This window comes from Mycobacterium sp. NGS29 (assembly GCF_059812965.1).
Genome location: NZ_JCALDR010000002.1, coordinates 278,963 through 495,971 on the forward strand (window position 1 = coordinate 278,963; position 217,009 = coordinate 495,971).

Annotated in this window: 212 protein-coding genes, 3 tRNA genes and 4 pseudogenes (1 of these 219 only partly in view); 143 read left to right on the forward strand and 76 right to left on the reverse strand. The window is 66.9% G+C overall.

The features are described 5' to 3' along the window. The 5 genes in view from AC5Y5Z_RS03750 to fadD1 are tightly spaced (at most 1 nt apart) and all read left to right on the forward strand, a layout consistent with a single transcriptional unit that may run on beyond the window. Window positions 1-461, forward strand: the 3' portion of a protein-coding gene (locus AC5Y5Z_RS03750) for a MaoC family dehydratase (RefSeq protein WP_499923457.1). 40 nt of this gene lie to the left of the window's left edge; only the last 461 of its 501 coding nucleotides appear in the window; the start codon falls outside the window, past its left edge; the stop codon is at window positions 459-461. After that, window positions 458-889 (forward strand): MaoC/PaaZ C-terminal domain-containing protein, encoded by a 432-nt coding sequence (locus tag AC5Y5Z_RS03755; protein ID WP_499923460.1) that lies wholly within the window; start codon window positions 458-460, stop codon window positions 887-889. Before AC5Y5Z_RS03750 ends, AC5Y5Z_RS03755 begins: the two co-directional genes overlap by 4 nt. Continuing rightward, window positions 886-2,088 carry a thiolase family protein gene (locus tag AC5Y5Z_RS03760; protein WP_499923462.1) on the forward strand — a complete coding sequence of 401 codons (1,203 nt, stop codon included), beginning with the start codon at window positions 886-888 and terminating at the stop codon, window positions 2,086-2,088. The genes AC5Y5Z_RS03755 and AC5Y5Z_RS03760 overlap by 4 nt, the downstream gene beginning before the upstream one ends. Window position 2,089: 1 nt before the next feature. Further along, window positions 2,090-2,497: a Zn-ribbon domain-containing OB-fold protein gene (locus AC5Y5Z_RS03765; protein ID WP_473139366.1), complete on the forward strand. Its 408-nt coding sequence runs from the start codon at window positions 2,090-2,092 to the stop codon at window positions 2,495-2,497. Beyond that, on the forward strand, window positions 2,490-4,070 hold the full coding sequence (gene fadD1 / locus AC5Y5Z_RS03770; protein WP_499923465.1) for a fatty-acid--CoA ligase FadD1: 1,581 nt from the start codon (window positions 2,490-2,492) through the stop codon (window positions 4,068-4,070). The genes AC5Y5Z_RS03765 and fadD1 overlap by 8 nt, the downstream gene beginning before the upstream one ends. Window positions 4,071-4,131: 61 nt before the next feature. Here the strand turns inward: fadD1 and AC5Y5Z_RS03775 are convergent, their stop codons facing one another. The 5 genes from AC5Y5Z_RS03775 to AC5Y5Z_RS03795 all read right to left on the reverse strand — a co-directional run bounded on the left by AC5Y5Z_RS03775 (window position 4,132) and on the right by AC5Y5Z_RS03795 (window position 11,396). Further along, on the reverse strand, window positions 4,132-5,364 hold the full coding sequence (locus AC5Y5Z_RS03775; RefSeq protein WP_499923467.1) for a cytochrome P450: 1,233 nt from the start codon (window positions 5,362-5,364) through the stop codon (window positions 4,132-4,134). A gap of 68 nt (window positions 5,365-5,432) precedes the next feature. Beyond that, window positions 5,433-7,625, reverse strand: coding sequence for an FUSC family protein (locus tag AC5Y5Z_RS03780; RefSeq protein ID WP_499923469.1), 2,193 nt, complete (start codon window positions 7,623-7,625; stop codon window positions 5,433-5,435). An 11-nt stretch (window positions 7,626-7,636) separates the two neighbouring features. Then, window positions 7,637-8,122, reverse strand: coding sequence for a PNPOx family protein (locus AC5Y5Z_RS03785; RefSeq protein ID WP_499923471.1), 486 nt, complete (start codon window positions 8,120-8,122; stop codon window positions 7,637-7,639). Between the two features lie 102 nt (window positions 8,123-8,224). Continuing rightward, window positions 8,225-8,929, reverse strand: coding sequence for an envelope biogenesis lipoprotein LpqN (gene lpqN, locus AC5Y5Z_RS03790; RefSeq protein WP_463825744.1), 705 nt, complete (start codon window positions 8,927-8,929; stop codon window positions 8,225-8,227). Window positions 8,930-9,020: 91 nt separating this feature from the next. Further along, window positions 9,021-11,396 (reverse strand): lysylphosphatidylglycerol synthase transmembrane domain-containing protein, encoded by a 2,376-nt coding sequence (locus AC5Y5Z_RS03795; protein WP_463825980.1) that lies wholly within the window; start codon window positions 11,394-11,396, stop codon window positions 9,021-9,023. A gap of 234 nt (window positions 11,397-11,630) precedes the next feature. On the opposite strand from AC5Y5Z_RS03795, the gene galT reads away from it, so the two are divergent. Both galT and AC5Y5Z_RS03805 read left to right on the forward strand, forming a co-directional pair. Next, window positions 11,631-12,650: a galactose-1-phosphate uridylyltransferase gene (gene galT, locus AC5Y5Z_RS03800; protein ID WP_499923674.1), complete on the forward strand. Its 1,020-nt coding sequence runs from the start codon at window positions 11,631-11,633 to the stop codon at window positions 12,648-12,650. Then, on the forward strand, window positions 12,647-13,738 hold the full coding sequence (locus tag AC5Y5Z_RS03805; RefSeq protein ID WP_499923477.1) for a galactokinase: 1,092 nt from the start codon (window positions 12,647-12,649) through the stop codon (window positions 13,736-13,738). The genes galT and AC5Y5Z_RS03805 overlap by 4 nt, the downstream gene beginning before the upstream one ends. Window positions 13,739-13,884: 146 nt before the next feature. Here the strand turns inward: AC5Y5Z_RS03805 and AC5Y5Z_RS03810 are convergent, their stop codons facing one another. The 4 genes from AC5Y5Z_RS03810 to recC are packed head-to-tail and all read right to left on the reverse strand — an operon-like array spanning window position 13,885 to window position 22,925. Beyond that, window positions 13,885-14,589 (reverse strand): TVP38/TMEM64 family protein, encoded by a 705-nt coding sequence (locus tag AC5Y5Z_RS03810; RefSeq protein WP_463825746.1) that lies wholly within the window; start codon window positions 14,587-14,589, stop codon window positions 13,885-13,887. A 16-nt stretch (window positions 14,590-14,605) separates the two neighbouring features. After that, entirely contained in the window at window positions 14,606-16,351 is a 1,746-nt protein-coding gene (gene recD, locus AC5Y5Z_RS03815) for an exodeoxyribonuclease V subunit alpha (protein WP_499923482.1), read from the reverse strand. Further along, on the reverse strand, window positions 16,348-19,653 hold the full coding sequence (gene recB, locus AC5Y5Z_RS03820) for an exodeoxyribonuclease V subunit beta (RefSeq protein WP_499923485.1): 3,306 nt from the start codon (window positions 19,651-19,653) through the stop codon (window positions 16,348-16,350). The genes recD and recB overlap by 4 nt, the downstream gene beginning before the upstream one ends. Next, window positions 19,653-22,925, reverse strand: a complete 3,273-nt coding sequence (gene recC, locus AC5Y5Z_RS03825; protein ID WP_499923489.1) for an exodeoxyribonuclease V subunit gamma — start codon at window positions 22,923-22,925, stop codon at window positions 19,653-19,655. The genes recB and recC overlap by 1 nt, the downstream gene beginning before the upstream one ends. A gap of 219 nt (window positions 22,926-23,144) precedes the next feature. Here recC and AC5Y5Z_RS03830 point away from each other — a divergent pair, with 219 nt between their 5' ends. From AC5Y5Z_RS03830 to AC5Y5Z_RS03845, 4 genes are all read left to right on the forward strand, one after another. Further along, window positions 23,145-23,660, forward strand: a complete 516-nt coding sequence (locus tag AC5Y5Z_RS03830; RefSeq protein WP_473139357.1) for a nitroreductase family protein — start codon at window positions 23,145-23,147, stop codon at window positions 23,658-23,660. 79 nt (window positions 23,661-23,739) lie between these two features. Further along, window positions 23,740-24,006 carry a hypothetical protein gene (locus tag AC5Y5Z_RS03835; RefSeq protein WP_463825982.1) on the forward strand — a complete coding sequence of 89 codons (267 nt, stop codon included), beginning with the start codon at window positions 23,740-23,742 and terminating at the stop codon, window positions 24,004-24,006. 41 nt (window positions 24,007-24,047) lie between these two features. Next, window positions 24,048-24,503, forward strand: a complete 456-nt coding sequence (gene cynS, locus AC5Y5Z_RS03840; RefSeq protein WP_473139356.1) for a cyanase — start codon at window positions 24,048-24,050, stop codon at window positions 24,501-24,503. 1 nt (window position 24,504) lies between these two features. Further along, window positions 24,505-25,554 carry a patatin-like phospholipase family protein gene (locus AC5Y5Z_RS03845; RefSeq protein ID WP_499923494.1) on the forward strand — a complete coding sequence of 350 codons (1,050 nt, stop codon included), beginning with the start codon at window positions 24,505-24,507 and terminating at the stop codon, window positions 25,552-25,554. 8 nt (window positions 25,555-25,562) lie between these two features. On the opposite strand, the gene AC5Y5Z_RS03850 is transcribed toward AC5Y5Z_RS03845, so the two are convergent. The 3 genes and pseudogenes from AC5Y5Z_RS03850 to AC5Y5Z_RS03860 form a co-directional block, all read right to left on the reverse strand. Beyond that, complete coding sequence (locus AC5Y5Z_RS03850; RefSeq protein ID WP_499923675.1) at window positions 25,563-26,258, reverse strand: crotonase/enoyl-CoA hydratase family protein; 696 nt, start codon at window positions 26,256-26,258, stop codon at window positions 25,563-25,565. Window positions 26,259-26,294: 36 nt separating this feature from the next. Continuing rightward, window positions 26,295-27,127 (reverse strand): annotated as a pseudogene (locus AC5Y5Z_RS03855) (DUF8453 domain-containing protein); the annotation flags it as partial. Between the two features lie 117 nt (window positions 27,128-27,244). After that, a complete protein-coding gene (locus tag AC5Y5Z_RS03860) occupies window positions 27,245-27,961 on the reverse strand; it encodes an MBL fold metallo-hydrolase (protein WP_463825754.1) in 717 nt (238 codons plus the stop codon). A gap of 174 nt (window positions 27,962-28,135) precedes the next feature. Here AC5Y5Z_RS03860 and AC5Y5Z_RS03865 point away from each other — a divergent pair. From AC5Y5Z_RS03865 to rplA, 11 genes are all read left to right on the forward strand, one after another. Continuing rightward, window positions 28,136-28,208: transfer RNA gene (locus tag AC5Y5Z_RS03865), tRNA-Thr, on the forward strand. Window positions 28,209-28,245: 37 nt separating this feature from the next. Continuing rightward, window positions 28,246-28,319 (forward strand) — tRNA-Met (locus AC5Y5Z_RS03870). A gap of 45 nt (window positions 28,320-28,364) precedes the next feature. Next, window positions 28,365-28,532, forward strand: a complete 168-nt coding sequence (gene rpmG, locus AC5Y5Z_RS03875; protein WP_036352522.1) for a 50S ribosomal protein L33 — start codon at window positions 28,365-28,367, stop codon at window positions 28,530-28,532. 54 nt (window positions 28,533-28,586) lie between these two features. Then, complete coding sequence (hadA, locus tag AC5Y5Z_RS03880) at window positions 28,587-29,066, forward strand: (3R)-hydroxyacyl-ACP dehydratase subunit HadA (RefSeq protein ID WP_463825755.1); 480 nt, start codon at window positions 28,587-28,589, stop codon at window positions 29,064-29,066. Next, window positions 29,053-29,481 carry a (3R)-hydroxyacyl-ACP dehydratase subunit HadB gene (gene hadB, locus AC5Y5Z_RS03885; protein WP_463825756.1) on the forward strand — a complete coding sequence of 143 codons (429 nt, stop codon included), beginning with the start codon at window positions 29,053-29,055 and terminating at the stop codon, window positions 29,479-29,481. The genes hadA and hadB overlap by 14 nt, the downstream gene beginning before the upstream one ends. 3 nt (window positions 29,482-29,484) lie before the next feature. Continuing rightward, window positions 29,485-29,985, forward strand: coding sequence for a (3R)-hydroxyacyl-ACP dehydratase subunit HadC (gene hadC / locus AC5Y5Z_RS03890; protein ID WP_463825757.1), 501 nt, complete (start codon window positions 29,485-29,487; stop codon window positions 29,983-29,985). A gap of 117 nt (window positions 29,986-30,102) precedes the next feature. Next, a tRNA-Trp gene (locus tag AC5Y5Z_RS03895) sits at window positions 30,103-30,175 on the forward strand. A 125-nt stretch (window positions 30,176-30,300) separates the two neighbouring features. Further along, on the forward strand, window positions 30,301-30,753 hold the full coding sequence (gene secE, locus AC5Y5Z_RS03900; RefSeq protein WP_463825758.1) for a preprotein translocase subunit SecE: 453 nt from the start codon (window positions 30,301-30,303) through the stop codon (window positions 30,751-30,753). Between the two features lie 25 nt (window positions 30,754-30,778). Further along, window positions 30,779-31,489: a transcription termination/antitermination protein NusG gene (gene nusG / locus AC5Y5Z_RS03905; RefSeq protein WP_463825759.1), complete on the forward strand. Its 711-nt coding sequence runs from the start codon at window positions 30,779-30,781 to the stop codon at window positions 31,487-31,489. A 40-nt stretch (window positions 31,490-31,529) separates the two neighbouring features. Beyond that, window positions 31,530-31,961, forward strand: a complete 432-nt coding sequence (gene rplK, locus AC5Y5Z_RS03910; RefSeq protein ID WP_463825760.1) for a 50S ribosomal protein L11 — start codon at window positions 31,530-31,532, stop codon at window positions 31,959-31,961. A 73-nt stretch (window positions 31,962-32,034) separates the two neighbouring features. Continuing rightward, window positions 32,035-32,745 carry a 50S ribosomal protein L1 gene (rplA, locus tag AC5Y5Z_RS03915; protein WP_463825761.1) on the forward strand — a complete coding sequence of 237 codons (711 nt, stop codon included), beginning with the start codon at window positions 32,035-32,037 and terminating at the stop codon, window positions 32,743-32,745. An 85-nt stretch (window positions 32,746-32,830) separates the two neighbouring features. On the opposite strand, the gene mmaA4 is transcribed toward rplA, so the two are convergent. The 8 genes from mmaA4 to AC5Y5Z_RS03955 form a co-directional block, all read right to left on the reverse strand. Further along, window positions 32,831-33,730 carry a hydroxymycolate synthase MmaA4 gene (mmaA4, locus tag AC5Y5Z_RS03920; RefSeq protein WP_499923511.1) on the reverse strand — a complete coding sequence of 300 codons (900 nt, stop codon included), beginning with the start codon at window positions 33,728-33,730 and terminating at the stop codon, window positions 32,831-32,833. Between the two features lie 91 nt (window positions 33,731-33,821). Continuing rightward, the gene (locus tag AC5Y5Z_RS03925; RefSeq protein WP_463825763.1) at window positions 33,822-34,703 is read right to left on the reverse strand and encodes a cyclopropane mycolic acid synthase family methyltransferase; all 882 of its coding nucleotides are present in this window, start codon (window positions 34,701-34,703) and stop codon (window positions 33,822-33,824) included. A gap of 153 nt (window positions 34,704-34,856) precedes the next feature. After that, the gene (mmaA2, locus tag AC5Y5Z_RS03930; protein ID WP_463825764.1) at window positions 34,857-35,720 is read right to left on the reverse strand and encodes a cyclopropane mycolic acid synthase MmaA2; all 864 of its coding nucleotides are present in this window, start codon (window positions 35,718-35,720) and stop codon (window positions 34,857-34,859) included. A gap of 146 nt (window positions 35,721-35,866) precedes the next feature. After that, the gene (locus tag AC5Y5Z_RS03935) at window positions 35,867-36,727 is read right to left on the reverse strand and encodes a cyclopropane mycolic acid synthase family methyltransferase (RefSeq protein ID WP_463825765.1); all 861 of its coding nucleotides are present in this window, start codon (window positions 36,725-36,727) and stop codon (window positions 35,867-35,869) included. 72 nt (window positions 36,728-36,799) lie between these two features. After that, entirely contained in the window at window positions 36,800-37,717 is a 918-nt protein-coding gene (locus AC5Y5Z_RS03940) for an alpha/beta fold hydrolase (RefSeq protein ID WP_499923515.1), read from the reverse strand. A 4-nt stretch (window positions 37,718-37,721) separates the two neighbouring features. After that, complete coding sequence (locus tag AC5Y5Z_RS03945) at window positions 37,722-39,068, reverse strand: ABC1 kinase family protein (protein ID WP_499923517.1); 1,347 nt, start codon at window positions 39,066-39,068, stop codon at window positions 37,722-37,724. Between the two features lie 61 nt (window positions 39,069-39,129). Next, a complete protein-coding gene (locus tag AC5Y5Z_RS03950; RefSeq protein ID WP_473139350.1) occupies window positions 39,130-39,735 on the reverse strand; it encodes a DinB family protein in 606 nt (201 codons plus the stop codon). A 3-nt stretch (window positions 39,736-39,738) separates the two neighbouring features. After that, window positions 39,739-40,254 (reverse strand): DinB family protein, encoded by a 516-nt coding sequence (locus AC5Y5Z_RS03955; RefSeq protein ID WP_499923520.1) that lies wholly within the window; start codon window positions 40,252-40,254, stop codon window positions 39,739-39,741. A gap of 52 nt (window positions 40,255-40,306) precedes the next feature. Here AC5Y5Z_RS03955 and AC5Y5Z_RS03960 point away from each other — a divergent pair, with 52 nt between their 5' ends. The 5 genes from AC5Y5Z_RS03960 (at window position 40,307) to rplL (ending at window position 47,268) form a co-directional block, all read left to right on the forward strand. Next, on the forward strand, window positions 40,307-44,449 hold the full coding sequence (locus tag AC5Y5Z_RS03960; protein WP_499923521.1) for a glycoside hydrolase family 38 N-terminal domain-containing protein: 4,143 nt from the start codon (window positions 40,307-40,309) through the stop codon (window positions 44,447-44,449). After that, window positions 44,446-45,063, forward strand: a complete 618-nt coding sequence (locus AC5Y5Z_RS03965) for a DUF7158 domain-containing protein (protein ID WP_499923523.1) — start codon at window positions 44,446-44,448, stop codon at window positions 45,061-45,063. The genes AC5Y5Z_RS03960 and AC5Y5Z_RS03965 overlap by 4 nt, the downstream gene beginning before the upstream one ends. Beyond that, a complete protein-coding gene (locus AC5Y5Z_RS03970) occupies window positions 45,063-45,968 on the forward strand; it encodes an ROK family protein (protein ID WP_499923524.1) in 906 nt (301 codons plus the stop codon). Before AC5Y5Z_RS03965 ends, AC5Y5Z_RS03970 begins: the two co-directional genes overlap by 1 nt. A gap of 280 nt (window positions 45,969-46,248) precedes the next feature. Then, entirely contained in the window at window positions 46,249-46,836 is a 588-nt protein-coding gene (gene rplJ, locus AC5Y5Z_RS03975; protein ID WP_463825773.1) for a 50S ribosomal protein L10, read from the forward strand. 39 nt (window positions 46,837-46,875) lie between these two features. Next, complete coding sequence (gene rplL, locus AC5Y5Z_RS03980) at window positions 46,876-47,268, forward strand: 50S ribosomal protein L7/L12 (RefSeq protein WP_463825774.1); 393 nt, start codon at window positions 46,876-46,878, stop codon at window positions 47,266-47,268. 59 nt (window positions 47,269-47,327) lie between these two features. Here rplL and AC5Y5Z_RS03985 read toward each other — a convergent pair whose 3' ends face one another. Then, the gene (locus AC5Y5Z_RS03985) at window positions 47,328-47,996 is read right to left on the reverse strand and encodes a TetR/AcrR family transcriptional regulator (protein ID WP_463825775.1); all 669 of its coding nucleotides are present in this window, start codon (window positions 47,994-47,996) and stop codon (window positions 47,328-47,330) included. Between the two features lie 83 nt (window positions 47,997-48,079). Between AC5Y5Z_RS03985 and AC5Y5Z_RS03990 the strand changes: the two genes are divergently transcribed. From AC5Y5Z_RS03990 to AC5Y5Z_RS04010, 5 genes are all read left to right on the forward strand, one after another. Continuing rightward, complete coding sequence (locus AC5Y5Z_RS03990) at window positions 48,080-49,594, forward strand: carotenoid oxygenase family protein (protein ID WP_499923526.1); 1,515 nt, start codon at window positions 48,080-48,082, stop codon at window positions 49,592-49,594. Between the two features lie 117 nt (window positions 49,595-49,711). Beyond that, window positions 49,712-50,716: an ABC transporter ATP-binding protein gene (locus AC5Y5Z_RS03995; protein WP_463825777.1), complete on the forward strand. Its 1,005-nt coding sequence runs from the start codon at window positions 49,712-49,714 to the stop codon at window positions 50,714-50,716. A gap of 503 nt (window positions 50,717-51,219) precedes the next feature. Continuing rightward, window positions 51,220-54,711: a DNA-directed RNA polymerase subunit beta gene (gene rpoB, locus AC5Y5Z_RS04000; RefSeq protein WP_463825778.1), complete on the forward strand. Its 3,492-nt coding sequence runs from the start codon at window positions 51,220-51,222 to the stop codon at window positions 54,709-54,711. A 38-nt stretch (window positions 54,712-54,749) separates the two neighbouring features. Beyond that, window positions 54,750-58,700, forward strand: coding sequence for a DNA-directed RNA polymerase subunit beta' (locus AC5Y5Z_RS04005; protein ID WP_463825779.1), 3,951 nt, complete (start codon window positions 54,750-54,752; stop codon window positions 58,698-58,700). Between the two features lie 152 nt (window positions 58,701-58,852). Next, window positions 58,853-59,731: a type IV toxin-antitoxin system AbiEi family antitoxin gene (locus tag AC5Y5Z_RS04010; RefSeq protein ID WP_499923528.1), complete on the forward strand. Its 879-nt coding sequence runs from the start codon at window positions 58,853-58,855 to the stop codon at window positions 59,729-59,731. A gap of 41 nt (window positions 59,732-59,772) precedes the next feature. Here the strand turns inward: AC5Y5Z_RS04010 and AC5Y5Z_RS04015 are convergent, their stop codons facing one another. Beyond that, window positions 59,773-61,680 carry a neutral ceramidase gene (locus AC5Y5Z_RS04015; RefSeq protein WP_499923530.1) on the reverse strand — a complete coding sequence of 636 codons (1,908 nt, stop codon included), beginning with the start codon at window positions 61,678-61,680 and terminating at the stop codon, window positions 59,773-59,775. 50 nt (window positions 61,681-61,730) lie between these two features. Here AC5Y5Z_RS04015 and AC5Y5Z_RS04020 point away from each other — a divergent pair, with 50 nt between their 5' ends. The 5 genes from AC5Y5Z_RS04020 to AC5Y5Z_RS04040 are packed head-to-tail and all read left to right on the forward strand — an operon-like array spanning window position 61,731 to window position 66,617. Further along, a complete protein-coding gene (locus AC5Y5Z_RS04020) occupies window positions 61,731-62,486 on the forward strand; it encodes a deoxyribonuclease IV (RefSeq protein WP_463825782.1) in 756 nt (251 codons plus the stop codon). 50 nt (window positions 62,487-62,536) lie between these two features. Beyond that, a complete protein-coding gene (locus AC5Y5Z_RS04025; RefSeq protein ID WP_499923533.1) occupies window positions 62,537-64,165 on the forward strand; it encodes an acyl-CoA dehydrogenase family protein in 1,629 nt (542 codons plus the stop codon). Window positions 64,166-64,193: 28 nt separating this feature from the next. Then, the gene (locus tag AC5Y5Z_RS04030; protein WP_499923535.1) at window positions 64,194-65,132 is read left to right on the forward strand and encodes a crotonase/enoyl-CoA hydratase family protein; all 939 of its coding nucleotides are present in this window, start codon (window positions 64,194-64,196) and stop codon (window positions 65,130-65,132) included. Between the two features lie 4 nt (window positions 65,133-65,136). Next, window positions 65,137-65,859, forward strand: coding sequence for a PaaX family transcriptional regulator C-terminal domain-containing protein (locus AC5Y5Z_RS04035; RefSeq protein ID WP_463825785.1), 723 nt, complete (start codon window positions 65,137-65,139; stop codon window positions 65,857-65,859). After that, window positions 65,856-66,617 (forward strand): crotonase/enoyl-CoA hydratase family protein, encoded by a 762-nt coding sequence (locus AC5Y5Z_RS04040; protein ID WP_463825786.1) that lies wholly within the window; start codon window positions 65,856-65,858, stop codon window positions 66,615-66,617. The genes AC5Y5Z_RS04035 and AC5Y5Z_RS04040 overlap by 4 nt, the downstream gene beginning before the upstream one ends. Before the next feature lie 120 nt (window positions 66,618-66,737). Here AC5Y5Z_RS04040 and AC5Y5Z_RS04045 read toward each other — a convergent pair whose 3' ends face one another. Then, entirely contained in the window at window positions 66,738-67,244 is a 507-nt protein-coding gene (locus AC5Y5Z_RS04045) for a DUF3060 domain-containing protein (RefSeq protein ID WP_463825787.1), read from the reverse strand. 34 nt (window positions 67,245-67,278) lie between these two features. Then, complete coding sequence (locus AC5Y5Z_RS04050) at window positions 67,279-67,596, reverse strand: DUF3060 domain-containing protein (protein WP_463825984.1); 318 nt, start codon at window positions 67,594-67,596, stop codon at window positions 67,279-67,281. 210 nt (window positions 67,597-67,806) lie between these two features. Between AC5Y5Z_RS04050 and AC5Y5Z_RS04055 the strand changes: the two genes are divergently transcribed. From AC5Y5Z_RS04055 to AC5Y5Z_RS04095, 9 genes and pseudogenes are all read left to right on the forward strand, one after another. Beyond that, a complete protein-coding gene (locus AC5Y5Z_RS04055; protein WP_463825788.1) occupies window positions 67,807-68,457 on the forward strand; it encodes a TetR/AcrR family transcriptional regulator in 651 nt (216 codons plus the stop codon). 246 nt (window positions 68,458-68,703) lie between these two features. After that, window positions 68,704-69,078, forward strand: a complete 375-nt coding sequence (gene rpsL, locus AC5Y5Z_RS04060; RefSeq protein ID WP_055578870.1) for a 30S ribosomal protein S12 — start codon at window positions 68,704-68,706, stop codon at window positions 69,076-69,078. Next, complete coding sequence (rpsG, locus tag AC5Y5Z_RS04065) at window positions 69,078-69,548, forward strand: 30S ribosomal protein S7 (protein WP_065159461.1); 471 nt, start codon at window positions 69,078-69,080, stop codon at window positions 69,546-69,548. The genes rpsL and rpsG overlap by 1 nt, the downstream gene beginning before the upstream one ends. Window positions 69,549-69,619: 71 nt before the next feature. Next, the gene (fusA, locus tag AC5Y5Z_RS04070; protein ID WP_463825789.1) at window positions 69,620-71,725 is read left to right on the forward strand and encodes an elongation factor G; all 2,106 of its coding nucleotides are present in this window, start codon (window positions 69,620-69,622) and stop codon (window positions 71,723-71,725) included. Between the two features lie 109 nt (window positions 71,726-71,834). Beyond that, window positions 71,835-73,025 carry an elongation factor Tu gene (tuf, locus tag AC5Y5Z_RS04075; protein ID WP_463825790.1) on the forward strand — a complete coding sequence of 397 codons (1,191 nt, stop codon included), beginning with the start codon at window positions 71,835-71,837 and terminating at the stop codon, window positions 73,023-73,025. Window positions 73,026-73,199: 174 nt separating this feature from the next. After that, window positions 73,200-74,090, forward strand: a pseudogene (locus tag AC5Y5Z_RS04080) (PE family protein); the annotation flags it as partial. Between the two features lie 81 nt (window positions 74,091-74,171). After that, complete coding sequence (locus AC5Y5Z_RS04085; protein WP_499923537.1) at window positions 74,172-74,975, forward strand: SHOCT domain-containing protein; 804 nt, start codon at window positions 74,172-74,174, stop codon at window positions 74,973-74,975. A gap of 66 nt (window positions 74,976-75,041) precedes the next feature. Then, window positions 75,042-75,860, forward strand: a complete 819-nt coding sequence (locus AC5Y5Z_RS04090) for a mycofactocin-coupled SDR family oxidoreductase (protein WP_473139337.1) — start codon at window positions 75,042-75,044, stop codon at window positions 75,858-75,860. 25 nt (window positions 75,861-75,885) lie between these two features. Next, window positions 75,886-77,058, forward strand: a complete 1,173-nt coding sequence (locus AC5Y5Z_RS04095; protein WP_463825793.1) for an NAD(P)/FAD-dependent oxidoreductase — start codon at window positions 75,886-75,888, stop codon at window positions 77,056-77,058. Here AC5Y5Z_RS04095 and AC5Y5Z_RS04100 read toward each other — a convergent pair. Genes AC5Y5Z_RS04100 through mftR form a run of 4 tightly spaced genes read right to left on the reverse strand, consistent with a single transcriptional unit; the run spans window position 77,055 to window position 80,496 of the window. Next, entirely contained in the window at window positions 77,055-78,296 is a 1,242-nt protein-coding gene (locus tag AC5Y5Z_RS04100; protein WP_499923539.1) for a VOC family protein, read from the reverse strand. The two genes, AC5Y5Z_RS04095 and AC5Y5Z_RS04100, sit on opposite strands and share 4 nt — an antisense overlap. Further along, on the reverse strand, window positions 78,293-78,802 hold the full coding sequence (locus AC5Y5Z_RS04105; RefSeq protein ID WP_499923540.1) for an RNA polymerase sigma factor: 510 nt from the start codon (window positions 78,800-78,802) through the stop codon (window positions 78,293-78,295). Before AC5Y5Z_RS04105 ends, AC5Y5Z_RS04100 begins: the two co-directional genes overlap by 4 nt. A gap of 54 nt (window positions 78,803-78,856) precedes the next feature. Further along, window positions 78,857-79,906 carry a DUF2332 domain-containing protein gene (locus AC5Y5Z_RS04110; RefSeq protein WP_473139333.1) on the reverse strand — a complete coding sequence of 350 codons (1,050 nt, stop codon included), beginning with the start codon at window positions 79,904-79,906 and terminating at the stop codon, window positions 78,857-78,859. Further along, window positions 79,903-80,496 carry a mycofactocin system transcriptional regulator MftR gene (gene mftR / locus AC5Y5Z_RS04115; RefSeq protein WP_473139332.1) on the reverse strand — a complete coding sequence of 198 codons (594 nt, stop codon included), beginning with the start codon at window positions 80,494-80,496 and terminating at the stop codon, window positions 79,903-79,905. The genes AC5Y5Z_RS04110 and mftR overlap by 4 nt, the downstream gene beginning before the upstream one ends. 87 nt (window positions 80,497-80,583) lie before the next feature. Between mftR and mftA the strand changes: the two genes are divergently transcribed. From mftA to mftG, 7 genes are all read left to right on the forward strand, one after another. After that, window positions 80,584-80,691 carry a mycofactocin precursor MftA gene (gene mftA, locus AC5Y5Z_RS04120; protein WP_463825799.1) on the forward strand — a complete coding sequence of 36 codons (108 nt, stop codon included), beginning with the start codon at window positions 80,584-80,586 and terminating at the stop codon, window positions 80,689-80,691. A 2-nt stretch (window positions 80,692-80,693) separates the two neighbouring features. Continuing rightward, window positions 80,694-81,005: a mycofactocin biosynthesis chaperone MftB gene (gene mftB / locus AC5Y5Z_RS04125; RefSeq protein ID WP_499923542.1), complete on the forward strand. Its 312-nt coding sequence runs from the start codon at window positions 80,694-80,696 to the stop codon at window positions 81,003-81,005. Beyond that, window positions 81,002-82,183, forward strand: a complete 1,182-nt coding sequence (gene mftC, locus AC5Y5Z_RS04130) for a mycofactocin radical SAM maturase (protein WP_499923543.1) — start codon at window positions 81,002-81,004, stop codon at window positions 82,181-82,183. Before mftB ends, mftC begins: the two co-directional genes overlap by 4 nt. A gap of 2 nt (window positions 82,184-82,185) precedes the next feature. Further along, entirely contained in the window at window positions 82,186-83,361 is a 1,176-nt protein-coding gene (gene mftD / locus AC5Y5Z_RS04135) for a pre-mycofactocin synthase MftD (protein WP_463825802.1), read from the forward strand. A gap of 224 nt (window positions 83,362-83,585) precedes the next feature. Further along, the gene (gene mftE / locus AC5Y5Z_RS04140) at window positions 83,586-84,284 is read left to right on the forward strand and encodes a mycofactocin biosynthesis peptidyl-dipeptidase MftE (RefSeq protein ID WP_499923676.1); all 699 of its coding nucleotides are present in this window, start codon (window positions 83,586-83,588) and stop codon (window positions 84,282-84,284) included. A gap of 49 nt (window positions 84,285-84,333) precedes the next feature. Beyond that, a complete protein-coding gene (gene mftF, locus AC5Y5Z_RS04145) occupies window positions 84,334-85,746 on the forward strand; it encodes a mycofactocin biosynthesis glycosyltransferase MftF (protein ID WP_473139328.1) in 1,413 nt (470 codons plus the stop codon). A gap of 8 nt (window positions 85,747-85,754) precedes the next feature. Continuing rightward, a complete protein-coding gene (mftG, locus tag AC5Y5Z_RS04150; protein ID WP_499923545.1) occupies window positions 85,755-87,194 on the forward strand; it encodes a mycofactocin dehydrogenase MftG in 1,440 nt (479 codons plus the stop codon). A 7-nt stretch (window positions 87,195-87,201) separates the two neighbouring features. Here the strand turns inward: mftG and AC5Y5Z_RS04155 are convergent, their stop codons facing one another. After that, the gene (locus tag AC5Y5Z_RS04155) at window positions 87,202-87,864 is read right to left on the reverse strand and encodes a PE family protein (RefSeq protein WP_499923546.1); all 663 of its coding nucleotides are present in this window, start codon (window positions 87,862-87,864) and stop codon (window positions 87,202-87,204) included. Window positions 87,865-88,164: 300 nt separating this feature from the next. On the opposite strand from AC5Y5Z_RS04155, the gene AC5Y5Z_RS04160 reads away from it, so the two are divergent. Continuing rightward, the gene (locus AC5Y5Z_RS04160) at window positions 88,165-88,770 is read left to right on the forward strand and encodes a TetR/AcrR family transcriptional regulator (protein WP_499923677.1); all 606 of its coding nucleotides are present in this window, start codon (window positions 88,165-88,167) and stop codon (window positions 88,768-88,770) included. A 70-nt stretch (window positions 88,771-88,840) separates the two neighbouring features. On the opposite strand, the pseudogene AC5Y5Z_RS04165 reads toward AC5Y5Z_RS04160, so the two are convergent. Continuing rightward, window positions 88,841-89,029 (reverse strand): annotated as a pseudogene (locus AC5Y5Z_RS04165) (hypothetical protein); the annotation flags it as partial. A 107-nt stretch (window positions 89,030-89,136) separates the two neighbouring features. Between AC5Y5Z_RS04165 and rpsJ the strand changes: the two are divergent. From rpsJ to rpsQ, 11 genes are read left to right on the forward strand one after another with little or no spacing between them, the layout of a single operon-like run. Continuing rightward, on the forward strand, window positions 89,137-89,442 hold the full coding sequence (gene rpsJ, locus AC5Y5Z_RS04170; RefSeq protein ID WP_003873519.1) for a 30S ribosomal protein S10: 306 nt from the start codon (window positions 89,137-89,139) through the stop codon (window positions 89,440-89,442). A 14-nt stretch (window positions 89,443-89,456) separates the two neighbouring features. Continuing rightward, complete coding sequence (gene rplC / locus AC5Y5Z_RS04175; protein WP_499923549.1) at window positions 89,457-90,110, forward strand: 50S ribosomal protein L3; 654 nt, start codon at window positions 89,457-89,459, stop codon at window positions 90,108-90,110. Next, complete coding sequence (gene rplD / locus AC5Y5Z_RS04180) at window positions 90,110-90,772, forward strand: 50S ribosomal protein L4 (RefSeq protein ID WP_463825808.1); 663 nt, start codon at window positions 90,110-90,112, stop codon at window positions 90,770-90,772. Before rplC ends, rplD begins: the two co-directional genes overlap by 1 nt. Further along, window positions 90,773-91,075: a 50S ribosomal protein L23 gene (rplW, locus tag AC5Y5Z_RS04185; protein WP_463825809.1), complete on the forward strand. Its 303-nt coding sequence runs from the start codon at window positions 90,773-90,775 to the stop codon at window positions 91,073-91,075. A gap of 29 nt (window positions 91,076-91,104) precedes the next feature. Beyond that, on the forward strand, window positions 91,105-91,947 hold the full coding sequence (gene rplB / locus AC5Y5Z_RS04190) for a 50S ribosomal protein L2 (RefSeq protein ID WP_065159153.1): 843 nt from the start codon (window positions 91,105-91,107) through the stop codon (window positions 91,945-91,947). 12 nt (window positions 91,948-91,959) lie between these two features. Continuing rightward, window positions 91,960-92,241 (forward strand): 30S ribosomal protein S19, encoded by a 282-nt coding sequence (gene rpsS, locus AC5Y5Z_RS04195; protein WP_085258074.1) that lies wholly within the window; start codon window positions 91,960-91,962, stop codon window positions 92,239-92,241. Beyond that, window positions 92,238-92,771 (forward strand): 50S ribosomal protein L22, encoded by a 534-nt coding sequence (gene rplV / locus AC5Y5Z_RS04200; protein WP_473139323.1) that lies wholly within the window; start codon window positions 92,238-92,240, stop codon window positions 92,769-92,771. Before rpsS ends, rplV begins: the two co-directional genes overlap by 4 nt. Then, a complete protein-coding gene (rpsC, locus tag AC5Y5Z_RS04205) occupies window positions 92,771-93,601 on the forward strand; it encodes a 30S ribosomal protein S3 (RefSeq protein WP_499923552.1) in 831 nt (276 codons plus the stop codon). The genes rplV and rpsC overlap by 1 nt, the downstream gene beginning before the upstream one ends. 3 nt (window positions 93,602-93,604) lie before the next feature. After that, the gene (gene rplP / locus AC5Y5Z_RS04210; protein WP_463825813.1) at window positions 93,605-94,021 is read left to right on the forward strand and encodes a 50S ribosomal protein L16; all 417 of its coding nucleotides are present in this window, start codon (window positions 93,605-93,607) and stop codon (window positions 94,019-94,021) included. After that, window positions 94,021-94,257: a 50S ribosomal protein L29 gene (rpmC, locus tag AC5Y5Z_RS04215; protein ID WP_463825814.1), complete on the forward strand. Its 237-nt coding sequence runs from the start codon at window positions 94,021-94,023 to the stop codon at window positions 94,255-94,257. The genes rplP and rpmC overlap by 1 nt, the downstream gene beginning before the upstream one ends. Beyond that, the gene (gene rpsQ / locus AC5Y5Z_RS04220) at window positions 94,254-94,628 is read left to right on the forward strand and encodes a 30S ribosomal protein S17 (protein WP_463825815.1); all 375 of its coding nucleotides are present in this window, start codon (window positions 94,254-94,256) and stop codon (window positions 94,626-94,628) included. The genes rpmC and rpsQ overlap by 4 nt, the downstream gene beginning before the upstream one ends. Before the next feature lie 7 nt (window positions 94,629-94,635). Here rpsQ and AC5Y5Z_RS04225 read toward each other — a convergent pair whose 3' ends face one another. Then, window positions 94,636-95,190: a TetR/AcrR family transcriptional regulator gene (locus AC5Y5Z_RS04225; protein WP_499923678.1), complete on the reverse strand. Its 555-nt coding sequence runs from the start codon at window positions 95,188-95,190 to the stop codon at window positions 94,636-94,638. A gap of 101 nt (window positions 95,191-95,291) precedes the next feature. Here AC5Y5Z_RS04225 and AC5Y5Z_RS04230 point away from each other — a divergent pair, with 101 nt between their 5' ends. Beyond that, window positions 95,292-96,644 (forward strand): oxygenase MpaB family protein, encoded by a 1,353-nt coding sequence (locus AC5Y5Z_RS04230; protein ID WP_499923555.1) that lies wholly within the window; start codon window positions 95,292-95,294, stop codon window positions 96,642-96,644. 226 nt (window positions 96,645-96,870) lie between these two features. On the opposite strand, the gene AC5Y5Z_RS04235 is transcribed toward AC5Y5Z_RS04230, so the two are convergent. After that, complete coding sequence (locus tag AC5Y5Z_RS04235) at window positions 96,871-97,557, reverse strand: class I SAM-dependent methyltransferase (RefSeq protein ID WP_499923557.1); 687 nt, start codon at window positions 97,555-97,557, stop codon at window positions 96,871-96,873. 31 nt (window positions 97,558-97,588) lie between these two features. Here AC5Y5Z_RS04235 and AC5Y5Z_RS04240 point away from each other — a divergent pair, with 31 nt between their 5' ends. The 5 genes from AC5Y5Z_RS04240 (at window position 97,589) to AC5Y5Z_RS04260 (ending at window position 103,877) form a co-directional block, all read left to right on the forward strand. Beyond that, a complete protein-coding gene (locus AC5Y5Z_RS04240; protein WP_499923559.1) occupies window positions 97,589-98,836 on the forward strand; it encodes a cytochrome P450 in 1,248 nt (415 codons plus the stop codon). A gap of 111 nt (window positions 98,837-98,947) precedes the next feature. Beyond that, complete coding sequence (locus AC5Y5Z_RS04245; RefSeq protein WP_499923561.1) at window positions 98,948-101,305, forward strand: arylsulfatase; 2,358 nt, start codon at window positions 98,948-98,950, stop codon at window positions 101,303-101,305. A 7-nt stretch (window positions 101,306-101,312) separates the two neighbouring features. Then, window positions 101,313-101,954 (forward strand): hypothetical protein, encoded by a 642-nt coding sequence (locus AC5Y5Z_RS04250; protein WP_499923562.1) that lies wholly within the window; start codon window positions 101,313-101,315, stop codon window positions 101,952-101,954. Between the two features lie 4 nt (window positions 101,955-101,958). Then, window positions 101,959-102,852: a formylglycine-generating enzyme family protein gene (locus AC5Y5Z_RS04255; RefSeq protein ID WP_499923564.1), complete on the forward strand. Its 894-nt coding sequence runs from the start codon at window positions 101,959-101,961 to the stop codon at window positions 102,850-102,852. An 80-nt stretch (window positions 102,853-102,932) separates the two neighbouring features. Further along, a complete protein-coding gene (locus tag AC5Y5Z_RS04260; RefSeq protein ID WP_463825828.1) occupies window positions 102,933-103,877 on the forward strand; it encodes a DUF4436 domain-containing protein in 945 nt (314 codons plus the stop codon). A 10-nt stretch (window positions 103,878-103,887) separates the two neighbouring features. On the opposite strand, the gene pstS is transcribed toward AC5Y5Z_RS04260, so the two are convergent. After that, window positions 103,888-105,021 (reverse strand): phosphate ABC transporter substrate-binding protein PstS, encoded by a 1,134-nt coding sequence (pstS, locus tag AC5Y5Z_RS04265; protein WP_499923566.1) that lies wholly within the window; start codon window positions 105,019-105,021, stop codon window positions 103,888-103,890. Window positions 105,022-105,517: 496 nt separating this feature from the next. Here pstS and AC5Y5Z_RS04270 point away from each other — a divergent pair, with 496 nt between their 5' ends. Beyond that, window positions 105,518-106,405: a DUF4436 domain-containing protein gene (locus AC5Y5Z_RS04270; protein ID WP_499923679.1), complete on the forward strand. Its 888-nt coding sequence runs from the start codon at window positions 105,518-105,520 to the stop codon at window positions 106,403-106,405. Continuing rightward, window positions 106,384-107,568, forward strand: coding sequence for a flavin-containing monooxygenase (locus AC5Y5Z_RS04275; protein WP_499923567.1), 1,185 nt, complete (start codon window positions 106,384-106,386; stop codon window positions 107,566-107,568). The genes AC5Y5Z_RS04270 and AC5Y5Z_RS04275 overlap by 22 nt, the downstream gene beginning before the upstream one ends. On the opposite strand, the gene AC5Y5Z_RS04280 is transcribed toward AC5Y5Z_RS04275, so the two are convergent. After that, window positions 107,531-108,607, reverse strand: coding sequence for an NAD-dependent epimerase/dehydratase family protein (locus AC5Y5Z_RS04280; RefSeq protein ID WP_499923680.1), 1,077 nt, complete (start codon window positions 108,605-108,607; stop codon window positions 107,531-107,533). The genes AC5Y5Z_RS04275 and AC5Y5Z_RS04280 overlap by 38 nt on opposite strands. A 244-nt stretch (window positions 108,608-108,851) precedes the next feature. On the opposite strand from AC5Y5Z_RS04280, the gene rplN reads away from it, so the two are divergent. From rplN to rplO, 10 genes are all read left to right on the forward strand, one after another. Then, window positions 108,852-109,220 (forward strand): 50S ribosomal protein L14, encoded by a 369-nt coding sequence (gene rplN, locus AC5Y5Z_RS04285; RefSeq protein WP_036352708.1) that lies wholly within the window; start codon window positions 108,852-108,854, stop codon window positions 109,218-109,220. Beyond that, window positions 109,221-109,538 carry a 50S ribosomal protein L24 gene (rplX, locus tag AC5Y5Z_RS04290; RefSeq protein ID WP_473139315.1) on the forward strand — a complete coding sequence of 106 codons (318 nt, stop codon included), beginning with the start codon at window positions 109,221-109,223 and terminating at the stop codon, window positions 109,536-109,538. It begins immediately after the preceding gene. Window position 109,539: 1 nt separating this feature from the next. Continuing rightward, a complete protein-coding gene (gene rplE / locus AC5Y5Z_RS04295; protein WP_463825840.1) occupies window positions 109,540-110,103 on the forward strand; it encodes a 50S ribosomal protein L5 in 564 nt (187 codons plus the stop codon). Between the two features lie 3 nt (window positions 110,104-110,106). After that, entirely contained in the window at window positions 110,107-110,292 is a 186-nt protein-coding gene (locus AC5Y5Z_RS04300) for a type Z 30S ribosomal protein S14 (RefSeq protein ID WP_011739072.1), read from the forward strand. 73 nt (window positions 110,293-110,365) lie between these two features. Beyond that, window positions 110,366-110,764: a 30S ribosomal protein S8 gene (rpsH, locus tag AC5Y5Z_RS04305; RefSeq protein ID WP_463825843.1), complete on the forward strand. Its 399-nt coding sequence runs from the start codon at window positions 110,366-110,368 to the stop codon at window positions 110,762-110,764. 14 nt (window positions 110,765-110,778) lie between these two features. Next, the gene (rplF, locus tag AC5Y5Z_RS04310) at window positions 110,779-111,318 is read left to right on the forward strand and encodes a 50S ribosomal protein L6 (protein ID WP_463825845.1); all 540 of its coding nucleotides are present in this window, start codon (window positions 110,779-110,781) and stop codon (window positions 111,316-111,318) included. Window positions 111,319-111,359: 41 nt separating this feature from the next. Next, window positions 111,360-111,728 carry a 50S ribosomal protein L18 gene (gene rplR / locus AC5Y5Z_RS04315; RefSeq protein ID WP_463825988.1) on the forward strand — a complete coding sequence of 123 codons (369 nt, stop codon included), beginning with the start codon at window positions 111,360-111,362 and terminating at the stop codon, window positions 111,726-111,728. 37 nt (window positions 111,729-111,765) lie between these two features. Further along, window positions 111,766-112,449: a 30S ribosomal protein S5 gene (rpsE, locus tag AC5Y5Z_RS04320; protein WP_463825847.1), complete on the forward strand. Its 684-nt coding sequence runs from the start codon at window positions 111,766-111,768 to the stop codon at window positions 112,447-112,449. After that, entirely contained in the window at window positions 112,446-112,628 is a 183-nt protein-coding gene (gene rpmD, locus AC5Y5Z_RS04325) for a 50S ribosomal protein L30 (RefSeq protein WP_463825849.1), read from the forward strand. Before rpsE ends, rpmD begins: the two co-directional genes overlap by 4 nt. Beyond that, the gene (gene rplO / locus AC5Y5Z_RS04330) at window positions 112,625-113,065 is read left to right on the forward strand and encodes a 50S ribosomal protein L15 (protein WP_463825850.1); all 441 of its coding nucleotides are present in this window, start codon (window positions 112,625-112,627) and stop codon (window positions 113,063-113,065) included. The genes rpmD and rplO overlap by 4 nt, the downstream gene beginning before the upstream one ends. Here the strand turns inward: rplO and AC5Y5Z_RS04335 are convergent. Continuing rightward, window positions 113,062-113,988, reverse strand: coding sequence for an LLM class flavin-dependent oxidoreductase (locus AC5Y5Z_RS04335; protein WP_499923572.1), 927 nt, complete (start codon window positions 113,986-113,988; stop codon window positions 113,062-113,064). The two genes, rplO and AC5Y5Z_RS04335, sit on opposite strands and share 4 nt — an antisense overlap. A gap of 59 nt (window positions 113,989-114,047) precedes the next feature. Here AC5Y5Z_RS04335 and sppA point away from each other — a divergent pair, with 59 nt between their 5' ends. Next, window positions 114,048-115,844 (forward strand): signal peptide peptidase SppA, encoded by a 1,797-nt coding sequence (gene sppA, locus AC5Y5Z_RS04340; RefSeq protein WP_499923574.1) that lies wholly within the window; start codon window positions 114,048-114,050, stop codon window positions 115,842-115,844. Here sppA and AC5Y5Z_RS04345 read toward each other — a convergent pair. The 3 genes from AC5Y5Z_RS04345 to AC5Y5Z_RS04355 form a co-directional block, all read right to left on the reverse strand. Then, window positions 115,841-116,755, reverse strand: a complete 915-nt coding sequence (locus tag AC5Y5Z_RS04345; protein WP_499923576.1) for a class I SAM-dependent methyltransferase — start codon at window positions 116,753-116,755, stop codon at window positions 115,841-115,843. The two genes, sppA and AC5Y5Z_RS04345, sit on opposite strands and share 4 nt — an antisense overlap. Before the next feature lie 9 nt (window positions 116,756-116,764). Beyond that, window positions 116,765-117,718 (reverse strand): class I SAM-dependent methyltransferase, encoded by a 954-nt coding sequence (locus AC5Y5Z_RS04350; protein WP_499923579.1) that lies wholly within the window; start codon window positions 117,716-117,718, stop codon window positions 116,765-116,767. A gap of 75 nt (window positions 117,719-117,793) precedes the next feature. Then, entirely contained in the window at window positions 117,794-118,441 is a 648-nt protein-coding gene (locus AC5Y5Z_RS04355) for a class I SAM-dependent methyltransferase (protein ID WP_499923580.1), read from the reverse strand. Between the two features lie 73 nt (window positions 118,442-118,514). Between AC5Y5Z_RS04355 and AC5Y5Z_RS04360 the strand changes: the two genes are divergently transcribed. Continuing rightward, complete coding sequence (locus tag AC5Y5Z_RS04360) at window positions 118,515-119,369, forward strand: helix-turn-helix transcriptional regulator (RefSeq protein ID WP_499923582.1); 855 nt, start codon at window positions 118,515-118,517, stop codon at window positions 119,367-119,369. Between the two features lie 177 nt (window positions 119,370-119,546). Here AC5Y5Z_RS04360 and AC5Y5Z_RS04365 read toward each other — a convergent pair whose 3' ends face one another. Beyond that, the gene (locus tag AC5Y5Z_RS04365; RefSeq protein WP_499923583.1) at window positions 119,547-120,200 is read right to left on the reverse strand and encodes an L-fuculose-phosphate aldolase; all 654 of its coding nucleotides are present in this window, start codon (window positions 120,198-120,200) and stop codon (window positions 119,547-119,549) included. After that, window positions 120,197-121,177 carry an NAD(P)-dependent oxidoreductase gene (locus AC5Y5Z_RS04370; protein WP_499923585.1) on the reverse strand — a complete coding sequence of 327 codons (981 nt, stop codon included), beginning with the start codon at window positions 121,175-121,177 and terminating at the stop codon, window positions 120,197-120,199. The genes AC5Y5Z_RS04365 and AC5Y5Z_RS04370 overlap by 4 nt, the downstream gene beginning before the upstream one ends. Window positions 121,178-121,207: 30 nt before the next feature. On the opposite strand from AC5Y5Z_RS04370, the gene AC5Y5Z_RS04375 reads away from it, so the two are divergent. Further along, complete coding sequence (locus tag AC5Y5Z_RS04375; protein WP_499923588.1) at window positions 121,208-122,563, forward strand: xylulokinase; 1,356 nt, start codon at window positions 121,208-121,210, stop codon at window positions 122,561-122,563. A gap of 49 nt (window positions 122,564-122,612) precedes the next feature. Further along, a complete protein-coding gene (locus AC5Y5Z_RS04380) occupies window positions 122,613-123,278 on the forward strand; it encodes a GNAT family N-acetyltransferase (protein ID WP_463825860.1) in 666 nt (221 codons plus the stop codon). Window positions 123,279-123,286: 8 nt separating this feature from the next. Here the strand turns inward: AC5Y5Z_RS04380 and AC5Y5Z_RS04385 are convergent, their stop codons facing one another. After that, complete coding sequence (locus AC5Y5Z_RS04385) at window positions 123,287-124,213, reverse strand: class I SAM-dependent methyltransferase (RefSeq protein WP_499923590.1); 927 nt, start codon at window positions 124,211-124,213, stop codon at window positions 123,287-123,289. Between the two features lie 2 nt (window positions 124,214-124,215). Next, window positions 124,216-125,160 carry a class I SAM-dependent methyltransferase gene (locus AC5Y5Z_RS04390; RefSeq protein WP_499923591.1) on the reverse strand — a complete coding sequence of 315 codons (945 nt, stop codon included), beginning with the start codon at window positions 125,158-125,160 and terminating at the stop codon, window positions 124,216-124,218. Window positions 125,161-125,456: 296 nt separating this feature from the next. Between AC5Y5Z_RS04390 and secY the strand changes: the two genes are divergently transcribed. The 4 genes from secY to AC5Y5Z_RS04410 all read left to right on the forward strand — a co-directional run bounded on the left by secY (window position 125,457) and on the right by AC5Y5Z_RS04410 (window position 128,690). Then, entirely contained in the window at window positions 125,457-126,782 is a 1,326-nt protein-coding gene (gene secY / locus AC5Y5Z_RS04395) for a preprotein translocase subunit SecY (protein WP_463825863.1), read from the forward strand. Beyond that, on the forward strand, window positions 126,779-127,324 hold the full coding sequence (locus tag AC5Y5Z_RS04400; protein WP_463825864.1) for an adenylate kinase: 546 nt from the start codon (window positions 126,779-126,781) through the stop codon (window positions 127,322-127,324). Before secY ends, AC5Y5Z_RS04400 begins: the two co-directional genes overlap by 4 nt. 3 nt (window positions 127,325-127,327) lie before the next feature. Beyond that, on the forward strand, window positions 127,328-128,125 hold the full coding sequence (gene map / locus AC5Y5Z_RS04405; RefSeq protein WP_499923595.1) for a type I methionyl aminopeptidase: 798 nt from the start codon (window positions 127,328-127,330) through the stop codon (window positions 128,123-128,125). Window positions 128,126-128,189: 64 nt separating this feature from the next. Next, window positions 128,190-128,690, forward strand: a complete 501-nt coding sequence (locus tag AC5Y5Z_RS04410; protein WP_463825866.1) for a MarR family winged helix-turn-helix transcriptional regulator — start codon at window positions 128,190-128,192, stop codon at window positions 128,688-128,690. On the opposite strand, the gene mmsB is transcribed toward AC5Y5Z_RS04410, so the two are convergent. From mmsB to AC5Y5Z_RS04425, 3 genes are read right to left on the reverse strand one after another with little or no spacing between them, the layout of a single operon-like run. Next, entirely contained in the window at window positions 128,687-129,568 is an 882-nt protein-coding gene (mmsB, locus tag AC5Y5Z_RS04415) for a 3-hydroxyisobutyrate dehydrogenase (RefSeq protein WP_499923601.1), read from the reverse strand. The genes AC5Y5Z_RS04410 and mmsB overlap by 4 nt on opposite strands. A 9-nt stretch (window positions 129,569-129,577) precedes the next feature. Beyond that, window positions 129,578-130,738, reverse strand: a complete 1,161-nt coding sequence (locus AC5Y5Z_RS04420) for an acyl-CoA dehydrogenase family protein (RefSeq protein ID WP_499923603.1) — start codon at window positions 130,736-130,738, stop codon at window positions 129,578-129,580. 9 nt (window positions 130,739-130,747) lie between these two features. Further along, the gene (locus AC5Y5Z_RS04425) at window positions 130,748-132,268 is read right to left on the reverse strand and encodes a CoA-acylating methylmalonate-semialdehyde dehydrogenase (RefSeq protein ID WP_473139301.1); all 1,521 of its coding nucleotides are present in this window, start codon (window positions 132,266-132,268) and stop codon (window positions 130,748-130,750) included. Between the two features lie 123 nt (window positions 132,269-132,391). Between AC5Y5Z_RS04425 and AC5Y5Z_RS04430 the strand changes: the two genes are divergently transcribed. Then, window positions 132,392-133,651, forward strand: coding sequence for an HNH endonuclease (locus AC5Y5Z_RS04430; RefSeq protein ID WP_499923607.1), 1,260 nt, complete (start codon window positions 132,392-132,394; stop codon window positions 133,649-133,651). Here AC5Y5Z_RS04430 and AC5Y5Z_RS04435 read toward each other — a convergent pair. From AC5Y5Z_RS04435 to AC5Y5Z_RS04450, 4 genes are read right to left on the reverse strand one after another with little or no spacing between them, the layout of a single operon-like run. Then, the gene (locus AC5Y5Z_RS04435; RefSeq protein ID WP_473139299.1) at window positions 133,648-134,250 is read right to left on the reverse strand and encodes a dTDP-4-dehydrorhamnose 3,5-epimerase family protein; all 603 of its coding nucleotides are present in this window, start codon (window positions 134,248-134,250) and stop codon (window positions 133,648-133,650) included. The two genes, AC5Y5Z_RS04430 and AC5Y5Z_RS04435, sit on opposite strands and share 4 nt — an antisense overlap. 1 nt (window position 134,251) lies before the next feature. Continuing rightward, complete coding sequence (rfbB, locus tag AC5Y5Z_RS04440) at window positions 134,252-135,247, reverse strand: dTDP-glucose 4,6-dehydratase (protein ID WP_499923609.1); 996 nt, start codon at window positions 135,245-135,247, stop codon at window positions 134,252-134,254. 10 nt (window positions 135,248-135,257) lie between these two features. Continuing rightward, window positions 135,258-136,118 (reverse strand): LLM class F420-dependent oxidoreductase, encoded by an 861-nt coding sequence (locus AC5Y5Z_RS04445; protein ID WP_499923611.1) that lies wholly within the window; start codon window positions 136,116-136,118, stop codon window positions 135,258-135,260. A gap of 8 nt (window positions 136,119-136,126) precedes the next feature. Next, window positions 136,127-136,978: an LLM class F420-dependent oxidoreductase gene (locus AC5Y5Z_RS04450; RefSeq protein ID WP_463825873.1), complete on the reverse strand. Its 852-nt coding sequence runs from the start codon at window positions 136,976-136,978 to the stop codon at window positions 136,127-136,129. A gap of 245 nt (window positions 136,979-137,223) precedes the next feature. Here AC5Y5Z_RS04450 and infA point away from each other — a divergent pair, with 245 nt between their 5' ends. The 8 genes from infA (at window position 137,224) to truA (ending at window position 141,783) form a co-directional block, all read left to right on the forward strand. After that, window positions 137,224-137,445 carry a translation initiation factor IF-1 gene (gene infA, locus AC5Y5Z_RS04455; protein WP_003418601.1) on the forward strand — a complete coding sequence of 74 codons (222 nt, stop codon included), beginning with the start codon at window positions 137,224-137,226 and terminating at the stop codon, window positions 137,443-137,445. 51 nt (window positions 137,446-137,496) lie between these two features. Continuing rightward, on the forward strand, window positions 137,497-137,610 hold the full coding sequence (gene rpmJ, locus AC5Y5Z_RS04460; protein ID WP_003886927.1) for a 50S ribosomal protein L36: 114 nt from the start codon (window positions 137,497-137,499) through the stop codon (window positions 137,608-137,610). Between the two features lie 161 nt (window positions 137,611-137,771). Further along, the gene (gene rpsM / locus AC5Y5Z_RS04465; RefSeq protein ID WP_463825874.1) at window positions 137,772-138,146 is read left to right on the forward strand and encodes a 30S ribosomal protein S13; all 375 of its coding nucleotides are present in this window, start codon (window positions 137,772-137,774) and stop codon (window positions 138,144-138,146) included. 6 nt (window positions 138,147-138,152) lie between these two features. Further along, window positions 138,153-138,569, forward strand: a complete 417-nt coding sequence (gene rpsK, locus AC5Y5Z_RS04470) for a 30S ribosomal protein S11 (RefSeq protein WP_463825875.1) — start codon at window positions 138,153-138,155, stop codon at window positions 138,567-138,569. Window positions 138,570-138,575: 6 nt separating this feature from the next. Then, window positions 138,576-139,181 carry a 30S ribosomal protein S4 gene (gene rpsD / locus AC5Y5Z_RS04475; protein WP_463825876.1) on the forward strand — a complete coding sequence of 202 codons (606 nt, stop codon included), beginning with the start codon at window positions 138,576-138,578 and terminating at the stop codon, window positions 139,179-139,181. A gap of 85 nt (window positions 139,182-139,266) precedes the next feature. After that, on the forward strand, window positions 139,267-140,310 hold the full coding sequence (locus tag AC5Y5Z_RS04480; protein ID WP_499923618.1) for a DNA-directed RNA polymerase subunit alpha: 1,044 nt from the start codon (window positions 139,267-139,269) through the stop codon (window positions 140,308-140,310). A gap of 59 nt (window positions 140,311-140,369) precedes the next feature. Continuing rightward, complete coding sequence (gene rplQ / locus AC5Y5Z_RS04485; RefSeq protein ID WP_473139295.1) at window positions 140,370-140,945, forward strand: 50S ribosomal protein L17; 576 nt, start codon at window positions 140,370-140,372, stop codon at window positions 140,943-140,945. Further along, window positions 140,851-141,783, forward strand: a complete 933-nt coding sequence (truA, locus tag AC5Y5Z_RS04490) for a tRNA pseudouridine(38-40) synthase TruA (RefSeq protein ID WP_499923623.1) — start codon at window positions 140,851-140,853, stop codon at window positions 141,781-141,783. The genes rplQ and truA overlap by 95 nt, the downstream gene beginning before the upstream one ends. Here truA and AC5Y5Z_RS04495 read toward each other — a convergent pair. Further along, window positions 141,780-142,373: a cutinase family protein gene (locus AC5Y5Z_RS04495; protein ID WP_499923625.1), complete on the reverse strand. Its 594-nt coding sequence runs from the start codon at window positions 142,371-142,373 to the stop codon at window positions 141,780-141,782. The two genes, truA and AC5Y5Z_RS04495, sit on opposite strands and share 4 nt — an antisense overlap. A gap of 31 nt (window positions 142,374-142,404) precedes the next feature. After that, the gene (locus tag AC5Y5Z_RS04500) at window positions 142,405-143,247 is read right to left on the reverse strand and encodes a cutinase family protein (RefSeq protein WP_463825880.1); all 843 of its coding nucleotides are present in this window, start codon (window positions 143,245-143,247) and stop codon (window positions 142,405-142,407) included. A gap of 119 nt (window positions 143,248-143,366) precedes the next feature. Here AC5Y5Z_RS04500 and eccB point away from each other — a divergent pair, with 119 nt between their 5' ends. Continuing rightward, window positions 143,367-144,764 (forward strand): type VII secretion protein EccB, encoded by a 1,398-nt coding sequence (gene eccB, locus AC5Y5Z_RS04505; RefSeq protein WP_499923627.1) that lies wholly within the window; start codon window positions 143,367-143,369, stop codon window positions 144,762-144,764. On the opposite strand, the gene mycP is transcribed toward eccB, so the two are convergent. Beyond that, window positions 144,726-146,021, reverse strand: a complete 1,296-nt coding sequence (gene mycP / locus AC5Y5Z_RS04510) for a type VII secretion-associated serine protease mycosin (protein ID WP_499923681.1) — start codon at window positions 146,019-146,021, stop codon at window positions 144,726-144,728. The two genes, eccB and mycP, sit on opposite strands and share 39 nt — an antisense overlap. A 14-nt stretch (window positions 146,022-146,035) precedes the next feature. After that, window positions 146,036-147,337: a type VII secretion integral membrane protein EccD gene (gene eccD / locus AC5Y5Z_RS04515; protein WP_499923629.1), complete on the reverse strand. Its 1,302-nt coding sequence runs from the start codon at window positions 147,335-147,337 to the stop codon at window positions 146,036-146,038. A 93-nt stretch (window positions 147,338-147,430) separates the two neighbouring features. On the opposite strand from eccD, the gene eccCb reads away from it, so the two are divergent. From eccCb to AC5Y5Z_RS04560, 9 genes are all read left to right on the forward strand, one after another. Beyond that, window positions 147,431-150,931, forward strand: a complete 3,501-nt coding sequence (eccCb, locus tag AC5Y5Z_RS04520; RefSeq protein WP_499923630.1) for a type VII secretion protein EccCb — start codon at window positions 147,431-147,433, stop codon at window positions 150,929-150,931. After that, entirely contained in the window at window positions 150,928-152,127 is a 1,200-nt protein-coding gene (locus tag AC5Y5Z_RS04525) for a type VII secretion-associated protein (protein WP_499923631.1), read from the forward strand. The genes eccCb and AC5Y5Z_RS04525 overlap by 4 nt, the downstream gene beginning before the upstream one ends. A 57-nt stretch (window positions 152,128-152,184) precedes the next feature. Beyond that, a complete protein-coding gene (locus AC5Y5Z_RS04530; RefSeq protein WP_463825885.1) occupies window positions 152,185-152,511 on the forward strand; it encodes a WXG100 family type VII secretion target in 327 nt (108 codons plus the stop codon). A 16-nt stretch (window positions 152,512-152,527) separates the two neighbouring features. Next, the gene (locus AC5Y5Z_RS04535; RefSeq protein WP_473139787.1) at window positions 152,528-152,827 is read left to right on the forward strand and encodes a WXG100 family type VII secretion target; all 300 of its coding nucleotides are present in this window, start codon (window positions 152,528-152,530) and stop codon (window positions 152,825-152,827) included. A gap of 186 nt (window positions 152,828-153,013) precedes the next feature. Continuing rightward, window positions 153,014-153,457, forward strand: a complete 444-nt coding sequence (rplM, locus tag AC5Y5Z_RS04540) for a 50S ribosomal protein L13 (protein WP_463825887.1) — start codon at window positions 153,014-153,016, stop codon at window positions 153,455-153,457. Window positions 153,458-153,483: 26 nt separating this feature from the next. After that, window positions 153,484-153,921 (forward strand): 30S ribosomal protein S9, encoded by a 438-nt coding sequence (gene rpsI / locus AC5Y5Z_RS04545; protein WP_463825990.1) that lies wholly within the window; start codon window positions 153,484-153,486, stop codon window positions 153,919-153,921. 130 nt (window positions 153,922-154,051) lie between these two features. Then, window positions 154,052-155,389 carry a phosphoglucosamine mutase gene (gene glmM, locus AC5Y5Z_RS04550; protein WP_463825888.1) on the forward strand — a complete coding sequence of 446 codons (1,338 nt, stop codon included), beginning with the start codon at window positions 154,052-154,054 and terminating at the stop codon, window positions 155,387-155,389. 44 nt (window positions 155,390-155,433) lie between these two features. Continuing rightward, window positions 155,434-155,721: a type VII secretion target gene (locus AC5Y5Z_RS04555; protein ID WP_499923633.1), complete on the forward strand. Its 288-nt coding sequence runs from the start codon at window positions 155,434-155,436 to the stop codon at window positions 155,719-155,721. Between the two features lie 2 nt (window positions 155,722-155,723). After that, window positions 155,724-157,028, forward strand: a complete 1,305-nt coding sequence (locus AC5Y5Z_RS04560; RefSeq protein WP_499923635.1) for a hypothetical protein — start codon at window positions 155,724-155,726, stop codon at window positions 157,026-157,028. Between the two features lie 4 nt (window positions 157,029-157,032). Here the strand turns inward: AC5Y5Z_RS04560 and AC5Y5Z_RS04565 are convergent, their stop codons facing one another. From AC5Y5Z_RS04565 to AC5Y5Z_RS04575, 3 genes are read right to left on the reverse strand one after another with little or no spacing between them, the layout of a single operon-like run. Further along, window positions 157,033-158,076 (reverse strand): LLM class F420-dependent oxidoreductase, encoded by a 1,044-nt coding sequence (locus AC5Y5Z_RS04565; RefSeq protein ID WP_499923636.1) that lies wholly within the window; start codon window positions 158,074-158,076, stop codon window positions 157,033-157,035. Beyond that, the gene (locus AC5Y5Z_RS04570) at window positions 158,076-158,423 is read right to left on the reverse strand and encodes a nuclear transport factor 2 family protein (RefSeq protein WP_499923638.1); all 348 of its coding nucleotides are present in this window, start codon (window positions 158,421-158,423) and stop codon (window positions 158,076-158,078) included. Before AC5Y5Z_RS04570 ends, AC5Y5Z_RS04565 begins: the two co-directional genes overlap by 1 nt. Before the next feature lie 5 nt (window positions 158,424-158,428). Further along, the gene (locus AC5Y5Z_RS04575; RefSeq protein ID WP_499923639.1) at window positions 158,429-159,268 is read right to left on the reverse strand and encodes a dienelactone hydrolase family protein; all 840 of its coding nucleotides are present in this window, start codon (window positions 159,266-159,268) and stop codon (window positions 158,429-158,431) included. Window positions 159,269-159,408: 140 nt separating this feature from the next. On the opposite strand from AC5Y5Z_RS04575, the gene glmS reads away from it, so the two are divergent. The 13 genes from glmS to AC5Y5Z_RS04640 all read left to right on the forward strand — a co-directional run bounded on the left by glmS (window position 159,409) and on the right by AC5Y5Z_RS04640 (window position 173,384). Beyond that, window positions 159,409-161,277, forward strand: coding sequence for a glutamine--fructose-6-phosphate transaminase (isomerizing) (glmS, locus tag AC5Y5Z_RS04580; protein ID WP_463825894.1), 1,869 nt, complete (start codon window positions 159,409-159,411; stop codon window positions 161,275-161,277). A gap of 15 nt (window positions 161,278-161,292) precedes the next feature. Then, on the forward strand, window positions 161,293-162,129 hold the full coding sequence (locus AC5Y5Z_RS04585) for a DUF4436 domain-containing protein (protein ID WP_499923642.1): 837 nt from the start codon (window positions 161,293-161,295) through the stop codon (window positions 162,127-162,129). A 13-nt stretch (window positions 162,130-162,142) separates the two neighbouring features. Beyond that, the gene (locus tag AC5Y5Z_RS04590; RefSeq protein ID WP_499923645.1) at window positions 162,143-162,892 is read left to right on the forward strand and encodes a rhomboid-like protein; all 750 of its coding nucleotides are present in this window, start codon (window positions 162,143-162,145) and stop codon (window positions 162,890-162,892) included. Window positions 162,893-162,901: 9 nt separating this feature from the next. Next, complete coding sequence (locus tag AC5Y5Z_RS04595) at window positions 162,902-164,320, forward strand: NAD(P)H-hydrate dehydratase (RefSeq protein WP_499923646.1); 1,419 nt, start codon at window positions 162,902-162,904, stop codon at window positions 164,318-164,320. Window positions 164,321-164,341: 21 nt separating this feature from the next. After that, window positions 164,342-165,721 carry a glutamate decarboxylase gene (gad, locus tag AC5Y5Z_RS04600; protein ID WP_463825898.1) on the forward strand — a complete coding sequence of 460 codons (1,380 nt, stop codon included), beginning with the start codon at window positions 164,342-164,344 and terminating at the stop codon, window positions 165,719-165,721. Window positions 165,722-165,740: 19 nt separating this feature from the next. Then, window positions 165,741-166,907 (forward strand): alanine racemase, encoded by a 1,167-nt coding sequence (alr, locus tag AC5Y5Z_RS04605; RefSeq protein ID WP_499923647.1) that lies wholly within the window; start codon window positions 165,741-165,743, stop codon window positions 166,905-166,907. Between the two features lie 41 nt (window positions 166,908-166,948). Then, window positions 166,949-167,365 carry a tRNA (adenosine(37)-N6)-threonylcarbamoyltransferase complex ATPase subunit type 1 TsaE gene (tsaE, locus tag AC5Y5Z_RS04610; RefSeq protein ID WP_473139804.1) on the forward strand — a complete coding sequence of 139 codons (417 nt, stop codon included), beginning with the start codon at window positions 166,949-166,951 and terminating at the stop codon, window positions 167,363-167,365. After that, complete coding sequence (gene tsaB / locus AC5Y5Z_RS04615) at window positions 167,362-167,982, forward strand: tRNA (adenosine(37)-N6)-threonylcarbamoyltransferase complex dimerization subunit type 1 TsaB (RefSeq protein WP_463825900.1); 621 nt, start codon at window positions 167,362-167,364, stop codon at window positions 167,980-167,982. Before tsaE ends, tsaB begins: the two co-directional genes overlap by 4 nt. Further along, on the forward strand, window positions 167,979-168,437 hold the full coding sequence (rimI, locus tag AC5Y5Z_RS04620) for a ribosomal protein S18-alanine N-acetyltransferase (RefSeq protein ID WP_473139778.1): 459 nt from the start codon (window positions 167,979-167,981) through the stop codon (window positions 168,435-168,437). The genes tsaB and rimI overlap by 4 nt, the downstream gene beginning before the upstream one ends. Then, window positions 168,434-169,459, forward strand: a complete 1,026-nt coding sequence (tsaD, locus tag AC5Y5Z_RS04625; RefSeq protein WP_499923648.1) for a tRNA (adenosine(37)-N6)-threonylcarbamoyltransferase complex transferase subunit TsaD — start codon at window positions 168,434-168,436, stop codon at window positions 169,457-169,459. Before rimI ends, tsaD begins: the two co-directional genes overlap by 4 nt. Window positions 169,460-169,712: 253 nt before the next feature. Then, the gene (gene groES / locus AC5Y5Z_RS04630) at window positions 169,713-170,015 is read left to right on the forward strand and encodes a co-chaperone GroES (protein ID WP_085250279.1); all 303 of its coding nucleotides are present in this window, start codon (window positions 169,713-169,715) and stop codon (window positions 170,013-170,015) included. Window positions 170,016-170,154: 139 nt separating this feature from the next. Then, on the forward strand, window positions 170,155-171,783 hold the full coding sequence (gene groL, locus AC5Y5Z_RS04635) for a chaperonin GroEL (protein ID WP_499923649.1): 1,629 nt from the start codon (window positions 170,155-170,157) through the stop codon (window positions 171,781-171,783). A gap of 89 nt (window positions 171,784-171,872) precedes the next feature. Continuing rightward, window positions 171,873-173,384 carry an adenylate/guanylate cyclase domain-containing protein gene (locus tag AC5Y5Z_RS04640; RefSeq protein ID WP_499923650.1) on the forward strand — a complete coding sequence of 504 codons (1,512 nt, stop codon included), beginning with the start codon at window positions 171,873-171,875 and terminating at the stop codon, window positions 173,382-173,384. Here the strand turns inward: AC5Y5Z_RS04640 and AC5Y5Z_RS04645 are convergent. Beyond that, a complete protein-coding gene (locus tag AC5Y5Z_RS04645; RefSeq protein ID WP_499923651.1) occupies window positions 173,366-173,878 on the reverse strand; it encodes a hypothetical protein in 513 nt (170 codons plus the stop codon). The genes AC5Y5Z_RS04640 and AC5Y5Z_RS04645 overlap by 19 nt on opposite strands. 23 nt (window positions 173,879-173,901) lie before the next feature. After that, window positions 173,902-174,483: a TetR/AcrR family transcriptional regulator gene (locus AC5Y5Z_RS04650; RefSeq protein ID WP_463825992.1), complete on the reverse strand. Its 582-nt coding sequence runs from the start codon at window positions 174,481-174,483 to the stop codon at window positions 173,902-173,904. Between the two features lie 139 nt (window positions 174,484-174,622). On the opposite strand from AC5Y5Z_RS04650, the gene AC5Y5Z_RS04655 reads away from it, so the two are divergent. Next, on the forward strand, window positions 174,623-175,570 hold the full coding sequence (locus tag AC5Y5Z_RS04655; protein ID WP_499923652.1) for an oxygenase MpaB family protein: 948 nt from the start codon (window positions 174,623-174,625) through the stop codon (window positions 175,568-175,570). Window positions 175,571-175,799: 229 nt separating this feature from the next. On the opposite strand, the gene AC5Y5Z_RS04660 is transcribed toward AC5Y5Z_RS04655, so the two are convergent. Then, window positions 175,800-176,108 (reverse strand): WhiB family transcriptional regulator, encoded by a 309-nt coding sequence (locus AC5Y5Z_RS04660; protein ID WP_463825907.1) that lies wholly within the window; start codon window positions 176,106-176,108, stop codon window positions 175,800-175,802. Window positions 176,109-176,573: 465 nt separating this feature from the next. On the opposite strand from AC5Y5Z_RS04660, the gene AC5Y5Z_RS04665 reads away from it, so the two are divergent. The 3 genes from AC5Y5Z_RS04665 to AC5Y5Z_RS04675 all read left to right on the forward strand — a co-directional run bounded on the left by AC5Y5Z_RS04665 (window position 176,574) and on the right by AC5Y5Z_RS04675 (window position 178,992). Beyond that, the gene (locus AC5Y5Z_RS04665) at window positions 176,574-177,443 is read left to right on the forward strand and encodes a hypothetical protein (RefSeq protein ID WP_499923653.1); all 870 of its coding nucleotides are present in this window, start codon (window positions 176,574-176,576) and stop codon (window positions 177,441-177,443) included. Between the two features lie 81 nt (window positions 177,444-177,524). Then, a complete protein-coding gene (gene sigD, locus AC5Y5Z_RS04670) occupies window positions 177,525-178,100 on the forward strand; it encodes an ECF RNA polymerase sigma factor SigD (protein ID WP_463825909.1) in 576 nt (191 codons plus the stop codon). After that, window positions 178,093-178,992 (forward strand): anti-sigma-D factor RsdA, encoded by a 900-nt coding sequence (locus tag AC5Y5Z_RS04675; RefSeq protein WP_463825910.1) that lies wholly within the window; start codon window positions 178,093-178,095, stop codon window positions 178,990-178,992. The genes sigD and AC5Y5Z_RS04675 overlap by 8 nt, the downstream gene beginning before the upstream one ends. On the opposite strand, the gene AC5Y5Z_RS04680 is transcribed toward AC5Y5Z_RS04675, so the two are convergent. Beyond that, window positions 178,989-179,402, reverse strand: a complete 414-nt coding sequence (locus tag AC5Y5Z_RS04680) for a DUF5319 domain-containing protein (RefSeq protein ID WP_236981250.1) — start codon at window positions 179,400-179,402, stop codon at window positions 178,989-178,991. The genes AC5Y5Z_RS04675 and AC5Y5Z_RS04680 overlap by 4 nt on opposite strands. Before the next feature lie 165 nt (window positions 179,403-179,567). Here AC5Y5Z_RS04680 and guaB point away from each other — a divergent pair, with 165 nt between their 5' ends. The 3 genes from guaB to AC5Y5Z_RS04695 all read left to right on the forward strand — a co-directional run bounded on the left by guaB (window position 179,568) and on the right by AC5Y5Z_RS04695 (window position 184,097). Next, on the forward strand, window positions 179,568-181,157 hold the full coding sequence (gene guaB / locus AC5Y5Z_RS04685) for an IMP dehydrogenase (protein WP_463825911.1): 1,590 nt from the start codon (window positions 179,568-179,570) through the stop codon (window positions 181,155-181,157). A 14-nt stretch (window positions 181,158-181,171) separates the two neighbouring features. Beyond that, the gene (locus AC5Y5Z_RS04690; protein WP_463825993.1) at window positions 181,172-182,299 is read left to right on the forward strand and encodes a GuaB3 family IMP dehydrogenase-related protein; all 1,128 of its coding nucleotides are present in this window, start codon (window positions 181,172-181,174) and stop codon (window positions 182,297-182,299) included. Window positions 182,300-182,360: 61 nt separating this feature from the next. Then, on the forward strand, window positions 182,361-184,097 hold the full coding sequence (locus AC5Y5Z_RS04695; RefSeq protein ID WP_463825912.1) for a GMC oxidoreductase: 1,737 nt from the start codon (window positions 182,361-182,363) through the stop codon (window positions 184,095-184,097). Here AC5Y5Z_RS04695 and AC5Y5Z_RS04700 read toward each other — a convergent pair whose 3' ends face one another. Then, window positions 184,098-184,982 (reverse strand): TauD/TfdA dioxygenase family protein, encoded by an 885-nt coding sequence (locus AC5Y5Z_RS04700; RefSeq protein ID WP_499923654.1) that lies wholly within the window; start codon window positions 184,980-184,982, stop codon window positions 184,098-184,100. Between the two features lie 93 nt (window positions 184,983-185,075). On the opposite strand from AC5Y5Z_RS04700, the gene AC5Y5Z_RS04705 reads away from it, so the two are divergent. The 4 genes from AC5Y5Z_RS04705 to AC5Y5Z_RS04720 all read left to right on the forward strand — a co-directional run bounded on the left by AC5Y5Z_RS04705 (window position 185,076) and on the right by AC5Y5Z_RS04720 (window position 188,838). Further along, window positions 185,076-185,645: a TetR/AcrR family transcriptional regulator gene (locus tag AC5Y5Z_RS04705; RefSeq protein ID WP_463825914.1), complete on the forward strand. Its 570-nt coding sequence runs from the start codon at window positions 185,076-185,078 to the stop codon at window positions 185,643-185,645. Window positions 185,646-185,665: 20 nt separating this feature from the next. Beyond that, complete coding sequence (locus AC5Y5Z_RS04710) at window positions 185,666-186,394, forward strand: dTDP-4-amino-4,6-dideoxyglucose formyltransferase (protein WP_499923682.1); 729 nt, start codon at window positions 185,666-185,668, stop codon at window positions 186,392-186,394. Window positions 186,395-186,487: 93 nt separating this feature from the next. Beyond that, a complete protein-coding gene (locus AC5Y5Z_RS04715; RefSeq protein WP_473139770.1) occupies window positions 186,488-188,059 on the forward strand; it encodes an FAD/NAD(P)-binding protein in 1,572 nt (523 codons plus the stop codon). Then, on the forward strand, window positions 188,056-188,838 hold the full coding sequence (locus AC5Y5Z_RS04720) for a class I SAM-dependent methyltransferase (protein ID WP_473139769.1): 783 nt from the start codon (window positions 188,056-188,058) through the stop codon (window positions 188,836-188,838). The genes AC5Y5Z_RS04715 and AC5Y5Z_RS04720 overlap by 4 nt, the downstream gene beginning before the upstream one ends. 12 nt (window positions 188,839-188,850) lie before the next feature. Here the strand turns inward: AC5Y5Z_RS04720 and AC5Y5Z_RS04725 are convergent, their stop codons facing one another. The 4 genes from AC5Y5Z_RS04725 to AC5Y5Z_RS04740 all read right to left on the reverse strand — a co-directional run bounded on the left by AC5Y5Z_RS04725 (window position 188,851) and on the right by AC5Y5Z_RS04740 (window position 194,373). Continuing rightward, entirely contained in the window at window positions 188,851-189,852 is a 1,002-nt protein-coding gene (locus AC5Y5Z_RS04725) for a glycosyltransferase (protein ID WP_499923655.1), read from the reverse strand. Continuing rightward, the gene (locus tag AC5Y5Z_RS04730; protein WP_499923683.1) at window positions 189,845-191,041 is read right to left on the reverse strand and encodes a DegT/DnrJ/EryC1/StrS family aminotransferase; all 1,197 of its coding nucleotides are present in this window, start codon (window positions 191,039-191,041) and stop codon (window positions 189,845-189,847) included. Before AC5Y5Z_RS04730 ends, AC5Y5Z_RS04725 begins: the two co-directional genes overlap by 8 nt. A 207-nt stretch (window positions 191,042-191,248) precedes the next feature. Next, a complete protein-coding gene (locus AC5Y5Z_RS04735; protein ID WP_463825918.1) occupies window positions 191,249-193,621 on the reverse strand; it encodes a glycoside hydrolase family 65 protein in 2,373 nt (790 codons plus the stop codon). Beyond that, the gene (locus AC5Y5Z_RS04740; RefSeq protein WP_463825919.1) at window positions 193,618-194,373 is read right to left on the reverse strand and encodes a beta-phosphoglucomutase family hydrolase; all 756 of its coding nucleotides are present in this window, start codon (window positions 194,371-194,373) and stop codon (window positions 193,618-193,620) included. The genes AC5Y5Z_RS04735 and AC5Y5Z_RS04740 overlap by 4 nt, the downstream gene beginning before the upstream one ends. Before the next feature lie 118 nt (window positions 194,374-194,491). Here AC5Y5Z_RS04740 and guaA point away from each other — a divergent pair, with 118 nt between their 5' ends. From guaA to AC5Y5Z_RS04755, 3 genes are all read left to right on the forward strand, one after another. After that, on the forward strand, window positions 194,492-196,096 hold the full coding sequence (gene guaA, locus AC5Y5Z_RS04745) for a glutamine-hydrolyzing GMP synthase (protein WP_499923684.1): 1,605 nt from the start codon (window positions 194,492-194,494) through the stop codon (window positions 196,094-196,096). Between the two features lie 143 nt (window positions 196,097-196,239). After that, window positions 196,240-196,872, forward strand: a complete 633-nt coding sequence (imuA', locus tag AC5Y5Z_RS04750; protein ID WP_473139766.1) for a DnaE2-dependent mutagenesis accessory factor ImuA' — start codon at window positions 196,240-196,242, stop codon at window positions 196,870-196,872. Between the two features lie 37 nt (window positions 196,873-196,909). Next, on the forward strand, window positions 196,910-198,442 hold the full coding sequence (locus AC5Y5Z_RS04755; RefSeq protein ID WP_499923685.1) for a DNA polymerase Y family protein: 1,533 nt from the start codon (window positions 196,910-196,912) through the stop codon (window positions 198,440-198,442). 112 nt (window positions 198,443-198,554) lie between these two features. Here AC5Y5Z_RS04755 and AC5Y5Z_RS04760 read toward each other — a convergent pair whose 3' ends face one another. The 3 genes from AC5Y5Z_RS04760 to AC5Y5Z_RS04770 form a co-directional block, all read right to left on the reverse strand. Then, the gene (locus AC5Y5Z_RS04760) at window positions 198,555-198,893 is read right to left on the reverse strand and encodes a WhiB family transcriptional regulator (protein ID WP_463825921.1); all 339 of its coding nucleotides are present in this window, start codon (window positions 198,891-198,893) and stop codon (window positions 198,555-198,557) included. A gap of 254 nt (window positions 198,894-199,147) precedes the next feature. After that, complete coding sequence (locus AC5Y5Z_RS04765; protein ID WP_463825922.1) at window positions 199,148-199,513, reverse strand: hypothetical protein; 366 nt, start codon at window positions 199,511-199,513, stop codon at window positions 199,148-199,150. Then, the gene (locus AC5Y5Z_RS04770) at window positions 199,510-200,529 is read right to left on the reverse strand and encodes a nucleoside hydrolase (protein ID WP_499923656.1); all 1,020 of its coding nucleotides are present in this window, start codon (window positions 200,527-200,529) and stop codon (window positions 199,510-199,512) included. The genes AC5Y5Z_RS04765 and AC5Y5Z_RS04770 overlap by 4 nt, the downstream gene beginning before the upstream one ends. 14 nt (window positions 200,530-200,543) lie before the next feature. Here AC5Y5Z_RS04770 and cmaA1 point away from each other — a divergent pair, with 14 nt between their 5' ends. Further along, complete coding sequence (gene cmaA1, locus AC5Y5Z_RS04775; protein ID WP_499923657.1) at window positions 200,544-201,407, forward strand: cyclopropane mycolic acid synthase CmaA1; 864 nt, start codon at window positions 200,544-200,546, stop codon at window positions 201,405-201,407. Here cmaA1 and AC5Y5Z_RS04780 read toward each other — a convergent pair whose 3' ends face one another. Beyond that, window positions 201,408-203,417 (reverse strand): SDR family oxidoreductase, encoded by a 2,010-nt coding sequence (locus AC5Y5Z_RS04780; RefSeq protein ID WP_499923658.1) that lies wholly within the window; start codon window positions 203,415-203,417, stop codon window positions 201,408-201,410. A 45-nt stretch (window positions 203,418-203,462) separates the two neighbouring features. After that, a complete protein-coding gene (locus tag AC5Y5Z_RS04785) occupies window positions 203,463-204,176 on the reverse strand; it encodes a histidine phosphatase family protein (RefSeq protein ID WP_463825926.1) in 714 nt (237 codons plus the stop codon). A gap of 102 nt (window positions 204,177-204,278) precedes the next feature. Between AC5Y5Z_RS04785 and AC5Y5Z_RS04790 the strand changes: the two genes are divergently transcribed. Then, window positions 204,279-205,163 (forward strand): MaoC family dehydratase, encoded by an 885-nt coding sequence (locus AC5Y5Z_RS04790; RefSeq protein ID WP_473139763.1) that lies wholly within the window; start codon window positions 204,279-204,281, stop codon window positions 205,161-205,163. On the opposite strand, the gene AC5Y5Z_RS04795 is transcribed toward AC5Y5Z_RS04790, so the two are convergent. Genes AC5Y5Z_RS04795 through AC5Y5Z_RS04805 form a run of 3 tightly spaced genes read right to left on the reverse strand, consistent with a single transcriptional unit; the run spans window position 205,153 to window position 208,976 of the window. After that, window positions 205,153-206,556 (reverse strand): APC family permease, encoded by a 1,404-nt coding sequence (locus tag AC5Y5Z_RS04795; protein WP_463825928.1) that lies wholly within the window; start codon window positions 206,554-206,556, stop codon window positions 205,153-205,155. The two genes, AC5Y5Z_RS04790 and AC5Y5Z_RS04795, sit on opposite strands and share 11 nt — an antisense overlap. A gap of 27 nt (window positions 206,557-206,583) precedes the next feature. After that, complete coding sequence (gene otsB / locus AC5Y5Z_RS04800; RefSeq protein ID WP_499923659.1) at window positions 206,584-207,696, reverse strand: trehalose-phosphatase; 1,113 nt, start codon at window positions 207,694-207,696, stop codon at window positions 206,584-206,586. Window positions 207,697-207,731: 35 nt separating this feature from the next. Next, window positions 207,732-208,976: a wax ester/triacylglycerol synthase domain-containing protein gene (locus AC5Y5Z_RS04805; RefSeq protein WP_499923660.1), complete on the reverse strand. Its 1,245-nt coding sequence runs from the start codon at window positions 208,974-208,976 to the stop codon at window positions 207,732-207,734. Window positions 208,977-209,216: 240 nt separating this feature from the next. Between AC5Y5Z_RS04805 and AC5Y5Z_RS04810 the strand changes: the two genes are divergently transcribed. Next, a complete protein-coding gene (locus AC5Y5Z_RS04810) occupies window positions 209,217-212,498 on the forward strand; it encodes an error-prone DNA polymerase (protein WP_499923661.1) in 3,282 nt (1,093 codons plus the stop codon). Here the strand turns inward: AC5Y5Z_RS04810 and AC5Y5Z_RS04815 are convergent. Then, complete coding sequence (locus AC5Y5Z_RS04815) at window positions 212,458-213,132, reverse strand: response regulator (protein WP_499923662.1); 675 nt, start codon at window positions 213,130-213,132, stop codon at window positions 212,458-212,460. The genes AC5Y5Z_RS04810 and AC5Y5Z_RS04815 overlap by 41 nt on opposite strands. After that, window positions 213,129-214,304 (reverse strand): sensor histidine kinase, encoded by a 1,176-nt coding sequence (locus tag AC5Y5Z_RS04820; RefSeq protein ID WP_473139759.1) that lies wholly within the window; start codon window positions 214,302-214,304, stop codon window positions 213,129-213,131. Before AC5Y5Z_RS04820 ends, AC5Y5Z_RS04815 begins: the two co-directional genes overlap by 4 nt. Window positions 214,305-214,401: 97 nt before the next feature. Here AC5Y5Z_RS04820 and AC5Y5Z_RS04825 point away from each other — a divergent pair, with 97 nt between their 5' ends. Both AC5Y5Z_RS04825 and AC5Y5Z_RS04830 read left to right on the forward strand, forming a co-directional pair. Continuing rightward, a complete protein-coding gene (locus AC5Y5Z_RS04825; RefSeq protein ID WP_463825934.1) occupies window positions 214,402-215,334 on the forward strand; it encodes a sterol desaturase family protein in 933 nt (310 codons plus the stop codon). A gap of 10 nt (window positions 215,335-215,344) precedes the next feature. After that, a complete protein-coding gene (locus tag AC5Y5Z_RS04830) occupies window positions 215,345-215,989 on the forward strand; it encodes a nitroreductase family protein (protein ID WP_473139757.1) in 645 nt (214 codons plus the stop codon). A gap of 249 nt (window positions 215,990-216,238) precedes the next feature. Here AC5Y5Z_RS04830 and AC5Y5Z_RS04835 read toward each other — a convergent pair whose 3' ends face one another. Further along, a complete protein-coding gene (locus tag AC5Y5Z_RS04835; protein ID WP_473139756.1) occupies window positions 216,239-216,703 on the reverse strand; it encodes a tRNA (cytidine(34)-2'-O)-methyltransferase in 465 nt (154 codons plus the stop codon). Between the two features lie 106 nt (window positions 216,704-216,809). Between AC5Y5Z_RS04835 and AC5Y5Z_RS04840 the strand changes: the two are divergent. After that, window positions 216,810-217,009: pseudogene (locus AC5Y5Z_RS04840) on the forward strand (hypothetical protein); the annotation flags it as partial.

Sequence of the window (217,009 nt, forward strand, 5' to 3'; positions counted from 1 at the left end):
TCGGCAGTGTGGTTGCGACCGCGACCGGCGAAGTGAACCGGCGTGACTGGCAACGTTGGGCCGCCGCAGTCGACGACCATAATCGGCTGTGGTTCGACGCCGAATACGCGCGCGCACAAGGGTATCGGGACGTCATCTGCCCGCCGCTGTTCCTGCAGCACGCCGTCCTCGGTGTGACAGCGCTGGCTTCGCTGCGGCCCGACGGATCATCCGGTGCGACGACCGGCAGCCTGGCCTTTCCCAGGGCCCCGCGGCGCATGGCCGGTGGTGAAAGCACCACCTTCCACCGGCCCGCCTACCACCGTGACCAGATCGAGTTGGTGCGCACTATCGAATCGATCGTCGAAAAAGAGGGGCGCTCAGGTCGTTTCGTGCTGGTGACCTGGCGTGGTGAATACCGCAATGAGCACCGCGAACTCCTCGCCGAGGCTACGACCTCGATGATCGCGAGACCCGCATGACCGCTCAGCTGCATTACGAGGATATCGAAATCGGGCATCAGGTCACGCCGTTGACGGTTACGGTGACCGAGACGCAGATGTTCTTCTTCAGCGCCGCCACCTACAACGGCCACCGTATTCACTACGACAAGACGTGGGCGCGTGACGTGGAGGGTTACGACGACGTGCTCGTCCAGGGCCCGCTGCAGGCGGCGCTGTTGTCACGCGCCCTGACCGACTGGATCGGCGGGGCCGGACGGCTGGTGCTGTTCGCGGTGCAGAACCGCGCGATCGCCTATCCGGGACAGGAGTTGGCCTTCGGCGGCCACGTGACGGGCAAGTCGGAGTCCGGTGCACGGGTGGACCTGGACATTTATTGCCGGCGCGGCGAGGAGGTGCTGATGCCCGGCACCGCGAGCGTCGCGTTGCCGCGCCGGAACAGGCGATGAGCGGCCTGCGGGGCAAGGCGGCCATCGTCGGGATCGCCGAATTGCCGGCCGAGCGGCGCCAGACCCGGCCGGCACTGTTCACTTTGGACCAGTACGCGGTGCTGGCCAAGATGGTCATCGAGGATGCCGGCGTCGATCCCGGTGTGGTGAACGGTCTGTCGTGTCACGGCATCGCCGAGTCGGACATGTTCGCGCCCGCGACCCTGTCGGAGTATCTCGGCATCCCCCTGGATTTCGGTGATCGGGTGGACCTGGGTGGCGCAACCGCGGCGGCAATGGTGTGGCGGGCGGCGGCGGCGGTCGAACTGGGGGTGTGCGATGCGGTGCTGGCGGTGGTGCCCGGGTCGCTGGAGATGCCGCGGTCCGCGCGTCGGCCTGCCCGGACGCTGGGCTGGTACGGGGCGTCGAGCAACAACTACGGCTCGCCGCAGGCCGAGTTCGAAATTCCGTACGGCAATGTCGGCCAGAACGGACCCTACGCACAGATCGCCCAGCGGTATGCAGCCGAATACGGTTACGATGCATCGGCTTTGGCGAGGATCGCGGTGCAGCAGCGGACCAATGCCTGTGCACACCCCGGCGCGGTGTTCCACGGCAAACCACTCACAGTCGATGACGTGCTGAACAGTCCGGTGATCGCCGACCCGATTCACATGCTGGAGACCGTGATGCGGGTCCAAGGCGGCGCCGGCGTACTGGTGGCCAACGCCGATGTCGCGCGCAGCAGCCGGCACCGGCCGGTCTGGATCAAGGGTTTCGGCGAACACATCAGGTTCAAGACACCCACCTACGCCGACGACCTGATGCACACGCCGATTGCCCGTGCCGCCGACAAGGCCTTCGCCATGGCCGGATTGGGCCGCGATGACATCGACGTCGCCTCGATCTATGACTGCTACACGATCACCGTGCTGATGACGCTGGAGGACGCCGGGTTCTGCGGCAAGGGCGAGGGGATGCAGTGGCTGACCGAGCACGACCTCACTTACCGCGGTGATTTCCCGGTCAACACCGCCGGGGGCCAGTTGTCGTTCGGCCAGGCCGGCATGGCGGGTGGGATGCATCATGTGGTCGACGGCGCGCGTCAGCTGATGGGCCGTTCCGGTGCGGCGCAGGTGCCTGACTGCAACACCGCATTCGTCACCGGCAACGGCGGCATCATGAGCGAGCAGGTGGCCCTCGTGCTGGGCGGCGACTGACATGACCGGTGCGCTGCCGCTGCCCGAGCCGACGCCCGTTTCCGCACCGTTCTGGGATGCGTTGCGCGAGCACAGGATTCTGATCCAATACTCACCGTCGGCGGAAAGGTATGTGTTCTACCCGCGTACGTTGGCGCCCGGCACGCTGACCGACGACCTGGAATGGCGTGAAATCGACGGTGCCGGAACGCTGTACACCTACACCGTGGCGCGGCGCCCCACCGGCCCGCCGTGGGCGGAACGTCTGCCGCAGTTGCTCGCTGTCGTCGAATGGGATGTCGGGCCGCGGGTCAGCACCGAACTCGTCGACGTCGAACCGGACGATATCCGCATCGGCATGCGGGTGGTGCCGGTGTTCTGTGACGGTGACGGCATCACGTTATTGCGGTACCGGCCTGCCGATGTTTGAGACGATGCAGCAGCTGCTGCGTTCCCGGATCGACGACGACTCCGTCGCGGTGCGCCATGGCGAGCGAACCTGGACCTGGCGTGAGCATCTCGCCGAGGCGTCCGCCGAAGCCTCGGTCGTCCTGGTCCGCCTCGCCGCGGGGCGTCCCAGTCATGTCGCTGCGCTGCTGGGCAATTCGCCGGCGATGCTGCGGTCGATGGCTGCGGCCGCACTCGGTGGGTATGTGTTGTGCGGGATCAACACCACCCGCCGCGGAGCCGGCCTGGCGGCGGACATCACAAGGTCGGACTGCCAACTGGTGCTCGTCGACGACGATCATCTGTCGCTGCTCGACGGGCTGGACCTACCGGGTGTGGTTGTTCTGAACGTCAACGGCGCCGAGTACCGCGACGCAGTGACGGGTGCGGCTCCGTTGCTGGCCCGTGAAGTCGGCGGTGCGGATCCGGTGATGATGATCTTTACCTCCGGCACCAGTGGTGACCCTAAGGCGGTGCGGTTCGCTCACGCGATGGCGGTCATGTGCGGGGCGAGTCTGGTCGAGCGGTTCGCGCTCACCGGCGCCGATGTGTGTTACCTGGCAATGCCCCTGTTCCATTCCAACGGTGTGGCCGCAGGCTGGTCGGTTGCGGTGAGCGCCGGTGCCGCCATGGTTCCGGCCAAGTTCTCCCCGGCACGGTTCCTCACCGATGTCCGGCGGTACGGGGTCACGTACCTGAATTACGTGGGTAAGCCGCTGGCGCTGGTACTGGCCACACCGGAGCAGCCCGACGACGCCGACAACCCGCTGCGCGCAGCGTTCGGCAACGAGGCCACCGAACGCGATATCGCGGATTTCGCAAGGCGATTCGGGTGTCGAGTGGTGGACAGCTTCGGCTCCAGCGAATTCGCCGTGGTCGTGATGCGTGAAGACGATACGCCGCCGGGTTCGATCGGCAGGGGATATCCCGGTGTCAGTGTGTACCACTCGGAGACCCGCACCGAATGTGCGCCTGCCGTATTCGATCAGTACGGCGCACTCGTCAACGTCGACGAGGCGGTCGGCGAATTGGTCAACACCTACGGGGCGGGTGGATTCACCGGCTACTACAACGATTCCGCGGCGACCGACGAACGGATGCGCGACGGGATGTACTGGTCAGGTGACCTCGCCTACCGCGACGCCGACGGGTGGATTTACCTGGCCGGGCGCACTGCGGACTGGATGCGGGTAGACGGGGAGAACCTTGCGGCCGGTCCGATTGAGCGCATCCTGCAACGGATTCCCGAAGTCAACCATGTCGCGGTGTACGCGGTTCCCGACGCGCACGTCGGCGATCAGGTGATGGCGGCACTGGTGCTGAACAATGCAGCGACGTTGACGCCAAAGCAGTTCGGTGACTTTCTCGCCGGCCAACCCGACCTGTCGCCGAAGGCGTGGCCGCGCTACGTCCGGATCAATGCGGCCCTGCCCTGGACCGCGACCAACAAGATCCTCAAGCGGAAACTGATCGAGGCGGGTGTTTCCGCCGGGGACGGCACGTTGTGGGAACGGGCGGAGCGTGGACGGGATTACGTTGTCCGCGTGAAGAACTGAGCACTTGTCGGTGGGTGTCCCTGCCCGGCCGCAACACCCGCACCGAAACCGACGGCACACTTTACTTACTCCCGTAATCGACCTGCCAGTGTTTGATCCCGGTGATGAACGGCGATCGCAGTCGCTCGGGTTCGCCCAGCGACTGCAGGTCGGGCATGGTGTCGGCGATCGCGTTGAACATCAGGTCGATCGTCATGCGGGCCAGATTGGCGCCGATGCAGTAATGCGCTCCGGTGCCGCCGAATCCGACGTGCGGATTGGGGCTGCGCAAGATGTTGAAGGAGTACGCGTCGTCGAAGACGTCCTCGTCGAAATTGGCTGACCGGTAGAACATGACCACCCGCTGGCCCTTCCTGATCGCAACGCCGCCGAGTTCGGTGTCGATCAGTGCGGTGCGCTGGAAGGCGGTGATCGGTGTGGCCCAGCGGATGATCTCGTCGGCCGCGGTCTTCGGGCGTTGCGACTTGAACAGCTCCCATTGCTCGGGACAGTCGGCGAAGGCCATCATGCCGTGCGTGATCGAATTGCGGGTGGTCTCGTTGCCCGCGATGGCCAGGGTCACCACGAACATGCCGAACTCGGCGTCGGACAAGCTGCCGTCGTTGTCAGCACGCACCAGCGTCGACACGATGTCCGGTCCGGGATTGTCGGCCTTGCGGGCTGCCAATTGCATGGCGTACCACATCATTTCGCCCGCCGAGGTCAGCGCGTCATGGTCGGCGAACTCGGGATCGTCGCTGCCGATCATCTGGTTGGACCAGTCGAAAAGCTTTTCACGATCCGCCACCGGCACTCCGAGCAGCCCGGCGATCGCCTGCAACGGCAATTCGGCGGCCACCTGTCGGACGAAGTCTCCGCTACCTTCGGCCGCGGCCCGGGCGGCGATCTTCCCCGCCCGTTCGGAAAGGTCGGCTCGCAGCCGCTCGATGGCGCGGGGCGTGAAACCGCGCGCCACAATCTTACGTAATCGGGTGTGTTCCGGGTCGTCCATCATGATCATCGATGTCCGTCCGGCCTCAATCTGGCCCTGCGCCAAGTCACCCCGGTAGCGCGGCACGATCGACTTCTCGGCCGACGAGAACACGTCGCTGCGCAACGAAACGTCACGAACGTCGCGGTGCTTGCTCACCACCCAGTAGCCGCCGTCGCCGAAACCGCCTGTGTCGGGCGGCTGCTCATTCCACCAGACCGGGGCTGTCGCGCGCAGTTCGGCGAACTCGGCCACCGGCAGCCGGTGCGCGTAGATGTCGGGGTCGGTGAAGTCGAAGCCCGGCGGCAGGTTGGGAGCGGCCATCCGACATCCTCCTCGGCGAGGTGTGATCGAGATGATCGTAGCCAGGCGCCGGCCGGGGAACGCAAGAGTTATGCCGCCTTTGGACCAATCGGACCGAGTACTGCATCCGCATCGAGGTGGGTTGCCGCGGCGATGATCACCCGGTCTATCTGGCGTAGCGGATGTAGCACCGAAAGCTGTAGATCCGATATGGGTCGGCTGTCATGGCGGCGGGCCAGTTCCTCGGCCGCGTCCAGCGCATCTGCCGCCGAGACGATGGCCGCCGGCTGTGTACCGTCGAGGGTCTCGACCAGCGCGGCGATGTTCCGCTGGACCTGCGCGGCGGCGTCGGACACCGCTGCCGCGAGTTCACCGGAGGAGTCAGGGCTTTCGTACCGCTCGCTGCGGCGGGCCAGGACGCGGGCATACCGGTCGCAGGCAGCGAACAACCTGAGTTCGCGCTGCATGTTGCGGCGACCGGCCAGGCCGGTAACCCCGGCGACCAGCGGTTTGGCAGTGGCCCGGTACTGCTGCAACTTGCGATCGAGTTGTCGCGCCTGTTCGGTCGGGCTCACTGCGGCGTCGTCGTCGAACATCGTCGCGACCGAGGTTTCGATCAGGGTGCACAGCGCCGTCAAGAACTCGCGGGTGTCGTTGCGGATTGTGGTGCCGATATTGGTGGGTAGCACCAGAATTGCGACGGCGACACCGATCACCGCACCGACCGCTGTCTCCTCGATCCGCACCACCAGAACATCGACACTGAACTGGCCCATCAGTCCGTACAACAGGGCCAGCATCGTAGTGATCCAGAACGCCATCAGGCTCTGGGTGACCTGCATGAAATAGAAGGTGCAGAACAGGCACGCAAAGACCATCGCCACCGAGCCGACCGTGTTTCCGGCGAACAAGGTGGCGACCAGCATGCCGCACGGGACGCCCAGCGCCGTACCCAACAGTCGCTGCCAGCCCTTGGTGAGGGTGTCACCCCAGGTGTTGGTGCCGGCGAAGACCACGAACGCCGCGATCACCGCCCAATACCAGCGATCCGGCGATACCCGGTCGCCGACGACGATGGCCAGCGCGGCCGCCACGCTCGCCTGGATCGCCTGCCGGGTCGTCGGCAGCAGGCCGGCGGGCGACTGCTCGGCATCGGTGTCGCCGTCGGGTTCCGCGGCATCGTCCTCCGGCATCGATGGTTCGAAGTCGCCGCCGACGACGCTGTCGATCAGTGTCCGCACCTCCGAAGTGGCGGTGGCAGCGCCGATTATCGCCATGGCCAGTCGCCGCACGGCGATGTCACCGGCGGGCTGAGCGTCCAGGACGTGCTGTGCGCGGTCGGCGGCGCGGCGGAGTCCGTCCGGACTGGGGTTCCTGATCGCCCGGCTGAGTTCGGTGAGCGCGCCGATCAGTTCGTCGCGTTGCGCAGCGGGGAACGGGGATCCCTGTTGGGCCGACAGGGCCGCGCGCTGGGCGGCGATCGCCGCCCATTCGACCGCCAGTTCGGCGTCGAACAGCCACGGCGCCAACCGTTCCCCGAGGGACGGGGCGGCCGGGTTCGACTTGTCTTCGATGCGATCCTGCACCATCAGCGCGGTGTCGTTGAGTCGCGCGATACGGGCGCGCATGCGGCGCCGACGCCGCTCATCGAGACGGTCCGCCCGCAGCAACTCGGCGGCAGTGTCGACCACGAGCGCCATCCGCGCCCGCAACGAGCGAATAGTGGCCCGCAGCACGCGTTCTGGGCGATCCGGCAGTACATAGGTCGTCATCACGAAAGTGCTCAGCGTGCCCACCGCAACCGCGCAGAGCATGTACGGCAACTCGTGCAGACCGGCCCGCAGATACAGCGCGAAGAAATAGGCCATGAACGCCACCATGCCCAAAGCCTGCCCGCGTGCACCGAATCGGCGGATATAGACCGCGACGAAGACCACGACGACGAACACGGCGTCGGTCACCAGTGGGTGGGGTGACAGCAGGGCGGCAGCGGTGATCGACAGGCCGGCCGGTATCGGCAACAGCGCCATGGTGATCCGTTGCGTACGGGGGTCGGGCTCGTTGACCGACCGCGACGCGACCATCGTGATGACCGCACCGAACAGTGCGACCGTCAACGGTTGCCGCGTCGCCGTGGTGAGCACGTACATCACCACCAGCGAACACGCCAGCGCGATCGTGGCGCGAATGGCCAACCGCAGCCGCAGCAGCCCGGGATCGGTGCCGGCCGTCCAGGTGCGGGCGCGCTGGAGAAACGCGGGTATCACGTCGACCGACTGCAAAGGAAAACGGTTTACGCGTCCGGGGTGAACTTGATCGCTACCAACTTCAACCGGTCGATCGCCTCGGCGAAGTCCTCCCGGGCCGGTATGCGCTCATCGCGGAATTTCAGGCCCATCATCCGCTGGGCTCGTTTGACTCCGTAGGACTGGGCACAGCGCAGATACAGGTCATACGTCGTCGCGGGGTCTTCGACGACTTCGCCGCGCATCGTCCGCGTCCTGCCGTCGTAGACCACTTGCGCGGGTCCGCCGCCTTTGAAGTTGTACTTCCAGTTCGCATTGGCCAGCGCATAGAGCTCGTTGTCGATGGAGTGGGCGCTCACCGGAACAGAGAACTGTTTGCCCGACTTGCGGCCGGTGAGCTTCAGCACCATCAGCTGTCTGCCTATCGGTCCCGCGAACGGTGTGCCCAACAGGAAACGCAGGACCGGGTTGATGGCTTTGAGTAATGCCGACGGTGGATGGCCGACGTCGACCGCGTACGACTGATCTGTCATGTCACCAACCGTAAGTCCAATCGGGGTCGGGCACCGAAATACCCCGACCGACAGAAACGCCGCGGAGCGGGCTGGCTCCGCGGCGTACCGTCAGTTGCCTGGTCAGCTCGTCGTGATCGTCGTCTGCTCATCGATGACGTTGGTGGCCGCCATCAACGGGGCTTGCTCGGAGTCCAGCGCGTCGGCATCGAGTTGCAGCACGAACACCCCGTTGGGTCCGGTGATCACCACGGTCTTCTGCGCGACCGTCCGCTTCTTGTCGTTCTTGACGTACGTGCCGCCGAACTGCCAGGCCTTGAAGGTCTCGCCCGGCGCGACGCCCAGTGTGCCCTCGCGCCCGTTGGCGCTGCCACCCTCGAATTGCGGCAGGTTCTTCAGCTCACCCGGGGCGTATTCGAGGATCTTGGCCGGGTCGACGTCACCGTCGAGCCTGGAGACGATCGCCACGATGGTGGGCGCATCGTTGGGGTCCGCGGGCGCGTCGAAGACGATCCCGCCGTACGGTGCGTTGGGGCCCTCCGGCAGCGTGTGCCAGCCGTTGGGGACTGGCAGGTTGATGGTCGGGGATCCCGGGTCGCCGTGGTGAACGGGGGTCTCCTTGATGTTCTTTTCCCGGATGTAGTCGGCGATGGTCTTATTTGCCTGCGAACCGGCCGTGGGGCTGGTGGTCGGGGCTGACACGGTGGTGGTGGAGGTCGACGTGCTTGTCGACGTCGACGTCTTGACTTCCGTTTTCGTTTCAGAGTGGCAGCCGACCAGCGTCAGGCTCAGGGCCACTGTTGCCACGACCGCGGTGAGATCCTTCATCTACGTGTTCTCCCAGAGTTGGGCCCCGGTGTCTGTGCCCGGTGACGTTGCCTGAGATTATCTGTATGGCCGCGACTCGCAGCACCCGGCGTCAGACCATTTCATTCTTGGTGAGCCAGCGCATTACCGGCCACCCCACGAAAACCGGCAACCAACAGGTCAGCACCCGGTACAGCAACACCGACGGCACCCCGATAGCGGCAGGCACGCCGAAGGCGGCCAAGCCTCCGATCAGCGCCGCCTCGACGGCGCCGACGCCGCCCGGGGTGGGAGCTGCTGACGCCAGGGTGCCCCCGACCATCGTCACCACCGTGACGGTGACGAACGTGGTGCCGCCGCCGAACGCCTCGACGCTCGCCCACAGCGCCAGCGCAGCGCCGAGAGTTGTTCCGGCACTGCCTAAGACGATCAGCGACAGCCGCTTCGGCTCCTTAGCCAGCTCGACGAGGTCACCGGTCACTTCCGTGAGTTTCGGACGCAGTTCGGTGGACAACCACCGCCGCAAGTTGGGCACCAGCAGGAAGGTGCCGAGGATACCCAGCGCGACCCCGGCGATCAGGTAGAGCACCGTGGCGGTCGGAACGAAATGCGAGAGGTCGGTCGATGTTCCGGCAACGGCGCTGAACAAGATCAGCAGCGCGACGTGGACGATGACCTGCACCGACTGCTGCAGCGCCACCGCCGCGGTGGCCCGCAATGCAGTCAGGCCGCCCTTCTGCAGGAATCGGGTGCTCAGCGCCAGGCCACCGACACCGGCCGGGGTGGTGGTAGCCGCGAAAGTGTTGGCCACCTGCATGATTGACAAATTCCGGAAGCTGACGGCACCGTCCGCGCAAGCCCACAACGCACCGGCCGCGCCCACGTAGGTCAACGCCGAGACCGCCAGGCCGAGCAGCGCCCACGACCAGTTCGCGTGTCTCAATTCCGAGAAGAACGTCGGCACCGTGCTGATGAAGGGATACGCCACATAGACCAGGGCGCCGATCAGCACCAGTTGAATGACCTGGCTACGGCTGAACCTGGTGATCGTCTCGTCTTTGATCTGATCGGCACCTGTCTGGCGCTGCACCTCCGCTCGGGCCTCGGCAATGACCGTCTTCGCGTTAGCCACGGAACGCCGGATACGTTTCGGCACAGCTGATTTCGTCAAGCGCCGGGACGCGGTGAGGATGGTCTCGTTACCGAACGTATCGATGGCGGCGGCCACCGCTGAGCGGGCGTCGTACAACGCCGTCGTCGTCACCAGCAGGTGGGCGATGTCGGACTGCAGTTGGGCATCGGTCGCGCCGTACTCGGCGGCGCCGAACCCCCCGAACAATGCCTTGCCGTCGGCGACCGTGATCTCATTGCAGCGCAGGTCCCCGTGCGAGATCTGATGGTCGTTGAGGATGCGCAAGGATTCCCAGATGCTGCCGACCGGTGTCCGGCCGGCGCATTCCGCGAGCGGCACCCCCCGAACGGGCTCGTGGGCATACATCGTCCAGCCGCGGTCCAGAGCGGCCAGCGCGATCGTCGCGGTGTTCGCCACGCCGATGTCACTGATGGCGATCGCCATCAGGGCGCGATGCTCGACAGCGCGTCGCAGCGAGGTCTGCAGTGGTGCGGTCTCCGACCCGCGCAGCCGCAATTTCCACCACAGTTGACGCAGGGCACCGCCACTGCGCTGATGTGGCCCGTACAGTTCGACCGCGGCACGTGCCGCAGGCTCGGTGGCTTCGGCCGACAACACCAGCGGCCCCGGACCGCCGGGTCGGACCACCAGCAGCCGGGACGCCAGAAATCCGCGTTTGGCCATCGCGCGGACGGCGCCGTCCAGCGGGACCTCCAGCGCGGGGGTCCCGACGACCAGGACCACGAACGCGCCGACGAACCAGCCGACCGACAGCCCGACCACTGCACGCGCGGGGATGATGGCGCTGATGACGAGGTGGATCGGCACGAAAGCCAGCAGCAGCGTCCACCACCAGCGCCGCCAACGGGCGGGCAGCCAGGGCCCGGACACGGTCAGTACCGCCGCAAGCATTGCGATCCAGCGCGGGTCGTCGAGGAACTGCGACGGCAGCGTGCTCAGCTTGTCGGTGAGGTCGAAGTGCCAGTTCGGCGCGGCGATGCGGTTGCTGCTGATCGACAGCGGCAGTACGGCCAGCAGCGCGGCGGCCCCGTACGCGCCGAGCAACTTCCACTGCCGCGACACGATCAGCCCGATCAGGATGATGAACGGCAACGCCAGGATGGCGATGCCGTACGCGAGGTACACCAGATCGGATTGGGTCTGCGTCAGCACCCCGACGATCTCGGAGATGGATTTCTCCAGCGCTATCCAGCGGGGGCGGGTGATCAGCGAACTGGTGATCACCCCGACGAGAGCGAGGGTCGCCAACCCCAGCCGGATGATGTCGTTGGTGCGCCGGGTCAGTGGTTGCAGCAAGCTGCCGGACACCGTGATGTCGCGCCCGTCGACTCGCATGTGCACGGGTCGTCCTTCGAGGTCCTTGGGATCGGTTCCGGCTGCCGTGTTCTACGACAACTTAGCCTGCGCCGTGCGCCGCAGCCGTTCCGATCCCCCTTTTGTTCTAGGGTCGGCGGTGGTGTCCATCGACTGCGGGAAGTCTGGAGTGTGAGCGAGCATCCGCTGTTCAGCGGCCAATTCGCAGCGACGCGGTGGGCGCTGGCCGACGGTCGTGAGCTGCTCTTCTTCGCGATGCCCGGCCACGTCCCCGCGCCGGTTCCGGATCGCCGGCCGCTACCCGAGCGCGACCCGGCGCCCTCGGAGCTGCGGTATGACCGGACCACCGGGCAATGGGTGATCATCGCTGCGCATCGCCAGGATCGGACCTACCGGCCGCCGGCCACGCAGTGTCCGCTGTGTCCGGGGCCGACGGGAATGACCAGTGAGGTGCCCGCCCCCGGATACGACGTCGTCGTCTTCGAGAACCGGTTTCCCAGCCTGGCCGGTACCGGCATCATCAGCGACCCCGGCGACGACGCCTTCGCGTCCGCCGCAGCCGCCGGGCGATGCGAAGTGATCTGCTTCTCGGCCGACCACACCGGCTCCTTCGCGGGTCTGGACATCGGGCACGCCCGCCTGGTGGTCGAGGCATGGCGGCACCGCACCGCCGACCTGCTGACCCGGCCCGGCGTTGCGCAGGTGTTCTGCTTCGAGAACCGCGGCGAGGAGATCGGTGTGACGCTGAGCCATCCGCACGGCCAGATCTACGCGTATCCGTATGTCACCCCGCGCACCGCCTTGATGCTGCAGCAGGCTCGTCGGCACCGGGCCCGCCACGGCTCCAACCTGTTTGCCGACCTGCTGGCCCGCGAGGTTGCCGACGGCGCCCGGGTCATCTCGCACGGGGAGTTGTTCACCGTTTTCGTGCCGTTCGCTGCGCGCTGGCCGGTGGAGGTACACATTTATCCGAATCGGTTGGTGCGCAACATCACTGAGCTGACCGGTGCGGAACTGGACGAGTTCGCGGTGACGTATCGTGACGTGTTGCGCAGGTTCGATCGGATGTATTCGTCACCGCTGCCCTACATGTCGGCGCTGCACCAGTACACCGATGCCCAGCGGGACGGCTATTTCCACGTCGAGCTCATGTCGATCCGGCGCAGCGCCGCCAAGTTGAAGTACCTGGCGTCCGCCGAGTCGGCGATGGATGCGTTCATCAGCGATGTCACCCCCGAAACGGTTGCCGCCCGCATGCGCGAGCTGGGTTCGTGAGCGTCCGTTACGCAGCGCCCGGGCGGGTCAACCTGATCGGCGAACACACCGACTACAACTTGGGTTTCGCGCTGCCGATAGCTTTGCCGCAGCGCACCGTCGCCACCTTCTCATCCGACCGCAGCGACGCAATCACCGTGCACAGTGATCGCGCCGACGAATCGGTGCGGATCAGGCTCGACACCGTGCCGGGTGAGGTGACTGGGTGGGCGGGCTATGTAGCCGGGGTGGTGTGGGCGCTGCGTCGGGCCGGCCACCGGGTACCGGGCGGAACAATGGCGATCAGCAGTGACGTCGAGATCGGATCTGGTCTGGCATCCTCTGCGGCGCTGGCGTGCGCGGCAGCGGGTGTCATCGACGCCGCCGCCGGTATCGGCCTGGAGCGGACCCTCCTGGCCAGGATGGCGCAGCGTGCCGAGAACGAATACGTCGGTGCGCCAACGGGTTTGCTCGACCAGTTGGCGGCGTTGTTCGGCAAGACGAAGAAAGCGTTGCTGATCGATTTCCAGACCACCACGGTCGAGTTGGTGCCTTTCGATCCGGACGCTGCCGATGTCGTTCTGCTGCTGCTAGATTCACGGGCCCGACACAGTCATGCCGGCGGGGAGTATGCGACACGACGAACCTCCTGTGAGCGGGCGGCTGGCGCTTTGGGCGTTGCCTCGTTGCGTGACGCGCAGGACCGCGGGCCGGCGGCACTGAGTGCGATCGTCGATCCGGTCGACGCCCGCCGCGCCCGGCATGTCCTGACCGAAAATCAACGGGTTCTGGATTTCGTTGCCGCGCTGCAAGATTCGGATATGGTTGCGGCCGGTCGAATCATGACCGCGTCACACGCCTCCATGCGCGACGATTTCGGCATCACCACCGGGCACATCGATCTGCTCGCCGACTCCGCGGTGGCTGCCGGCGCGCTGGGTGCCAGGATGACCGGAGGCGGGTTCGGGGGAAGCGTGATCGCCCTGGTGCCGGCGGATCGAACGACTGCCGTCGCATCGGCGGTACGACGGGCGGCGTCTGATGCCGGTTACGAGGAGCCGACGATCTATTCGACGAGTGCTGCCGACGGGGCGTCCGTGTGTCAATGAGTGAGCGCGCCGGACTGCGGGCCCGCTCGGGCCGCTATTGAGGGCGGACGTGCGCATGGTCTGTCTTGACCCATCGGTCCGGCCACGGAGGTCGTAAATGAGGATCCGGCGAACCTGTTCGTCTCCGCGCAGCGCCGCTGAGTGGATCATTGCGGATCCTCAGCGGCGCGGGTATGCCCGCGCCAGTGCCGGTACCCGCGGCGCGCCGCGAACGCACCGATGATGGCGGTCACACACCACACGCCTATCGCCGCGTAGGCCAGCGTCGAGGACCGGTCGCGGATCGAGGCACCGAGCGCGGTGTAGACGAAGGCGCGGGGCGCCGATCCGATGAATGAGCCGATCGCCATCTGCCACAACGGAACTCCGAATGCACCGAACGTGTAAGAGGCGAGGGCGTCGGAGATGCCCGGAACGAATCGCTGGCCGACAACCGCCCACAGTCCGCGCCGCTCGATCAGCGCGTCGATGCGGTCGGCCCGGCGGGCACCCAGCAACCCGCGGGCGCTGTCCCGGCCGGCCCGGCGCCCGATCCGGCTCGCGACGATCGCAGTGCCCACCGACGCGCCCAGCGTCACGAAGATGCCGACCACCGGACCGAACAGCAGCCCGCTGCCGGCGGCCAGCACCGATCCCGGCACGAACAAAGCACCCAGCATTGCCGACACCGGCACGTACACCAGCGGCGCCAACGGGCCCGTCGTCGCGACCGCCCGCCGCACCGCGTCGATATCGATCACGCGCGCGATGGCTGTCAAGTAGAACATCGCGAATAGGAAACCGAGCAGCAACACCAGTTTGACGATGTGGCGGCGACGCGAGTTGGGGACTACTTCGTCACTGTGGACCATGGTGTCTGCGTAGCCGCTAAGTGGCCCGCAGCCGAAGCGCCAACCCACTGGCCCGCACTGCGCGCCGCTCGATGGCGGCACGAACCGTGGCCTCGCCGCCGACTACCCGCACCTTTATCTTGGCGCGCGTGACCGCGGTGTAGAACAGCTCCCGGGTGAGCAGCCGCGAATCCTCCTGCGGCATCAGCACAGTCACCTCGTCGGCCTGGCTACCCTGGCTCTTGTGAATGGTCATGGCATGCAGAGTCTCGACGTCCGACAGCCTGCTGCTTGCGAAGTCGAGCAAACCGCCGGCGCCGGCGATGACGGCCCGTAGCTGGCCCTCGCTGTTCAGCACCGTCACCCCGATGTCGCCGTTGTACACGCCGAGCCCATAGTCATTGGCGGTGACGAGCACCGGCCGGCCGGGATACCACGACGACCAGATCGACTCGCCCGTCGCCTCGGCCAGCCACCGTTCGACCTGACGGTTCCAGTGCGCGATCCCGAACGGCCCGCGCCGGTGCGCGCACAACAACCGATGTTCGTCAAGCGTGGCCAGCGCGGCTCGTGCATCGCCGAGCACGGCAGCCTGGCGCAACCGAACCGCGTGTGGCACCAGCACATTTCGCAGCCGCTCAGGAGCGTCGTCGGTGGCCAGCCACTCGATGTGATCCCCGCCGGCCCGGAGCACGTCGATCGCCAGGTCGGCGTCACCCGACCGGATCGCCGACGCCAGCTCGCCGATCGATTCACCGAACCGGTGCGATGTCTGCAACGCCGCCAGCGCGTGGTCGCGCGGGCCGAGCCCGTCGACCAGGTCGGCCAGTACCGCACCGGCTTCCACCGAAGCCAGCTGATCCGGGTCACCCACCAGCAGCAGCCGCGCCTGCGGGCGCACCGACTCCAGCAGGCGCGCCATCATCGTCAGCGACACCATCGAGGTCTCGTCGACGACGATCACATCGTGGGGCAACCGGTTGCCGCGGTGATGCCGGAAACGCGACGAGGTATCGGGACGGCTACCCAACAGGCGGTGCAAGGTGGTTGCCCGCAGGCCCGAGACGCGTTGCCGGTCAGCAGCATCCAACTTGTCGATCTCCAGTTGCACCGCCTCGTTGAGCCGGGCGGCCGCCTTGCCTGTCGGTGCCGACAGAGCGATGCGCAGCCGCGGCCTGCCGTCCCGCTCCGCCTGTTCGGCGAACAGCGCCAGCAACCGGGCCACCGTGGTCGTCTTTCCCGTCCCCGGTCCTCCGGTGAGGACCGTGAGGCGCTGCCCGAGGGCAATGCGTGCGGCCGCCCGCTGTTCTTCGTAGCCGGACGGGAACAACCGCTCAATGCCGGGCGGATGTTGCGAACTGCGAGCGGCCAGCAGCGCAGTGAAGTCCTGGGCGACCTGCTGTTCCTCGCGCCAGTATCTGTCCAGATACAACAGACGGTCGTCGTAAACCCGTAGCGCCGTCGGACTTTGGGTCAGCGGGCTGGCCAGCACGGCCGCGATCATGTCGACTGCACTGGGCCAAGGCAGGTCGGGGACGCCCACCTGGGCTTCGACCGACGTCAGGTCGACACACACCGAGCCACCGCGCAGCGCCCGGACCGCCAACGCGATCGCCAGCGCGACGGACGGATTGGTTTCCCCCGACATCGTCGTGAGCCGTTGCGCCACATGGACATCCGCGGATTCGATGACGCTGGCGTCGTTGAAGGTGCGCAGCAGGCCGGTCGCGCTGACAGCCTGCCGACGGTCGGTGGGGTCGAGAATTTCCGACGGATTCGTCATGCCATCTCCCGGCGTGCGTCGAGCAGATCGGACAACGCCGTCACCAGCGCGACCGGCGGCGCCCAGCTGAACACCCCAGCCGGATGGCCGTCCATCACCGGCGTGGCGGGGCCACACATCCCGCGCACAAACAGATACAGCACGCCACCGAGATGCCGCTGCGGATCGTATCCCGGTTGCCGCCAGCGCAGAAACCGGTGCAGCACAACGCTGTACAGCAATGCCTGCAGCGGGTAATCGGAATGCAGCATTGCCGCGGCCATGCGCGTCGGCGTGTAGTCCGCGGCGGTCAGCGGTCGGTCCGGATCGCCCAACCAATTGGTTTTATAGTCGACGACCAGGTAGCGATGCATCCCGCCGGCGGGGATGCGCAGCACGGCATCGATCGAACCACTCAGATATCCGCGCAGTGACTGCCCGCCCAGCGCTTCACCGCTGAGCCTGTCGGCATAGGAGGCCAGCGGATCGTCGGCAGGAAGATGCGACCGCAGCAGCAGTCCGACATCGGAGAGCCGGATATCAGTCGCGGTGCCGCGACCATCGCCACCGGCCAGTGGGAACTCGAAATCCAACTCTCGCAACCGATCCGGCAGACCAATCTGCCGCAGCGTCAAACCGTCGGCCAGCGGACCCAGCGCAGTGTCATGCATCGGGACCAGGGCCGCAGCCAATTCACCGGTGGGCACCTCCCCCGGCCACCACACCGAGTGCGTCTGGATCTGTGCCTCGAGCTCACCGGCGAGGTCGACCGCCAACGGATCGCTGGTTTCCAAGACCGCGTGCACCAGCGTGCCGAACCTGGCACCGGTGGGCAGCGCACCCATGGGTGAGGGCACCTCCGATGCGGGTGCCGCAGCAACGAGGGGGATGTCACCGGCTTCGTCATCGAGCTCGGTGGTCTCCGGTTCACTGCTCACACCCGTGGCTGCCGTCTTCTCGGTGACCCGGATGAGCCCCGAGTAAGAGGTACGCCGCCACGCGGTGTCGATCGGGCGATGAAAGTGCCGGATCCCAAGATCCGACGGCGGCGCCGGTTCGGACATCGTTGGGACCGAGGCGATCACGGATTCCTCCACGACCGGCCCGCCCGCGGTCTCCCATTCCTGCAGGCGGGCCCAGGCATCCTCGTCGCTGATCTTCGCGGGCGTGCAACGGTCCGGAACCACCGTTTCTCCGGGCCGCCGCCCGCGCAACAGCCGCGACAGACCACCGTTGGGTTCGTCGAACGCCGGCGACCACCAGGCCACCACTTGCGATTGGGCTCGGGTCATCGCGACGTAGGTCAACCGGCTGTCGTCGTTGGCAGCTTCCTTGCTGCCCAGCTGTTCGACGACGGGAAAATCCGGGCTGTCCTTGCCACCGACATGCAGACAGCGCACACCCTGGTCGTGGAACAACACCAGGTCGCGTTCCCGGATATTGCGATTGAACGCGAACGGCAGATACACCACCGGGTACTGCAGACCCTTGCTCACCCACACCGTCATGATCTGGACGGCGGCGGCATCGCTGTCGATCCGGCGTTTGCGTTCGCTGGCACCACCCCGCTCGTCACGCTGGTCGCGCAGCCAGTCCCGCAGTGCGGGCAGCGAATAGCGCTCGCGGTGGGCAATCTCCTGCAACAGTTGGGTCACGTGCGCCAGGTCGGTCATGTGCCGCTCACCACCATGCCACGACAGCACGCGGTCGCTCATGCCGTTGCGCTGCGCGGCCTCGAAGATCGCGGCGACGCCGCGCTCCCGGGCGTGGTCCGTCCACTCCCGTAGGGTGTCGGCTACCCGGTCGGTCAGCGCATCACCACCGGCAGCGAGATCGGCTGCCGTGTGACCGAAGAACATCGTCGCAGCGGCAGCGCGGACCACGCCGGGCCGGTGCGGCTGATCGAACGCCTCCAACAGGGACAACCAGTCGTCGGCGGCCGCCGAGCTGAACACGTCCGAGTCACCGGTGTACACCGCCTGGATGCCTGCCTCGGTCAGTGCGCGGTGACAGGCGCGGGCGTCCTTGTGCGTCTCGACAATCACCGCGACGTCGCGGGCCGCGATCGGCCGACCGTCATAGGTCGCCCCGCTCGCCAACAGCGCGCCGATGTCAGCGGCCAGATCGCGGCCGATGTGTTCCCGCAGGACGTCGATCGGCAGGTTCTGAACACCGCTGCGGCCCAGCGTGTTCCGTTGTACGACCCGAAGCCGGAACGGATCGTTCCTGGGGGCCCCGGCCAGACGGTGGCCCTGGTGATACGCCTGCACCTCGTGGACCACGATGGCGGGGTCACCGAGTTCGGCACCACCCAACACGGCCTGCAGGCGATCGACGAGCGCCCGGTCGCTGCGCCAGTTGGTGGCCAGCGTCCGTCTGTCGCCCGCCGTCCGTGCCGCACGAAGATAGGTGACGATGTCACCGCCACGGAAGGCGTAGATCGCCTGTTTCGGGTCGCCGATCAGGATCAGCGTGGACCGCCCGCTGAATGCACGTTCGAGTACCTGCCACTGCACCGGATCGGTGTCCTGGAACTCGTCAACCATGACGATGGGCCAGCGTTGGTGCATGCGGGCGCGGGCCGGTGACTCCTCGGCGTCCAGCGCCTCGGCCAACCGGCTGAGCAGGTCGTCGTAGCCGAGTATGCCGCGCCGCCGTTTGCGCTTCTCCAATTCGGCCAGCACATCTTTCGCGAAATCCACCCGCGATGCGGCCGGAGTGCCCGGCTGCGGGTCGAGCGGACGAAGCTGCGTGCACGGGTTGTTGACCACGTTGCGCGCAATGCGCAGTGCGTCGGAATAGGTCAGTGCGGGAGCATCGCGCACCCGACCGAAATGCGCCAGGTAGAGATCGTCGACGATCTCGGTGACCAGTTCGTCGAGGTCTTCGACCAGCGTGACACCCGCATCGGTATCGCCGGCTACCCCGAGCGATTTCAGTACCAGCTGGCAGAACTGATGGATGGTGGCGATGGTCGCTGCATCGAAGCCGGCCAGCGCGTCGCGCAGCCGTTGCTGGCGCTCGCGGCGCTCCTCCTCGCTGCCCTGCACCAGGTGTTGCACCAGTTCGTTGTCGCCGGCCGCCGGATCGTCGAAGGCCCGCAGCGCATCAACGATCTGGCAGCGAACGCGCTCGCGAAGTTCCAGGCTGGCCGCCCGGCCGAACGTGACAAGCAACATCTCATCGAGGGTGGCCCGGCCCTCGGCCAGATAGCGGGTGACCAAGCCGGCCAGCGCGAACGTCTTGCCGGTGCCGGCGCTGGCTTCCAGCACGGTGGTGGATCGCTCAGCGGGCAGCGGGCCCAAGAGATCGAATGCCTGCATCACCCCGGCGGCCTTTCCGCGCGCAGCATGGGCAGCCACACGCGAGCGGCGAAGGCGCCCAGGCGGTTGTCCTCGGCACCGCATTCCTCACCGGGCCGCAACGGTTGCATCAGCCGGGTCAGCGGCGCGTTCCTGCCCCAGGCTTGCACCTGAGCCGGCTCGTCCACCTCGTACTTCCACCGGTACCGGGCCGCTGTCACCGGGTCTTCGCGACTGAGACGGGCCGCCGCCCACGCGTAGGAAGTCTTGACCGGCAACGGAATCGGCTCCCGGCGCCCGGCATCGTAGATCGCGACCAGCTCCCGTAGCACCTCGACGGGCGCCACCTCCTGCGGGCGCCCCAAGCCCTCCTCCCGCGGGGTCGTCCCGCGCTTCGGCCGGCCGATGCACACCGCCGACCAGTCCCGGTCCGGTGCGTGAGCGAGCAGGCCCAACAACAGGATCCACGACTCGATCAGGTGCTTGCCACCGATTTTGGAATACCTCACCGGCACCAGCCGATCGCCGAACACCTGCGGCACCGTGCCGGTTAGGCGCCGGGAGCCGAGGTCGACGTCGATGTCGTAGGCCCTCGCGTCGCCGCGACGATAGCCGCGTGCTGCATCGGCCAGCAAAGCCGCCTGGCCGCGGATCTCGGTCACCTTGCGCCAGCCGAGCTGCCCGGGCGGCAGGGTGCCGCGACGCCACTCCGCATTGCGCGCCTCGTCCGGTTCCATGCCGCCCAGGATGTCGTTCAGCATCCGGTCGCCGACCGTCCATGCCTCGAGATCGTCGATATCGACCGGCATCGCGTCCTGGACGCCGTCGACGTCCCACGGCAGCGTGTACACGAGCGCGCGGAAAAATCCTTTGACCGGATCTTTGAAGAAGTCGACCAGATCGGCCAGGACGACGTCAGCGGGTGGGGGTTGGGGCAGCGGTCCGTCGATGAACTTCGGTTGCGGGCCCCGTATTCCGGCGGCCGACCGGGCCGCCCGCAGCACGGTCGGATCGAAGCTGAACGGCACCCCGGCCACCAGTCGGCCCGGTTGCACATTGCGGACATCGAAGGGCTGCAGAGGATGTTCGACCACTATCCGAGAGCGGACCTGCGCGCTGGTCGTCATATCCAGGGTGTCGAGCAGTTCTGCCAGCGGCACCGCGGGCGGTCGGCGTTGACCCGAGTGTTCGTTGGCGCCGGTGTAGGTAATGACCAGATGGCTGGTCGCCGCGCCGATGGCATCGAGCAGCAGTTGACGGTCCTCGGAACGGATGTCGCGTTCGCCGGTCAACGGGCGGCGAGCCAGGACGTCGTCGCCGTCTACGACACCGAGTCGGGGGAACACGCCGTCATCCAGACCGACCAGGCAGATCACCCGGTGGGGGACCGAACGCATCGGCACCATGGTGCACACGGTCAGGGTGCCGGTCCGGAAGTTGGCGCGGGTGGGACGCCCGGCCAGGTGACGCTGCAGCAGTGCGCGGATGTCGGTGAGTTGCAGCGAGGTCTCCGACCGGTCGCCCGCGGTGCGAAGCACGTCGGCGAATTCGCTCTGCATCTGGTTGGTCTGCCAGGCGTCAGCATCCTCGGTGCGGGTCAGCAACGCTATGCCGCCGGACAGGGCGGCCAACCACTCCCGCAGTGGCCGGGTGCCGGTCAGCGAGTCGACCACGCGCTGCAACCGATCGATGAACTCGGCGAACTTGCCGACCAGTTCGGTGCGGTTGCTGCCGACATCGTCCAGCGGCAGCGTCGAATCGATCCAGGCGCGCGAAGCCTCGGACATCGCGACACCAGCCAGGATCCGGTCGACGCCGAACCGCCAAGTGTTGTGCACGAAGTCGACGCCGAACGGTCGGCGATGCTCCTGATCGAAACCCCACCGGATGTTGGACTGCCGCACCCAGCCGGTGATGTCCTCCAGATCGTCGTCGCCGAACCCGAACCGGGCGCGCACCGGAGCGGCCTGGGCGAGATTGAGGACCTCGCTGGCGGTGGCCCGGCCCCCGGCCAACGACAGCAATTCCGATGCGACGCCGAGCAGCGGATTCGTCTGCAGCAGAGAGCGGTCGGCGAGACGCACCCGCAGGCGGTGCGCGGGATGCAGATTGTCGACCACGTCACCGAGGCCGAAATCCGCGACGATCAACGGCGCGTAGGTCTCGATGTCAGGACACATCACCAGGATGTCGCGCGGCTCCAGCGTCGGGTCCTCAGCGAGCAGCCCGAGCAGCACCTCGCGCAACACGTCGATCTGGCGGGCCGGGCCGTGGCAGCTGTGCACCTGAACCGAGCGGTCGTCGTCGGCCAGCGTGCGACCTGCCGGCCGGACAGCATTGGCGGCCAGATCGGCCTGTAGCCAACCGAGCAGCGTGGCCGGCCGGTCGGGACCGCTCAGCGCCTCATCGGTGGCGGGGTGGTCAGGCAGCCCCCGTTGCAGCTCGCGCTGATCCCGACCCAAGGTCGCCAGCAACGGGTGGCCGACCGTGCGGTGGCTGGTGTCCGCGCGCCGCGGTATGGCACCGTGCCGGCCGGCGAGGGACCGCCACAGCTCATCGCTGGGGTGTGGCAGCCACAGGTGCAGCTCGTGATGGGTGGCGACCGCCTCCAACAGTTCGATGTCGGTGCACGCCAGCCGGGTGTGCCCGAACAGAGACAACCGGGCTGGTAGATCGGCGGGACCGCCGCGCAGGCGAGCAAGCGTTGTGGCGTGCCGGACGTGCGGTGGATCGGCGGGAATGATCGCCACCAGGGCCCGCCACAGTTCGGGCTGCCAGGCCAGGTCACCCTCGAGGTCACCGACGTCGCCGTCCAGCCAGTCGACGAGCAGACCGGGACGTTGCCGGGCGTAGGACGCGAAAAGCCCGGCCAGCCGGCGGGCGACCGCGTACCGCCGCCCCCGGCGCAACTCGGCCTCGTCGCCAACGTCGAAGTGACCCAGATGCTTTGCCAGAGTGCGACACCACGGCTGGTCCAGCGAGCAGTCGATCACCTGCAGGAGCGGCCAGGTCATCGCCTCCGGCGACCACGGGTCGCCGTCGGTGGTGCCGGTGAGTTCAGCGATCAGGGAAGCCGGGCTGCGGAAAGCGACCCCGGCGCACACGCCGTCGCCGCGATCTGGCCCCGCGCCCAACCGGTGGGACAGACGCTGACTCAACCAGCGTTCGACGCCGCGGGCCGGTACCAACACCAGGTCCTGGGCGAACGGGTCCGGCGGCGGCACAGTCAGCAGGGTGCCGAGACCGTCAGCAAGCAGATCGGTCCGTTCAGCCCGGTGAAGATGAAGCGCCATCGCGGGCCACCATAGACCGCCGCTGCGACACTGCCTGGTCGCGACCCGCTGCGCCCGGCTTCGCCGCGCTTGCGATCGCTCCGCGCTATCTGGTCGCGACCCGCTGCGCCCGGCTTCGCCGCGCTTGCGATCGCTTCGCGCTATCTGGTCGCGACCCGCTGCGCCCGGCTTCGCCGCGCTTGCGATCGCTGGGGGCGGCTCGCGTGGCAGCATGAGGTCATGGAGACCTGGGACGCCATCTGCGCGCGGCGAAATGTTCGTCAGTACACGAACGAGTCGTTGTCCGACACCGACCTGGACCGCATCGCCGAGGCCGGGTGGCGGGCGCCGTCGGCCAAGAACCGGCAGCCGTGGGACTTCGTCATCGTCACCGAACGCGCTGTGCTGCAAGAACTTTCGACCGTGTGGATGGGTGCCGGTCACATCGCATCGGCCGCGGCCGCCATCGTGCTCGTGGTGCCGGTTCCGCCGGACGAGCGCAGAAAAGTCATCGACCAGTACGACGTGGGCCAGGCGACCATGGCGATGATGCTCGCGGCTACCGACCTGGGTATCGGCACCGGGCATTCATCGGTGGGGGACCAGGACAAAGCGCGGGCGATCCTGGGCGTTCCGGACGATCACCTCGTGGCGTTCATGCTCGGCATCGGATACCCCGCCGACCGGCCGCTGCGGCCCATCCGCAAACCGGACCGACGGCCGTTCGACGAGGTTGTCCATCGTGGCCGCTGGTGAGGCGACGGACCCGCAGCCGCGGACTCGGTCGCGCCGCACGACCGTCTGGAACGTCATCGGTTATCTGCTCTACGCCGCGATGGTGGCCGCCGGACTGGTAGCCGTCTGGATCTCACTGTTCTTCGCTATGGCCACCGACGGCTGCCACGATTCTGCCTGCGACGCCAGCTACCACGTGTACCCGGCGATGCTGACCATGTGGATCGGAGTTCCCGTCGCACTACTGCTCACGCTGGTGGTCATGCTGGTGCAGTCGATCCGGGGCAAGATCGTGGTGGTCTGGCCGCTGCTCGGATTGCTGGCGCTGGGCGGCGTTTACCTGATGTCGCTGAAAATTTTGCACTGACCGGTCCCACGACCGGACATCGATACGGGCATGCTGGGGCCATGGACCGAAACGAGATCACCGAGCAGATCGTGATTGCCCGCCTGGCCAAAGGGGTGAGCTGGCAGCAGCTGGCCGACGCCATCGACAGACCGCTGCTGTGGACCACGTCGGCGCTGCTCGGTCAGCACCCCGTCCCGGCCGAACTGGGCAAAATCCTGGTCGAGTTGCTGGGACTGGACGCGTCGGCCATACCGGTGCTGGCGGCACCCCCGATGCGCGGCGGACTGCCCACCGCCGTGCCGACCGATCCCACCATCTACCGCTTCTACGAAGCGCTTCAGGTCTACGGCGGCGCGCTGAAAGAGATCATTCACGAGCAGTTCGGCGACGGCATCATGAGCGCGATCAACTTCAGTGTCGACCTGCAGAAGAAGCCGCACCCGTCAGGTGACCGGGTGGTGGTGACGTTCGATGGGAAATTCCTTCCCTACCAATGGACTTCGGCGCACGATTGACATGGCCAACGAGAAGGTGGCCGACCAGCGGCCCAAGGCGGCGCGTCGCAAGCCCGTCGACCTGGTGTTGTCCGGTGGCGGCGTCAAAGGCGTCGGACTGGTCGGGGCCGTGGTCGCCCTGATGGACGCCGGATACGCGGTCAAACGGGTCTCCGGCGTCTCCGCCGGTTCGCTGGTCGGATCGATCCTGGCCGCTTCGTCCGTCGGCGACACACTGACCACCGACCAGCTCAAGGAGATCGCACTCACTCTGCCGTATCAGAAATTCCGCGACAGCGGACCGGTCGGGCATCTGCCGGTGGTCGGTCAGGCCTGGGGATTGCTACGCGAAAGTGGTTTGTATCGCGGCGATTTCGCGCATCAGTGGATCCGCAGCGAGCTGAAGAACCTGGGTGTGACGACGTTCGGCGACCTCGCCTTGACCGACCGGCAGATCAGTGCCGAGCGCCGCTACCGACTGGTCGTGACCGTCACCGACATCACCACCGGGCAGTTGGTGCGGCTGCCCTGGGACTACGAACGGCTGTACGGACTGGATCCCGACGAGCAACTGGTCGCCGACGCGGTGCGCGCGTCGATGTCGATTCCGTTCTACTTCCGCCCGGTCACGCTGACGAGCGCTGCCGGAGTCACCTCGACCCTGGTGGACGGCGGTGTGCTGTCGAATTTTCCGATCGACTCTTTCGACCGGCTCGACTGCAAGGCCCCGCGCTGGCCCACCTTCGGCGTCACGGTGGTGCCCAATCTGCCCGAAGGCAACGACCAGATGATTCCGGGCGTGAGCGCGTTGCGTCTACTGGGACCACCGTCGGTGTTGCTCGAGCAGTTGATCACCACCATGTTCGTCGGTCATGACCAGACCTATCTGAACCAGCCCTGGGTCAGTGCCCGCGTGATCCGCGTCGACTCGACCGCGGTCAACTTCCTGGACTTCGGCATCTCACGCCAGGACGCTGAAGCGTTGTACGACAAGGGATATCAGGCGGCCGAGACGTTCCTGTCCACGTGGAACTGGGTGGAATACCTCGAAAAATTCCGGCAGTACCAGTAACGGGCGACCTACAGGCCGAATTCCTTCTCGATCCCGTCGATGCCGGCCCGGATCGCCTTGAGCGCGTCGGCCCGCGCGCGCAACTTGGTCGCGGCGTGCGCCGACTGGTGCAAGTGGGCGAACTCGTGTGCGGCTTCCTCGGCACGCGCGACCACCATGTCCGGCAACGCCATCTCGTCGATGAACCCGGCGGCCAGGGCCGTCTCCCCGAAGAACGTCTTGGCCAGGCCGGTGGCCTGCTGGTAAGCCGACCGGGTCAACCGAAGCTGCAGGACCTCCAGGGCCGCCCAGGGGATCACCATGCCGATAGCGACCTCATTGGCCTGAATGTTGTACGCGTGCGCGGCGATGCGGTGGTCACCGGAGCACAGCAGAAATGCGCCCATCGCGATCGCCGGACCGGTGCACGCCATCACCACCGGCTTGGGATAGGACAACAGCCGATGCGACAATTCGAAGCCGCCGCGCAGCATGTCGATCGCTGGCTGCGCCTCGCCGGAGGTCAGCACCTTCAGGTCGAAACCGCCGCTGAACACCCGCTCGTTGCCGGTGATCACCAGGGCTTTGACGTTGTCGCTGTCGGCCTGGTCGATCGCGTCGTTGAGCGCCTGCTGCATGGTGGGACCCAGCGCGTTGACCTTGCCGTCGTCCATCCGGATGACGCCGATGCTCTCATCATGGGTGTAGACGACCGGACCGCTCATGGGTGACTCCTTCGCTGGGGCAACGGAGTCGATTGTTACACGCGTTGACTGCGGTGCTTGCCCAGCTCGTTCTCTGCGTCACCCCAGCGCAGGCTGACGTCTGTCGGCTCATCGAGCTGCCGGGTCCGCCACCTGTCCTGGGTCTCCTGCACGGCGCGGTTGATCCGATCGATCTCCCCGCGGAACACCTCGGGCCGCGTTTCCTTGCTCGCGTAGTGGAAGTACGTCAGCAAGGTGCGCAGCAGCTCGAGCTTCTGCTTCTCCCGCTTCGCCAAGTCGTGTGTGGTCATCAATTCGATGCGCTGCACCGGCGGCAGGGCGTCCCAGTCCAGCACCACCCTGGTCTGCAGCGCGCGACGCGGGCGCTGCCAGAACTTCCAGCCACGTGGCTGCTCCGGCCGGTCGTAGTAGACCACCGTTCCTTCGAAGCGGGATTCGACACCATGGCCGATCTCGGCACGGTCGAGCGCTGAATCCCACACCATCCGCCACTCCTGGCCGGGAGCCAGGGTAGGCAGTTCGTGCGGCAGCTGGAGCTCCACCACGTCGGCGTAGCCGTCGGAGGCATTCTCGTATTCCGCGACGGTGGGCGGGTTGGGGAAGTTGAACCGGATGTCGTACGCGGCGGTGCGCCCGAAGTTGCGCACCACCAACTCGATGACATGCCAGTCCGCGACATGCGGCTCCATCAGCATGGCGACATAGGGCCGGGTCTTTTCGGCGGCCAGCGCGCGATTGCGCTGCAGTTGCCGGTGGGTGAAGATCAGCGCGACGACGCCGAGCGCCAGGGCCGCCCAGGCAGCCCACGCCAACCAGGTACTGGACTCCACGTTCTCGAACCCGTGCCAGCTTCCTTGGACCCAACCCATGGAACCCGCCCTTCGCTCACCGGATGTAGCTGTGATGATCGTAGAGGGGCTTGCTGTGTATTGCTGCCAGACGTATCGACCGAGCGCAGAAGATTGTCCGTGTTCGCCGCCCGGCGCTCAGCCGCCCATCAACATGCGCCATTGATCCAGGTTGGCGGGCCGGTACACGTAGTTGGTGCGTTTGACCGTCGACAGCGATGCGCTGGGGTCGGCCGCGTACCAGTGCCCGGGAAACACCGTCGGGTCACCGGGTAGGCCGGCGAGTTGCTGCAGGCTGCGATACATCTCGTCGGAATCGCCGCCGGGGAAGTCGGTGCGACCGCACCCGTCCAGGAACAGCGTGTCGCCGGCGACCAGCCGTCCGTCGAGCAGGAAGCACTGGCTGCCCGGGGTGTGTCCGGGCGTGTGCAACAGTTCGATGTCGATGTCGCCGACGCTGATCTTGTCGCGGTGCTCGTGCGTGGTCAGATCGCTCATCGGGATTCCGGTGATCCGCGAGACCCACACCGCCTCGTGGGTGTTGACGTGCACCGGCACGCTCACCCGTTCCAGTAACTCCGCCAGCCCTTTGAGTTCAAACCCCATCATGGAGCCGCCGACGTGGTCCGGGTGGTGATGCGTCACCAGGACACCGGACAGCTGCAGGCCGTCCGCTTCCAGCGCGTCGACCAGGTCGCCGGCGGCATACGCCGGGTCCACCACCACGCAGTCGCCCGTCTGGCGGTCGCCGATCAGGTAGGCGAAATTTCGCATCTGAGCCGCGATGGGGTCGCCGGCGGCAAAGTCGCGACCGGAGAGTAACTGGCGAAAATAAAGACGGTCCGAATCTGGCACGTCACCAGAGTATGGGGAGCGGGCAAGCGCGCTGAGTGCGGTGGCGGTCGCACCCGGCCGGGGGTCGCGGCCGGCGCTGTCGCAGCCCGGCGGTTTGGAGACGCTGTGGGCCAGGTTGTACCCTCTTTTAGGCCCTTGAGAGCGCACCGCACGACTGGTCGCTACGGGTGAACGGCCCCCTTAGCTCAGTCGGTAGAGCGTTTCCATGGTAAGGAAAAGGTCAACGGTTCGATTCCGTTAGGGGGCTCGGCGGACGCCGAGCAAGGCGGACGGCACGTACCAGAGGCGATGTAGCTCAGTCGGTTAGAGCGAACGACTCATAATCGTTAGGTCGCCGGTTCGAGTCCGGCCATCGCTACAAGACAACATTGGCACTTCGAGAGAGACCTGAGAGAACAAAGTCATGGCTTCCAGTACCGACGTCCGGCCCAAGATCACTTTGGCGTGCGAAGTGTGCAAGCACCGTAACTACATCACCAAGAAGAACCGCCGTAACGATCCGGACCGGTTGGAGCTGAAGAAGTTCTGCCCGAATTGCGGCAAGCATCAGGGGCACCGCGAGACGCGTTGACGCGTGCGGGGAATTTTCACACTGATCCGGAAGATTTAGGTAGGTTCAAGAGCCGTGCCCTTGAGCGCAGACATCGTCGGGATGCACTATCGCTACCCCGACCATTACGTGGTCGAGCGGGAGAAGATTCGCGAATACGCCAGCGCCGTCCAAAACGACGACCCGGTGTTCTTCGGTGAAGACGCGGCGGCCGAGTTGGGTTACTCCGGCCTGGCGGCTCCGCTGACGTTCATCTGTGTGTTTGGATACAAGGCGCAATCGGCATTCTTCGACCACGCCAACATCGCGATTTCGGACGAGAAGATCGTCCAGATCGACCAGATCCTGAAATTCCAGAAGCCGATTGTGGCGGGCGACACGCTGTACTGCGACGTGTACGTAGATTCGGTGCGTGAGTCGCACGGCACTCAGATCATCGTGACCAAGAACATCATCACCAACGACGCCGGCGAGACAGTGCAAGAGACCTACACAACCCTGGCCGGCCGCGCCGGTCAGGACGGAGAAGAGGGATTTTCTGATGGCTCTGCGTGAGTTCAGTTCGGTGCAGGTGGGTGACCAGCTCCCAGAGCGGATCTACCCGCTGACCCGCCAGGATCTGGTCAACTATGCCGGTGTCTCGGGTGACCTCAACCCGATTCACTGGGACGACGAGATCGCCAAGATGGTCGGGTTGGACACCGCGATCGCGCACGGCATGCTGACGATGGGCATCGGCGGCGGTTACGTCACGTCGTGGGTGGGAGATCCCGGCGCGGTTACCGAGTACAACGTGCGGTTCACCGCCATCGTCCCGGTTCCCAACGACGGCAAGGGCGCTGAGCTGGTGTTCAGCGGCCGGGTGAAGTCCGTCGACCCCGAGAGCAAGTCGGTGACCATCGCGCTGACGGCCACCACCGGTGGCAAGAAGATCTTCGGCCGGGCCATCGCCTCGGCGAAGCTGGCGTAGCGGATGGCCCTCAAGACCGACATTCGTGGGATGACGTTCGAGTACCCCGACTACTTCGAGGTGGGCCGCGAGCAGGTTCGGCAGTTCGCACGGTCGACGAAGTGCGACACCCGGGCCAATTTCGACGAGGACGCGGCTGCCGAGCTCGGCTACGACGCGATTCTGGCCCCGCTGACCTTCGTATCGATCCTGGCGAAACTGATCCAGGACGATTTCTTCCGCAACGTCGACGTGGGTTTTGAGACGATGCAGATCGTGCAGGTCGACCAGAGATTCGTCTACCACAAGCAGATCAAGGTCGGCGACAAGCTGTACGGCAGCCTGCGCGTCGAATCCGTCAACGAACGTTTCGGTGCCGACATCGTCGTCACGAAGAACTTCTGCCACAACCAGGACGGCGACCTGGTGCTGGAGGCGTTTACGACCCTGATGGGGCACGAGGGGGACAACTCCATCCAGCTCAAGTGGGACAAGGAAACCGGGCAGGTCGTCCGGACCGCGTAATTAGTATCTGGGACCTGCGTCGATGTACACTCGGACCTCGGGTTTTCCCATCACAAGCGCGCTGTCCGTCGGTTCGCAGTACCGCACGGGGAGCGCGCGAGTTGTGTAAGCCCGTAAAGGGGCGTAGCTCAACTGGCAGAGCAGCGGTCTCCAAAACCGCAGGTTGCAGGTTCAAGTCCTGTCGCCCCTGCTGAGGCCGGCCCGGCTGGAGCGAGGAGCCGGACCGCAGGTGTGCCGTGCCATGGTGGACACTGGAACAGTGACCCGTCGAACAGGTACGGCGCGCGGAATAGTTGACGAACGAAGGAGCACGCGGTGAGCGACGAAGGCGACGTTGCCGACGACGCCGCAGGCGACGGTGGTGCCGTGGTGACCAAGGCCGCGGCGCGGCCACAGCGGCCCACGGGCAAGCGGTCCCGGGTGCGCCCGGTGGAGGCCGACGACGACGACTCGACCAAGGTGGAGCTGTCCAAAGAGCCGGCCAAGAAAGACGTGGCCAAGAAAGACTCGTCGAAGACAGCCAAGGGCAAGTCGGCTCAGCAGACCAAGGCCAAGAAGCCGAAGACCGCCACATCGGTCAACCCGTTCGTGTTCGTCTACAACTACATCAAGCAGGTTGTGGCCGAGATGCGAAAGGTCATCTGGCCCAATCGCAAGCAGATGATCACCTACACCTCGGTGGTGTTGATCTTCCTGGCCTTCATGGTTGCGCTGGTAGGCGGTACCGACCTGGGTCTGAGCAAGCTCGTGCTGCTGGTGTTCGGCTGAGAAGTAATAGAGAGGACTCAATACCGTGACTACCTTCGACGGTGACACGTCCGCGGGTGAAGCGGTCGACGTGCAAGAGGCCCCGGAAGTTGTAGAGACTCCTGCGGAAGACGTCGATCCGGCTGCCGCGCTCAAGAAAGAGCTGCGCGCCAAGCCCGGCGACTGGTACGTGATCCACTCGTACGCGGGCTACGAGAACAAGGTGAAAGCCAATCTCGAGACCCGGGTGCAGAACCTCGATGTCGGCGACTACATCTTCCAGGTGGAAGTGCCCACCGAAGAGGTCACCGAGATCAAGAATGGCCAGCGCAAGCAGGTCAACCGCAAAGTGTTGCCCGGTTACATCCTGGTGCGCATGGATCTGACCGACGACTCGTGGGCAGCGGTGCGCAACACCCCGGGCGTGACCGGGTTCGTCGGCGCGACGTCGCGTCCGTCGGCGCTCGCGCTGGACGACGTGGTGAAGTTCCTGTTGCCGCCGGGGTCGGCCAAAAAGGCCGCCAAGGGCGCGGCGAGCACCGCCGCGGCGACAGAGACCGGTGGGCTGGAACGTCCCGTTGTCGAGGTCGACTACGAAGTCGGCGAATCGGTGACAGTGATGGACGGCCCGTTCGCCACGCTGCCGGCCACCATCAACGAGGTCAACGCCGAACAGCAGAAGCTCAAGGTGCTGGTCTCCATCTTCGGCCGGGAAACGCCGGTGGAACTGACCTTCAGCCAGGTCTCCAAGATCTAGCCCGCTGGGCAGACAATTCAGGAAGGAACGAAGACAACTCATGGCCCCGAAGAAGAAGAAAGTCGTCGGGCTGATCAAGCTGCAGATCACGGCGGGTCAGGCGAATCCCGCACCCCCGGTCGGCCCCGCGCTCGGTCAGCACGGCGTCAACATCATGGAGTTCTGCAAGGCGTACAACGCCGCGACCGAGAATCAACGCGGCAACGTGATCCCGGTGGAGATCACGGTCTACGAAGACCGCAGTTTCACCTTCGCGTTGAAGACGCCGCCCGCCGCCAAGCTGCTGCTCAAGGCCGCCGGCGTGCAGAAAGGCTCGGCCGAACCGCACAAGACCAAGGTCGCTAAGGTCACCTGGGACCAGGTGCGCGAGATCGCCGAGACCAAGAAGACCGACCTCAACGCCAACGACGTCGACGCCGCGGCCAAGATCATCGCCGGCACCGCCCGGTCGATGGGTATCACGGTCGAGTAGGTACACATCAGGACGCGTGGGAGGGCCAGCTTCGGCCCGATCAACCACGAACCCAACACAGATTGGATTGACAATGAGCAAGACCAGCAAGGCATACCGCGCGGCCGCTGAAAAGGTGGACCGCAACACTCTGTACACCCCGCTGCAGGCGGCCAAGCTCGCCAAGGAGACGTCCTCGACCAAGCAGGACGCGACCGTCGAGGTGGCGATCCGACTCGGCGTCGATCCGCGGAAAGCCGACCAGATGGTCCGCGGCACGGTCAACCTGCCGCACGGCACCGGCAAGACGGCGCGCGTCGCGGTGTTCGCGGTCGGTGAGAAGGCCGACGCGGCGGTGGCGGCGGGAGCGGACATCGTCGGCAGCGACGACCTGATCGAGAAGATCCAGGGCGGCTTCCTGGACTTCGACGCGGCGATCGCGACGCCCGACCAGATGGCGAAGGTCGGCCGCATTGCCCGGGTCCTCGGACCCCGTGGGCTGATGCCGAACCCCAAGACCGGCACTGTGACCCCCGATGTCGCCAAGGCCGTCGCCGACATCAAGGGCGGCAAGATCAACTTCCGGGTGGACAAGCAGGCCAACCTGCACTTCGTCATCGGCAAGGCGTCGTTCGACGAGAAGAAGCTGGCGGAGAACTACGGGGCCGCGCTGGACGAGGTGTTGCGGCACAAGCCGTCGTCGTCCAAGGGGCGCTACCTGAAGAAGGTCACGGTGTCGACGACGACCGGACCCGGTATCCCGGTGGACCCGTCGATCACGCGCAACTTCGCCGCGGAGGCGTAGCTCCTCTTCGCGACTGTGCATCCTGCGACGCCGCACCGGCGTGTCTCGTCGCGAGATGCACAGTCGGCGCGGGGCCGACGGCCCTCTAGGCGGCCGCACCCGGCTTCAGGTAGGTCACCAGGCTGACGTCGAGCATCTCGTCGTCGAAGTAGTGCTCACAGCCCCGCAGATACTTCATGTACCGCTCGTAGACCTCCACCGAGGTCACCTCGATGGCCTTCTCGCGGTTGGACTCCAACGTGTCACCCCAGATGTGCAGCGTCTTGATGTAGTGCGGCCGCAGCGAAACAGGCTCGGGGACAATGAAACCGGCCTTTTCGCCGTGCTCGACCATCATCCCGGTGGACGGCAGCCGGCCGCCTGGGAAGATCTCGGTGACGATGAACTTGATAAAGCGCACCGTGTCGAAGGTGATCCGCTTCCCGCGGGCAGCCATGTCGTACGGGTGGTAGCTGACGCTGCTCTGGACGACCAGCCGGCCATCCTCGGGCATGATGTCGAAGCAACGCTTGAAGAAATCGTCGTAGTTCTCGTGACCGAAGTGCTCGAAGGCTTCGATGGACACGATCCGGTCGACGGGCTCGTTGAAGTCCTCCCAACCCTGCAGGAGCACCCGCCGGGAACGGTCGGTGTCGAGTGCCTCCAGCACCTGCTGGGAACGGGCGTGCTGATTCTTGGACAACGTCAGCCCGACGACGTTGACGTCGTACTTCTCGACGGCACGCTTCATCGTGGTGCCCCAGCCGCAGCCGATGTCCAGCAGCGTCATGCCGGGCTTCAGGTCCAGCTGGTCGAGGTTCAGATCGATCTTGGCGATCTGGGCTTCCTCGAGCGAGATGTCCGGCGGCTCGAAGTAGGCGCAACTGTAGGTGCGGGTCGGGTCCTGGAACAGGCCGAAGAAGTCGTCGGAGACGTCGTAGTGCGCCTGGATGTCCTGGAAGTTGCGTTCGCGCGTCTTCGTCGGGCTAAGCGGGTTCTCGGCCATTCTGGTCTTTCTTCTCCTGGATCATCGGTAGCCGCACATGCGGGGCCTCGGGCTGAAATGCCAACCGTGCGAGCCCGTCGTGGTACGAAGTCTACTTCGCCAGGGTGAAGTGGTTGCAGTCGATATAGCCAATGCGAAATGCCTTGGCGCAGCCGGTCAGATATCTCATGTACCGGTCGTAGACCTCTTCGGACTGGATCTCGATGGCCTCGTCCCGGCGGGCCTGCAGGGCCTCACCCCAGAAGTCCAGGGTCCGGGCGAAGTCCAGCTGCAGCGACTGGATCTGAGCGACGTTGAAGCCGACCTTGGTCGCGTGCTCCTCGACCTTCTCGATCGTCGGCAGCCGGCCGCCCGGGAAGATGTCGGTCGTGATGAACTTCATGAACTTCGCCCACTCCATCGTCAACGGCATGCCACGCGCGATGATGTCCCGGGGATGCAGTCCGGTGATCACGTGGAGCAGCATGACGCCGTCGGTGGGCAGGGCCTGGTAGACGAACTTGAAGAAGTCGTCGTAGCGGTGAAAACCAAAGTGTTCCACCGCCTCGATTGTGACGATCCGGTCCACTGACTCGTCGAAGTCGGCCCAGTCGCTGAGCAGGACCCGGTGTGTGCGATTGGTGTCGACCTGGTCGAGCAGCTGCTGGCAGTAGTTGTGCTGATTCTTGGAGAGCGTGAGACCGACGACGTTGACGTCGTATTTCTCCAGCGCTCGCTTGAGCACCGGACCCCAGCCGCAACCGACGTCCAGCAGCGTCATACCCGGCTCGAGGCCCAGCTTGTCCAGCGCCAGGTCGATCTTGGCGAGCTGGGCTTCCTGCAAGTCCATGTCCTCGCGCTCGAAGTACGCACAGCTGTAGGTGCGTGTCGGATCCACGAAGAGTGCGAAAAACTCGTCGGACAAGTCGTAATGCGCCTGAACGTCGTCAGAATTGGACCGCAGACTTCCGGCGCGGGTGTACGTATCCGCCATATGTCCTCCCGTAGGACATGCCCACCCCCCCACGAGGTGGCCATCCACCGGACCCTACACGGGCGGGGGCACATCCTATGTATCTGACGTCGCCGCGAGGGCCTTTTCATCGAAATCGGGGGCGGCCAGGCGTCGCTCTGGCCGCCCGCGTCACTACTTTTCCAGCGTGAACTGGTTGACGTCGATATAGCCGACCCGGAACGAGTCGGCGCAACCGGTCAGGTATTTCATGTACCGGTCGTAGACCTCTTCGGACTGGATCTCGATCGCTTCGTCCCGGCGCGACTGCAGCGCCGCGGCCCACAGGTCCAGGGTCTTTGCGTAGTGCTGTTGCAGCGACTGGCGGCGGGTCAGCGTGAAACCCGCGCGCGAGGAGTGGTCTTCGACCTTCTCGATCGACGGCAACCGTCCGCCCGGGAAGATCTCGGTCATGATGAATTTGCTGAACCGGGCCATCTCGAACGTCAGCGGCATGCCACGCTCAATCATCTGCGGTCCGGTCAGTGCGGTGATCGAGTGCAGCAGCAGCACGCCGTCGTCGGGGAGCAGTTTGTGGGCCAGCGCGAAGAAGTCGTCGTAGCGGTCGTGGCCGAAATGCTCGAATGCACCGATCGACACGATGCGGTCGACGGGTTCGTCGAACTGTTCCCAGCCCGCCAGCAGCACCCGCCGCTCGCGGGTGGTGTCCATCGCGTCGAAGGACTGCTGCACGTGCGCCGCCTGGTTCTTGGACAGCGTCAGGCCCACGACATTGACGTCGTAGTTCTCGATCGCACGGCGCATGGTGGCGCCCCAGCCGCAACCGACGTCCAGCAGGGTCATTCCGGGCCGCAGGCCCAGCTTGCCCAGTGCCAGGTCGATCTTGGCGATCTGAGCCTGTTCCAGCGTCATGTCGTCGCGCTCGAAGTAGGCGCAGCTGTAGGTCTGGGTTGGATCAAGGAACAGCCGGAAAAAATCGTCGGACAAGTCGTAATGCGCCTGCACGTCATCGAAGTGCGGCTTCAGCTGTTGAGCCATGTTTTGGTGTGCCTTTCCGGACCACATCGGGTCCCCGGTTGCATGCGAAATTGAATGTGCAACCCCCGAACATGCGAAATGCATGCTATCCGATGCAGCGCTGCATCGCTAAATTATGACGCGTCCGACCAGCGCGAACGGCGGCGCTATTTGACCAGGGTGTATTGAGCTACATTCGACAGGCCTTTGCGGAACAGGCCCGCGCAGCCGGTGAGATAACGCATGAAGCGGTCGTAGACCTCTTGCGACTGGATAGCGATCGCCTGCTCGCGATTGGCTTCCAAATTCGCGGCCCACATATCAAGCGTTCGCGCGTAATGCGGCTGCAGGTATTGAATCTCGTCGACCGCGAATCCACTGTTCTTGGCATTGTCGATGATGTCGACTTCGCCGCACATTCCGCCGCCGGGGAAGATCTCCGTCGCCAGGAAGCGGAAGAACCGCAGATCGCTCATGGTCACGGTGATGCCGTGATCACGCCAGTACGTCTGCTCGTGGGTGAAGATGCTGTGCAGCAGCATGCGGCCGTCGTCGGGCATGATCTCGTAAGAGCGATCGAAAAACGCCGGCCAGCGCTCCTTCTTGAACGCGTCGAAGGCTTCGAAGCTGACAATTCGATCGACTTTCTCGTGGAACTCTTCCCACCCCTGCAGGCGTGCCTCGGCGCGTCGCTCAGTCGGGATCGCGGCCAGCCTTTTCTGGCTCAGCGCGGCGTGGTGCCGGCTCAAGGTGATGCCGATGACGTTGACGTCGTACTTCTCGACCGCACGGACCACCGCACCGCCCCAACCGCAACCGACGTCCAGCAGCGTCATCCCGGGTTCGAGGTTGAGCTTGTCCAATGCCAAGTCCAACTTGGCGAGTTGCGCCTCCTCGAGCGTCATGTCGTCACGCTCGAAGTACGCGCACGTGTAGACCATGTTGGGGTCGAGGAAAAGCCGGAAGAAGTCGTCGGAGATGTCGTAGGTCGCTTGGGACTCTTCGTAATACGGCTTTAGTTCGGCCATGTCAGACAACCTCCTGTTCCAACGGTAACAACCTCGCACGCGACACAAGACACGGAGAAGGAATTCATCGAACTAACCCTTGACCGTGTCGACGGCGGCGAAATTGCTCGTGAGTTCACCGATCACTCGATCCCACAACTGCTTCGGCAAATCATGTCCCATCCCGTCGACTAACACCAATCGGGCACCGTTGATCGCCCGCGTGATGGCCCGGCCGCCCGCCGGGCGCATCAACTTGTCGGCGCGGCCATGGATCACCACGGTCGGCGCAGTGATGCGCCGGTCATAGTGCAGCAGGCTGCCGCTGCCCAGGATGGCGCTGAACTGCTGAGCGAGACCCCAGGGGTGGTAATTGCGGTCGTAGCTTTCTGCGGCATCGGCGCGGGCTTCGTCGTCGGGCGTCGGATACTTGGGACTGCCGATGATCTTGCCGACTCGAACCGTGTTGTCGATGATGACCTCGCGCGGAGACTTCGGGTCCGGTCCTTTCAGCAGTGCCAACAGCTGCCGCGGCCCCGGCGGCGGCAGCGCCCGCTGGTTGTTGCTGGAGAAGATGATGCCCAACGTCTTGGTGCGCTGCGCGTACCGCGCCGCGAACACCTGAGCGATCATCCCGCCCATCGAGGCGCCGACGATGTGCGCCTGCTCGATGTCCAGATGGTCCAACAGGGCGGCGGCGTCGTCGGCCATGTCTTCCAGCCGGTAGGCCGCCTGGCTGGGCAGACCGAGAAACGACCGGACCAGCCGCACCGGCAGGGGCTGCTGGGCGGATTGCCGTTCCGACTTGGTGGACAGGCCGACGTCGCGGTTGTCGAAGCGGATGACGCGCAGGCCCTGGTTGACCAGGCGTTCGCAGAATCCGGTCCGCCACAACAACATTTGGGCGCCCAGGCCCATGATGAGCAGCACCGGGGGATGGTCCAGCTCGCCCATGTCCTCGTAGTAGAGCTTCACATCCCCGGAGACGGCGGTGCCGCTACGAACGTCCACGGCGCTAGACCTCGACGTCCGCGGAATGCTCACGGCTGACCTCGACCATGAAGTTGGCGAAGTACCCGGTCAGCTGCGGATCGGACATCATCTGCCACCTCGGCGCCAGCAGCTTCATGTACCGCTCGACGTAGAGGAACTGCTTACCGATCAACACCAGCTCGCGCGGCAACTTCACGTCGTAGGCGTCGGCCAGGGCGGACAGTTGGCGGCCGATGTCGGCGTAGGACATGTCGCCCAGTGACTGCATGGTCAGCGGGGCGGCGAACTTCTCCAGGTCCTTGGCGGCCTGCGCCTCAGGTTTCACCGTGCCGACGGCGCCCATCAGCACGACGATCTTGCCCGCAGCGGCGTGGTCCTTCTTGACCAGCAGCGCGTACACCAGTTCGCGCAGCAGCCAGCGGGTGCGCGGGTCGATGCGGCCCATGATCCCGAAGTCGAAGAACACGATGCGGCCCTCATCGTCGACGTAGAGGTTGCCCGCATGCAGGTCGCCGTGGAACAGCCCGTGCCGCAGCCCGCCCTCGAACAGGCTGAACAGCAGGGCTTTGACCAGCTCGGTGCCGTCGAAGCCGGCCTTGCGGATCGCCGCGACGTTGTCGATGCGGATCCCGTGCACCCGTTCCATCGTCAACACGCGTTGGCTGGTGAAGTTCCAATGCACTTGCGGCACCCGGATGTTCTTGCCCAGCGGCGACGCGTGCAGATGCGACACCCAGGCGTCCATGGACTGGGCTTCCAGCCGGAAGTCCAGCTCTTCGGCCAGGTTGTCGGAGAAGTCGGCGACCACGTCCTGCGCCGAGAGCCGACGGCCCAGCTTGGCCAGTTCGACGGCTTGGGCGAAGCGCTGCAGGATCTGCAGGTCGGCGGCCACCCGGCGGCGGATGCCCGGCCGCTGGATCTTGACCACTACCTCCTCGCCGCTCTGCAACGTCGCGTAGTGCACCTGGGCGATCGAGGCGGACGCGAACGGTTCTTCTTCGAAGTGGGCGAACAGGTTGGCGGGCTCGTCGCCGAGTTCCTCGACGAATAGTTTGTGCACCTCGTCGGTGTCGGCGGGCGGCACCCGGTCCAGCAGGCTGCGGAACTCGCGGGACAGCGACTCGCCGAACGCCCCCGGGCTCGACGCGATGATCTGGCCGAACTTCACGTACGTCGGACCCAGGTCGGCGAACGTCTGCGGAATCTGCTTGATGACCTTCTGTTGCCACGACCCTTTGCCGGGCAGGCTGGTGACCACGCGCGCAGCGGTGCGGGTGACCTGCCAACCGGTGACAGCTACCCGGGCCGCTTCGACCGGCAAGGGCACCCGGTCCAGCTTGGCCACATCGCGATGCTTGGTGGAACTCATTTGAGCAGTGTGCCAAACCTGGATGGTCAACTCTAAATTTGCGTGACCCCGCTCACGTGCTTTACGCCGGACTGGCCGGTCTGCGCCACGGCGTGATCCACGGCTTCGGTTCCCAATTCTCCAACCCGGCGATGAGTTCGTACATAGTGGCGCCGTCGATGGATTCCCGGATGATGTCGGCTTGCCCGGAGTGCCGGGCCAGCTCGTTGATCACGTGCAACAGGACCCAGCGCACCGACCAGGCGTCGATGTCTGTCGGGAACCACGGGGCGTCCCGCGGCACCGGTACCCGGGCATCGAGGTCGGCGGTCTCGGCCAGCCGCAGGGTCCGGGCATTCTGCTCGGTGAAGGCCCGCAGCAGCCCGGCCAGTGTCTCGTCCGGTCCCATCACGTACTCGGCGTGGAACTGCGCGGCTCGCACCTCGAACGGTCGGGTGTCCCGCTCCGGCTCGCCGGGTGCGGCGGCGACCCGCGCCATCCAGCTGCGCTGCATGCCGGTGGCGTGTTTGACCAGGCCGCCAATCGACAGCGCGCTGGCCGACGGCGTCGAGCGCGCCTGTTCGTCGGTGAGTCCGTAGCAGACCGCGAAGTACGCGCTCTGGTGGTAGGCGAGGTATTCACGCAGCGCGCTGCGTTCGTCGGCTACCGGTGCGGCAAGTGCAGGCATGTATCACTCCTTGTGTAGGTAGAGGTCGCGCAGGCAGGCGATTTCGGCGCCGTGATGGATCGCTTCCCGATTGATGTGCAGGACGAGTTCGATCAGCGCGTACTCGGCGTAAGGGCCTTCGGCCGGTCCGCACGGGCGGTTCAGATCGGTAGCGGACAACGATCGCACGCCGGATATCCAGGCCGCGTAGGTCTCGTCGAGCTGGTGCAGCGCGGTGGCGGCGTCGGTGGCATAGGTCCAATGCTGATAGTCGGCCGGCGGCCCGCCGAAATGGTTGTGGTTGCGCATCGCGAAAACACCGACGATCACGTGGGCCAGCCGCCAGGCGATGGTGGTGAACGGAACCGGATCCGGTGTCGGGTAGGCGAAGTCGATCGAGCCGTCCGCGTGGACGGTCCAGCAGTCGGGTACCGGCTGCCAGAAGTACTCGTCGTCGGTCAGACCCGCCAGGCGGGGACGCAGTTGGGTGCGCCAGTGCACGTCCAGTTGATCGGCCAGCTGTGCGGTCAGGTCTGCCATGTCCACCGAGTTTTCCATCCACGACGGCTGCCGGTCGCCGTAAGGTGCGGGAATGCAGGTGATTTCGGTCGGTTCGACCGAACTGTTCGTCGGTCCGTCCCAGGCGCCGTTGCAGCTCGTGCAGGTCGGGGTTGCCGTCACCGGACCGACGACGGTCTACGTCGACGGCGACGGCCTGAGTGGGTCGGTGGTGGCCGAACCCGGACAACTCTTGCTCGAGATCCCGGTCAAGGTGCGCCGCCCCGTCGTCGGACAGCGACGGGCGGCACGCGTGCGGGCGGGCGACGCCGACATGCCCTTCGAGTTCGTGGTGGCCGAGCCCGGCTGGACGATGTTCATGATCAGCCATTTCCACTACGACCCGGTGTGGTGGAACACCCAGGGCGCCTACACCAGCGAATGGACCGAAGACCCGCCCGGACGCGCCCGGCAGACCAATGGTTTCGAGCTGGTGCACGCGCATCTGGAGATGGCCCGTCGCGATCCTGACTACAAGTTCGTGCTGGCCGAGGTCGACTACCTCAAACCGTACTGGGACACCCGGCCGCAGGATCGCGCCGACCTGCGCCGGTTCCTCGCCAACGGCCGGGTCGAGGTGATGGGCGGCACCTACAACGAGCCCAACACCAACCTCACCAGTCCGGAGACGACCATCCGAAACTTCGTGCACGGCATCGGGTTTCAGCGCGATGTGCTGGGCGCGGACCCGGCTACCGCCTGGCAACTCGATGTCTTCGGCCACGATCCGCAGTTCCCGGGAATGGCTGCCGACGCCGGGCTGACCTCGAGCTCGTGGGCGCGTGGACCGCACCATCAGTGGGGTCCGGGGCAGGACGGCATGCAGCGCATGCAGTTCTCCAGCGAATTCGAGTGGATCTCGCCGTCGGGCAACGGTCTGCTCACCCACTACATGCCGGCCCACTATTCGGCGGGCTGGTGGATGGACTCGTCGACCACGGTGCAGGAGGCCGAGGAAGCCACCTACGCGCTGTTCGAGCGGCTCAAGAAGGTCGCGCTGACCCGCAACGTGTTATTGCCGGTAGGCACCGACTACACCCCGCCCAACAAGTGGGTCACCGAGATTCATCGCGACTGGGCTGCCCGCTACACCTGGCCGCGCTTCGTGTGCGGGCTGCCGCGCGAATTCTTCGCCGCGGTGCGCGCCGAACTCGGCGAGCGGGGCGCAGTGGCCTCGCCTCAGACCCGCGACATGAACCCCATCTACACCGGCAAGGATGTGTCCTACATCGACACCAAACAAGCCAACCGTGCGGCGGAGAACATCGTCCTGGACGCTGAGCGCTTCGCGGTGTTCGCCGGGCTGATGACCGGTGCCGAGTACCCGCAGGCAGCGTTGTCGAAGGCATGGGTGCAGCTGGCCTACGGCGCCCACCACGACGCGATCACCGGATCGGAATCCGACCAGGTCTACCTGGACCTGCTGACCGGCTGGCGCGACGCCTGGGAGCTGGGCGGCACCGCGCGGGACAACTCGCTGCAGCTGCTGTCCGGCGCGGTGGCCCGCGACCGCGACTCGGTGGTGGTGTGGAACCCGTTGACGCAGCAGCGCAGCGACGTCGTGACCCTGCGGTTGGACGCGCCGGCTGCCGGGGTGCGGGTGCTGGACTCCGACGGGATCGAGGTGCCCGCGCAGGTTGACGACGACGCGTGCTCGGTCAGCTGGCTCGCCCGGGATCTGCCGTCGCTGGGCTGGCGCACGTACCGGCTGGTTCCCGGCGACGCCGCGGGCTGGGTCCCGAAGGCGGGCCGGGAGATCGCCAACGAGCATTACCGCCTGACCGTCGACCCGCACCGCGGCGGGGCGGTGACCTCGCTGGTACACCAGGGCCGCGAACTGATCGCCGTCGGCGAAGTCGGCAACGAGCTCGCCGTCTACGACGAATACCCCGCGCACCCGACCCAGGGCGAAGGTCCCTGGCACCTGCTGCCCATGGGCCCGGTGGTCGGGTCCGCGGAAGAACCCGCGACCGTGCAGGCCTATCGCGGGCCACTGGGCCAGCGGCTGGTCGTCCAGGGTGGCATCGGCACCCTGTTGCGGTACACCCAGACCCTGACGCTGTGGCACCAGGTCGACCGTCTGGACTGCCGCACCACCATCCACGACTTCATCGGCGAGGACAGGTTGTTGCGGCTGCGCTGGCCGTGTCCGGTGCCTGGCGCGACGCCGGTCAGTGAAGTCGGGGACGCCGTCGTCGGGCGCGGATTCGCGTGGTTACATGACGGGGACCGTTCGGTGGACACCGCGCAGCACCTGTGGACGCTGGACAATCCGGCCTACGGCTGGTTCGGGTTGTCGTCAGTGGTTCGCGTGCGGATCGGGAGCGCCACGCGGGCAATCTCGGTGGCCGAGGTGATCGCGCCGTCGGAAACCGTGTCGGGTCCGTTGGCTCGCGACCTGATGGTGGCGCTGGTGCGCGCCGGTGTGACGGCCACCTGCAGCGGCGCCGACCGACCCCGCTACGGCCACCTCGACGTCGACTCCAACCTGCCTGACGCCCGGATCGTGCTGGGTGGGCCGGCTGGCAACGTATTCACCGCGGCGCTGCTGGCCGAGGCCGATCCGGCCTATGCCGACGAACTCGAACGGCAACTCACCAAGACCGGCAAGGCGCGGATATGGGTGCCGGCGGCGACGGACCTGACCGCGGTCTGGGTGCCTGACGCCGACCTGCGGGCCCGCCGCGCGCTGCCGGTGCTGGTGATCGCCGGACGCGACGACAAGAGCTTGGCCGCCGCGATCGCCTCGGTGGTTCGCGACCTGGCCGTCGCCGAGATCGTCGTCCGCCAGCGCTGCCCGGTCGACGCCGCGACGTTCGAGGACTACACCGTCGCGGTACTGAACCGCGGGGTGCCCAGCTTCGCGGTGGACACCGAAGGCACCCTGCACACGGCGCTGATGCGGTCCTGCACGGGCTGGCCGTCGGGCATCTGGATCGACGAGCCACGCCGCACCGCGCCGGACGGTTCGAACTTCCAACTGCAGCACTGGACCCATGATTTCGACTACGCGCTGGTCTGCGGCCGCGGTGATTGGCGGCGCGCCGGGGTGCCGGTCCGCAGCGCCCAGTTCGCCAACCCGCTGATTGCGGTGGCTCCCCGCGACCAGCACGGGGCGTTGCCGCCGGTTGGGTCGCTGCTGCGGGTCGAGCCCGAGTCGGTAACGCTGGGGGCGCTCAAGGCCGCCGGGAACCCGCTGACCTCCGGCCGCGCCGAACCCGTCACATCGAGCGACGTGGCCCTGCGGCTGGTCGAATCGACCGGTGTGGCGACTCGGGTCGAGGTCAGCTCGGAACTCGGTGAGCTGCGCGCGATCCGGCACGCGAATCTGCTGGAAGTGGCGCAGCGCCGCATCGGCGCCATCCGGCTGCACGGCTATCAGGTCGCAACTGTTCGAGGTCACCTCGACGTGCCTGCCCTACCTGTCGAACCTACTGAGCTGGCTCCGCAGGCCGAGGTGGCCCAGCCGCTCTACGCCCGGTACTGGTTGCACAATCGCGGCCCGGCACCGCTCGGCGGACTACCGGCCGTCGCCCACCTGCATCCGCAGCAGCTCAGCGCCGAGGCGGGCGACACGGTGACACTTCGTCTGACCGCTGCCAGCGACTGCACCGATGCCGAACTGGGCGGCACCGTCGAGGTGCGGTGTCCCGACGGTTGGTCCGCCCAACCGGCCGAATTGCCCTTCACCCTGGGCGTCGGTGCGCACCTGGAAACCGACATCGTGCTCACCATCCCGGCGCACGCGCCGGCAGGGTTATATCCGGTCCGGGCGCAGTTGCGCCTGACCTCCGACGTGCCGTCGTGGCGGCAGGTGGTCGAGGACGTCACCGTCCTGGCCGTGGGAACCGACGACGACGAACTCCTCCATCTGCGTGACGGTCCGACCGACATCGTGCTTTCCGCGGGACAAGCGACGCGGCTGACCGTCACGATCGGCAGCCGGGCCCGGGCCGATCTGGCGCTCGAGGCACACCTGATCAGCCCGTGGGGGACGTGGGAGTGGATCGGGCCGGCCGCGATCGGGGCCGTCCTACCGGCCGGCGGCGCCGTCGAGCTGACCTTCGATGTGGCACCGCCCCGCTGGCAGGATCCCGGGCAGTGGTGGGCGCTGGTCCGGGTCGGCTGTGCGGGCCGGTTGGTCTATTCGCCGGCGGTCAAGGTGACGGTGACATGACCCATCACGTGGTGGCGACGGTCGGCGGCGCCGAGGTCGAGGAAGCCGAAGTCGACGCGCGCGAGGCGCGGTTGCGCAACGGACCTCGTGCTGCCGCGTTGCCGGCTGTCGGCACCAGCGAGGGCCGCCAGTTGCGGCGCTGGCTCACGCAGCTGATCGTGACCGAGCGGGTGGTTGCCGCCGAAGCGACCGCCCGTGGCCTGTCCGCCCTCGATGCCCCACCCGAGGCTGACCTGCTGCCCGACGTCACCGCCCGGCTGGAGATCGGCAGCATCGCCGCCGCGGCGCTGGCCGACCCGCCGGCGCGCGCGTTGTTCGCCGATGTCACCGCGGGTGTCGGCGTCAGCGACGACGATGTCGCCGACTATCACCGGCGCAACCCGATGCGGTTCGCGCCGGCCCGCCCCGCCGGACTCGGATGGCGGACACCGGCGCTGGTCGCCCCGCCGCTCGATCAGGTGCGGCAGGCGGTCGCCGGGCATCTGCTGGGGGCTGCTCGGCGGCGCGCGTTCCGGGTCTGGCTGGACGTGCGTCGCGCCGAACTCGTGCAGCTGGCCCCCGGTTACGAGCATCCTGGCGATCCCCGCCAGCCTGACAACACCCACCGACACTGATGCTGACCCTCTGCCTGGATATCGGCGGCACCAAGATCGCAGTCGGTCTCGTTGACGACGTCGGCGCGCTGGTGCACACCGCTACCTGCCCGACGCCGGCCGGTGTCGATGAAGAACAGATCTGGGCCGCGGTCGAGGCCCTGATACGCGACGGACTGCACGTGGCGGGCGGGGTGGTGGCCGGCGTCGGGATCGCGTCGGCCGGTCCGGTGGACCTGGCCGGCGGCACGGTCAGCCCGATCAATATCCCGGCCTGGCGCGGTTTCCCACTGCAGCAACGGGTTTCAGCCGTCGTGCCCGGGGTGCGGGTACGGCTGGGCGGTGACGGCGTGTGCATGGCACTCGGTGAGCACTGGCAGGGCGCGGGACGCGGTGCCGGCTTCCTGCTGGGCATGGTGGTGTCCACCGGGGTGGGCGGGGGCCTGGTGCTCGAAGGGTTGCCCTATGACGGCCGCACCGGTAATGCCGGTCACGTCGGTCATGTGGTGGTCGACCCGAACGGTCGGGGGTGTGCCTGCGGTGGGCGCGGCTGCGTCGAGACCGTCGCGTCCGGTCCGTCGATGGTGCGTTGGGCTCGGGAAAACGGCTGGTCAGCGCCGCCGGCGGCGAGCGCCAAGGAGTTGGCCGACGCGGCCGCCACCGGAGATCCGCTGGCGCTTGCGGCATTTCAGCGGGGAGCCGCCGCGCTGGCCGCGATGATCGCCTCCGTCGGCGCGGTATGCGACCTGGACCTGGTGGTTATCGGCGGGGGAGTGGCCCGCTCCGGGCCCCTGCTGTTCGACCCGCTGCGTGCGGCGCTGGCCGAATATGCCGGATTGGACTTCCTGACCGGTCTGCGGGTGCTGCCCGCCGAACTCGGCGGAAATGCCGGGCTGGTGGGCGCGGCGCGCCTGGCCGGGCTGTAGCGAGCGGCGCGCCGCGGCAGCGTCGTGGGTCGCGCGTGGGTGCGAATTGGCTGTTCGGACCAGGCCAGGCTATGGTGGGTGCCGATCCACCGAAGACCGTCGGTCACCGAGCAATCGGTTGAAGGTCCGGGAACATCCCGGCGGCCCACGCAGGAGGACGAGGCAAGACCGCCGGCCTACGCGCCGGTGAATCTGAACGCCCCGGCCGCACCCTGCGCCGGGGCGTTAGTCGTCTGCGGTGGAACGAGACGCCGAGTCCACACACGTACAGGAGGCATGCATGGCCAGGGCTGACAAAGCCACCGCCGTCGCCGACATCGCCGAGCACTTCAAGAGTTCGAGCGCGACCGTCATCACCGAGTACCGCGGTCTGTCGGTGGCCAACCTCGCCGAGCTGCGCCGATCGCTGGGGGAGGGAACCACCTACGCGGTGGCCAAGAACACCCTCATCAAGCGCGCTGCCTCCGAGGCCGGCATCGAAGGGCTCGACGAGCTGTTCGCCGGTCCGACGGCGATCGCATTCGTCACCGGTGAGCCGGTGGATGCCGCCAAGGCACTGAAGACCTTCGCCAAGGAGCACAAGGCGCTGGTCATCAAGGGCGGCTACATGGACGGACACGCGCTGTCCGTCTCCGAGGTCGAGCGCATCGCCGACCTGGAATCCCGCGAGGTGCTGCTGGCCAAGCTGGCCGGTGCGATGAAGGGCAACCTCGCCAAGGCTGCCGGGCTGTTCAATGCGCCCGCGTCGCAGATGGCCCGCCTGCTGGCCGCTCTGCAAGAGAAGAAGGACTCCGAAGCCCCCGCAGCCGCAGCTGCGGAGACGCCCGCAGCTGCCGAGGCACCCGCCGAAGCGGCATCCGCCGAATAACTCCGACCAAACGCACAAAGTTCAGAAAGGACCCACACCATGGCAAAACTGTCCAGCGACGACCTGCTCGACGCCTTCAAGGAAATGACCCTGTTGGAGCTCTCCGACTTCGTCAAGAAGTTCGAGGAGACCTTCGAGGTCACCGCGGCCGCCCCGGTCGCCGTCGCCGCGGCCGGCCCGGCCGGTGGCGGCGCAGCCGCTGAGGCCGCCGAGGAGCAGACCGAGTTCGACGTGATCCTCGAGGCCGCCGGTGAGAAGAAGATCGGTGTCATCAAGGTGGTCCGCGAGATCGTCTCCGGCCTGGGCCTCAAGGAGGCCAAGGACCTGGTCGACGGCGCGCCCAAGCCGCTGCTGGAGAAGGTCGCCAAGGAGGCCGCCGACGAGGCCAAGGCCAAGCTCGAGGCCGCCGGCGCCAGCGTCACCGTCAAGTAGTTCCATCCGCGCAGCCCTCGGGCATCCCGGCAACGGGGTCCCGGGGGCTTCCGCGTTTATCAGCGCAGTGCAGCCAGCTGCGAGCGCTGTACCCGCTCAGCTGAATCGCCCAGGGCGACCAGCAGATTCGTGGTCATTGCGGCCAGCACGGGGACCAGTGCCGAGCCGTCGGCGCCGTAAAACCCGGCCAGCTCGAGCATCACGTAACCGTGGATGAGCGCCCAGAATTGGGCTGCCGTGGCCACCACGGACGCATCGTCGTCCGCCGGGCACGCCGTGATCCGGCCGGCGAGAATGCACCGGTGCACCGCGCGCACCACGTGGGCGAAGCTGGGTTCGTGCTGCTCGATCTCGTCGAGCGACAGCGTCAGGACGTCGCCGGTCGGCGCGTTGATGCCGTGCGCACTGGTGCTGCCGAACATCAGCCGGTACATGTGCGGGCGCTCGATCGCATACCGCCGGTAGGCGGCTCCGACGGACATCAGATCGGCCACCGGGTCGTCGGTCTCCGGCACCGCCAAGGCGGCGTCGAACTGGCGTAGACCCTCCTCGGCGACCGCGGCGATGAGTTCGCGCATCCCGCCGAAATGGGTGTACACGGCCATCGTTGAGGTGCCGGCGGCACCGGCCACCTTGCGGGTCTGCAGCGCATCGGGACCGTGCTCGTCGAGCAAGTCCACCGCGGCCTGCACCATCTGGTCGCGAACGCTGCGCTGGGTCGAAGTCATCTCGCCAAACAATATTGCCATCTCCTCGGCGGCGGCGTACCGTCCCAATAACAGCGTAATAACAACGTTATAGGAGTTCAGCGATGACGGCCACGCAGACCGCCCAAGCCGGCAACCCGTACCTGAGTGGTTTTCTGGCACCGGTGCGGGCCGAACTGACCGCAACCGACCTCGAGGTCACCGGCCACATTCCCGAGCACCTCAGCGGACGCTATCTGCGCAACGGTCCCAACCCGGTCGCCGAGGTCGACCCGACTACCTACCACTGGTTCAGCGGGGACGCGATGGTGCACGGGGTCGCGCTGCGCGACGGCAAGGCCACCTGGTACCGCAACCGCTGGGTGCGCACCCCTGCGGTGTGCGCCGCATTGGGCGAGCCGCAGCCCGCGGGGCTGGACCCGCGGGCCGGCATGCTGTCGGTGGGGCCCAACACCAACGCGTTGAGTCACGCCGGCCGGACGCTGGCCCTGGTCGAGGGTGGCGGCGCCAACTACGAGTTGACCGACGAGCTGGACACGGTCGCGCCCTGCGACTTCGACGGAACCCTCTTCGGCGGCTACACCGCCCACCCGCACCGCGATCCGGCGACCGGGGAATTGCATGCCCTGTCCTACTCCTTCACCCGCGGACGCACCGTGCAGTATTCGGTGATCGACACCAACGGACGTGCCCGTCGCACGGTGGACGTCCGAGTGGGCGGGTCGCCGATGATGCACGACTTCTCGCTGACCGAGAAGTACGTCGTGATCTACGACCTGCCCGTAACGTTCGACCCGATGCAGGTCCTGCCGGTGCGGGTGTCGCGCAGACTGACCAGGCCGGCTCGCCTGGTGGCGGAGTCGCTGCTGGGTCGCGTGCGGGTACCCAACCCCGTCGCGGCGATGATCAACCGGAACCGGCAGCCCGTGCACAAGATGCCGTATCGCTGGAACGCCGACTATCCGGCGCGCATCGGCGTTCTGCCCCGCGAGGGCACCGGCCGAGACGTCCGGTGGTTCGACGTCGAGCCGTGCTACGTCTATCACCCGCTCAACGCCTACAGCGAAGACCGCGGCGGCAACGAGGTGCTGGTCCTGGACGTGGTGCGCTATGCGCGGATGTTCGATCACGACCTGCGCGGTCCCGGCGACAGCAAGCCCACCCTGGACCGCTGGACGATCAACCTGACCACCGGCGCGGTCAGCACCGAGCGCCGCGACGACCGCCCGCAGGAGTTTCCCCGGATCAACGAGACCTTGCTGGGCGTCAAGCACCGGTTCGGCTACACCCTCGGTGTCGACGGCGGCTATCTCTCCGGCGGCGCCCGCGACATGTCGACGGCGGTGTACAAGCACGACTACGCAACTGGCGCCCGCGAAGTCGCCGCCCTCGATCCGGACCTGTTGATGGGGGAGATGTCCTTCGTGCCCAACCCGGCCACGTCCCCGGCAAGCCGGGTCGAGGATGACGGCGTCCTGATGGGTCTGGGCAGCCGCCGCGACACCGACACCGGCGTGCTGTTGCTGCTGGATGCGCAGACCCTGGAAACGAGGGCCACCGTGGAACTTCCGCAGCGGGTCCCCATGGGCTTCCACGGCAATTGGGCACCTTTTGAATAGGGTGTGCTGGGCGGATTGTTATTGATCCAACCCTGATGCGTAGACCGGCCGTGCGCTACAGTGACTCAAGCCACACGGGGTTGGTGGCTGAACCGCGCGTCGACGGAAGGGTCTCCCATGGGTGTCGCGATCGAGGTAAACGGGCTTACCAAGTCGTTCGGATCCTCGAGGATTTGGGAAGACGTCACGCTCACCGTCCCCGCCGGAGAGGTCAGCGTGCTGCTGGGCCCGTCGGGTACCGGCAAGTCGGTGTTCCTGAAGTCATTGATCGGCCTGCTGAAGCCGGAGCGCGGCTCGATCCTCATCGACGGCACCGACATCATCGAGTGCTCGGCCAAAGAGCTCTACGAGATCCGCACCCTGTTCGGGGTGCTGTTCCAGGACGGCGCGCTGTTCGGCTCGATGAACCTGTTCGACAACACCGCTTTCCCGCTGCGGGAGCACACCAAGAAGAAGGAAAAAGAGATCCGCGACATCGTCATGGAGAAACTGACGATGGTGGGTCTCGGCGGTGACGAGAAGAAGTTCCCGGGTGAGATCTCCGGCGGTATGCGCAAGCGTGCCGGCCTGGCGCGGGCCCTGGTGCTCGACCCGCAGATCATTCTGTGCGACGAGCCGGACTCGGGTCTGGACCCGGTCCGTACCGCCTACCTGAGCCAGCTGATCATGGACATCAACGCCCAGATCGACGCCACCATCCTGATCGTGACCCACAACATCAACATCGCCCGCACCGTGCCGGACAACATGGGCATGTTGTTCCGCAAGCACCTGGTCATGTTCGGGCCCCGCGAGGTGCTGCTGACCAGCGACGAGCCGGTGGTGCGGCAGTTCCTCAACGGTCGGCGTATCGGGCCGATCGGTATGTCGGAGGAAAAGGACGAGGCCACCATGGCCGAGGAGCAGGCCGCGCTCGACGCGGGCCAGCACGCCGGTGGTGTCGAGGACATCGAGGGAGTGCCGCCGCAGATCCAGGCGTCGCCCGGGATGCCGGAGCGCAAAGGCGTCGCCCGCCGGCAGGCCCGGGTGCGCGCCATGCTGCACACCCTGCCGAAGAACGCTCAGGAAGCGATCCTGGACGACCTCGAAGGCACCCACAAGTACACCTCGCACGAGTACTGATCCGACCGGTCGCTGCCGAGTTCTGCTGCGCAGGATTCCGGCGTGCCGCCGCGCGCCCGCCAGTCGTCGGCGATGCCCCCACCAGCGGGCATCGCGGAAAATTTCTCCACACCTCTGCACAACTTGCCGTGCCCACCTCTTGACGGAACAGCCCAAACGGGTCAATCTGTTGGGCAGCATGTGTACGCGGGATATCGCAGGTGCCAGCCAGCGCCGGTCTTCCACGGACCGCGTGCGACCGTGTGTAGTGGTGCGCATTTGAGGAATGTACTGTCCTGCGCTATTGTTGGACGTTGCGCTGGCTACTTCCTGCCCACCTCACACCCGCCACTTGACACCGTGGTCTTAGCCTGAGCCCTTTTCTGCGGCTCAGCTATTCAGTTGCGTGCGTGAGATCCGGACAGTTCGTCCGCCAGCCGAACCGATAAACATCTGCGGCGAACAGACCCGGTGGCGTCTCCTCAGGGCTCTCATAGTCGCACGAGGTGCTGGAAGGACGCATCTTGGCTGATTTCCGCCAGAGCAACACAGGTCGCCCACAGAGTTCTTCGAACAGCTCCGTACCCGGGGCTCCCAACCGGGTTTCTTTCGCCAAGCTGCGTGAACCGCTCGAGGTCCCGGGATTGCTCGACGTTCAGACCGATTCATTCGAGTGGCTGATCGGCTCGCAGCGCTGGCGTGAGACCGCCGCCAAGCGCGGCGACGTCAACCAGATGGGCGGTCTCGAAGAGGTTCTCTACGAGCTTTCGCCGATCGAGGACTTCTCCGGCTCGATGTCGCTGTCTTTCTCCGACCCGCGCTTTGACGACGTCAAGGCACCGGTCGACGAGTGCAAAGACAAGGACATGACGTACGCGGCGCCGCTGTTCGTCACCGCCGAGTTCATCAACAACAACACCGGCGAGATCAAGAGCCAGACGGTGTTCATGGGTGACTTCCCGATGATGACCGAGAAGGGCACCTTCATCATCAACGGCACCGAGCGTGTCGTGGTGAGCCAGCTGGTGCGCTCGCCGGGCGTGTACTTCGACGAGACCATCGACAAGTCCACCGAGAAGATGCTGCACAGCGTCAAGGTGATCCCCAGCCGCGGCGCGTGGCTGGAGTTCGATGTCGACAAGCGCGACACCGTCGGCGTGCGCATCGACCGCAAGCGCCGCCAGCCCGTCACCGTTCTGCTCAAGGCCCTCGGCTGGACCAACGAGCAGATCCACGAGCGGTTCGGCTTCTCCGAGATCATGATGGGGACGCTGGAGAAGGACAACACCGCGGGCACCGACGAGGCGCTGCTGGACATCTACCGCAAGTTGCGCCCGGGCGAACCGCCGACCAAGGAGTCCGCGCAGACGCTGCTGGAGAACCTGTTCTTCAAGGAGAAGCGTTACGACCTGGCCCGCGTCGGCCGCTACAAGGTCAACAAGAAGCTCGGGCTGAATGTCGGTGCGCCGATCACCAGTTCGACGCTGACCGAAGAGGACATCGTCGCCACCATCGAATACCTGGTCCGGCTGCACGAAGGCCAGCACGAGATGACGGTGCCCGGCGGCACCGAGGTGCCGGTGGAAACCGACGACATCGACCACTTCGGCAACCGCCGGTTGCGTACGGTCGGCGAGCTGATCCAGAACCAGATCCGGGTCGGCATGTCCCGCATGGAGCGCGTCGTGCGCGAGCGGATGACCACTCAGGATGTCGAGGCCATCACGCCGCAGACCCTGATCAACATCCGTCCGGTCGTCGCTGCGATCAAGGAGTTCTTCGGCACCAGCCAGCTCTCGCAGTTCATGGACCAGAACAACCCGTTGTCGGGTCTGACCCACAAGCGTCGTCTGTCGGCGCTGGGGCCGGGTGGTCTGTCGCGGGAACGGGCCGGTCTGGAAGTCCGGGACGTGCACCCGTCGCACTACGGCCGCATGTGCCCGATCGAGACCCCGGAAGGGCCCAACATCGGCCTGATCGGGTCGCTGTCGGTGTACGCGCGGGTCAACCCGTTCGGGTTCATCGAGACGCCTTATCGCAAGGTGGTCGACGGTGTGGTGTCCGACGAGATCCACTACCTGACCGCGGACGAGGAGGACCGCCACGTGGTGGCGCAGGCCAACTCGCCGATCGACGAGGGCGGCCGATTCATCGAGCCGCGCGTCCTGGTCCGTCGAAAGGCCGGCGAGGTCGAGTACGTGCCGTCCTCCGAGGTGGACTACATGGACGTCTCGCCGCGCCAGATGGTGTCGGTCGCGACCGCGATGATCCCGTTCCTCGAGCACGACGACGCCAACCGGGCCCTGATGGGCGCCAACATGCAGCGCCAGGCGGTCCCGCTGGTGCGCAGCGAGGCGCCCCTAGTGGGCACCGGAATGGAGTTGCGCGCGGCCATCGACGCCGGAGACGTCGTGGTGGCCGAGAAGGCGGGCGCCATCGAGGAGGTCTCGGCGGACTACATCACCGTCATGCACGACGACGGCACCCGGCGCACCTACCGGATGCGCAAGTTCGCCCGCTCCAACCACGGCACCTGTGCCAACCAGTCCCCGATCGTCGACGCCGGCGACCGGGTGGAGGCCGGCCAGGTGATCGCCGACGGGCCCTGCACCGAGAACGGTGAGATGGCTCTGGGCAAGAACCTGCTGGTGGCGGTCATGCCGTGGGAGGGTCACAACTACGAGGACGCCATCATCCTGTCCAACCGCCTCGTCGAAGAGGACGTGCTGACCTCGATCCACATCGAAGAGCACGAGATCGACGCCCGCGACACCAAGCTGGGCGCCGAGGAGATCACCCGGGACATCCCGAACGTTTCCGACGAGGTGCTGGCCGACCTGGACGAGCGCGGCATCGTGCGTATCGGTGCCGAGGTGCGCGACGGCGACATCCTGGTCGGCAAGGTCACGCCCAAGGGTGAGACCGAGCTGACCCCGGAAGAGCGGCTGCTGCGCGCGATCTTCGGCGAGAAGGCCCGCGAGGTTCGCGACACCTCCCTGAAGGTGCCGCACGGTGAGTCCGGCAAGGTCATCGGCATCCGGGTGTTCTCCCGCGAGGACGACGACGAACTGCCCGCCGGCGTCAACGAGCTGGTCCGGGTGTATGTGGCTCAGAAGCGCAAGATCTCCGACGGCGACAAGCTGGCCGGACGGCACGGCAACAAGGGCGTCATCGGCAAGATCCTGCCGGTGGAAGACATGCCGTTCCTGCCGGACGGCACTCCGGTCGACATCATCCTGAACACGCACGGTGTGCCGCGACGGATGAACATCGGCCAGATTCTGGAGACTCACCTGGGGTGGGTGGCCAAGGCCGGCTGGAACATCGAGGGTGCCCCGGACTGGGCGGCGAATCTGCCCGAGGAGCTGCGGCACGCCCAACCGAACCAGATCGTGTCCACCCCGGTGTTCGACGGCGCCAAGGAAGAGGAGCTGCAGGGCTTGCTCTCGGCGACGCTGCCCAACCGCGACGGCGAGGTGCTGGTCAACGAGGACGGCAAGGCGGTGCTCTTCGACGGGCGCAGCGGTGAGCCGTTCCCGTACCCGGTGACCGTCGGCTACATGTACATCATGAAGCTGCACCACCTGGTGGACGACAAGATCCACGCCCGCTCCACCGGTCCGTACTCGATGATCACCCAGCAGCCGCTGGGTGGTAAGGCGCAGTTCGGTGGTCAGCGGTTCGGTGAGATGGAGTGCTGGGCCATGCAGGCCTACGGCGCGGCGTACACGCTGCAGGAGCTGTTGACCATCAAGTCCGACGACACCGTCGGCCGGGTCAAGGTCTACGAGGCGATCGTCAAGGGCGAGAACATCCCCGAGCCGGGCATTCCCGAGTCGTTCAAGGTGCTGCTCAAGGAACTGCAGTCGCTGTGCCTCAATGTCGAGGTGCTGTCGTCGGACGGTGCGGCCATCGAGCTGCGCGAAGGCGAGGACGAAGATCTCGAGCGGGCTGCGGCCAACCTGGGAATCAACTTGTCGCGCAACGAATCTGCCTCCGTCGAGGACCTCGCCTAACTATCAGTTTCAACACCCGCAAGGGGAAAGGGAGTTACGTGTTAGACGTCAACTTCTTCGATGAACTCCGCATCGGCCTGGCCACCGCGGAAGACATCCGTCAGTGGTCCTACGGCGAGGTCAAGAAGCCGGAGACCATCAACTACCGCACGCTCAAGCCGGAGAAGGACGGCCTGTTCTGCGAGAAGATCTTCGGACCGACTCGCGACTGGGAGTGCTACTGCGGCAAGTACAAGCGGGTGCGCTTCAAGGGCATCATCTGTGAGCGCTGCGGCGTCGAGGTGACCCGTGCCAAGGTGCGCCGGGAGCGGATGGGCCACATCGAGCTGGCCGCGCCGGTCACCCACATCTGGTACTTCAAGGGCGTGCCCTCTCGCCTGGGGTACCTGCTGGACCTGGCGCCCAAGGATCTCGAGAAGATCATCTACTTCGCGGCCTACGTGATCACCGCGGTCGACGACGAGATGCGGCACAACGAGCTGTCCACGCTCGAAGCCGAGATGGTGGTGGAGCGCAAGGCCGTTGAGGACCAGCGCGACGCCGACCTCGAGGCCCGGGCGCAGAAGCTCGAGGCCGACCTGGCCGAACTGGAGGCTGAGGGCGCCAAAGCCGACGCCAAGCGCAAGGTCCGGGACGGCGGCGAGCGTGAGATGCGTCAGCTGCGCGACCGCGCCCAGCGTGAGCTGGACCGGCTCGAGGACATCTGGTCGACGTTCACCAAGCTGGCTCCCAAGCAGCTGATCGTCGACGAGAACCTCTACCGCGAGCTGCAGGACCGCTACGGCGAATACTTCACCGGCGCCATGGGCGCGGAGTCGATCCAGAAGCTGATCGAGAACTTCGACATCGACGCCGAGGCCGACATCCTGCGGGACGTGATCCGAAACGGCAAGGGGCAGAAGAAGCTTCGTGCCCTCAAGCGGCTGAAGGTGGTTGCCGCCTTCCAGCAGTCGGGCAACTCGCCGATGGGCATGGTGCTCGACGCCGTCCCGGTCATCCCGCCGGAACTGCGCCCGATGGTGCAGCTCGACGGTGGCCGGTTCGCCACGTCGGACCTCAACGACCTGTACCGCCGCGTGATCAACCGCAACAACCGGTTGAAGCGACTGATCGACCTGGGTGCGCCAGAGATCATCGTCAACAACGAGAAGCGGATGCTGCAGGAGTCCGTCGACGCGTTGTTCGACAACGGCCGTCGTGGCCGTCCGGTCACCGGGCCGGGCAACCGCCCGCTGAAGTCGTTGAGCGATCTGCTCAAGGGCAAGCAGGGCCGGTTCCGGCAGAACCTGCTCGGCAAGCGCGTCGACTACTCGGGCCGTTCGGTCATCGTGGTCGGTCCGCAGCTCAAGCTGCACCAGTGCGGCCTGCCCAAGCTGATGGCGCTGGAGCTGTTCAAGCCGTTCGTGATGAAGCGACTGGTCGACCTCAACCACGCGCAGAACATCAAGAGCGCCAAGCGGATGGTGGAGCGGCAGCGTCCGCAGGTGTGGGATGTCCTGGAAGAGGTCATCGCCGAGCACCCGGTGCTGCTGAACCGCGCACCCACCCTGCACCGGTTGGGCATCCAGGCCTTCGAGCCGATGTTGGTGGAAGGCAAGGCAATTCAGCTGCACCCGTTGGTGTGTGAGGCGTTCAACGCCGACTTCGACGGTGACCAGATGGCCGTGCACCTGCCGCTCTCGGCGGAGGCACAGGCCGAGGCCCGCATCCTGATGCTGTCGTCGAACAACATCCTGTCCCCGGCGTCCGGCCGCCCGCTGGCCATGCCGCGACTGGACATGGTGACCGGGTTGTACTACCTGACCACCGAGGTCGAGGGCGGCAAGGGCGAGTACCGGCCGGCCAACGGCGACAGCCCCGAGTCGGGCGTCTACTCCTCGCCCGCCGAGGCGATCATGGCCGCCGACCGCGGCGTGCTCTCGGTGCGGGCCAAGATCAAGGTGCGGCTGACCCAGCTGCGGCCGCCGGCCGACATCGAGGCGGAGCGGTTCGGGGCCAACGGATGGCGCCCCGGCGACGCCTGGGTGGCCGAGACCACGCTGGGTCGGGTGCTGTTCAACGAGTTGCTGCCGTTGGGCTATTCGTTCGTGAACAAGCAGATGCACAAGAAGGTGCAGGCGGCGATCATCAACGATCTGGCCGAGCGTTACCCGATGATCGTGGTCGCGCAGACCGTCGACAAGCTCAAGGACGCCGGTTTCTACTGGGCGACCCGCAGCGGTGTGACGGTCTCGATGGCCGACGTGCTGGTGCCGCCGCGGAAGAAGGAGATCCTCGACAACTACGAGGAACGTGCGGAGAAGGTCGAAAAGCAGTTCCAGCGTGGCGCTCTGAACCACGACGAGCGCAACGAGGCACTGGTGGAGATCTGGAAGGAGGCCACCGACGAGGTCGGTCAGGCGCTCCGCGAGCACTACCCGCCGGACAACCCGATCATCACCATCGTCGAGTCCGGCGCCACCGGTAACTTCACCCAGACCCGGACGCTGGCCGGCATGAAGGGGCTGGTGACCAACCCGAAGGGTGAGTTCATCCCGCGTCCGATCAAGTCCTCGTTCCGCGAGGGCCTGACCGTGCTGGAGTACTTCATCAACACCCACGGTGCTCGAAAGGGCTTGGCGGACACCGCGTTGCGTACCGCCGACTCCGGTTACCTGACCCGTCGTCTGGTGGACGTGAGCCAGGACGTCATCGTCCGCGAACACGACTGCCAGACCGAGCGTGGCATCCTCGTCGAGCTGGCCGAGCGTCAGCCGGACGGCACCCTGATCCGCGACCCGTACATCGAGACCTCGGCGTACGCACGGACGCTGGGCGCCGACGCGGTGGACGAGGCCGGCAACGTCGTGGTCGCGCGCGGTGAGGACCTGGGCGACCCGTCGATCGACGCGCTGCTGGCCGCGGGGATCACGCAGATCAAGGTGCGTTCGGTGCTGACCTGCACCACCGGCACCGGCGTCTGCGCGACCTGCTACGGACGGTCCATGGCGACCGGCAAGCTGGTCGACATCGGTGAGGCCGTCGGTATCGTGGCTGCGCAGTCCATCGGTGAGCCGGGCACGCAGCTGACCATGCGTACCTTCCACCAAGGTGGTGTGGGTGAGGACATCACCGGCGGTCTGCCGCGGGTCCAGGAGCTGTTCGAGGCCCGCATCCCGCGCGGTAAGGCGCCCATCGCCGACGTCACCGGCCGGGTGCGCCTCGAGGAGGGTGAGCGCTTCTACAAGATCACCATCGTGCCCGACGACGGCGGCGAGGAAGTGGTCTACGACAAGCTCTCCAAGCGGCAACGTCTGCGGGTGTTCAAGCACGAGGACGGTTCCGAGCGCGTGTTGTCCGACGGCGACCACGTCGAGGTCGGCCAGCAGCTGATGGAAGGCTCGGCCGACCCGCACGAGGTACTGCGCGTGCAGGGCCCGCGTGAGGTGCAGATCCACCTCGTCCGGGAGACCCAGGAGGTCTACCGGGCGCAGGGTGTGTCGATCCACGACAAGCACATCGAGGTGATCGTGCGGCAGATGCTGCGCCGCGTCACCATCATCGACTCGGGCTCGACGGAGTTCCTGCCGGGTTCGCTGATCGATCGTGCCGAGTTCGAGGCGTCCAACCGCCGGGTGGTGGCCGAGGGCGGCGAGCCCGCCGCCGGGCGTCCGGTGCTGATGGGTATCACGAAGGCGTCGCTGGCCACCGACTCGTGGCTGTCGGCGGCGTCGTTCCAGGAGACCACCCGCGTGCTGACCGATGCGGCGATCAACTGCCGCAGCGACAAGCTGCAGGGTCTGAAGGAGAACGTGATCATCGGAAAGCTGATCCCGGCCGGTACCGGCATCAACCGGTACCGCAACATCCAGGTGCAGCCCACCGAGGAGGCCCGGGCTGCGGCGTACACGATCCCGTCCTACGAGGATCAGTACTACAGCCCGGACTTCGGCCAGGCCACCGGCGCCGCGGTGCCGCTGGACGACTACGGATACTCCGACTACCGGTAGCGTTTCGTAGCGCGAGCAGACGCAAAAGCCCCCAAATCTCAAGGGATTTGGGGGCTTTTGCGTCTGCTCGCACATCCTCACCCGCGCGCCTATCCACATATGGCGCATCGCTGCCTAGCTTTATGGACCGGTTTGGCTTCATCGTCTGGTTCATGGACATCGAGACCACGCTGCCGCGTGGCGAATTTGCGACCACCGCCCAACTCCTCACCGTCATGACCCGCAAGCGGTTGGCAGGACTTGTTCAGGCAGGCAAGCTCATTCGGGTCTGCCATGGCGTCTACGGGCACGCCGAACCAGACGTGCTGGGAAAGCTCGCAGCACTCGACGTGCTGGCTCGTGAGCAAATTGTCGCTTGCATGGGTACCGCCGCTGCCCTCTACGGATTCGACACGGAGAACACCTCGCGGCTACACATCCTTGATCCTGGTGTGCGCATGCGACCGACGAAGGGTCTGATGGTGCACCAGCGCATCGGTGCGCCGCTGCGACGGGTTCAGGGCCGACTGGCGACCGCCCCAGCGTGGACGGCGATTGAGGTCGCACGGAGTTTGAGGCGGCCGCGCAGCCTGGCCACGCTGGACGCGGCGTTGCACATTCAGGCGTGCACCAAAGGGGAACTCGATGCAGTCATCCGGGAGCACAAGGGCCGGCGCGGCATCGTCAAGGTGCGGGAGCTGATCGGCTGCGCCGACCGACGGCCCGAGTCGCCGATGGAGAGCGAGGCGCGACTCGTGTTCATCGATAACAAACTGCCGATGCCGCAGCTCCAGTACAGCATCGTGGACCGGTACGGGAAGGTCTGGCGCGTCGATTTTGCCTGGCCGGATGTCATGCTGGCTGCGGAGTACGACAGCGTGCAGTGGCATCTGGGGCGTGACGCGTTACTGCATGATCGGTTGAAGACCGCGCGGCTGCAGGAATGCGGCTGGTTGTCGGTTCCGTTCACGGTCAACGACGTCCGCGGTGACCCAGTTGGGCTCGCCGAGCGCCTCGAGTACCACCTGGCGAGCAGACGCAAAAATCCCTAATCAGCAAGGGATTTGGGGGCTTTTACGTCTGCTCGCCAACCTCAGGCGACGGTGAACTCCTGCGTCGAGGTGACGAATGGTTCGAGCCGGCCGCGGGTGTCCCGGGTGGTGTAGTGGTGCACGATGCGGTACTGCCCGGGTACCGCATCGCCGGGGATGTCCCAGCGGATGTGCACCCGCGACCCGGCCCGACCCTCGCGCTGCCACCGAAAGGTGGTCGACCAGTCGCCGTCGTCGGCGACCCGCACCCACCGATCTCCTTCGACGCGCACCACTTCGAGGAAAGTCCGGGTGCGGTGCAGATCGTTGTTCGGGTACGCGCTGACGAACGTCGCTTCCACCGCCTCGCCACGGCGGTGCGGGCCGCCCGGCCCGGCCAGGACCGCACCGAACGAGCCGCGGTCGGCGGGCGGGCTGCGCAGCCAACTGCGCGGCCGGTGGGCCGGCGGCCCGGGTGCGGGTGGCACCGGCCGGCCGTCCCGCATCGCCTCGGCGAGTCCGGCGGCGGACTGCATCAACGCCGGCAGCTCCCACCGCCCGAACAGGGTGCTGCCGCCCTCGTATCGCTGTTCGAGATACTCCTCCGGGGTGGTCACGTAGTGGATGTACGCATTCGAATAACCCACGCACAGCACGTCATTGAGCTCGGCGCCGACGATCGCGGACACGGTACGGCGCAACCGCAGTCCCGCGACGATGGTCGGTTCACCCGGAATGCAGAGCAGATACAGCCGGCCGATCCGTACCAGGTGGACGGGCACCACTTCCTGGATGAACGGTTGCAACCGGTTCAGCAACCGCACCGGCACCACCAGGCCCTTGGGTTTCTGCACCGAACGGGCCGGCCCGACAACCCGGTAGAAGATTCGGGAAATGCTGTCCCAGAACGGGTTTTGCCCCTGACGGAAGCCGCGGAAGCCTTCGCCCTCGTCCGTGCCGGCGAACATCGAGGCGGCGATCACCGGCCGCCCGGTACGGTGTTCGCGACCGTCCGGCGTGTATTCCCCGCGCACCCGCACGGCACTGAGGTCGAGGTAGGTGAACCGCGATTCGACCCCGGTCCCGATCGGCGTCCCGGTGTCCAATTGTGCTACGGCATCGGCGAATTGGGCCAGCCCGATCTGTCGGGTCTGGTCCCGCTCCGCGTCGGCGGTGCCCGGCCCGTATCCGATGGGTCCCGCCACGTGGGGGCTCATGTCACCGGGGTTGGTCTGGGCGAATGCGGAGATGAAGCCGGGCTGTCCGGCCAGGTAGTCCGCACCGCACCGGACGCGCTCCCAGTGGTAGGCGGCGAAACCCTTGTTGTCCCCGGAGATCAGCAGGTTGCGGTTGGTCATGCTGGTGCCATGGGTGGCGAAGAAGTGGATGGCGCCCACCGGGCCGGTGCCGCGGTCGATACGCACCAGGGTGGTCAGAGGGTCGATTCGGTCGGGGTAAAAGGCTCTGTCCGCCAACGGGTTACGGTCGAAGGCCGACGGCGAACGATTCCGGCTGGCGTCGTGCAACTCGCCGTGGGACAGCATCACCTCGGCAGGTGCCAGGTCGTCGTGGGCGTACCGGACCGATTCGACGATGCCGTCGACGATCGCGCCGAACGTCGCGGGCCGAAACCCCCTGGTGGACAGGTTGTACAGCAGGTGCCCGCAGTATCCGCCGGGGCCGGCGTGGGTGTGGGTGGCGGTGATGACGGTGTTCTGGGCGCAGTAGGTGTCGCCGTAGGACTTGGCCAGGCGGCGCAGCACCTCGTCGGTCACGTTCTGCATCGGCAACGGCAGTTCGGCCACGACGAGCAAGACGCGGGCGCCGCCGTCGTCGAAGACGAATGCGCGCGATCGCAGTCGCAGGTGGATGCCTGCGGTGCGCTGTTCGACTTTGCCGTAGCCGAGCATGCCGCAGTCGGCCGCCTCGCCGGTGATGTCGGCGATGCCCAGTCCGACTGAAAGGCCCACGGATTCACACCTTAAGCGCCGGGCCTGCCGCAACTCACTAAACTGGCCAAGTGCTTATCGGTTCACATGTCCACCAGGACGATCCCCTGGCTGCGGCCGCTGCAGACGGCGCCGACGTGGTCCAGTTCTTCCTCGGGAACCCGCAGAGTTGGAAGAAGCCCAGGCCCCGTGCGGACGCCGACACGTTGAAAGCGGCCGGCATTCCGCTCTATGTGCACGCGCCGTATCTGATCAACGTGGCATCTGCCAACAACCGCATCCGGATCCCGTCGCGCAAGATCCTGCAGGACACCTGCGACGCCGCGGCGGCGATCAACGCGACGGCGGTGATCGTGCACGGCGGGCACGCGGACGACGACGACATGGCGGCCGGCTTCGAACGTTGGGCCAAGGCGCTCGACTACTTGGAAACCGACGTTCAGGTGCTGTTGGAGAACACCGCGGGCGGTGACCACGCGATGGCCCGTCACTTCGACACCATCGGCCGGTTGTGGGACCGCATCGGCGACAGCGGGATCGGCTTCTGCCTGGACACCTGCCATGCGTGGGCCGCAGGCGAGGCGCTGGTCGACTCGGTCCAGCGGATCAAGGCACTGACCGGTCGCATCGACCTGGTGCACTGCAACGACTCCCGGGACGCGGCCGGTTCCGGAGCCGACCGGCATGCCAACTTCGGCATGGGCCAGATCGACCCGGAGTTGCTCGTCGCCGTCGTCCGGGCCGCGGATGCGCCGGTGATCTGCGAGACGGCCGAGGAGGGCCGCAAGGACGACATCGCCTTTCTGCGGGACCGGATCGGTGACTGACCCGCATTACAAGTCTTGTGCGGTTGTCAGGAAACTGTAATATTGCGGTCATGCCCGATACGCACGTCGTGACCAATCAGGTCCCGCCCCTGGAGAACTACAACCCCGCATCCTCGCCGGTCCTGACCGAAGCCCTGATCCGCGAACTGGGGCAGTGGGGCCTGGACGAGGTGAACGAACTGGGGGCGATTGCAGGCAGCCCGGAGGCGCAGCGCTGGGGTGAGCTGGCCGACCGCAACCGGCCCATCCTGCGTACCCATGACCGGGTGGGACACCGCGTCGACGAGGTGGAGTACGACCCCGCCTACCACGAGCTGATGCGCACCGCGATCGCGCACGGTCTGCACGGCGCCCCCTGGGCCGACGGCCGGCCCGGCGCCCACGTGGTGCGCGCGGCCAAGATGGCGGTGTGGAACGTCGAACCCGGCCACGTCTGCCCGATCTCGATGACCTACGCGGTGGTGCCGGCGCTGCGCTTCAATCCGGGCCTGGCCGCCGTCTACGAACCGTTGCTGACCAGCCGCGTCTATGACCCGGAACTGAAACCGGTGACGGCGAAAGCCGGTGTCACCGCGGGGATGTCGATGACCGAGAAGCAGGGTGGTTCCGACGTGCGGGCCGGTACCACCGAAGCCGTTCCTACCGGCTCCGGCACCTACCGCCTGCGCGGTCACAAGTGGTTCACCTCGGCGCCGATGTGCGACATCTTCCTGGTGCTCGCCCAGGCGCCGGGTGGGTTGTCGTGTTTCCTGCTGCCGCGCATCCTGCCCGACGGCAGCCGCAACCGAATGTTGTTGCAACGGCTCAAGGACAAGCTCGGCAACCACGCGAACGCCTCCAGTGAGGTCGAATATGACGGCGCCACCGCCTGGCTGGTGGGCGAGGAGGGCCGCGGCGTGCCGACCATCATCGAGATGGTCAACCTCACCCGGTTGGACTGCACGCTGGGCAGCGCCACCAGCATGCGCACCGGGTTGACCCGTGCCATCTATCATGCACAACACCGAAAAGCATTCGGCGCCTACCTGATTGACCAGCCGTTGATGCGCAACGTGCTGGCCGATCTCGCGGTGGAAGCCGAAGCCGCCACCATGGTGGCGATGCGGATGGCCGGTGCCACCGACAAGGCGGTCCACGGCGATCAGCGTGAGGCGCTGCTGCGCCGCATCGGGCTGGCGGCCAGCAAGTACTGGGTGTGCAAACGGTCCACGCCGCACGCTGCCGAGGCGCTGGAATGCCTGGGCGGCAACGGTTATGTCGAGGACTCCGGCATGCCCCGGTTGTACCGGGAAGCCCCGCTGATGGGCATCTGGGAGGGCTCGGGCAACGTCAGTGCGCTGGATACGTTGCGCGCCATGGCAACTCGGCCCGAATCTGTCGAGGTGCTGTTCGACGAACTGGCCGGTACGGCCGGCCAGGACCCGCGGCAGGACGCGCACGTCGAGCGGTTACGCCGGCAACTGGGCGACCTGGACACGATCCAGTACCGGGCCCGCAAGGTCGCCGAGGACATCTGCCTGGCGCTGCAGGGTTCGCTGCTGGTGCGCCACGGACACCCCGCCGTCGCCGAGGCCTTTCTGGCCACCCGGCTCGGCGGTCAATGGGGTGGCGCTTTCGGCACCATGCCAACCGGGCTGGACCTGGCGCCCATCATCGAGCGTGCGCTGGTGAAGGGGTGACGCGCGTCGACGCCGGGGAGCGACGCACATGACCCACGCGATCAGGCCGGTCGACTTCGACCACCTCAAGACGATGACCTACGAGGTCACCGGCCGTATCGCCCGCATTACCTTCGACCGCCCGGAAAAGGGCAACGCGATCATCGCCGACACTCCGCTGGAACTCTCCGCGTGCGTGGAACGTGCCGACCTGGACCCGGACGTGCACGTGATCCTGGTGTCCGGGCGCGGTGAGGGATTCTGCGCCGGCTTCGACCTGTCCGCCTACGCGGACCGGACCGGCTCGGCGGGCGGCACCGGCGCGTATGACGGCACCGTGCTGGACGGTAAGACCCAGGGCATCAATCACCTGCCCAATCAGCCCTGGGACCCGATGATCGACTACCAGATGATGAGCCGCTTCGTGCGCGGCTTCGCCAGCCTGATGCACGCCGACAAGCCCACGGTGGTCAAGATCCACGGTTACTGCGTGGCCGGTGGCACCGACATCGCGCTGCACGCCGACCAGGTGATCGCAGCCGCCGACGCCAAGATCGGCTACCCGCCGACCCGGGTCTGGGGAGTGCCGGCCGCGGGACTGTGGGCGCACCGACTGGGGGACCAGCGCGCCAAACGCCTACTGTTCACCGGCGACTGCATCACCGGCACGCAGGCCGCCGAGTGGGGTCTGGCGGTCGAGGCGCCCGCACCCGAGGATCTCGACGAGCGCACCGAGCGCCTGCTGGCCCGCATCGCCGCATTGCCGGTCAATCAGTTGATCATGATCAAGCTCGCGTTGAATGCGCCGCTGCTGCAGCAGGGTGTGGCCACCAGCAGGATGGTGAGTACCGTCTTCGACGGCGTCGCCCGGCACACACCCGAGGGGCATGCCTTCGTGGCAGACGCGGTCGAGCACGGTTTCCGCGAGGCGGTCAAACATCGCGACGAGCCGTTCGGCGACTACGGCCGGCGCGCCTCCCAGGTTTGACGACATGCGCAGGATGACCGCCCGGTCGGTAGTGCTCAGCGTGCTGCTGGGTGCCCACCCGGCTTGGGCGAATGCCGGCGAATTGATCCGGCTGACAGCAGATTTCGGTATCAAGGAATCCACACTGCGGGTGGCCCTGACCCGCATGGTCAGCGCCGGCGACCTGATCCGGTCCGCCGACGGCTACCGGCTCTCGGATCGGCTGCTCGCCCGCCAGCGCCGCCAGGACGATGCCATCAATCCGCGCCGGCGGGACTGGGACGGCAGCTGGGCCATGCTGGTGGTCACCAGCGTCGGAACCGACGCGCCCACCCGTGCCTCGCTGCGGAACACTCTGCAGGACAAGCGTTTCGGCGAGTTGCGGGAGGGGGTCTGGATGCGTCCGGACAACGTCGTGGTCGACCTGGGCCCGGAGGTGGTCGAGCGGGTGCGGATGCTGACGGCCCGCGACGCCGACCCGCCCGGGTTGGCCGCAAAGCTGTGGGACCTGTCAGGGTGGGCGGTGCGGGGCCGCGAGCTGCTGGACGGCATGGCAGCCGCTGACATCCCGACCCGGTTCACCGTGGCCGCCGCGGTGGTGCGCCACCTGCTGACCGACCCGGTGCTGCCCGACGCGCTGCTGCCCGCCGACTGGCCGGGCGCCGCGCTGCGCCACTCCTACCAGGACTTCGCCGCCGAACTGGTCGCGCGGCGCGACGGTGTCGAATTGACGGAGGCCCGACGATGAGCGGTGTGCGAGTGGAGAAGAGCGGGCCGGTGACGACGGTGATCATGAACCGGCCGCACGCCCGTAATGCCGTCGACGGCCCGACGGCGCTGGAGCTGCACGCCGCGTTCGACGACTTCGACAAAGATGAGACGGCGTCGGTCGCGGTGCTCTGGGGCGACAACGGAACCTTCTGTGCCGGTGCCGATCTCAAGGCGATCGGCACACCCGAGTCGAACCCGGTGCATCGCACCGGACCCGGCCCGATGGGTCCGAGCCGGATGGTGCTGTCCAAGCCGGTGATCGCCGCGGTCAGCGGATTCGCGGTGGCGGGCGGCCTGGAGTTGGCGCTGTGGTGCGACCTGCGGGTGGTCGAAGAGGACGCGGTGTTCGGGGTGTTCTGCCGGCGGTGGGGTGTCCCGCTGATCGACGGCGGGACGGTGCGGTTGCCCAGGCTGATCGGCCACAGCCGCGCGATGGATCTGATCCTGACCGGCCGCGCCGTCGACGCCGAGGAGGCTCACGCGATCGGGCTGGCCAACCGCGTCGTCCCCACCGGCCAAGCGCGGCAACGCGCCGAGGAACTCGCTGCCGAGCTGGCGGCGCTGCCGCAGCAGTGCCTGCGGGCGGACCGGATGTCGGCGCTGGGTCAGTGGGGCATGACAGAGGCCGCGGCGATGGATGTCGAGTTCGGCAGCATGTCGCGGGTGGCGGCTGAAACATTGGACGGCGCAGCACGTTTCGCTGCCGGTGCGGGCCGGCACGGAGCCCGCGCCTAGCGTCGGAGGAGGGGGGACCGGTCGCCGGCGCTCTCCCAGCCGGGGTCGACGCCCGACGTACCGGTTCCAGTTCCGCATGCGCCGCGACGACCTGCAGCAGCCCGCGGTGTTCGGCGTAGGTCAGCCGCCCTTGGTCACTGTGTTGTTGGGGCCGATCTTGTTCACCTTCGGATCACCGTTCTTGTAGGTGACGGTGTTGTCCATCCCCAGCACCGTGATGCGGGTGTTGACCGTGTCGATGGTGATCTTGTTCTTGGTGCCACCGACGCTCACGGTCTCGCAGCTGCCGTTGACGGTCAGAGTGTTGTCCGAACCCGTCACGTTCAACGACTTGCCCTGCTCGCACGAAATGGTGGCGGTCTGCCCCATGTAGGCGTAGACGACCGTGTCACCCACCTCGACCGTCGTGCTCAGGGTGGGGTTCTCGTCGCTGGTGCTCTCCGCGGTACCGCTGCCCGACGAGCTCGACGAGGACTTGCTCGAGGACGACGACGCCGTACTGCCCCCCGGTGGGCTGGCGGTCGAACTGCACGCGACCAGCCCGCCGGCGGCCACGATGGCCAGCGCGCCTACCGCAGCGGCCGCCCGTGAAGCTCGAGAGGAGTTACCAAATGTATTGGCGCGCATAGTTACTCGATACCCTCCATGTTGAGGTCCCCGGTCAGGGACCGACCCGCTGAATTCGGTTGACCATGCCCAGCTCGCGGCCGCGGTCCCAGATGACCGGATCTCCGTTGTGATACAGCACCGTCCCGTCGTAGCCGTACACGGTGATGTCATTGATGACGGTGTCGGCGATGACCGTGTTGGACGTCCCCATCATCGTCACCGCCCAGCAAGTGCCCTTGGCGGTGACGATGTTCGACGTCCCGTTGACGATGAGCGTGGAATCGTTGCAGTCAATCGTGGTCTCCACGCCCTGCCCGGTGATGTGGGTGTCGCCGTTCTTGGCCTGCGCCGCCGGGGCGGTCACGGCCATGGTGGTGACGCAACATGCCAGCGCTGCGCCGGCGGCTGTCCATTTCACTGCGGCCCCCCTTCGTCGGGTGGGAGATGTGGGTCTGAGCCTACGGGCAGCGGCCGCTCGGACGACAGACCCAACTGCTGTGCAGCGGGGGTTGGGCGGCCCGGTCAACTAGAGTCATTAGTTGACCCACACCGGTAGCTCCGATCGAAGGGCGAATTCGCCATGGCAGCTCAGCCCGATCCGCCGTCCGGTGGGCGCGCTCGCGGTGGGAGAACCGGGGCCCGCCAAGCAAAGCTCAGCCGCGACGGCATCGTCGAAGGCGCCCTGACGTTCCTGGACCGGGAGGGCTGGGATTCCCTGACCATCAACGCGCTGGCGACCCAGCTCGGGACCAAGGGTCCATCGTTGTACAACCACGTGGACAGCCTGGAGGATCTGCGCCGCGCGGTGCGCATCCGGGTCGTCGACGACATCATCACCATGCTGAATCGGGTCGGCGAGGGGCGCGCCCGCGATGATGCCGTTCTGGTCATGGCGGGCGCCTATCGCAGCTACGCCCACCACCACCCGGGGCGGTACTCGGCGTTCACCCGGATGCCCTTCGGCGGGGACGACCCCGAATATTCCGCCGCGACGAAGAATGCGGCCGGGCCGGTGATCGCGGTGTTGGCTTCCTACGGTTTGGAGGGCGACGAGGCGTTCTATGCGGCGCTGGAATTCTGGTCGGCGATGCACGGCTTCGTGCTGTTGGAGATGACCGGGGTGATGGACGACATCGACACCGACGCCGTGTTCACTGACATGGTGCTGCGGCTGGCGGCCGGCATGGACTCGCGCACCCCCCATTCCGGGGATCGCCGCCTGACCCGTTAGCCGTCGCCGTCGCTTTGACCTGCCAGACCGCTGGCGGGTAATGTGGTGGCTCGTGCCTGGCGACTTACGGCGCCTGACGTAAGGGAACGAATGCCGGGCTAATTCGCATGTCCGCGCAGCATCGGAGTGCTTCCGGTGCTCGGCCGTATGCGACACGCCCGCACGCGGGGGGAGCGCGAGGTCCCCTTCGAGGGCATAACTGCAGTACAGAGACTTGACGTGAACGAGAACAGAGAAAGCCGGTAGATGCCAACCATTAATCAGCTGGTCCGCAAGGGTCGCCGTGACAAGGTCGCCAAGGTCAAGACCGCGGCCCTGAAGGGCAGCCCGCAGCGCCGCGGCGTGTGCACGCGTGTCTACACCACCACCCCGAAGAAGCCGAACTCGGCGCTTCGCAAGGTGGCGCGTGTGAAGCTGACGAGTCAGGTCGAGGTCACTGCCTACATCCCCGGCGAAGGCCACAACCTGCAGGAGCACTCGATGGTGCTGGTGCGTGGTGGACGTGTGAAGGACCTGCCCGGTGTTCGCTACAAGATCATCCGGGGGTCGCTGGACACTCAGGGCGTGAAGAACCGTAAGCAGGCGCGCAGCCGCTACGGCGCCAAGAAGGAGAAGAGCTGATGCCGCGCAAGGGCCCCGCACCCAAGCGCCCACTGGTCAACGACCCGGTATACGGGTCGCAGCTGGTCACCCAGTTGGTGAACAAGGTGCTGATGCAGGGAAAGAAGTCGCTGGCCGAGCGCATCGTGTATGCGGCGCTCGAGCAGGCGCGCGACAAGACCGGCACCGATCCGGTCATCACCCTCAAGCGGGCACTAGACAACGTCAAGCCGGCCCTGGAGGTTCGTAGCCGCCGCGTCGGTGGTGCCACCTACCAGGTGCCGGTCGAGGTGCGTCCGGACCGGTCCACCACGCTGGCGCTGCGCTGGCTGGTGAGCTTCTCGCGGCAGCGCCGGGAGAAGACCATGATCGAGCGGCTGGCCAACGAGATCCTGGACGCCTCCAACGGCCTCGGGGCCGCCGTCAAGCGGCGTGAGGACACCCACAAGATGGCCGAGGCGAACCGCGCCTTCGCGCACTATCGCTGGTGACAGCCGCCAGCGGACACGCTGGGTGCAACCGATAGCGATTTACTGAGCAACGAAAGAGTGGGAAGACTTCTGTGGCACAGAAGGACGTGCTGACCGACCTGACGAAGGTCCGCAATATCGGCATCATGGCGCACATCGACGCCGGCAAGACGACGACGACCGAGCGCATCCTCTACTACACCGGTATCAGCTACAAGATCGGTGAGGTGCACGACGGCGCCGCAACCATGGACTGGATGGAGCAGGAACAGGAGCGCGGCATCACCATCACGTCCGCAGCGACCACCTGCTTCTGGAACGACAACCAGATCAACATCATCGACACCCCGGGCCACGTCGACTTCACCGTCGAGGTGGAGCGTTCCCTCCGTGTTCTCGACGGTGCCGTGGCCGTTTTCGACGGCAAAGAGGGTGTCGAGCCGCAATCCGAGCAGGTGTGGCGGCAGGCCGACAAGTACGACGTGCCGCGGATCTGCTTCGTCAACAAGATGGACAAGATCGGCGCCGACTTCTACTTCTCGGTCCGGACGATGGAAGAGCGCCTGGGCGCCAACGTCATCCCGATCCAGTTGCCCGTCGGGTCCGAAGGCGACTTCGAAGGCGTCGTCGACCTGGTCGAGATGAAGGCCAAGGTGTGGCGCGGCGAGACCAAGCTCGGTGAGACCTACGAGACTGTCGACATCCCCGGCGACCTTCAGGAGAGGGCCGACGAATACCGCACCAAGCTGATCGAGGCGGTCGCCGAGACCGACGAGACGCTGCTGGAGAAGTACCTCGGCGGCGAGGAGCTGTCGACCGCGGAGATCAAGGGTGCGCTGCGCAAGCTCACCATCAACTCCGAGGCGTACCTGGTGCTGTGCGGTAGCGCGTTCAAGAACAAGGGCGTGCAGCCCATGCTTGATGCCGTTATCGATTACCTGCCCTCCCCGCTCGACGTGCCGCCGGCGATCGGCCACCCGCCGGGCAAAGAGGACGAGGAGATCGTGCGCAAGCCGTCGACGGACGAGCCGTTCTCGGCGCTGGCGTTCAAGGTCGCCTCGCACCCGTTCTTCGGCAAGCTCACCTACGTCCGGGTGTACTCGGGCAAGGTCGACTCCGGCAGCCAGGTCATCAACGCCACCAAGGGCAAGAAGGAGCGGCTGGGCAAGCTGTTCCAGATGCACTCCAATAAGGAGAACCCGGTGGAGACCGCGTCGGCGGGTCACATCTACGCGGTGATCGGCCTGAAGGACACCACCACCGGTGACACCCTGAGCGACCCGAACAACCAGATCGTGCTGGAGTCGATGACCTTCCCCGATCCGGTGATCGAGGTGGCTATCGAGCCCAAGACCAAGAGCGACCAGGAGAAGTTGAGCCTGTCGATCCAGAAGCTCGCCGAAGAGGACCCCACCTTCAAGGTGCACCAGGACGCCGAGACGGGCCAGACCGTGATCGGCGGCATGGGCGAGCTGCACCTGGACATCCTGGTGGACCGGATGCGCCGCGAGTTCAAGGTCGAGGCGAACGTCGGCAAGCCGCAGGTGGCCTACAAGGAGACCATCAAGCGGACCGTGGAGAAGGTCGAGTTCACCCACAAGAAGCAGACCGGCGGCTCGGGCCAGTTCGCCAAGGTGCTCATTTCCCTCGAGCCCTTCACCAGCGAGGACGGCGCGACCTACGAGTTCGAGAGCAAGGTCACCGGTGGGCGCATCCCACGGGAATACATCCCGTCGGTGGACGCCGGCGCCCAGGACGCGATGCAGTACGGCGTGCTGGCCGGCTACCCGCTGGTGAACTTGAAGGTCACCCTGCTCGACGGCGCCTTCCACGAGGTCGACTCGTCGGAGATGGCGTTCAAGATCGCCGGTTCGCAGGTGCTGAAAAAGGCTGCGGCGCAAGCCCAGCCGGTGATCCTGGAACCGATCATGGCCGTCGAGGTCACCACCCCCGAGGACTACATGGGTGATGTGATCGGCGACCTGAACTCCCGCCGTGGTCAGATTCAGGCCATGGAGGAGCGGGCCGGTGCGCGCGTCGTGAGGGCGCACGTGCCGCTGTCGGAGATGTTCGGCTACGTCGGCGACCTGCGGTCCAAGACGCAAGGCCGGGCGAACTACTCCATGGTGTTCGACTCGTACGCCGAAGTGCCGGCGAACGTGTCGAAGGAAATAATCGCGAAGGCGACGGGGGAGTAGGCCCGGAGAAGCCTGCGAGTAGGCTGACGCGGTTAGCACCGCGGCAAGAACAAAACCAGAAAAATCAACACTGCTTTTTTAAGCACCAACAGTCCAGGAGGACACAGAAGTGGCGAAGGCGAAGTTCCAGCGGACCAAGCCGCACGTCAACATCGGGACCATCGGTCACGTTGACCACGGCAAGACCACCCTGACCGCGGCTATCACCAAGGTCCTGCACGACAAGTACCCCGACCTGAACGAGTCGAAGGCGTTCGACCAGATCGACAACGCCCCCGAGGAGCGTCAGCGCGGTATCACGATCAACATTGCGCACGTCGAGTACCAGACCGAGAAGCGTCACTACGCGCACGTCGACGCCCCCGGCCACGCCGACTACATCAAGAACATGATCACCGGTGCCGCCCAGATGGACGGCGCAATCCTGGTGGTCGCGGCGACCGACGGCCCGATGCCGCAGACCCGTGAGCACGTGCTGCTCGCCCGCCAGGTGGGTGTGCCCTACATCCTGGTCGCCCTGAACAAGTCCGACGCGGTGGACGACGAGGAGCTGCTCGAGCTCGTCGAGCTGGAGGTCCGCGAGTTGCTGGCCGCCCAGGAGTTCGACGAGGAGGCTCCGGTCGTGCGGGTTTCGGCGCTCAAGGCGCTCGAGGGCGACGCGAAGTGGGTCGAGTCCGTCGAGCAGCTGATGGACGCGGTCGACGAGTCCATCCCGGACCCGGTCCGCGACACCGACAAGCCGTTCCTGATGCCCGTCGAGGACGTCTTCACCATCACCGGCCGCGGCACCGTGGTCACCGGTCGTGTGGAGCGCGGTGTGGTCAACGTGAACGAGGAAGTCGAGATCGTCGGCATCAAGCCGACCAGCACCAAGACCACGGTCACCGGTGTGGAGATGTTCCGCAAGCTGCTCGACCAGGGCCAGGCCGGTGACAACGTCGGTCTGCTGCTGCGTGGTGTCAAGCGTGAAGACGTCGAGCGCGGCCAGGTCGTCATCAAGCCCGGCACCACCACGCCGCACACCGAGTTCGAGGGCCAGGTCTACATCCTGTCCAAGGACGAGGGCGGCCGGCACACGCCGTTCTTCAACAACTACCGTCCGCAGTTCTACTTCCGCACCACCGACGTGACCGGTGTGGTGACGCTGCCGGAGGGCACCGAAATGGTGATGCCCGGTGACAACACCAACATCTCGGTGAAGCTGATCCAGCCCGTCGCCATGGACGAGGGCCTGCGGTTCGCGATCCGGGAAGGTGGCCGCACCGTCGGCGCCGGCCGGGTCACCAACATCATCAAGTAATTTCTGACAGCGTTGCCCGGGCCACGCCCGGCCGCCAGACGCAAATGCCCCCGAAAGCGAAGGTTTTCGGGGGCGTTTGCGTCTGCTGCCTTTTTGGGGTAGTCGACTACGCAAGCGCATGGCAGCGCCCGTCCGTAGGCTCAGCTCACACCGGGTCCGAGTCAGGAGGGTCGAATGTCGTTCGTTACTGCCACAACCGATTGTGTATCCGCCGCCGCGGCGGATCTGGCCAGGATCGGCGTTACCCTCGGTGCTGCGAACGCCGCCACCGCACTGCCGACCCAGGCGGTGCTGTCCGCTGGAGCCGACGAGGTGTCGGCCGCGGTCGCGTCGTTGTTCAATGCGCATGCGCAGGCCTATCAGGTGGTGAGCGAACAAGCGGCGCTCTTTCATGACCAGTTCGTCGAACTGCTCAACGGTGGCGCTGCGCAGTACGCCGCGGCCGAAGCTGCCAACGTGCAACAGCAACTGCTCGACGCGATCAACACCCCCACCCGACTGCTGCTGGGCCGCCCGCTGATCGGTGACGGGCGAGCAGGGGCACCCGGACTGGCCGGCGAGGACGGCGGGATCCTGTGGGGCAACGGCGGCGCCGGCGGCGCAAGCAATGCCATCGGAATGGCCGGCGGACGAGGCGGCTCGGCGGGCCTGCTCGGTAATGGTGGTGCCGGCGGTGCCGGATACAACGGCGCCTTCCGGCCGGACGGCACCGGGTATAGCGCCGGTACGAACGGAGGAGCGGGTGGGCGTGGTGGTCTGTTGTACGGCGACGGCGGTGCCGGCGGACGGGGTGGCACCGGGGCCAGTGCGCAGTACCAATTCGGTGCCTTCACAGGCATATATGCCTCCGCTGGTGGCGCCGGCGGCGCGGGTGGGTCGGCGTGGATATTCGGCGACGGCGGAACAGGTGGCCCCGGTGGATCAGGCGGATCGAGCTTGGGGTATTTGGAATTCGGTGCCCTGGGTGGCGTCGGCGGAGCGGGCGGTCACCGCGGGTTCCTGCTTGGCGTCGACGGCGGCAACGGTGGGCCAGGGATCACCACCGGTGTCAATTCGCCGGGCGGTAACAGATTCTTCTTGTGATCGGTAGCCGGACCGCGGGCGTTACTGTGGCAGCAACTTTCCGGCGTCTCAAAGGGCGGTCACATGCTGGCGCGGTATATCAAGATGCAACTGCTGGTGCTGTTGTGCGGTGGTCTGGTGGGGCCGATCTTCCTGGTCGTCTACTTTGCCGCCGGGCTGGGCCAGTGGATGTCCTGGATGTTCTACGTCGGCCTGCTCATCACGATCGCCGATGTGCTGATCGCGATAGCGCTGACCTACTACGGGGCAAACGCGCAGGCCAGGTCGGAGTTCCTGGAGCAGCACGGGGTGCTGGCGCTGGCACAGATCATCGGCCTCACCGAAACCGGGACCTCGATCAACGACCAACCGGTGGTCAAGGTGCGCCTGCACATCTCGGGGCCCGGCATCGCGCCGTTCGAGAGCGAGGACCGGGTGCGAGCCAGCGTCGGCCGGCTGGGCATACTGACTTCCCGTAACTGCGTGGTGTTGGTCGATCCCGGCTCGAACGAATACCAAATCGATTGGGAGCGAAGCGCATTGGTCACCGGCCAGCTGCCCGCCCAGTTCACCGTCGAGGAAGACAACCGGACCTACGACCTCAGCGGACAGGCCGGCCCGCTGCTGGAGATCCTGCAGATCCTCAAGGCCAACAACCTCCCGTTCAACCGCATGGTGGATATCCGGTCCCATCCGGCGCTGCGCCAGCAGGTCCTGGCCGTGGTGCGTCGGGCAGCCGGTCAGCAGGCGGCGCCGGCCGCGGAGCTCGTGGTTCCGCAGGCCTCGATCGCCGACCGGCTGCAGGAGCTGGAGTCGCTGCGGGCCGACGGTGTGCTGAACGACCACGAATACGCCACTCGCCGGGCTCAGATCATCGCCGAAATCTGATCTGCGGGACGCACTAGAACACGTTTCAGTTTCGCTGCTAGCCTGACAGCGGCGAAAGGACGACACGTGGCTGGATCACTGCAAGGACAGGTCGCTTTCATTACCGGCGCCGCGCGCGCCCAGGGTCGGTCGCACGCGGTGCGGCTGGCCCGGGAGGGCGCCGACATCATCGCCTCCGACATCTGCGCCCCGGTCTCGGACCATCTGACCTACCCCCCGTCCACGCCGGAGGACCTGGCTGAGACCGTCCGTGCCGTCGAGGCCGAGGGTCGCAAGGTGCTGGCGCGGGAGGTCGACGTCCGCGACGACGCAGCGCTGCGAAAGTTGGTGTCCGACGGCGTGGAACAGTTCGGCCGGCTCGACGTCGTGGTCGCCAACGCCGGCGTGCTGGGCTGGGGCCGGGTGTGGGAGCTCACCGACGAGCAGTGGGACACCGTGATCGGGGTCAATCTGACCGGCACCTGGCGCACCCTGCGGGCCACCATCCCCGCGATGATCGAAGCCGGCAACGGTGGTGCCATCGTGGTGGTCAGCTCCGCAGCAGGTATCAAGGCCACGCCGGGCAACGGGCATTACGCGGCCAGTAAATACGGGCTCACCGCGCTCACCAATACGCTGGCGATCGAACTCGGCGAGTTCGGAATCCGCGTCAACTCCATCCACCCGTATTCGGTCGACACCCCGATGATCGAGCCGGAGGCCATGATGGAGGTGTTTGCCAGGCATCCCCGGTTCGTACACGCCTTCCCGCCAATGCCGATGCAGTACAAGGGGTTTATGAGCCCCGACGAAGTATCCGATGTGGTGGTGTGGTTGGCGGGCGCCGGCTCGGGCACGTTGTCGGGCACGCAGATACCTGTGGATAAGGGTGCCCTAAAGTACTGACCGGCCATCGTGCTATGAACTCCACGTGACCAACAACGGAATCGTGATCGTCGGGGGTGGGCTTGCCGCCGCCCGGACCGCCGAGCAATTGCGCCGGGCAGCGTACGACGGCCCTGTCACCATCGTCAGTGACGAAGTGCACCTGCCCTACGACCGGCCGCCGCTGTCCAAGGAAGTGCTGCGCAGCGAGGTCGACGACGTCGCCCTCAAGCCGCGCGAGTGGTACGACGACAAGAACATCACGCTGCGACTTGGTGCGGCGGCCACCGGTCTGGACACCACCGCTCAGACGGTGAGCCTGGCCGACGGCAGCGAGCTGGGTTACGACGAGTTGGTCATCGCAACCGGCTTGGTGCCGCGCCGCATCCCGAGCTTTCCTGATCTCGAGGGCGTCCGGGTGCTGCGGTCCTTCGACGAGAGCATGGCGCTGCGCACCCATGCGGCAGCATCGAAAAAAGCGGTGGTCATCGGTGCCGGGTTCATCGGCTGCGAGGTCGCGGCCAGCCTCCGCGGCCTCGGCGTGGACGTGGTCCTGGTCGAACCGCAGCCGACACCGCTGGCATCGGTGCTCGGCGAGCAGATCGGTGCGTTGGTCACCCGGTTGCACCGCGCCGAGGGCGTCGACGTGCGCACCGGACTCGGAGTGGCCGAGGTCCGCGGCGCGGGTCACGTCGACACGGTGGTGCTCACCGACGGCGCCGAGATCAGTGCCGACCTGGTGGTCGTCGGCATCGGATCACTGCCGGCCACCGACTGGCTGGCCGACAGCGGCATCGACGTCGCCAACGGCGTCGTCTGCGACGAGGCCGGACGCACCAGCGCGCCGCACGTCTGGGCACTCGGCGACGTTGCTTCCTGGAAGGATGCGACGGGACATCAAGCGCGCGTGGAACATTGGAGCAACGTTGCCGACCAGGCCCGGGTGGTGGTGCCCGCCATGCTGGGGGCCGAGGTGCCGTCCAACGTCGTCGTCCCGTATTTCTGGAGCGACCAGTACGACGTCAAGATCCAGTGCCTGGGGGAGCCCGAGGCCACCGACATCGTGCACCTGATCGAGGACGACGGGCGCAAGTTCCTGGCGTACTACGAGCGCGACGGGGTGTTCGTCGGGGTGGTCGGAGGCGGGCTGCCCGGCAAGGTGATGAAGGTCCGCGCCAAGATCGCCAACGCCACGCCCATCGCCGAGATGCTCGGCTAGAACTGCCCCAGGTAGAACCGCGCGCCCTGGTCGTCGGCGCATTCGGCAGACAGCCCGTAGGGCTGTTGCGACGGTTCGGCCAGCACGGTGCCGCCGGCCGCGCGGACCCGCGCCACCGCAGCCTCGATGTCGGCGACGGTCCACATCGGTACGACACCCGGCTGCGTGCTGCCGCCCGCAGCACCCGACATCGGGTGGGCGTCCAGCACCTGCCACCCGTCGGCAATCCGGCCCGGTGCGAAAGTCCACCCCAGCACCTGACCGTAGAAGTCGCGGAACGCAGCGGAATCGGCCGTCTCGTAGGTGACATACGACAGCTCCCCGGGCCCGGACCCGTTGAGCTCCGGGCGTTTCCGTCCCGGTGTCGCTGCCAGGACGGCAAAGGCCGCGCCCTGCGAATCCGTCGCATCGAGGAGTGTGCCGCGCTCGGTCTGACGTAGTTCGCCGGGTGTGCCACCGGCTGCGGTGATCGCTGCGCGGGCGGTCGTCAGGTCGGCAACCGCGTAGCAGCAGATCAGGGTCGGCCGCCCCGCGGCGGCGTGGATGCCGGTCGGCAGGTCGGTGTTGGTCACCCGATGCGTCCCGGGGTCGTAACTCCAGCCCAGGACGTGACCGTAGAACGCGGCTGCGCGATCTGCGTCGGGCACCCGCATCGAGATGGATCCGAGGTCGCCCGGCTGAATCACAGCGCCGACAGGTCCGGTCAGCATCCAGCGGTGGCCGAACGGGTCGACGATGGTCGCGTTGCGCGACCCATGACTTTCACCGATCTCGCGTACCACTTCGGCGCCGTGTTGACGCGCCCGCCGAAGCGCCGCATCGGTGTCGGCCACCTGGAGCATCAGGCTCACTGAAACCACTTCTGGCTCAGGAGCTCTCAAGCCCAGCTCGGGATATTCGTCGGCCAGGTAGAGCACGCCACCGGCCAGTGCGATCTCCGCGTGCCCAATTCGGCCGTCCGGCATGACAATCGGCTCACCGGCGAGCACAGCACCGAAGGCGTCGGTGTACCAGGACAGCGCACTGCGGGCGTTGGCCACGCACAGGTAGGGCAGCGCCGCGGGCCGCGGAACTACCTCGGTCCCCTGCGGATTGGTGGTACTGGTCATGTCGATCCTTTCTGCGGGTAGTGCCAAGGTGGCCGCCAGCCGCCGGCGCAACTGCGCGGCGAAGGCCGGATCGGGTTGCACCGGAAGGTCAACGGTGTGCAGCACGCGCAACGGGTCGGGCCGACTCATGACGTGCCTCCTTCCGGATACTCTTTTCTGAACGCTCTTTTCGCGCGGACCAGCAGTGCCTCGGTCGCATGCACGGTGCGCCCGATCAGTGCGGCACATTCGCCCACGCTGCAGTCGTCCATGTAGCGCAGCACCAGCACGGTGCGGTGCGAATCGCTCAACCGGGTCAACACACTCTCGGCGACCAGCCGATCGAGTTCGGCGTCCCACTCGTCGACGGCATCCACCGGTGGTTCGGCCACCGGCTCGGGATCGGCTCGGCGCCGGTAGTGGTCGGCCAGCTTGTGTCGCGCGACTCCGAGCAACCACGGCACCGCGATCGGGGGCGGGTCCGGCTTGCGGGCCGCGTCCATCGCGGCCAGAAAGGTCTCCGAGGTGAGGTCCTCGGCGGTGCCCCGATCGCGGCAGCGGCGCACGAGGTAGCCGTACACCACCGGCAGTGCCGTGTCGTAGAGCGCCAACAGCGCACGGGCCGCGTCGCCGTGGCGGTCTGGTTGGGCGCTCACACCCCTATCGTCGCGTTGACGGCCCGAAATCCGACGCCCGGTCCGAAGAAATTTCTACTGCCAGCGCACCGGCGGGCCGTGCGCATGGCACTCGGCCAGTACCGGCTTATCCGCGCCCGGCCACCGGGCCGCGCGCACCAGGAACTTCAGCGGCGCACCGGGTCCGTCGCGGGCCGGCTCCATGGTCAGATGCGCGAACGGGGATCGGGCGGTGGCGCGGCCACTGACCTCGTCGATGCCGGCGCGCACCGCAGCCCGCTGCTCGGCGGACAGGTACTGCCAGGTAATCGAATGCCACAGCACGGTCAGCGTCCCGTCGGCCAGGGTGAGCCCTTGCACCGCATCTGCTGCCGTCCGGCGCTGCACCTGCACCGGCACCTCGCGGGCGACCGCGATGGCCCCCCGCAGGCGCTGCATCCGGGCGTCCTGATCGGGCCACACGTAGCTCAGCAGGGTCAGTTCCCCATCGGTGCCGGTGACGTCCAGGGGGGCGATGTCGTATCCACACCGCTCGACGATGCGCACCTCGCCCCCGGGCGGCAACTGGCCCTGCCACGCCCCGTCGATGAGCACCGGGGAGTCGTTCGGGCCCCACCGCCCGCCGGGGTACCGGTAGTGATACCGGTCCGCCCGCAGATTGAGTCCGGCACTCGCGCCGATCTCGAAAAGCCTTATCGGGTAACCGAAATCGTGGTTGATACAGAGCAGACCCCCGATCAGGGCGGCTGCCCGGCCCACTTCGTTCGTCTGCGGCGGCTGCTGTAGCGATGCGCGCAACGCCTCGACGCTCGAGGCGGCCACCCGGCGGATCTCCGGCCACGCGGCTTCGGCATCCCAGGTGCCGCCGATGCTGGGATACCAGCGCCGCAGTTGCGGTGCCCGTCCGTCGAGCACCAGCCGGTGCAGGCCACCGAGCAGCCGTAGCGGCACCGCGTGCCCGGCGGGCGCGTCGTGGTAGCCGGCGAGGACGGTCGCGAATACGCCGCCGGACTCCACGTCGGCGGCCACCCGCTCGGACAGCTCGCCGTACATGGTCGACCCGGCGGCTGCACAGAAACGGCCCTGGGAGCGCAGCGTGTGCAGCAGGTGTGCGTTGCGGCTCACCCGAGCCCGTCCAGCCCGGTGCCGACGACGTCGAAGGCGTTGCCCAACGCGGCCGGCAACGCCAATGACTCGTCGCTGAGCCAGTACTGGTATGCGCTCAGTGCGACGCCGAGCATCGTCCAGGCGACGGTCTGGGGCAGCAGATCGGTGGTCTTGGTCCCCGTCCTGGCCGCGACGAACCCGGCGATCACCTCGCGCCAGCCGGCATACATCGTCATCGAATATGCCTGTAGCTCAGCGGTTTCCAGGATCACCCGCATCCGTTGGCGGTGTCGCGCCGTTTCGCATTCGTCGAAGGTGTTGAAGGCCAGCAGCGCGGTGCGCAGTGCTTCGCGCAGCGGCACCGCAGGGTCTGCGTCGTCCAGCAGCTCCTGCAGTTGGCTCAGGTAGCTGTCGAATTCTCCCCAGGGGATCGCGTTCTTGGAGGCGTAGTAGCGGAACAGGGTGCGCCGGGAGATTCCAGCCGCCTGCGCGACGTCGTCGACGCTGACGTCGGCGAAACCGCGGGCGGCGAACAGGTCGATGGCGATGTCGGCGATGTGCAGCGGAGTCGTCGAGCGGCGCCGGCCGACCCGTGACCCGTGCAGCATCGCCCCCGCCCTTCCTTTTCGGCACTCGATGCCATATTGTGACCAGAACCACTCAGGATTGTCGAGACCCGCGCGAAAGGGAACGCTGTGAACAACGACGACACGATGGACAACGAGAACCAGAACGAGACCGAGCTGGTCTCCGAGACGCTGGTCGAAGAGGTGTCCATCGACGGTATGTGCGGGGTCTACTGACCGTGGCGGTGCCCGCGCACGCCGGGCAGCTCGACGCAGCCGCGTTCGACCCCGGCCGCGGCTGGCGTCTGCACCCGCAGGTGGCCGTTCGGCCGGAACCCTTTGGCGCGCTGCTGTATCACTTCGGCACCCGCAAGCTCTCGTTCCTGAAAAACCGCACCATTCTGACGGTGGTGCGGTCACTGGCCGAGCATCCCGACGTGCGCTCGGCATTACAGGCCGCGGGCGTCGACGACGCCGACCAGGGCCCGTATCTACACGCGCTGCGCGTGTTGGCCGATTCCACGATGTTGCTGCCGCAGGAGGAAGAATGACCGCACCGGCCAAGGTGCCCCGGCTCATCGAGCAGTTCGAGCACGGACTGGATGCGCCGATCTGTCTGACCTGGGAGCTGACCTACGCCTGCAACCTGGCGTGCGTGCACTGCCTGTCATCGTCGGGCAAACGCGACCCCCGGGAGTTGTCCACCCGCCAGTGCCAGGACATCATCGACGAGCTGGAACGCATGCAGGTGTTCTACGTGAACATCGGTGGCGGCGAACCCACTGTGCGCCCGGACTTTTGGGAACTGGTGGATTATGCGACCGCACACCACGTCGGGGTCAAGTTCTCCACCAACGGTGTGCGCATCACTCCCGAGGTGGCTGCGCGGCTGGCCGCCAGCGATTACGTCGATGTGCAGATCTCGCTGGACGGCGCGACCGCCGAGGTCAATGACGCCGTGCGCGGCGCCGGCTCGTTCGACATGGCGGTGCGTGCCTTGCAGAACCTGGCCGACGCCGGCTTCCGGGATGCGAAGATCTCGGTGGTGGTCACCCGCCACAACGTCGGTCAGCTCGACGAATTCGCCGCGCTGGCAAGCCGTTACGGCGCCACGCTGCGGATCACCCGGTTGCGCCCCTCAGGTCGCGGCGCCGATGTCTGGGAGGAGCTGCACCCCACCGCCGAGCAGCAGGTCCAGCTGTACGACTGGTTGGTCGCCAAGGGTGAGCGGGTGCTCACCGGTGACTCGTTCTTCCACCTGGCCCCGCTGGGCACCGCCGGTGCGCTGGCCGGGCTCAACATGTGTGGCGCCGGACGGGTGGTGTGCCTGATCGACCCGGTCGGGGACGTCTACGCCTGCCCGTTCGCCATCCACGACCGCTTCCTGGCCGGCAACGTGCTGTCCGACGGCGGCTTTGACAATGTCTGGAAGAACGCGCCGCTGTTCCGCGAATTGCGCGAGCCGCAGTCCGCGGGAGCCTGCGGCAGCTGCGGACACTACGACAGCTGCCGGGGCGGCTGTATGGCCGCCAAATTCTTCACCGGCCTACCGCTGGACGGGCCCGACCCCGAATGCGTGCAGGGTTACGGCGCACCGGCGCTGGCGACCGAACGCGAGACGCCCCGGCCGCGCGTCGATCACTCCCGCGGTCGCCGCATCAGCACCCCGGTGCCGCTCACGCTCTCGATGCGGCCACCGAGCCGGATCTGCAACGAAAGTCCCGTATAGCCATGGCAGACCAATGGTTTGAAACTGTCGCCATTGCCCAACAGCGTGCCAAGCGGCGGCTACCGAAATCGGTCTATTCGTCTTTGATTTCGGCCAGCGAAAAAGGCGTCACTGTCGCCGACAATGTCGCGGCGTTCAGCGAACTCGGTTTTGCCCCGCACGTCGTTGGGGCCAGCGAGAAACGCGACCTCGCGACCACTGTTATGGGCCAGGACATTTCCCTGCCGGTCCTCATTTCCCCCACCGGCGTGCAGGCGGTCGACCCCGAGGGGGAGGTGGCCGTGGCCCGGGCGGCGGCCGCTCGCGGCACGGCAATGGGTTTGTCGTCGTTCGCCAGCAAGCCGATCGAGGAGGTCGTGGCGGCGAACCCGAAGATCTTCTTCCAGATCTACTGGCTCGGCGACCGGGACGCGATCGCCGCGCGCGTCGAGCGCGCCCGGCAGGCCGGTGCCGTCGGCCTGATCGTCACCACCGACTGGACGTTCTCCCACGGCCGGGATTGGGGCAGCCCCAAGATCCCCGAGGCGATGAACCTCAAGACCATGCTGCGGATGTCGCCGGAGGCGATCACCAAGCCGCGGTGGTTGTGGAAGTTCGGCAAGACGCTGCGGCCGCCGGACCTGCGGGTGCCCAACCAGGGCCGCCGCGGCGAGCCCGGCCCGCCGTTCTTCAACGCCTACGGCGAGTGGATGGGGACGCCGCCGCCGACCTGGGAAGACATCGCCTGGCTGCGCGATCTGTGGGGCGGACCGTTCATGCTCAAGGGCGTGATGCGCGTCGACGACGCCAAAAGGGCTGTCGACGCCGGTGTTTCGGCGATCTCGGTGTCCAACCACGGGGGCAACAACCTGGATGGCACGCCCGCGTCGATCCGTGCCCTGCCCGCTGTCGCGGCCGCCGTCGGCGACCAGGTCGAAGTGCTGTTCGACGGGGGAATCCGCCGCGGCAGCGATGTCGTGAAAGCGGTGGCGCTGGGCGCCCGCGCGGTGATGATCGGGCGGGCTTACCTGTGGGGGCTGGCCGCAGCAGGCCAACCCGGCGTGGAGAACGTCCTCGACATCCTGCGCGGCGGCATCGACTCGGCGTTGATGGGCCTCGGGCACTCGTCCGTGCACGACCTCAGTGCCGACGACATCCTGGTTCCGGACGGCTTCACCCGGACGTTGGGCGTGGGCTGAGCGGTGCCCCCCCGATTCGGGTGGCGCTCTGCGGGTACCACAAATGTGGTTGCGCCGAAAGGGCTTTAAATGACGAATCCGGCAAACATGGTACGGGCGGGGCAGTCGTGGCGAACGAGCATCGAATTCGCGTACTGGATCAATGTGGACAGAAAAAAATTTGAATAGGTAGTGCAACAATTGGTGCACGACAGGTTAATTCGGCCTACCATCGGCGAGTGCCAATGCTCGGCGAGGTGGGGAGTGCAACGTCGAAGCAACTCTCGATATCCGCCCCGCCGTCAATAATGGTCCCGCTCGGATCCACCGAGCAGCACGGGCCGCACCTGCCATTGGACACCGACACCCGGATCGCGACGGCCGTCGCCCGTGCGATCGCCGAGCGGGTGGACTGGCTGGTGGCGCCCGCGATCGCCTACGGCGCCAGCGGCGAGCACCAGGACTTCGCCGGCACGATCTCGATCGGCACCGAGGCCTTGACCACCCTGCTGGTGGAGTTCGGCCGCTCGGCAACCTGCTGGGCCGGGCGCGTGGTCTTCGTCAACGGGCACGGCGGCAATGTGCCGGCGCTGGGCCGGGCGACCAGCGTGCTGCGATCCGAAGGTCGCGACGTCGGTTGGTGCCCGTGCGTGACAACCGGTGGTGACGCGCATGCCGGGCATACCGAAACGTCGGTGTTACTGCTCATTTCGCCGGACGAGGTGCGTACCGACGCGATGCTCGCCGGCAACGAGGCGCCGTTGCGTGAGTTGCTGCCCGCGATGCGCCGCGGCGGGGTCGCGGCGGTGAGCCAGATCGGCGTGCTGGGTGATCCGACAACTGCCACGGCGGTCGAGGGGAAAAGGATCTTTGCTGAAATGGTCGACGATGGGGTGCGTCGAATTGCCCGGTGGCTGCCTGCGGGCGACGGGATGCTGACATGACGGCGCCGGCGACGGTGCAGAGGTGCAGCGATGCCGAGGAGCGGCGCACATGACGCAGACCCGCCTGCCGGACGGGTTTGCGGTACAGGTCGATCGTCGTGTGCGGGTGCTCGGCGACGGCAAGGCGCTGCTGGGCGGGTCGCCGACCCGGTTGCTGCGGCTGGCGCCGGCCGCCCAGAGCATGCTCTCCGACGGTCGCCTGAAGGTCAGCGACGAGCTCAGCGCCCAGCTGGCCCGCACCCTGCTCGACGCCACGGTGGCCCACCCGCGCCCGGCCACGGGCCCGTCGCACCGCGATGTCACGGTCGTTATCCCGGTGCGCGACAACGTATCCGGTCTCCGCCGACTGGTGGCGTCGTTGCGCGGGCTGCGGGTGATCGTGGTGGACGACGGTTCCTCCCGCCCGGTCGAACTGGAAGATTTCACCGGTGCCCACTGTGACGTCGAAGTGCTGCATCACGTCCGCAGCAGAGGCCCGGCGGCCGCCCGCAACACCGGGCTGGCCGCGTGTTCTACCGATTTCGTCGCGTTCCTGGATTCCGACGTGGCACCGCGCCGCGGCTGGCTGGAAGCTCTGCTCGGTCACTTCTGTGACCCGACTGTCGCACTGGTCGCGCCCCGCATCGTCGGCCTGACGCCGACCGAGAATGTGATAAGCCGCTACGAGGCGGTGCATTCGTCGCTGGACCTGGGTTTGCGTGAGGCGCCGGTACTGCCGCACAGCACGGTGTCCTACGTGCCCAGCGCCGCGATCGTCTGCCGGACCTCGGCGATCCGGGAAGTGGGCGGCTTCGACGAGACCATGCACTCCGGTGAGGACGTCGACTTGTGCTGGCGCCTGGTGGAAGCCGGTGCCCGGCTGCGCTACGAGCCGATCGCGCGGGTTGCGCACGACCATCGGACCGAGCTCCGGGTCTGGATAGCGCGCAAGGCTTTCTACGGCGGGTCGGCGGCTCCGCTGTCGGTGCGCCACCCCGACAAGACCGCGCCGGTGGTCATCTCGGGGTGGGCATTGATCGCCTGGATCCTGATGTCGCTCGGCAGCGGCCTGGCCCAGCTGGCGTCCGTGGCCATCGCCGTATTGACGGGCCGGCGCATCGCGCGGGTCATGCGCAGCGCCGAGACCACGATGTGGGACGTGGTCGTGGTCGCCACCCGGGGCCTGTGGTCGGCGGCGCTGCAACTGGCGTCGGCGCTCTGTCGGCACTACTGGCCGCTGGCGCTGTTCGCGGCGATCCTGTCCCGGCACTTCCGGCGGGTCGTGCTGGTGGCGGCGGTCGTCGACGGTGTGACGGACTGGCTTCGCCGCCGCGACGCCGTCGACGACGACGCCGAGCCGATCGGGCTGCTGACCTACCTGCTGCTCAAGCGGGTCGACGATCTGGCCTACGGCATCGGGCTGTGGTACGGCGTGCTGCGCGAACGCAACATCGGCGCACTCAAGCCGCAGATTCGGACGTAACGCCCGCCTTGTCCGCAGCCGCCCGGCACAGCGACGTCTTGGTCGTGGGCGCCGGAAGCGCCGGTTCGGTTGTCGCCGAACGCCTTTCCGCGGATTCCCACTGCACGGTGCGGGTATTGGAGGCCGGCCCCGGACTTCTCGACCCGGATCTGCTGGCCCGCACCCGCAACGGGCTGCAGTTGCCCATCGGCACGGGCAGTCCGTTGGCCGAGCGCTACCTGGCCAACCTCACCGACCACCCGGTCCGGCAGCTGCCGATCGTGCGGGGGACGACCGTCGGCGGCTCCGGTGCGGTCAACGGCGGCTACTTCTGCCGCGGGCTCCCCGACGACTTCGACAGCCTCGGCCTACCCGGCTGGGGGTGGCCCGACGTACTCGGACACTTCCGGGCCATCGAGACTGACCTGGATTACCAAACTCCCGGGCACGGCGACAATGGGCCCATCCCGGTCCGGCGCACCGCGGAGTTCACCGGGGCCTCCGAAACCTTTGTCGCCGCCACCCGGCGCGCCGGGTTTCCCTGGTTGACCGACCTCAACGACGTCGGACCGCTCCCGGTGGCGGGGGTGGGGGCGGTGCCGCTCAATATCGTCGACGGAGTGCGAACCGGGTCGGGCGCCGCCTTCCTGATACCCGCACTGCATCGCCCGAACCTCACCCTGCTGGCACAGACGCGGGCGCTGCGGTTGCGGTTTGCCGGCGGGTCGGCGACCGGGGTGGACACGATCGGTCCCGACGGCCCTGTCACCTTCAGCGCAGAACGAATCGTGTTGTGCGCTGGGGCAATACGATCGGCACAGCTGCTGATGCTGTCTGGCGTCGGTGCCGAGTCGGTGCTGCGGGCGGCCGGTATAGCGGTGCGGGAGGCGCTGCCGGTCGGACAGCGATGCAGCGACCACCCGGAACAGGTGATGCCGACGAGTTGGGACGTGGCGGTGGACCGTCCGGTGCTGGAGGTGGTGCTGAGCACCGCCGACGGTATCGAGATACGGCCTTACACAGGTGGTTTCGTGGCCATGACCGGTGACGGCAGCGCCGGTCACCGCGACTGGCCGCACGTCGGGGTGGCGCTCATGCGGCCACGGGCGCGCGGCCGCGTGACGGTGGTGTCGGCCGATCCCTCGGTCGCGCCCCGGATCGAGCATCGTTACGACAGCGAGCCGGCCGACCTGGCGCAACTGCGGGACGGCACGACGCTGGCACGCGAATTGCTCTGCACATCAACGCATCTCGGTCAAGCCGTGTGGTCAACGTCGCAGCATCTGTGCGGCAGCCTCCCGATGGGTATCGATGATGATCCGCACGCTGTCGTCGACAACCGTTGTCGGGTAAAGGGTTTGGACAATCTCTGGGTGATCGATGGTTCGGTGCTGCCGGTGGTGCCCAGTCGCGGGCCGCACGCCACCATCGTGATGTTGGCTCACCGCGCGGCCGAATTCGTGGCCTGACAAGCGGTCAGCCGTGGCTCGCCGCCGGCTCCTCGGACGTCACCACACGTGCCACCGGTGCAGGTTGCGCGGCCGCCGCCGCCCGGGCCGCCAACGGTGCGGGCAACGCCGATGCTGCGGGCGCGTCCACTTCCACCACTTCGTCCGGGACGGTCCGTAGCGGCGAGATCGGCTGACGTGTCACCGACCCCACCGATCTCGCCGCTACTGCCGACCCCGACGAACCCACCGGCACAGCCGATGTTGTCGCAGGGCCCCCCGGCCCCAACGGTCCACTGATGGCCACCGCTTGTGCGGCAGCGGGCGCCACCGCAGCGCTGTGGCTCAGCACTGCACGCCCGAGCGTCTGCTGGGGCACTGCCGCCTCGGCCTCGAAGCTGGAGTTATTCGCGGCCTCGCTGAGTCCGTACTGCTGCGCGCCCATACTCATGAGTTGCACGAATTGGTTGTGAAATTGGTTCGCCTGGGCGCTGATCGCCTGGAATGCCTCGGCATGCGCGCCGAACAATGCCGCGATCTGCGCCGACACGGCGTCGGCGCCCGCGGGCGCCAGTACCCCTGTCGTGGGACCCACGGCTGCCGAGCCGGCATCACTGATCGCCGATCCGATGTTCGCCAAATCCGTTGCCGCCGCGGCAACGTACTGCGGCGCTGCGATCACATACGACATTCCGGTTCCCTCAGTTGGCCTAGATAGAGTCCGCTGCCCGCCGACGAACCTTGCCCCCGAACAGATGGTAACCAGCAGCGCCGGTCGCGCGTGCCGTTTTGGCGGAATGCGTTCCGGACTCACCGCAGCCCGGGAGCCCGGGGACCGGCCAGGACCGCCGACTCGCGACGATGACAGCCGAGGGCAGGTTTCAGGGTCTCGGCCATAGCCGGCGAATGTTGTACTCGAACCCGGAGGTGCATCACAATCGAGCAGGTGAGTGACACAGATCCTCGCCCGGCGCGGTCCAGGGCCCGTTTGCTGGAAGCCGCCGCCGCGCTGCTGCGCTCCGGAGGTCCCAGTGCGGTGACCATCGACGCGGTCACCCGAGCCGCCAACGTGGCCCGAGCCACGTTGTACCGCCACTTCCCGAGCGGAAACGATTTACTGGCAGCAACTTTCAGCAGCCTCATCCCCGCCGCGCCGACACCGCCCGAAGACGGCCCGCTGCGGGACCGGCTGGTGGCGCTCTTGCTGGCGCAGGCCGAGTTGATCGCCGAAGCCCCCGCGGTGCTGACCGCGACGGCGTGGCTGGCGCTGGGATCGGATCTGCAGGAGTTGCCCGGGCCCGGCGACGGCAGCGGCACGCCGAACGCGATGGCCACCTTGCGCGCGCGCATCGCCCAGCAATACGCGGCACCGTTCGACGTCATCTTCGGCAGCCCCGAGGCGGTGGCCGAACTGGGCGAGGTCGACCGGTCCCGCGCGATTGCCCTGCTGATCGGTCCGGTGGCGATAGGGCGGTTATCCACCCTGCCGGATTTCGACTACCGCGAAACCGTGCAGGCGGCCGTCGACGGCTTCCTGCACGTGCAGCGCGCCCAGGCACGCGCCGACGCGGCGGATACCCGATCGGCAGGTGCCTGACCCGCCCTATAAGCCCAGCTAGGGCTGTTGCCGGCGAGGAATCTGCGGCCGCGGTCGGCACGACGTCGCAAGATTTGGCCGAGCGCTGATCTTCAGGCATACTGTTCAGGTTGCCCAGCGCCAGGTTTGCGCCTGGCCGGGCATACGACCAGCGCCCACCAGGGCGCGTCCGGTCCCAACCTTGGAGCGCGACAATTTCGGTCGCCTACAAGGCTGCGTGCGGGTGACACATCCGGGCGCGGGGGAGCGGCTGGACCACGACAGGTAAACAGCGGCGCAGTATCCGGCGCAACGCTAGAGCGGCCCCCGAGGGGCGTCGTTCTCGCGCGTCGGGTGGCACTGGGTGGAAGAAGAGGTAGGAGAAGCGTGGCGGGACAGAAGATCCGCATCAGGCTCAAGGCCTACGACCATGAGGCTATCGACGCGTCGGCGCGCAAGATCGTCGAAACCGTCGTACGTACCGGAGCCAGCGTCGTCGGACCGGTGCCGCTGCCGACCGAGAAGAATGTGTACTGCGTCATCCGCTCACCGCACAAGTACAAGGACTCGCGGGAGCACTTCGAGATGCGCACACACAAACGGTTGATCGACATCCTCGACCCGACGCCGAAGACCGTTGACGCACTCATGCGCATCGATCTGCCGGCCAGTGTCGACGTCAACATCCAGTAGGAGATCGGCGACCAATGGCGAGAAAAGGCATTCTGGGTACCAAGCTGGGCATGACGCAGGTATTCGATGAGAACAACAGAGTCGTGCCCGTGACGGTCGTCAAGGCCGGTCCGAACGTGGTGACCCGCATCCGTACCCCCGAGCAGGACGGGTACAGCGCCGTGCAGTTGGCCTACGGGGAGATCAGTCCGCGCAAGGTCAACAAGCCGGTCACCGGCCAGTACGCCGCGGCGGGTGTCAACCCGCGCCGGCACCTGGCCGAGTTGCGGCTCGACGATCCGGAGGCGGCGGCCGAGTATCAGGTCGGTCAGGAGCTGACGGCGGAGATCTTCGCTGACGGCGCCTATGTCGACGTGACCGGCACCTCCAAGGGCAAGGGCTTCGCCGGCACCATGAAGCGGCACGGTTTCCGTGGTCAGAGCGCTAGCCACGGCGCCCAGGCGGTGCACCGGCGCCCGGGATCGATCGGCGGATGTGCCACTCCGGCAAGGGTGTTCAAAGGCACCCGGATGGCCGGGCGGATGGGTAGCGACCGCGTCACCGTGCAGAACCTGGTGGTGCACAAGGTCGATGCCGAGAACGGCGTGCTGTTGATCAAGGGCGCGGTTCCCGGCCGCACCGGTGGACTCGTCGTGGTCCGCACTGCGATCAAACGAGGTGAGAAGTAATGGCGCTCAAACTCGACGTGAAGACGCCGGCGGGTGACACCGACGGCACCATCGAGCTGCCGGCCGAGCTGTTCGACGCACCGGCCAACATCGCGTTGATGCACCAGGTGGTGACCGCCCAACGGGCGGCGGCACGGCAGGGTACGCACGCGACGAAGACCCGGGGCGACGTCAGCGGTGGTGGCCGCAAGCCCTACCGGCAGAAGGGCACCGGTCGCGCGCGGCAGGGTTCGACCCGTGCCCCGCAGTTCACCGGCGGTGGCGTGGTGCACGGTCCCCAGCCGCGCGACTACAGCCAGCGCACGCCCAAGAAGATGATCGCCGCCGCTTTGCGCGGGGCGCTGTCGGACCGGGCGCGCAACGGGCGCATCCACGCGGTGACCGAGTTGGTGTCGGGGCAGACCCCATCCACCAAGAGCGCCAAGGCTTTTCTGGGCACGCTGACCGACCGCAAGCAGGTGCTGGTGGTCATCGGCCGCAGCGACGAGGCCGGCGCGAAGAGCGTGCGCAACCTGCCCGGTGTGCACATCTTGCCGTCGGACCAACTCAATACCTACGACGTGCTGCGAGCCGACGACGTGGTGTTCAGCGTCGAGGCGTTGAACGCCTACATCGCGGCCAACACCGGTCATAAGGCAACTTCCGAGGAGGTAACGGCGTAGATGGCGACCATCGCTGACCCCCGCGACATCATTTTGGCGCCGGTCATCTCGGAGAAGTCCTACGGACTGCTCGACGACAATGTGTACACCTTCGTGGTGCACCCCGACTCGAACAAGACGCAGATCAAGATCGCTGTCGAGAAGATCTTTGCCGTCAAGGTCGTATCGGTGAACACCGCGAATCGGCAGGGCAAGCGCAAGCGCACCCGGACCGGTTACGGCAAGCGCAAGAGCACCAAGCGCGCCATCGTGACCCTGGCACCGGGCAGCAAGCCGATCGACCTGTTCGGAGCACCGGCCTAGCGCCGCGCGCGAGAGAGAGCTGATCAGACATGGCAATTCGCAAGTACAAGCCGACGACACCGGGTCGCCGCGGTGCCAGCGTGTCCGACTTCGCCGAGATCACTCGGACGACGCCGGAGAAGTCGCTGGTTCGCCCGTTGCACGGTCGCGGTGGTCGTAACGCGCACGGCCGGATCACCACCCGCCACAAGGGCGGTGGCCACAAGCGTGCCTACCGGGTGATCGACTTCCGCCGCAACGACAAGGACGGGGTGAACGCCAAGGTCGCGCATATCGAGTACGACCCGAACCGCACCGCCCGCATCGCCCTGCTCCATTTCCTGGACGGCGAAAAGCGTTACATCATTGCGCCGAACGGTCTTTCGCAGGGTGACATCGTCGAGTCGGGTGCCAACGCCGACATCAAGCCCGGCAACAACCTGCCGCTGCGCAACATCCCCGCCGGCACCCTGGTGCACGCGGTGGAGCTGCGCCCCGGCGGTGGCGCCAAACTCGCGCGCTCGGCCGGGTCGAGCATCCAGCTGCTCGGTAAGGAAGCCACCTACGCCTCGCTGCGGATGCCCAGTGGTGAGATCCGCCGCGTCGACGTGCGCTGCCGCGCAACCGTTGGTGAGGTCGGCAACGCCGAACAGGCAAACATCAACTGGGGCAAGGCCGGTCGGATGCGGTGGAAGGGCAAGCGCCCGTCCGTCCGTGGTGTGGTGATGAACCCGGTCGACCACCCGCACGGCGGTGGTGAGGGTAAGACCTCGGGTGGTCGGCACCCGGTGAGCCCGTGGGGCAAGCCCGAGGGCCGTACCCGCAACCCGAACAAAGCAAGCAACAAGCTCATTGTCCGACGCCGGCGCACCGGCAAGAAGCACGGCCGGTAGGAGTAACCAACCATGCCACGCAGCCTCAAGAAGGGCCCGTTCGTCGACGACCATCTGCTCAAGAAGGTCGACGTGCAGAACGAGAAGAACAGCAAGCAGGTCATCAAGACCTGGTCGCGCCGCTCGACCATCATTCCCGACTTCATCGGGCACACCTTCGCGGTGCACGACGGCCGCAAGCACGTCCCGGTGTTCGTCACCGAATCGATGGTGGGCCACAAGCTCGGTGAATTCGCTCCCACCCGCACCTTCAAGGGGCACATCAAGGACGACCGGAAGAGCAAGAGGCGATGAGTACCACCACTACCGAATATCCGTCGGCGACCGCCAAGGCGCGGTTCGTGCGGGTGTCGCCGCGAAAGGCGCGCCGGGTCATCGACCTGGTGCGCGGGCGGTCGGTGACCGACGCGCTCGACATCCTGCGCTGGGCGCCGCAGGCCGCCAGCGAGCCGGTGGCCAAGGTGATCGCCAGTGCCGCGGCCAACGCGCAGAACAACAACGGACTGGACCCGGCCACCCTGGTGGTGGCCACGGTGTATGCCGACGAGGGCCCGACCGCCAAGCGCATCCGCCCCCGGGCGCAGGGACGCGCGTTCCGGATCCGCCGGCGTACCAGCCACATCACGGTGATCGTGGAAAGCCGGCCCAGCCGCGACGAGCGGTCGTCGAAGTCGTCGCGGACCCGTCGCGCCGAAGGCAGCAAGGCCGCCGCGAAGGCTGGGCCCGCCTCGGCCGCGAAGAAGGCGCCCGCCAAGAAGGCACCTGCCAAGAAGGCACCCGCGAAAACCGCTGAGGCTGCTGACGCGAAGGGAGGCTCAGACTAGTGGGCCAGAAGATCAATCCGCACGGCTTCCGCCTGGGCATCACCACCGACTGGAAGTCGCGCTGGTACGCCGACAAGCAGTACGCCGAGTACGTCAAGGAGGACGTCGCGATCCGGCGCCTGCTGTCGACCGGCCTGGAGCGCGCCGGCATCGCCGACGTGGAGATCGAGCGCACCCGCGACCGGGTACGGGTGGACATCCACACCGCCCGGCCGGGCATCGTGATCGGCCGGCGTGGTACTGAGGCCGACCGGATCCGCGCCGACCTGGAAAAGCTGACCAAAAAGCAGGTGCAGCTCAACATCCTCGAGGTGAAAAACCCTGAGTCGCAGGCACAATTGGTGGCCCAGGGCGTCGCCGAGCAGTTGAGCAACCGGGTGGCGTTCCGTCGCGCGATGCGTAAGGCCATCCAGTCGGCGATGCGGCAGCCCAATGTGAAGGGCATCCGGGTGCAGTGCTCGGGCCGCCTTGGCGGTGCGGAGATGAGCCGCTCGGAGTTCTACCGCGAAGGCCGGGTGCCGCTGCACACGTTGCGGGCCGACATCGACTACGGCCTCTACGAGGCCAAGACCACGTTCGGCCGGATCGGCGTGAAGGTGTGGATCTATAAGGGCGACATCGTCGGCGGCAAAAGGGAATTGGCCGCCGCCGCCCCCGCGGGCGGGGAGCGTCCGCGCCGGGAGCGGACGTCGGGCACCCGTCCGCGCCGCAGCGGTGCCTCGGGTACGACGGCGACCGGCACCGACGCCGGCCGTGCGGCCGGTGGCGAAGAGACTGCTGTTGCCCCCGAAGCGGCGGCCCCAGCAGAAGCGCAGAGCACGGAGAGCTGAATCATGTTGATTCCCCGCAAGGTCAAGCACCGCAAGCAGCATCACCCCCGCCAGCGCGGTATCGCCAGCGGCGGCACCGCGGTGAATTTCGGTGACTACGGCATCCAGGCCCTCGAGCACGCCTACGTCACCAACCGGCAGATCGAGTCCGCGCGTATCGCCATCAACCGGCACATCAAGCGTGGCGGCAAGGTGTGGATCAACATCTTCCCCGACCGCCCGCTGACCAAGAAGCCGGCCGAGACCCGGATGGGTTCGGGTAAGGGTTCGCCCGAGTGGTGGGTGGTCAACGTCAAGCCGGGCCGGGTGCTGTTCGAGCTCAGCTACCCGAACGAGCAGATCGCGCGTGCGGCGCTCACCCGGGCGATTCACAAGCTGCCGATCAAGGCACGCATTGTTACCCGAGAGGATCAGTTCTGATGGCAGTGGGAATTTCGCCGGGTGAACTGCGTGAGCTCACCGACGAAGAGCTACAAGAGCGCATCCGGGAGTCCAAGGAAGAGCTGTTCAACCTGCGCTTCCAGTTGGCGACCGGGCAGCTGAGCAACAACCGCCGGCTCCGCGTGGTGCGCCACGAAATCGCGCGCGTCTACACGGTGCTGCGCGAACGAGAACTGGGTCTGGCTTCCGGGCCCGACGGCGATAAGGAATCGTGATGGCAGACGCTAACACTCCCGCGAAAGCGGCACCCAAGAAGGCTGCTTCCAGTTCGAAAGCAGCCACGGACGCGGCGCCAAAGGAGAAGGGCCCCAAGCACACTCCGGCTACGCCGAAGCCGCGCGGACGTCGCAAGACGCGCATCGGCTACGTGGTGAGCGACAAGATGCAGAAGACCATCGTCGTCGAACTCGAAGACCGGGTGAAGCACCCGTTGTACGGCAAGATCATTCGGACCACCAAGAAGGTCAAGGCGCACGACGAGAACAGCATTGCCGGCATCGGCGACCGCGTCTCGTTGATGGAGACGCGTCCGCTCTCGGCGACCAAGCGCTGGCGACTGGTGGAGATTCTCGAGAAGGCCAAGTAGCCGGCCACTAACGCAGGTTCCGCAGCAACGCGCGCAGCCGTTCGCGGGTGGCGTTCCCGGGATCGCTGAGGCGCAGTTGCAGCAGTTCCCGGCCGGCGGCGTAGAGGATCCGGGCGGTGTATTCGGGATCGTGCACGTCCGGATTGATGCGCAACAACTCCGCCGTCAGGAATCCCCGGACCAACTCCTGAGATTGGGCCAGCCGGGTGTGTAACTGCGGCGGAGCGCCCTGCGGGGGAAACAGGAATAACCGCCACGTCGCCGGGTTCGCGTCCACCGCGGCCAGCACCCCGTCGAGCGCGCGCACCAGCGTCTGATTCCGTTCGCTGGGCTCGCCCAACTCGCTGATCGCGCCGAAGAACTGCTGGCCGGCCCGGGCCGCTTCCCGGTCGATCAACGCGACAAAGAGGCCCGCCGGGTCACCGAACTGCTGATAGATCAGCGATCGATTGATGCCGGCCGCCTGCGCGATCCGGTTCGGCGTCGCCGCGTGAAATCCCTCGGCGTCGACGATCGCGTGGGTGATGTCGAGGATCTGCTCGCGCCGACCTTCGGCTGTCATGCGCCGCTTGGGCGCGTCCCTGGTCGCGTGGGTCACACTTGACAGCATAACTAACACTTTGTGACTATTGCTCACAAAGTGTTAGTTATTGAGAGGTCTTGATGGTCACCTATTTTCCGGAGCTCGCCCGACGGGTCGCAAGCCAGCGCGAGTTACAGCCAGACCTCTACGGCGACATCGACTTTGACGCACACCCCTACCGCTTGACCGGGCAGCCCGGTGACAAGTCGTCGCTGCCGGACTGGGTCGGCGACCGCGAGTCGATCCTGCACGACGACCGGGTGCGGGAACTGATGGAAACGGCCACCATGCTCGGGGACGTGGTGGCCGACCCGTATGCGGCGCTCATGAGTCGCTACAGCGTGGCCGCGCTGATCGACATGCTCAAGACGGCGTGCCGCCACGGCATCGAGGCGGTACCCGATGCGCCGGAAGAACTCACGGCGTTCATCGCCGCCATGGAAGCCACCCCGGACTGGATCAACCTCGACCTGGTGGAAGAAGGTGCTCAGACCGCACGCATCTCGGCGGCGCTGATCGCCCACTTCATCACCCGGGGCGCCTTCATCGCGACGTTCACCAACACCTACGCCGCGCTGCCGATGGGTCTGACCGGTGCGCTCTCCGGCCGCCGTGCTGCGCGTCGGGTCAACGAGACGGCCAGCTTCTTCGCCGTCACCACGCTGCCCGGTGCGTTGAAGCGTTACGGGCCAGGGTTTGAGGCGGCCGCGATGGTGCGGCTGATGCACTCGATGGTCCGCTACAACGCACTGAAGAAGTCCGGCAAATGGGACGTCGACATCTACGGCATACCGGTGCCGCAGGTCGATCAGATGCCGGCCGGAATGATCGGCCAGTACCTGACCTCCCAGCAGGTGCTGCGACAGGGCCGCACGGAGTTCAACGACGAGGAACGCGCCCTCGTCGAATTCGGCCGGTACCGCTGCTTCCTGCTCGGGCTGCCGGAGGAGTTGCTGCCCACCACGCCCGGTGACACCGTGCACGTCATGCACGCCCGCGCGGCGCTGCTGCGCGACGGGTTCGACGCGGTCTGCCGCGAACTCGTCGACTCCACGATGGATGCCTATCTGCGGCCGGGCACCACGCTGTTCGACCGCGCCGCTGAGGCGGTGGAAAAGAGTTACAGCAAGGAGTCCTTCGTGCGGGCGTTCTGCAACGGCAACCGCGCCGCCGCTGCCGCCATGGGCGTCTCGATCGGACTGGCGGACCGCGCACGCATCGCGCTGACCGGTCCGTTCATTGCCGGACGGTATCTCGTCGTGAGTCGCCTGGCCCGCGTCCCGGCGTTGCGTGAGCTCGTCGACCAGTACATCATCGGGTTGCTCAAACTGCGGCTGGCTACCTACGGCAAACCCGAATTCACCAGTGACTCAGCGCATTACACACCGATCTCAGCCGCACCACGTGGTGGGACCACAACGCTTGTCCACTGATTGGGGGACGCCGGAAACCCCCCGAAGGTAGCGACGATCGGTGGAATCCCTGCACCGGGGCACGGCGCTAATTTATGAAGCAACGAAGCGCACTGCACCCAAAGGAGATTCCCATGGCCCACGACGTTCTGTTCTGCGAGACCGAGGTCGTCTACTCGATGCCGATCTACAAGGCTGACGACGCCTGCGAATGATCTTCCCCAGCAAACGGCGCCGCGGACATGAGTCACCGGCGCCGTTTTGCATGCAGCCAGCGCGTGTCGTCGGGATCGGCCGTCGTCAACTCCAGGCCGGCGCGGTCCAGCTCGGTCCGGATCGCGGCGGCAGAGATCTCCTCGGCCGTCAGCGATTGGCGCCAAACCCGGCCGTCGGCGGCCAGCGTGAACTCGCCCGCACTGATCCCGCCGCTGTTGGAGTGGATCGTCAGGGTGGTCGTCACCCCGTCCAGGGTCAGCGACTTCGACCAGCCAGCCGGCCGGGCGGCAAGCAGTGACGCCGGCGCCCACTGAATGATGGCCTGCCCGTCGGCTTTCAGATGGCGGGCCACGGTGGCCAACACAGACCTGCGCTGCTGCGTACCCGGGTAGTTGACCATGTTGCCGATCACCAGGACGACGTCGAATTGCTCATCGAGCCGCAGGTCCTCGATGCGGGCTTGTTTTGTGCGCGCATGCCGGATGTGGGCCAACATGTCCGGTGAGTCGTCGACGGCGGTGACCCGGTGACCGAGCTCGGCCAGCGGATCGGCAATGCGTCCGGTACCCGCACCCAGGTCGAGCACCGAACTGTGCGGCGCCAGTTGCGATTGGATGTACTCGATCTCGCCCAGCGACGGCAGGCGGCGGTAGATTTCCACTGCAGTGCCGTCGGTCGCCACCGCACCGGACTGCTGCACGCCCGGATCTTGCGCCACTTGTATCGTCCTCCCGCCTGAAACGGAACACATGCGAACCTACTCTGCGGGTGCAGCCGGCAATCCGCTCGGCGTCGATCTGACGGATCCGGCGACCTTCGCCGACGGGTTCCCGCACCAGGTGTTCGGACGCCACCGCCAGCAGGCGCCGGTGTTCTGGCACGAACCCACCGAACACACCCCCGACGGCGAAGGCTTCTGGTCGGTCGCCAGATACACCGACACCATTGCGGTGCTTCGTGATTCGACCACCTTCTCGTCGGTCACCGGTGGGAAGCGGCCGTTCGGGGGCACGCTGCTGCAGGACATGCCGGTCGCCGGCCAGGTGATCAACATGATGGACGATCCACGGCACGCGGACATCCGGCGATTGGTCAGCTCCGGCCTGGGGCCGCGCATGATCGGCCGGGTGGAGGACGACCTGCGCGGGCGGGCGCGCCGGTTGCTCGACCGGATCGAACCGGGCGCGCCGTTCGACTTCGCGGTCGACATCGCCCCGGAACTGCCCCTGCAGGCGATCTGCATCCTGCTCGGCGTGCCCGAGGTGGACCGGCACTGGTTGCTGGCCGAGCTGGAAACGGTGCTGGAATTTCGCGGTTCCCGAAAAGACTACGTATCAACGGTTTTCGGGAAGAACCCGGAATCCCGCCGGGATGACTACGGCCGCGAACTGATCGCCCGCAAACGCACGCAGCCCACCGACGACATGCTGTCCATCGTCGCCAATGCCACCGTGGACGGCGCCCCGTTCCTGTCCGACGATGAGGTGTACCTGTTCTTCCACCAACTGTTCAGCGCGGGCGCCGACACCACCCGCAACGTCACCAGTGTCGGCCTGCTCGCCCTGGCCGACCGACCCGACCAGTGGCGCCGGTTGCGTGCCGACCCGGGCCTGCTGCCGACAGCCATCGAGGAAATGGTGCGGTGGACCACGCCGTCGCCGTCGAAGCGGCGGACCGCCACCTGCGACGTCACGGTGGGGGGCCAGCCGGTCCAGGCGGGGGATAAAGTGTTGGTGTGGGAAGGCTCGGCCAACCGTGACCCCGCCGTGTTCGACCGTCCGGACGAGTTCGACATCACCCGAAAGCCCAACCCGCACTTGGGTTTCGGTCAAGGTGTGCACTACTGTTTGGGCGCCAACCTGGCCCGGCTGGAGCTGCGGGTGTTTTTCGGGGAACTGTTGCCGCGCTTCGAACGGCTGGACATCGTGGCCCCGGCCGAGTGGGCGCGCAGCAACCGCCGCAACGGTCTGCAGAGCCTGGTCGTGGAATTCCGCTGAAAAGTACTTTCTCTCAGGCTTTTCTTCGGTCCACTGGTTACTGTCACCGCGGTGTAATCTCGCACGCGATGTCCGGCGAATGAGTTCACTACGGGAGTGAGGCCGACGGTTATGACTGGGTCGACAGAGTTTCGGGGCAAGATCGAGCTGGACATCCGCGATTCGGAGCCGGACTGGGGCCCGTACGCTGCGCCGACCGCCCCGGAGAACTCGCCGAACATCCTGTACATGGTGTGGGATGACATCGGCATCGCCACCTGGGATTGCTTCGGTGGGCTGGTCGAGATGCCGGCGATGACGCGCATCGCCGAGCGCGGTGTGCGCCTCTCGAATTTCCACACCACCGCGCTGTGCTCACCGACCCGGGCGTCCCTACTGACCGGACGCAACGCCACCACCGTCGGCATGGCCACCATCGAAGAATTCACCGACGGCTTCCCGAACTGCAACGGCCGCATCCCGGCTGACACCGCCCTGCTCTCCGAGGTTCTCAACGAGCGCGGCTACAACACCTACTGCGTGGGCAAATGGCACCTGACCCCGCTCGAGGAGTCCAGCATGGCCGCGACCAGGCGGCACTGGCCGACTTCGCGCGGCTTCGAACGCTTCTATGGCTTCATGGGTGGCGAAACGGACCAGTGGTACCCCGACCTGATGTACGACAACCACCCGGTTGATCCCCCCGGTACCCCCGAGGAGGGCTATCACCTGTCCAAGGACATCGCCGACAGGACAATCCAATTCATCCGCGACGCCAAGGTGATCGCACCCGACAAGCCGTGGTTCAGCTACGTCTGCCCCGGCGCCGGCCATGCGCCGCACCACGTGTTCACCGAGTGGGCCGACAAGTACAAAGGCGTGTTCGATATGGGCTACGAGGCCTACCGGGACATCACGCTGGAGAAAATGAAGGCGATGGGCATCGTGCCCCCGGACACCGAACTGTCGCCGATGAACCCCTACATCGACGTCAAAGGACCCAACGGCGAGCCGTGGCCGTTGCAGGACACCGTACGGGCCTGGGACTCGCTCAGCGACGACGAGAAGAAGCTGTTCGCCCGGATGGCCGAGGTGTTCGCCGGCTTCCTGAGCTACACCGACGCCCAGATCGGCCGGATCCTCGACTATCTCGACGAGTCCGGCCAGTTGGACAACACCATCATCGTGGTGATCTCGGACAACGGCGCCAGCGGTGAGGGCGGTCCCAACGGATCGGTCAACGAAGGCAAATTCTTCAACGGCTACATCGACACCGTCGAAGAAAGCATGAAGCAGTTCGACCACCTCGGCGGGCCGGAGACCTACAACCACTATCCGATCGGCTGGGCGATGGGTTTCAACACGCCGTACAAGCTGTTCAAGCGCTACTCGTCGCACGAGGGCGGTATCGCCGACACCGCGATCATCTCCTGGCCCAACGGCATTGCCGCGCACGGTGCGGTCCGCGACAACTACATCAACGTCTGCGACATCACCCCGACCGTGTACGAACTTTTGGGAATGACGCCCCCGGACACCGTCAAGGGCATCCCGCAGAAACCCCTCGACGGGGTGAGTTTCAAAGCCGCCCTTGATGATCCAGCGGCAGACACCGGCAAGAAGACGCAGTTCTACACCATGCTCGGCACCCGGGGGATCTGGCACGAAGGGTGGTTCGCCAACACCATCCACGCCGCCTCGCCCGCGGGTTGGTCGCACTTCGACAGAGACCAGTGGGAGCTGTTCCACCTCGACGCCGATCGCAGCCAGTGCCACGATCTGGCCGCCGAGCACCCGCAGAAGCTCGAAGAACTCAAGGCGTTGTGGTTCGCCGAGGCGGAGAAGTACAACGGGCTGCCGCTGGCCGACCTGAACATGCTCGAGACGCTGACCAGGTTCCGGCCCTATCTGAGCGGCGACCGCAACAGTTACGTCTACTACCCCAACTGCGCCGACGTGGGCATCGGCTCGGTCGCCGAGATTCGCGGCCGTTCGTTCGCGGTGCTGGCCGACGTCACCGTGGACACCACCGGAGCCGAAGGCGTGCTGTTCAAACAGGGCAGCGCGCACGGCGGGCACGTGCTGTTCCTGCAGGACGGGCGCCTGCATTACGTCTACAACTTTCTCGGGGAGCGCCAGCAGGAGGTCTCGTCCAATGGCCCTATCCCGCTGGGCCGGCACCTGTTCGGTGTTCGTTACGAACGCAGCGGCACCGTCCCGAACAGTCACACTCCGATCGGCGACGTGACGCTCTATTTCGACGAGCACGTGGTCGGGACGTTGCCGGAAGTGGTGTCCCATCCGGGCACATTCGGGTTGGCCGGCGCCGGCCTCACGGTGGGCCGCAATGGTGGCTCGAGCGTGTCCAGTCGCTACAAGGCGCCGTTCATCCTGACCGGTGCCACCGTCGCCCAGGTCACCGTCGACCTGTCGGGCCGGCCTTACGAAGACGTGGAAAAAGATATCGCGCTTGCCTTTTCGCGGGATTGAGTCCGCGGTGCGTCGGCTGGTCGGGTTGGTTTTTCTGCTGGGCATCTCGATGGTGGTCGTCAGTTGCCAGAACACCGGGGGGACTGCCGCACCGCCCCAGCATTCGGACCCTGCGATGCCGGTGCCGGGCATCGCGGCCACCCAGTCCGAGAACCTGGCACCCGAGACGCTGGTCTGCCCTGCGGCCCCGGACGGGGACGGCCCCGCCGCGGTCGCCACGGTCGCCGACCCGGCCGCGCCGCGCATCACGATCAGCGTCCCCGACGGGTGGAGCACGGCACCCGGCGACGGGGATACGGCGCTGACGTTGACCGGTCCGCACGCCATGTCCGCCACGGTGACCATCACCGCGACGGAACTGGAACCGGAGAGCGCTTTCCTGCGCCATACCGCCGGCGTCGGCGGCACGGCGCCGCGTCTGAAATTATCGGTGACGGGCGCGCCGTTCTGCGGTTTCAGCAGCGAACAGCTCACCGGCACCCTGCAGGGGCCCTCCGGCGGGATCGACTTCGCCGACCGCGTCACCCACATCTGGACGAACACCAAGCAATACCTGGTGACCATTCATCTCGAGGGCAGATCCGGTTCCCCCGGATTCAGCGCGGCCAAATCCACGTTGACGCAGGATTTCGCCGTCGTCATACCCTGAAGACGTGCTGACCGAGCTTGTCGCAGTGACCGGTGGACCTTTCCGCATGGGGTCGACGAGTTTCTATCCCGAGGAAGCGCCGATCCACACCGTGTCGGTGGCTGATTTCGCGCTGGAGAAACACCCGGTCACCAATGCCCAGTTCGCCGAATTCGTCGCTGCCACAGGCTATGTGACGGTAGCCGAGCAACCCCTGGACCCCGCACTGTATCCCGGTGTGGCTCCGGACGAGTTGCGTCCGGGCGCGATGGTGTTCCGGACGACACCGGGCCCGGTCGACTTGCGCGACTGGCGGCAGTGGTGGGACTGGGCGCCGGGCGCGTGCTGGCGGCACCCGTTCGGCCCGGGCAGTGACGTGACCGACAAAGCCGACCACCCCGTCGTGCAGGTGGCCTATCCCGATGCCGCGGCCTATGCGCGGTGGGCCGGGCGGCGTTTGCCGACCGAGGCCGAATGGGAGTACGCCGCACGAGCCGGGACGGTGAGCGCCTACCCGTGGGGCGCGGACGAGCGGCCCGGCGGCCGGTTGATGGCCAACACCTGGCAGGGCAGATTTCCGTACCGCAACGACGGCGCGCTGGGTTGGATCGGGTCCTCACCGGTGGGTACCTTCCCGCCGAACGGCTTCGGGTTGCTCGACATGATCGGCAACGTGTGGGAGTGGACCACAACAGAATTCAGCGCCCACCACCGACCCGACCCGCCCCCGAAAGCCTGCTGCGCCCCCGCCGGGCCGGCCGATCCCGCGGTGAGCCAGACGCTCAAAGGCGGTTCGCATCTGTGCGCAGCGGAATACTGTCACCGGTACCGTCCCGCAGCCCGCTCGCCGCAGTCGCAGGACACCGCGACAACCCACATCGGATTTCGCTGTGCGGCGGATTCGACCCGCGTCGAATAATTTCGCGTGGCGCATTGCGGCGGGAAAATCTATGCGTTTCAATAGCCTTTCTTCACCGTGCCAACGAAAGGCTGCGTCCGATGAGCCATCAGGCCCCACCGCCCGCATCGCCCGCGCAGCCACCGACAGCACCGCCGCCGACAACTCCGCTGACGCCGAAGCAACCCTCCCGCGGTAGGCGCATCCTGATCGATTTCGGGGTGATCCTCGCCGTCGTGGTGGTTTACGTTCTTTCGCTGGTCGGGGTCCACCTGTTGGCCACCTCGTCCGAAGAACTACCCGCACCGGACTTCGGCACCACCGAGGACACCGTGGTGCAGGTGAAGGTCGAAGAACTGGACACGGTGAACAACCGGTTGAAGGTGAGTGTGCTTGTCATTCCCGAAGATTCGAAGTTCAACAAGAATTTCCACACGCTGACCGAAGACCTCACCGTGCGCCTGTACCCGGAAAACGACCTGGGAGACCTGGAGTACAAGGTCGGCAAGTCACCGGCTCAGCAGAGCACCTACATCGACGCGGAGGGCGATCCGAACAACTGGCCCTTCGACACCTACACCACCGGCACCATCCAGGCCGAGGTCTACGCCGGGACCGGCGACAACCGGACTAAAGAAGACGCCCGCGTCGAGGTGATCGGAAATGTCGGTGCCTGGGACGTCAGCGTCAGGCGGGTGGGGGAATCCACCCAGTCCTCGCCCCGGCCCGACGACGTGATCATCACATTGAAGCGGTCCAAGAGCACGCTGATCTTCGACCTGGGCATCATCCTGGTGTTGATCTCCCTGCCGGCGCTGGCATTGTGGGTGTCCATCCCGATGGTGTTGGGCAAGAAGAAGTTCCTGCCCCCGTTCGTGTCGTGGTTCGCCGCCATGCTGTTCGCGGTGGTCCCGCTGAGAAACATCTTCCCGGGCAAGCCCCCGGAGGGGTCGTGGGTGGACCAGGCGATCACGCTGTGGGTGCTGCTCGCGCTGATCGTCGCGATGACCCTGTTCATCATGGCCTATCGAAAACAGTCGGACTGACCGGGTCAGATCATTCTTCGGCCTGGGCGGCGCCGGGAGCGCTGATCGCGTCCACGGCCTCGGAGACCCTCGCCTGGAACTGCGGGGACAACGGGATGTAACCGACCCGGTTCAGGTCGACCTGGCCGGGGCCGATCGCCGCCTGCAGGAACGCCTTGACCGCCATCGCGACATCGGACGAGGGGTACCGGGAGCAGACGATCTCGTAGGTGGCCATGACGATCGGGTAGACGTCGGGTTGGGCGGGGTTGTAGAACGACGAGATATCCAGCACGATGTCGTTTCCCCGGCCGACGATCTTGGCGCCCCGAATGGTCTTGCCGAGCGCGTCGGTGCCGATCCGGACCGGCCGCAGCGACCGGCGACTCGCCGGGGTCTTGATCTCCGCGGCGTAGAGCCCCTGCTTGAGGGCGAAGGACAGTTCGTTGTAACTGATCGCGCCGTCGGTGGACTTCACCAGCGCCGCCGTGCCGTCGTTGCCGACCGCCCCGGTGCCGACGCCCCCGCTGAACGTTTTGCTGGCGCCTTGACTCCACGCCCCGCCGGATGCGGCCTGCAGATAGGACTGGAAGTTGTGGGTGGTGCCGGAGGCGTCGCTGCGGTAGATGACCCGGATCTCCGCTGCCGGCATGGATGCGTTGAGCGCGGTGAGGGCCGGGTCGTCCCAGCGGGTGATGGTGCCGTTGAAGATCTTGGCCAGCGTGGGACCGTCGAGCACCAGCGAGTCCACGTTCGGGAGGTTGTAGGTGATGGCCATCGGGCCGAACACCACGGGCAGGTTCCACGCGTCGGCACCGCCGCAGCGTTGCTTGGCGGCGGCGTACTGATCACCGGACAGCGGCGTATCCGAACCAGCGAAATCGGTTTTGCCGGAGAGGAATTCACTGATACCCGCGCCCGACCCGATCGCTTCGTATCTGAGTGTCTGTTGCTGGCAGGCGGTCTGGTAGGCGTCGACGAAGCGCTGCATCGCGAACGTTTGCGCTGTCGACCCGCTGGCCGTCAACGTCTGCTTGCCGCCACAGTCCACTTTGGCTCCGTTGGTGTACGGCAGGGTCGCATGGGCCGCGCTGCTGCACCCCGCGAGGGCCAGCACCCCCGTGGCCAGCACGGCCATCGTCCCACTACGTCGGTGGCGCTTCATGCTATGGCTCCCTTGAGAACAACAGAGGTTTCAGCCGCGCGCAGCGATGCGCAGCGGCGCAATCGATCCCGTCGTCCTGGTTGCGACGCACCTTGACATTTACAACCGCCGAAATCGGTGCGCAAGCGAACAGTGCATGAACCGTCCGTCGGCACCGGATGAATCCCTGGTGTCCGGCGGCTGTTCGACCAGTCCTGGGCGTCGCCAAACCGTCTGTAGCCCAATGATTCCCACACCGATCTCACAGGGAGTGTGCCGTCTCGGCCGCAGGCAAAGCGGCCTGTGCATTACCGCGAGATGGACTGCGGGTGAAGCTACTTCACCCGGGACGCGCAGGCGGCACGAGTTCGCTAGCATCGGACCCCGTGTCCCGACGAGTTGGCTCGGATACGCAGGTCTGGGTTGGTAGCGGTCGATGACCACCGCAGCGCCGCCGGGTCCGGCGGCGGAGAGCTCCCCAGACGCGGCCGGCGAGCCGCCCGCAAAGACGAAACCGGTGCGCAAGAAGCCGGACAAACCCCGCATCCTGATCGGCGTCGGGGTGGTCACGCTCGTCGTGATCACCTACGCCCTGTCCCTGATCGGCGTTCACTTCCTGCAGAAGTCAGCGGGGCCGCTACCGCCGCTGGACCTGAGCCAGGGCGGGGGCGATGCCACGATCGTGCAGCTGCGGTTAGAGGAGCTGAAGCCTGTCACCAACCGGCTTACCGTGAATGTTCTTGTGTATCCGGCAATTTCGGCGTACGACAACCGCTTCGACGTATTGGGCACCGATGTCGCCGTGCGCCTGTATCCGCCGAGCGACCTGGGCGACCTGCATTATCCGAAAGGGCAGGCTCCAGCCCAACTCACCAGCACCGTCGAGGCGCACGGCGATCCCGGAAACTGGCCCTTCGACACGTATCGCACTGAACCGATCTCAGCAGATGCGTTCGTCAGCCTTGCCGAAGGCCTGCGGAAGGTGCCGGCCCGCGTCGAGGTGACCGGATCGTTGGACGGGTGGGACATCAGCGTCAGCCGGGTCCACGACCCCGCCGCGTTGCCGACGTCACGCACTATGGAGAACGGAAATGTCGTCATCACCTTCAAGCGGGCAAAGGGTCCGCTGATCTTCGACCTGGGCATCTGCCTGGTGCTGATCGCGCTGCCCACCCTGGCGCTGCTGGTGGCGATTCCGATGCTGCTCAACAAACGGAAGTTCCTGCCGCCCATCGCCAGTTGGTATGCCGCGATGCTGTTCGCCGTGGTGCCGTTGCGCAATTTCCTGCCCGGCTCGCCACCACCCGGATCCTGGATCGACCAGGCTATCGTGCAGTGGGTGCTGATCGGACTGGTGGTGGCGATGACGTTGTATATCTGCGCGTGGATACGGCAGGGAGACTGAGCCCCGAGCCGGTCGTCGTCATCGGCGCCGGCCCGTGCGGCATGGCCGTGGCTCGCCAGCTGGGCCACGACCGGGGAATCGACGCACTCGTGCTCGACCGCGCCGACACCCCGGCATCGTCGTGGCGGCAGCTCTACGACGGGTTCAGGTTGAACACGTGCGGCTTCTGGTCCCATCTGCCGGGTCAGCGCATTCCCCGCCGGTACGGGCGTTGGCCGGGCCGCGAGGACATGGTCAGCTATTTCGACGAGTACGCACGGCGTCAGGGCCTGCGACTGCGCCTGGGTGTGACGGTGCACCAGCTGGACCGCGACGCGGGTAGGTGGCGGCTGGTGACCGATCACGAAACCTTCACTGCCACAGCGGTGATCGTGGCTGCGGGCAACTATCACACGCCGATGCTGCCGCCCTGGCCCGGTCTCGAACAGTTCACCGGTGCCGTCCTGCACGCCGCCGACTACCAGAACGCGCTGCCCTATGCCGGGCGTGACGTCCTGGTGGTCGGCTCGGGAAATTCCGGCACCGACATTGCCCTGCAACTGTGTGACGGCGCCGCCGGTCGGGTCCGGATGGCTATCAGAACACCACCGCATCTGGTGCCGCGCGCAGTCGCCGGACTGCCTGTCGATGCGTTCACCGGTGCTTTCAGTCATCTGCCGGTGCCGGTCCTGGACCGCGCCGCCGCGGTAGCGCAACGACTGTGGTTCGGCGACTTGAGTGGTCGCGGGCTGCCGGCCCCGGCGCAGGGGATCTACAGTGCGCTACTCCAGGACGGTCGCATCCCCACCGTGGCGGACGAACTGGTAACCAAGGTCAGAGGCGGCAGGATCGAGATCGTGACAGCCGTCGAACGATTCGACGGCGACAGCGTGTTGCTGACGGACGGCACCACGGTGCGACCCGACGTCATCATCGCCGCCACCGGATACCGACGCGGACTCGAGTCGATGGTCGGTCACCTCGGCGTGCTCGACGCAGACGGTGCGCCGCTGGTGAATGGAACACCAAGCGCCGCAGCGGGATTGTGGTTCGCCGGCTACGAGGAGCCGCTGATCGGCCCGTTGCGGTCGTTCCGCAGACGAGCCCCTGGCCTCGCCGCCGACGTCGCCGCCCACCTCAGCTCGGTCAGGGCAGCTGACGGGTGCTCAACGGACCCTTGGTGAGGTCGCGGTACAGCTGCTCGAACATCGACCGGCGGCGGAGCGGCGCGCTGTCGGTGTGCGCTGCGCCGGCCACCCCGTCGATCACCTCGGCAAGCGCCTGCACCGATGAGAATCGCGGATTCCAGTCCAGCTCGGCGCGGGCGCGCGAGCAGTCCAGCAGCGGGACGCCGAACGCCATATCCAGCCAGCCCCGGTCGATGGGCTGCAATCGGGCGCGCCAGCTGAGGTCCACCAGGGTGCCCAGCAGGCCGGCGGGCACATGCACGGACCGCGCCCCGAGCACCTGCGCGACGTCCTGCCGCGTGATCGGGGGTTCGGCCGCCAGGTTGAAGGCTCCGGTGGCACGTCGCTCCAGCGCCGCGATGAAAGCGTCGGCGACATCCTCGGCGTGGACCAACGGGATGGTCAACCCGCGATCCAGGGGCAACAGCGGCAGCAGGGGTACAACGCGCATGGGCACGTATCCGGGCAGCGCGTAGCGCATCAACCCGCTGGCGGCGGCACGCTGCACGATGAAGCCCGGCCGCATCCGGGTGATCGGCACAGCATCTTTGCCGTGCGTGCTCTGGTATTCGTCAAGTCGGGCCTCGGCGGCGGACTTGTCGCGGCTGTAGGGCGATGACGGAATGCCCCTGGTCGACCACGATTCGTCCACCCGCTCGCCGTAGCGTCCGGCCGCGTAGGTTCCGACCGACGACATGTGCAGCAACTGGCCCACCCCGGCCGAGTGCGCCGCCTGGAGCACCCTGGTGGTTCCACCGACGCCGAGACGCGTCAGATACTCGGTGTTGCGCGTGGGCTGGAACCCCCAGGCGAGGTGGACGACGGCGTCGGCGCTCGCGACGATGGCGGGCAACTCGGCGGCCGAGTCTGCCTCGGCGAGGTCGATCGCGTGCCACTGGACCCGCTGATAGACCCCAGTGGGCGGTGGTGGGCGTCGCACGACGCCGATCAGTTCGTGGTCTGCTCCACCGGCTGTCAGCCTGCGCAGCAACGCGGTCCCGACGTTGCCGGATGCTCCGGTGATGACTATTCGCACGCGGGGCGTATTGCCTGATCCGGGCGGCTCAAACGCCGGCGTCACTGATCCGCCGGGTAGCGTTCACTTCGCAATTTGGCGCTGAGCTGGCCTTCCCCTAGACTCAGGGGGTTGCCTTGGGCAGACCTCGGCCGGCATGCGAGAGCACCTGCTGGCCCTGCGTGCTCTTCGGTGACGAACAGACCGCGCACGTTGGGTGAGTTTCTCCTGCCGTGCACACGTCAAAACCAGGTCAGGAGATCGAGTGATTCAGCAGGAATCGCGGCTGAAGGTCGCCGATAACACCGGCGCCAAGGAGATCTTGTGCATCCGGGTGCTCGGTGGATCGTCGCGACGCTACGCCGGCATCGGGGACGTCATCGTCGCCACGGTCAAGGACGCCATCCCCGGCGGCAACGTCAAGCGGGGTGACGTGGTGAAGGCCGTCGTGGTGCGCACCGTCAAGGAACGCCGTCGTCCCGACGGCAGCTACATCAAGTTCGACGAGAACGCCGCGGTGATCATCAAGCCCGACAACGACCCGCGCGGCACCCGCATCTTCGGCCCGGTCGGCCGAGAACTGCGCGAGAAGAAGTTCATGAAGATCATCTCGCTCGCACCGGAGGTGTTGTAGATGAAGGTCCACAAGGGCGACACCGTGCTGGTCATCGCCGGCAAGGACAAGGGCGCCAAAGGCAAGGTCATCCAGGCCTACCCGGAGCGCAACCGGGTACTGGTCGAAGGCGTCAACCGGATCAAGAAGCACACCGCTGTCTCGACCAACCAGCGCGGCGCCCGCTCCGGTGGCATCGTCACCCAGGAGGCTCCGATCCACGTCTCCAACGTGATGGTGGTGGACTCCGACGGCAAGCCGACCCGGATCACCTACCGGGTCGACGAGGAAACCGGCAAGCGGGTCCGCATCTCCAAGCGCAATGGCAAGGACATCTAGCATGACCACTGCAGAGAAAACTCAGCCGCGCCTGAAAGAGCGCTACCGCAACGAGATTCGCGACGCGCTGCACAAGCAGTTCGGCTACGCCAACGTGATGCAGATTCCGACGGTGACCAAGGTCGTGGTCAACATGGGAGTGGGCGAGGCCGCCCGCGACGCAAAGCTGATCAACGGCGCGGTCAACGACCTGGGCCTGATCACCGGGCAGCGTCCGGAAATTCGCAAAGCGCGTAAATCCATCGCGCAGTTCAAATTACGTGAGGGCATGCCCATCGGCGCCCGGGTCACGCTGCGCGGCGACCGGATGTGGGAGTTCCTGGACCGGCTCACCTCGATCGCGCTGCCGCGTATCCGTGACTTCCGCGGCTTGTCGCCCAAACAGTTCGACGGTGTCGGCAACTACACCTTCGGCCTCGCCGAGCAGTCGGTGTTCCACGAGATCGACGTGGACAAGATCGACCGGGTGCGGGGCATGGACATCAGCGTCGTCACTTCGGCGACGAACGACGACGAAGGACGAGCGCTGTTGCGGGCCCTCGGCTTTCCGTTCAAGGAGAACTGAGTAATGGCGAAGAAGGCATTGGTCAACAAGGCCGCACGCAAGCCGAAGTTCGCGGTACGCGGCTACACGCGCTGCAGCAAGTGCGGCCGTCCGCGCGCGGTGTTCCGCAAGTTCGGGCTGTGCCGGATCTGCCTGCGCGAAATGGCGCATGCGGGTGAGCTGCCCGGCGTGCAGAAGAGCAGTTGGTGACGGGACGTAGGGACTTGATCATGACCGCGATGACGACGATGCGGAGCGCAGCGACGAAGAGGAGTAGCGCCCGATGACTATGACGGATCCGATCGCAGACTTCTTGACGCGGCTGCGCAACGCCAACTCGGCGTACCACGACGAAGTGAGCCTGCCGCACTCGAAGATCAAGGCGAACATCGCCCAGATCCTCAAGAGCGAGGGTTACATCACCGACTTCCACACCGAGGATGCTCGGGTCGGCAAGTCGCTGGTGGTGCAGCTCAAGTACGGACCCAGCCGCGAGCGCAGCATCGCGGGCTTGAAGCGCGTCTCCAAGCCCGGTCTGCGGGTGTACGCCAAGTCCACAAATCTGCCGCGGGTGCTCGGTGGCCTCGGTGTGGCGATCATCTCGACGTCCTCGGGTCTGCTCACCGATCGCCAGGCAGCCAGGCAGGGCGTGGGCGGCGAAGTCCTCGCGTACGTCTGGTAAGGGGGTAAGCAGACATGTCACGTATCGGTAAGCAACCGGTTCCGGTCCCGTCCGGAGTCGACGTCACCATCGACGGCCAGAACGTCTCGGTCAAGGGCCCCAAGGGCGCCCTGGAGTTGACCGTCGCCGACCCGATCACGGTGTCGCGCAACGACGATGGCGCCATCGTGGTGGCCCGGCCGAACGACGAGCGGCAGAACCGCTCGCTGCACGGGCTGTCCCGCACCCTGGTGGCCAACCTGGTCACGGGTGTGACGGAGGGCTACACCACCAAGATGGAGATCCACGGCGTCGGTTACCGCGTGCAGCTCAAGGGAACCAACCTGGAGTTCGCGCTCGGCTACAGCCATCCCGTGGTGATCGAGGCGCCCGAAGGCATCACGTTCGCGGTGCAGGCGCCCACCAAGTTCACGATCTCTGGGATCGACAAGCAGAAGGTCGGCCAAATCTCGGCGAACATCCGCCGCCTGCGCCGCCCCGACCCCTACAAGGGCAAGGGCGTGCGCTACGAGGGTGAGCAGATCCGCCGCAAGGTCGGAAAGACAGGTAAGTAGTCATGGCGCAATCACAGACTGCATCCGACGCGCGAAAGACAGTGGGGCAGAACGTATCCGCTACCAGGCGGGTGTCCCGGCTGCGCCGGCACGCACGGCTGCGCAAGAAGGTTTCCGGCACCGCGGAGCGTCCCCGCCTCGTGGTGAACCGGTCGTCGCGGCACATTCACGTGCAACTGGTGAACGACCTCAACGGCACCACCGTGGCCGCGGCTTCGTCCATCGAAGCCGACGTTCGCGGCCTGGACGGGGACAAGAAGGCCCGCAGCGTGCGGGTCGGCCAGTTGATCGCCGAGCGGGCCAAGGCTGCCGGCGTCGACTCCGTGGTATTCGACCGCGGCGGCTACACCTACGGCGGACGAATCGCGGCTCTGGCCGATGCCGCCCGCGAGAACGGATTGCGATTCTGATGAACAACGCAAGCCTGATAAACGGAAGGACCGCATAATGGCGGAGCAGTCCGCTGGAGGCTCGGCAGACAACCGGGGCCCGGACAACCGTGACAGCCGCGATGGGCGAGGTCGACGCGACGGTGGTGGCCGGGGTGGCCGCGACCGCGACCGTGACGGCGACAAGAGCAACTACCTGGAGCGGGTCGTCGCGATCAACCGCGTCTCCAAGGTGGTCAAGGGTGGTCGGCGGTTCAGCTTCACCGCCCTGGTCATCGTCGGTGACGGCAACGGCATGGTCGGCGTCGGCTACGGCAAGGCCAAGGAAGTCCCGGCGGCCATCGCCAAGGGTGTCGAGGAGGCCCGCAAGGGCTTCTTCCGGGTCCCGCTGATCCGCGGAACCATCACGCATCCGGTGCAGGGGGAGGCCGCGGCCGGCGTCGTGCTGCTGCGTCCGGCCAGCCCGGGTACCGGTGTGATCGCCGGTGGCGCCGCCCGCGCGGTGCTGGAATGCGCTGGCGTGCACGACATTCTGGCGAAGTCGCTGGGCAGTGACAACGCGATCAACGTGGTGCACGCCACCGTCACCGCGCTCAAGATGCTGCAGCGCCCCGAGGAGGTGGCCGCCCGGCGCGGTCTGCCGATCGAGGATGTCGCCCCGGCCGGGATGCTCAAGGCGCGCCGCGAAAGCGATGCGCTGGCCAGTGCCTCCCAGAACCGAGAAGCGGGAGCACAACCATGAGTCAACTGAAGATCACCCAGGTGCGCAGCACCATCGGGGCGCGCTGGAAGCAGCGCGAGAGCCTGCGCACCCTGGGCCTGCGCAAGATCAGCCACTCGGTGATCCGTGAGGACAACGCACAGACGCGCGGTCTGATCGCCGTGGTGAGTCACCTCGTTGAGGTGGAGGAGGCCAAGTGACCATCAAACTGCACGACCTCAAGCCTGCGCGCGGGTCGAAGACGGCGCGCACGCGCGTCGGTCGCGGTGAGGGTTCCAAGGGCAAAACCGCGGGCCGCGGCACCAAGGGCACCAAAGCCCGCAAGAACGTGCCGGCCACCTTCGAAGGTGGGCAGATGCCCATCCACATGCGACTGCCCAAGCTGAAGGGCTTCCGCAACCGGTTCCGCACCGAGTACCAGGTGGTCAACGTCGGTGACATCAACCGGCTCTTCCCGCAGGGCGGCACGGTCGGCGTCGACGAGCTGGTGGCCAAGGGTGCCGTTCGCAAGAACAGCTTGGTCAAGGTGCTGGGCGACGGCAAGCTGACCGTCGGCGTCGAGGTGACCGCGCACAAGTTCAGCGGCAGCGCCCGCGAGAAGATCACCGCTGCGGGCGGTTCGGCCACCGAGCTCTAACCCAGCCGCGAAATCACTTCCAGGGCAAGCCGTTCCATCTGCTCGCGGTCCTGCGCAACGTCAGCGCCGACGGGGTTGAGCAGCAACATCTGCGCGCCCGCATACATGACCTCGGACAGCCCGTGGGCCACCTGCGCCGGGGTGCCGGTCACCGCGACCGCCTCCAGGCCGGACCTCTCGCCGTAGATGCGGTACAGCCCGGCCAGCGCTGTGTCGCGGGCACGCTCGGCGTCGTCGTCGACCATCACGTAGACGCGTTTGGCGATGGTGAACCGCCGGGGATCTCTGCCTTGGCCGGCCAGTTCAGTGCGCACTATGCGCACCGCTTCGGCGAACGCGGCGGTGGTCGACGACCCCGCGCCGATGAACGCATCGCCCAGGCGGGCCGCGCGGGCCAGGGCGGCGGGGGCGCGTCCGCCGAACCAGATCGGTGGATGCGGCCGTTGCACGGGTTTGGGTTGGATCGGCAGATTGTCGACGTCGCGAAACCGGCCGTGGAAGTTCACCGTCGGCTCGTCGGACCAGGCGGCGCGCATCAATTCCAGCCCCTCGGTGAAATACCGGACATGCGTGGACTTCTCGATGCCGAAAGCGCCGAACCGGCGCGAACCTCCGCCGGCGACCACGCCGAGGTCGAGCCTGCCGCCGCTGAGCCGGTCGACGGCGGTCACGGCTGAGGCCAGCTGCAGCGGATCGTGCAGCGACGTCACCAGCACGGCCACCCCCAGGCGCAGCCGCCGGGTGCACGCCGCGGCATAGGCCAGCACCTCGAGGGGCGCCAGCAGGGCTGACCCGCCGATGGCCTGTTCCAGGGTCCACCCGCCCTCGAAACCCAGTTCTTCGGCGCGGGCGAGGTAGTCCTGCAACTGCGCGGTGTCGAAGTCCGGCGAGCCGAGTTGGGGGATCGAGATGGCGAACCTCACCGCTAGCACGCTACCGGTGCCGGCCAGGCGGGTCGGTACCGATCGGTACGCTGCAGAACATGTTCGCCTTTCTGCCTAACCTGCCCGGAGTCGACGACGTGCGGGCGCTGGTCGACCGGGTCGACACCGCCCGTCACCACGGCATACCCAACGGGTGCGTCCTCGAGTTCGACCTGCGCAGCATGCCGCCGGAGACCACCGGGTTCGACCCGCTCACGATCATCAGCGGCGGCGGCCGGCAGCTGCCGCTGCGCGAGGCGGTCGCCGCGATTCACCGTGCCGCCGAAGACCCGCGCGTCGCCGGGCTGATCGCCCGCGTGCAGCTGTCCCCGTCACCGATCGGCGCGGTCCAGGAATTGCGGGACGCCATCGCTGCGTTCAGTGCCGTCAAGCCGTCGCTGGCCTGGGCGGAGACTTTCCCGGGCACGCTGTCCTATTACCTGGCGTCGGCATTCCGTGAGGTCTGGATGCAGCCTTCGGGTGAGGTCGGGCTGATCGGCTTCGCGAGCAACGCGATGTTTCTGCGCGATGCCCTGGCCAAAGCGGGCATCGAGGCCCAGTTCATCGCGCGCGGCGAATACAAGTCGGCGGCAAACCTTTTCACCGAGGACGGCTTCACCGACGCCCATCGCGAAGCGGTGACCCGCATGCTGGAGAGTCTGCAGGATCAGGTGTGGCAGGCCGTCGCCGAGTCGCGCCGGATCGATGCCGGCGCCCTGGACGAGCTGGCCGATCGCGCTCCGCTGCTGCGTGACGACGCGCTGGCCTCCGGGCTGGTGGACCGGATCGGATTCCGCGACGAGGCATATGCGCGCATCGCGGAACTGACTGATGCGCACCATGATTCGTCTGATCGCGCGGATGCCGACCCGGATGAGACGCCGCCGCGGATGTATCTGGCCCGCTATGCCGGCTCGGCGCGGTCGCGGCTGTCGCCGCCGGTGCCGTCGATCCCGGGACGCCGGCCCAAGCCGACGGTTGCCGTGGTCACCGTCGAGGGTGCCATCGTCAACGGCCGGGGCGGGCCGCAGGGCCTGCCGTTGGGGCCGTCGAATGCCGGCGGCGACACGATCGCTGCGGCGCTGCGGGAGGCGGCGGCCGATGACGCCATCTCGGCGATCGTGCTGCGGGTGGACAGCCCCGGCGGGTCCGTGACGGCGTCGGAGAGCATCTGGCGCGAGGTCAAACGCGCACGCGAGCGCGGCAAGCCGGTAGTGGCCTCGATGGGATCGGTCGCCGCGTCCGGCGGGTACTACGTGTCGATGGGCGCCGATGCCATCGTGGCGAATCCCGGCACCATCACCGGATCCATCGGCGTCATCACCGGCAAGTTGGTGGTGCGGGACCTCAAGGACCGACTCGGGGTCGCGTCGGAAACCGTGCGCACCAATGCCAATGCCGACGCCTGGTCGATCGACGCGCCGTTCACCCCCGAGCAGCAGGCGCATCGGGAGGCCGAAGCCGACCTGTTCTACACCGACTTCGTCGAACGCGCCGCGCAGGGCCGCAATCTGACCACTCAGGACGTGGATGTCGTTGCCCGCGGCCGGGTTTGGACCGGCGCCGATGCCTTCGAGCGGGGTCTGGTCGACGAGTTGGGCGGCTTTCGGACCGCGGTGCGCCGGGCCAAGGTGCTCGCCGGCCTCGACCCGGACGTGCCGGCGCGGATCGTGAGCTATCCGGGCTCGTCGTTGCTGGACCTGCTGCGGCCACGGGCGTCCTCGCAGCCGGGCGCGGCGTCGTTGCCCGACGCTGTCGGGGCGTTGCTCACGCGTTCGGTCCTCGGCATTGTCGATCAACTGGAGCAGACGGTCAGCGGTGCCAGCGTGCTGTGGCTGGGGCAGGCGCGGTTCTAGGCCGTCAGTCGCGCGCTGATGAAGATGATCTCGCCGAGCGGGTCGTTGTTCTCGGGCGCGGGGACCGTCAGATTGTGTCGTTCGAATAGTTCGGTGCGGGTCACCGCATCGGTGTCCCAGCCCCTGGCGCGCAGGTAGTCGACGACATGATTGCGCTCGCCGGAGTAGACCAGCGAGGCCATGTCGATGTCCACGCCGTGATCGCGGAAGCTTCCCGACATCTCACGAACCTTGTCGGCATCGAAATCCACTATGCCAGGGACGAATTCGGTTGCGATGGTGCTTCCGGGGACGCTCAGCGCGATGATGTTGTCGAACAACCGGTCTTGGGCGTCCGGCGGCAGGTAGATCAGTAGGCCTTCGGCAAGCCATGCCGTCGGTTGGGTCGGATCAAGCCCCGCCGCCCGCAGCGCCGTCGGCCAGTCGCCGCGCAGGTCGATCGCGACCGTCCGCCGATCTGCGGTGGGCGTAGCACCGAGGTCGTCCAGGGTGGTGGTCTTGAACTCGATCACCTGTGGCTGGTCGATCTCGTAGACCACTGTCCCGGCGCGCCACGGCAGCCGGTAGGCGCGTGCGTCCAGTCCGGACGCCAGGATCACGACCTGTCGCACCCCCGCGTCGGTGGCTTGCGCGAAGTACTCGTCAAAGTACTTGGTGCGCACGCCCATTCCGTCGATCATCGCCTGCACCCGTGCCGGGTTGATGTTCTCGAACGTCTCGGGGTCGAGTTTGCCGTCCATCATCTTGGTGAAGAAATCCACCCCGACGGCACGCACCAGCGGTTCGGCGAACGGGTCGTCGATCAACCCGCCGGGCGTGTTCGTGACCATCGCGCGCCCGGCCGCGACCATGGTCGCGGTGGCGCCGACGCTGGACGCCAGATCCCAGTTGTCGTCGTGAGCGCGTGGCATCAATGTCTCCTAGTGGTCCTCGGGCAGGGTACCGCTGACGTAGAGCATCTCGACGGCGGGCGCATCCTCCTCCACCACGGCAGGCGGGAGACCGTTGGCCGCACGCAGCTCCGGCAGGGCGATGGTGGTGATCTGCCAGCCGTGAGCTGTGAGGTACGCCGCGACTTCGTTGCGCTCACCGAGGTAGATCAGATTACCCATGTCGATGTCGAATCCGTGCGCGCGCCAGCGTTCGGAGACCTTTTCCATGTGCTGCCGTAGGTCATTCTCGTCGACGGGCTCGGTTCGGTTCATGCCCTCGGTGGCCAGCCGGCTGCCCGGCGCGCTGAGCTCGGTGATGGTGTCCAGCAGGCGGTCCTGGGCTTCCGGCGGCAGGTACCCCAGCAGTCCCTCCGCGCTCCACGCGGTGGGCAGGGCGGGGTTGAATCCCGCCTGACGCAACGCGGTCGGCCAGTCGTCGCGCAGGTCGACGGACACGGCGCGCCGGTCGGCACTGGGGGTCGCGCCCAACTCGGCCAGGGTGCGCGACTTGAACTCGATGACCTGCGGCTGGTCGATCTCGAAGACCACGGTCTGGTCCGGCCAGGTCAACCGGTAAGCCCGGGCGTCCAGGCCGGAGGCGAGGATCACGGCCTGCTTGATGCCCGCCCGCGTCGCCTCCAGAAAGAACTCGTCGAAGAATTTGGTGCGCACGGCCATGTTCTCCGCGACGTTGGCGACCCCGCTGAACGGGCGCTGCGGATCGCTGTCGAGTTCGGCGACGGTGGTCGCACCGGTCGCCAGCCGGGTGAGCAGATCCACGCCGACCGCCCGTACCAGCGGTTCGGCGAACGGGTCGTTGATCAGCGGATTCTCGGCACGCGTGGCCATTGCGCGGCCGGCGGCGACCATGGTCGCGGTCACCCCGACGCTGGTCGCCAAATCCCAGGTGTCTCCGTCGTACCGTGCGGTGCTGGCAGTCATGCGGGTTCCTCGATCCGGGGGTCTCACTGATACTTAGCCAATATAACAAAAGCTCGAACGGGGCGTCGCCGGCGGTCAGACCGGGCGGCTGGCCCGGTAATACACCAGCTGCCCGAGCAGGCGGTGCGACTGGGTGGCGACCTGCGCGCAGTCGAACCCGGCCGTATCCAGCAGGCGTGGAATCGCGTCGCCGAGATTGCCGGCGGCGTGGTGGTTGCTCCTCATCCGCCTGGTTATCGGGCTTGGCGGGGCGGTCATCTCGCCGCCGATATCGACCAGGTGCAGGCTGCCGCCAGGCCGCAACACACGGAAGATCTCGGCAGCGGCAGCAGGTTTCGCGTCGTCGGGGAGGTGGTGCAGCATCATCGAGGACAACACCCGGTCGAATTCGCCGTCGGCGCAGGGTAGCTGCTGGGCATACCCTTCTTCGAACCGAATGCCGCTCAGCCCGTGTGCCTTTCGTCGCGCGCGGTCCAGTATCTGCGGGTCGGGGTCGGTCCCCACCGCGTCGATCCCGGGGTGCGAGCGTTTGGCCGCGATGAGGACATTGCCGGTGCCGCAACCGATTTCCAATACCCGCTGGCCGTCGCGGAGTTCGGCGTGCGTGATCAGCCTGGCATAGACGCGGCGAAATCCCAGTACCCGTGCGATCAGGTCGTACGCGGGCAGCAGGCCGGGTAGGCCAGTGGCAGGCAAGTAGTCAGGTGGATGATGTTTGGTCATGTCACTACTGTTCCGTATTTAGCGCAAGCATCATTGGTCGATTCTCGTCGAAATTAGGACTATCTTCGGTTAGATGACCGCCCCAACTCGACTCAGTCGGCATCGTGGAGGCGTTCCGGTCTACCGGTATCGCAGTGATCCGGACACGCCCCCGGTCTCAATAGCCCGGCGCGATCAGCTCGTCGAGCCGCACCCGCACATCCACGACTTTCCGGCGCTCTGGTACGCGCCGGCGGCCGGATTGGTGCGCGTCGTCGCTCCCGGCAAGGTGCTCGACCCCGCGCAGGTAGCGCCGGCTGAGGAGGGATTCGCGGTGTTCTTCGATCCGTCCGCCCTCGGAGAGGACGCGCGGTCCCCGTGGCCGGCGTGGCAGGCCCATCCGCTGCTGTTCCCGTTCCTGCACGGCCGGACGGGTGGGGTGCTGTGTCTGAAGGTGCCCCCGGACCGGCGACCGGCGTGGGATGAGGCGATCCAGTCGATGCAGACCGAGCTGACCCTGCGCCAGGACGGCTATCGGCAGGCGGTCCTGGCGCACCTGACCCTGCTGCTGATCGAACTGGCGCGCCTGGCCAAAGACGTGGTGGCCGATCTGCGGCGTAGCGGCGAACCGCTGCTGGCAGAGGTGTTCGCGGTGATCGACCGTCGACACGGTGAACCATTGTCACTGCGGGACGTGGCGGGCGAGGTCGGGATGACGCCCGGGCACCTGACCACGATCGTGCGCCGGCGCACCGGACGCACCGTGCAGGAATGGATCATCGAGCGCCGCATGGCCGAGGCTCGCGAGTTGCTGGCCGATACTGATCTGCCGGTGGGCGAGGTCGCCAGACGGGTCGGCATACCCGATCCCGGATATTTCAGCAGGCTGTTCGGCCGCACCCACGGCGGTCCGCCTCGGCAGTTCCGGGCGTCAGCGCACCGCCGGTGACCGGCGGATCGGTTCATTGACCCGCGGACTCGAACACTGTTCGACATGGGGGCCGCGGTGTTGCATACCAACGATATCGAGATGGGCGAACCCCCGATGCAGCTGCCCAACCTGGCCAACAACATGACGGTGTACGAGTCGCTGCCGGTGCGTCTCGGTTAAGCCGCGTACGGCGATTCAGGAGTTCGCGCGCAGGTAGGTGTACACGCCGGCAAAGTTGCGGTTGACCTCTTCGGGCACCGGTACCGGACCCCCCAGAGCTCGCGCACCCCAGGCGATTTGCGCGGTCCGCTCGACGAGTGCGGTGATGTGCAACGCCGTGGCCGGCCGGGGGCCGACGGCCACCAGGCCGTGATTGGCGATCAGGGCCGCGCCGCGTCCCCCCAGGGCTTTGACCGCGTTGGTGCCGACATCGGGGGTACCCGACGCGGCGTACTCGGCGCAGCGCACGTCCCCGCCGCAGTAGACCGCGAACTCGTCGATGCAGGCCGGAATCGGTTGGTGTGCCACGGCGAACATGGTGGCCCAGACGGGATGGCTGTGGATGACGCTGCCGATGTCGTCGAATGCCGCTAAGCACGCCAGATGCAGTTGCAGCTCGGTGGACGGCATCCGGCCGTCCTTGGCGTGCAGTACGGCGCCGTCCGGGTCGATCAGCACCAGGTCGTCGAGTGCCATGTCGGCATAGTCCACCGACGACGGTGTGATCACCAGGTTTCCGTCGGAGCGGCGGGCCGAGATGTTGCCGGCGGTGCCTTCGACCAGTCCGCGGCGCAGCATGTCCTTGGCCGCCGCGAGCACCGCCACTTCGGCGTCCTCGACGAACTTCATGAGCCCAGCACCTCCGGGTTGACGATATGGGCGGGCGTGGCGCCGGACAGCAGTGCCTCCAGGTCGTCGGCAACCATCTGCGCCTGCCGGGCCTCAGTGTTCCAGGTGGCCCCGCCGATGTGCGGGGTGAGTACGACGTTGGGCATGCCGGTCAGGGGGTGATCGGCCGGCAGCCACTCGCCCGCGAAATGATCCAGCCCGGCGGCGGCGACCTTGCCGCTGCGCAGCGCATCGACCAGTGCATCGGTGTCGTGCAGTTGGGCGCGTGCGGTGTTGAGGAACACCACGCCGTCCCGCATGGCACCGAACTGCTCGGCGCCGATCATCCCGGTGGTGTCCTCGGTGACCGGTGCGTGCAGCGAGACGATGTCGGACTCGGCCAGCAACTCGTCCAAAGAGTGCCCGGCCTCGTCGCTGTACGGATCGCACGCGATGACCCGCAGGCCCAGGCCGGCCAGCCGCCACCGGGTGGCCCGGCCGACGGCGCCCAGGCCCACCAACCCGGCGGTGAGCCCCGCGATCTCAGCCCCGCGGAAGCGCTGATAGGGGATGGTGCCATCGCGAAACATGTTGCCGCTGCGCACATCCGCATCCGCGGTCAACAATGCGCGGGTGACGGCCAGCAGCAGGGCCACCGTCAGCTCGGCGACCGCATCGGCGTTGCGGCCCGGGGCGTACAACACCGGGACGCCGGCCGCCGTCGCACCGGCGACGTCCACATTGTTCGGGTCGCCACGGGTGGACGCGACCGCGCGCAGGCCCAATTCCAGCACCGGACCCTGTACCGAATCGCTTTCCACCACAAGGACTTCGGCGGCTTCGGCGGTGATCCGCTCAGCCAGCTGCTCGGCGCTGTAGATGCGCAGCGGCACCTGCTCGATCCAGGGGTCGTACACCACGTCGAGCAGCTCCCGCAGTTTGGCGAAGCCCGGTCCGCGCAGCGGAGCGGTCACCAGGGCACGCGGTCGAGGGGTCACGTCTGCCAATGCTGGCGTACCGTGGCGCCCGTGTCACGCGAAGACGTCACAATCGGCATCGACGTCGGCACCACGGCGGTCAAGGCGGTTGCGGCCGACGAGAACGGCCGCGTAGTGGCGCGGGCCCGCATTCCGCACCAGCTCCGCGTGCCCGAACCGGACCAACTGGAACACGACGCGGACGAGGCGTGGCGACAGGGTCCGGTGGTCGCCCTGCACCGGGTGACCGAAGCTGGGGCCGGGCGAGTCCGAGCGGTGGCCGTCGCGTCGATGGTGCCGTCGATGACCGCTGTCGACGCGGCCGGCCGGCCCCTCACCCCGGGCCTGCTGTACGGCGACAGCCGCGGCCGGGTGGTCGACGCTCCCGAACAACCCGTTCCCGCGGTGGGGGAGGCCGCCGAATTCCTGCGCTGGACGGCCGCGCAGGCGCCGGACGCCGCCGGTTACTGGCCGGCGCCCGCCGTTGCCAATCATGCGCTGGCGGGACAGCCGGTGATCGACTTCGCAACGGCCATCACCTCATTGCCGTTGTTCGACGGGGCGGGGTGGAATGCGGCGGAGTGCGCCCAGCGCGGCGCCGGCACCGAGCAGATGCCCCGGGTGGAGACCTTCGGTGCACCGATCAGTCACCTGCACGGCGACGCGCAGAACACCGCTCTACTGGCGACCGGTGCCATCGACGCGCTGTGTGAACAGATCGTCGCCGGCGCCGATCAGGACGGCGACGTGCTGGTGCTCTGTGGCACGACATTGATCGTATGGACGACGATTTCAGCTGCCCGGCAGGTGCCGGGCTTGTGGACCATCCCGCACACCGCGCCCGGCAAGAGCATGATCGGCGGTGCCAGCAACGCCGGTGGCATGTTCCTGGGATGGGTGGATCGTGTTGTTGCACAAGCTGATCCGATGTCATGTGACCCGCGTCGGGTTCCAGTGTGGTTGCCTTACATCCGTGGCGAGCGCACCCCGTTCCACGATCCGGACCGGCGTGCCCTGCTCGACGGCGTGGACCTGACGCACGACGCCGCGGCCCTTCGGCGCGCCGCCTACGAGGCGTCCGGCTTCGTCGTCCGGCAGATGCTGGAACTGAGCGGCGCGCCGGTGCGGCGGATCATCGCCTCCGGCGGCGGCACTCGGCTGCAGCCCTGGATGCAGGCCATTGCCGACGCCACGGGTCGGCCCGTCCAGCTGTCCGCGGTCGCTGAGGGGGCGGCCCTGGGGGCAGCTTTCCTGGCCCGGATGGCTGTCGGACTGGAGTCGGTGATCACCGACGCAGGCCGCTGGGCGCGGGTCGAGCACGTCGTCGAGCCGCGGCCGGACTGGGTGGGGCCGACCAAGGACCGGTATCGCCGGTTCCTGGAGCTCAGTCGATCGCGATTGGTATGACGGGCGGATTGGTGGCGCGCATCGGTGGGCGGCGTTCTACGCTTATGCGATGACTGACCACGACCAGACCGCCATCCGTCGAGAGATCGCCGATACCCTACTGGCCGCTTTGGAACGCCGGCACGAGGTTGCTGATGCGATAGTGGCGGCGAAGAACAAACCGGCCGCGGTCGAGGCCATCGTCGAGCTGCTGGGTACCTCGCATCTGGCGGCCGAGGCCGTGATGAGCATGTCGTTCGAGCAGCTCACCCAGGATGCGCGCGCAAAGACCCTGGCCGAGCTCGACGACCTGAACAAACAGCTCAGCTTTGCTGCCAAGGAGCGGCCGGCGAGTTCGGGGGAGACCCTGGAGCTGCGGGCATTCTCCGCAGTGGAGGACCGCGACATCTTCACCGCGCGAACGGAGGAGATCAAGTTCGCCGGGGACGGCTCGGGCGCCCCGGCCGGCGCCATCGACGACGAGATCCGGGCGGCTCTGGGCCGGCTGCGCGACGAGGAGGCGGCCTGGTTCGTCGCCGTGGACTCCGGCGAGAAGGTGGGCATGGTCTTCGGGGAGCTGCTGCACGGTGAGGTGAACGTGCGGATCTGGATCCACCCCGAGCACCGCAAGAAGGGTTACGGCACCGCGGCGCTGCGCAAATCACGCTCGGAGATGGCGTGGGCCTTCCCGGCAGTACCGATGGTGGTCCGGGCGCCGGCGGCCAATCCCGAATAGCCGCAACGCTATTCGCGCGTCGCAGTCACTGTGACGATGTCGCGCAACTGGCCCACCTCGGGTTCGTCTGGGAAGACCAGCCCGTAGTCGGCATACAGATCCCGGCGGGGCCGGGCGCGCACCTGCCAGCCGTGCCCGGTGAGGTAGTCGACGACGTTGTTGCGCTCGCCGACGTAGAATAGCCCGGACAGGTCGATGTCGCAGCCCAGATTGGCCCAGCGCCGGTTGAACTCCTGGGCGCGGTCAGCCATCGGCACCGTGGACTCGGGATGGTATTCGGTAGCCACCCGGCTGCCCGGCCCGCTGAGCTCGGTGATGTTGTCGAAGAGCCGGTCCTGGGCGTCGGGTGGCAGATACATCAACAAGCCCTCGGCGCTCCAGGCGGTGGCCCGCGACGGTTCGAACCCGCTGCGTCGCAGCGCTGCCGGCCAGTCGTCGCGCAGATCGACGCTCACCGCCTTGCGATGCGCCGAGGGGGTGGCGCGCAGCTCCGACATGGTGGCGTTCTTGAACTCGATCACCTTGGGCTGGTCGATCTCATAGACCACGGTGCCCCGCGGCCAGTGCAGCCGGTAGCCACGCGCGTCCAGGCCGGCCGCCAGGATCACCGCCTGGTGGACGCCGGAGCGGGCGGCATCGAGGAAGAACTCGTCGAAGAAGCGGGTGCGGACGGCCATCGACTCGGCCATCAACGTCAGCTCGCGTCGGCGGGAGTCGTCGGCGGCGATTTCGGCGACCTCGCCGTCGATCAGGCGGGTGAAGAAATCCAGCCCGACGGCTCGCACCAGCGGTGCGGCGAACGGGTCGGTGATGACGGGGTTGTCCTGCTCGCTGGCCACCGCCCGGGCGGCGGCAACCATCGTCGCGGTTGCGCCCACACTGGACGCCAGATCCCAGCTGTCGCCGGTGGATCGCTGTGACTCCGGTTGGGACATCGTTACCGCAGCTCCGCGCTGAGGAAGACCACCTCGCCGAACGGGGCGTCGTCACCCTGCGCCTGCGGCAGCCCGTGCGTGGTGAACAGCTCGGCGTTGCTCGCGGTGGTCGTCTGCCACCCGCGTTCGGACAGGTAGGTCCCCGCATCGGTGCGGTCGTCGAAGTAGACCAGCGCGGCCATGTCGAAGTCGAGGCCGTGCCGGCTCCAGCGCTCATTGTGGCGACGCATCCGGCGCCGGAGTTCGTCTTCGTTGAGTTCGTTGATGTCCAGCAGACCCTCGGTGGCGAACCGGCTGCCCGGCACGCTCTGCGCGGTGATCTGGTCAAGCAGGCGGTCCTGCGCCTCAGCCGGCAGATACCCCAGCAACCCCTCGGCGATCCAGGCGGTGCGCTGGGTGGGATCGAAGCCCGCCGCGCGGAGCGCGGCCGGCCAATCTTCGCGCAGATCGACCGCCACCGTCCGTCGGTCCGCAGTCGGTTCGGCGCCCAAGCCGGACAGCGTGGCGGTCTTGAACTCGATCACCGCGGGCTGGTCGACCTCGAACACCGTGGTGCCCGCCGGCCAGGGCAACCGGTAGGCGCGGGAGTCCAGACCGGCGGCCAAGATGACGGCCTGCCGGATGCCGGTCGCCGTCGCTGCGGCGAAGAAGTCGTCGAAGAACCTGGTGCGAACAGCCATGGCGTTGGCGAAATGCGCTGTTGCGGTGGCGGTTTCCTCGTCGAAATCGGACAGGTCCAGCTCGCCCCCGGCCAACCGGGAGAAGAAGTCGACACCTACGGCCCGGACCAGCGGCTCGGCGAAGTGGTCGGCGGCTACTGCGCCGGCACCGTCGGCGTCCCGCGCGGCGACGGCCCGCGCCGCCGCGACCATGGTGGCCGTCAACCCGACACTGGACGCCAGATCCCACGTGTCGCCCTCGAATCGGGCACTGCCCAGCTGGGTCATCGACATCTCCCCGCAAACAGGTTTCTATTACTTAGCCAATGTAACGAGCTCCCCAGACTCTACGCCGCACAGGTGGCACCGGGCGACGACGTGTGGTGCCGTGGACGGAGCTGCGCCGGTTAGCTGTTAGTCTCGTACACGGTTTGACGCGCTTGCATCGTGGCCGGTCCTACGTCCTGGCCTGCTGGTATTAGGCACGTGCATGCGGAATAACCCAGGAATGATCAGGAAAAGGACCCAGCCGGCCAATCCCGGTTGGCATGCCGCGACCAGAGTTCGGCTGCGCAGGAGGAAGAGTGCTTTCGGCTTTCATCTCATCGCTGCGGACAGCCGACCTGAGACGAAAGATCCTGTTCACGCTGAGCATCGTGGTGCTGTACCGGCTGGGCGCCGCGCTACCGTCTCCGGGTGTCAACTTCCCCAATGTCCAGCAGTGCATCAAGGAAGCCAGCGGCGGCCAGGCCGGACAGATCTATTCGCTGATCAACCTGTTCTCCGGCGGTGCGCTGCTCAAGCTGACAGTCTTCGCGGTGGGCGTGATGCCGTACATCACCGCGAGCATCATCGTCCAGCTGCTCACCGTGGTCATTCCCCGCTTCGAGGAACTCCGCAAAGAAGGTCAGTCCGGGCAGGCGAAGATGACGCAGTACACGCGTTATCTGGCGATCGCGCTGGCCATCCTGCAGGCCACCAGCATCGTGGCGCTGGCGGCGAACGGTGGCCTGCTCCAGGGCTGCTCGCTGGACATCCTTGCCGACCAGAGCATCTTCGCCGAGATCGTGATCGTGCTGGTGATGACCGCCGGCGCCGCGCTGGTCATGTGGATGGGCGAGCTGATCACCGAACGCGGGATCGGCAACGGCATGTCATTGCTGATTTTCGTCGGCATCGCCGCCCGCATTCCCGCTGAGGGCAACCAGATCCTGCAGAGTCGCGGCGGCATGATTTTCGCCGCCGTGCTGGGAGCCGCGCTGCTCATCATCGTCGGCGTGGTGTTCGTGGAACAGGGCCAACGACGCATCCCGGTGCAGTACGCCAAGCGCATGGTGGGTCGGCGAATGTACGGCGGAACGTCGACGTACCTGCCGCTGAAGGTCAACCAGGCCGGCGTCATCCCGGTCATCTTCGCGTCCTCGCTGATCTACATTCCGAACCTGATCACCCAGCTGGTGCGCAGCGGCGGCGCCGGGAGCGGGCACAGCTGGTGGGACAAGTTCGTCGGCAGCTATCTGTCAGACCCGAGCAACCCCGTCTACGTCGGCATCTATTTCAGTCTGATCATCTTCTTCACGTACTTCTATGTGTCGATCACCTTCAACCCGGACGAACGTGCCGACGAAATGAAGAAGTTCGGCGGCTTCATTCCCGGTATCCGTCCCGGCCGACCGACCGCCGACTATTTGCGTTATGTGCTGAGCCGCATCACCCTGCCGGGCTCGATCTACCTCGGCGTGATCTCCGTGCTGCCCAACGTGTTCCTACAGATGGGCAACAGCGGGGGGATCCAGAATCTACCCTTCGGGGGTACCGCGGTGCTGATCATGATCGGCGTCGGGTTGGATACGGTCAAACAAATCGAGAGTCAGCTCATGCAGCGCAATTACGAAGGATTCCTCAAGTGAGAGTTGTTTTGCTCGGGCCGCCGGGGGCGGGCAAGGGGACGCAGGCCGAGAAGCTGGCGCAAAAACTGGGCGTTCCACATATCTCCACCGGGGACCTGTTTCGCAGCAACATCAAAGATGGCACCAAGCTGGGCCTGGAGGCCAAACGGTATCTGGACGCGGGCGACCTGGTGCCCTCCGAGCTGACCAACCAGCTCGTCGATGACCGGCTGGACGACTCGGACGCGGCCGACGGCTTCATCCTGGACGGATACCCGCGCTCGGTGGCGCAGGCCGAGGCGCTGCACGACATGCTGCAGCGGCGCAACACCGACGTCGATGCGGTGATCGAGTTCCGGGTGTCCGAGGAGGAGCTGCTGAAGCGGCTCACCGACCGGGGCCGCGACGACGACACCGAAGAAGTCATCCGCAACCGGTTCAAGGTCTACCGCGAGGAGACCGCGCCGCTGCTCGATTACTACAGCGACGAGCTCAAGACCGTCGACGCCGTGGGCTCCCTGGACGAGGTGTTCGCGCGCGCACTGCAAGCCCTGGGCAAATAGCCCATGGGTGCCCTGGCACGGCTGCGGGGCCGCCGAGTGGTGCCGCAGCGCACCGCCGATGAACTCGACGCGATGGCCGCGGCCGGAGCCGTCGTCGCAGCCGCGTTGCGCGCCGTGCAATCCGCCGCTGTGGCCGGCGTCTCCACCCTGGCACTGGACGAGATCGCCGAATCGGTGATCCGCGATGCCGGGGCGGTCCCGTCCTTCCTGGGCTACCACGGCTATCCCGCCTCGATCTGCGCATCGGTCAACGACCGTGTCGTGCACGGGATCCCGTCGGCCGCCGAGGTACTCGTGCCGGGCGACCTGGTGTCCATCGACTGCGGTGCGATCCTGGACGGCTGGCACGGCGACGCGGCCGTCAGCTTCGGGGTGGGCGCCCTGATCCCCGCCGACGAAGCACTGTCGGAGGCGACCCGGGAGTCGCTGGAGGCCGGTATCGCGGCGATGGTCATCGGGAATCGGTTGACCGACGTCTCACACGCCATCGAAACGGGCACGCGCGCCGCCGAGGTCCGCTACGACCGCGCGTTCGGAATCGTCGAGGGATACGGCGGGCACGGCATCGGCCGGCAGATGCACCTGGACCCGTTCCTGCCCAACGAAGGCGCGCCGGGCCGGGGCCCGTTACTCGCCGACGGTTCGGTGCTGGCGATCGAACCGATGCTGACGCTGGGAACCGGTAAGACATCCGTTCTCGACGACAAATGGACGGTCATCACCGTCGACGGCTCGCGTGCGGCGCACTGGGAACACACGGTCGCGGTCACCGAGGCGGGGCCGCGGATCCTGACCTTGTGAAGCCGTCCGCCCCCGCTGGTGGGGCTGGCTAGGCCGGTTGTTGCCCTTGGGGTAAGAAAGGGGCGTGGCCGACTCCCAGAAGCGCGATCCGATCGCTGCGGCACGGACCAATTGGGAACGGGCCGGCTGGGGTGAAGTCTCGGGGGGCATGGTCGCAGTGACGTCGGTGATGCGGGCCCACCAGATCCTGCTGGCGCGCGTCGAAGCGGCGCTGCGTCCCTACGACCTGAGCTTCTCCCGCTACGAACTGCTGCGCCTACTGGCGTTCAGCCGCACCGGGGCATTGCCGATCACCAAAGCTTCCGACCGGTTGCAGGTGCACGTCACCAGCGTCACCCATGCGATCCGGCGCCTGGAGGCCGACGGTCTGGTGCGACGGGTGCCGCATCCCACCGATGGACGCACCACGCTGGTGGAAATCACCGATCTCGGCCGATCCACCGTGGAGGACGCCACGGTCACGCTCAACGAGCAGGTGTTCGCCGACATCGGGATGGCCGCCGACGAATCGCAGGCGCTGGTGTCGTCGATCGAGACGTTGCGGCGCAACGCCGGTGACTTCTAGGTCCGCAGTTGTTCGATGATCGCGCTGAAGTCCTTGCCGGGGTGTGTGGCGGCGAATTCGGCGTAGATCTGTGCCGCGTGCGTGCCCAACGGCGCCGCCGCACCGGTCGAAGCGACCGCGTCCATCGCCAGTCCCAGGTCTTTGTTCATCAGCGCGGCAGCGAAGCCGGGCTTGAAGTCGTTGTTGGCGGGTGACGTTGGAACCGGCCCTGGCACCGGGCAATTGGTGTGCACCGCCCAGCAGTTGCCGGTCGCGCCGGTGATCACGTCGAACAGTGATTTCGCTTCCAGCCCGAGTTTCTCGGCGAGCACGAACGCCTCGCCGATGGCGATCTGCTGCACGGCCAGCACCATGTTGTTGCACAACTTGGCGGCCTGGCCTGCTCCGGCCGCGCCACAGTGGATGATCTTGCCCGCCATCGGTTCCAGCACCGGACGAGCCCGATCCAGGGCGTCAGTTTCGCCGCCGACCATGAAAGCCAGCGTCCCGGCCGCGGCGCCCTTGACGCCGCCGGACACGGGTGCGTCGAGTTGCTGCATACCGTGTGACCCGGCCAGCCCGTGGGCCTCGCGGGCGTCGTTCACCGAGATCGTGGAGCTGTCGATGAACAACGCCCCGGCTCGCGCGGCCGGCAGCACTTCGCTGTAGCAGCGCTTCACCACGTCACCGTTGGGCAGCATGGTGATCACGACATCGGCGTCGGCTACCGCTTCGGCCGCGGTGCCGAACAGGGTCACGCCCTTGTCGGCGGCGGCGCCGGCAACTGCGGACACCGGGTCGAAGCCGCGCACAAGGTGGCCTGCGCCAAGCAGATTGGCCGCCATGGGGCCGCCCATGTTGCCGAGCCCCAGGAACGCGATCGCGAGACGTGTTGTCATAGTGCCCTTCTAGGCGCTGGCCCGGAAACGTGCGGCTTCGGCCCGGCCGACGACCACACGCATGATCTCGTTGGTGCCCTCCAGGATTCGATGCACCCGCAGATCGCGCACGATCTTCTCCAGACCATACTCGCGCAGATAACCGTAGCCACCGTGCAGCTGCAATGCCTTATCGGCGACCGTGAAGCAGGTGTCGGTGACGTACAGCTTCGCCATCGCGCACAGCTCCACCTTGTCCTCGGCGTCGGCGTCCAGCGCACTTGCGGCCCGCCACAACATCATTCGTGATGTCTCGAGCCCGGTCGCCATGTCCGCGAGGGTGAACCGAATGGTGGGTTCGTCGAGCAGTGCCGAGCCGAACGCCTGCCGGTCGCGCACATAGGCGCCCGCTTTGTCGAATGCGGACTGCGCGCCGCCCAGCGAGCACGCCGCGATGTTCAACCTGCCACCGTTGAGGCCGTTCATCGCGATGCCGAAGCCGGCGCCTTCGCCGTCGGCGCCGCCCAGCATGGCATCGGCCGGCACCCGCACTCCGTCGAGCACAACTTGGGCGGTGGGTTGAGAATTCCAGCCCATCTTCTGTTCCATCGCACCGAAACTGAGCCCCGCAGCGTCCTTTTCGACGATGAACGCCGAAATGCCGCGGGGGCCTTCGCTCCCGGTGCGCGCCATGACGACGTACACGTCGGAGGTGCCGGCGCCGGAGATGAATTGCTTGACGCCGTCGAGCACGTAGTCCGAGCCTTGTTTCACTGCGCGGGTGCTCAGTGCGCTGGCATCGGAACCGGCGCCGGGCTCGGTCAGGCAGTAGCTGGCGATGGCGTCCATCGACGCCAGGCGCGGCACCCATGCCTTGCGTTGTTCCGCGGTGCCGTAACGGTCGATCATCCACGCGCACATGTTGTGGATCGACAAGAACGCAGCGGTCACCGGGTCGGCGATCGCCACTTGTTCGAAGATGCGCACTCCGTCGAGGCGCCGCAACCCGCTGCCGCCGACGTCGTCGCGACAGTAGATCGCCGCCATGCCGAGTTCGGCTGCATCGCGCAGTACGTCAGTCGGGAAATGCTTGGTGGCATCCCATTCCAGGGCGAAGGGGGCCAGCCGTTTGTCGGCGAACGCGGCTGCCGTCTCGGTGATAACCCGCTCTTCGTCATCAAGGGTAAACATGAGCTACCGCTAATCCATTGTGGGAATTGAGAATTCGGCGCCGTCCTTAATGCCCGACGGCCAGCGCGACGTCACGGTCTTCACCTTGGTGTAGAACTGGATCGACGCGGTCCCGTGCTGGTTGAGGTCACCAAAACCGGACCGCTTCCAGCCGCCGAAGGTGTGGTAGGCCACCGGAACCGGGATCGGCACATTGACCCCGACCATGCCCACCTCCACCCGCGACGTGAAGTCGCGCGCGGAATCGCCGTCACGGGTGAAGATGGCCACCCCGTTGCCGTACTCGTGCTCGGTGGGCAACCGCAGGGCCTCTTCGTAGTCGTGGGCGCGCACGATGCACAGCACCGGGCCGAAGATCTCGTCGGTGTAGATCGACATGTCGGTGGTGACGTGGTCGAACAGGGTGGGGCCGATGAAAAAACCGCCCTCGAGGTTCGCGTCGCCGAAAGTCAGGTCGTCACTGGCCCGCTCGCGGCCGTCGATGACAAGCTCGGCGCCGGCCTCCACGCCCTGGTTGATGTAGTCGCGCACCCGGTGCAGCGCGGCTTCGGTGACCAACGGGCCGTAGTCGGCCTTGGGGTCCAGACTGTGTCCGACGCGCAGGTTGTTGATCCGCTCAATCAGCCTGGCGCGCAGGCGGTCTGCGGTCTGCTCACCGACCGGGACCGCTACGCTGATCGCCATGCACCGCTCGCCGGCGCTGCCGTAACCGGCGCCGATCAGTGCATCGACGACCTGGTCGAGGTCGGCGTCCGGCATGACGATCATGTGGTTCTTCGCGCCACCGAAGCATTGTGAACGCTTGCCGTTGGCTGCGGCCGTCGAATAGATGTAGTGCGCGATGTCGGAACTGCCGACGAAACCCACCGCCTTGATGTCCGGGTGATGCAAGATGGCGTCGACAGCTTCTTTGTCGCCGTGCACCACCTGGAAGACCCCGGGCGGCAGACCGGCCTGGGTGAACAGCTCGGCCAGTCGCAACGGAACCGACGGGTCGCGCTCACTCGGCTTGAGCACGAACGCATTTCCGCATGCGAGTGCCGGGCCGGCCTTCCACAGCGGGATCATCGCCGGGAAGTTGAACGGGGTGATGCCCGCGACGACACCCAGCGGCTGGCGTAGCGAGTACACGTCGATGCCGGGGCCGGCGCCTTCGGTGTAGTCGCCCTTGAGCAGATGCGGGATGCCGATGCAGAACTCGATCACCTCGATACCGCGCTGGACGTCACCCTTGGCGTCGGCGACCGTCTTGCCGTGCTCGAGCGACAGCAATTCGGCGAGCTCGTCGATGTTCTGATTCACCAGGTCGATGAACCGCATCAGCACGCGGGCACGCCGCTGGGGATTCCAGGCGGCCCAACCCTTTTGGGCCTCCTTGGCCGATGCGACGGCGGCATCGACATCGGCCTGGGAGGCCAGCGGCAGTGTCGCCTGGACCTCGCCGGTGCTCGGGTTGAGCACGTCGGCGGTGCGGGTGGACTGCCCGGCGGTGCGCCGGCCGTCGATGAAGTGCGGAATCTGTGTGGTCATGTGGTCCCTGTCAGGAGAGGGATGGTGGATACTTGCATATCCTAGTAAATCGGATTCAGCGTTGGCAAACCCCGGGAGATGGGCGGCTGGCGGGGAGTCCGTAGCGGGCGTATGCTCGAACATATGTTCGATTCAATGTCTGCGTCCGCGCTGGGCGGCGGTGCCGGCGAGGCCGATCTGATCGCGCGCATCACCGCCCTGGAACAGCTCAAAAGCCGGGCCGCCGCCGAACAGGCACGCCTAACAGCTGAATTGATAACTGCCCGGCGCGCGGCTGAAGCTGCGGCCGGGGTGCCCACCCGCAAGCAGTGCCGCGGGCTGGCCGGTGAGGTCGCGTTGGCCCGGCACGACTCGCCGGCCCGTGGGGGCCAGCACCTCGGTTTCGCCAACGCACTGGTCCACGAGATGCCGCACACTCTGGCCGCGCTATACGCCGGGGTGTTGTCGGAATGGCGCGCCACCTTGATTGTGCGCGAATCGGCGTGCCTGGATGTCGAGGATCGCCGCACGCTCGACCGCGAATTGTGCGCCGACGCCACGGAATTGCAGGGGATGGGCGACAGGCGGGTGAGTGCGGCGGCCCGGGCCATCGCCTACCGCCTCGATCCGCATGCGGTCGTCGATCGCGCCGCCAAGGCCGAGAAAGAGCGCACTGTGACCATCCGGCCCGCGCCGGACACCATGACGTGGGTCAGCGCCCTGCTGCCCGTTGCGAAGGGGGTCGGGGTCTACGCCGCACTGCGCCGCGCCGCCGACACTACGTTCGACGGGCGCTCCCGCGGCCAAGTCATGGCCGACACCTTGTTCGAGCGGGTCACCGGGACGCCCGCCGACGTGCCGGCGCCGGTCGCGGTCAACATGACGATCTCCGATGAGGCGTTGCTCGGGGACGAACCCAGCGCCGCCGTGATCGACGGCTACGGGCCGATCCCGGCCGCGGTGGCGCGCAACCTCATCAACAGCGCGCTGGCCGATACCAGGTCCCGGGCCACCCTGCGCCGCCTCTACGTCCGACCTCAGACCGGCGCCCTGGTCGCGATGGAGGCGCGCTCGCGCGCCTTCCCTCGCGGGCTGGCCCACTTCATCGGGCTACGCGACCAAACCTGCCGCACCCCCTACTGCAACGCCCCCATCCGCCACCGTGACCATGTCCGGCCGTGGCAGCGGGGTGGCCCCACCTCCGCCGACAACGGCCAGGGCCTGTGCGAATACTGTAACTACGTCAAAGAGTCGGCCGGTTGGACCGTGGCCACGGCGACCGGCGAAAACCAGAGGCACACAGCCGAATACACCACACCCACCGGAGCCCACTACCACTCCACGGCGCCGCGGCCACCTGGTTATCCCCGACTCGACTCGTTGCTGGATCTGCACGCCGCCTAGGCAAGAGCCCGGATGAATTGCTGCGTCTCATCCCAGGTGGGCAGCAAGCCGGACTCGCGCACCTCGTCGAAGCTGGGGGCTACCGCGTCGCGGTCGGACAAGCTGGGAGCGGCGCCGTCCACCAGCGGCCAGTCGATGGCCAGCACGGGGTCGGTGGCGCGGATGGTGTGCTCTCGCTGCGGGTTGTACTCCGCCGAACACAGATACATCACCGTCGAATTGTCTTCCAGGGCAAGGAAACCGTGGCCGAGACCCTCGGAGATGTAGACCGTGTTGTGCACACGGGAGTCCAGGCGGACGGCGTCCCACTGCCCGAAGGTCGGTGAACCGATCCGGATATCGACCACCACGTCGAAGATGGCACCGGTCAAGCAGGTCACATACTTGGCCTGGCTGGGTGGCAGCTGGGCGAAGTGCAGACCCCGCAAAGCTCCCGCCGACGACACCGAGCAGTTGGCCTGCTTGATGTCCAGACTGTGGCCGGTGAATTCCCGGAAGCCGCGGTCGGTCAGCCATTCGAAGAACAGCCCGCGGGAATCAGGATGGATTTTCGGGGTGATCTCCCAGGCGCCAGGGATCTTCAGTTCGCGCGCTTCCATGTCACTGACCACGCTCTGCGTATCGGGCCTCGGCGGCATCTTTGACCGGGCGCCACCACGATTCGTTGGCCCGATACCAGTCGATGGTGGCTTGCAGTCCTTCTTCGAAATCGGTGTGCTTTGGCGCCCAACACAATTCGGTGTTGAGCAGCGTCGGATCGATGGCGTACCGAAGATCGTGGCCAACGCGGTCGGTCACGTGGTCGAATTCGTCGGGGTCGCGACCCATCATGCGCAACACCGTGCGCAGGACCGTCAGGTTGTCGCGTTCACCCTCTGAGCTGATCAGGTAGGTGCGGCCGATCTGACCTTTCTCCAGGATGCTGCGCACCGCGCTGTTGTGGTCCTCGACGTGTATCCAGTCCCGTACGTTGGCCCCCGCGCCGTAGAGCTTGCACCGACGGCCGGTAAGCACGTTGGTGATCTGGCGGGGGATGAACTTCTCGATGTGCTGATACGGACCGTAATTGTTCGAGCAGTTGGACAGGGTTGCGCGCACGCCGTAGGACCGCACCCAGGCCCGGACCAGCATGTCGCTGCCGGCCTTGGTCGCCGAGTACGGGCTCGACGGGTTGTACGGCGTGGATTCGGTGAACCGCTGGGGATCGCCCAGTTCCAGGTCGCCGTACACCTCGTCGGTGGAGATGTGGTGCAACCGGACTCCGTGGCGCCGTACCGCCTCCAGGATGGTGAACGTGCCGATCACGTTCGTGTGCAGGAACGGCTCCGGATCATCGAGTGCGTTGTCCACATGGGATTCGGCGGCGAAGTGGACGACGGCGTCGGATTCGGCCACCAGCGACGAGACCAGCTCAGCATCGCAGATATCGCCTTCGACGAATCTGATGGCGTCGGCCACGTCGGCCAGCGACTCCCGCCGGCCGGCGTAGGTCAGCGAGTCGATGACGGTCACCGAATCCTCGGGGTGTTCGCGCACGGTGCTGTGCACGAAGTTCGCGCCGATGAAGCCCGCCCCTCCGGTGACCAGCAGTCGCATGGGGCCAACCCTAATGGGTGAGGCTCAGCGCTCCAGCCAGTTCGCCGAGGACCGGTATCAGCTGCTCGGGACGCGAGGCACCCAGGACCTGGACCGCGACGTGGTCGGCACCGGCGTCGATGTGCTCGTTGAGGCGCCGCGCGATCGCGTCGGGGGTGCCGTAGGCGACCAGCGCGTCGATCAGCCGGTCGCTACCAGGCTTGCGCACGTCGTCCTCGGTGAAGCCCAGCCGCAACCAGTTGTTCACGTAGTTGCTCAGGCCGAGGTAGAAGTCGACGAACTTGCGGCCCACCGCGCGGGCCTCGGCCGCGTCGGTGGTGAGGACGACCTTGTGCTCCGGCGCCAGAAATACGGTGTTGCCCACCAGATGCCGTGCCTTGCCGGTGTGTTCAGGCGTTGTCAGGTACGGATGCGCACCCGCGCTGCGTGCGGCGGCCAGTTCCAGCACCCGCGGGCCGAGCGCCGCAAGCACCCTGCGACTCGTCGGCACCAGCGCATTGTCCAGCGCGTCGAGGTAGGACACCAGCGCGTCATACGGCTTCTGGTACTGCTCGGTGTGTTCGGGATGACCCACTCCGACCCCGAGCAGGAACCGACCTGGATAGGCGGATTCGATGCGCTGATAGGACGCCGCGACCTCGGCGGCCGGCGCCGTCCACACATTCACGATCCCGGTGGCCAGCTGCAGCGAACTGGTCTCGGCCAGCGCGGGTTCGACCCAGGCCAGGTCGGCGTCCGGGGAAGCGCCGATCCACGCCCCGCCGTAGCCGAGGGATTCGATCTGGGCCGCCAACTCAGGGTCCAGGGACCGGGAGCCCAGCCATACGCCGAACCGCCCCAAATCAGGTTTGAGTGAAACTGAGCCAGTCATCTAGCCCCCTATACCCGTTCGAGCCCGAGCGCCCCGGCCAATTCGGCCAGGGCCGGCACAAGGTTCTCATTCCGGGTCAGAACCTGGACGGGGACGTGGTCGGCACCGGCGTCGAGGTGCTCGCGCAGCCGGGCAGCGATCGCATCGGTGGTCCCGTACGCGACCACCGCGTCCACCAGCCGGTCGCTGCCCGGCTTGGCGACATCGTCGTCGGTGAAACCGAGTCGCTTCCAGCTGTTCAGGTAGTTGGCGAGATTGAGATAGATCTCGAGGGCCTTGCGTCCCACCGCTCGCGCTTTCTCGGCGTCGGTGGTGAGGATGACTTTGTGTTCGGGCGCCAAGAACGCCGACGGCCCGATCAGCTCGCGCGCCCGCGCGGTGTGTTCGGGCGTGGTCAGGTACGGGTGTGCCCCGGCGCTGCGCTGCGCGGAAAGCTTGAGCACCCGCGGACCCAGTGCGGCCACCACGCGGCGGTGCGCAGGCACGCCGTGCTCGTCGAGCTGATCCAGATACTCGGTCAGCGCGTCGTACGGCTTGCGGTATTGCGCGTGTGCCTCGGGATGGCCGACACCGATGCCCAGCAGGAACCGGCCCGGGTAGGCCTTGTCGATCCGGTGAAACGATTCGGCAACCGGTCCGGCCGGCGCAGTCCAGATGTTGACGATGCCGGTGGCCACCTGCAGGGTGCTGGTCGCCGCCAGGATCGGTTCCACCCAGTCCAGTTCGGCGGGCGGAGAGCCGCCCACCCAGACCGCGCCGTAGCCCAACGCTTCGATCTCCCTGGCTTGCTGCGGCGTGACGCCGCGTCCGAACGATCCGAATCGGGACAGGTCGGGTTTGCTCTGAGCTGAATCCGTCATGACGGGTCCAACCTGTGCGCTGACCGGCCCTATTCCGGGTTCAGGCGCTGATCTGCAGCGTTTTGCGTCGGGGGCGGCGAAGCGGGTATCGTGGACCAACGGTGCGGCGTCCGTGCCGACTCTTGGCGTGCCCTATCTGAAATTTCTTCCGGGAATTTCCATCATCGGTTCACGTTTTGCAGTTCGGACGAATGCTGCGCCCAACCAGGTGCACGGAACCAAAAGTAGAGGATCGTCAAAGCGTAATGGCCAAGAAGGACGGTGCCATAGAGGTCGAGGGTCGCGTGGTCGAACCCCTGCCGAATGCGATGTTTCGCATCGAGCTGGAGAACGGCCACAAGGTGCTCGCCCACATCAGCGGCAAGATGCGGCAGCACTACATTCGTATCCTGCCCGAGGACCGGGTGGTGGTGGAGTTGTCTCCCTACGACCTGTCCCGTGGCCGCATTGTGTACCGGTACAAGTAGCGCACTGACATTAAATAGCAAGCCCAGAGGAAGAACAGGACCGAGACTGCCGTGAAGGTGAACCCGAGCGTCAAGCCGATCTGTGACAAGTGCAGGGTGATCCGTCGGCACGGACGGGTCATGGTGATCTGCCAGGACCCGCGCCACAAGCAGAGACAAGGTTAGTCAGGGCTTCGGCCCAACAACTGAATGCAGACCTCCCAGTTCCACTGAGCGGATAGGCCGTTCAACACGTCCGGACGGAGGCCGGACCCCGTCGCCCAGAACCTTCTGGGCAGGGAACGGACTGGGAAAAGACCTCCGCTGAGAAAGAGGAAACGCCACCTATGGCTCGACTAGTAGGCGTCGATCTGCCGCGCGACAAGCGCATGGAGATCGCGCTGACCTACATCTTCGGTGTGGGTCGCACCCGCTCGAACGAGATCCTTGCTGCCACCGGCATTGACAAGGACCTGCGCACCCGAGACCTCACCGACGACCAGCTGACCCAGTTGCGCGACTACATCGAAGCCAACCTGAAGGTGGAGGGTGACCTGCGCCGCGAGGTGCAGGCCGACATTCGCCGCAAGATCGAGATCGGTTGCTACCAGGGCCTGCGGCACCGTCGCGGCCTACCGGTGCGCGGCCAGCGGACCAAGACCAACGCGCGGACCCGCAAAGGCCCCAAGCGCACCATCGCCGGCAAGAAGAAGGCCAGGTAACCCCGAATGCCACCAGCAAAGAAGGCAGCCGCAGGCCCGAAGAAGGGGCAGAAGACCCGTCGTCGGGAAAAGAAGAACATCCCGCACGGTGCCGCCCACATCAAGAGCACGTTCAACAACACGATCGTGACCATCACCGACCCGCAGGGCAATGTGATCGCGTGGGCCTCGTCGGGTCACGTCGGCTTCAAGGGGTCGCGTAAGTCGACTCCGTTCGCCGCTCAGCTGGCCGCGGAGAACGCCGCGCGCAAGGCCCAGGAGCACGGCGTCAAGAAGGTCGACGTCTTCGTGAAGGGCCCGGGATCGGGCCGCGAGACCGCCATCCGGTCGTTGCAGGCCGCCGGCCTCGAGGTAGGCGCGATCTCCGACGTCACCCCCCAGCCGCACAACGGCTGCCGCCCGCCCAAGCGCAGAAGGGTCTAGAAAACCATGGCACGTTACACCGGACCCATCACGCGCAAGTCGCGCCGGTTGGGCACCGACCTCGTCGGCGGCGACCAGTCCTACGAGAAGCGTCCCTACCCGCCCGGCCAGCACGGCCGCGCGCGGGTCAAGGAGAGCGAATACCGTCAGCAGCTGCAGGAGAAGCAGAAGGCCCGCTTCACCTACGGCGTGATGGAGAAGCAGTTCCGCCGCTACTACGAAGAGGCGACCCGGCATTCCGGCAAGACCGGTGAGGAACTGCTGAAGATCCTGGAGAGTCGGCTCGACAACGTCGTGTACCGCGCCGGGCTGGCCCGGACCCGGCGGATGGCCCGTCAGCTGGTCACCCACGGCCACTTCACGGTCAACGGTGTACGCGTCGACGTGCCCAGCTATCGGGTGTCGCAGTACGACATCATCGATGTGCGGGACCAGTCGGTGAACACGGTGCCGTTCCAGATCGCGCGGGAGACCGCGGGCGACCGGCCCATCCCGAGCTGGCTGCAGGTGGTGGGGGAGCGGCAGCGCATCCTGATCCACCAGCTGCCCGACCGTGCGCAGATCGACGTCCCGCTCGCCGAGCAGCTGATCGTCGAGTACTACTCGAAGTAGCGAGAGACTTCTGGTTCGGCGGCCGCCGGAACGGAACCCAAACGGCATCAAATAGCGGGTGCCGAGAAGGAGATAGAGAAACACCATGCTGATTTCTCAGCGCCCCACCCTGTCCGAGGACATCCTCACCGACAGCCGGTCCCAGTTCGTCATCGAACCGCTGGAGCCGGGTTTCGGTTACACCCTTGGCAATTCGCTGCGTCGTACGCTGTTGTCGTCGATTCCCGGCGCGGCCGTCACCAGCATTCGCGTCGACGGTGTGCTGCACGAGTTCACCACCGTGCCCGGAGTCAAGGAAGACGTCACCGACATCATCCTGAACCTCAAGAGCCTGGTCGTCTCGTCCGAAGAGGACGAGCCGGTCACCATGTACCTGCGCAAGCAGGGCCCGGGTGAGGTCACTGCCGGCGACATCGTGCCGCCGGCCGGCGTCACCGTGCACAACCCGTCGATGCACATCGCCACCCTGAACGACAAGGGCAAGCTGGAGGTCGAGCTCGTCGTCGAGCGCGGCCGCGGCTACGTGCCGGCCGTGCAGAACCGCGCCTCGGGTGCCGAAATCGGCCGTATCCCCGTCGATTCCATCTACTCACCGGTGCTCAAGGTGACCTACAAGGTGGACGCCACCCGTGTCGAGCAGCGCACCGACTTCGACAAGCTGATCCTCGACGTGGAGACCAAGAGCTCGATCACCCCGCGTGACGCGCTGGCCTCGGCCGGTAAGACGCTGGTCGAACTGTTCGGTCTGGCACGCGAACTCAACGTCGAGGCCGAGGGCATCGAGATCGGGCCGTCGCCGGCCGAGGCCGACCACATCGCGTCGTTCGCGCTGCCCATCGACGATCTGGATCTGACCGTGCGGTCCTACAACTGCCTCAAGCGCGAAGGCGTGCACACCGTCGGCGAACTGGTCTCGCGCACCGAGTCCGACCTGCTCGACATCCGCAACTTCGGTCAGAAGTCCATCGACGAGGTGAAGGTCAAGCTCCACCAGCTGGGCCTCTCGCTCAAGGACAGCCCGCCGAGCTTCGATCCGTCCGAGGTCGCCGGGTACGACGTCGCCACCGGCACCTGGTCCACCGAGGGTGCCTACGACGACCAGGACTACGCGGAAACCGAACAGCTCTAACTCAATCTCGTCCCGGTCCTACCTGATACGGGGGCCGGCCCCACCTAGGAGAAGTCGCAATGCCCAAGCCCACCAAGGGTCCTCGCCTCGGCGGGTCGTCCTCGCACCAGAAGGCGATTCTGGCCAACCTGGCCACGTCGTTGTTCGAGCACGGCCGGATCAAGACCACCGAGGCCAAGGCGCGGGCGCTGCGACCCTACGCGGAGAAGCTGGTCACCCACGCCAAGAAAGGCACGCTGCACAATCGGCGTGAGGTGATGAAGAAGATCCGCGACAAGGATGTGGTGCACACGCTGTTCGCCGAGATCGGCCCGTTCTTCTCCGACCGCGACGGCGGTTACACCCGCATCATCAAGGTCGAGCCGCGCAAGGGCGACAACGCACCGATGGCTGTGATCGAGCTGGTGCGGGAGAAGACGGTGACCTCGGAGGCCGACCGGGCGCGCCGGGTCAAGGCGTCCAAGAAATCCGAGGCACCCGAGGCGGCGGCCGCGGCACCGCAGGCTGCGGTGGAGCCGGAGGCAGTGGACTCCTCGGCCGATGAGGCTGCCGCGGAGACCGAGGACGCACCCGAAACCGCGGCCGTGGCGCCGCAGGGCGGGCTCGAGGAATCCGAAGAGGCTCCCGAGAATTAGTGGGCTCGTCCGTCTGAGGCTCGATATCGCCTATGACGGAACCGATTTCGCGGGCTGGGCGGCACAGGCGGGTCAGCGCACGGTCGCCGGCGTCCTTGACGACGCGCTGACGACCGTGTTCCGCACGCCGGTGCGGTTGCGTGCTGCCGGGCGCACCGACGCCGGGGTGCACGCGGTCGGGCAGGTCGCCCATGTGGACGTGCCTGCGGACGCGGTGCCCAACGCCTACTCGCGAACCGCTCCGTCCGGGGACCCGGAGTTCCGGGCATTGGTGCGGCGGCTGGGCCGGTTCCTGTCCGCCGACGTACGCGTGCTCGAAATAGCCCGTGCGCCGGCAGGTTTCGATGCCCGGTTCTCGGCGCTGCGGCGGCACTACGTCTACCGGTTGTCGACGGCGGTCTACGGTGTGGTGCCACAGCAGGCGCGTTTCATCACCGCCTGGCCACGCGATCTGGACATCGACGCGATGGCCGTCGCCTCGCGAGGCCTGTTGGGGTTGCACGACTTTGCCGCATTCTGCCGGCGCCGCGAAGGCGCGACGACGATCCGGGAACTGCAGCGGCTGGACTGGACGCGGGCTGGGGATCTGGTCACCGCGCGGGTCAGCGCGGACGCCTTCTGCTGGTCGATGGTGCGCTCATTGGTGGGGGCGCTACTGGCGGTGGGCGAGCACCGACGAAATCCCGACTGGTGCGTCGAAATGCTCACTGCGACAAGTAGATCCAGCGATTTCGCGGCGGCACCGCCACAGGGCCTGACCCTGGTGCAGGTGGACTATCCACCCGCCGACCAACTCGCGGCGCGGACGCTGATCACCCGCGATCTGCGGTCCAGCTAGAGTTTCCCGGCCACAAACGCGGCAGCCTGATCGATGAGTCCGGAGCTGAGGTAGGAGGGCTGCAGGTGCGCCGGCCAGCTGGTGCCTCTGCCGCAGATGGGGTCGCCCGGCGCGCACTGGTCGATCGTCTTGGCGGCGTAGGCGGGGGCGATTCCCCGGGTGCCGTTGCCGAACAACGCGACCGCCGCCACGTGCTGGTCCATGCCCGGCGCCATCCGGCAGCACGTCGCGACATCGGCCACCTCCGCGCCCAGCGAATAACCGCCGAGCACCTCACGGGTGTTGGGGCAACTCTTGGCCATCGACTGCACGTGACCGCTCATGTCGTTGGCGCCGCTGTCGACGCTGATGTTGGCGGGATAGTTCACCCCGTAGACACCGATCGACTTACTCGTCTTGGAACGTAGCGAACTGACGAGAGCATCGCCGATCTGACCGACCCCCGGCGGCTCTTCGCGTCCCCGGGCGAAGACGACCTCGGCATCCGGACAACCTGCCGCCACGGCAGGAGTCGCGGCGAGCACGGACGCGAACGGGAGCAGTGCAACAGCTACAACGACGGCCAACCGGCCGATCGACACACGCCTCATGATCCGATGCTACGGATACTTCGGCAGAGGGTCAGTGGACCTGTACGCCGGTCCCGGGCGAACTCACGATAGAACCGGGCGCAGGTGCTACCGGTACGGGCGACGGGACTGTGCTCGGTGATCCCGGCACCAGCGGTGCGGGGGAGGCGGGAAACAACGGGCTGTTGCCCGGGAGCTGGCTGGGCAGGTGCGGCGTGGTCCCCGCCATCAGCTTGTTCGCCACGAAGGAGGCAGCCAGGGTCGTGTAGGTCGGGACATAGCCCTCGGTGTGCCCGGTCCACTCGTTTCCGGCCCCGGCGTGGCAGATCGGGTCGATCGGGTTGCAGTAGTCGACGGCCTTGGCGCCCAGCAGCGGGCTCAGCGTCGGCAACGATCCACCGGACCGGTCGGCGACGTCGCCGAAGGTGACCACGGCCGCGACGTTGGCGGCGTACTCAGGCGGCAGCGCACTGCCCCAACTGATGCCACCGATCGGCACGCCGGCGACGATGTCCATCACCGATGCGCCCTGCGAATAGCCACCCAGCACGATCTTGGTGCTCGGGCAGGACGACGCCGTCGACTTAACGTGCGAAATCACGTCGTTAGCGCCGTCGCCGCCGTGTAGCTGCAACTTGCTGGCGGCGTAGTTGACGCCGTAGGTGCGGATGTTCAGGCCGCTGGTCTGCTGACGCAACGATTGCACGAACGCATCACCCACCCGGCCCATGCCGACCGGCTCGTTGGTTCCCCTGGCGAAAACCACCTCGGCGTCCGGGCAGTCGGCCGCCGCGGCCACCGGAACCGTCGCAGCAGGAGAGACGAGTGTCGCGGCGATCAATGCGCCGACGCCCACTCCGGCCTGACCGGCTGAGCGGAGGAATTGCTGAAGCACGCCGAAATTTTACCCGCAGCCGGGTCGGGCAAAACCCTCGTGGCTGTGGATGAACGGCGTAGGCCTACCGGTCCGCGACCTAACGTAGACGGCGATTCGGCAACATTCCGGGAGATCAAGTGCCGCCCCAAGCGTCGACCTGGCTGCACGCCAGCGGCCACCGATTCCTGCTGCGACGCATCGAATGCGCGTTGCTGGGCAGGGATCCGCGGTTGGTCGGCGGGCCGCCGCGCGCCCAGGCCGCTGCGTTGGCGGGTGGCTGCGCGCTGGCCGTTGTCGCGGTTGTGGTTTGCGCAAGTCTGGCTTTGCTACGGCCGCAGGTAGACGTCGGGGACGCTCGAATCGTGATGGGCAGGACGTCCGGTGCGTTGTATGTGCGGGTCGGCGACACCTGGCATCCGGTGCTGAACCTGGCCTCGGCGCGGTTGATCGCGGCAGTCGACGCCAATCCGACGCCGGTGCCGGAGTCTGCCCTGATCGCTGTCAAACATGGTGCGCTGCTGGGTATTCCAGGTGCGCCGCAGATGTTGACGCCGCCGCTGTCGCCGGACGAGTCGGTCTGGACCGTCTGTGACAGTGACGATGCTGCGACTACGACGGTGTTGGTCGGCCCGGTACCGGCATCGGCACCGCGCCGCCTGGAACCTGACCGGGCCGTGCTGGCGACGGCTGGGTCGGATTCGCCGGTATATCTGCTCTACCGTGGACGTCGCGCGGTGGTGGACCTGGCTGACCCCGCGGTGCTGCGTGCTGCGGGACTGTCCGGCCAAGCTCCGCGCCGGGTTTCACCGCTTTTGCTCAATGCCATCCTGGAGGTGCCGCCCATCGCCGTCCCGCGGATCCGCCGTGCGGGCGGGCCCGCCGGGTCCTGGCTGCCGGGATTCGCGGTGGGAAGTGTGTTGCGGATCACGCGCGCCTCGGGTGACGAGCATTACGTCGTGCTCGACGCGGGAGTCCAGCGAATCGGTCGTTTCACCGCGGACCTGCTGCGATTCAGCGATTCGCAGGGCACCGCGGGGGTGATCGCGGTGGCCCCCGATGTGATCCGGGCGGCTCCGCTGGTGCACACGCTGCCCGTGGCCGGCTTTCCTGACGAGACACCGCACCTCTCCGGCGACACCACGGTGTGCGCAACATGGCAGCCTGCGCGTTCGGGTCCAGCCGACAGCACCGTGCTGACCGGCAGCGGGCTGCCGCCGGGTCGTGCGGTCAGCCTGGCGCAGGCCGACGGCCGCGGGCCCGCAGTCGACGCCGTCCGGATTCCGCCCGGCCGCACCGCGTACGCGGTCGGGCAGGTCCTCGGCGGGAGCGGGCCGGCCTACGGCACCCGCTACCTGGTGACCGATACCGGAGTGCGGTTTGCGATCCACGATGACGATGCCGCTCGTGCCCTCGGGCTGCCGGCGACCGCCTCACCCGCGCCGTGGCCGGTGCTGGCGGCCCTGCCGGGCGGACCGGAACTGAGCAGAGAGCAGGCGTCAGTGGCGCGTGACACCATCGGCACGGGCGCGCCGTAGCCGGCCGGTCACCACCGTCACCAACACCGCCAGGAGACAGGCCGCCGCGCCGCCGAACGCGGTGGTGCGGGGACGGCTGTCCGACGGTTGCCGGGTTTGGATAGCTGGTAGGTCGATGTGTGTCAGTGCCGTGCCGGCGGTCGGTGGGATGGCGGCGGTGCTCATCGCGGCCAGGGCGTCGACAGTGCCGTGACCGACCAGCGGATCCCAGCCGGCGGGTGGATGATGTGCCGTCGACTCGATGCGTTGCATGACCTGGCGTGCGGTCATCGTCGGGAACCGGGCCCGGATCAGCGCGGCCACCCCGCTGACCACTGGCGCGGCATAGCTGGTACCCGACAGCGGCGCGTTGTTGGTGCTGTTCACCAGCCCGTCGGTGACCGGACTCAACGAGGTGACGCCCTCGCCCGTCGCCGCGACATCGACCCAGGGCCCGGCCAGGGTGAACGACGACGGCGCGCCCTGGGAGTCCACCGAGCCGACCGTCAATACGTACTCGTCGTACCAAGCCGGACTGACCACCACCGCCACGGTGTCCCGGGTGGCACCGGGGGGTTGCGGTGGGCACTGGGCCGGTCCGCCGCTGTTACCTGCCGCCGCGACAACGACCGCGTTCTTGACGTCCACCGCATAGGCCAGGGCCGCCCCCAGTGCGCGGTCGTCGATCTTGTCCGCGGCGGCCACGCATGCGACCGACGAGATGTTGATGACCGAGGCGCCCAGGTCGGCGGCGGTCCGCACGGCCTTCGCCAGGGTCTGGACGTCGCCGACGCCCTGCCGCGACCGGTCGCCGACCGCAGCGAACTTGGAACTGGACTGTCGGATGCTGATCAGCGTGACATCGGGCGCGATGCCGCTGAACGTATCTGCCTTATCTGTTGTGGCAGCGATGATTCCGGCCACCAGCGTGCCGTGTGCGTCACAATCCTGGGTGCCGTCACCGAGGGACACGTAGTCACCGCCGGCCGCCAGATCCTTCAGGCGCGGGTGCCGCCGGACGCCGGTATCGATGACCGCGACGCGCTGCCCAGCGCCGCGGGTCAGTTGCCAGAGCTGGGGCAGGTCGAATCCGGTGAACTGGGTTGGCTGCTCAACCTCGCCCAGCGCGGCTACTTCGCACACCTCCCGCTGCACCGTACGCTGTGACGGCGCCGGCAATGCCGCAGTGGGCAGCCATTTTTCGTCGATCGGTGGCGGCGAGACCGCATATGCCGGAGCTATCTGATACGGCAGCGTCACTGCTGCCGCCAGCAGCAGACCCGGTAGGCGTTTCACGGGTGCAAGTTCAGGCCGCGCACAGCGCTGAACGCTCCGCACGTCCAGCAGACCACCGGCACCACAGTGATCAACGCCAAGCAGCCCAGCGAGTCGACGATCCGCTGCGTCGCCGGAGACAGGCGGGTCCTGGGCGCGACGAGATCGAGGTAAATCGCCCCGGCGGTGAGGGTTGCGGTCAGCGCGGCGATCCACGGGCCGTGTGCCGGGGCGGCGATAGCCCAGATCGCGAAGGTGATTGTGAGAGTGGCGATTCCGGTGCCGGCGAACATCATCGCTCTGCTCCGGTCGGTCCGGGAGTGCCACAGCAGTACCGCACCGGTGACGACGGCCAGCATGACGGCGCGGTGGTCGGACAATGCTGCAAGCACGGCCGCGACGGCTGCGGCCGTCGCACACGCGCCGCGAATGCTGGTCAACCACTTGTCGGCGCGCAGCCCTTTATGGGCCAGCTCGGTCTCGCTGCACATTGGTGACAGACCCGCCAGCGCCATCGAGATCCGCGGTGCCATCTCGATCAGTCCCAGGCAGACCGGCACCATAATCGATCCGACAATGTGCGGTGGTGCGCCGCTGATCACCTCCGCCAATGCGGCGACCGCGCCGACGACGGCACAGCACGCCAGGGCGGTCAATGTGACTGTCCCGCAGTGTGTTATCCGCATAGCCAGCACGGTGGCGGCAGCCGTCGTCATCGCGGCCAGCAACACGTTGGGGGCACCGGGTGGGCCCGGCACCGCAAGCAGACCGGCAACACCGGCGAAGATGGCGGCTACGAGCGAAAGCGCGAGTCCCGCGACCGGGTCGCCGAGACCCCGGTGCCCGACGCCGGCCGCCGCGAGGGCGCCGACTGCGGCGCCCCCGGCGACCACCGCGGCCGTACCCGCACCGGCCGGCGCCACGAATGCGTTTCGGACCAGCACCGCTGCGCCGACCGCGGTGAGACCGCCCGCCGCGACCGCGCCGGTGAGCCGGCCGGGTTCGCGGGACTGGGTCGCGGTGCCCAGCGCGGCTGCCACCGCAGCGGCGTCGTCGTCGCAACGACGCACGGGTGGCAGCGGGTCCACACGGCTCAGGATGAGCACGGCGCCATCTCGGATGCCGTTCTGCGCCAACGTAGTCGAGCTCGGCAGCGACGCCCCGCCGATACAGGACAGGCGATGGCGGCCGCGCGGTGCGCCACCCAGGAGGTCGACGATCGGCGGTACGAGTTCGGCGACGGGCAGGGCGGTAGGCAGGGTCAGGTCGGTGCTGACACCTTCGCAATGGACGGTGACGCGACACAACGATTCCGGCATCTGTGCGACGTTAACCGGCTGCTGGGGCGGTGATCTCCGGTTGTCCACAGCTGACTTGTCGCACATTGCACCGGCCCCTAGCGTTGCCCGACTGTGACCGCGGTAATCGAAGTCACGGCACCGCCGGAGGTGCCGCGCTCGGGGTCGTCGAGCCCGCTCGCCCTGGTGGTGCCGATTGTCATGGCGATAGCGATGCTGGGTGTCACCGGCGCGGGATTCCTCACCGGGACGCCGACGGTACGCAATCCCACCTTCATCGCGTTCCCGGCGATGATGTCGGTCTCGCTTCTGGCGACCGCACTCACCGGCCGCAGCCGCCGGCGCGGCGCTGCGCTCAATGCCGAGCGTGATTGGTACTTCAGCTATCTGGGCGAACTACGTGACACGGTCACCCACACCGCTGCAGCACAACACCGCGCACTGATTTCCGCGCACCCCGACCCGGACACACTGTGGACACTGGTCGGCGGCCCGCGCATGTGGGTACCAGTGCAGCCGGAACTCTGCCACGTGCGAATTGGCATCGGTCAGGTGCCGCTGGCGACCCGGCTGGTGGCCGTGCCCGCCCCCGCCGCCTGCGATCCGGTCAGCGACGCTGCGCGACAACGGTTTCTGGGTGCTCACTCAACACTGGAAGCGCCCGTCGTGATAGCGCTGAACGGGAAAGTGACGATCGACGGTGACCCCGGCGAGGTGCGGGACCTGATCCGGGCAATCGTCTGCCGGCTGGCGGTGGCGCAGCCGCCCGGCCAGTTGCTGATCGCAGTGGCTTGTGACCGGAATCCGATCAACTGGGACTGGTTGAAATGGTTGCCGCACAATCGACGTCCAGCCGGCGCTGAGCAGTTGACGTTTGCGACAGTGGGTGAGGCCGGACCTGTCCTGGCTGCGGTCGGCATCCGGGCCGTTCTGGTTGTCGATAGCGCCGAGCCAGCCTCTTCGATCCCCGGGGTCATCCTTCTCGTGGTGGGGGCTGAGGCGACATCGCTGACGGTGCGGCATGGCGATCAGGCCGAGGCGCCACCTGCGCCGGACCGACTCGACGCCGGCGATGCCCTGGCATGTGCTCGCCGGCTGGCCGCCTACGGGAACTCGGTACCGCGCGGTGACGATGACTGGGCGAGCCTGCTCGGCATCGACAACCTACGTTGTGCCGAACCGAAACTGAGGTGGCGCAATGGCGTTCAGCGTCGGCACCTGCGCGTCCCGATCGGCGCCACGGCTGGCGGACAGCCCGTGCAGCTGGACATCAACGAGGCCGCCGAAGGCGGAATCGGCCCACACGGTCTCTGTGTCGGGGCCACCGGATCGGGCAAGTCCGAACTGTTGCGCACTGTCGCGTTGGGCATGATGGCCTGCAACCCACCTGACGTGCTCAACCTGCTCCTCATCGACTTCAAAGGTGGGGCAGCATTTCTCGACTTCGCCGGCTCGCCCCAGGTGGCTGCGGTGGTCACCAATCTGGCCGACGAAGCGCCGCTGGTGGCCCGGATGCGTGATGCGCTGGCGGGGGAGATGAACCGCCGCCAACAGCTGTTGCGCATGGCGGGAGCCGCGAGCATCACGGCCTACAACCAGGCGCCCAGCTCGGTGCCGTTGCCTGCCCTGTTCATCATCGTCGACGAGTTCTCCGAACTGCTCAGCCAACACCCGGATTTCGCCGACACCTTCGTCGCGATCGGCCGACTCGGCCGCTCCCTGGGAATGCACCTGCTGCTGGCCAGTCAGCGGCTCGACGAGGGTCGGCTGCGCGGCCTCGACGCACATCTCTCCTACCGGATCTGCCTCAAGACGCTGTCGGCCAGTGAATCACGGGCCGTGCTGGGGACCCTCGACGCCTACGAGCTGCCCGCCACCCCCGGCGTGGGGTTCCTGCGGGCGGGCAGTGCGGAGCCGGTCCGCTTCCGGGCGGCATATGTGTCCGGGCTGCTGAGGGCCGAACCGGTTGAGGCGCAGGCTGAAGTGCGCCGGTTCACTGCCGAACCGGTCGGCGCCGGGGCACCGTCCGTCGCGGCGCCGCAGCCCTCGGTGCTGCACTCCGTCTTGGACCGGTTGGCCGGGCACGGCCCGCCCGCGCATCAGGTGTGGTTGCCGCCGCTGAGCGTGGCGCCACCCCTGAGCGCGTTACTCGACGCGCACGCCGGTACGCGGCTCACCGTGCCCCTCGGTGTCGTCGACCGCCCGTACCAGCAGTGCCGCACCCCGCTCTTGGTCGATCTGTCCGGCGCCGCGGGCAACGTCGCTGTTGTCGGTGCGCCTCGCGCGGGCAAGTCCACGGCGCTGCGCACTTTGATCACCGCGCTGGCCGCCACCCACGAACCTGAGCAGGTGCAGTTCTACTGCATGGACTTTGGCGGCGGCACGCTGTCCGCGGTGGGCGACCTGCCACATGTGGGCGATCTGGCCGATCGCGCCGCACCGCAGCTGGTTTGGCGCATGGTTGCTGAAATGGAGTCGGCGGTGCGGGCCCGGGAGGCACCCTGCGGTGCGCGCGGCAATGTGCGGCCGACCAACGCGGAGATCTTTCTGGTCATCGACGGCTGGGCCACGCTGTGCAGGCAGTTCGAGGGGATCGACGAGAAGGTCACCGCCATTGCAGGCCAAGGGCTCTCGTTCGGTGTGCACGTGGTGTTGTCGACGTCGCGGTGGGCGGACCTACGGCCGGCGTTGAAGGATCAGATCGGCACCCGCATCGAACTTCGGCTCGGCGATCCCGCAGACTCCGAAATCGACCGCGGACAGGCACGCCACGTGCCGCCCGACCGCCCCGGCCGCGGGCTGTCCCGGGACGGCAAGCACATGCTGATCGCGCTGCCGGACGGCGTCGGGTTGCGCCGTGGCGCCGCGGTTGCACCCCCGATACCGTTGCTGCCCGACCTGGTGGACTATCCCACCGTCATCGCCGCCTCGGACGAGAATGCGGTGCTGGGGATCGAAGAGCACCGATTACAGCCGCTGACAATCAATTTCGACACCAATCGGCACCTGCTGATACTGGGGGACAACGGCTGCGGCAAGACCGCGGCACTACGGGTGCTGTGCCGCGAAATCGTCCGAACCAACACCGCCGCCCAGGCGCGACTGTTCATCGTCGACTTCCGGCGAACCCTGCTCGGCCTGATCGATTCCGAACACCGTGGCGGGTACGCCATGTCACCGGCTGCACTGGGTTCGATGTTGCCGGAACTGGTCGCCACCCTGCGCGACCGGCTTCCCGGCGCCGATGTCACCGAGGCGCAACTGCGGGCCAGGGCGTGGTGGACGGGGCCCGACATCTATCTCGTCGTCGACGACTACGACCTAGCCGCGGGTTCGTTGTCGGCGCTGCTCGAATATCTGCCCTATGCAACGGATCTCGGATTGCATGTCATCGTGGCCAGACGCAGCGGGGGCGCGGCGCGCGCCCTATTCGATCCGCTGCTCGCCGGCCTGCGCGACCTCGGGTGCCTCGGGATGCTGATGAGCGGCCAACCGGAGGAGGGACCACTACTCGGGTCAGGCCCGCCGGTGCCGCTGCCCCCGGGACGTGGCAGGCTGATCACCCGTCCCGGTGTCGAGCAGATGGTGCAGGTTGCCTGGAGTCCGCCCCCGTGACCGCACATCGCGCCGTCATCGAAGCCGGACCGACCGTCATCCGCCGATTATGCTGTGGCGCAGCCCAACCCAGCGAGTCGTGGGTGGCCGCGGTCGAGGCGGTAGACGACGCGGTGACGCTGGTAGACGAGCAGCCGGTGGCCGTCGAGGTGCTGTGGAGCGAGGCGCTGCGCACGTTGGCCGCAGGGCATGACGACGGTGTGATCGTGGTGCATCCGTCGTGGTGGTCGGCGGCGCGCATTGGTGTGATCACCAGTGCCACAAAGGAGTTGAACGGTGCGGTCACGCTGCGGCCGCGGTCGTGGTTGCTCGCGACGGCAACCGGTGACCAGCCGACTCATCCGGTATCGGTGGAGATCACCGGCCGGTTGGTGGCCGTGCTGGGTACCCAGGCTGTTGCGGTGGCACGCCGGGCGACACCGCAGCAGACAGTCGGGAAGGTCGTCGAGGCCGTGGTGGCAACGGGCACGGCGCCCGTTGTCATCGATGCCGCCGGCGGGGCCGACGGAACGGCGCAACTCGCAACGCTGCTCGCCGAGGCGGTGCCCGGCGGCGAGCGGACGGTCCTGGTGATCGACGATGCGCGGCTCGCCAAGCTCGCCCGGGCCGCTGCGTCCGTGCCGGCGGAGCCGCCCCCGACGGCGGTGGTGGCCCGGCGGGGGTCGTCGGCGACTCGGCTCGCGGCGGCGGCGGTCGCTGTGACCGGGCTGGCCGTCCCGGCGCTGGCCGTCCCGAGGCCGGGCGGGGTACCCCTGGCGCGGCCGGCGCCGACGACGGTACTGCTCGAAGGCCGGGTCGCGCTGACGGTGCCCGCCGACTGGGCTACGCAGCGGGTGGTCTCCGGTCCCGGCTCGGCGCGGGTACAGATCACCTCGCCGACGGATCCGGAGGTGGCGTTGCACGTCACCCAGTCACCGACGCCCGGCGAGACACTCAGCGGTGCCGCCGAGACACTGCGCCGCGCGATCGACGCCGAACCGGCCGGCGTGTTCGTCGACTTCAACCCGGCCGGTAGCACCGCCGGTCGCCCGGCGGTGACCTACCGCGAGGTGCGGGCCGCTCATGACGTGCGGTGGACGGTGCTGCTCGACGGATCGGTCCGCATCAGCGTCGGGTGTCAGAGCCGGGCGCGGGACCCCGACGCGGTGCGCGATGCGTGCGAGCAGGCCGTGCGGTCGGCGCACGCGGTCGAATAAATACCGGGAACCGAAAGGGCTCGGCCGCAGTCGAACTAGATAGCGAAAGGAGAGACGATGAGCACACCGACGGGTGCCGACACCCTGCACACCGATTTCGACCTGATGCACTCGGTCGCCGCCACCACGGACGCGCGCAACGAAGAGATCCGGTCGATGCTGCACGCCTTCATCGGCCGGGTGAGCAGCGTGCCACCGACGCTGTGGGGCGGGCTCGCCGCCGCACGGTTCAAAGACGTCGTGGACCGCTGGAACGCCGAGTCGATGCGGCTGTATCACGTGTTGCACGAGATCGCCGAGACCATCCGGAACAGCGAAGCTACCCTGCGCGAAGCCGGCCTCGACCATGCCCGCCATATCGGCGCGGCCGGCGGAAATCTGTGATCGGGGGAGGCCGACCATGGACTCGGTGCTGTCGTACAACTTCGCCGCCATCGAACACTCGGTCCGGCAGGAGATCCACACCACCTCGGTGCGGCTCAATGCCGCACTCGACGAGTTGAGGTCGCAGATCGCGCCCCTGCAACAGTTGTGGACGCGGGAGGCGGCCGCCGCCTACCAGGCCGAGCAACTCCGGTGGCACCAAGCGGTCACCGCGTTGAACCAGATACTGGTCGAGTTGGGAAATGCGGTCCGGGCGGGGGCCGACGACGTGGCCCACGCGGACCGTCGGGCAGCCGGCCGCTGGGGCCGCTTTTGACCTGCGGGGATGCGCATCGGTAAGCTGCACCGTTGGCGTGCGGGTGCCTCCGGGTACTGGGCCTCCAGGGATTTCTCGGGTCTACGTCGGTCGCCGAGACCATATCCCCGCACACGCCGGACCGGCCCCCGGTCACACCGGGATCCAACCCGAGCTCAGGCTCGCAGAGAAACAGGAGTAAGCGCTGTGCCTACCTATGCGCCCAAGGCAGGTGACACCACCAGGTCGTGGTACGTCATCGACGCCACGGACGTAGTGCTTGGCCGCCTTGCTGTCGCAGCAGCCAATCTGCTGCGTGGCAAGCACAAGCCGACGTTCGCGCCCAACGTCGATGGTGGTGACTTCGTCATCGTCATCAACGCAGACAAGGTCGCCATCAGTGGCGACAAACTGCAGAGCAAGATGGCCTACAGCCACTCGGGTTACCCCGGTGGTCTGCGCAAGCGGAGCATCGGCGAGCTGTTGCAGAAGCACCCCGACCGCGTGGTGGAGAAAGCGATCGTCGGCATGCTGCCGAAGAACAAGCTCAGCCGCCAGGTGCAGAAGAAGCTGCGCGTCTACGCGGGCCCGGAGCACCCGCACACCGCTCAGCAGCCCGTTCCGTACGAGATCAAGCAGGTGGCGCAGTGACCGAAACCAGTTTCGAGACCACCGAGGTGGTCGACGCCGCGGTCGAGGGTTCGGCCACCGGCGAATCGTTCGTGTTCGAACGCCCGATCCAGACCGTCGGCCGCCGCAAGGAGGCTGTGGTGCGGGTGCGCCTGGTCCCTGGCACCGGCAAGTTCGACCTCAACGGCCGCAGCTTGGAGGACTATTTCCCCAACAAGGTGCACCAGCAGCTGATCAAGGCCCCGCTGGTGACCGTGGACCGGGTGGACAACTACGACATCTACGCACTGCTGCACGGCGGCGGCCCGTCGGGTCAGGCCGGCGCGCTGCGGTTGGGCATTGCCCGCGCGTTGATCATCGCCACGCCGGAGGATCGTCCGTCCCTGAAGAAGGCCGGCTTCCTCACCCGTGACCCCCGTGCCACCGAACGCAAGAAGTACGGACTGAAGAAGGCCCGCAAGGCGCCTCAGTACAGCAAGCGCTGATCGACGATCACTTTTTGGGCTGCGAGCGGGTGTCGCTCGGCGTGTCGCCCACATACGACACCCGCTCGCAGCCAACAGTGATTGAGTGCATGCTCACCACTGGTGAGCCAACTGTGAGAGGTTTGACCGCATGGGTCGACTATTCGGCACTGACGGCGTCCGCGGAGTCGCGAATCGCGAGTTGACCGCCGAACTGGCACTGGCGCTGGGCGCCGCCGCCGCGCGGCATCTGGCGAGCGCATCGGGCCCCGGCAGGCGGGTAGCCGTGATCGGGCGCGACCCGAGGGCCAGTGGTGAAATGCTGGAAGCCGCCGTCATCGCCGGCCTGACCAGCGAGGGCGTCGACGCGTTGCGCGTCGGCGTGCTCCCCACCCCCGCGGTGGCCTATCTGACCGGCGCCTACGACGCCGACTTCGGGGTGATGATCTCGGCGTCGCACAACCCGATGCCCGACAACGGCATCAAGATCTTCGGCCCAGGCGGCCACAAGCTCGACGACGAGACCGAAGACCGGATCGAGAACCTGGTCGCCGCGGGACCCGGGCTGCGTCCCGTCGGTGCGGGGATCGGGCGCGTCGTCGACGCCCAGGATGCCGTGGACCGCTACCTCCGCCACGTCGGCAAGGCCAGCACCAGCCGGCTCGACGGGCTGACCGTCGTGGTCGACTGCGCGCACGGCGCGGCCTCCGCCGCGGCGCCCAGCGCCTATCGTGCGGCCGGTGCCCGCGTCATCGCGATCAATGCCGACCCCAACGGACTGAACATCAACGACGGCTGCGGGTCCACCCACCTGGAATCGCTGCGCGCCGCTGTCACCGCACACCGCGCCGACCTCGGCCTGGCCCACGACGGTGACGCCGACCGCTGCCTGGCCGTCGACGCCAACGGTGATCTCGTCGACGGCGACACCATCATGGTGGTGCTGGCACTGGCCATGAAAGAAGCCGGCGAGTTGGTCTCCGACACCTTGGTGGCCACGGTGATGAGCAACCTCGGGCTGCACCTGGCGATGCGCGCGGCCGGGGTGACGGTACGCACCACCGGCGTCGGTGACCGCTACGTCCTGGAAGAGTTGCGGGCCGGCGATTACAGCTTGGGCGGCGAGCAGTCCGGCCACATCGTGATGCCGGCACTGGGCTCCACCGGCGACGGTATCGTCACCGGGCTGCGATTGATGACGCGCATGGTGCAGACCGGCTCGTCGCTGGCCGCCCTGGCGTCGGCGATGCAGACGTTGCCGCAGGTGCTGATCAACGTCGAGGTCGCCGATAAGGCCACCGCCGCGGCTGCACCGACGGTACAGACAGCGGTCCGGCAGGCCGAGGCCGAACTCGGCGACACCGGGCGAATCCTGTTGCGTCCGTCGGGAACCGAGCCGCTGATCCGGGTGATGGTGGAGGCGGCCGATGAGGAGATCGCTCAGCGGTTGGCCGCGACGGTGGCCGACGCGGTCAGCGCTGCCCGCTGAAACTTTGCTGGAACCGCGCCGCTCGCCGCGGCGTCGAAGTAAGTATGAGACTCGATAGCGCTGAGATGTGCCAGATCGCCGAGCGGATCACTGCCGCGGCTGAACTGATCGATAATGCGGCGGCAAATCATCTGTCCCGGTTGATATTCGGAGGTGCGTGCGCCGGCAGAGCCCACCCGGCCCGCGGCGAGGCGTTGCGCGCTGCGCTGGACCGTCTGGTCGTGGAGCTTGCGCAGTGGTCGCGGGCAACGACGGAGATAGCCGTCGCGCTGCGCTCGGGTGCTGAGCGCTACCTCGACGCCGATCGGTACGCCGCGGCCCGGATCGCCTGACTGTGGCCGATCGGCTCGATGTCGCCGGGCGCCTTGCCGAAGGACGGTCGGCCGTCGAACACACCCAGACCTATGTGCGCGCCAGCCAGGTTGTCGGCTACCGGCATCCGGAGCTGACCGCCCACCCCACTCAGATCCACGACTGGTACGACAGCGAAGACGGACTCGACCTGCACGCGCTGGATGCCGACTGTGCGCGGCTGCGGGCGGCGGACGCGATGCTCACCGAGGCCCTGCGCGAGCAGCGCGCCCAAGTGACCGCCCTGGCGACAGCGTGGACGGGGCCGGGAGCCGACGCGGCGGTCGCGTTCATGCAGCGTCATTGCGACACCGCCGGCGCGCTGATAACCGAGATCCGAGCAGCGGCCCAGCGTTGTGAGTCGTTGCGCGACAACCTCTGGCAACTGGTCGATGCGAAGGTCGCCACCGCCGTCGCGATCGACGACCGCACACTGGCGCAGCGGCCCGCCTGGCTGGCGGCGGCCGCTGCGGTCACGGGCGGTGAGTCGGCCGCACAGCAGGTGATCACCCAACAGGTCGTGCCGTACGTGGACACCGTGATCGGCAACGACTGGGTCGCGGCGATGCGGTCGACGCGGGCGGCGGTAACGGCATGCTTCGATCTGGTCACCGACCGGTTGGCCACCGCGATGCCGGCACATTTCGAGGTTCCGGGCGATTTCGGGCCGTCGTCGAGTCCGCCGTCGCGGCCGCAGCGGCCGGTCGCCCACAGCGCGCAGCCGGCAAGCGTCCTGACGGCGCCCGCGAGTGTCGAGCCGGCCCGGGGGTCTGGGTACGCGGCACCGGCAAGCGCGCCAACGCAGTCGGCATCACCGCCGAATCCTATTCCAGCACAACCAGATTCGATCCCGCCGCTGGGTGTGGGCGGTGCGGGTCTGGGAAGCGGCGGCGGACTCGGCGGGGATGCCGGCCTGGGCAGACTCGGCGGGCTCGCCAGCCGGATCATTCAGGAGATGGGCGGCCTGCTGGGGGGTGAGCCGCCAGGTCCAGAGCACAGGTTCGACGACGAGGAGGACCATTCCGGCAGCGACGCCGACCACAAGCACACCAAGGACAAGACCGACGCCCCAGAGGCGCCGGAACCCGGCAAGCAGACCCTCGGGGAGGCGACGGCCAACCCGCCGGTCGGCGAACCTGCCCCGATGGCACAACCCAGCCAGCCGCTACCAACAGCCGAACCCGCCCCGGCACATTCACCCCCCAACGCTCCACCGCCGAAGGCGCCGACGTCCGGATCCACGCCCTGCGAGATCGCCGCCAACGAACTGCCGCAGGCCGGGCAGTAGCGAGTCAGGAGGGACGCAGTTGTAGCAGCTCTTCGACATAGCGCAGCGCTTCACCGGGATCCGCGGTCACCGGTCGGACCAGCAGCGTGGTCGCGCCGGCGGCAGCGAAGGCGGCCAACCGCTCGGCGATGAATCCCCGCGGGCCGATCAGCGAGATCCCGCGGACCAACTCGTCGGGCACCGCGTCGATCGCCGCACGCTTGCGGCCGGCCAGGTACAACTCCTGGATGCGGTCGGCGACCTCGCCGAACCCGTACCGGGTGGCCAGGTTGTGGTAGAAGTTGCGGCCCTTGGCACCCATGCCGCCGATGTACAGAGCCAGCTGCGGTTTGGTCCACGCCAGCCGGTCGTCGACGTCGTCGCCGATCGCTAGCGACGTGCTGACCATGACATCCAGCGGGCCCAACGCCGGATCGCGTTTGGCGTTGCCGGCCGCCAGCGAAGCGTCCCACACTTCGGCGGCCCGTTCCGGATAGAAGAATACCGGCTGCCAGCCGTCGGCGATCTCCGCGGTGAGCTCCACGTTTTTCGGTCCCAGAGCCGCAATGGATATCGGAATACGTTCCCGCACTGGATGATTGATCAAGTGCAGGGCTTTTCCCAGCCCCGTTCCGCGATCTGCCGGCAGCGGGATCTGGTAGTGCCTGCCGGCGTGCTGCACCCGCTCCCGGCGCCACACCTGCCGGCAGATCTCAACTACCTCGCGGGTGCGGCCCAGCGGGGAGTCGAACTCGACGCCGTGGAATCCCTCGATCACCTGCGGACCGGAGGTGCCGATGCCGAGGTGGAATCGGCCGTCGGACACATAGTCCAGTCCGGCGGCGGTCATCGCCAACAGGGTGGGCGTGCGGATGAAGATGGGAAGCACGCCCGAGGCGAGTTCGACGGTTTCGGTTTTGGCCGCCAGATATCCCAGCTGACTGATCGCGTCGAACGCGTACGCTTCGGCCACCATCGCGATGTCGATGCCGGCCTTCTCCAGGGCGACCACCCGGTCCACGCCGTCGCGGAAACCGCCGCTGTAGTCCAGGGCGACGCCGATCCGCATCAGCCCGACGTACCCGTCCAGTACTCTTCGAACCGTTGCCCGTCGGGTGCGAGTCTGAGGATGTCGTTGCCGGTGAACGTGACGGGACCGTCGGGCCCGCTGCCCCTGCCTACCCAACGGCCGGCCACGAAATCCCCGTCGCGCAGCGGACCCAATTCGATGGTGAAGGCCAAGTCGGCCAACATGTTTCGGGTCTCGCCGACGATCGCTTCGAGCTCCGCCGGTCCGTGGATCTCCCGGTCCGGCCAGTGGCCCACGAAGTCGTCGGAGACGATGTCGGCAGCTACCGGTTGGCCGGCCCACAACTCGCCGATCCACCGCTGGTAAAGGTCATGTGGAGTTGGCATAGTGCTCATTTCAATAGTGCGGCGATCTTGTCCTCGGACGTGATGTCCAGCGATTCGGGGTCCAATTCCTGAGTCTTGGGCAGCTGCACCTCGGGGTCGGCGAAGTCGCGATAGGTCTTGTCGCCGGTCAGCGTGTGCAACAGGTAGCCGGTCAGCAGCGCCCGCACTGTGCGCTGGGTCTTGCGATCCGAGCCGGGCAGTCCGACGGCCTTTGCCAGCCGCCGACCCTCGACCACGCCGCCGGGGTCGGACTTGCTGACGATGCGTAGCGTGGCAGCGTCCCACGCCTGGGACAACGCCAGAGCGTTGGAATTCAGAGTTGTGGGGTCGTCCGCGGCGGCCAGGATCAGACCCGGCACGTCCAGACCGGCCGCCGGCTGCTCGGCGGCAGGCGCGGTCACCGTGGGGAACAGCGCCGCCACCGCGGCGGGCTTGGTGGGCAGGCCGGCCGCGGCGAACACCGCGGCCGATGCCCCGAGACCGTGCCCTACCAGACCGAGCTTGGTCGGGTGGACACTGATCTTGCCCGGCCCCAACCGCACCCCGGAGATGATGTCGAGCGCGACACCGAGGTCGAACGCCAAGTTCATCACCGACGGCACCAGGCCGCGCTGGGTGTCCGGCGCGCCGCACACGATGCCCCACGACGCCAGATGTTCCAGCAGACCCGAATAGTTGGCGCTGCCGGTGAGCCAGTCGTGGCCGAAGGCGATGCCGGCCAGGTTCAACCCGATCTCCGGGGTGTAGACCACCCCGGGCAGCCCGGCAAAAGCCAGGTCACCGCGCAATACGCGGTGCGGACCACGGCGGCTGAGAGCGGCGAATAGCTTGCGGGTGCGGGCCACCCGTCGACGTTAGCCGTGCGTCGGCGGATTGGTCCACTGGGCTGGGCGGGGAAGTCCGGGCGTTAATTCTGCGGTGAGATCGGCGCAGGTCAGGCCAGCGCTGACGGCCCGGTGGGCGGCTCTGCACTACCCTGTTCAGAATGTGCGGAATCGTCGGTTACGTCGGGCAGGGTCCTGCCTGCGACGTCGTGATGAATGCACTGCGCCGGATGGAGTACCGCGGGTACGACTCTTCGGGCATCGCGCTGGTCGACGGCAAGGGCCAGCTCACCGTTCGCCGGCGTGCTGGTCAGCTGGCCAATCTGGAAGCCGCCATCGCCGGGATGGCACCGGACGAGCTGGGCGGCACCGCCGGCCTGGGCCACACCCGGTGGGCCACCCACGGCCGCCCCACCGACCGCAACGCGCACCCGCACCGGGACGCCGCCGGCCGCATCGCCGTCGTGCATAACGGCATCATCGAGAACTTCGCCTCACTGCGCCAGGAACTGGAAACCGCCGGGGTCGAATTCGCCAGCGACACCGACAGCGAGGTCGCGGTGCACCTGGTGGCCCGCGCCTTTCACCACGGCGAGACCGCCGGCGATTTCGTCGCGTCGGTGCTGTCGGTGCTGCGCCGGCTCGAAGGCCACTTCACCCTGGTGTTCGCCAACGCCGACGACCCCGGAACCATCGTGGCGGCCCGCCGCTCCACCCCACTGGTGGTCGGGATCGGCGACGGCGAGATGTTCGTGGGATCGGATGTGGCGGCATTCATCGAACACACCCGCCAGGCCGTCGAGCTGGGTCAGGACCAGGCCGTGGTGATCACCACGAACGGCTACCAGATCCTCGACTTCTACGGTCACGACGACACCGCCAACGCCCGCGAGTTTCACATCGACTGGGACCTGGCCGCCGCTGAAAAGGGTGGCTACGAGTACTTCATGCTCAAGGAGATCGCCGAGCAGCCCACCGCGGTAGCCGACACCCTGCTCGGGCATTTCGTGGACAACCGGATCGTGCTGGACGAGCAGCGCCTGTCCGACCAGGAGCTGCGCGAGGTCGACAAGGTGTTCGTGGTCGCCTGCGGCACCGCCTATCACTCCGGTCTGCTCGCGAAATATGCGATCGAGCACTGGACCAGGTTGCCGGTGGAGGTGGAACTGGCCAGCGAGTTCCGGTACCGGGACCCGGTGCTGGACCGCAGCACGCTGGTGGTGGCGATCTCGCAGTCCGGTGAGACCGCCGACACGCTGGAAGCCGTCCGCCACGCCAAGGAGCAGAAGGCCAAGGTGCTGGCGGTCTGCAACACCAACGGCTCGCAGATCCCGCGGGAATGCGACGCGGTGCTCTACACCCGCGCCGGCCCGGAGATCGGCGTCGCCTCCACCAAGACCTTCCTGGCGCAGGTCACCGCCAACTACCTGGTCGGCCTGGCGCTGGCGCAGGCCCGGGGCACCAAATACCCGGACGAGGTCGAGCGCGAGTACCACGAACTCGAGGCGATGCCGAATCTGGTGGCCCGGGTGATCGCGGCCACCGCGCCGGTCTCCGCGCTGGCCCACCGGTTCGCGCAATCGTCGACGGTGTTGTTCCTCGGCCGGCACGTCGGCTACCCGGTGGCGCTGGAAGGCGCACTCAAGCTCAAGGAACTGGCCTATATGCACGCCGAGGGCTTCGCGGCCGGCGAGCTCAAGCACGGCCCGATCGCGTTGATCGAGGACGACCTACCGGTCATCGTGGTGATGCCGTCACCGAAAGGGTCGGCCACGCTGCACGCCAAGCTGCTGTCCAACATCCGCGAGATCCAGGCCCGCGGAGCGGTGACCATCGTGATCGCCGAGGAAGGCGACGAGACGGTACGGCCCTACGCCGACCACCTGATCGAAATCCCCGCGGTGTCTACGCTTTTGCAACCACTGTTGTCGACGATCCCGCTGCAGGTGTTCGCGGCGTCGGTGGCCCAGGCGCGGGGCTACGACGTGGACAAGCCACGCAATCTCGCGAAATCTGTCACCGTCGAATAACCGGGCCGGCTGCTGATGAGATGGGGCATCGCCGGTGTGGCGGTCTTCGTCGCCGCATACCTCGGCCTGGTGACGTTGTATGCCGTCACCGGCATGGGACCGCCGCATCCCGTCACCAGCGCAGCGCCGGCCGGCGACGGGACAACGGTGACGATGGATGTCGAAGGCATCGCGCCCTACCGCAACGTGTTGACCGCCAACCTGACCGTTGCGCCCGGAGCCGCGCTGCTGGACCGCGCCGGCAACCTGAAGGAGGATCTCAGCGTCGCGGTCACGTCGGCGGCCACACCCACCACGCGGTCCTGGCCCAAAGGCACGCAACCCGGCGTCGTTCCGGTGTCGCTGAACATCAACGGCGACGTGTCGGACTGGCCTTTCGACAGCTACCACTCGGGTCCGATCTCGGTCGACCTGTTCCGCGGCACCGAGCAGATTCCGGAACGGGTGTCGGTGAGCTTCGTCGATCGTCTACCCGGGTGGCAGGTGCAGGTCCCGGGCGGCAGGACCGGCGATCTGTTCGCGCCGTACCGGGTGCAGGTGCAGCGCTCACCGAGCACCGTGGCACTGGCCGTGGCCCTGCTGGGGGTGCTGGTCGCGCTGGCCGGCATCGCGCTGTTCGTGTCGGTCGCCACCGCGCGTGACCGACGAAAATTCCAACCCCCGATGACGACCTGGTTCGCCGCAATGCTTTTCGCGGTGATACCACTGCGCAACGCGCTGCCCGACTCGCCCCCCTTCGGCGCCTGGGTCGACGTCACCGTGGTGCTCTGGGTGATCGTGATCCTGGTGTTCTCGATGACGCTGTACGTGTCGTGCTGGTGGCGACACACCGCGCCGGACTTCGATCAGTAACTAAGGTTGAGGCATGGCATCAAAGTCGGCCTCGGTGCGGCTGCGCGCACTGGTTCGCGTGGTGTGGCACTACGTGATCAGCGCGCCGCTGACCTACGGCTGGCTGATGGCGCTGTCGGTCACCACGATCGTGCAACACCTGCTGACCGGCCACCAACTGCACTCCATACTCCTGCACCGCTACACCAACCTCCACGCCCTGGCCACCGATCCGCTGGGCGTGCTGTTCTCCAGTCTGTTCTGGATCGACGGCAGGAGCTTGGAACCGTACCTGCTGCTGTTCACCCTGTTCCTGGCACCGGCCGAGCGTTGGCTAGGTCAATTACGTTGGCTCACAGTGGGATTGACCGCCCACATCGTGGCCACGTACATCAGCGAAGGTCTGCTCTATCTGGCGATCCAGCTGAACGAGGCCTCGCAGCGGTCGGTGCGTGCGCACGATATCGGCGTCAGTTACTTCCTGGTTGGTGTGATGGGTGTGCTGACCTACCGGATCGCGCGGCCTTGGCGCTGGGGTTATCTAAGCGTGCTGCTGCTCATCTTCGGGTTCCCGGTGCTGCTGATGGACCGCATCGAGCTCAGTTTCACCGCCATCGGCCACTTCGCGGCGCTGCTGGTCGGACTGGCGTTCTACGCGATGGCCCGCGAACGCAAACGCGCCCCGTGGGATCCGGCCCAGGTCAGGGAATTCTTCCGGCGACGCCAGGCGGCGAATGAGGGCGCACGAGAGGTGCCGGCATCCCCGGATCGCCCGCGAACGTAACCTTGGTGCGTGCGGCACTACTATTCGGCTGACGCGATCCGCGCGGCCGAAGCGCCCTTGCTGGCCAGCCTGCCTGACGGTGCTCTGATGAAGCGCGCCGCGTATGGGCTGGCCACCGAAATCAGCCGGGAACTGACGGCCCGCACCGGCGGGGTGGCCGGTCGCCGCGTCTGCGCGATCGTCGGCTCCGGCGACAACGGGGGCGACGCGCTGTGGGCGGCGACCTTCCTGCGGCGACGCGGCGCAGCCGCCGAAGCGGTGCTGCTCAAGCCCGAACGTACCCACCGCAAGGGGCTGGCGGCGTTCCGCAAAGCCGGTGGCAAAATAGTCGAAAATATTTCTGCTGCAACCGATCTCGTCATCGACGGGGTGGTGGGCATCTCCGGTTCGGGCGCGTTGCGGCCGGATGCGGCGCGAGTATTCGCCGAGGCCGCACAGATCCCGGTCGTCGCCGTCGACATTCCCAGCGGCATCGACGGGGCCACCGGGGCGATCACCGGACCCGCCGTGCACGCCGCGCTCACGGTGACCTTCGGCGGGCTCAAACCGGTGCACGCGCTGGCCGACTGCGGCCGCGTCGCCCTGATCGACATCGGACTCGACCTGCCCGACACCGACGTGCGGGGTTTCGAAGCGACCGACGTGCTTGCGCGCTGGCCCATTCCCGGTGCCCGCGACGACAAGTACAGCCAAGGCGTCACCGGCATCATGGCCGGGTCCGCCACCTATCCGGGTGCCGCCGTGCTCTGCACAGGTGCGGCCGTCGCCGCCACCTCGGGCATGGTCCGTTACGCCGGCAGCGCCAATCACGAGGTGCTCGCGCACTGGCCGGAGGTGATCGCCACCTCCACCCCGGCCGCCGCCGGACGGGTGCAGGCGTGGGTGGTCGGGCCGGGTCTGGGCACCTCCGAACCGGAGGCGGCCGGGGCGTTGTGGTTCGCACTCGATACCGACCTGCCGGTGCTGGTGGACGCCGACGGGCTGACCATGCTGGCCGCCCACCCCGACCTGGTGGCCAACCGCACAGCCCCGACGGTGCTGACCCCACACGCCGGCGAGTTCGCCCGGTTGGCCGGGGCGCCCCCGGGCGAGGACCGGGTGGGTGCGGTGCGCAAACTCGCCGACGCGTTCGGCGCCACCGTGCTGCTCAAAGGCAACGTCACCGTCATCGCGGACCCCGGCGGTCAGGTTTACCTGAACCCGGCCGGGGAGTCCTGGGCGGCCACCGCCGGATCCGGTGACGTGCTGTCCGGGATCATCGGGGCGCTGCTGGCGTCGGGATTGGCACCGGCCGAGGCAGCCGCGGCCGGGGCTTTCGTGCACACCCGGGCGGCGGCGCTGTCGGCCGGCGACCCGGGACCGGGTGACGCACCCACGTCGGCGTCGCGAATTCTGCATCACATCCGGGCCGCGCTGGCCTCCCTGTAGTACCCGACGAAAGGTCCCGCCGTGCCCCATCCGCCCGTGCCCGCCCATTCGATCGCTCCGGCCTACACCGGCCGGCTGTTCACCGCGCCGGTGCCGGCGCTGCGGTTGCCCGAGGAGTCGATGGACCCCGAGGCCGCCTACCGCTTCATCCACGACGAGCTGATGCTCGACGGCAGCTCGCGGCTGAACCTGGCCACCTTCGTCACCACCTGGATGGATCCCGAGGCCGGCAAGCTGATGGCCGAGACCTTCGACAAAAACATGATCGACAAGGACGAATATCCGGCGACGGCAGCCATCGAGCAACGTTGCGTGTGCATGGTCGCCGACCTGTTCCACGCCGACAACCTGCGCGATGACGACCCCAACAGCGCGGTCGGGGTGTCCACCATCGGGTCCAGCGAGGCGGTGATGCTGGGTGGGCTGGCCTTGAAATGGCGGTGGCGGGCCAAGGTCGGCAAGGACTGGCGCAAGCGCACCCCGAACCTGGTGATGGGTTCCAACGTGCAGGTGGTGTGGGAGAAGTTCTGTCGCTACTTCGACGTCGAGCCGCGTTATCTGCCGATGGAGGAGGGGCGCTACGTCATCACCCCGGAGCAGGTGATCGACGCCGTCGACGAGGACACCATCGGGGTGGTCGCGATCCTGGGCACCACCTACACCGGGGAATTGGAGCCGGTCGCGGAGATCTGTGCGGCGCTGGACAAGCTGGCCGCCGGTGGTGGTGTGGACGTGCCGGTGCACGTGGACGCCGCCAGTGGCGGCTTCGTGGTGCCCTTCCTGCATCCCGAGCTGAAGTGGGATTTCCGGCTGCCCAGAGTGGTCTCGATCAATGTCAGCGGCCACAAATACGGCCTGACCTATCCCGGCATCGGGTTCGTGGTGTGGCGCAGCGCCGAGCACCTGCCCGAGGACCTGGTGTTCCGGGTGAATTATCTCGGCGGCGACATGCCGACGTTCACGCTGAACTTCTCCCGGCCGGGCAATCAGGTGGTCGGCCAGTACTACAACTTCCTGCGGCTGGGTCGCGACGGATACACCAAAGTCATGCAGTCGTTGTCGGCGACGGCCCGCTGGCTGGGCGAGCAGCTGCGGGTCGGGGAACACGCCGAGCTGATCTCCGACGGCACGGCGATCCCGGTCGTCGCGTTCCGGTTGGCCAAGGACCGCGGCTACACCGAGTTCGACGTCTCGCACGAGCTGCGCACGTTCGGCTGGCAGGTGCCGGCCTACACGATGCCGGACAACGCCACCAACGTGTCCGTGCTGCGCATCGTGGTACGGGAGGGGCTGTCCGCCGACCTGGCACGCTCCCTGCACGACGACGCCGTCACCGCGCTGGGCAATCTGGACAAGCTCAAGCCGGGCGGGCACTACGAGGCCGAGCACTTCGCGCACTAGGGATCGCACGTTTGGGACAATGGCGTCCGTGGCCGCATCTCCGACCTCCCTGACGCCGGGTCTCCTCGCCGAGGCCGTCGTCGACCTGGGTGCCATCCAGCACAACGTGGCAGTGTTACGCGAGCATGCGGGTAATGCGCAGGTCATGGCGGTCGTCAAAGCCGACGGTTATGGCCATGGCGCCACCCGGGTCGCGTATGCCGCGCAGGCTGCCGGAGCCACCGAACTCGGCGTCGCCACCGTCGACGAGGCGCTGGCGCTGCGCGCCGACGGCGTCGCCGGACCGATTCTGGCGTGGCTGCATCCGCCCGGCCTCGATTTCGGGCCGGCGCTGGCCGCTGACGTGGAGATCGCGGTGTCCTCGGCGGCCCAATTCGCGGGACTGCTCGACGCGGTGCGCCGCACCGGTACGCCGGCCACCGTCACCGTCAAGGTGGACACCGGACTGAACCGCAACGGCGTGGCCCCGGCCGAATATCCGGCGCTGCTGACCGCGTTGCGCCAGGCCGTGGCCGACGAGCAGATCCGGGCGCGGGGGCTGATGTCGCACCTGGTGTACGCCGACGCCCCCGATGAGGCGATCAACGACGTGCAGGCGCAGCGGTTCCGCGACATGCTGGCCTACGCCCGCGAGCAACTGGTGCACTTCGAGGTGGCGCACCTGTCGAACTCGTCGGCAACTATGGTCCGACCCGACCTGACGTTCGACCTGGTGCGACCGGGTATCGCGGTGTACGGCCTGAGCCCGGTGCCGGCGCTGGGCGACCTGGGCCTGGTCCCGGCGATGACAGTGAAATGCCCGGTGGCGCTGGTGAAGTCGGTCAAGGCGGGGGAGGGCGTGTCCTACGGGCACACCTGGATAGCGCCGCGTGACACCAACCTCGCGCTGCTGCCGATCGGCTACGCCGACGGGGTGATCCGGTCGCTGGGCAATCGCCTGGAGGTGTCGATCAACGGGCGTCGTCGGCCCGGGGTGGGACGGATCTGCATGGACCAGTTCGTCGTCGACCTCGGCCCGGGCCGGCCCGATGTCACCGAAGGCGACGAGGCGATCGTCTTCGGACCCGGCGCCGACGGCGAGCCCACCGCGCAGGACTGGGCCGACCTGGTCGGCACCATCCATTACGAGGTGGTCACCGGCATCCGGGGACGCATCATCCGCAGCTACCGCGAGGCGGCAGCTTGACTTCTTCCGGCACCGCCACCTTGGAGCGGCCCGAAGACACCATGGCGCTGGGGTCCCGGCTCGGTGCAGCGCTGCGGGCCGGTGACGTGGTGGTGCTCTCCGGGCCGTTGGGTGCTGGAAAAACGGTGCTGGCCAAGGGAATTGCCGAGGTGCTGGACGTCGACGGTCCGGTGACCTCGCCGACCTTCGTGCTGGCGCGGGTACACCCGGCGCGGACGGCGGGCAAGCCGGCGATGATCCACGTGGACGTCTACCGGCTGCTGGACACCCCGGGTGCCGACCTGCTCGCGGAGCTCGATTCACTGGACCTCGACACCGATCTCGAGGATGCCGTCGTGGTGGTGGAGTGGGGTGAGGGGCTGGTGGAACGGCTGGCCGAGCGTCACCTCGACATCCGGCTGGAGCGCATCACCCATTCCGACGTGCGGATCGCGACCTGGGAGTGGGTCCGCACATGATCGTCCTGACTCTGGACACCTCCACCCCCGCGGTCACCGCCGGAGTGGTCCGCGTGGACGGCCTCGTCACGCTGGCCGAGCGGGTTACCGTCGACCCCCGCGCGCACGCCGAACGCCTGACACCCAATGTCGTTGCAGCACTTAATGATACGGGCCTGACCATGGGGGACCTGGCTGCGGTGGTGGTGGGCTGCGGGCCCGGGCCGTTCACCGGGTTGCGGGCCGGGATGGCCACCGCCGCCGCCTACGGCCACGCGCTGGACATCCCGGTGCACGGGGTGTGCAGTCTGGACGCGATCGGCACGTTGACGACGGGCGAGACGCTGGTGGTCACCGATGCCCGCCGGCGCGAGGTCTACTGGGCGCGGTACCGCGACGGGGTGCGTACCGACGGACCGGACGTCGCCGCGCCCGCTGACGTGGCGCCCGGCCCGGCGCGTGCGGTTGCCGGCTCACCGGAGCACGCGGCGCTGTTCGGGTTACCGGTGATCGAGCCCGTCTACCCGTCGCCGGCCGGGCTGGCGCGCGCCGTCGACGACTGGTCCGCCGAACCTGCGCCGCTGGTGGCCCTGTACCTGCGCCGCCCCGACGCCAAGCCGTTGGCGGCCCGCGGATGATCGCCGACATCGTGCTGGGACCGTTGGTCCGCGCCGACGCCCGCCGCTGTGCCGAACTGGAGGCGCTGCTGTTCGACGGCGACGACCCATGGCCGGCCGTCGCGTTCGAGCGGGAACTGGCCAGCAAGACCAACCACTATGTCGCCGCGCGCAGCGGCGACACGCTGGTCGGCTATGCCGGGATCACCCGGCTGGGCCGGGTGCGCCCGTTCGAGTACGAAGTGCACACCATCGGCGTGGACCCGGCTTATCAGGGGCGCGGGATCGGGCGCAGGTTGCTCGACGACCTGCTGGACTACGCCGACGGCGGGGTGGTCTATCTGGAGGTCCGCACCGACAACGAGGCGGCGCTCGAGTTGTATCGCAGCGCGGGATTCCACCAGATCGGCGTGCGCAAGCGCTACTACCGGGTCAGCGGTGCCGATGCCTACACGATGCGGAGAGACGCCCGGTGACAGTCATTCTGGCCATCGAAACCTCCTGCGACGAAACGGGTGTGGGGATCGCCCGACTGCACCCCGACGGCACGGTGGACCTGCTGGCCGACGAGGTCGCCTCCAGCGTCGACGAGCACGTGCGGTTCGGCGGGGTGGTTCCCGAGATCGCATCCCGCGCGCATCTGGAAGCTCTCGGGCCGGCGATGCGCCGCGCACTGGCCACCGCGGGGGTGCGCAAACCCGACATCGTCGCGGCCACCATCGGTCCCGGGCTGGCGGGTGCGCTGCTGGTGGGAGTTGCTGCGGCCAAAGCGTATTCGGCCGCGTGGGGGGTGCCGTTCTACGCCGTCAACCACCTGGGCGGGCACCTGGCCGCTGATGTCTACGAGCACGGTCCGCTGCCCGAGTCAGTGGCCCTGCTGGTGTCCGGGGGGCACACCCACCTGCTGCACGTGCGTTCGCTCGGCGAACCCATCGTCGAGTTGGGCAGCACCGTCGACGACGCCGCGGGTGAGGCCTACGACAAAGTGGCGCGGCTGCTGGGGCTGGGTTATCCGGGCGGCCGGGCGCTCGACGAGTTGGCCCGCACCGGGGACCCGGCCGCGGTGGTGTTTCCGCGCGGCATGACCGGCCCGCGTGACGATCCCTATGCGTTCAGCTTCTCTGGTCTCAAGACGGCCGTCGCCCGCTACGTGGAGAGCACTCCCGACTTCGTCGCCGCGGATGTGGCCGCGGGATTTCAGGAAGCGGTGGCCGACGTGTTGACCCGTAAGGCGGTGCGGGCGGCCGGCGAGCTGGGCGTGTCGACGCTGCTGATCGCCGGGGGCGTGGCGGCCAACTCGCGGCTGCGCGAGCTGGCCACCCGGCGTTGCGCGGCCGCTGGTCTGACGCTGCGGATCCCGCGCCCACGGTTGTGTACCGACAACGGGGCGATGATCGCCTCCTTCGCCGCGCATCTGGTGGCCGCGGGTGCGTTGCCTTCGCCGCTGGACGCAGCCAGTGACCCGGGGTTGCCGGTGGTCCAGGGTCAGGTCGGCTGATGTTCGCTCAGCGCGGACACGCCGATCGGCAAGAAGCACCGGGGTGCCCTTGAGTGCTAGCACTCTCGCGTATAGAGTGCTAGGCGGCAGTCGGACAGCCCTTGTGTCGGCACCCGCGACGACGGCGCATGGACAACGGACGAAGGCCGTTTCACCTGGTAATTCGGACGGTTCGGGCACCCCCCGGACCGACCGCCAACTCTGGCCGGGGCGACGAGTCCCGGACCCGATTCGAATAGTGGAGGCTCCAATCGTGGCGAAGGTCAACATCAAGCCACTCGAGGACAAGATTCTCGTACAGGCCAACGAGGCCGAGACCACGACCGCGTCCGGTCTGGTCATTCCCGACACCGCCAAGGAGAAGCCCCAAGAGGGCACCGTCGTCGCAGTCGGCCCCGGCCGGTGGGACGAGGACGGCGAAAAGCGGATCCCGCTCGACGTCTCCGAGGGTGACACCGTGATTTACAGCAAGTACGGCGGCACCGAGATCAAGTACGGCGGCGAGGAGTACCTCATCCTGTCGGCACGCGACGTGCTGGCTGTCGTTTCCAAGTAAGACACCGTGTCCCGCCCCGGCGATCGCTGTGCTGTTTCGCACGGGCGATTTCCGGGGCGGCACGCGTTACGCAGTTTGACTTGCCCGGCTCCCTCAGCAGGCCTCGCGGCCCGCATCGTCGCCGGGCGGAAGGAGCCTGATGAGCAAGATCATTGAGTACGACGCGACCGCGCGTCGCGCCATGGAGGCGGGCGTGAACAAGCTCGCCGACGCGGTCAAGGTCACGTTGGGCCCCGGCGGCCGCCACGTGGTGCTGGCCAAAGCCTTCGGCGGGCCGCAGGTGACCAACGACGGCGTCACCGTCGCCCGCGAGATTGACCTGGAAGACCCGTTCGAAAACCTGGGCGCCCAGTTGGTGAAGTCGGTGGCCACCAAGACCAACGACGTCGCCGGCGACGGCACCACCACCGCGACCGTGCTGGCTCAGGCGCTGGTCAAAGGCGGCCTGCGCCTGGTTGCCGCCGGTGCCAACCCGATAGCGCTGGGGTCGGGCATCTCCAAGGCCGCCGACGCGGTCTCCGAGGCGTTGCTGGCCGCGGCCACCCCGGTGTCCGGCAAGGACGCCATCGCTCAGGTGGCGACCGTCTCGTCGCGCGACGAGCAGCTCGGCGAGTTGGTCGGCGAGGCGATGACCAAGGTCGGCGCCGACGGCGTCGTCAGCGTCGAGGAATCCTCCACGCTGAACACCGAGCTGGAGTTCACCGAGGGCGTGGGCTTCGACAAGGGTTTCCTGTCGGCCTACTTCGTCACCGACTTCGACTCCCAGGAAGCCGTGCTGGACGACCCGCTGATCCTGTTGCACCAGGACAAGATCAGCTCGCTGCCCGACCTGCTGCCGGTGCTGGAGAAGGTCGCCGAAGCGGGCAAGCCGCTGGTGATCATCGCCGAGGACGTCGAGGGCGAGGCGCTGGCCACACTGGTGGTCAACTCCATCCGCAAGACGCTCAAGGCGGTCGCGGTCAAGGCGCCGTACTTCGGCGACCGTCGCAAGGCCTTCCTGCAGGACCTGGCGATCGTGACCGGCGGCGAGGTGGTCAACCCCGACACCGGTCTGCTGCTGCGCGAGGTCGGCCTCGACGTGCTGGGCACCGCGCGGCGCGTGGTGGTCAACAAAGACGACACCGTCATCGTCGACGGCGGCGGAACCAAGGACGCGGTCGCCAACCGTATCAAGCACCTGCGGGCCGAGATCGAGGCCAGCGACTCCGATTGGGACCGGGAGAAGCTGCAGGAGCGGCTGGCCAAGCTGGCCGGCGGCGTGGCGGTGATCAAGGTCGGTGCAGCCACCGAGACGGCTCTGAAGGAGCGCAAGGAAAGCGTCGAGGACGCGGTGGCCGCGGCCAAGGCCGCTGTCGAAGAAGGCATCGTCGCCGGCGGTGGCTCGGCGCTGATCCAGGCCCGCCACGTGCTCTCCTCGCTGCGCGACGAGCTCAGCGATGACGAGAAACTGGGTGTCGACGTGTTCTCCCAGGCGCTGGCCGCCCCGCTGTTCTGGATCGCCACCAATGCCGGGCTCGATGGCGCGGTCGCGGTCAACAAGGTCAGCGAGCTGCCCAACGGGCAGGGCCTGAACGCCGCGAGCCGCACCTACGGCGATCTCGCGGCCGACGGCATCGTCGACCCGGTCAAGGTGACCCGCTCGGCGGTACTCAACGCGTCCTCGGTGGCCCGGATGGTGCTGTCCACCGAGACCGCGGTCGTCGAGAAGCCGGCCGAGGCCGCCGACGACGGCCACGGCCACGGCCACGGCCACGGACACCACCACTAGCGCGAACAGACGCAAAAGCTCCCGACACGCTGAGCGTGCGGGAGCTTTTGCGTCTTTCTCGTGCGCGCCGGGCCGTCTAGTCTCGCGCAATGGACCGCATCCTGCAGGCGGCGTGGGACCGCCACGGCGCACGGTACTCATGGGTGCTGGCCGGATTGGTTGTGGCGCTGGCTCTCCCGATCTACCTGCTGCTGGCCTTTGTCATCGTGGCCTTCGAGAAGTCCACCCGGTACCTGGAAGCGGCCGGACTCACCGTGATCGCCGTGCTCATCCTGGTCTGCCTGCTGGGTCCACCCGGCCGGGGCATCTGGCGGGATGTCGAGCGCCAAGCCGCCGGATCCGAAATCGATCGCGCTGCAACGTTGCAGGCCACCTACGACTGGGGCCGCAAAGCGCCACTGCGGTGGGTGATCGTCAATGCGATTCTGGCCGCAGCGATGTCGGCGACGGTGGGAACCGTCGCCGGTGCCAGTCCGTCCAGACTGGTTCAGTATGCGATCGTGGGCGCCACCATTCAGGGTCCGTGCCAGTTGATCGGCGTGCACAGTCTGGTAGTGGCGGTGATGCGACCGGTACGTGTCGCCCTGATCGGTGGCACCGGCATCGGCGACTCGCTGCCGCGTTCCCGGCCGACCTTCGCCACCTGGTCGCAGATATCCATGCTCGGCGTGGCACTGGCGTTCGCGATCGAAAGCGCAATGCTGACAGCCATATTCGACGGAGCGCACCAACCGCCGCTGCTGTGGGTCGGGGTCGGTTGCGCGTTGATGCTCGGCATCGGAGTGCCGTTGACGGTGGGCGCCGCTTTCGCTCCGTCACTGCGGCCCATCGGAGAACTCGCCGACGGCACCAAACGTGTTGCAGCCGGCGACTTCAGCCGGCGGTTGCCAGTGGTGCAAGACGACGACCTTGGCACGCTGGCAGCGTCGTTCAACCACATGCAAGCGGGATTGGCTGAGCGTCAACGACTTCAGGGTGCATTCGGCACCTACGTAGACCCCACACTTGCGGCGCGACTGCTCGAGCAGGGCGACGATGTCTTCTCCGGTGAGCGCCGCGAAGTGACGGTGATGTTCATCGACATCCGCGACTTCACCTCGTTCGCCGACGCGAATACCGCCGAGGACACCGTCATTCGACTCAATGCACTGTTCGAACTGGTCGTACCCGCCGTGGTCGACGCCGGCGGGCACGTCAACAAGTTCCTCGGCGACGGTGCGTTGGCAGTCTTCAACGCCCCCAACGATCTTGCCGATCATGCCGATGCAGCGGTTTCCGCCGCGGTGCTGATCCAGGATCTCGTCGGCGACCGGTTCGGCGCCGAGCTACGGATCGGCATCGGGATCAACACCGGCGAGGTCATCGCCGGCACCATCGGAGGTGGCGGAAAACTTGAATTCACCCTGATCGGTGACACCGTCAATGTCGCAGCTCGCGTCGAACAACTCACTAAAATCACCGGCGACGCAATCCTTCTCACCGGTCAGACCGCCGAGGCCCTGACTTCGCGACCGCCCGAACTGACCGACCGCGGATCGCACGCGGTGAAGGGAAAATCAACCACCATCAGGATTTTCGGGCTCTACCGCGGCGTCGGCTGAATGAACAACAGGTGGAACGCGCCGGGTTGGGCGTCATCCGGGGCGAACCGGACCATCAAGGTGTTCGGCGGAAACTGACCGGCCAGATCGTTCAGGGTTCTGGGCAGGAACGCCTTGGCCTTGGCGTTGGCATACCAGTTGGGGTCGGAGGGGTCGACGCTGAGGTTCGCCACCCTGTCGATCGCATCGTCCCACTGCTGCACGGCGGCCGGTCGCGCACCTCCGAAGCCCGCCGACTTGTGGTAGGCATCCGCCTGTCCCGCATAGGTAATCACCGCTCCGCCGCCGACCGGTGTTCCGGTGATGGTTCCGTTGCCGGCATCGGCCGTGACCGACACGAGTCGGGCGGTGCACACGTTGTCGACGACGCTGGGCGGCACGCAGAATTCCGGCAGCGGGGCAGCGTGTGCACGGGCGACGTCAAGCCCGCCCGGCAGCAGGACGGTCGCGGCGGCGGAGATCGCGGCCAGCATTCGGACGTGGACGTTCGGCATTGAAGGGTCCTTTCTTGACGGGCTCAGGTGCTCATCGTCTTATCCCGCCCGCCGACCAGCAATCCGGTGGAGGCGAACTTCAATCCGGCCCGCAATTCCTCCAATCGGATCGGGTCGTCGGACTCGATGTAGCGCAGCGTGGTCGCAACCGCCATGTTGAAGAAAAGCCAGGCCAACGCACTCGGACTCAACTCGTCCCGGTATTGGCTGCGGTAATGATTCATGTGCAGCGTGGACATCGCGAGCAGCGTGGCGTTGAGCCCGGAAACGTTGTCGAAGGTGCGGACGTGATCGGGACGTTCGGCGAGGTAGCGGATCAGCCGGCGGTTGGCGATGGTGAAGTCGATCAGGATGTCGATCGAGGACTCCATTGCCGATTCCGGCTGATCGAGCGTGATCGCCCGGAGCATGGCCTCGATCGCGGGTGACTGCTCGCCAACCAGCTGTTCGATCGCCGCGTTGATTATCTGTTCTTTGTTCTCGAAGTACTGATAGATCGATCCCTTACTGACCCCGGCCTGGTCGGCGATCAGATTGGTGGTGATCTGTTCGGGTGCGTGGACGCGCAGCAGCGACGCCGTGGCCGACACTATTTTTGCGACCATCTCGCGGGAGCGCAGCTGTTGTGGCGCCTTGCGACGCGCTGAACTCGGCTTTGTAGCGCTCACGAGCAGTCCTTACGCGACTTGAATGCGACCTGACGGTCATATTAGCGTTGTTGTGGGACTTGACAAGGGGGAACTTATGACTGCCGTGACGGAACAGGTCGTCCAACAGCATGCCGGAGATTCAGGGGAAATCGAGCTCGTCCCGCCGGACTCGCTGACTGCCGAGCACACCGGGCGGTGGACGTTCCTCATTCTCGAGGGCGCCGCGTTCATGATGCAGGCCATGCATCCGGTGATCGCCGAAATCACCGGCCGATACTCGGCTGCGTTCCACGGTGACCCGGGCGGACGCGCGATTCGCTCCGTCGACTCGGTGCTGCGCTGGACCTACGGCGGCACCGAGGCCAGGGCCGAGGGTGACCGGGTGCGCGCCATGCACCAGCCGATCACGATGAAGAGCGCGACAACCGGTAAGCAGATCAGCGCGCTGAACCCCGAGGCCTACCAGTGGGTGATTGCCACGGGTTACATCGTCAATGCTCAGGCCGGCCGGCTGCTGATCGGCCGGGAATTCACTGACGCGCAGAAGCAGGAATTGCTGCGCGACAACCGCCGGCTGGCCCGCCTGCTGCACGTGCCGATGCGGGGTTATCCCGAGACGCAACAGGAGATGACCGACTATTTCGAGGCGATGATCGACACGCTGCAGGGCACGCCGCAGGCGCTGCAGTTGATGCACGATCTGCAGGCCGGCAAGGTCGACCTGCCGCCGGCCTTCCCGAAAGCGTTGGCTCCCTTGGCAAGAGCGTCGGTGCTGCCTGCGATCCGGCTCAACTACCTCTCGATCGTGGGGTTGCTGGATCCTCGGCTGCGCGAGAAGCTCGGCGTCACCTGGAGTGCGAAGGAGGAGCGCCAGCTCTCGCGGCGTTACACCGCGATCCGCACCGCCTACCGTGTGCTGCCCGACCGGCTCACCTATTTCCCGCTGGCGTATCACGCCCGCAAGCACCACCAGTGCCTGGAGAAGATGAAGCAACGTCAGCAGAAGTCGTTCGCGTACCAGCTCCCCGACGCCACCGGATAGCCCCGACCGGTCCCGATAGGCTGCCGGCGTGAAGCGAGTCGCAGCGCTTGCCGCGGCGGGGATTGCCGCACTGGCGGCATTCGCGCGAAAGTCTGCCGCGCTCAAGGACTTTGACGCGGGCGCCCGCGAGCACCTGCGGTAGCGGCTGCAGGCCGGCCGCGAGCAAAACGCAGGCCCGGAGGCGTAATGCACCCCGGGCCTGCGTCGTCTTGCTGCGAATAGGCCGCGATCAGGCCGTGCGGCGGATCCCGCGTCCCCGTCCGATCGAACCCTTGAGCAGCATGTCGCGCTCAGACTCCGAGAGGCCACCCCACACGCCGTAGGGCTCGCCGACGTCCAGGGCGTGGGTGCGGCACTCGTCAATCACCGGGCAACGCCGGCACATCTCCTTGGCGCGCTGCTCACGCTGCATGCGTGCGCGACCCCGCTCGCCGTCCGGGTGGAAGAACATCGACGAGTCGACCCCGCGGCACAATCCCTGCAGTTGCCAGTTCCAGATGTCGGCGTTGGGCCCGGGTAGCTGTTCCGGCTGTGGCATTGCTGATTCCCTCCTGCACGGCCCATGTCTCAGCGGGGCCAGACCCGTGGATAGCGCGAGTTGTGCAACTGAATTGGCAGTGGCGTCACCGATGACTACACCGAACAGGGTAGACGCTAGGTGGGCTATCGAATTTCCGTCAATAGGCGCGGGATGTGGCGAAAAACGCCTCTTTAGAAGCAGATTTAACTCCGCGTTCATCTGTCTACCTATTGACGACGGCTAGATGTGCTAAACGGGTCGGGTCGGTATCGTATTTTCCCAGCTCAGCGTGCCGTCGTGGCCGACCCGTAATTGGCAGAGAACCGGGTTTGAGTAATATTCCGGTAACCCGCAGAGCACAAACTTTTTACCCACGCGGCGCAACTATCACGGTGATTGAAACTCGTTGCAGTTCGGCGGCGCTGCGCCGGTGCCATCGCCCCCCGTCGGGGGTCGTCGTCGGGCACTGGTGACAATTGCGCCATGGAAACAGCCGGGACTGCGGGCAGTGCCACAGGCGGGACCTCTGCCGCGACCGACGTTGCCGCGACGCTGGCCGATGCGGCGTTCGGCAACCGGCCCGGCACCTGGCCGTTGCCGGCGGCGACGAACTCCCACGAGTTGTGGCTGCGTGCCGTTGCCGCCGGCGGCCAGGGCCGGTACGGCAGCGCCTACGCCGACCTGGCGCTACTGCGCCGCCGGGTAACACGCGGACCGCTGGCTTCGCTGGCGCACAGCACCCAGGGGTCGTTCCTGCGGCAATTGGGTTGGCACACGCTGGCGCGCGGCTGGGACGGTCGCGCCGTCGCTCTGGCCGGTGACGACCCCGAGGCGCGCGCCGACGCTTTGATCGGGCTGGCAGCCGACGCATTGGGGGTCGGCCGCTTCGGTGTGGCGGCGACGTTGCTATCCCGTGCGGACGCCGCGCTGCGGGGAGCCGAGATGGCGGCCCACACGTCCGACCGGCTCGCGGTGCGCCGCGGCTGGGTGGGTGCAGAGCTTGCCATGGCCTCCGGCGACGGCAAGACGGCGGTGGCTCGCGCCGAGAGCGCCGTCGTCAAAGCCGGGCAGATGACGGGCGCCTCGGCACGCCACCGCATCAAGAGCGACGTGGTCCTGGCGGCCGCGCTGTGCAGCGCCGGCGACGTCGAGGCGGCCCGCACCGTCGCCGAGGCCGCGCTGCGGGCCAGCGAACCCCTCGGCCTGGTACCGCTGCGCTGGGCGCTGGCTTGCTTGCTGATCGATACCGGAAGCGTCACGGTTGAAGAACAGGGGCTGTCTGAACTCGTCGAAATCCGGGATATTTGCGCAGGTGAGGTACAACGCGCCGGGGGGGCCTGGCGTCACGCCTGACATTCCTGCCCGCCCGTGATTGTCGATCAGCGAGTTAGCCCGGGATGTAGCCCGTCCGTGACTTTGGAGAAACCACCGTCGATGACAATGCAAGGGGAACGTCTCGACGCCGTGGTCGTAGAGGCCGCAGCCGGGGACCGGAATGCGCTTCGGGAGGTGCTGGAGACCATCCGTCCAATCGTCGTCCGATACTGCCGCGCGCGGGTCGGCACCGTCGAGCGGAGCGGGTTGTCGGCGGACGACGTGGCTCAGGAGGTGTGCTTGGCCACCATAACGGCGCTACCGCGCTACCGAGACCGAGGCCGCCCATTCCTGGCCTTCCTGTACGGCATCGCGGCCCACAAGGTCGCCGACGCCCATCGCGCAGCGGGCCGCGATCTGGCCTATCCAGCCGAAGAGGTACCCGAACGCCGTTCCCATGACGCCGGTCCCGAACAACGGGCCATCGAAGCCGATTCGGTCACCCGGATGAACGAACTGCTGGAAATTCTTCCGGCCAAACAACGCGAAATCCTGATTCTGCGCGTTGTGGTCGGGCTGAGCGCCGAAGAGACGGCCGCTGCTGTCGGCAGCACCACCGGAGCGGTCCGGGTGGCTCAGCACCGCGCCCTTCAACGGTTGAAGGACGAAATCGTCGCGGCAGGTGATTATGCGTAACTACAGATCCGACTTCAGCCGAGGTGACCGGCCCGCCCTGGACGCGGTGGCACAGACCGACCTGCTGCTGGACGCCTTGGCCGCCCGCACCGAGGCGGGAGTCGAGGACTTCGAATGCCTCGAAGACGAGGCCTTGGTCGAATTGCTGGGCGAGTGGCGCGATGACCTGCGGTGGCCGCCGGCCAGCGCGCTGGTCTCCCAGGACGAAGCCGAAGCGGCGCTGCGGCACGGAATCCTGGAGCGCCGCGGGGGCCGGCGCGGACTGGCCGCGGTCGGTTCGGTGGCCGCAACGCTATTGGCGCTCAGCGGGTTCGGGGCGGTAATCGCCGACGCCAAACCCGGCGACCTGCTGTACGGGCTGCACGCCATGATGTTCAACGAGCCCAGGGTCAGCGATGACCAGATCGCGCTGTCCGCCAAGGCTGATCTGGCCAAGGCCGAACAGATGATCGCCGAGGGCCAGTGGGACCAGGCGCAGACCCAGCTGGCCGAAGTCAGCAGCACATTGCGCGGCGTCAATGACGGCAGCCGCAGGCAGGGATTGTTGGCCGAGCTGGACCAGCTCAACACCAAGGTCGAACAACGTGCCCCGAAGGCCTCCCGGCCCGCGTCGCCGCCGGCCAACTCGCCGACGCCGATCCCGACTACGACGCCACAGCCCACCACGACCGCGCCGGTGCCGTCGTCCACACCGACCGCGACCGTGCCGACGACAACCGCGCCGACGACGACCGTGCCGACGACGACTGTGCCGACGACGACTGTGCCGGCTCCGGTGACCAGCACGCCACCGTCACCGACCGACAACCCGACGCCGTCGTCGAAAACGCGGCATCGGCATCGGCACTCAACGACACCAAGTGAAATTCCGGACCCGCCGACGACACCCTAGAGGTGGCGGCGGAAACCGTCGGCGTCTGACGTCGCCTCGTTGAGCGAGGCATCGGCATAACCGCGGCAGTAATCCCACGTGACGTAGGCGTCCGGTTCGGGGTCGTACGCCGGCTCATGCGGGCGGACGGTGCCGTCGATGAGCAGTTGCAGCAGGTTGGCACGCAGCATGTCCCAGTCGTGGTAGTGATCCTGCTGACATTCGTCGCAGCACACCACGAGTCCGCGAATCCCCTTGTGCGCCAGCAGTGCTTCATACACCGCCAGGTCGGCCAGGTCCGCCTCGACGGCCATCCGCTCTTGTTGATCGAGAGGTTGACCGGGCTCTACGGCCTCCAGCGCCGCCGACGGGTCCAACGGGTCGTCGGCAAAGGGATCGGGCGGCAAACCCGGCGGAAGGTGGTCGCGCACTCCCACAGCCTACGCAGCAGGGCAGGGATTACGCCAGAAATTACCGAGGCGTGCCGCGCGGCCACCAGCTGGTGGTGCGCCACGCAGATGCCGTGAGCCGGGCGGGGTCCAAGAGCCGATAGGATGAGCCTTTCCACCCAAGCATGCATTTGGAGGGCCTTGCCGATGTCCCGTGGCATGTCCGGCCTCGAAGACAGTTCCGACCTGGTCGGAAGCCCCTACGTGCGGGTTGGCGGTCTGGCCGGGGACTCGGTGCCGACCGGTGGTGACGACCCGCACAAGATCGCGATGCTCGGGCTGACCTTCGACGACGTCCTGCTGCTGCCGGCGGCCTCCGACGTGGTGCCCGGCACCGCCGACACCGCCAGCCAGCTCACCAAGAAGATCCGGCTCAAGGTGCCGCTGGTCAGTTCCGCGATGGACACCGTCACCGAGTCGCGTATGGCCATTGCGATGGCCCGCGCCGGTGGCATGGGCGTGCTGCACCGCAACCTGCCGGTCGCTGAACAGGCCGGTCAGGTCGAGATGGTCAAGCGGTCCGAGGCCGGCATGGTCACCGACCCCGTCACGTGCCGGCCCGACAACACGTTGGCGCAGGTCGACGCGCTGTGTGCCCGGTTCCGGATATCCGGCCTGCCTGTCGTCAACGACGACGGCGCCCTGGTCGGGATCATCACCAACCGGGACATGCGGTTCGAGGTGGATCAGAACAAACAGGTCGCTGAGGTGATGACCAAGTCCCCGCTGATCACCGCCCAGGAGGGCGTCAGCGCGTCCGCGGCGCTTGGCCTGTTGCGCCGCAACAAGATCGAGAAGCTGCCCATCGTCGACGGCCACGGCCGGCTGACCGGGCTGATCACCGTCAAGGACTTCGTCAAGACCGAACAACACCCGTTGGCCACCAAGGACAGCGACGGCCGACTGCTGGTGGGCGCGGCGGTGGGCGTCGGCGGGGACGCCTGGGTGCGGGCGATGATGCTGGTGGACGCCGGGGTCGACGTGCTGGTGGTCGACACCGCGCACGCGCACAACCGGCTGGTGCTGGACATGGTCAACAAGCTCAAGCTCGAGGTGGGCGACCGGGTGGAAGTGGTAGGCGGCAACGTCGCCACCCGATCGGCGGCCGCAGCGCTGGTCGATGCCGGTGCCGACGCGGTGAAGGTGGGCGTGGGGCCGGGCTCGATCTGCACCACCCGGGTGGTGGCCGGCGTCGGCGCGCCACAAATCACGGCGATTCTGGAGGCGGTCGCGGTGTGCTCACCCGCCGGCGTCCCGGTCATCGCCGACGGCGGGCTGCAGTACTCCGGCGATATCGCCAAGGCGCTGGCCGCCGGCGCGTCGACGGCGATGCTGGGCTCGCTGCTGGCCGGAACCGCCGAGGCTCCCGGTGACCTGATTTTCGTCAACGGCAAGCAGTACAAGAGTTACCGGGGCATGGGGTCGCTGGGCGCCATGCAGGGACGCGGTGGCGGTAAGTCCTACTCCAAGGACCGTTATTTCGCCGACGACGCACTGTCCGAGGACAAGTTGGTACCCGAAGGCATCGAGGGTCGGGTGCCGTTCCGCGGCCCGCTGGGCTCGGTCATCCATCAGCTCACCGGTGGCTTGCGGGCGGCGATGGGCTACACCGGCTCGCCCAGCATCGAGGTGCTGCAGCAGGCGCAGTTCGTCCGGATCACGCCGGCGGGACTGAAGGAAAGCCATCCGCACGACGTCGCCATGACGGTCGAAGCCCCCAACTACTACGCGCGGTGAGCAGCGAACAGGCCATGGTCGAGATCGGCATGGGCCGCAACGCCCGTCGTACCTATGAACTCAGTGAGATCAACATCGTGCCGTCGCGGCGCACGCGTTCGTCGCAGGACGTGTCCACGGCGTGGCAGCTGGACGCGTACCGGTTCGAGATCCCGGTCCTGGCGCACCCGACCGACGCGCTGGTGTCCCCGGAGTTCGCCATCGAGCTGGGCCGGCTCGGCGGTCTGGGAGTGCTCAACGGGGAAGGGCTGATCGGGCGGCACGCCGACGTGCCGGCCAAGATCGCGCAGCTGGTGGAGGCTGCCAGCAAGGAGCCCGAACCGGCCGCGGCGATCCGGCTGCTGCAGGAACTGCACGCCGCGCCGCTGGATCCGGACCTGCTCGGCGCGGCGGTGGCCCGCATCCGCGAAGCCGGAGTGACGACGGCGGTACGGGTCAGCCCGCAGAACGCCCAGGCGCTGACGCCGGTGCTGGTGCAGGCCGGCATCGACCTGCTGGTCATCCAGGGCACCATCGTCTCGGCCGAGCGCGTGGCCCGCGACGGCGAACCGTTGAACCTCAAGAGCTTCATCTCCGAACTCGACATCCCGGTGGTCGCCGGGGGCGTGCAGGACCACCGCACCGCATTGCACCTGATGCGTACCGGTGCGGCCGGCGTGATCGTCGGCTACGGCGCGACCAGGGGAGTGACCACCACCGATGAGGTGCTGGGCATCAGCGTGTCGATGGCAACCGCGATCGCCGATGCGGCTGCCGCGCGGCGCGAATATCTCGACGAGACCGGCGGGCGCTACGTGCACGTGCTGGCCGACGGCGACATCCACAACTCCGGTGAGCTGGCCAAGGCGATCGCGTGCGGCGCTGACGCCGTGGTGCTGGGCACTCCGCTGTCCGAGGCCGCCGAGGCGCTGGGTGAGGGCTGGTTCTGGCCGTCGGCCGCCGCGCATCCGTCGCTGCCGCGTGGGGCGTTGCTGCAGATCGCCCTGGGCGAACGCCCGCCGCTGGAACGGGTCCTCAACGGACCGTCGGACGACCCGTTCGGCACCCTGAATCTGGTTGGTGGGTTGCGCCGCGCGATGGCCAAAGCCGGCTACTGCGACCTCAAGGAGTTCCAGAAGGTCGGTCTGACGGTGGCCGGCTGACCGCCCCCACTTAGGGGTGGCTTACTGGCTACGTCTGTGTAAAGCCGGTCATACTGCAGCAATGAAGCCGGATTACGACGTCCTCATCATCGGTTCGGGTTTCGGCGGCAGCGTCAGCGCGTTACGCCTCACCGAGAAGGGGTACCGGGTGGGCGTGCTGGAGGCCGGCCGCCGCTACGAAGACGACCAGTTCGCCAAAACCTCCTGGGACCTGCGCAAGTTCCTGTGGGCGCCCCGGTTGGGGTGCTACGGCATTCAGCGCATCCACCCTCTGAAAAACGTGCTGATCCTGGCCGGCGCCGGGGTGGGCGGGGGTTCGCTGAACTACGCCAACACCCTGTACATCCCGCCGGACCCGTTCTTCAACGACCAGCAGTGGAAACACATCACCGACTGGCGCGACGAACTGATGCCGCACTACCAGCAGGCCCAACGGATGCTGGGCGTGGTCTACAACCCGACCTTCACCGACGCCGACCGGATCGTCAAAGAAGTCGCCGACGAGATGGGGTGCGGCGACACCTGGGTGCCCACCCCGGTCGGGGTGTTCTTCGGTCCGGACGGGGAGAAGGCGCCGGGCGTGACGGTGCCCGACCCATTCTTCGGGGGTGCCGGGCCGGCCCGCACCGGATGCCTGGAGTGCGGATGCTGCATGACCGGTTGCCGGCACGGGGCCAAGAACACGTTGCTGAAGAACTATCTCGCGTTGGCCGAATCGGCTGGCACCGAAGTGATTCCGATGACGACGGTGAAAGGTTTCGAGCAACGCCCCGACGGGTTGTGGGAAGTCAAGACCGTCCGCACCGGCAGCTGGCTGCGCCGGGACCGCCGCACCTACACCGCGGAGCACCTGATCTTGGCGGCCGGCACCTGGGGCACCCAGCATCTGCTGTTCAACATGCGCGACAAGGGCAAACTGCCCAAGCTGTCCGACCGGCTGGGGGTGCTCACCCGGACCAACTCCGAGTCGATCGTCGGCGCGGCGACCTTGACGGTGAACCCGGACCTGGATCTGACGCACGGCGTGGCGATCACGTCGTCGATCCACCCGACGGCGGACACCCACGTCGAGCCGGTCCGCTACGGCAAGGGCTCCAACGCGATGGGGTTGCTGCAGACGTTGATGACCGACGGCAGCGGACCCGAGGGCACCGATGTACCGCGCTGGCGCCAGCTGCTGGACCAGGCCCGCGAGGATCCGCGCAGGATGTTGCGGCTGCTCTATCCCAAGGAGTGGAGTGAGCGCACCATGATCGCCTTGGTGATGCAGCACTTGGACAACTCGATCACCACGTTCACCAAGCGCGGCAAGCTCGGTATTCGCTGGTTCTCCAGCAAGCAGGGCCACGGCGAGCCGAACCCCAGCTGGATTCCGGTGGGCAACGAGGTGACCCGGCGCATCGCCGAGAAGATCGACGGGGTGGCGGGCGGTACCTGGGGCGAGTTGTTCAACATCCCGCTCACCGCCCACTTCCTGGGCGGTGCGGCGATCGGCGACAGCCCCGCCAACGGTGTCATCGACCCCTATCACCGCGTCTACGGTTACCCGACGATGTACGTCGTCGACGGGGCGGCGATCTCGGCGAATCTGGGCGTCAACCCGTCGTTGTCGATCACCGCACAGGCTGAGCGGGCGGCGTCGCTGTGGCCGAACAAGGGCCAGCAGGACCTGCGGCCACTGCAGGGCGACGACTACCGGCGCTTGGACCCGATCGAGCCGGAGCACCCGGTGGTGCCCGCCGATGCGCCCGGCGCGCTGCGCTGGTTGCCGATCGAGCCGGTCGGCAAGACGGGCTGACTAACCAGCCAAAGCCAACGGTGCACCGTTGAGCACCCGACTGCGTTGCCCGTGCACGTCGACGGGCACGTCGCCCATCAGGGTGACCCGGTGCATCAGCCGGTACTGGTCGTCGTAGTCGTCGACGGCTCGGTGCTGGGTGGCCCGGTTGTCCCAGATGGCTACGTCGCCGGGGGCCCAGTTCCACCGAATGGTGTTCTCGGGCATGGTGATTCGCCGCTGCAGCAGCTCGAACAGCGCGCTCGACTCCTGGCTGTCCAGGTCGACGAAGCGGCGCACGAAGTCGCCCGCGACCAGGGTGCGTTCACCGGTCTCGGGATGTACCCGCACCACCGGGTGCTCGGTCTGGAAATCGGGTGCTTCGAACACCTGCCGGAACGCTCGTTGGGCGTCGCTCAGTGCAGTCTGCACGTAGTCGTAGCGGTTGGTGTGCAGCGCCCACAGGTTGTCGACCAGACACTTCAGCGGTTGCGGCAACTCGGAGTACGCGGTGGCGGTATTGGCCCACAGTGTCGACCCGCCGTAGTCGGGCAGCGTGACCGCGCGCAGGATCGAGGCCGCCGGGTAGTTGGCCGCGAAGGTGACGTCGGTGTGCCAGCGGTTGGCCTTGCCGAACTCGGAGTTGATCGGCGTGATCACCGGCGCGTCGGCTGCGAAGGCGGCGGCCGCAGGGTGGCCGATCGGGGTGCCCAGCAGTGCCGCGAACTCCAGCTGCCCCTGATCGTCGAGGTGGTGCTGGTCGCGGAAGAAGATCACTTTGTGGGTCAGCAGCGCGGCGCGGATCTGTGCCACGGCGCCGGGGGTGAGGTCGCCGTCGAGGCGCACGTCGCTGATCTCGGCGCCGATGCGGCTGCCCAGCTTCTGCACGGTCATTTGGTTCGTCATGGTCGTCCTTTGGTGGAAATGTTGTAGTCAACTGACTACGTAATGCTGAGTGTAGTCAAGTGACTACGGCCCTGCAAGGTTTAATGTAGACGGGTGACTACGCGGGCGGCCGGGCCGGAGCGCGGCGGCATTCCCACGGGCCGGGAAGAGGTCGCGGCGGCGGTGCTGCAAGCGGCGGCCGATCTGTTCGCCGAGCGCGGTCCGGCCGCGACCTCGATCCGTGACATCGCTGCCCGGTCAAAGGTCAACCACGGGTTGGTTTTTCGCCACTTCGGGGCCAAAGACCAATTGGTCAGTGCCGTGCTGGACTACCTGGGCGCAGACCTGACCAGGCTGCTGCAGGCTCAGGCGCCCCCGGCGGACATCGAACGCGCTCTCGACCGTCAGACCCGGGTGTGGGCGCGCACCCTGCTCGACGGGTATCAGGCCGAGCAGTTGCAGATGCGATTTCCCAACGTCGCACCACTGCTCGACCACGCGCTGAGTCGGCACGACGAGGAATCGGACGCACGGTTGGGTGTCGCCAATGCCCTTGCCCTGCAATTAGGTTGGCGGCTTTTCGAACCGATGCTGCGCTCGGCCACCGGACTCGAGGACCTCCCCGACGCCGATCTGCGGCAATCGGTGACCGCCGAGTCCGCGCGGTTGATCGAACCGCACTGACGTACGGTAGGCGGGTGGCGATGGCTTCGGGGGGTGCCAGGCTGAGCGGCGACGTCCGGACGCTGATTCTGACCGACAACGTCCACGCCCACGCGGTGGCGGTGGAATTACAACGACGCCACCCCGGTATCGACGTGTTCCAGTCGCAGCATGGCCGGTTGCCCGGCGTTGAGCGACTGAATGTGGTGGACCAGGCCAACGACGTCGTCGACCGGTACGACCTGTTGCTTTCCCTGCACTGCAAACAGAAGTTCCCTGCCGACTTGATCGAGCGGATCAGGTGTGTGAACGTGCACCCGGGTCTCAATCCCTACAACCGCGGTTGGTACCCGCAGGTGTTCTCGCTGATCAATGGGTTGCCAGTCGGCGTCACCATGCACGAGATCGACGAGGAATTGGACCACGGCCCGATCATTGCCCAACAGGAATGCAAGATCGAACCGTGGGATACCTCGGGCACGGTCTACGCCCGACTGATGGACATCGAGCGAGAGTTGGTGCTTGAGCACTTCGGCGCTGTCCGCGACGGTAGCTATCAGACCACGCCGCCGCCGGTCGAAGGCAACCTCAATTACAAGAAGGACTTCGAAAGCCTCCGGCAGTTGGACCTGGCCGAGGAGGGCACCTTCGGCGATCTTCTGAACCGCCTGCGTGCGTTGACCCACGATGAGTTCCGCAATGCGTGGTTTCTCGACGGGTCGGGTCGCAAGGTGTACGTTCGCGTCGTTCTCGAACCCGAGCATCTCTGACGCAGCGCTGCAGACCCGGCCGGCGCGGCAGCATTATGTTAGCCTTCCCTAATTTGCCGTGGCCGGTCGCTGTCAGGGATAGGGGTGGATTGCATGCCGCACACCGTCGACATGGTGTTCGTCGGCAGTGGGATCGCCTGCTCCATGACCCTGCTGGAAATGGCACAGGGCCTGCTGGACGGTCCGCCACCCCCCGCCAGGCTGCGCATAGCAGTGATCGAACGTGACCAACAGCTGTGGTGCGGAATCCCGTACGGGCGGCGCACCAGCGTTCGCTCGCTCGCCATCCAGCAGCTGGATGAGTTCATCGCCGAGCCGGAGCGTTCGGCGTACATCGCGTGGCTGCAATCCAACAAGTCGCGCTGGCTGAGCGCGTTTTGCGCCGACGGAGGCGATGCGGCGAAACGCTGGTTGCGCGACAACGGCGAAGCTGTGGAAGCCAACCGATGGGGCGAGCTCTATCTGCCCCGGCATGTCTTCGGCGTGTTCATCGCCGAGCAGGTCGAACGTGCCATCGCCGCGCTGGATGAGCGCGGACTGGCCGTGGTGGAAACCGTCCGCGCCGAAGCGGTCGGTATCCGGTCTGTGGACGGCCGCTACCGGGTCGAGCTGAACCCCCTCGGGCACGGTCCGGCCCGGCTCGAGGCCGACCGAGTGGTGTTAGCGACCGGCAGCCCGTTGACCAGGACGATCGTTGGTTGCGACGCCAACCAGCCGTTCACTTACATCAACGACCTCTACCTTCCCGATGAGGACGCCACGCTGCTGCGGGTGCGAGAAGCTCTCGATGGCGTCGAAGTGCCCGCGCAGCGCAACGTGTTGATCGTGGGGTCGAATGCCACGTCGCTCGAGGCCCTCTACCTGATGCGCCACGATGCGTCCATCCGCGAACGGGTCAGCTCCATCACCGTGATCTCCCGCTCCGGCGTGCTGCCCTACCAGATCTGCGATGGGTCAACAGACTTCGACTTTGCGCAACTGAACGCACTGTTGTCGGAACAAGTCGTTACCGCGGCGGAGCTGATGGGTGCGATCAGCGCGGATCTGGCGACGGCGGCGGCAAGGTCAATGAACCTGGCCGATCTCTACCACGGCGTGGACGCCTTGCTGGTGCAGGCTTTGACGAAGATGGACGCGATGCAGCAGGAAGAATTCTTCTGTGTGCACGGGATGAACTACACCAAGCTGGTGCGACGGGCGGGGCGCGATTGTCGAATGGCCGCAACGGAATTGGCCGCTGCCGGACAGCTGGCCATGCTCGCCGGGGAAGTGTTGCGGGTCGATGCGCGCGCCGCCGGCCGGGCCGTCGTGCGTTATCGGGACGCCGACGGCGAGCACACCCACCCTGTGGAGTTCGCCGTGGTGGTCAATTGCGGTGGCTTCGAGGAACTCGACAGCTGTTCCTCACCCTTGCTTGTCAGTGCGATGCAGAACGGGATCTGCCGGCCCAACCGCACCAACCGCGGCGTGCTCGTCAACGACGATTTCGAGGCCGCACAGAACTTCTACGTCATCGGCCCGTTGATCGGCGGCAACTTCAACCCCAGGCTCCGCTTCTGGCATGTGGAAAGTGCACCCCGGATCCGTTCGTTGGCGAAATCGTTGGCCGCTGTGCTGCTCGCGTCGCTGCGCGCGGCTGCCGATCTGGCGGACTCACTGGTGTGAGCAGAGCACACGACGTTGGACGGGTCATCCGCGGACTGCTGTACCGGGGACCCGGCGAATGCAACCTGTGTGGGGCGCGGGTCCGGTTCACCAGCATCAGCCGCCAACTTGGCCGAACGCTGGCCGAATACGAATTCAGTTATGCCTTAGACGATTTCGAGACCCTTAATCACCGCGACTACCTCTGCCCGCTGTGTGGTGCGTCTGATCGCGACCGGCTCTACAAACTGTACGTCGACCGCTTCCTGCAGCCTGATGGGCTGAGGCGGATCGTCGACTTCGCCCCTGCGCCTTCGTTGTCGGCCTACTTGCGCGGTCGCTCCGACCTGCAGTATCGCACCGCAGACCTGATGATGTCGGACGTGGATGATGTCGTTGACATCATGGACATGACGGCCTATGTGGAGGGCGAATTCGATTTTTTCATCTGTTCGCATGTCCTCGAACATGTTCCGGACGATGGCCGCGCCCTGGCTGAGCTCTACCGGATCCTTGCGCCCGGTGGCCGGGGCATCGTGATGACGCCGGTGCTGCCCGACGGCAGCTTTGACGAGGATCCCACGGTAAGCGACGAACGGGAGCGATGGCGCCGCTTCGCCCAGGGCGACCACCTGCGTCTCTACGACCGATCAACGCTGTGCGCCCGAATTCGCCGCTGCGGCTTCGAGCTATCGGAGCTCGACCGCAACACCTTCGGCGATGAGACCTTCGCTCGACACGGTTTGGCGCTCAGCTCCGTGCTCTACGTGGTGCGAAAGCCGGCGATCGCCACCCGCTGACGGCGGTGCGGGTCAGCGAACAGTACGTCGCCGCGGGTTGATGCGGGCAGAGTAAGTGCGCGCATTCTTCTGCAACAGGGCCAAATTGTTCTGCAGTCTGTGCTCGATTCGCCTCAACGGCGTGTGATTCCAACGGTGTTGAAAAGACAGCATGGCTAACCGCGGGTGGTTGGCGATGGATTCCAGGAGAACGGCGCGCCCCGCGTCGCCCGGCACTCTTGCCATTTCGGCAAAAATGATGTCGGCGACTCGGCCAATGATCTGTTCGTACACGCGGTTGTCGGGAAACAGATCGAGCATTGCCTCCACCGTCGCCGCCATGCCCCGGCCACGCGTCTCCCAGAATTGCTGACGGTTGCGGTCGGCGTCGTACCAAATACCTTGGGAATGGCGCCGATACACCGCCATAGTCTCGGGCAGCATCGCGATCTCGCCGTCGAGCGCGTGCAGTACGTGCAGATACCAGTCGATCGGCATGATGTCACGCGGCAGGTGGTAGTCATCTCGGCGGCGGTACATCACCGAGTTGGTCTGGATGAAATTTCCCGCCAGCAGCGCGCCCATGCTCAGGTTGCGACGTCGAAGCAGTGGCGGAAAGACTGAATCCGGCGTTTCGTCGTCGTGGATGACCAGCACCGGATGGAAGCAGACAGATACTTCTGGATGCAGGTCGAGGAAGGAGGCCTGTTTGGTGACTTTCTGCGGGTCAGTCCAGAAGTCGTCACCCTCGCACAGTGCGAGGTATTCGCCCCGCGCGGCTGACAGAGTTTGCGCGAAGTTCGCGTGGATCCCGATGTTCTCCGGTCGAAGGATCGGCCGAATAAGGTCAGGGTAGCGGTCGGCGTATTCCTGAATGATTGCCGGAGTCGCGTCCGTAGAGGCGTCGTCGGCAACAATGACTTCTATGGGGAAATCGGCCTTTTGAGCGACGAAGCCGTCGAGCGCCTCGCGAATGTACGCTTCGTGATTGTAGGTGACCGACACCACGCTGACTTTGGGGATCACCTCAGCCACCGTGCGTCAGTCCTTCCTGGGCGGCTGCGATCACCCGCGCAACATCGTTGTCGGCCATGTAGTCGTGGACCGGCAACGACACGATTCGCGAACAGACGTCCGCGGTGACCGGTAGCTCTGTCGACGCGACCAGTTCGGCGTTCTGCACGAAATACGGATGCAGGTGTTGCGGCGGGTTGTAGTAGTCGCGCGCCCGAATCGCATACCTGCGCATGCTCGCCATGACGGCATGTTTCTGATCGGCGGACTCGCAGCAGGCGCTGGCGAAACAAAGGGCGGACGCCTCGGCGTTCTGCTGGAACTGCATGCCGAGGTGATCGAGTTCGGAGCGATAACTCTGCAGGACCTCGCGCCGACTCTGCAGCCGGTGGTCGAGCCCGACGAGTTGGCGCAATCCGATCGCAGCGCTGATCTCCTGCAGCTTGGCGTTGATCCCGAGTTGGCCGGACTTTCGCGCCTTGCCGAAACCGAAGTTCTGAAAGTTGTACGCCTGCTCGACGATTCGCGGGTCGCGGGATACCAGTGCCCCGCCTTCACCGACCGCGAACGGTTTGGTGGCGTGCAGCGAAAAGATTTCGCAGGAGCCGCGTCCGCCGACAGAGGTGCCGTCCGGGTAGGCGGATCCGAGTCCGGCGGCCGAGTCGATGACCATCGGGAGGTCCCACTCCCCGGCGAGCGCTTCCCACGCGCCGACGTGTGGGTTTCCGACGCCGAACACGTTGGCCAGCACGATTCCCGCGATTTTGTCGCGGTGGCGTTCGAGCACCGCGTGTGCCGAGCGCGTGCACGGTTGCCAGGTCTGGGGGTCGATGTCGATGAACCAGGGACGGTAGCCGGTCCACAGTGCGGACTGGGCCACCCCCACAAAGGTGAATGACGGCATCAGCACATAACGCTCTTGGGTGCCCGGCCCGAAAGTCAGGTGCATGGCGGCGATCAGTGCCATGGTGCCGTTCGCCAGCGTTGCGACGTGCAGGTCGGGGCCGAGGTAGTCGCCCAGGGCGCGGGCAAACTGCTGCTCCTTGGGGCCGAAATTGGTGTACCAGTTGGCGTGGGCGATCTGTTCGAAATCCTCGGCAAGTTCGGCCGGTCCCGGAAAGCTGGGACGGATGAAGGGGATTTCGGGCAGCCCGGAGTCCGCCCGCGGAGTCGATCCGGAGCGGGGGCCCGCGGCGCGGGCTGCAGACAACCGGGTCAGCACCAAGCCGTGAAACGTGCGTATTCGTGAGTATGCAGATGTCAAGTCGTCTACCAGACAGGTTCGGGTCAGGCGCAAGAAATCGATCGATTTGAGGCTAGCCTAACCTATTGCTGGCTGTCACATCGCAGTATCAGACTGAGGCCAAACGCATACGTTTGGAATGGAATATGGCCGGTTGAGACTACCGGCATGAGGCTACGTCGTTGCGGTCCTGGTCAGCGACCGCCGGTGCAGCGGCTCCCGGCCCGGCGGCTGCGGCGGCGGGGGCAGCAGCGCTTCACGCTCGCGCACCGGGAAGGTTTTGGTCTCTTCGGTACTCAGGGTGACGTCCTCGCCGGCGTGTTGGATCTTCAGCTCGGAGTGCGGCCCGTCGCGCAACGTGTAGGTGACATTCTCGTGGTCGGCATCCACGGTCACCCGAAAACCTTTCCAGCGCAACCGGAATCGCAGTCGCGAGATGCCGTCGGGTAGCTGGGGGTCCAGCGACATCACGCCCTCGTCGTCGCGCAACCCGCCGAAACCGATGACCAGCGCCATCCACGCGCCGGCCAACGACGCCATGTGCAGGCCGTCACGGGTGTTCTGGTGCAGGTCGCGCAGGTCGATCAGAGCGGCCTCGTAGGCATAGTCGTGCGCCAGTTCCAGGTGCCCGACCTCTGCGCACATCACCGCCTGCGTGCAGGCCGACAACGACGAATCGCGCACGGTGCGGCGCTCGTAGTAGTCGACGTTGCGGGCTTTCTGCTCTGCGGTGAAAGCGTGGCTCTGCCACTGCATGGCCAGCACCAGGTCGGCCTGTTTGATCACCTGAGCGGGGTAGATCTTGACGTAGGCCTCGTGCAGCAGCAACGGGTAGGTGGCGTTTTCCTCGAAGTCCCATTCGGCGAAAGTGGTGAAACCTTCGCACTGCTGGTGCACGCCCAGTTCCTCGTCGTACGGGATGTGCACGGAATCTGCGGCATCGCGCCAGGTCGCCATTTCTTCGGTGGTGACCCCCATTCCGGCCGACTTGTCCGGGTGGCGCTTGGCGGCGTCGGCGGCGATGCGCAGGTTGTTGGCCGCCATCAGGTTGGTGAACACGTTGTCGCGCACAATCGCGGTGTACTCATCGGGACCCGTGACCCCGTCCAGGTGCCAGACGCCGTTGCGATCGTGGTGTCCCAACGACATCCACAGCCGGGCGGTCTCGATCAGCACCGCCAGCCCGCATTCCTCTTCGAGCGCGTCATCGCCGGTGACCACGCGGTAGCGCTCGAACGCCATCGCGATGTCGGCGTTGATGTGCCAGGCGGCCGTGCCGGCCGGCCAATACGCCGAACACTCCTGACCGCGGATGGTCCGCCACGGGAAGGCGGCGCCGTTCAGGCCGAGTTCGGCCGCGCGCTCCTTGGCCAGGTCCAATGTGGAGGCCCGCCACCGCAGTGCGTCGGCGACGGCGTGCGGGACGGTATAGGTGAGCACCGGCAACACGAAAGCCTCTGTGTCCCAGAAGGCGTGGCCGTCGTAACCCGTGCCGGTGAGCCCCTTGCTGGGGATGGCGCGTCGCTCGGCGCGAGCAGCGGACTGCAGGATGTGGAACATCCCGAACCGCACCGCCTGCTGACTTTCCGGGTCGCCCTCGACCTCCACGTCGGCGGCGTCCCAGAACAGGTCCAGGTAGGCGCGCTGGCCGTCGGCCAGGCCCTCCCAGCCGCTGTAGCGGGCGCTGGTCAGCGCCGCGGCGGCCTGATCGCGCAGCGCCGGCCGGGAGCGCAGGCTGGACCAGCCGTAGGCGAGGTACTTGATGATGCGCAGCTTCTGCCCGGGCCGCAGACCGCAGATGATGGTGACCCGGGCCAGGTCGGCGCGGGCGTCGGTGGTGATCTCGTACCGTCCCTCGACCTCGACTTCGTGGTCCATCGCCGCGGCCATCATTAGCGCGCTGCTGCGCGTCCGGTGCATGAGAATTGCTCTGCAGTCTTTACTTTCGTGATCGACCGCCTCCAACGGGTTTTCCAGGATGGCCGCCACCCGCGGGTCGTCGGAAGTCTGCGGCTGGTCCTCGTTGGTGACCAGTTCGGACTGCACCGTCACCCGGGAGAAGTCGTCGATCGCCTCGACAACGTATTCGATGGCGGCGACGCTGCGGTGCACCAGCGACACCAGCCGGGTGGAGGTCACCTTGACCTGTTTCCCGGTGGGGGAGCGCCAGTGCGCGTAGCGGACCATCGTGCCGGCGCGTAGGTCGAGAACCCTTTCGTGGTCCAGTAATTCGCCGTAGCGGACGTCGAAGGGCTCGTCGTCGACCATCAGCCGGATGATCTTGCCGTTGGTGACGTCGACGACGGTCTGGCCGCCCTCGGGGTATCCGTATCCCGCCTCGGCGTAGGGCAGCGGACGGATTTCGTAGAACGAGTTCAGGTACGTGCCCGGCAAACCGTAGGGCTCGCCTTCGTCGAGGTTGCCGCGTAATCCGATGTGCCCGTTGGACAATGCGAACACCGACTCCGACTGGGCAAGCAGGTTCAGATTGAGCTGGGTCTCGCGAATCTGCCACGGCTCGACGGGAAATGCTTCCTCGGAGATCATGACTGCGCCCCCTCGTCGTCGAGAAGTTCCGCGAGGTCGGACACCACCACGTCCGCGCCGTTCTGGCGCAACTCCTCGGCCTGGCCCACCCGGTCCACGCCCACCACGATGCCGAAGTTACCGGCCCGGCCGGCCTGTACCCCGGAGATCGCATCCTCGAACACCGCCGCAGCCTCCGGCTCGACGTCGAGCAACTCGGCTCCGCGCAGATAGGGATCCGGGGCCGGCTTGCCGGTGATGTTCTCCTCACGCAGGGTCACGCCGTCCACCCGTTGCTGCACGAACTGATCCAGCCCGGTGATCTCCAGCACGTCGCGGGTGTTGGCGCTCGATGACACCACCGCGATGGCCAGCCCCGCCTCGCAGACAGCCTCCAGATAACGACGCGAGCCCTCGAACACCTTCACCCCGTCGTCGTGCAGCACCTTCTGGAACATGTCGTTCTTTCTGGTGCCCAGGCCGTACACCGTGTCGGCCTCGCCGGAATCGTCGGGATCACCGTCGGGCAGTTCGATGTCGCGACTCTCGAGAAATGACCGCACTCCGTCTTCGCGCTTCTTACCGTCCACGTACTCGCGGTAATCGGACTCCGGATCGAACGGCACGAACTCGCCCCCGTCGCGTTCGGCCCGTTCGGACAGGAAAGCGTCGAACATTTCCTTCCAGGCCTTGGTGTGCACGCCGGCGGTGTCAGTGAGCACCCCGTCGAGGTCGAACAGACACGCGCGCACCTTATCGGGCAGACCCAGCACGGGGGATCCTCACTTTCGCAGGAGTTCGGCGCTACCAGTTCACAGGTTGTCGCGCAATTCCGGTAGGTCTTTGCCGTTTTCGTTGCCTTTCGGTGCCTACCCAAGCGCCACCGAATTCATGCCTGCGGGTGCCGGCTATGAGCAGACACTAAACTCGGTGCCCGTGGAATCAGCCTCGCCGCGGCCCGTACTGGTAGTCGACTTCGGCGCACAATATGCCCAGTTGATCGCGCGCCGGATCCGGGAAGCGCGGGTGTTCTCCGAGGTGGTTCCGCACACCGCCGCGATCGAGGAGATCCGGGCGCGCGATCCGCTGGCGCTGGTGCTCTCCGGCGGGCCGTCCAGTGTCTACGTCGAGGGGGCTCCGCAACTGGATCCCGCGCTGTTCGACCTGGGCCTGCCGGTGTTCGGAATCTGTTACGGGTTCCAGGCGATGGCGGCCGCCCTGGGTGGCACGGTCGCTCAGACCGGCACCAGCGAGTTCGGCCGCACCGAGTTGAAAGTTCTTGGCGGCCAGCTACATTCGGATCTTCCTCCGGTTCAGCCGGTCTGGATGAGCCATGGTGACGCGGTGACGGAGGCGCCGGCCGGATTCGACGTGGTGGCCAGCAGCGCGGGAGCGGCGGTGGCCGCGTTCGAGTCACCCGAACGGCGCCTGGCCGGGGTGCAGTACCACCCGGAAGTGATGCACACCCCGCACGGACAACAGGTGCTCAACCGGTTCCTGCACGAATTCGCCGGGATCGGCTCGGAGTGGACCCCGGCCAACATCGCCAACGCGTTGGTCGAACAGGTGCAAGCGCAGATCGGCGACGGCCATGCGATCTGCGGGTTGTCCGGCGGAGTGGATTCCGCGGTGGCCGCCGCACTGGTGCAACGCGCCATCGGCGACCGACTGACATGTGTGTTCGTCGACCACGGATTGCTGCGGTCCGGTGAGCGCGCGCAGGTGGAACGCGATTTCGTCGCCGCCACCGGGGCCAATCTGGTCACCGTCGACGCGGCGCAGACCTTCCTGGAGGCGTTATCGGGCGTGCACAACCCCGAAGGCAAACGCAAGATCATCGGTCGCCAGTTCATCCGGGCCTTCGAAGGCGCGGTACTCGACGTTGTCAAGGAAGAGGACGCCGAGGTCGAGTTCCTGGTGCAGGGGACGCTGTATCCCGACGTGGTGGAATCCGGCGGCGGCAGCGGCACCGCGAACATCAAAAGTCACCACAACGTCGGTGGGCTGCCCGACGATCTGAAGTTCACGCTCGTCGAACCGTTGCGACTGCTGTTCAAGGACGAAGTGCGCGCGGTCGGGCGGGAATTGGGGCTGCCGGAGGAAATCGTTGCACGCCAACCCTTTCCGGGTCCGGGGCTGGGGATCCGGATCGTCGGGGAGGTCACCGCCGGGCGGTTGGAGACGCTGCGGCGGGCCGACCTCATCGTGCGCGAGGAGCTGACCGCGGCGGGCCTGGACAACCAGATCTGGCAGTGCCCGGTGGTGTTGCTGGCCGACGTCCGGTCGGTGGGCGTGCAGGGCGACGGACGCACCTATGGTCACCCGATCGTGCTGCGGCCGGTGTCCAGCGAGGACGCCATGACCGCGGACTGGACCCGGGTGCCCTACGAGGTGCTCGAGCGTATCTCGACCCGGATCACCAACGAGGTCCGCGAGGTCAATCGGGTGGTGCTGGACGTCACCAGCAAGCCGCCGGGCACCATCGAGTGGGAATAGTCAGCCTCATAACGCGCCAGCAGCCACACCAGCAACGCGCGCATAAAGCAGCCTCTTGCGTTGCTTGACGCTTGTCGGAGGGCCGGTGTTTACTCAGCATCATCGAACATATTTTCGAATGATCGAGTGTCTGGAGGCTGGTCATGTCCGCGGCTTTGGCCTCTGCCCATCCTCCGGAAAACCGGGCTGAACAGCTACAACAGCTGCGTCAGAAGATAGCCGCGCTGTCCGGTAAGCACACCGCCGCGGCGGACGAAGTGGTGCCCACCGGGCCGGCGCTGGTACCGCGGGGAACGGTGGCGGTGTTGTCCGGAGCGCGATCGTTGTTGCTGCGCATGGTGGCCGCGGTGACGGCGGACGGGGGCAACGCGGTGATCGTCGGCCAGCCCGATATCGGGTTGCTGGCCGCGGTGGAGATGGGGGCGGACCTGAGCCGGCTGGCGGTGATACCGGATCCCGGCAGCGATCCGGTGGAGGTGGCCGCGGTGCTGATCGACGGCATGGATCTGGTGGTGCTGGGGCTGGGCGGGCGCCGGGTGACCCGGACCCGGGCCCGGGCGGTGGTGGCCCGCGCCCGGCACAAAGGATGCACGGTGCTGGTCACCGATGGCGACTGGGAAGGCGCGTCGACGCGGCTGGAGGCCCGGGTCTGCGGGTACGACATCACTACGCCTTCCGGGACGGGCAAGCCCACCCCCGGCTTCGGGCGCATCAGCGGTGTGCGGCTGCAGGTGTGCACCGGGGGGCGCACGATCGGCCGATCGCGAACCGGGTGAGTTCGTGGTTGCCTCTCGGGTGTTGGCGATCTGGTGCATGGACTGGCCCGCCGTCGCAGCGGCGGCCGCCGCGGGTCAGCCGGTGACGGCTCCGGTCGCGGTCACCTTGGCCAACCGGGTGATCGCCTGTTCGGCGACGGCCCGGGCCGTTGGTGTGCGGCGCGGGCTGCGGCGCCGGGAAGCGGCGGCCAGGTGTCCACAACTCCACCTCGCGGCCGCCGACGCCGATCGCGACGCCCGGTTCTTCGAAGGAGTGATCGCCGCGGTGGACGATCTGGTGCCGCGGGCCGAGGTGCTGCGGCCCGGGCTCCTGGTGTTGCCGGTGCGCGGGGCGGCCAGGTTCTTCGGGTCCGAGCAGCTGGCGGCCGAGAAGTTGGTCGACGCGGTGGCCGCGGCCGGGGCGGAGTGTCAGGTCGGGATCGCCGACGGGTTGTCCACCGCGGTCTTCGCCGCGCGGGCGGGCCGGGTGGTGCCGCCGGGAGACGATGCACGGTTCTTGTCGGTGTTGTCGATCCGCCAGCTGGCCACTGAGCCCAGCTTGTCCGGTCCGGGCCGGGACGAACTCGCGGATCTGTTATGGCGGATGGGAATTCACACCATCGGTCAGTTCGCCGCGCTGTCCCGCACCGACGTGGCGTCCCGGTTCGGAGCCGACGCGGTGAGCGCGCACCGGTTCGCCCGTGGTGAACCGGAACGCGGCCCTTCCGGTCGCGAGCCGGCGGCAGAACTCGACGCCGAGCTGGACTGCGACCCGCCGATCGACCGCGTCGACGCCGCGGCCTTCGCCGGACGCTCGCTGGCCGCCACCCTGCATCAGGCACTGCTGGCCGCCGGAGTGGGGTGCACCCGGCTGGCCATTCACGCCGTCACCGCCTCCGGTGAGGAACTGACCCGGGTGTGGCGGTGCGCCGAGCCGTTGACCGAGGAGGCCACCGCCGACCGGGTGCGCTGGCAACTGGACGGGTGGTTGAGCCATCGGCGCGGTCGGCCGTTGGACGCGCCGGTGACAATGCTCCGACTGCAGGCGGTCGAGGTGGTCTCGGCCGAGGCGCTGCAACTGCCGCTGTGGGGTGGCCTGGGGGAGGAAGACCGGCTGCGGGCCCGCCGGGCGCTGGTGCGGGTTCAGGGTCTGCTCGGCCCGGAAGCGGTGCAGGTGCCGGTGTTGTCCGGTGGGCGGGGGCCGGCCGAACGGGTCACGCTGACCCCCTTGGGTGACGAGCCGGTGCCGCAGGCGGACCCCGACCGGCCCTGGCCCGGTCAACTGCCTGATCCGGCCCCGGCGGTACTGCTCGACGACCCGGTGGAACTACTCGACGAACACGGCACTCCGATCCGGGTGACCAGCCGGGGAATGTTCTCCGCCGATCCTTCGCAACTGAGCATCAAAGGCCGCGAGGACCGGCTGCGCTGGTGGGCCGGCCCCTGGTCGGTTGACGAGCGGTGGTGGGACGACCGGCCCGGGCAGGGGGGAGGCCGCATCGCACGCGCCCAGGTGCTGTTGGAGAGCGAACGTGCGCTGTTGCTGTGCTATCGGCAGCGCATGTGGTACCTGGAGGGAATCTACGAGTGAACAATTTGACGGCGGTCCAATGAGAATCCGTTATCAACCCGGTAGACCAGCGGAAATACCCTCGCTGTAACAAAAAAGTAATGATGGACCCGCGGAGCGTGAGCCCGGGTGCTCAGCCGACCGAGCGCGTCCTGCGCTTGTTCAGGAAAGCCGACCACGACACCACGTCGGGGTTCTCCTTGAGCAGTGCCCGCCGCTGGCGCTCGGTCATGCCACCCCACACGCCGAACTCGACTTTGTTGTCCAGCGCGTCCGCCCCGCACTGCTGCAGCACCGGGCAGTGCCGGCAGATGGCCGCGGCCTGGCGTTGCGCCGCCCCGGTCACGAAGAGTTCGTCCGGATCCTTTGTCCTGCACAGACCCTTCGATACCCAGGCCCGGTCCCCGGCGTCCTCGGCACTGCTCACCGCGACAAGGTTCAGCCGCCGAGCGGCCGGACGTGTTCCTGACACGAATGGTCCCCTTAAACTCCCGGCCGCGATTCGCGACCGCCTCCCTTGGGTGCAGATCGGCACTGTGACCTGTGCGTCGATGCAAAATCCTGTCACGCGTGATCTGAATCTCACCGTGCTTATAAGGTAAGGGGCGCGTACCAATTGCGCAACAATTCAACAAGACTTTTTGGGACGCAGGTACCATACTGTTAGTATGAAACGTCCGCTGCCACTTGAACTATTGGTCTGTTTGAGCCGGAAGCTGCGCGAGCTCACGGACACCAGGGCGGGATCGGACAGAAGTTCAGGCCCGGCGGCCACGGCGGCGGCGCCGGCGGGTTCTCGCCGTCCCAAATGTTCTGCGCCACGTTCCCCTGACCGGAGTAGACGTAGTAGTAGGTGTGGCAGATGCTCTCGTCCCATATCACCGGGTTCACCCGGCGATTGCCGGTCTGGACCGGGGGGTCGCCGGGGCACCAGCGGCACGGACCCTCAGGATGGTCTTCCGGACAACCCGGCCAGGAATTCAGTGGCACCGGGACGGCGGGGGTGGCCCCGGCGCTGACGGGGTCTGCCACTGCCGAGACGTTGCCGGCCAGCAGCACTGTGGTGGCCAGTCCCACGATCAGTTTCTTCATGGTGCATCGCCGCCCTCTCGGTACGTCCCCGTGGCCGCGACGTTACGGAGCCGTCCTTGGAACATTCTTGGGACGGACCCGCCGCCTTCGGTCCCGGGCCGAAACGGTGCCACCCGGGCGATGAGCCGCTCGAAGAACACCGCCGGATTGACCCGAATGCCGATCCGCGCGTTGGGTTTACGAGCACCGGTCCAGTCTGCGGTGGGCACGTCCGCGAAGTCCACCGTGGCGGTCCGGGTTTCGATCAATGCCGGGTCCAGCGCCACCGCCGCAGCCAGCGGATCATGCATGTAGGCCAGGTAGCCCACCCCGCGGTCGCGGTGGACCTCGAAGTAGAACCGCATCGCATCCTGGAGGAAGCGATGAACCGCAGCAGGTCCCGATAAAGCGGCCAGGAGCTGCGGGGTCATTGCGACCTGGCGGGTCACGTTCAGGCCGCACACGATGGGCAGCCGCTGGTAGGCCCCGAAGGCCGCGAACACCTCGGCCGCCGCCGTCGGGTCCACCCGGGAGTTCCATTCCGGCTCCGGTTCCCGGCTGTCCGGCGGGTACGAGCCGCCCATGATCACCAGGCGCCGCAGCAGTGTCGGCAGCTCCGGTTCGGCGCGCAGCGCCAGCGCCAGGTTGGTCAACGGTGCGGTGGCCAGGCCGATCAGCTCCCCGCGGTGGGCGCGGGCAGCGCGCACCCACGCGGTGGCCGCGTCGTAATCGGTGACCCGGCCACCGGCGGGCGGCAGCTCGGCATGCCCTAAACCCTTGGGCCCGTGGCCCTCCCGGCGAACAGGCAACGGACCGCTCAGTGGCTGATCGGCACCCCGCGACACCGGTACCTCGGCGGCGCCGCACATTTCGAGCAGGCCGAGGTTGTTCGCGCACACCTGGTCCACCGCGACATTGCCTGCCGTCGAGGCGATGCCGACCAGCGTGGCGTCCGGACTGGCCAACAGATAGATCAGGGCGAGGGCGTCGTCGATACCGGTGTCCACGTCGGCGAACACGGTGTGCACCGGCGTCACGATACGCTGACCTGATGCCTGACGAATTAGCGCCGCACTTCGACGATGTGCAGGCCCACTACGACCTGTCCGACGACTTCTTCCGGTTGTTTTTAGACCCCACCCAGACCTACAGCTGCGCGTACTTCGAGCGCGCGGACATGACGCTGGAAGAGGCGCAGCTGGCCAAGATCGACCTCGCGTTGGGCAAACTGGGGTTGCAGCCCGGCATGACACTGCTCGACGTCGGCTGCGGGTGGGGAGCCACCATGATGCGTGCGGTGCAGCAGTACGACGTCAATGTCGTCGGCCTCACTCTGAGCAGGAACCAGGCCAATCACGTCGAGAACCTGTTCGCGGCATCGGACAGCCCGCGTTCCAAACGTGTTCTGTTGCAAGGCTGGGAGCAGTTCGACGAACCCGTCGACCGCATCGTCAGCATCGGTGCGTTCGAGCACTTCGGCCACGAACGCTACGACGCGTTCTTCACCCTGGCGCACCGCATCCTGCCCGACGACGGAATCATGTTGCTGCACACCATCACCGGGCTGCACCCGTTAGAGATGAAGGAACGCGGCATGCCGTTGACCTTCGAATTCGCCCGCTTCGTCAAATTCATCGTCACCGATATCTTTCCGGGTGGGCGGCTGCCGTCGATACCGATGGTGCAGGAGCGGGCCACCGCCAACGGCTTCACCGTGACCCGCGTGCAATCGCTGCAACCGCACTACGCGAAAACTCTCGACATCTGGTCGGCCGCACTCGAAGCCCACAAGGATGAAGCCATCGCGCTGCAGTCCGAGGAAGTCTACGAGCGTTACATCAAATATCTGACCGGGTGTGCGGAGATGTTCCGCATCGGCTACATCGACGTCAATCAGTTCACGTGTCAGAAGTGACTACCAGTGCACTCCCGGCACTAGTCGCACCGCCCGCCTGACCGGCTTGGGCACGCCCACGGTCTTGAGGGCCCGCACCGGGCGAGTCGGCCGCCGGCGGGTCGAAGACCGTTGCGGCACCGGCTTTTCCGGAGGGTCGATGCCGCGGGCCGCGGCGGAATCCGGGTAGCCCAGGTACAGCTGGTGCAGGATGCGCCGTGCGGTGCGCGGGGCGAAGTAGTTGCCGGCTTCGGCCAGGGTGCCAATCGGGGTGTCGATCCGGCTCGGCTTCTCGACGAGACCGCGAACCACCATCGCCGCCGCGCGCTCGGGGCTGATCGCGCGCGTCGGGTTCAGCCGCTGCGACGGCGCGATCATCGGGGTCCTGACCAGCGGCATGTGGATGTTGGTGAACGTGATGTGGTCCGAGAGTGTCTCTGTCGCAACGACTTCGGAGAACGCGTCGAGCGCGGCCTTGCTGGGCAGGTAGGAGCTGTACTTGGGGCTGCGGGCCTGCACTCCGGCGCTGGACACGTTGACCACGTGACCGAATCGGCGTTCGCGCCAGTGCGGGAGCAGCGCCAGCACCATCCGGACCGCGCCGAAGTAGTTGACCGCCATCACCCGTTCGTAGTCGTGCAGCCGGTCGGTGGAATTGACCACCGAACGCCGGATCGACCGGCCGGCATTGTTGACCAGGTAGTCGACGTGGTCGAAGCGGCCCAGGATGTCCTTGACGGTGGCGTCGACCGACGCCGAATCGGTGACGTCGCAGGCGAAGGCGTACGCCTGGCCACCCTGGGCGCGGATTTCGGCGATCAGTTCATCGAGGGCTTCGCCGTTGCGGGCCAAGGCGAACACGGTCGCGCCCCGCTCGGCGACGGCGATGGCCGAGGCCCGGCCGATGCCGCTGGACGCTCCGGTGATGATGACGTGCCGGCCGGACAGCGGCGCGTGCGGATCGGTGCGACGCGCCCGGTCCGGATCGAGATTCGCTGCCCAGTACCGCCACAGGGCGGGGGCGTAGGCGGAAAACTCGGGCACTTGAATTCCGCTGCCCTGCAACGCCTTCTGGGTTTCGTCGCTGACGAAGGTGGGGGCCAGGTCGACCACGTCGAGGACTTCGCCGGGAATCCCCAGCTGGGTGGCGGCCATGTTGCGTAGCACCCTGGCACGCCCGGTCGCCCGGAGTACCGAGGTGCCCACCGAGCGGGGCAGTGATCCACGCAGCGGTGGCAGCCCGGCCGCGCGTGCGATCCCGCGATAGATGCCCCGCAGACCGATGGTGGTGGGTGCGGTCAGGTGGAAGGTCTGCTGATCCCGGTCGTCGGCGTGCAGGAGCGCGACGAGTGCGTCGACCACGTAATCGACGGGCACGATGTTGGTGCGGCCGGTGTCGGGCAGCATCAGCGGAGTGAACGACGGCAGCACGGCCAGCTTCGCCAGGACGCCGAAGAAGTAGTACGGCCCGTCGACCTTGTCCATCTCGCCGGTGCGGGAATCGCCGACCACCACCGCCGGTCGGTAGATCCGGTACCGCAGCCCGGGGGTCGCCCGTACCAGCGCCTCAGCCTCGAACTTGGTCTGGTGATATGGGGTCGGCAGCTGCTGGCCGACGTCGAAGTCGTCCTCGGTGTACTCGCCGCGGAAATCACCGGCCACCGCGATCGACGACACGTGGTGCAGGGTGGCGTCGAGTCGCTGAGCCAGCGCGATCACGGCGCGGGTGCCTTCGACGTTAGCGGCGCGCTGCTCGGCCTCGCCCGCGGTGATGTCGTAGACGGCCGCGCAGTGCACCAAGTGCTCGACCCGGCCCAGTTCGGTGACGACCTGATCGGCGAGATTTAGTTCAGGCAGCTCGCCCACCAGCGGTTTCACCCGTTCACCCCACTCCTGGGTGAGCCGCTCGAAGCGGCCGAGCGACTGACGCCGCACCAATACCCACACCTGCGCATCGGGGTGCTGGTCCAACAATCGGGAAACGACGCGGCGCCCGATAAACCCGGTACCGCCGGTAACGACATACCGCATGCAGCCCATCGTGGCGGCACCGGCCGCCCGCGTCAACCGTGCGGGTCAGGTGAAACTGCGCACACCGTCCCAGTCCACCAGCTTCCAGCCGGTGACCGGGTTACCGGTGATGACGACCCGCCCGAGGTTGGGCAGCGGATGGTTGTTGAACAACGTGGTCTTGGGGTTCTTGACGTTCATCAACGTCCAGGCCATGATCGCGGTCCCCTGCGAGAACACGACGGGCTTGCTGTGACCGCTGTCGTAGATCTTGCGCACCGCGCCGGTGAACTCCGAATTGAACTTGGTGCCGCTGATCGAGCCGGGGATGCTGTTCTCCGCGTCGCCTTCGACCCAGCGCACCGGCGCCAACAGGTAGGTGGACGCGGCCATCGACTCGGGCTTGCCGTTGAACCAACCGGCGCTGATGGACTGCAGGCCGCGCAGGATCTCGGCCTGCTTGTTCAGCTCACTGGCCAGCGGCGCCGCGGTCTGCTGGTCCGCGGCCATCGGGGAGGTGTAGATCCAGTCGAAGTCGGTGCGCCCGACCTGATGGGCGAGCTGCTGGGCCTGCGCCTTGCCCTCGGCGGTGAGACTGGGACCGGGCTCTGTGGTGTCGATGATCCCGTCGGCGTTGGCCTGCGACTGGGCATTGCGAATGAAAGTCACGGTGATGTTGCGGGCCTGCGGGCCGCCGCCACCGCATGCTCCGAGGAGTACCGCCGCCACGAGCACGGCTACGACTTTGGGGGCCTGCCCGATCAGGGTGCGCTTCGCCATGGCGATAGCCTGCCCTGCCGACACCGTCGGTGGGAAGGGTTTGCAAGGCTTAGGTCACAGAAATGACGTGATTTAGTGATTTCGGGATGGACAGGAGTCTGCATGGCGATCGACCCCAGCGCGGTCGGAGCGACGACCGAGCCCCAATTGTTCGAGTGGACCGACCGGGACACGCTGCTCTACGCACTCGGTGTCGGCGCCGGAATCGACGAACTACCCTTCACGACCGAGAACAGCCACGACATTCCGCAGCAGGTGCTGCCGACCTATGCGGTGATCTGCTGCCCGGCCTTCGGGGCGGCCGGCAAAGTCGGCAGCTTCAACTGGGCGATGTTGCTGCACGGTTCCCAGTCGGTGCGGTTGCATGCGCCGCTGCCGCCGGCCGGGAAGCTGTCGGTGACCAGCGAGGTCGTCGACATTCAGGACAAAGGTGAAGGCAAGAACGCTGTTCTGATGTTGCGCGGCGTGGGCAAGGATCCCGACAGCGGGACGCTGGTCGCCGAGACGCTGACCAACCTGGTCATCCGCGGCGAAGGCGGCTTCGGCGGCGAGAAAGGGGAACGACCGGCCGCCCCGCAGTTCCCCGACCGCGAGCCCGACGCTCGGGTCGACCTGCCCACCCGCGAGGACCAGGCGCTGATCTACCGGCTCTCCGGGGACCGTAACCCGCTGCACAGCGACCCGTGGTTCGCCACCAACCTGGCCGGCTTCCCCCGGCCGATCCTGCACGGGCTGTGCACCTACGGAGTGTCGGGCCGCGCGCTGGTCGCCGAACTGGGCGGCGGCGTCGCCGCCAACATCACCTCGATCGCCGCGCGGTTCACCAAGCCGGTGTTTCCCGGCGAGACGCTGTCCACCCTGATCTGGAAGACCGAACCGGGCAAGGCGTTGTTCCGCACCGAGGCTCTCGGGGCGGATTGGACCGATGGACCCGCCGCCCGGCTGGTGCTCGATGACGGTGAGGTCGAATACGCGTCTAACGCCTGACGCCGCGGTAGTAGTGGACATAGGCGGCGGCCGGCACCACCACGAACGTGAGCACGATCAACGCGATCGAGAAATAGTTGGCGCCGCCCTGCGCGGTGAGGAACAGGGTGCGGTAGTCGAAGGACACCGCCAACGCGACCGAGATCACCACCGCCGCCACCGGTAACACCCTGTCGGTGAACCGGTTTCGTTTCACCTTCGAGTGTCGTACGGTGTCTCGCGCCAGCGCGATCAGCGCGATCGGAACGACGATGAACTGGACGAAGCGGGCGATCACCGCCAGGCCGGTCAGGTTCTCGATGTCAAAGCGCAGCGCGAGGGGAAACGCCAGCGCCAGGGCCGCGGTGATCCCGAACGCAAGCATCGGGACGCCGAAGCGGTTCTTTCTCGACAGGCGCGCCGGCAGCGTCCGGGTGGCCGACAGCGCGGTCCACAGCCGCGGCGCGCCGAACGAGGCGGCGACATTGATGCCGAACATCGACACCAGGGCGCCGAGGGTGACCACCGTCCGGAAGGCGTCGTTGCCGATGGCCGCGGCCAGTTTCACCGTGTCGGTGGAATGCACGACCCGGTCCGATCCCAACAGCATCGCCACCGTCACCGCCAGCACATAGACGGTGCCGACCGTGAGGATCGAAATCGGGATGGCGCGGGGGAGGTTGCGGTCCGGTTCGTGCATCTCCTCGGCGGCGTTGGCGATCGATTCGAAACCGGTGAATGCATACAGGGCGGCCATCACCGCCAGGATCAATCCTGACACCGTGCTCTGGCCGATCTCGATGAACCCGAACAACGCGTAGGGTGCTGGCGCGAAGACCTCCGGCTGGCCCGCGGTGGCGTAGTTGTTGACGCCACCCGCAACGACGATCCAGAGCCCGCCGAGGATGAAGATCGTCAGCGCAAACACCTTGCCGACCGTGGAGATCCCGTTGGCCCATTCGATGGCCCGGTTGCCGAACAGGTTGATGAGCAGCAACACCAGCATGAAAATGAGGAACGTCAACGTCTTGACGCTGAACAGTTGACTGTCGTTAGCCCAATTTTCATGGGGGAAAACCACTTTCAGCAGTGTCGCGACGAACAACGACGCCAGGACGCCCCAGGCTATGGATGCCACCACGGCATGGGTGACGCCGACGTAGATGCCGATCCGCTGCCCGAAGGCGGCTGTGGTGTAGGCGTAGGACGCGCCGTTGGTTTTGACGTAACGGGCAGCCGTGGCGAAGACGACCGCCATTACCCCGACGAACAGACCGGCCAGCAGGTAGGCCAGCGGCGCCAACGGTCCCGCGAGCCGGATCACCGCGCCCGGAGTCAGGAAGATGCCGGCTCCGATGATCGCGTTGATCCCGAGCATGACAATGCTCCAGAAGCCGAGCTTGCTGATGCCCACCCTCCCTGTTCCTACGACACTGACCCGTCAACAGCCGAGTCGGCGAGCCAGTTCGTCGGTGAACTCGGCAACCTGTGCGGGACTGTCCAGGGCATACCGGGCGGCGGTGGCGCGATCCCCGTCGTCGTTGTGCCGCACCACAATCGGGATGCCGTCATCGCGCACCGCGTCGAAGGCGTCCTCGTCGGTGATGTCGTCGCCGAGGTAGATCGGCACCAACGGTCCGGATCCTGCCTCGTGCAGATGATCGATCACCCACCGCAATGTCCGGCCCTTGTCCCAGTCCAGGTCCGGGCGCAACTCGATGACTTCACGTCCCGTTGTCACGCGCAGCGCGTCGCGTTGACCGGCGGTGCGGACCGCGGCCACCACGTCGCCGATCCGGTCGCGTGCGGCGTTGCGGTAGTGCACGGCGACCCCGAAGCGCTTGTGCTCCACCGTGACTCCGGGGATGTCGCCGAGTTTGTCCCGCAGCTGGGCGGCGGCTTGCTCGAGCACCGGGATGGCCGCTGCCGCTTCCTCGTTCTGGTGGTGGGTGCCGTCGGGCGCCGTCAGTTCGAATCCGTGGCTGCCCGCGTACCAGATGCCGGGCAGGCCCACGCGCCGGGCGACATCGGCGAGGTCGCGGCCACTGAGCACCGCGACCGGACAACGGGCGGCCAGTTGTTGCAGTGCTTCGGATGCACCGGGGGCCGGCTCGGCCGTATCCGGGTCGTTCACGATCTCTGACAGCGTGCCGTCGAAGTCGAAGAACACCGCGGGTCGGCTGACGGTGATCTCGCCGATGGCCCGCAGTGCGTCCGCCAACTCGGACATGCGCCGGTCCCCCTTGCGCACGGCTATCTCGGCGAGGTCGGCGACAACGGCGTCGGCTCCGGGTATCGCGTCGCGGCCAAATCCGATCACGAGCGCGAACCCCGCGTCCCGCGCGACATTGACCCGGGAGGCGTCGGATGCGACAACAGCACATCTACCCCGCGGCACGGCCAGTCGCTCGGCCGACTCGATCACGGGGTTCGGCGTGTAGGTAGCGGTGCGAACGCCCGCCTCACGCATGTCGTTCAGTACCGATTCAGCGAACGGCAGGTCCGTGTCGAAGAGGACCGCGTCGATGCGTCGCGGGTCGATGGTGACCGGCATGTACCCACCCTCTCACGAGGGGGTTGCCGGTCGGGTCAGTGGCGGCGCACTCGCACCGGTGGCGCGGACGGCCGCCACCGGACCGCGGTGCTGGGAACCGAAGGCCTTTTGCGTGGGCGTTCGAACGGCAGCACCGAGCTCCGGCCGAGCGCCAGCAGACGCGTCGTACCCTGTTCGATGCCGGCGGCAAGCTGCTCCAGCTGGGCGGCCGCCTGGTATTCGGCGGTGACACCGAAGATCAGATCGTCGGCGTAGCTCAGCACTGCGACCCCGGTGCTGAGTTGCGGCCCCGTCGGTGGGACCGGCAGCAGGTGCTGCAGTGGTTGACCCAGCAACTGCAACCGGTGCCGTGGTCCGGGCGCCCCAGTGCTCAACGTCACCGCATCGTGTTTGCGGAACCGAGACACCGATTGAATGATGTTGGTGTACAGCGCCCGTGGTGAACGTGCTGGGCGGGGTTGGACCTGCTGCCTCGACCCGGCGTGCACCGCCTGCAGCTGCCGGACGGGATCCTCGAGATCGACGGGGAGGTAGGTCAGCGTCGGGCCGACGGCCCGCAGCGAGTCCGCCCGGGGTTGCTCACCGCGGCTCACCAGCACGGTGCGGAAGCTTTCGGTGATCGCGGCGACGGCGACGTCGTTGGTGCTCACCCCGAACTTGCGGGCCAACCTGTCGACGGCGGCGCGGGGGACGCGCACCGTGCGATAGTGCCGCAGTGTGTTCGCCGGTCCGGCCGGCGCGGGCCAGGTGCTCGCGGCGGCGGCGACGTCGGCGGCAACCCGTGCCGCGATCTTGACCGCGCCGAACGGCAACTGCCACCAGGTGTCGCCGTCGGGTGGTGAAACCGGAGGCCGGGCAACGGCATCGGTGAAGGCAACGGGATCGCCGTCGTCGCAGAGCCGGGTGAGCAGATGCGCCGGCGGGAGGTCGCGCGCAAGGCCGTGGTGGATCTTCAGCAGGATCGCCCACTGGTTGCCCTCGAGGCGCTCGATGATCCAGCACTCCCACGGCGGGCGGCCGGGCTCCAGCGGCCGCTCCAGGGCGTGGGCGATGGCCCGGAACAGCTCGGCGTCGTCACCGGGGGGAGGCAGGGCGACCCGCTGCAGGTGCGGGGTGACGTCCGAACCCGGCTGAATGCGTTCGCTCAGCAAATTCTCGATGACGGTGTGATCGGGCTTGGTCCCGCGGATGACGGCCACCGCTCCCGTCGCCAGATCTGTGTGCCGGTCGTGTTCTGGGATCCGCAGCGGTCCCACGTTCACCATTGTCGTCGTCGTCATGCCAAGCCCCCACCGATGTCTGCAACAGTTGTACCAGTATCCGAGGGGGATGTGCACGCCGGTAGGTCAGCCAGGTTAAGAATGCGTTTATCAGATAAAGAGGGATTTAACTGGGGCGATATCACCGTAGCGCGTCATGTTCGCAAATTGTTTCGGCGGCGTTCCAAAGGTGTTCCGGTGCGGGTTTCGAACTGTTGGCGACGACGTGACACTCGAACATATGTTCGATATACTGGTTCGGTGGGATGGCACAACGGGCCGCCGAGTTGGTCGGAGATGGAGCGGGTTCTCGACGGCAAACCGCGCCATGCGGGCCGGCCGGCCGCGGCTGTGCCGGCTGGTGATGCTCCGTTGTCGCAGAAGCGCGGATCGTATTCAGCAAAATCGGACGGGCGCCGGCGCCGGTCGTCGGTCGCATATGCCGAATTGCATGCGCATTCGGCGTACAGCTTCCTCGACGGGGCCAGCACGCCGGAGGAGTTGGTGGAGGAGGCAGCCCGGCTGGACCTGTGGGCGCTGGCGCTGACCGACCACAACGGCCTGTACGGCGCGGTGCGATTCGCTGAAGCGGCCGTCGAACTCGACATGCGCACGGTGTTCGGCGCGGAATTGTCGCTGAGCTGCCAGGCGCGCACCGAGCAACCGGATCCGCCCGGGCCGCATCTGCTGGTGCTGGCCCGAGGTCCCGAAGGGTACCGGCGGCTGTCGCGGCAACTGGCCACCGCACACCTGGCCGGCGGGGAGAAGGGCAAGCTGCGTTACGACCTCGACGCATTGACCGAAGCCGCCGGCGGCCACTGGCACATTCTCACCGGATGCCGGAAAGGTTCTGTGCGACAAGCACTCTCCGACTCCGGACCCGATGCGGCGCGGCTGGCGTTGGCCGACCTGGTGGATCGGTTCGGGGCACATCGGGTGAGCATCGAACTGACCCATCATGGTCAACCCCTCGACGACGAACGCAATGCGCTGCTGGCCGGGCTGGCGCCGCACTTCGGGGTCGATGTCGTCGCCACCACCGGAGCGCACTTCGCCGATCCGTCCCGGCGCCGGCTGGCCATGGCGATGGGTGCGATCCGGGCCCGGCAGTCCCTGGACGACGCCGAGGGATGGCTGGCACCACTGGGCGGCTCACACCTGCGCTCCGGTGAGGAAATGGCTCAGCTGTTCGCCGAACGGCCCGAGGTGGTGACCGCGGCCGCCGAACTCGGCGAGCAGTGCGCGTTCGGGCTGGCATTGATCGCGCCGCAGCTGCCACCCTTCGACGTACCCGAAGGGCACACCGAGGACAGTTGGCTGCGCGCCCTGACCATGGCGGGTGCGGCCGATCGCTACGGACCGGCCGATCGGGCGAAAAGAGCATACGACCAGATCGAGCACGAACTGAAAATCATTGCCCGACTGAGTTTTCCGGGTTACTTCCTGGTGGTGGACGACATCACCCGGTTCTGTCGAGAAAACGACATCCTGTGTCAGGGCAGGGGATCGGCGGCCAATTCCGCGGTCTGTTACGCCCTCGGGGTGACCGCTGTCGACCCGATAGCCAACGATTTGCTGTTCGAGCGCTTCCTCTCGCCCGCCCGCGACGGCCCGCCCGACATCGACATCGACATCGAGTCCGACCAGCGCGAAAAAGTCATCCAGTACGTCTACGACAAGTACGGCCGGGATTATGCCGCCCAGGTAGCCAACGTCATCACCTACCGGCCGCGCAGTGCGGTGCGCGACATGGCGCGCGCGCTGGGTTTCTCGCAGGGACAGCAGGACGCGTGGAGCAAGCAGATCAGTCACTGGTCGGGGCAGCCCGCCGATATCGAGGGCATTCCCGAGCAGGTGGTAGACCTGGCCAACCAGATCCGGAACCTGCCGCGGCACATGGGTATCCATTCCGGCGGCATGGTGATCTGCGACCGCCCGATCGCCGACGTGTGCCCGGTGGAATGGGCGCGCATGGCGAACCGCAGTGTGTTGCAGTGGGACAAAGACGACTGTGCGGCAATCGGTTTGGTGAAATTCGATCTGCTGGGTCTGGGCATGCTCTCGGCGCTGCACTACGCGCGGGATCTGGTGGCCGAGCACAAAGGCATCAATGTGGACTTCGCCCGGCTCGATCTCTCCGAACCGGCGGTGTACGAGATGCTGTCGCGGGCCGATTCGGTGGGCGTGTTCCAGGTGGAGTCGCGCGCGCAGATGGCTACGCTGCCGCGGCTGCGGCCGCGGGTCTTCTACGACCTGGTGGTAGAAGTCGCGCTGATCCGGCCCGGGCCCATCCAGGGCGGGTCGGTGCATCCCTACATCAAACGTCGCAACGGTGTCGACCCGGTCGTCTACGATCACCCGTCGATGGAACCGGCATTGCGTAAAACGTTGGGAGTACCGCTTTTCCAGGAACAGCTGATGCAGCTGGCGGTCGACTGCGCCGGCTTCTCGGCCGCCGAAGCCGACCAGTTGCGGCGCGCCATGGGCTCCAAGCGCTCCACCGAACGCATGCGACGGCTGCGCGACCGGTTTTACGACGGCATGCGCACCTTGCACGGGGCGCCGGACGAGGTGATCGAGCGGACCTACGAAAAGCTGGAGGCGTTCGCCAACTTCGGTTTCCCGGAAAGTCACGCGCTGTCCTTCGCGTCGCTGGTGTTCTACTCGTCGTGGTTCAAGCTGCACCACCCGGCGGCGTTCTGTGCGGCGTTGCTGCGCGCCCAGCCGATGGGTTTCTATTCGTCGCAGTCGCTGGTGGCTGACGCGCGCCGGCACGGCGTGCTGGTGCACGGTCCAGACGTGAATGCCAGCCTGGCTTTCGCGACGCTGGAGAACGCCGGGCTGGAGGTCCGGTTGGGGCTGGGGGCGGTCCGCCACATCGGCGAAGACCTGGCTGAGAAACTGGTCGACGAGCGAAAAACCAACGGCCCGTTCATCTCCCTGCTGGACCTGACCACTCGACTGCAATTGAGCGTCCCGCAGACCGAAGCGCTGGCGACGGCCGGCGCGCTGGGCTGTTTCGGGATGTCCCGGCGTGAAGGGTTGTGGGCGGCCGGGGCCGCGGCCACCCAACGGCCGGACCGGTTGCCCGGCGTCGGCTCGTCCTCACACATCCCCGCGCTGCCCGGAATGAGCGAACTGGAGCTGGCGGCTGCCGACGTGTGGGCCACCGGCGTCTCCCCGGACAGCTATCCGACGCAGTTCCTGCGGGCCGACCTCGACGCACTGGGGGTGGTGCCCGCCGCCGCATTGGGGGAGGTGCCCGACGGGGACCGGGTGCTGGTCGCCGGCGCGGTGACCCATCGGCAGCGGCCCGGCACCGCCCGGGGGGTGACGTTCGTCAACCTCGAGGACGAGACGGGCATGATCAACGTGCTGTGCACACCGGGGGTGTGGGAACGCCACCGCAAGCTGGCCCACACCGCGCCGGCGCTGCTGATCCGCGGTCAGGTCCAAAACGCCAGCGGCGCAATCACTGTCGTGGCCGATCGGATCGGCCGCATCACTTTGGCGGTGGGCTCGAAGTCCCGGGATTTCCGGTGAGTTTGTGCTGGTGCGCGAGCACCACCGCGTGGATACGGTCGCGCACACCGAGTTTGGCCAGGATGCGCGACACATGCGTCTTGACCGTCTCCTCGCTGACCACCAACTCCGCGGCGATCTCGGCGTTGCTGTGGGCCTCGGCGACCAGCAACAGCACCTCGTACTCCCGGGCGGTGAGGGAGGCCACTGCGGCGGGAGTGGGCACCGGTGCCAGCGAGTCCGCGACCCGGGCGGCCAGTCGGCGGGTCATCGCGGGATCGATGACGGAGTCGCCGCGCGCCACGATCCGGATGGCGCCCACAAGTTCCTCCGGCGGAAGGGATTTCAGCAGGAAGCCACTGGCCCCGGCCTGCAGTGCCTGCGCCAGCACCGTCTCGCTGTCGTAGGTGGTCAACATCAGCACCCGGGTGTCGCCGGCCGAGACGATCGGGGCGATGGCCGCGATCCCGTCGAGTTTGGGCATCCGCACATCGAGCACGCACACGTCGGGACGAAGTCGCAACGTCTGCTCGATCGCGGTGCGCCCGTCGCCGACATCGGCGACGCACGAGGTGTCGGGATGCGCGTCGATGATGGCGCGTAGTCCGGCACGGCGCACCGCATGATCGTCGGCGATCAGCACGCGGATGGTCATGGCGTCGCGATCGGCAGCGACACCATGGCGCGCCATTCGTTCTGGCCACCGCATTCCAGCCTGCCGCCGAACAACTCGGCGCGGCGCCGGATCCCGTCCAGGCCATGATGCAGCGAATCACCGGAATAAGGTTGCACAGCAATGGGATTGGTTTGCACAATCTCGAGCCGTGCACCGGCCCGGCGCACCTCCAGACGGGCGGTGCCATCGCCGTGGCGCAGCGCGTTGGTGAGGAGTTCCTGCACGATCCGATACACCGTCACGTCCAGTGACGGCGGCAAGACCAGCGGGTCGGTGGGCAGCACGAGTTCGACCGTAAGGCCCGCCCTGCCCACCGACTCGACGAGTTCGTCGATACCGCCCAGGCCGGGCTGGCGGTCGCCGGCGTCGTGTCGGCCGTGCAGCAGGTCGAGCTGGCGGCGCAGATCCACCATCGCGGCCCGGCTGGAGGATTCCACCGCCGACAGGGATTCGGTGACCGCGGGCTGGCCGCCCGCCAAGGCGATCCGGGCCGCACCGGCGTGCACGCCGATGGCGCTGACGTGATGGGAGATCACGTCATGCAGGTCGCGCGCGATGGCTTCGCGCTCGTCGGTCAGTGCCCGTTCCAGCGCGAGGCGCTGCTCCTGAGCACGCAACCGGTCGCGCTGTTCGAGTTCGGTGACGTAGATGCCCCCGGTCGCGGTGTACCGGCCCACCAGCCAGGGCACGAACCCGTTGGACCCGGCGATGATCACCAGCAGCCGCCAGTCGTCTCGGCCGGCTGCATTGAGGATCGCCGCCCATCCCACCGCCCCCACCAACAGCGGAACGATCACCAGCGAAACCCGAGTGGACAACCAGGCGCCGGCGCGGAACCCGGCCACCAGGATGCCGATATCGCTGACACCGGTGGCCCGGCCGTGGTGGTAGAGCAACAGGCACGCCAGCAACCTGGTCACGACCTGCGTCACGGCGACCAGGGCCACCGAGGCGGGCGGACCGGCCAGGGCCAGGTCTGCCGCCGCCAGCAGCCCCGCCACTGCCGTCGCGGCAACCGGCGCTTCGCCGTAGATCCCCGAGACCAGAAAATAGGTGACGTCGACCGCGGCGGCGATCACCCCCACCAGCAGCGATTGACGCGTCAACGACCGGCGCACCTGTTCCAGCGGCAGGTCGGCGGTGCGGGCCATGGGAGGCCACACTACCGCTGCGCATCCCCCACGAGAGGGATGCGCAATCGCTCCGGTGCGCGATGTCTGGCCGATCGATTGTTCATAGCGTGGCGGCATGCAAGCCACCACCACGCTGATCCTCGCGACGGTTCCCGCCTTCGTGCTGTTGTCGTTCCTGGAATGGGTCGACGTGCGCCGCGACCCCGCCGAGTCGGCGTTCTCGGCGCGCGACACCGCCGGCAACTGGGCGACCTATCTGCTCAACGCCACCTTCAGAATCCTCGGGCACTACGTGCTGCCGTTCTCCACGATCGTCGCGGCCGGCGCGCTGACCCCGCTGCACCTGTCGCCGCGGCACTGGTGGGTGTGGGTGGCGTGCCTGGTGGTCACCGACTGCTGCTACTACTGGGCCCACCGCGGCGATCACCGCATCCGGCTGCTGTGGGCCGCGCACAGCGTGCATCACTCGAGTACGCATTTCAACATCTCGACCAACCTGCGGCTGCCGTGGTTCCACCCGGTGTCCTACGCCGTGCGCAGCATGGCCTGGCTGCCGGCCGCGCTGCTGGGATTTCCGGCATGGATGATCTTCCTGGTCAACACCGCCGGTTTGGTCTTCCAGATCCCGTGCCACACCGAACGGATCGGAAAGCTCTGGCGACCATACGAATTCCTGTTCAACACCCCGTCACACCACCGGGTGCACCACGGCTCCAACCCGGCCTACCTCGACAAGAACTACGGCGGTGTGTTCATCATCTGGGACCGGTGCTTCGGTAGCTATGCCGAGGAGGTCGAGCCGGTGCGTTACGGGCTGACGCACCGCATCGACACCGACAATCCGGTGAAATACAACTACCTGGAGACGGTGTCGCTGATGCGCGACGTATCGCACGCCGAGTCGTGGCGGGGCCGGTTCGGCTACATGTTCGGGCCGCCGGGTTGGACCGAATCGCGGGTGCCCGCGCGACTTCTGGAGAATTACGCTCGGAGTCCCGGAACCCGTTGTGGCAGTTCGACGGTCGTGGCCGACGATCAGCGCGGGTAGTGTGCCCCACATGACCCTCGACCTGACCGTGGACGAAGTGCTGCGCACCACCCGCTCGGTCCGCAAGCGCCTCGATTTCGACAAGCCGGTGTCGCGCGACGTGCTGATGGAGTGCCTGGAGCTGGCGCTGCAGGCACCGACCGGTTCCAATTCGCAGGGCTGGCAATGGGTTTTCGTCGAGGACGCGGACAAGAAGAAGGCGATCGGCGACGTCTATCTGGCCAATGCCCGCGGCTACCTCAGCTCGCCGGCCCGCGAATACGCCGAGGGCGACACCCGCGGCGAACGGATGGGTCGGGTGCGTGAGTCAGCGATGTACCTCGCCGAACACATGCACGAGGCGCCGGTGCTGCTGATCCCGTGCATCGAGGGTCGCGAGAACAAGTCGCCGCTGGGCGGTGTGTCCTTCTGGGCGTCGCTGTTCCCGGCGGTGTGGAGCTTCTGCCTGGCGCTGCGGTCGCGCGGGCTGGGCTCGTGCTGGACCACGCTGCACCTGCTCGGTGACGGCGAGCGCCAGGTCGCCGACGTGGTCGGCATCCCTTACGAGGACTACAGCCAGGGCGGCCTGTTCCCGATCGCCTACACCAAGGGCACCGACTTCCGGCCCGCCAAGCGGCTGCCGGCCGAAAGCTTGACGCACTGGAACAGCTGGTAACCGTCGGGGGACGCGTCTGTCCCCTATTTGGTGGACACCGGATTCGTCTCCCGGTACCTCCCATCGGAGGACACCGCCGGGGACCCGAGTCGGGCAGTCTCAATGACAACGAGTTGCACCGAAGTCGGCAACACCGCCGACACCCCTCAAAGCTGTGGCATGTTTCTCTGCCCCCAGTAACATGGCCACTTGGAAGCAGGCCCGTGTTCGCACGGGCCTGCTTCTGCTTGTGGCCGGCAGATTCAAGAGCTACACGGCACCGGAGTAGCCGTGCTGGCGCCACGCCTCGTAGACGGCGACGGCCGCGGCGTTGGACAGGTTCAGGGACCGCCGCCCGGCCAGCATCGGAATCCGCACCTGCTGGGTGATGTGCGGATCGGCCAGGGTTGCCGCGTCCAGCCCGGTGGGTTCGGGCCCGAACATCAGCACATCACCCGGCAGGTAATCGACCGCGGCGAACGGCGTGCCGGCCGCAGCGGTGAAGGCGAACACCCGCGCCGGCGACAACGCCGCCCACGCCGATTCGAGCGATGTGTGCACAGTGACGGACGCCAGGTCGTGATAGTCCAGCCCGGCCCGCCGCAGTTTCGGCTCGGACAGGTCGAAGCCCAGCGGCTCGACCAGATGCAGTTCGCATCCGGTCGCCGCCACCGTCCGAATGGCATTGCCCGTGTTCGGCGCAATCCGGGGAGAAAAGAACAGCAGCCGGAACATGCGTCGATCATGGCAAATTTCGTCGGCTGTCTTTTCGCAGAAGTGGGTAAACAACGCGTTAGCTCGTTGTCAGATCTGCATCGGTATCTAGTCGAAAGGGCGTCAAATGGCTCGTCACGAGGGCGGCAGGTGGGACGTAGGTGTCAAGAAGGGCGACGTTTATGTTGCGCGTATCTCCGAGGACGACGAAGGCCTATTCGAGGATCTGATCTCACCCGACGAAGCGCGGCATTTGATCGATCTGCTGACGAAGTACGCCGACAAGGCCGACGAATACGCCACAGACAAAGACGACGACAAAGACGA

Bases quoted from the DNA above. Each gene is read 5' to 3' on its own strand.
- rplC (WP_499923549.1), top strand. From the start codon at position 89,457: ATGGCGAGAAAAGGCATTCTGGGTACCAAGCTGGGCATGACGCAGGTA.
- AC5Y5Z_RS03950 (WP_473139350.1), bottom strand. From the start codon at position 39,735: ATGCCTGCACTTGCCGCACCGGTAGCCGACGAACGCAGCGCGCTGCGT.
- mmsB (WP_499923601.1), bottom strand. From the start codon at position 129,568: ATGACAACACGTCTCGCGATCGCGTTCCTGGGGCTCGGCAACATGGGC.
- rfbB (WP_499923609.1), bottom strand. From the start codon at position 135,247: ATGCGACTGCTGGTCACCGGAGGGGCGGGCTTCATCGGCGCGAACTTC.
- rplD (WP_463825808.1), top strand. From the start codon at position 90,110: ATGGCGCTCAAACTCGACGTGAAGACGCCGGCGGGTGACACCGACGGC.
- AC5Y5Z_RS04765 (WP_463825922.1), bottom strand. From the start codon at position 199,513: ATGAAGAAACTGATCGTGGGACTGGCCACCACAGTGCTGCTGGCCGGC.
- guaB (WP_463825911.1), top strand. From the start codon at position 179,568: ATGTCCCGTGGCATGTCCGGCCTCGAAGACAGTTCCGACCTGGTCGGA.
- AC5Y5Z_RS03985 (WP_463825775.1), bottom strand. From the start codon at position 47,996: ATGACTTCGACCCAGCGCAGCGTTCGCGACCAGATGGTGCAGGCCGCG.
- AC5Y5Z_RS04530 (WP_463825885.1), top strand. From the start codon at position 152,185: ATGAGCACACCGACGGGTGCCGACACCCTGCACACCGATTTCGACCTG.
- AC5Y5Z_RS04555 (WP_499923633.1), top strand. From the start codon at position 155,434: ATGAGACTCGATAGCGCTGAGATGTGCCAGATCGCCGAGCGGATCACT.
- AC5Y5Z_RS04590 (WP_499923645.1), top strand. From the start codon at position 162,143: ATGGCATCAAAGTCGGCCTCGGTGCGGCTGCGCGCACTGGTTCGCGTG.
- AC5Y5Z_RS04690 (WP_463825993.1), top strand. From the start codon at position 181,172: ATGGTCGAGATCGGCATGGGCCGCAACGCCCGTCGTACCTATGAACTC.
- rpmG (WP_036352522.1), top strand. From the start codon at position 28,365: ATGGCTTCCAGTACCGACGTCCGGCCCAAGATCACTTTGGCGTGCGAA.
- lpqN (WP_463825744.1), bottom strand. From the start codon at position 8,929: ATGAAGGATCTCACCGCGGTCGTGGCAACAGTGGCCCTGAGCCTGACG.
- rpsM (WP_463825874.1), top strand. From the start codon at position 137,772: ATGGCTCGACTAGTAGGCGTCGATCTGCCGCGCGACAAGCGCATGGAG.
- AC5Y5Z_RS04640 (WP_499923650.1), top strand. From the start codon at position 171,873: ATGGACCGCATCCTGCAGGCGGCGTGGGACCGCCACGGCGCACGGTAC.
- AC5Y5Z_RS04365 (WP_499923583.1), bottom strand. From the start codon at position 120,200: ATGAAGTTCGTCGAGGACGCCGAAGTGGCGGTGCTCGCGGCGGCCAAG.
- AC5Y5Z_RS04045 (WP_463825787.1), bottom strand. From the start codon at position 67,244: ATGCGCGCCAATACATTTGGTAACTCCTCTCGAGCTTCACGGGCGGCC.
- AC5Y5Z_RS04055 (WP_463825788.1), top strand. From the start codon at position 67,807: ATGGCAGCTCAGCCCGATCCGCCGTCCGGTGGGCGCGCTCGCGGTGGG.
- AC5Y5Z_RS04715 (WP_473139770.1), top strand. From the start codon at position 186,488: ATGCCGCACACCGTCGACATGGTGTTCGTCGGCAGTGGGATCGCCTGC.
- AC5Y5Z_RS03785 (WP_499923471.1), bottom strand. From the start codon at position 8,122: ATGACAGATCAGTCGTACGCGGTCGACGTCGGCCATCCACCGTCGGCA.
- AC5Y5Z_RS04225 (WP_499923678.1), bottom strand. From the start codon at position 95,190: ATGACAGCCGAAGGTCGGCGCGAGCAGATCCTCGACATCACCCACGCG.
- cynS (WP_473139356.1), top strand. From the start codon at position 24,048: ATGGACCGAAACGAGATCACCGAGCAGATCGTGATTGCCCGCCTGGCC.
- AC5Y5Z_RS04040 (WP_463825786.1), top strand. From the start codon at position 65,856: ATGAGCGGTGTGCGAGTGGAGAAGAGCGGGCCGGTGACGACGGTGATC.
- truA (WP_499923623.1), top strand. From the start codon at position 140,851: ATGAGGCTGCCGCGGAGACCGAGGACGCACCCGAAACCGCGGCCGTGG.
- groL (WP_499923649.1), top strand. From the start codon at position 170,155: ATGAGCAAGATCATTGAGTACGACGCGACCGCGCGTCGCGCCATGGAG.
- AC5Y5Z_RS04820 (WP_473139759.1), bottom strand. From the start codon at position 214,304: ATGGCCCGCACCGCCGACCTGCCGCTGGAACAGGTGCGCCGGTCGTTG.
- AC5Y5Z_RS04565 (WP_499923636.1), bottom strand. From the start codon at position 158,076: ATGCGGATCGGCGTCGCCCTGGACTACAGCGGCGGTTTCCGCGACGGC.
- AC5Y5Z_RS04495 (WP_499923625.1), bottom strand. From the start codon at position 142,373: ATGAGGCGTGTGTCGATCGGCCGGTTGGCCGTCGTTGTAGCTGTTGCA.
- rplP (WP_463825813.1), top strand. From the start codon at position 93,605: ATGTTGATTCCCCGCAAGGTCAAGCACCGCAAGCAGCATCACCCCCGC.
- AC5Y5Z_RS04700 (WP_499923654.1), bottom strand. From the start codon at position 184,982: ATGACGAACCAAATGACCGTGCAGAAGCTGGGCAGCCGCATCGGCGCC.
- AC5Y5Z_RS04240 (WP_499923559.1), top strand. From the start codon at position 97,589: ATGCGAACCTACTCTGCGGGTGCAGCCGGCAATCCGCTCGGCGTCGAT.
- AC5Y5Z_RS04425 (WP_473139301.1), bottom strand. From the start codon at position 132,268: ATGACCACACAGATTCCGCACTTCATCGACGGCCGGCGCACCGCCGGG.
- mftD (WP_463825802.1), top strand. From the start codon at position 82,186: ATGGCAGACCAATGGTTTGAAACTGTCGCCATTGCCCAACAGCGTGCC.
- cmaA1 (WP_499923657.1), top strand. From the start codon at position 200,544: ATGCCTGACGAATTAGCGCCGCACTTCGACGATGTGCAGGCCCACTAC.
- AC5Y5Z_RS04755 (WP_499923685.1), top strand. From the start codon at position 196,910: ATGGACTGGCCCGCCGTCGCAGCGGCGGCCGCCGCGGGTCAGCCGGTG.
- rplV (WP_473139323.1), top strand. From the start codon at position 92,238: ATGAGTACCACCACTACCGAATATCCGTCGGCGACCGCCAAGGCGCGG.
- rpsD (WP_463825876.1), top strand. From the start codon at position 138,576: ATGGCACGTTACACCGGACCCATCACGCGCAAGTCGCGCCGGTTGGGC.
- guaA (WP_499923684.1), top strand. From the start codon at position 194,492: ATGCCTGCGGGTGCCGGCTATGAGCAGACACTAAACTCGGTGCCCGTG.
- infA (WP_003418601.1), top strand. From the start codon at position 137,224: ATGGCCAAGAAGGACGGTGCCATAGAGGTCGAGGGTCGCGTGGTCGAA.
- AC5Y5Z_RS04535 (WP_473139787.1), top strand. From the start codon at position 152,528: ATGGACTCGGTGCTGTCGTACAACTTCGCCGCCATCGAACACTCGGTC.
- rplQ (WP_473139295.1), top strand. From the start codon at position 140,370: ATGCCCAAGCCCACCAAGGGTCCTCGCCTCGGCGGGTCGTCCTCGCAC.
- AC5Y5Z_RS04445 (WP_499923611.1), bottom strand. From the start codon at position 136,118: ATGACTGGCTCAGTTTCACTCAAACCTGATTTGGGGCGGTTCGGCGTA.
- AC5Y5Z_RS04420 (WP_499923603.1), bottom strand. From the start codon at position 130,738: ATGTTTACCCTTGATGACGAAGAGCGGGTTATCACCGAGACGGCAGCC.
- AC5Y5Z_RS04025 (WP_499923533.1), top strand. From the start codon at position 62,537: ATGCCCGATACGCACGTCGTGACCAATCAGGTCCCGCCCCTGGAGAAC.
- AC5Y5Z_RS04230 (WP_499923555.1), top strand. From the start codon at position 95,292: ATGGTCACCTATTTTCCGGAGCTCGCCCGACGGGTCGCAAGCCAGCGC.
- AC5Y5Z_RS04695 (WP_463825912.1), top strand. From the start codon at position 182,361: ATGAAGCCGGATTACGACGTCCTCATCATCGGTTCGGGTTTCGGCGGC.
- AC5Y5Z_RS03850 (WP_499923675.1), bottom strand. From the start codon at position 26,258: ATGAGCGGTCCGGTCGTCTACACCCATGATGAGAGCATCGGCGTCATC.
- AC5Y5Z_RS04155 (WP_499923546.1), bottom strand. From the start codon at position 87,864: ATGTCGTATGTGATCGCAGCGCCGCAGTACGTTGCCGCGGCGGCAACG.
- AC5Y5Z_RS04355 (WP_499923580.1), bottom strand. From the start codon at position 118,441: ATGACCAAACATCATCCACCTGACTACTTGCCTGCCACTGGCCTACCC.
- AC5Y5Z_RS04835 (WP_473139756.1), bottom strand. From the start codon at position 216,703: ATGTTCCGGCTGCTGTTCTTTTCTCCCCGGATTGCGCCGAACACGGGC.
- AC5Y5Z_RS04380 (WP_463825860.1), top strand. From the start codon at position 122,613: ATGACTGACCACGACCAGACCGCCATCCGTCGAGAGATCGCCGATACC.
- rplE (WP_463825840.1), top strand. From the start codon at position 109,540: ATGACCACTGCAGAGAAAACTCAGCCGCGCCTGAAAGAGCGCTACCGC.
- rpsS (WP_085258074.1), top strand. From the start codon at position 91,960: ATGCCACGCAGCCTCAAGAAGGGCCCGTTCGTCGACGACCATCTGCTC.
- rpsE (WP_463825847.1), top strand. From the start codon at position 111,766: ATGGCGGAGCAGTCCGCTGGAGGCTCGGCAGACAACCGGGGCCCGGAC.
- map (WP_499923595.1), top strand. From the start codon at position 127,328: ATGGGTGCCCTGGCACGGCTGCGGGGCCGCCGAGTGGTGCCGCAGCGC.
- AC5Y5Z_RS04570 (WP_499923638.1), bottom strand. From the start codon at position 158,423: ATGCCAACTCCACATGACCTTTACCAGCGGTGGATCGGCGAGTTGTGG.
- AC5Y5Z_RS04585 (WP_499923642.1), top strand. From the start codon at position 161,293: ATGAGATGGGGCATCGCCGGTGTGGCGGTCTTCGTCGCCGCATACCTC.
- AC5Y5Z_RS04480 (WP_499923618.1), top strand. From the start codon at position 139,267: ATGCTGATTTCTCAGCGCCCCACCCTGTCCGAGGACATCCTCACCGAC.
- AC5Y5Z_RS04430 (WP_499923607.1), top strand. From the start codon at position 132,392: ATGTTCGATTCAATGTCTGCGTCCGCGCTGGGCGGCGGTGCCGGCGAG.
- recD (WP_499923482.1), bottom strand. From the start codon at position 16,351: ATGACGAATCCGTCGGAAATTCTCGACCCCACCGACCGTCGGCAGGCT.
- sppA (WP_499923574.1), top strand. From the start codon at position 114,048: ATGTTCGCCTTTCTGCCTAACCTGCCCGGAGTCGACGACGTGCGGGCG.
- mftF (WP_473139328.1), top strand. From the start codon at position 84,334: ATGACGCAGACCCGCCTGCCGGACGGGTTTGCGGTACAGGTCGATCGT.
- AC5Y5Z_RS04245 (WP_499923561.1), top strand. From the start codon at position 98,948: ATGACTGGGTCGACAGAGTTTCGGGGCAAGATCGAGCTGGACATCCGC.
- AC5Y5Z_RS03775 (WP_499923467.1), bottom strand. From the start codon at position 5,364: ATGGCCGCTCCCAACCTGCCGCCGGGCTTCGACTTCACCGACCCCGAC.
- AC5Y5Z_RS04815 (WP_499923662.1), bottom strand. From the start codon at position 213,132: ATGACCATCCGCGTGCTGATCGCCGACGATCATGCGGTGCGCCGTGCC.
- tsaB (WP_463825900.1), top strand. From the start codon at position 167,362: ATGATCGTCCTGACTCTGGACACCTCCACCCCCGCGGTCACCGCCGGA.
- AC5Y5Z_RS03955 (WP_499923520.1), bottom strand. From the start codon at position 40,254: ATGGCAGACCTGACCGCACAGCTGGCCGATCAACTGGACGTGCACTGG.
- AC5Y5Z_RS03990 (WP_499923526.1), top strand. From the start codon at position 48,080: ATGACGGCCACGCAGACCGCCCAAGCCGGCAACCCGTACCTGAGTGGT.
- AC5Y5Z_RS03960 (WP_499923521.1), top strand. From the start codon at position 40,307: ATGCAGGTGATTTCGGTCGGTTCGACCGAACTGTTCGTCGGTCCGTCC.
- glmS (WP_463825894.1), top strand. From the start codon at position 159,409: ATGTGCGGAATCGTCGGTTACGTCGGGCAGGGTCCTGCCTGCGACGTC.
- AC5Y5Z_RS04785 (WP_463825926.1), bottom strand. From the start codon at position 204,176: ATGGCGAAGCGCACCCTGATCGGGCAGGCCCCCAAAGTCGTAGCCGTG.
- rplX (WP_473139315.1), top strand. From the start codon at position 109,221: ATGAAGGTCCACAAGGGCGACACCGTGCTGGTCATCGCCGGCAAGGAC.
- alr (WP_499923647.1), top strand. From the start codon at position 165,741: ATGGCGTCCGTGGCCGCATCTCCGACCTCCCTGACGCCGGGTCTCCTC.
- rplW (WP_463825809.1), top strand. From the start codon at position 90,773: ATGGCGACCATCGCTGACCCCCGCGACATCATTTTGGCGCCGGTCATC.
- pstS (WP_499923566.1), bottom strand. From the start codon at position 105,021: ATGAAGCGCCACCGACGTAGTGGGACGATGGCCGTGCTGGCCACGGGG.
- AC5Y5Z_RS03755 (WP_499923460.1), top strand. From the start codon at position 458: ATGACCGCTCAGCTGCATTACGAGGATATCGAAATCGGGCATCAGGTC.
- rplA (WP_463825761.1), top strand. From the start codon at position 32,035: ATGAGCAAGACCAGCAAGGCATACCGCGCGGCCGCTGAAAAGGTGGAC.
- mmaA4 (WP_499923511.1), bottom strand. From the start codon at position 33,730: ATGGCCGAGAACCCGCTTAGCCCGACGAAGACGCGCGAACGCAACTTC.
- AC5Y5Z_RS04645 (WP_499923651.1), bottom strand. From the start codon at position 173,878: ATGCCGAACGTCCACGTCCGAATGCTGGCCGCGATCTCCGCCGCCGCG.
- AC5Y5Z_RS03970 (WP_499923524.1), top strand. From the start codon at position 45,063: ATGCTGACCCTCTGCCTGGATATCGGCGGCACCAAGATCGCAGTCGGT.
- rpmC (WP_463825814.1), top strand. From the start codon at position 94,021: ATGGCAGTGGGAATTTCGCCGGGTGAACTGCGTGAGCTCACCGACGAA.
- recC (WP_499923489.1), bottom strand. From the start codon at position 22,925: ATGGCGCTTCATCTTCACCGGGCTGAACGGACCGATCTGCTTGCTGAC.
- mmaA2 (WP_463825764.1), bottom strand. From the start codon at position 35,720: ATGGCTCAACAGCTGAAGCCGCACTTCGATGACGTGCAGGCGCATTAC.
- AC5Y5Z_RS03965 (WP_499923523.1), top strand. From the start codon at position 44,446: ATGACCCATCACGTGGTGGCGACGGTCGGCGGCGCCGAGGTCGAGGAA.
- AC5Y5Z_RS03830 (WP_473139357.1), top strand. From the start codon at position 23,145: ATGGAGACCTGGGACGCCATCTGCGCGCGGCGAAATGTTCGTCAGTAC.
- AC5Y5Z_RS04050 (WP_463825984.1), bottom strand. From the start codon at position 67,596: ATGGCCGTGACCGCCCCGGCGGCGCAGGCCAAGAACGGCGACACCCAC.
- AC5Y5Z_RS03760 (WP_499923462.1), top strand. From the start codon at position 886: ATGAGCGGCCTGCGGGGCAAGGCGGCCATCGTCGGGATCGCCGAATTG.
- AC5Y5Z_RS04805 (WP_499923660.1), bottom strand. From the start codon at position 208,976: ATGACGACGACGACAATGGTGAACGTGGGACCGCTGCGGATCCCAGAA.
- AC5Y5Z_RS04660 (WP_463825907.1), bottom strand. From the start codon at position 176,108: ATGCCACAGCCGGAACAGCTACCCGGGCCCAACGCCGACATCTGGAAC.
- AC5Y5Z_RS03995 (WP_463825777.1), top strand. From the start codon at position 49,712: ATGGGTGTCGCGATCGAGGTAAACGGGCTTACCAAGTCGTTCGGATCC.
- AC5Y5Z_RS04360 (WP_499923582.1), top strand. From the start codon at position 118,515: ATGACCGCCCCAACTCGACTCAGTCGGCATCGTGGAGGCGTTCCGGTC.
- AC5Y5Z_RS04030 (WP_499923535.1), top strand. From the start codon at position 64,194: ATGACCCACGCGATCAGGCCGGTCGACTTCGACCACCTCAAGACGATG.
- AC5Y5Z_RS04650 (WP_463825992.1), bottom strand. From the start codon at position 174,483: ATGGTCGCAAAAATAGTGTCGGCCACGGCGTCGCTGCTGCGCGTCCAC.
- recB (WP_499923485.1), bottom strand. From the start codon at position 19,653: ATGCAGGCATTCGATCTCTTGGGCCCGCTGCCCGCTGAGCGATCCACC.
- AC5Y5Z_RS04385 (WP_499923590.1), bottom strand. From the start codon at position 124,213: ATGTCCCAACCGGAGTCACAGCGATCCACCGGCGACAGCTGGGATCTG.
- glmM (WP_463825888.1), top strand. From the start codon at position 154,052: ATGGGTCGACTATTCGGCACTGACGGCGTCCGCGGAGTCGCGAATCGC.
- AC5Y5Z_RS03935 (WP_463825765.1), bottom strand. From the start codon at position 36,727: ATGGCCGAACTAAAGCCGTATTACGAAGAGTCCCAAGCGACCTACGAC.
- AC5Y5Z_RS04100 (WP_499923539.1), bottom strand. From the start codon at position 78,296: ATGAGTCGGCCCGACCCGTTGCGCGTGCTGCACACCGTTGACCTTCCG.
- rimI (WP_473139778.1), top strand. From the start codon at position 167,979: ATGATCGCCGACATCGTGCTGGGACCGTTGGTCCGCGCCGACGCCCGC.
- AC5Y5Z_RS04675 (WP_463825910.1), top strand. From the start codon at position 178,093: ATGCGTAACTACAGATCCGACTTCAGCCGAGGTGACCGGCCCGCCCTG.
- imuA' (WP_473139766.1), top strand. From the start codon at position 196,240: ATGTCCGCGGCTTTGGCCTCTGCCCATCCTCCGGAAAACCGGGCTGAA.
- AC5Y5Z_RS04655 (WP_499923652.1), top strand. From the start codon at position 174,623: ATGACTGCCGTGACGGAACAGGTCGTCCAACAGCATGCCGGAGATTCA.
- eccD (WP_499923629.1), bottom strand. From the start codon at position 147,337: ATGCCGGAATCGTTGTGTCGCGTCACCGTCCATTGCGAAGGTGTCAGC.
- AC5Y5Z_RS04830 (WP_473139757.1), top strand. From the start codon at position 215,345: ATGACCCTCGACCTGACCGTGGACGAAGTGCTGCGCACCACCCGCTCG.
- rplK (WP_463825760.1), top strand. From the start codon at position 31,530: ATGGCCCCGAAGAAGAAGAAAGTCGTCGGGCTGATCAAGCTGCAGATC.
- AC5Y5Z_RS04825 (WP_463825934.1), top strand. From the start codon at position 214,402: ATGCAAGCCACCACCACGCTGATCCTCGCGACGGTTCCCGCCTTCGTG.
- AC5Y5Z_RS03810 (WP_463825746.1), bottom strand. From the start codon at position 14,589: ATGGTCCACAGTGACGAAGTAGTCCCCAACTCGCGTCGCCGCCACATC.
- otsB (WP_499923659.1), bottom strand. From the start codon at position 207,696: ATGCCGGTCACCATCGACCCGCGACGCATCGACGCGGTCCTCTTCGAC.
- AC5Y5Z_RS04010 (WP_499923528.1), top strand. From the start codon at position 58,853: ATGGACATCGAGACCACGCTGCCGCGTGGCGAATTTGCGACCACCGCC.
- AC5Y5Z_RS04735 (WP_463825918.1), bottom strand. From the start codon at position 193,621: ATGATCTCCGAGGAAGCATTTCCCGTCGAGCCGTGGCAGATTCGCGAG.
- AC5Y5Z_RS03945 (WP_499923517.1), bottom strand. From the start codon at position 39,068: ATGAGTTCCACCAAGCATCGCGATGTGGCCAAGCTGGACCGGGTGCCC.
- tsaE (WP_473139804.1), top strand. From the start codon at position 166,949: ATGGCGCTGGGGTCCCGGCTCGGTGCAGCGCTGCGGGCCGGTGACGTG.
- rpsL (WP_055578870.1), top strand. From the start codon at position 68,704: ATGCCAACCATTAATCAGCTGGTCCGCAAGGGTCGCCGTGACAAGGTC.
- rpsK (WP_463825875.1), top strand. From the start codon at position 138,153: ATGCCACCAGCAAAGAAGGCAGCCGCAGGCCCGAAGAAGGGGCAGAAG.
- mftE (WP_499923676.1), top strand. From the start codon at position 83,586: ATGCTCGGCGAGGTGGGGAGTGCAACGTCGAAGCAACTCTCGATATCC.
- galT (WP_499923674.1), top strand. From the start codon at position 11,631: ATGCCCGGCCACGTCCCCGCGCCGGTTCCGGATCGCCGGCCGCTACCC.
- mftR (WP_473139332.1), bottom strand. From the start codon at position 80,496: ATGCTGCACGGGTCACGGGTCGGCCGGCGCCGCTCGACGACTCCGCTG.
- AC5Y5Z_RS04035 (WP_463825785.1), top strand. From the start codon at position 65,137: ATGCGCAGGATGACCGCCCGGTCGGTAGTGCTCAGCGTGCTGCTGGGT.
- sigD (WP_463825909.1), top strand. From the start codon at position 177,525: ATGACAATGCAAGGGGAACGTCTCGACGCCGTGGTCGTAGAGGCCGCA.
- AC5Y5Z_RS04710 (WP_499923682.1), top strand. From the start codon at position 185,666: ATGGCTTCGGGGGGTGCCAGGCTGAGCGGCGACGTCCGGACGCTGATT.
- rpsG (WP_065159461.1), top strand. From the start codon at position 69,078: ATGCCGCGCAAGGGCCCCGCACCCAAGCGCCCACTGGTCAACGACCCG.
- AC5Y5Z_RS04345 (WP_499923576.1), bottom strand. From the start codon at position 116,755: ATGCCACGCGCTCACGACGACAACTGGGATCTGGCGTCCAGCGTCGGC.
- hadB (WP_463825756.1), top strand. From the start codon at position 29,053: ATGGCTCTGCGTGAGTTCAGTTCGGTGCAGGTGGGTGACCAGCTCCCA.
- rpmD (WP_463825849.1), top strand. From the start codon at position 112,446: ATGAGTCAACTGAAGATCACCCAGGTGCGCAGCACCATCGGGGCGCGC.
- AC5Y5Z_RS04300 (WP_011739072.1), top strand. From the start codon at position 110,107: ATGGCGAAGAAGGCATTGGTCAACAAGGCCGCACGCAAGCCGAAGTTC.
- hadC (WP_463825757.1), top strand. From the start codon at position 29,485: ATGGCCCTCAAGACCGACATTCGTGGGATGACGTTCGAGTACCCCGAC.
- AC5Y5Z_RS03835 (WP_463825982.1), top strand. From the start codon at position 23,740: ATGGTGGCCGCCGGACTGGTAGCCGTCTGGATCTCACTGTTCTTCGCT.
- rpsH (WP_463825843.1), top strand. From the start codon at position 110,366: ATGACTATGACGGATCCGATCGCAGACTTCTTGACGCGGCTGCGCAAC.
- AC5Y5Z_RS04435 (WP_473139299.1), bottom strand. From the start codon at position 134,250: ATGGAAGCGCGCGAACTGAAGATCCCTGGCGCCTGGGAGATCACCCCG.
- AC5Y5Z_RS04085 (WP_499923537.1), top strand. From the start codon at position 74,172: ATGCTGGCGCGGTATATCAAGATGCAACTGCTGGTGCTGTTGTGCGGT.
- rplL (WP_463825774.1), top strand. From the start codon at position 46,876: ATGGCAAAACTGTCCAGCGACGACCTGCTCGACGCCTTCAAGGAAATG.
- AC5Y5Z_RS04790 (WP_473139763.1), top strand. From the start codon at position 204,279: ATGGCGATCGACCCCAGCGCGGTCGGAGCGACGACCGAGCCCCAATTG.
- AC5Y5Z_RS04390 (WP_499923591.1), bottom strand. From the start codon at position 125,160: ATGACCCAGCTGGGCAGTGCCCGATTCGAGGGCGACACGTGGGATCTG.
- AC5Y5Z_RS04350 (WP_499923579.1), bottom strand. From the start codon at position 117,718: ATGACTGCCAGCACCGCACGGTACGACGGAGACACCTGGGATTTGGCG.
- AC5Y5Z_RS04780 (WP_499923658.1), bottom strand. From the start codon at position 203,417: ATGCGGTATGTCGTTACCGGCGGTACCGGGTTTATCGGGCGCCGCGTC.
- AC5Y5Z_RS03845 (WP_499923494.1), top strand. From the start codon at position 24,505: ATGGCCAACGAGAAGGTGGCCGACCAGCGGCCCAAGGCGGCGCGTCGC.
- AC5Y5Z_RS04260 (WP_463825828.1), top strand. From the start codon at position 102,933: ATGAGCCATCAGGCCCCACCGCCCGCATCGCCCGCGCAGCCACCGACA.
- rplF (WP_463825845.1), top strand. From the start codon at position 110,779: ATGTCACGTATCGGTAAGCAACCGGTTCCGGTCCCGTCCGGAGTCGAC.
- AC5Y5Z_RS04450 (WP_463825873.1), bottom strand. From the start codon at position 136,978: ATGACGGATTCAGCTCAGAGCAAACCCGACCTGTCCCGATTCGGATCG.
- AC5Y5Z_RS03925 (WP_463825763.1), bottom strand. From the start codon at position 34,703: ATGGCGGATACGTACACCCGCGCCGGAAGTCTGCGGTCCAATTCTGAC.
- fadD1 (WP_499923465.1), top strand. From the start codon at position 2,490: ATGTTTGAGACGATGCAGCAGCTGCTGCGTTCCCGGATCGACGACGAC.
- rplJ (WP_463825773.1), top strand. From the start codon at position 46,249: ATGGCCAGGGCTGACAAAGCCACCGCCGTCGCCGACATCGCCGAGCAC.
- mftC (WP_499923543.1), top strand. From the start codon at position 81,002: ATGACCGCACCGGCCAAGGTGCCCCGGCTCATCGAGCAGTTCGAGCAC.
- AC5Y5Z_RS04665 (WP_499923653.1), top strand. From the start codon at position 176,574: ATGGAAACAGCCGGGACTGCGGGCAGTGCCACAGGCGGGACCTCTGCC.
- AC5Y5Z_RS03795 (WP_463825980.1), bottom strand. From the start codon at position 11,396: ATGCGAGTCGACGGGCGCGACATCACGGTGTCCGGCAGCTTGCTGCAA.
- AC5Y5Z_RS03765 (WP_473139366.1), top strand. From the start codon at position 2,090: ATGACCGGTGCGCTGCCGCTGCCCGAGCCGACGCCCGTTTCCGCACCG.
- rplB (WP_065159153.1), top strand. From the start codon at position 91,105: ATGGCAATTCGCAAGTACAAGCCGACGACACCGGGTCGCCGCGGTGCC.